The organism is Roseibium algicola (assembly GCF_001999245.1).
GTDB classification, from domain to species: Bacteria; Pseudomonadota; Alphaproteobacteria; order Rhizobiales; family Stappiaceae; genus Roseibium; species Roseibium algicola.
Genome location: NZ_CP019630.1, coordinates 619651 through 850336 on the forward strand (window position 1 = coordinate 619651; position 230686 = coordinate 850336).

General features: G+C 59.2%; 206 protein-coding genes and 3 tRNA genes (1 of these 209 cut by a window edge). 79 read left to right on the top strand and 130 right to left on the bottom strand.

Annotated elements, in window-relative coordinates; all coding sequences use genetic code 11:
* Positions 1-249 precede the first annotated feature (249 nt).
* Together pepN and B0E33_RS03015 are read left to right on the top strand one after the other, a co-directional pair.
* The gene (gene pepN / locus B0E33_RS03010) at positions 250-2895 is read left to right on the top strand and encodes an aminopeptidase N (RefSeq protein ID WP_077290384.1); all 2646 of its coding nucleotides are present in this window, start codon (positions 250-252) and stop codon (positions 2893-2895) included.
* Between the two features lie 156 nt (positions 2896-3051).
* A complete protein-coding gene (locus tag B0E33_RS03015) occupies positions 3052-5406 on the top strand; it encodes a PAS domain-containing sensor histidine kinase (protein WP_077290385.1) in 2355 nt (784 codons plus the stop codon).
* Positions 5407-5460: 54 nt separating this feature from the next.
* On the opposite strand, the gene B0E33_RS03020 is transcribed toward B0E33_RS03015, so the two are convergent.
* From B0E33_RS03020 to B0E33_RS03045, 6 genes are all read right to left on the bottom strand, one after another.
* A complete protein-coding gene (locus B0E33_RS03020) occupies positions 5461-6354 on the bottom strand; it encodes an alpha/beta fold hydrolase (RefSeq protein ID WP_077290386.1) in 894 nt (297 codons plus the stop codon).
* A 111-nt stretch (positions 6355-6465) separates the two neighbouring features.
* Positions 6466-9462 carry a bifunctional [glutamine synthetase] adenylyltransferase/[glutamine synthetase]-adenylyl-L-tyrosine phosphorylase gene (locus B0E33_RS03025; protein ID WP_077290387.1) on the bottom strand — a complete coding sequence of 999 codons (2997 nt, stop codon included), beginning with the start codon at positions 9460-9462 and terminating at the stop codon, positions 6466-6468.
* A complete protein-coding gene (locus B0E33_RS03030; RefSeq protein ID WP_055658714.1) occupies positions 9419-10873 on the bottom strand; it encodes a sensor histidine kinase in 1455 nt (484 codons plus the stop codon). The genes B0E33_RS03025 and B0E33_RS03030 overlap by 44 nt, the downstream gene beginning before the upstream one ends.
* A complete protein-coding gene (locus B0E33_RS03035; RefSeq protein WP_322853553.1) occupies positions 10857-11543 on the bottom strand; it encodes a response regulator transcription factor in 687 nt (228 codons plus the stop codon). Before B0E33_RS03035 ends, B0E33_RS03030 begins: the two co-directional genes overlap by 17 nt.
* A gap of 191 nt (positions 11544-11734) precedes the next feature.
* Positions 11735-13270, bottom strand: coding sequence for a Do family serine endopeptidase (locus B0E33_RS03040; protein WP_022997820.1), 1536 nt, complete (start codon positions 13268-13270; stop codon positions 11735-11737).
* 316 nt (positions 13271-13586) lie between these two features.
* On the bottom strand, positions 13587-14237 hold the full coding sequence (locus B0E33_RS03045; protein WP_208997751.1) for a glutathione S-transferase: 651 nt from the start codon (positions 14235-14237) through the stop codon (positions 13587-13589).
* A gap of 129 nt (positions 14238-14366) precedes the next feature.
* Here B0E33_RS03045 and B0E33_RS03050 point away from each other — a divergent pair, with 129 nt between their 5' ends.
* From B0E33_RS03050 to B0E33_RS03065, 4 genes are all read left to right on the top strand, one after another.
* On the top strand, positions 14367-15365 hold the full coding sequence (locus B0E33_RS03050) for a DUF2336 domain-containing protein (protein WP_077290388.1): 999 nt from the start codon (positions 14367-14369) through the stop codon (positions 15363-15365).
* 122 nt (positions 15366-15487) lie between these two features.
* On the top strand, positions 15488-16597 hold the full coding sequence (locus B0E33_RS03055) for an HPP family protein (protein ID WP_077290389.1): 1110 nt from the start codon (positions 15488-15490) through the stop codon (positions 16595-16597).
* A gap of 39 nt (positions 16598-16636) precedes the next feature.
* A complete protein-coding gene (locus tag B0E33_RS03060; RefSeq protein ID WP_077290390.1) occupies positions 16637-17299 on the top strand; it encodes a 5-formyltetrahydrofolate cyclo-ligase in 663 nt (220 codons plus the stop codon).
* A 230-nt stretch (positions 17300-17529) separates the two neighbouring features.
* Complete coding sequence (locus B0E33_RS03065; protein WP_022997826.1) at positions 17530-18609, top strand: DUF2336 domain-containing protein; 1080 nt, start codon at positions 17530-17532, stop codon at positions 18607-18609.
* A 25-nt stretch (positions 18610-18634) separates the two neighbouring features.
* On the opposite strand, the gene B0E33_RS03070 is transcribed toward B0E33_RS03065, so the two are convergent.
* From B0E33_RS03070 to B0E33_RS03130, 13 genes are all read right to left on the bottom strand, one after another.
* Positions 18635-19885 (bottom strand): bifunctional alpha/beta hydrolase/OsmC family protein, encoded by a 1251-nt coding sequence (locus B0E33_RS03070; protein ID WP_077290391.1) that lies wholly within the window; start codon positions 19883-19885, stop codon positions 18635-18637.
* Positions 19886-20024: 139 nt separating this feature from the next.
* Positions 20025-20510, bottom strand: a complete 486-nt coding sequence (locus tag B0E33_RS03075) for a cytochrome c-type biogenesis protein (protein ID WP_077290392.1) — start codon at positions 20508-20510, stop codon at positions 20025-20027.
* Between the two features lie 4 nt (positions 20511-20514).
* Positions 20515-22500 carry a heme lyase CcmF/NrfE family subunit gene (locus B0E33_RS03080; RefSeq protein ID WP_077290393.1) on the bottom strand — a complete coding sequence of 662 codons (1986 nt, stop codon included), beginning with the start codon at positions 22498-22500 and terminating at the stop codon, positions 20515-20517.
* A 34-nt stretch (positions 22501-22534) separates the two neighbouring features.
* On the bottom strand, positions 22535-22984 hold the full coding sequence (ccmE, locus tag B0E33_RS03085; RefSeq protein ID WP_055658701.1) for a cytochrome c maturation protein CcmE: 450 nt from the start codon (positions 22982-22984) through the stop codon (positions 22535-22537).
* A gap of 62 nt (positions 22985-23046) precedes the next feature.
* A complete protein-coding gene (gene ccmI, locus B0E33_RS03090; RefSeq protein WP_077290394.1) occupies positions 23047-24180 on the bottom strand; it encodes a c-type cytochrome biogenesis protein CcmI in 1134 nt (377 codons plus the stop codon).
* Positions 24181-24338: 158 nt separating this feature from the next.
* The gene (locus B0E33_RS03095) at positions 24339-25820 is read right to left on the bottom strand and encodes a hypothetical protein (RefSeq protein WP_077290395.1); all 1482 of its coding nucleotides are present in this window, start codon (positions 25818-25820) and stop codon (positions 24339-24341) included.
* A 150-nt stretch (positions 25821-25970) separates the two neighbouring features.
* The gene (locus tag B0E33_RS03100) at positions 25971-26408 is read right to left on the bottom strand and encodes an RT0821/Lpp0805 family surface protein (protein WP_055658695.1); all 438 of its coding nucleotides are present in this window, start codon (positions 26406-26408) and stop codon (positions 25971-25973) included.
* Between the two features lie 249 nt (positions 26409-26657).
* On the bottom strand, positions 26658-28085 hold the full coding sequence (locus B0E33_RS03105) for an ATP-binding protein (RefSeq protein WP_228869082.1): 1428 nt from the start codon (positions 28083-28085) through the stop codon (positions 26658-26660).
* The gene (locus B0E33_RS03110; protein ID WP_022997835.1) at positions 28075-28743 is read right to left on the bottom strand and encodes a response regulator; all 669 of its coding nucleotides are present in this window, start codon (positions 28741-28743) and stop codon (positions 28075-28077) included. The genes B0E33_RS03105 and B0E33_RS03110 overlap by 11 nt, the downstream gene beginning before the upstream one ends.
* 79 nt (positions 28744-28822) lie before the next feature.
* Positions 28823-29077, bottom strand: coding sequence for a PepSY domain-containing protein (locus tag B0E33_RS03115; protein WP_022997836.1), 255 nt, complete (start codon positions 29075-29077; stop codon positions 28823-28825).
* Positions 29078-29205: 128 nt separating this feature from the next.
* Positions 29206-30501, bottom strand: coding sequence for a glycosyltransferase (locus B0E33_RS03120; protein ID WP_055658693.1), 1296 nt, complete (start codon positions 30499-30501; stop codon positions 29206-29208).
* Between the two features lie 114 nt (positions 30502-30615).
* Positions 30616-31365, bottom strand: coding sequence for an HAD-IIB family hydrolase (locus B0E33_RS03125; protein WP_077290396.1), 750 nt, complete (start codon positions 31363-31365; stop codon positions 30616-30618).
* The gene (locus B0E33_RS03130; RefSeq protein ID WP_077290397.1) at positions 31362-32900 is read right to left on the bottom strand and encodes a glycoside hydrolase family protein; all 1539 of its coding nucleotides are present in this window, start codon (positions 32898-32900) and stop codon (positions 31362-31364) included. The genes B0E33_RS03125 and B0E33_RS03130 overlap by 4 nt, the downstream gene beginning before the upstream one ends.
* A gap of 279 nt (positions 32901-33179) precedes the next feature.
* On the opposite strand from B0E33_RS03130, the gene B0E33_RS03135 reads away from it, so the two are divergent.
* A complete protein-coding gene (locus B0E33_RS03135) occupies positions 33180-33926 on the top strand; it encodes a DUF1194 domain-containing protein (protein WP_208997752.1) in 747 nt (248 codons plus the stop codon).
* Between the two features lie 8 nt (positions 33927-33934).
* Here the strand turns inward: B0E33_RS03135 and B0E33_RS03140 are convergent, their stop codons facing one another.
* The gene (locus B0E33_RS03140) at positions 33935-35113 is read right to left on the bottom strand and encodes a phytanoyl-CoA dioxygenase family protein (RefSeq protein WP_077293124.1); all 1179 of its coding nucleotides are present in this window, start codon (positions 35111-35113) and stop codon (positions 33935-33937) included.
* Between the two features lie 83 nt (positions 35114-35196).
* Between B0E33_RS03140 and B0E33_RS03145 the strand changes: the two genes are divergently transcribed.
* Positions 35197-36228 carry a LacI family DNA-binding transcriptional regulator gene (locus tag B0E33_RS03145; protein WP_077290398.1) on the top strand — a complete coding sequence of 344 codons (1032 nt, stop codon included), beginning with the start codon at positions 35197-35199 and terminating at the stop codon, positions 36226-36228.
* Positions 36229-36305: 77 nt separating this feature from the next.
* Here the strand turns inward: B0E33_RS03145 and B0E33_RS03150 are convergent, their stop codons facing one another.
* Complete coding sequence (locus B0E33_RS03150; protein ID WP_167579483.1) at positions 36306-36911, bottom strand: TetR/AcrR family transcriptional regulator; 606 nt, start codon at positions 36909-36911, stop codon at positions 36306-36308.
* A gap of 143 nt (positions 36912-37054) precedes the next feature.
* Here B0E33_RS03150 and B0E33_RS03155 point away from each other — a divergent pair, with 143 nt between their 5' ends.
* Positions 37055-37996 carry a sterol desaturase family protein gene (locus tag B0E33_RS03155; protein ID WP_077290400.1) on the top strand — a complete coding sequence of 314 codons (942 nt, stop codon included), beginning with the start codon at positions 37055-37057 and terminating at the stop codon, positions 37994-37996.
* The gene (locus B0E33_RS03160; RefSeq protein WP_077290401.1) at positions 37986-39038 is read left to right on the top strand and encodes an alpha/beta hydrolase family protein; all 1053 of its coding nucleotides are present in this window, start codon (positions 37986-37988) and stop codon (positions 39036-39038) included. The genes B0E33_RS03155 and B0E33_RS03160 overlap by 11 nt, the downstream gene beginning before the upstream one ends.
* Positions 39039-39076: 38 nt before the next feature.
* Here the strand turns inward: B0E33_RS03160 and B0E33_RS03165 are convergent, their stop codons facing one another.
* Together B0E33_RS03165 and B0E33_RS03170 are read right to left on the bottom strand one after the other, a co-directional pair.
* On the bottom strand, positions 39077-39778 hold the full coding sequence (locus B0E33_RS03165; protein ID WP_031268126.1) for a helix-turn-helix transcriptional regulator: 702 nt from the start codon (positions 39776-39778) through the stop codon (positions 39077-39079).
* Positions 39779-39820: 42 nt separating this feature from the next.
* Entirely contained in the window at positions 39821-40195 is a 375-nt protein-coding gene (locus B0E33_RS03170) for a VOC family protein (protein WP_022997847.1), read from the bottom strand.
* Positions 40196-40434: 239 nt separating this feature from the next.
* On the opposite strand from B0E33_RS03170, the gene B0E33_RS03175 reads away from it, so the two are divergent.
* From B0E33_RS03175 to B0E33_RS03195, 5 genes are all read left to right on the top strand, one after another.
* The gene (locus tag B0E33_RS03175; RefSeq protein ID WP_077290402.1) at positions 40435-41676 is read left to right on the top strand and encodes a HupE/UreJ family protein; all 1242 of its coding nucleotides are present in this window, start codon (positions 40435-40437) and stop codon (positions 41674-41676) included.
* A gap of 232 nt (positions 41677-41908) precedes the next feature.
* Positions 41909-43468 carry an EAL domain-containing protein gene (locus B0E33_RS03180; RefSeq protein WP_167579484.1) on the top strand — a complete coding sequence of 520 codons (1560 nt, stop codon included), beginning with the start codon at positions 41909-41911 and terminating at the stop codon, positions 43466-43468.
* A gap of 167 nt (positions 43469-43635) precedes the next feature.
* Positions 43636-43890 (top strand): HP1242/YdcH family protein, encoded by a 255-nt coding sequence (locus B0E33_RS03185; protein WP_031268132.1) that lies wholly within the window; start codon positions 43636-43638, stop codon positions 43888-43890.
* A 385-nt stretch (positions 43891-44275) separates the two neighbouring features.
* The gene (locus tag B0E33_RS03190) at positions 44276-44716 is read left to right on the top strand and encodes a hypothetical protein (RefSeq protein WP_077290404.1); all 441 of its coding nucleotides are present in this window, start codon (positions 44276-44278) and stop codon (positions 44714-44716) included.
* Positions 44717-44769: 53 nt separating this feature from the next.
* Entirely contained in the window at positions 44770-45522 is a 753-nt protein-coding gene (locus B0E33_RS03195) for an SDR family NAD(P)-dependent oxidoreductase (RefSeq protein ID WP_062489479.1), read from the top strand.
* 7 nt (positions 45523-45529) lie between these two features.
* On the opposite strand, the gene B0E33_RS03200 is transcribed toward B0E33_RS03195, so the two are convergent.
* Together B0E33_RS03200 and B0E33_RS03205 are read right to left on the bottom strand one after the other, a co-directional pair.
* A complete protein-coding gene (locus B0E33_RS03200) occupies positions 45530-45892 on the bottom strand; it encodes a hypothetical protein (protein ID WP_077293126.1) in 363 nt (120 codons plus the stop codon).
* A 170-nt stretch (positions 45893-46062) separates the two neighbouring features.
* A complete protein-coding gene (locus B0E33_RS03205) occupies positions 46063-46488 on the bottom strand; it encodes a secondary thiamine-phosphate synthase enzyme YjbQ (protein ID WP_077290405.1) in 426 nt (141 codons plus the stop codon).
* A 133-nt stretch (positions 46489-46621) separates the two neighbouring features.
* Here B0E33_RS03205 and B0E33_RS03210 point away from each other — a divergent pair, with 133 nt between their 5' ends.
* Positions 46622-47920, top strand: a complete 1299-nt coding sequence (locus tag B0E33_RS03210; RefSeq protein WP_077290406.1) for a glycosyltransferase — start codon at positions 46622-46624, stop codon at positions 47918-47920.
* Between the two features lie 25 nt (positions 47921-47945).
* On the opposite strand, the gene B0E33_RS03215 is transcribed toward B0E33_RS03210, so the two are convergent.
* The gene (locus B0E33_RS03215) at positions 47946-48827 is read right to left on the bottom strand and encodes a LysR family transcriptional regulator (RefSeq protein WP_077290407.1); all 882 of its coding nucleotides are present in this window, start codon (positions 48825-48827) and stop codon (positions 47946-47948) included.
* Positions 48828-48938: 111 nt separating this feature from the next.
* Here B0E33_RS03215 and B0E33_RS03220 point away from each other — a divergent pair, with 111 nt between their 5' ends.
* Both B0E33_RS03220 and B0E33_RS03225 read left to right on the top strand, forming a co-directional pair.
* Positions 48939-49310 carry a VOC family protein gene (locus B0E33_RS03220; RefSeq protein ID WP_022997858.1) on the top strand — a complete coding sequence of 124 codons (372 nt, stop codon included), beginning with the start codon at positions 48939-48941 and terminating at the stop codon, positions 49308-49310.
* Positions 49311-49417: 107 nt separating this feature from the next.
* Positions 49418-51049, top strand: coding sequence for an FMN-binding glutamate synthase family protein (locus B0E33_RS03225; protein ID WP_077290408.1), 1632 nt, complete (start codon positions 49418-49420; stop codon positions 51047-51049).
* A gap of 174 nt (positions 51050-51223) precedes the next feature.
* Here the strand turns inward: B0E33_RS03225 and B0E33_RS03230 are convergent, their stop codons facing one another.
* From B0E33_RS03230 to B0E33_RS03240, 3 genes are all read right to left on the bottom strand, one after another.
* Positions 51224-52072: a helix-turn-helix domain-containing protein gene (locus B0E33_RS03230; RefSeq protein ID WP_022997860.1), complete on the bottom strand. Its 849-nt coding sequence runs from the start codon at positions 52070-52072 to the stop codon at positions 51224-51226.
* 107 nt (positions 52073-52179) lie between these two features.
* Positions 52180-54063: an ABC transporter ATP-binding protein gene (locus tag B0E33_RS03235; protein WP_062489488.1), complete on the bottom strand. Its 1884-nt coding sequence runs from the start codon at positions 54061-54063 to the stop codon at positions 52180-52182.
* Positions 54064-54095: 32 nt separating this feature from the next.
* Positions 54096-54722 (bottom strand): helix-turn-helix transcriptional regulator, encoded by a 627-nt coding sequence (locus tag B0E33_RS03240; protein WP_062489490.1) that lies wholly within the window; start codon positions 54720-54722, stop codon positions 54096-54098.
* A 365-nt stretch (positions 54723-55087) separates the two neighbouring features.
* On the opposite strand from B0E33_RS03240, the gene B0E33_RS03245 reads away from it, so the two are divergent.
* Together B0E33_RS03245 and B0E33_RS03250 are read left to right on the top strand one after the other, a co-directional pair.
* Positions 55088-57088, top strand: a complete 2001-nt coding sequence (locus B0E33_RS03245; protein ID WP_208993372.1) for a putative bifunctional diguanylate cyclase/phosphodiesterase — start codon at positions 55088-55090, stop codon at positions 57086-57088.
* A 94-nt stretch (positions 57089-57182) separates the two neighbouring features.
* Positions 57183-57506, top strand: coding sequence for a DUF2293 domain-containing protein (locus B0E33_RS03250; protein WP_055659520.1), 324 nt, complete (start codon positions 57183-57185; stop codon positions 57504-57506).
* A gap of 69 nt (positions 57507-57575) precedes the next feature.
* On the opposite strand, the gene B0E33_RS03255 is transcribed toward B0E33_RS03250, so the two are convergent.
* The 5 genes from B0E33_RS03255 to ettA form a co-directional block, all read right to left on the bottom strand.
* Entirely contained in the window at positions 57576-57968 is a 393-nt protein-coding gene (locus B0E33_RS03255; protein ID WP_022997865.1) for a RidA family protein, read from the bottom strand.
* 93 nt (positions 57969-58061) lie between these two features.
* On the bottom strand, positions 58062-58679 hold the full coding sequence (locus tag B0E33_RS03260) for an MOSC domain-containing protein (RefSeq protein WP_077290409.1): 618 nt from the start codon (positions 58677-58679) through the stop codon (positions 58062-58064).
* Between the two features lie 134 nt (positions 58680-58813).
* Positions 58814-60913: an FUSC family protein gene (locus tag B0E33_RS03265; RefSeq protein ID WP_077290410.1), complete on the bottom strand. Its 2100-nt coding sequence runs from the start codon at positions 60911-60913 to the stop codon at positions 58814-58816.
* Between the two features lie 127 nt (positions 60914-61040).
* On the bottom strand, positions 61041-62003 hold the full coding sequence (locus tag B0E33_RS03270; RefSeq protein WP_077290411.1) for an endonuclease/exonuclease/phosphatase family protein: 963 nt from the start codon (positions 62001-62003) through the stop codon (positions 61041-61043).
* Between the two features lie 140 nt (positions 62004-62143).
* On the bottom strand, positions 62144-63793 hold the full coding sequence (gene ettA, locus B0E33_RS03275) for an energy-dependent translational throttle protein EttA (protein WP_022997869.1): 1650 nt from the start codon (positions 63791-63793) through the stop codon (positions 62144-62146).
* Between the two features lie 640 nt (positions 63794-64433).
* On the opposite strand from ettA, the gene B0E33_RS03280 reads away from it, so the two are divergent.
* A complete protein-coding gene (locus tag B0E33_RS03280) occupies positions 64434-65387 on the top strand; it encodes a 2-hydroxyacid dehydrogenase (RefSeq protein WP_077290412.1) in 954 nt (317 codons plus the stop codon).
* A 440-nt stretch (positions 65388-65827) separates the two neighbouring features.
* Here B0E33_RS03280 and B0E33_RS03285 read toward each other — a convergent pair whose 3' ends face one another.
* Positions 65828-66181, bottom strand: coding sequence for a hypothetical protein (locus tag B0E33_RS03285; protein ID WP_152533439.1), 354 nt, complete (start codon positions 66179-66181; stop codon positions 65828-65830).
* Positions 66182-66264: 83 nt separating this feature from the next.
* Complete coding sequence (gene bla, locus B0E33_RS03290) at positions 66265-67161, bottom strand: class A beta-lactamase (RefSeq protein WP_077290413.1); 897 nt, start codon at positions 67159-67161, stop codon at positions 66265-66267.
* 164 nt (positions 67162-67325) lie between these two features.
* On the opposite strand from bla, the gene B0E33_RS03295 reads away from it, so the two are divergent.
* Positions 67326-68195: a LysR family transcriptional regulator gene (locus B0E33_RS03295; RefSeq protein ID WP_077290414.1), complete on the top strand. Its 870-nt coding sequence runs from the start codon at positions 67326-67328 to the stop codon at positions 68193-68195.
* Positions 68196-68213: 18 nt separating this feature from the next.
* On the opposite strand, the gene mnmC2 is transcribed toward B0E33_RS03295, so the two are convergent.
* Entirely contained in the window at positions 68214-68939 is a 726-nt protein-coding gene (mnmC2, locus tag B0E33_RS03300; protein ID WP_077293127.1) for a tRNA (5-methylaminomethyl-2-thiouridine)(34)-methyltransferase MnmC2, read from the bottom strand.
* Positions 68940-69043: 104 nt separating this feature from the next.
* Here mnmC2 and B0E33_RS03305 point away from each other — a divergent pair, with 104 nt between their 5' ends.
* Together B0E33_RS03305 and B0E33_RS03315 are read left to right on the top strand one after the other, a co-directional pair.
* A complete protein-coding gene (locus tag B0E33_RS03305; protein ID WP_077290415.1) occupies positions 69044-70204 on the top strand; it encodes an NAD(P)/FAD-dependent oxidoreductase in 1161 nt (386 codons plus the stop codon).
* 571 nt (positions 70205-70775) lie between these two features.
* Positions 70776-71261 (top strand): YbaK/EbsC family protein, encoded by a 486-nt coding sequence (locus B0E33_RS03315; protein WP_077290417.1) that lies wholly within the window; start codon positions 70776-70778, stop codon positions 71259-71261.
* Between the two features lie 42 nt (positions 71262-71303).
* On the opposite strand, the gene B0E33_RS03320 is transcribed toward B0E33_RS03315, so the two are convergent.
* From B0E33_RS03320 to cysQ, 4 genes are all read right to left on the bottom strand, one after another.
* On the bottom strand, positions 71304-72317 hold the full coding sequence (locus B0E33_RS03320; protein ID WP_077290418.1) for an NAD-dependent epimerase/dehydratase family protein: 1014 nt from the start codon (positions 72315-72317) through the stop codon (positions 71304-71306).
* Positions 72318-72680: 363 nt separating this feature from the next.
* Positions 72681-74615, bottom strand: a complete 1935-nt coding sequence (gene cysN / locus B0E33_RS03325; RefSeq protein WP_055658637.1) for a sulfate adenylyltransferase subunit CysN — start codon at positions 74613-74615, stop codon at positions 72681-72683.
* Position 74616: 1 nt separating this feature from the next.
* Positions 74617-75546: a sulfate adenylyltransferase subunit CysD gene (gene cysD / locus B0E33_RS03330; RefSeq protein WP_022997880.1), complete on the bottom strand. Its 930-nt coding sequence runs from the start codon at positions 75544-75546 to the stop codon at positions 74617-74619.
* Positions 75547-75627: 81 nt separating this feature from the next.
* A complete protein-coding gene (gene cysQ / locus B0E33_RS03335; RefSeq protein WP_077290419.1) occupies positions 75628-76470 on the bottom strand; it encodes a 3'(2'),5'-bisphosphate nucleotidase CysQ in 843 nt (280 codons plus the stop codon).
* Positions 76471-76775: 305 nt separating this feature from the next.
* On the opposite strand from cysQ, the gene B0E33_RS03340 reads away from it, so the two are divergent.
* Together B0E33_RS03340 and B0E33_RS03345 are read left to right on the top strand one after the other, a co-directional pair.
* Positions 76776-77285 (top strand): PilZ domain-containing protein, encoded by a 510-nt coding sequence (locus tag B0E33_RS03340; RefSeq protein ID WP_022997882.1) that lies wholly within the window; start codon positions 76776-76778, stop codon positions 77283-77285.
* 208 nt (positions 77286-77493) lie between these two features.
* Positions 77494-78027, top strand: coding sequence for a DUF1993 domain-containing protein (locus B0E33_RS03345; protein ID WP_077293128.1), 534 nt, complete (start codon positions 77494-77496; stop codon positions 78025-78027).
* Between the two features lie 169 nt (positions 78028-78196).
* On the opposite strand, the gene B0E33_RS03350 is transcribed toward B0E33_RS03345, so the two are convergent.
* Positions 78197-78793: a glutathione S-transferase family protein gene (locus B0E33_RS03350; protein ID WP_077290420.1), complete on the bottom strand. Its 597-nt coding sequence runs from the start codon at positions 78791-78793 to the stop codon at positions 78197-78199.
* Between the two features lie 102 nt (positions 78794-78895).
* Here B0E33_RS03350 and B0E33_RS03355 point away from each other — a divergent pair, with 102 nt between their 5' ends.
* Positions 78896-79585 (top strand): helix-turn-helix transcriptional regulator, encoded by a 690-nt coding sequence (locus B0E33_RS03355; protein ID WP_228148053.1) that lies wholly within the window; start codon positions 78896-78898, stop codon positions 79583-79585.
* A gap of 202 nt (positions 79586-79787) precedes the next feature.
* Here B0E33_RS03355 and B0E33_RS03360 read toward each other — a convergent pair whose 3' ends face one another.
* The 14 genes from B0E33_RS03360 to B0E33_RS03430 form a co-directional block, all read right to left on the bottom strand.
* Positions 79788-80195, bottom strand: coding sequence for a hypothetical protein (locus tag B0E33_RS03360; RefSeq protein WP_077290422.1), 408 nt, complete (start codon positions 80193-80195; stop codon positions 79788-79790).
* A 321-nt stretch (positions 80196-80516) separates the two neighbouring features.
* Positions 80517-80846, bottom strand: a complete 330-nt coding sequence (locus tag B0E33_RS03365; RefSeq protein ID WP_077290423.1) for a hypothetical protein — start codon at positions 80844-80846, stop codon at positions 80517-80519.
* 64 nt (positions 80847-80910) lie between these two features.
* Entirely contained in the window at positions 80911-81087 is a 177-nt protein-coding gene (locus B0E33_RS31605; protein WP_077290424.1) for a hypothetical protein, read from the bottom strand.
* A 109-nt stretch (positions 81088-81196) separates the two neighbouring features.
* Positions 81197-81820 carry an SMI1/KNR4 family protein gene (locus tag B0E33_RS31545; protein WP_156912335.1) on the bottom strand — a complete coding sequence of 208 codons (624 nt, stop codon included), beginning with the start codon at positions 81818-81820 and terminating at the stop codon, positions 81197-81199.
* A 36-nt stretch (positions 81821-81856) separates the two neighbouring features.
* Positions 81857-82333 carry a hemagglutinin repeat-containing protein gene (locus B0E33_RS30810; protein WP_156912336.1) on the bottom strand — a complete coding sequence of 159 codons (477 nt, stop codon included), beginning with the start codon at positions 82331-82333 and terminating at the stop codon, positions 81857-81859.
* Between the two features lie 96 nt (positions 82334-82429).
* Positions 82430-83047, bottom strand: a complete 618-nt coding sequence (locus tag B0E33_RS31340) for an imm11 family protein (RefSeq protein ID WP_077290427.1) — start codon at positions 83045-83047, stop codon at positions 82430-82432.
* A 4-nt stretch (positions 83048-83051) separates the two neighbouring features.
* Positions 83052-83456, bottom strand: a complete 405-nt coding sequence (locus B0E33_RS31610) for an AHH domain-containing protein (protein WP_077290428.1) — start codon at positions 83454-83456, stop codon at positions 83052-83054.
* A gap of 36 nt (positions 83457-83492) precedes the next feature.
* Positions 83493-84005 carry an SMI1/KNR4 family protein gene (locus tag B0E33_RS03395; protein ID WP_077290429.1) on the bottom strand — a complete coding sequence of 171 codons (513 nt, stop codon included), beginning with the start codon at positions 84003-84005 and terminating at the stop codon, positions 83493-83495.
* A gap of 357 nt (positions 84006-84362) precedes the next feature.
* On the bottom strand, positions 84363-84713 hold the full coding sequence (locus B0E33_RS03405) for a CdiI-like immunity protein (RefSeq protein WP_077290431.1): 351 nt from the start codon (positions 84711-84713) through the stop codon (positions 84363-84365).
* A gap of 86 nt (positions 84714-84799) precedes the next feature.
* Complete coding sequence (locus tag B0E33_RS03410) at positions 84800-85246, bottom strand: hypothetical protein (protein ID WP_077290432.1); 447 nt, start codon at positions 85244-85246, stop codon at positions 84800-84802.
* 11 nt (positions 85247-85257) lie between these two features.
* Positions 85258-92448, bottom strand: coding sequence for a two-partner secretion domain-containing protein (locus B0E33_RS03415; protein ID WP_077290433.1), 7191 nt, complete (start codon positions 92446-92448; stop codon positions 85258-85260).
* Between the two features lie 12 nt (positions 92449-92460).
* Entirely contained in the window at positions 92461-94200 is a 1740-nt protein-coding gene (locus B0E33_RS03420) for a ShlB/FhaC/HecB family hemolysin secretion/activation protein (protein WP_077290434.1), read from the bottom strand.
* Between the two features lie 4 nt (positions 94201-94204).
* The gene (locus tag B0E33_RS03425) at positions 94205-94783 is read right to left on the bottom strand and encodes an invasion associated locus B family protein (protein WP_139314237.1); all 579 of its coding nucleotides are present in this window, start codon (positions 94781-94783) and stop codon (positions 94205-94207) included.
* Between the two features lie 641 nt (positions 94784-95424).
* Positions 95425-95501: transfer RNA gene (locus tag B0E33_RS03430), tRNA-Pro, on the bottom strand.
* Positions 95502-95861: 360 nt separating this feature from the next.
* Between B0E33_RS03430 and B0E33_RS03435 the strand changes: the two genes are divergently transcribed.
* Positions 95862-95936, top strand: a tRNA-Gln gene (locus tag B0E33_RS03435).
* Between the two features lie 26 nt (positions 95937-95962).
* On the opposite strand, the gene gntR is transcribed toward B0E33_RS03435, so the two are convergent.
* Positions 95963-96982, bottom strand: a complete 1020-nt coding sequence (gene gntR, locus B0E33_RS03440; protein WP_077290436.1) for an HTH-type transcriptional regulator GntR — start codon at positions 96980-96982, stop codon at positions 95963-95965.
* Between the two features lie 123 nt (positions 96983-97105).
* Here gntR and B0E33_RS03445 point away from each other — a divergent pair, with 123 nt between their 5' ends.
* From B0E33_RS03445 to B0E33_RS03460, 4 genes are all read left to right on the top strand, one after another.
* A complete protein-coding gene (locus tag B0E33_RS03445) occupies positions 97106-97663 on the top strand; it encodes a gluconokinase (RefSeq protein ID WP_023001566.1) in 558 nt (185 codons plus the stop codon).
* Positions 97664-97692: 29 nt separating this feature from the next.
* Positions 97693-98715, top strand: coding sequence for a TRAP transporter substrate-binding protein (locus B0E33_RS03450; protein WP_055658597.1), 1023 nt, complete (start codon positions 97693-97695; stop codon positions 98713-98715).
* A gap of 72 nt (positions 98716-98787) precedes the next feature.
* Positions 98788-99336: a TRAP transporter small permease subunit gene (locus B0E33_RS03455; RefSeq protein ID WP_208997753.1), complete on the top strand. Its 549-nt coding sequence runs from the start codon at positions 98788-98790 to the stop codon at positions 99334-99336.
* A 53-nt stretch (positions 99337-99389) separates the two neighbouring features.
* Complete coding sequence (locus tag B0E33_RS03460; protein WP_051990172.1) at positions 99390-100652, top strand: TRAP transporter large permease; 1263 nt, start codon at positions 99390-99392, stop codon at positions 100650-100652.
* A 246-nt stretch (positions 100653-100898) separates the two neighbouring features.
* On the opposite strand, the gene B0E33_RS03465 is transcribed toward B0E33_RS03460, so the two are convergent.
* From B0E33_RS03465 to B0E33_RS03505, 9 genes are all read right to left on the bottom strand, one after another.
* Complete coding sequence (locus B0E33_RS03465; protein WP_077290437.1) at positions 100899-104030, bottom strand: efflux RND transporter permease subunit; 3132 nt, start codon at positions 104028-104030, stop codon at positions 100899-100901.
* A 31-nt stretch (positions 104031-104061) separates the two neighbouring features.
* Entirely contained in the window at positions 104062-105240 is a 1179-nt protein-coding gene (locus tag B0E33_RS03470; RefSeq protein WP_075284163.1) for an efflux RND transporter periplasmic adaptor subunit, read from the bottom strand.
* A 305-nt stretch (positions 105241-105545) separates the two neighbouring features.
* Positions 105546-106397: a metal ABC transporter permease gene (locus B0E33_RS03475; RefSeq protein ID WP_077290438.1), complete on the bottom strand. Its 852-nt coding sequence runs from the start codon at positions 106395-106397 to the stop codon at positions 105546-105548.
* Positions 106397-107308 carry a metal ABC transporter permease gene (locus B0E33_RS03480; protein ID WP_077290439.1) on the bottom strand — a complete coding sequence of 304 codons (912 nt, stop codon included), beginning with the start codon at positions 107306-107308 and terminating at the stop codon, positions 106397-106399. The genes B0E33_RS03475 and B0E33_RS03480 overlap by 1 nt, the downstream gene beginning before the upstream one ends.
* On the bottom strand, positions 107308-108174 hold the full coding sequence (locus B0E33_RS03485) for a manganese/iron ABC transporter ATP-binding protein (protein ID WP_162493109.1): 867 nt from the start codon (positions 108172-108174) through the stop codon (positions 107308-107310). Before B0E33_RS03485 ends, B0E33_RS03480 begins: the two co-directional genes overlap by 1 nt.
* Positions 108175-108295: 121 nt before the next feature.
* Entirely contained in the window at positions 108296-109204 is a 909-nt protein-coding gene (locus B0E33_RS03490; protein ID WP_228148054.1) for a metal ABC transporter substrate-binding protein, read from the bottom strand.
* Positions 109205-109473: 269 nt separating this feature from the next.
* Entirely contained in the window at positions 109474-111918 is a 2445-nt protein-coding gene (locus B0E33_RS03495) for a methyl-accepting chemotaxis protein (protein ID WP_077290440.1), read from the bottom strand.
* A gap of 298 nt (positions 111919-112216) precedes the next feature.
* The gene (locus B0E33_RS03500; RefSeq protein ID WP_055658586.1) at positions 112217-112405 is read right to left on the bottom strand and encodes a DUF2783 domain-containing protein; all 189 of its coding nucleotides are present in this window, start codon (positions 112403-112405) and stop codon (positions 112217-112219) included.
* Positions 112405-114021: an FAD-dependent oxidoreductase gene (locus B0E33_RS03505; protein WP_062489550.1), complete on the bottom strand. Its 1617-nt coding sequence runs from the start codon at positions 114019-114021 to the stop codon at positions 112405-112407. Before B0E33_RS03505 ends, B0E33_RS03500 begins: the two co-directional genes overlap by 1 nt.
* A 125-nt stretch (positions 114022-114146) precedes the next feature.
* Here B0E33_RS03505 and B0E33_RS03510 point away from each other — a divergent pair, with 125 nt between their 5' ends.
* A complete protein-coding gene (locus B0E33_RS03510) occupies positions 114147-114377 on the top strand; it encodes a hypothetical protein (protein ID WP_023000078.1) in 231 nt (76 codons plus the stop codon).
* On the opposite strand, the gene B0E33_RS03515 is transcribed toward B0E33_RS03510, so the two are convergent.
* From B0E33_RS03515 to hmgA, 5 genes are all read right to left on the bottom strand, one after another.
* A complete protein-coding gene (locus tag B0E33_RS03515) occupies positions 114374-114907 on the bottom strand; it encodes a DinB family protein (protein ID WP_077290441.1) in 534 nt (177 codons plus the stop codon). The two genes, B0E33_RS03510 and B0E33_RS03515, sit on opposite strands and share 4 nt — an antisense overlap.
* Before the next feature lie 3 nt (positions 114908-114910).
* Entirely contained in the window at positions 114911-115870 is a 960-nt protein-coding gene (locus B0E33_RS03520; RefSeq protein ID WP_077290442.1) for an MBL fold metallo-hydrolase, read from the bottom strand.
* Complete coding sequence (locus B0E33_RS03525) at positions 115867-116457, bottom strand: carboxymuconolactone decarboxylase family protein (protein ID WP_023000075.1); 591 nt, start codon at positions 116455-116457, stop codon at positions 115867-115869. Before B0E33_RS03525 ends, B0E33_RS03520 begins: the two co-directional genes overlap by 4 nt.
* Positions 116458-116614: 157 nt before the next feature.
* Positions 116615-117628 carry a fumarylacetoacetate hydrolase family protein gene (locus tag B0E33_RS03530; RefSeq protein WP_077290443.1) on the bottom strand — a complete coding sequence of 338 codons (1014 nt, stop codon included), beginning with the start codon at positions 117626-117628 and terminating at the stop codon, positions 116615-116617.
* A gap of 182 nt (positions 117629-117810) precedes the next feature.
* Positions 117811-119181 (bottom strand): homogentisate 1,2-dioxygenase, encoded by a 1371-nt coding sequence (gene hmgA / locus B0E33_RS03535; protein WP_023000073.1) that lies wholly within the window; start codon positions 119179-119181, stop codon positions 117811-117813.
* A 192-nt stretch (positions 119182-119373) separates the two neighbouring features.
* Between hmgA and B0E33_RS03540 the strand changes: the two genes are divergently transcribed.
* The 3 genes from B0E33_RS03540 (at position 119374) to B0E33_RS03550 (ending at position 122367) form a co-directional block, all read left to right on the top strand.
* Positions 119374-121407 (top strand): methyl-accepting chemotaxis protein, encoded by a 2034-nt coding sequence (locus B0E33_RS03540; protein WP_167579485.1) that lies wholly within the window; start codon positions 119374-119376, stop codon positions 121405-121407.
* A gap of 173 nt (positions 121408-121580) precedes the next feature.
* Positions 121581-121895: a hypothetical protein gene (locus B0E33_RS03545; protein ID WP_077290445.1), complete on the top strand. Its 315-nt coding sequence runs from the start codon at positions 121581-121583 to the stop codon at positions 121893-121895.
* Between the two features lie 67 nt (positions 121896-121962).
* Positions 121963-122367, top strand: coding sequence for a GFA family protein (locus tag B0E33_RS03550; RefSeq protein ID WP_077290446.1), 405 nt, complete (start codon positions 121963-121965; stop codon positions 122365-122367).
* A 25-nt stretch (positions 122368-122392) separates the two neighbouring features.
* Here B0E33_RS03550 and B0E33_RS03555 read toward each other — a convergent pair whose 3' ends face one another.
* Positions 122393-122758, bottom strand: coding sequence for a nuclear transport factor 2 family protein (locus tag B0E33_RS03555; RefSeq protein WP_077293130.1), 366 nt, complete (start codon positions 122756-122758; stop codon positions 122393-122395).
* An 80-nt stretch (positions 122759-122838) separates the two neighbouring features.
* Positions 122839-124314, bottom strand: coding sequence for a helicase HerA domain-containing protein (locus tag B0E33_RS03560; protein ID WP_031268989.1), 1476 nt, complete (start codon positions 124312-124314; stop codon positions 122839-122841).
* Positions 124315-124679: 365 nt separating this feature from the next.
* On the opposite strand from B0E33_RS03560, the gene B0E33_RS03565 reads away from it, so the two are divergent.
* Both B0E33_RS03565 and B0E33_RS03570 read left to right on the top strand, forming a co-directional pair.
* Positions 124680-125432, top strand: a complete 753-nt coding sequence (locus tag B0E33_RS03565; RefSeq protein ID WP_023000068.1) for a substrate-binding periplasmic protein — start codon at positions 124680-124682, stop codon at positions 125430-125432.
* 158 nt (positions 125433-125590) lie between these two features.
* Positions 125591-126247: a cupin domain-containing protein gene (locus B0E33_RS03570; RefSeq protein ID WP_055659505.1), complete on the top strand. Its 657-nt coding sequence runs from the start codon at positions 125591-125593 to the stop codon at positions 126245-126247.
* Here B0E33_RS03570 and B0E33_RS03575 read toward each other — a convergent pair.
* The 3 genes from B0E33_RS03575 to B0E33_RS03585 form a co-directional block, all read right to left on the bottom strand.
* Positions 126232-126771 carry a DUF2867 domain-containing protein gene (locus B0E33_RS03575; protein WP_208997754.1) on the bottom strand — a complete coding sequence of 180 codons (540 nt, stop codon included), beginning with the start codon at positions 126769-126771 and terminating at the stop codon, positions 126232-126234. The genes B0E33_RS03570 and B0E33_RS03575 overlap by 16 nt on opposite strands.
* Positions 126772-126921: 150 nt before the next feature.
* A complete protein-coding gene (locus B0E33_RS03580) occupies positions 126922-127506 on the bottom strand; it encodes a nitroreductase family protein (protein WP_023000065.1) in 585 nt (194 codons plus the stop codon).
* Positions 127507-127603: 97 nt separating this feature from the next.
* Entirely contained in the window at positions 127604-128524 is a 921-nt protein-coding gene (locus B0E33_RS03585; protein WP_156912337.1) for a DMT family transporter, read from the bottom strand.
* 78 nt (positions 128525-128602) lie between these two features.
* Between B0E33_RS03585 and B0E33_RS03590 the strand changes: the two genes are divergently transcribed.
* Both B0E33_RS03590 and B0E33_RS03595 read left to right on the top strand, forming a co-directional pair.
* Complete coding sequence (locus B0E33_RS03590) at positions 128603-129577, top strand: LysR family transcriptional regulator (protein WP_167579486.1); 975 nt, start codon at positions 128603-128605, stop codon at positions 129575-129577.
* An 82-nt stretch (positions 129578-129659) separates the two neighbouring features.
* A complete protein-coding gene (locus tag B0E33_RS03595; protein WP_077290451.1) occupies positions 129660-131036 on the top strand; it encodes an MFS transporter in 1377 nt (458 codons plus the stop codon).
* A gap of 35 nt (positions 131037-131071) precedes the next feature.
* Here B0E33_RS03595 and B0E33_RS03600 read toward each other — a convergent pair whose 3' ends face one another.
* Positions 131072-131632, bottom strand: coding sequence for a carboxymuconolactone decarboxylase family protein (locus B0E33_RS03600; RefSeq protein WP_077290452.1), 561 nt, complete (start codon positions 131630-131632; stop codon positions 131072-131074).
* A 215-nt stretch (positions 131633-131847) separates the two neighbouring features.
* On the opposite strand from B0E33_RS03600, the gene B0E33_RS03605 reads away from it, so the two are divergent.
* The gene (locus tag B0E33_RS03605) at positions 131848-132471 is read left to right on the top strand and encodes a TetR/AcrR family transcriptional regulator (protein ID WP_077290453.1); all 624 of its coding nucleotides are present in this window, start codon (positions 131848-131850) and stop codon (positions 132469-132471) included.
* Here the strand turns inward: B0E33_RS03605 and B0E33_RS03610 are convergent, their stop codons facing one another.
* On the bottom strand, positions 132472-133983 hold the full coding sequence (locus B0E33_RS03610) for a malonate--CoA ligase (protein ID WP_077290454.1): 1512 nt from the start codon (positions 133981-133983) through the stop codon (positions 132472-132474).
* A 297-nt stretch (positions 133984-134280) separates the two neighbouring features.
* Here B0E33_RS03610 and trhA point away from each other — a divergent pair, with 297 nt between their 5' ends.
* Entirely contained in the window at positions 134281-134934 is a 654-nt protein-coding gene (trhA, locus tag B0E33_RS03615; protein ID WP_023000058.1) for a PAQR family membrane homeostasis protein TrhA, read from the top strand.
* 66 nt (positions 134935-135000) lie between these two features.
* Here the strand turns inward: trhA and B0E33_RS03620 are convergent, their stop codons facing one another.
* On the bottom strand, positions 135001-135738 hold the full coding sequence (locus B0E33_RS03620; protein WP_023000057.1) for a L,D-transpeptidase: 738 nt from the start codon (positions 135736-135738) through the stop codon (positions 135001-135003).
* 229 nt (positions 135739-135967) lie between these two features.
* Between B0E33_RS03620 and B0E33_RS03625 the strand changes: the two genes are divergently transcribed.
* Positions 135968-136954, top strand: a complete 987-nt coding sequence (locus tag B0E33_RS03625; protein WP_265733568.1) for a dipeptidase — start codon at positions 135968-135970, stop codon at positions 136952-136954.
* A gap of 381 nt (positions 136955-137335) precedes the next feature.
* Positions 137336-138103, top strand: a complete 768-nt coding sequence (locus B0E33_RS03630; protein WP_161633233.1) for a GntR family transcriptional regulator — start codon at positions 137336-137338, stop codon at positions 138101-138103.
* Positions 138104-138217: 114 nt separating this feature from the next.
* Here the strand turns inward: B0E33_RS03630 and B0E33_RS03635 are convergent, their stop codons facing one another.
* The 5 genes from B0E33_RS03635 to B0E33_RS03655 form a co-directional block, all read right to left on the bottom strand.
* Positions 138218-139843 (bottom strand): ABC transporter ATP-binding protein, encoded by a 1626-nt coding sequence (locus tag B0E33_RS03635; protein ID WP_035908324.1) that lies wholly within the window; start codon positions 139841-139843, stop codon positions 138218-138220.
* Between the two features lie 10 nt (positions 139844-139853).
* On the bottom strand, positions 139854-140981 hold the full coding sequence (locus B0E33_RS03640) for an ABC transporter permease subunit (protein ID WP_156912338.1): 1128 nt from the start codon (positions 140979-140981) through the stop codon (positions 139854-139856).
* Between the two features lie 13 nt (positions 140982-140994).
* Complete coding sequence (gene oppB / locus B0E33_RS03645; RefSeq protein ID WP_031268981.1) at positions 140995-141918, bottom strand: oligopeptide ABC transporter permease OppB; 924 nt, start codon at positions 141916-141918, stop codon at positions 140995-140997.
* A gap of 108 nt (positions 141919-142026) precedes the next feature.
* The gene (locus tag B0E33_RS03650; RefSeq protein ID WP_062489583.1) at positions 142027-143613 is read right to left on the bottom strand and encodes a peptide ABC transporter substrate-binding protein; all 1587 of its coding nucleotides are present in this window, start codon (positions 143611-143613) and stop codon (positions 142027-142029) included.
* Positions 143614-143835: 222 nt separating this feature from the next.
* On the bottom strand, positions 143836-144318 hold the full coding sequence (locus B0E33_RS03655; RefSeq protein WP_055658545.1) for a BA14K family protein: 483 nt from the start codon (positions 144316-144318) through the stop codon (positions 143836-143838).
* Between the two features lie 203 nt (positions 144319-144521).
* Here B0E33_RS03655 and B0E33_RS03660 point away from each other — a divergent pair, with 203 nt between their 5' ends.
* The gene (locus tag B0E33_RS03660) at positions 144522-146333 is read left to right on the top strand and encodes an ABC-F family ATP-binding cassette domain-containing protein (protein ID WP_077290457.1); all 1812 of its coding nucleotides are present in this window, start codon (positions 144522-144524) and stop codon (positions 146331-146333) included.
* 218 nt (positions 146334-146551) lie between these two features.
* Positions 146552-147214, top strand: coding sequence for an FAD-binding oxidoreductase (locus tag B0E33_RS03665; protein ID WP_023000048.1), 663 nt, complete (start codon positions 146552-146554; stop codon positions 147212-147214).
* 124 nt (positions 147215-147338) lie between these two features.
* On the opposite strand, the gene B0E33_RS03670 is transcribed toward B0E33_RS03665, so the two are convergent.
* The 4 genes from B0E33_RS03670 to B0E33_RS03685 all read right to left on the bottom strand — a co-directional run bounded on the left by B0E33_RS03670 (position 147339) and on the right by B0E33_RS03685 (position 150342).
* The gene (locus B0E33_RS03670) at positions 147339-147911 is read right to left on the bottom strand and encodes a GNAT family N-acetyltransferase (RefSeq protein WP_077290458.1); all 573 of its coding nucleotides are present in this window, start codon (positions 147909-147911) and stop codon (positions 147339-147341) included.
* Positions 147908-148465 (bottom strand): helix-turn-helix domain-containing protein, encoded by a 558-nt coding sequence (locus tag B0E33_RS03675; RefSeq protein WP_077293131.1) that lies wholly within the window; start codon positions 148463-148465, stop codon positions 147908-147910. Before B0E33_RS03675 ends, B0E33_RS03670 begins: the two co-directional genes overlap by 4 nt.
* Before the next feature lie 94 nt (positions 148466-148559).
* Positions 148560-149822 (bottom strand): beta-ketoacyl-ACP synthase II, encoded by a 1263-nt coding sequence (fabF, locus tag B0E33_RS03680; protein WP_023000045.1) that lies wholly within the window; start codon positions 149820-149822, stop codon positions 148560-148562.
* 100 nt (positions 149823-149922) lie between these two features.
* Positions 149923-150342, bottom strand: a complete 420-nt coding sequence (locus B0E33_RS03685; protein WP_075284248.1) for a MarR family winged helix-turn-helix transcriptional regulator — start codon at positions 150340-150342, stop codon at positions 149923-149925.
* Between the two features lie 142 nt (positions 150343-150484).
* On the opposite strand from B0E33_RS03685, the gene B0E33_RS03690 reads away from it, so the two are divergent.
* Positions 150485-151048: an HdeD family acid-resistance protein gene (locus tag B0E33_RS03690; protein WP_031268980.1), complete on the top strand. Its 564-nt coding sequence runs from the start codon at positions 150485-150487 to the stop codon at positions 151046-151048.
* Positions 151049-151304: 256 nt separating this feature from the next.
* A complete protein-coding gene (locus B0E33_RS03695; RefSeq protein ID WP_077290459.1) occupies positions 151305-152423 on the top strand; it encodes a TauD/TfdA family dioxygenase in 1119 nt (372 codons plus the stop codon).
* 81 nt (positions 152424-152504) lie between these two features.
* Here the strand turns inward: B0E33_RS03695 and B0E33_RS03700 are convergent, their stop codons facing one another.
* The 10 genes from B0E33_RS03700 to katG form a co-directional block, all read right to left on the bottom strand.
* Positions 152505-153242: an anti-sigma factor gene (locus B0E33_RS03700; RefSeq protein WP_077290460.1), complete on the bottom strand. Its 738-nt coding sequence runs from the start codon at positions 153240-153242 to the stop codon at positions 152505-152507.
* Positions 153239-153787 (bottom strand): sigma-70 family RNA polymerase sigma factor, encoded by a 549-nt coding sequence (locus B0E33_RS03705; protein WP_062489592.1) that lies wholly within the window; start codon positions 153785-153787, stop codon positions 153239-153241. Before B0E33_RS03705 ends, B0E33_RS03700 begins: the two co-directional genes overlap by 4 nt.
* A gap of 235 nt (positions 153788-154022) precedes the next feature.
* Complete coding sequence (locus tag B0E33_RS03710) at positions 154023-154811, bottom strand: DUF4394 domain-containing protein (protein WP_077290461.1); 789 nt, start codon at positions 154809-154811, stop codon at positions 154023-154025.
* Between the two features lie 220 nt (positions 154812-155031).
* Positions 155032-155736 carry a pseudouridine synthase gene (locus B0E33_RS03715; RefSeq protein ID WP_055658527.1) on the bottom strand — a complete coding sequence of 235 codons (705 nt, stop codon included), beginning with the start codon at positions 155734-155736 and terminating at the stop codon, positions 155032-155034.
* Between the two features lies 1 nt (position 155737).
* Complete coding sequence (locus B0E33_RS03720; protein WP_077290462.1) at positions 155738-156781, bottom strand: class I SAM-dependent methyltransferase; 1044 nt, start codon at positions 156779-156781, stop codon at positions 155738-155740.
* 57 nt (positions 156782-156838) lie between these two features.
* Positions 156839-157411: a GDYXXLXY domain-containing protein gene (locus B0E33_RS03725; RefSeq protein WP_062489595.1), complete on the bottom strand. Its 573-nt coding sequence runs from the start codon at positions 157409-157411 to the stop codon at positions 156839-156841.
* Complete coding sequence (locus B0E33_RS03730; protein WP_208997755.1) at positions 157408-158769, bottom strand: DUF2157 domain-containing protein; 1362 nt, start codon at positions 158767-158769, stop codon at positions 157408-157410. Before B0E33_RS03730 ends, B0E33_RS03725 begins: the two co-directional genes overlap by 4 nt.
* 425 nt (positions 158770-159194) lie before the next feature.
* Positions 159195-161834 (bottom strand): DUF3141 domain-containing protein, encoded by a 2640-nt coding sequence (locus B0E33_RS03735; RefSeq protein ID WP_077290463.1) that lies wholly within the window; start codon positions 161832-161834, stop codon positions 159195-159197.
* A 9-nt stretch (positions 161835-161843) separates the two neighbouring features.
* On the bottom strand, positions 161844-162608 hold the full coding sequence (gene fabI / locus B0E33_RS03740) for an enoyl-ACP reductase FabI (protein ID WP_077293134.1): 765 nt from the start codon (positions 162606-162608) through the stop codon (positions 161844-161846).
* 275 nt (positions 162609-162883) lie between these two features.
* Positions 162884-165055: a catalase/peroxidase HPI gene (gene katG / locus B0E33_RS03745; RefSeq protein ID WP_077290464.1), complete on the bottom strand. Its 2172-nt coding sequence runs from the start codon at positions 165053-165055 to the stop codon at positions 162884-162886.
* Between the two features lie 251 nt (positions 165056-165306).
* Between katG and B0E33_RS03755 the strand changes: the two genes are divergently transcribed.
* Positions 165307-166230, top strand: a complete 924-nt coding sequence (locus B0E33_RS03755) for a LysR substrate-binding domain-containing protein (protein ID WP_075284260.1) — start codon at positions 165307-165309, stop codon at positions 166228-166230.
* 20 nt (positions 166231-166250) lie between these two features.
* On the opposite strand, the gene B0E33_RS03760 is transcribed toward B0E33_RS03755, so the two are convergent.
* From B0E33_RS03760 to B0E33_RS30820, 3 genes are all read right to left on the bottom strand, one after another.
* Positions 166251-167429, bottom strand: a complete 1179-nt coding sequence (locus tag B0E33_RS03760; protein ID WP_208997756.1) for an MFS transporter — start codon at positions 167427-167429, stop codon at positions 166251-166253.
* 136 nt (positions 167430-167565) lie between these two features.
* On the bottom strand, positions 167566-168231 hold the full coding sequence (locus B0E33_RS03765) for a class I SAM-dependent methyltransferase (protein ID WP_077290466.1): 666 nt from the start codon (positions 168229-168231) through the stop codon (positions 167566-167568).
* 144 nt (positions 168232-168375) lie between these two features.
* Positions 168376-168522 carry a hypothetical protein gene (locus B0E33_RS30820; RefSeq protein WP_023000028.1) on the bottom strand — a complete coding sequence of 49 codons (147 nt, stop codon included), beginning with the start codon at positions 168520-168522 and terminating at the stop codon, positions 168376-168378.
* Positions 168523-168607: 85 nt separating this feature from the next.
* Between B0E33_RS30820 and B0E33_RS03770 the strand changes: the two genes are divergently transcribed.
* Positions 168608-169513, top strand: a complete 906-nt coding sequence (locus B0E33_RS03770) for a LysR family transcriptional regulator (protein ID WP_077293136.1) — start codon at positions 168608-168610, stop codon at positions 169511-169513.
* A gap of 91 nt (positions 169514-169604) precedes the next feature.
* Here B0E33_RS03770 and B0E33_RS03775 read toward each other — a convergent pair whose 3' ends face one another.
* Together B0E33_RS03775 and B0E33_RS03780 are read right to left on the bottom strand one after the other, a co-directional pair.
* The gene (locus B0E33_RS03775; RefSeq protein WP_077290467.1) at positions 169605-171239 is read right to left on the bottom strand and encodes a tetratricopeptide repeat protein; all 1635 of its coding nucleotides are present in this window, start codon (positions 171237-171239) and stop codon (positions 169605-169607) included.
* 225 nt (positions 171240-171464) lie between these two features.
* Complete coding sequence (locus tag B0E33_RS03780; RefSeq protein ID WP_075284264.1) at positions 171465-172373, bottom strand: alpha/beta fold hydrolase; 909 nt, start codon at positions 172371-172373, stop codon at positions 171465-171467.
* 587 nt (positions 172374-172960) lie between these two features.
* Here B0E33_RS03780 and B0E33_RS03785 point away from each other — a divergent pair.
* The 4 genes from B0E33_RS03785 (at position 172961) to B0E33_RS03800 (ending at position 176965) form a co-directional block, all read left to right on the top strand.
* A complete protein-coding gene (locus B0E33_RS03785; RefSeq protein ID WP_035908315.1) occupies positions 172961-173665 on the top strand; it encodes an AAA family ATPase in 705 nt (234 codons plus the stop codon).
* 263 nt (positions 173666-173928) lie between these two features.
* Positions 173929-174885: an HlyD family secretion protein gene (locus tag B0E33_RS03790; protein WP_077290468.1), complete on the top strand. Its 957-nt coding sequence runs from the start codon at positions 173929-173931 to the stop codon at positions 174883-174885.
* Positions 174882-175820 carry an ABC transporter ATP-binding protein gene (locus B0E33_RS03795; RefSeq protein WP_023000022.1) on the top strand — a complete coding sequence of 313 codons (939 nt, stop codon included), beginning with the start codon at positions 174882-174884 and terminating at the stop codon, positions 175818-175820. The genes B0E33_RS03790 and B0E33_RS03795 overlap by 4 nt, the downstream gene beginning before the upstream one ends.
* Positions 175817-176965, top strand: a complete 1149-nt coding sequence (locus tag B0E33_RS03800) for an ABC transporter permease (RefSeq protein WP_075284259.1) — start codon at positions 175817-175819, stop codon at positions 176963-176965. Before B0E33_RS03795 ends, B0E33_RS03800 begins: the two co-directional genes overlap by 4 nt.
* 242 nt (positions 176966-177207) lie before the next feature.
* On the opposite strand, the gene B0E33_RS03805 is transcribed toward B0E33_RS03800, so the two are convergent.
* The 5 genes from B0E33_RS03805 to phnD form a co-directional block, all read right to left on the bottom strand.
* Positions 177208-178128 carry a DMT family transporter gene (locus tag B0E33_RS03805; RefSeq protein WP_023000020.1) on the bottom strand — a complete coding sequence of 307 codons (921 nt, stop codon included), beginning with the start codon at positions 178126-178128 and terminating at the stop codon, positions 177208-177210.
* A gap of 311 nt (positions 178129-178439) precedes the next feature.
* The gene (phnE, locus tag B0E33_RS03810) at positions 178440-179237 is read right to left on the bottom strand and encodes a phosphonate ABC transporter, permease protein PhnE (protein ID WP_023000019.1); all 798 of its coding nucleotides are present in this window, start codon (positions 179235-179237) and stop codon (positions 178440-178442) included.
* Positions 179237-180031 (bottom strand): phosphonate ABC transporter, permease protein PhnE, encoded by a 795-nt coding sequence (gene phnE, locus B0E33_RS03815; RefSeq protein ID WP_023000018.1) that lies wholly within the window; start codon positions 180029-180031, stop codon positions 179237-179239. The genes phnE (B0E33_RS03810) and phnE (B0E33_RS03815) overlap by 1 nt, the downstream gene beginning before the upstream one ends.
* Entirely contained in the window at positions 180028-180801 is a 774-nt protein-coding gene (gene phnC, locus B0E33_RS03820) for a phosphonate ABC transporter ATP-binding protein (RefSeq protein ID WP_006939395.1), read from the bottom strand. Before phnC ends, phnE (B0E33_RS03815) begins: the two co-directional genes overlap by 4 nt.
* A gap of 65 nt (positions 180802-180866) precedes the next feature.
* A complete protein-coding gene (gene phnD / locus B0E33_RS03825; RefSeq protein WP_023000017.1) occupies positions 180867-181835 on the bottom strand; it encodes a phosphate/phosphite/phosphonate ABC transporter substrate-binding protein in 969 nt (322 codons plus the stop codon).
* 240 nt (positions 181836-182075) lie between these two features.
* On the opposite strand from phnD, the gene B0E33_RS03830 reads away from it, so the two are divergent.
* Entirely contained in the window at positions 182076-182828 is a 753-nt protein-coding gene (locus tag B0E33_RS03830; protein WP_023000016.1) for a response regulator, read from the top strand.
* Entirely contained in the window at positions 182825-185347 is a 2523-nt protein-coding gene (locus B0E33_RS03835; protein WP_077290469.1) for an ATP-binding protein, read from the top strand. The genes B0E33_RS03830 and B0E33_RS03835 overlap by 4 nt, the downstream gene beginning before the upstream one ends.
* A gap of 34 nt (positions 185348-185381) precedes the next feature.
* Here the strand turns inward: B0E33_RS03835 and B0E33_RS03840 are convergent, their stop codons facing one another.
* Positions 185382-185714, bottom strand: coding sequence for a hypothetical protein (locus B0E33_RS03840; RefSeq protein ID WP_139314017.1), 333 nt, complete (start codon positions 185712-185714; stop codon positions 185382-185384).
* 341 nt (positions 185715-186055) lie between these two features.
* Between B0E33_RS03840 and minC the strand changes: the two genes are divergently transcribed.
* From minC to minE, 3 genes are read left to right on the top strand one after another with little or no spacing between them, the layout of a single operon-like run.
* Positions 186056-186892 carry a septum site-determining protein MinC gene (gene minC, locus B0E33_RS03845; RefSeq protein ID WP_077290470.1) on the top strand — a complete coding sequence of 279 codons (837 nt, stop codon included), beginning with the start codon at positions 186056-186058 and terminating at the stop codon, positions 186890-186892.
* 56 nt (positions 186893-186948) lie between these two features.
* A complete protein-coding gene (minD, locus tag B0E33_RS03850) occupies positions 186949-187770 on the top strand; it encodes a septum site-determining protein MinD (protein WP_006939389.1) in 822 nt (273 codons plus the stop codon).
* Positions 187767-188027 carry a cell division topological specificity factor MinE gene (gene minE, locus B0E33_RS03855; protein ID WP_023000012.1) on the top strand — a complete coding sequence of 87 codons (261 nt, stop codon included), beginning with the start codon at positions 187767-187769 and terminating at the stop codon, positions 188025-188027. The genes minD and minE overlap by 4 nt, the downstream gene beginning before the upstream one ends.
* Before the next feature lie 35 nt (positions 188028-188062).
* Here the strand turns inward: minE and B0E33_RS03860 are convergent, their stop codons facing one another.
* Together B0E33_RS03860 and B0E33_RS03865 are read right to left on the bottom strand one after the other, a co-directional pair.
* A complete protein-coding gene (locus B0E33_RS03860) occupies positions 188063-189532 on the bottom strand; it encodes a diguanylate cyclase domain-containing protein (RefSeq protein WP_077290471.1) in 1470 nt (489 codons plus the stop codon).
* 450 nt (positions 189533-189982) lie between these two features.
* A complete protein-coding gene (locus B0E33_RS03865; RefSeq protein WP_062491811.1) occupies positions 189983-191584 on the bottom strand; it encodes a peptide chain release factor 3 in 1602 nt (533 codons plus the stop codon).
* A gap of 178 nt (positions 191585-191762) precedes the next feature.
* On the opposite strand from B0E33_RS03865, the gene B0E33_RS03870 reads away from it, so the two are divergent.
* Positions 191763-192317, top strand: a complete 555-nt coding sequence (locus B0E33_RS03870; RefSeq protein WP_077290472.1) for a DUF2585 domain-containing protein — start codon at positions 191763-191765, stop codon at positions 192315-192317.
* 74 nt (positions 192318-192391) lie between these two features.
* Here B0E33_RS03870 and B0E33_RS03875 read toward each other — a convergent pair whose 3' ends face one another.
* Together B0E33_RS03875 and B0E33_RS03880 are read right to left on the bottom strand one after the other, a co-directional pair.
* Complete coding sequence (locus tag B0E33_RS03875) at positions 192392-193066, bottom strand: GntR family transcriptional regulator (RefSeq protein WP_077290473.1); 675 nt, start codon at positions 193064-193066, stop codon at positions 192392-192394.
* The gene (locus B0E33_RS03880; RefSeq protein WP_023000007.1) at positions 193059-194117 is read right to left on the bottom strand and encodes a Gfo/Idh/MocA family protein; all 1059 of its coding nucleotides are present in this window, start codon (positions 194115-194117) and stop codon (positions 193059-193061) included. Before B0E33_RS03880 ends, B0E33_RS03875 begins: the two co-directional genes overlap by 8 nt.
* A gap of 191 nt (positions 194118-194308) precedes the next feature.
* Here B0E33_RS03880 and B0E33_RS03885 point away from each other — a divergent pair, with 191 nt between their 5' ends.
* The 8 genes from B0E33_RS03885 (at position 194309) to B0E33_RS03920 (ending at position 201404) form a co-directional block, all read left to right on the top strand.
* Positions 194309-195322, top strand: a complete 1014-nt coding sequence (locus tag B0E33_RS03885; RefSeq protein ID WP_023000006.1) for a TRAP transporter substrate-binding protein — start codon at positions 194309-194311, stop codon at positions 195320-195322.
* A gap of 176 nt (positions 195323-195498) precedes the next feature.
* On the top strand, positions 195499-196029 hold the full coding sequence (locus B0E33_RS03890; RefSeq protein ID WP_077290474.1) for a TRAP transporter small permease: 531 nt from the start codon (positions 195499-195501) through the stop codon (positions 196027-196029).
* The gene (locus B0E33_RS03895; protein WP_077290475.1) at positions 196026-197309 is read left to right on the top strand and encodes a TRAP transporter large permease; all 1284 of its coding nucleotides are present in this window, start codon (positions 196026-196028) and stop codon (positions 197307-197309) included. Before B0E33_RS03890 ends, B0E33_RS03895 begins: the two co-directional genes overlap by 4 nt.
* Before the next feature lie 10 nt (positions 197310-197319).
* Entirely contained in the window at positions 197320-197610 is a 291-nt protein-coding gene (locus B0E33_RS03900) for a putative quinol monooxygenase (protein ID WP_077290476.1), read from the top strand.
* Positions 197607-198404 (top strand): N-acyl homoserine lactonase family protein, encoded by a 798-nt coding sequence (locus tag B0E33_RS03905; RefSeq protein WP_077290477.1) that lies wholly within the window; start codon positions 197607-197609, stop codon positions 198402-198404. The genes B0E33_RS03900 and B0E33_RS03905 overlap by 4 nt, the downstream gene beginning before the upstream one ends.
* Positions 198401-199633 carry a 3-oxo-tetronate kinase gene (gene otnK, locus B0E33_RS03910; protein ID WP_077290478.1) on the top strand — a complete coding sequence of 411 codons (1233 nt, stop codon included), beginning with the start codon at positions 198401-198403 and terminating at the stop codon, positions 199631-199633. The genes B0E33_RS03905 and otnK overlap by 4 nt, the downstream gene beginning before the upstream one ends.
* The gene (gene otnC, locus B0E33_RS03915) at positions 199630-200277 is read left to right on the top strand and encodes a 3-oxo-tetronate 4-phosphate decarboxylase (RefSeq protein ID WP_077290479.1); all 648 of its coding nucleotides are present in this window, start codon (positions 199630-199632) and stop codon (positions 200275-200277) included. Before otnK ends, otnC begins: the two co-directional genes overlap by 4 nt.
* Before the next feature lie 11 nt (positions 200278-200288).
* A complete protein-coding gene (locus B0E33_RS03920; RefSeq protein WP_077290480.1) occupies positions 200289-201404 on the top strand; it encodes an isocitrate/isopropylmalate dehydrogenase family protein in 1116 nt (371 codons plus the stop codon).
* Between the two features lie 28 nt (positions 201405-201432).
* Here B0E33_RS03920 and B0E33_RS03925 read toward each other — a convergent pair whose 3' ends face one another.
* Positions 201433-202467 (bottom strand): LacI family DNA-binding transcriptional regulator, encoded by a 1035-nt coding sequence (locus tag B0E33_RS03925; RefSeq protein ID WP_077290481.1) that lies wholly within the window; start codon positions 202465-202467, stop codon positions 201433-201435.
* Between the two features lie 202 nt (positions 202468-202669).
* Between B0E33_RS03925 and B0E33_RS03930 the strand changes: the two genes are divergently transcribed.
* From B0E33_RS03930 to B0E33_RS03975, 10 genes are all read left to right on the top strand, one after another.
* Complete coding sequence (locus B0E33_RS03930) at positions 202670-204193, top strand: sugar ABC transporter ATP-binding protein (protein ID WP_077290482.1); 1524 nt, start codon at positions 202670-202672, stop codon at positions 204191-204193.
* Positions 204194-204195: 2 nt separating this feature from the next.
* On the top strand, positions 204196-205212 hold the full coding sequence (locus tag B0E33_RS03935; protein ID WP_022999996.1) for an ABC transporter permease: 1017 nt from the start codon (positions 204196-204198) through the stop codon (positions 205210-205212).
* A gap of 82 nt (positions 205213-205294) precedes the next feature.
* Entirely contained in the window at positions 205295-206275 is a 981-nt protein-coding gene (locus B0E33_RS03940; protein WP_022999995.1) for a substrate-binding domain-containing protein, read from the top strand.
* Positions 206276-206365: 90 nt separating this feature from the next.
* Positions 206366-207421 carry a sugar phosphate isomerase/epimerase family protein gene (locus tag B0E33_RS03945; RefSeq protein WP_022999994.1) on the top strand — a complete coding sequence of 352 codons (1056 nt, stop codon included), beginning with the start codon at positions 206366-206368 and terminating at the stop codon, positions 207419-207421.
* 249 nt (positions 207422-207670) lie between these two features.
* A complete protein-coding gene (locus B0E33_RS03950; RefSeq protein WP_022999993.1) occupies positions 207671-208831 on the top strand; it encodes a Gfo/Idh/MocA family protein in 1161 nt (386 codons plus the stop codon).
* A 460-nt stretch (positions 208832-209291) separates the two neighbouring features.
* Positions 209292-210245: a galactofuranose ABC transporter, galactofuranose-binding protein YtfQ gene (gene ytfQ, locus B0E33_RS03955; protein ID WP_022999992.1), complete on the top strand. Its 954-nt coding sequence runs from the start codon at positions 209292-209294 to the stop codon at positions 210243-210245.
* 77 nt (positions 210246-210322) lie between these two features.
* Positions 210323-211837 carry a sugar ABC transporter ATP-binding protein gene (locus B0E33_RS03960; RefSeq protein WP_075281237.1) on the top strand — a complete coding sequence of 505 codons (1515 nt, stop codon included), beginning with the start codon at positions 210323-210325 and terminating at the stop codon, positions 211835-211837.
* Complete coding sequence (locus B0E33_RS03965) at positions 211837-212877, top strand: ABC transporter permease (RefSeq protein WP_055658468.1); 1041 nt, start codon at positions 211837-211839, stop codon at positions 212875-212877. Before B0E33_RS03960 ends, B0E33_RS03965 begins: the two co-directional genes overlap by 1 nt.
* On the top strand, positions 212877-213866 hold the full coding sequence (gene yjfF, locus B0E33_RS03970) for a galactofuranose ABC transporter, permease protein YjfF (RefSeq protein WP_077293137.1): 990 nt from the start codon (positions 212877-212879) through the stop codon (positions 213864-213866). Before B0E33_RS03965 ends, yjfF begins: the two co-directional genes overlap by 1 nt.
* Entirely contained in the window at positions 213863-214582 is a 720-nt protein-coding gene (locus tag B0E33_RS03975) for a FadR/GntR family transcriptional regulator (protein WP_055658466.1), read from the top strand. The genes yjfF and B0E33_RS03975 overlap by 4 nt, the downstream gene beginning before the upstream one ends.
* Positions 214583-214734: 152 nt before the next feature.
* Here the strand turns inward: B0E33_RS03975 and B0E33_RS03980 are convergent, their stop codons facing one another.
* The 7 genes from B0E33_RS03980 to chvE form a co-directional block, all read right to left on the bottom strand.
* Positions 214735-216243, bottom strand: a complete 1509-nt coding sequence (locus B0E33_RS03980; protein WP_077290483.1) for an aldehyde dehydrogenase (NADP(+)) — start codon at positions 216241-216243, stop codon at positions 214735-214737.
* A 27-nt stretch (positions 216244-216270) separates the two neighbouring features.
* Positions 216271-217194, bottom strand: a complete 924-nt coding sequence (locus tag B0E33_RS03985) for a Gfo/Idh/MocA family protein (protein WP_077290484.1) — start codon at positions 217192-217194, stop codon at positions 216271-216273.
* The gene (gene araD / locus B0E33_RS03990; protein ID WP_077290485.1) at positions 217194-218936 is read right to left on the bottom strand and encodes an L-arabinonate dehydratase; all 1743 of its coding nucleotides are present in this window, start codon (positions 218934-218936) and stop codon (positions 217194-217196) included. Before araD ends, B0E33_RS03985 begins: the two co-directional genes overlap by 1 nt.
* Positions 218937-218939: 3 nt before the next feature.
* Positions 218940-219935: an AraD1 family protein gene (gene araD1, locus B0E33_RS03995; protein ID WP_022999984.1), complete on the bottom strand. Its 996-nt coding sequence runs from the start codon at positions 219933-219935 to the stop codon at positions 218940-218942.
* 4 nt (positions 219936-219939) lie between these two features.
* Positions 219940-221184: a multiple monosaccharide ABC transporter permease gene (gene mmsB / locus B0E33_RS04000; RefSeq protein ID WP_022999983.1), complete on the bottom strand. Its 1245-nt coding sequence runs from the start codon at positions 221182-221184 to the stop codon at positions 219940-219942.
* 11 nt (positions 221185-221195) lie between these two features.
* Positions 221196-222710 carry a multiple monosaccharide ABC transporter ATP-binding protein gene (gene mmsA, locus B0E33_RS04005; protein ID WP_055658457.1) on the bottom strand — a complete coding sequence of 505 codons (1515 nt, stop codon included), beginning with the start codon at positions 222708-222710 and terminating at the stop codon, positions 221196-221198.
* A 249-nt stretch (positions 222711-222959) separates the two neighbouring features.
* Positions 222960-224039, bottom strand: a complete 1080-nt coding sequence (gene chvE / locus B0E33_RS04010; protein WP_022999981.1) for a multiple monosaccharide ABC transporter substrate-binding protein — start codon at positions 224037-224039, stop codon at positions 222960-222962.
* Between the two features lie 156 nt (positions 224040-224195).
* Here chvE and B0E33_RS04015 point away from each other — a divergent pair, with 156 nt between their 5' ends.
* Positions 224196-225152: a LysR substrate-binding domain-containing protein gene (locus tag B0E33_RS04015; protein WP_035908189.1), complete on the top strand. Its 957-nt coding sequence runs from the start codon at positions 224196-224198 to the stop codon at positions 225150-225152.
* A gap of 63 nt (positions 225153-225215) precedes the next feature.
* Here B0E33_RS04015 and B0E33_RS04020 read toward each other — a convergent pair.
* The 9 genes from B0E33_RS04020 to hisD all read right to left on the bottom strand — a co-directional run.
* Positions 225216-225291, bottom strand: a tRNA-Phe gene (locus tag B0E33_RS04020).
* Between the two features lie 377 nt (positions 225292-225668).
* A complete protein-coding gene (locus B0E33_RS04025; protein ID WP_077290486.1) occupies positions 225669-227264 on the bottom strand; it encodes a bifunctional metallophosphatase/5'-nucleotidase in 1596 nt (531 codons plus the stop codon).
* A 487-nt stretch (positions 227265-227751) separates the two neighbouring features.
* Positions 227752-227955: a DNA gyrase inhibitor YacG gene (gene yacG, locus B0E33_RS04030; protein ID WP_062491813.1), complete on the bottom strand. Its 204-nt coding sequence runs from the start codon at positions 227953-227955 to the stop codon at positions 227752-227754.
* A gap of 88 nt (positions 227956-228043) precedes the next feature.
* Positions 228044-228670 (bottom strand): Maf-like protein, encoded by a 627-nt coding sequence (locus B0E33_RS04035; RefSeq protein ID WP_006939342.1) that lies wholly within the window; start codon positions 228668-228670, stop codon positions 228044-228046.
* Between the two features lie 43 nt (positions 228671-228713).
* Positions 228714-228932 (bottom strand): translation initiation factor IF-1, encoded by a 219-nt coding sequence (gene infA / locus B0E33_RS04040; protein WP_006939340.1) that lies wholly within the window; start codon positions 228930-228932, stop codon positions 228714-228716.
* Between the two features lie 117 nt (positions 228933-229049).
* Entirely contained in the window at positions 229050-229664 is a 615-nt protein-coding gene (locus B0E33_RS04045; protein ID WP_062489658.1) for a GNAT family N-acetyltransferase, read from the bottom strand.
* Between the two features lie 15 nt (positions 229665-229679).
* Entirely contained in the window at positions 229680-230132 is a 453-nt protein-coding gene (locus B0E33_RS04050; protein WP_022999902.1) for an arsenate-mycothiol transferase ArsC, read from the bottom strand.
* Between the two features lie 5 nt (positions 230133-230137).
* Positions 230138-230641, bottom strand: a complete 504-nt coding sequence (locus B0E33_RS04055) for a UPF0262 family protein (RefSeq protein ID WP_022999901.1) — start codon at positions 230639-230641, stop codon at positions 230138-230140.
* 30 nt (positions 230642-230671) lie between these two features.
* Positions 230672-230686, bottom strand: partial view of a histidinol dehydrogenase gene (gene hisD, locus B0E33_RS04060; RefSeq protein ID WP_077293138.1) — the final stretch only. Its footprint extends 1293 nt past the window's final position; 15 of the gene's 1308 nt are visible here — the last part of the coding sequence; its start codon lies beyond the right edge, outside the window; it ends in the stop codon at positions 230672-230674.

Here is a 230686-nt window from a genome sequence, read left to right on the forward strand (position 1 = left end):
TACGACGCTCCTGACATAGACAATGCCCCGGCTGCCGTCAAAACCTCCCGTCCGTATTTAGGTGTTATCAAAGGCTGACGGAATACCAGCCCTTGCGGAAGGTCAAACAGGACTTTGCCGTAATCTGCGATCATGCTAACGCCTTAGGTCATCCTCACATTTTCATGAGGGTGCGGTTGCGGCCTCCAAAAAGGGCCTTTCGGCCAGGCACAGGAAGGCAATTGCGCCTAACATCAGCAGGAGAATTCGATGCGTTCAGAAACGGCGCCGGCCATACGGCTGGAAGACTATCAACCGCCACTTTATCGCATCGACAAGGTCGCCCTGAACGTTGAACTCGCCCCCGGCGCAACCCGCGTGACCGCGACTCTTGAGGTCAGCAGGCAACCGGGAACAGAGGCCGGCGCCCCGCTTGTGCTGGATGGTGACGAATTGTCACTTGCGGGCATCAAGCTGAACGGCGAAGCGCTTGCCGAGACTGCCTATGCAGCGACAGCCGATCGTCTCGAACTTGCCTCACCGCCTGCCGATCCGTTCGAGCTGACACTCGTGACCGAACTCGATCCGGACGCGAACACGAAGCTGATGGGGCTCTTCCGCTCTTCGGCAACCTATTGCACCCAATGCGAGGCCGAGGGCTTTCGCAGGATTACCTATTTTCTGGACCGACCGGATGTCCTTGCCGTTTACACGACACGTCTGGAGGCCTCGAAGAAAGACTGCCCCGTTCTCCTGGCCAACGGCAATCTGACGGAGACAGGAGATATCGACGGCACCGGCAGGCATTATGCCGTGTGGCACGACCCGCACCCCAAACCGGCCTATCTGTTCGCACTGGTTGCGGGCGATCTCGCCGAAGTTCCGGACACGTTCACCACCATGTCCGGCAAGGAGGTCGCACTCAACATCTACGTCGAGCATGGCAAGGAGAGCCTGTGTGACTGGGCCATGGATTCGCTGAAGAGGTCCATGCGCTGGGACGAGGAAGTGTTTGGCCGAGAATACGATCTGGATGTGTTCAACATTGTCGCCGTGTCGGACTTCAATATGGGCGCGATGGAAAACAAGGGCCTCAATATCTTCAACGACAAGTACGTTCTGGCCGACCCGGAAACGGCAACCGACCAGGATTATGCCAATATTGAAGCCGTGATCGCACACGAATACTTCCACAACTGGACCGGAAACCGCATCACCTGCCGGGACTGGTTCCAGCTGTGCCTGAAGGAAGGCCTGACGGTGTTCCGCGACCAGGAGTTTTCGTCCGACATGCGCTCGCGCGCGGTCAAGCGCATTGCCGATGTACGCTTGCTGAAGTCGCATCAGTTTCCGGAGGATGCAGGCCCGCTTGCACACCCCGTACGTCCGCGAACCTATCATGAAATCAATAACTTCTATACGGCGACTGTTTATGAAAAAGGCGCCGAGGTTGTTCGCATGCTTCAGACGCTTCTGGGCGAACAGAAGTTCCGGGCCGGACTGGACCTCTATTTCGACCGCCATGACGGCGAAGCAACCACAATCGAGGCATTCCTGTCCTGCTTCGAGGAAGCATCGTCCACCGATCTTGAACAGTTTTCGCTCTGGTACGAGCAGGCAGGAACGCCAGTCGTGTCGGTGGAAACGGAATATGATCCCGACCGCAAGTCCTTCACCGTTTCATTGTCCCAGGAAATCCCGCCCATTGCCGGCCAGAAGTCCAGCAAACCGGCAGTCATCCCGCTTCGTTTCGGGTTGATCGGCTCCAATGGCGAGGACATGGAAACAGGCTCCGTGGAGGGTGCCAACGTCGCCGGCGATGTGCTTGTGCTCGACAAGGCTCACCAGGACGTCGTCTTCCACAATGTCGCCGCCGCTCCCGTTCTGTCTCTTCTGCGCGGTTTCTCCGCACCCGTTCGTCTGAACCAGCCCCTGCATTCCGAGGAACTCCTGTTTCAGGCAGCACAGGATCGGGATCCGTTCAATCGATGGCAGGCGGTGCAGACGCTGGCGATGCAGGACCTTGTGAGGCTTGCCGGTCTGGTCCGTGACGGCTCGGAAGGCACGCCGTCCGAAGACGTCATCGGTGTGTTCGCGTCTGTTCTGGGTGAAACCCAGCTGGATGAAGCCTTGCGTGCGCAGGCACTCACGTTACCCAGCGAAGCGGACGTCGCACAGGAAATCGGCAAGGACGTCAACCCGGACGCCATTCATACGGCCCGTCAGATGCTGCGGCGCGCAGTTGCCGCCCGCATCGCATCTTCCCTTGTCCCGTTCATTACCGACCAGTCCGCAGGTGGGACCTTTTCGCCGGATGCGCAGGCAGCCGGAAAAAGAGCGCTCGCACACCGTTGCCTGCATTATTACGCAGTCTCCGGCGCAGCCGATGCGACTGACCTGGTCTGGTCGCGGTTTGCCTCTGCCGACAACATGACTGACCGCCTCGCGGCCCTCACCCTTCTGGTACACGACCATATGCCACGTGAAGAGGAAGCGCTTGCAGCTTACCGCGAGCGGCACACGGACAGCTCTCTGGCCATGGACAAGTGGTTCATGACCCAGGCCACCGCACCCGGCAACGAAACGCTGGACCGGGTCAAGGCATTGATGTCGGACCCATCCTACGATGCCGGCAACCCGAACCGTGTCCGCTCGCTGCTGCAATCCTTTGCCACCGGCAACCCGACACAATTTGCCCGGATGGATGGTGCCGGATTTGAACTGATCGCCGAATCAGTTCTGGAGATCGACAAGCGAAATCCACAAGTGGCATCGAGACTTCTGACGAGCTTCCGCTCGTGGCGCGCACTTGACCCACAAAGAAGTGCCCTTGCTGAATCTGCCCTCTTGAGGATTTCAGCATGCGAAAATCTGTCGAGAGACAGCCGTGACATCGTCGACAGAACCTTGCAGTAGTCTGCAATACTGAGAAAGGTTAACGAAAGAACGGAAAATCCTGATTTGCGTTAACCATTTTATTCTTTGACGGGTCTGGACAAAAACAGACGATTTGATTCAAATGGAAGTGATTCGGGGCACCCCCGACGCGGCGGTTTTTGAGGCACACTTCCTATGGCGAGAGCATTAGCTGGCGACGCATCTGCGCGGCGCGGCGAGAAGGAGTCTGAGTGGGAGACAGACGCAGGCACAAAACGCCTGCCTCTGCGCACCCTCCTCGGCGCTCTGGCCGAAAGCCTGGCCCGCTCCGATAGCCTGATGCGACGCCTCATTCCCGGCCTCGCCATCATCTTCATCGTCATACTCGCCCTGTTCCGCACCGGCGACCTTGTTAGCGATTACACCCGGACCCAGGAAAACGCCCAGGTTACGCTCAGCCTGATGGCAACTGTCGTCGCCAGCGGCCTGATGTTGTCGGAAAACGATCTGCCTGAAACGGGCTACCGGACGACGTTGAAACGCATCCTTGCCGACAGTCTGCCCACAGGGGCGACCAGCAAGGGCCGCATTTATCTCGTTGCGGACCAATCCGGCACCATCGTTGCCTCGGCACCGCTCCAGCCATCGCTTGAAAGCCGGCCGATCAGCGACCTGCTTGGCCCGTCACAGCCGCTCATGGTGTTTGGCGCCCGTGCCGGTGTGATGCCGGTTGCCACCAACCTTGGCACAGGCTGGGGCCAAGAACAGGTTCTTGCAACGGTTCATCACCTCGACGGCCGCCTCGGAATGGTGGCGGTGCTGCAGCCGGAAAACGAAATCTTCAGCCAGTGGCGGGATGACCTTTCGGCAAATGTGACGCTCTTCGTCGGAACTTCGCTGGTGCTGCTTGCGGTCATCTACGGCTTCTTCAGCCAGGCAACCCGCGCGGAAGCGGCTGACGACATGTATGCGGCAACCCGTGCCCGCATCGACACCGCCCTCACCCACGGCCGCTGCGGACTGTTCGACTGGGATCTGTCGCGCGGCAGAATGTTCTGGTCGTCTTCGCTGTACGAGCTGCTCGGACGCGAACCCAAGGACGATATTCTCAGCTTTGCCGATGTCGCAGACATCACCCATCCCGATGACATCGACCTTCTGGGCCTTGCCGAGCACCTGCTGGAAAGCGGTGAAACCCTGGTCGATGAGACCTTCCGCATGCGCCATGCCGACGGAAGCTGGATCTGGCTTCGCGCCCGTGGTGAAATCCAGTCGGAACCCGGCCGTGCCGAACCGCACCTGATCGGTATCTGCATCGACATTACCGAGCAGCACGAGCTTGCCGAACAGAGCCGTATGGCAGATCTTCGCCTGCGTGATGCGATCGAGACAATCTCGGAAGCTTTCGTTCTGTGGAATGCCCGAAACGAGCTTGTGATCTGCAATTCCAACTATCAGTCGCTGCACAGCCTGCCGAACGCCGTGATCAAGCCTGGCACACCCTACAAGGACGTGATGGCAGCTGCCTCCAACGCCGAAGTAGCACCGCAACCGGTCACTCTTCGCCAGCGTGGCGGCGCTCCTGATGGCTCCTACGAAGCGCAACTGGAAGACGGTCGCTGGCTGCAGATTTCCGAGCGGCGCACCAAGGACGGCGGTTTCGTGTCTGTCGGGACCGACATTACCCCGCTCAAGAAACACGAAGAAAAGCTGATCGACTCCGAAAAGCGGCTTAGGGCAACCGTTTCCGATCTCCAGAAGTCCCGCCAGACCCTTGAGGTTCAGGCTCGGCAGCTGGTGGAAATGGCAGAGAAGTACCAGGAAGAGAAAACCCGGGCGGAAGCCGCCAACAAGGCCAAGTCCGAATTCCTGGCCAATATTTCTCATGAACTGAGAACGCCGCTCAACGCCATCATCGGCTTCTCCGACATCATGACGCAGGAAATGTTCGGCCCCGTCGGCACCGACAGGTATTCCGACTACTGCAAGGATATCTATTCTTCCGGCACTTACCTGCTGAACGTGATCAACGACATTCTCGACATGTCCAAGATCGAAGCCGGTCGCATGAGTATCGAGACCGAAACGGTCAATGCATCGGAATCGGCCGAAGATGCCAGCCGGATCGTCACGGGAGCGGCAACCGAGAAGAACATCACCGTCACCACCGATGTCGTTGAAAACGTCTCGGTGCACGCAGACAAGCGGGCGCTCAAACAGATCCTGCTGAACCTGCTGGCCAATGCGGTGAAGTTCACGCCGGACAATGGCACCGTCACGCTCAGGGCGCGGCCACGCGGAGACAAGCTGCATTTCGAAGTGATCGACACAGGCATCGGAATTTCAGAGCGCGATATAGAACGCCTCGCCCAACCCTTCGTGCAGGTGGAAAACCAGTTCACCAAGACCCACCAGGGCTCGGGCCTCGGACTAGCCATCGCCCGCTCGCTGGTTGAACTTCATGGCGGAGCGCTGGTAATCAAGTCGGAAGTCAAGAAAGGCACCACTGTCAGCTTCACCTTGCCGCTTGCCGACAAGGAAGCCGCCTGAAGGGCTTTACCCTCCAGGCGAGCCAGGTTGTCCGTAGCCCTAAAGCACAGCAGATCAGTCGTTGTCGCTTGTTGTTGCCAGTTCGCTCAGGATGTCGAGCGAACGGGTCCACAGCAATGCGCCGCCTTCCTCCGGAATGAACCGGCGGCTTGCATTGGGCAGTCTGCTTGCGAGCGAAAGACCGAAGTCCGGTGAATGAACCGGGCTGCCATCCTTGCCGCCGTACCAGAGCGAGACCGGGCAGTTGATCATGCCAAGGTCGATACACCAGGGCCTGAGCGCTGCGAGCGTATCAAGGACGTATCCTTTCGGTCCCTGCCTGAAACCTTCCCGAAGGGCGTGCCTGTAGGCTGCGGCGAAAGGTTCGACGCCATATACCGACCTGTCTTCCGGTGAGCTCATCGACAGCACCAGGTCGTAGAAGCCATCCGGCTCGGCGAAGCCTTCAAGCATGGCAGAAAACCCAGCGGGATCTTCCTGTGCATGCCGGGTCATATCCCTCACCTGATCCGGCAAACCATCAGCGAATTCCGGACGGTAGAATTCATCCTGACCGGAGACGATCGCCAGGGAGCTTGCAGTTCCCGACGCTGCAGCGGCGAAAGCGAAAGGCGCTCCTTGCGAAAAGGCGACCACTGGGATGCCGACAAGGCCAAGGTTCGCAACAAGTTCGCCAACGTCACGCGCGACACTTGCCAGTGACTTGTCAGGATCGGGCGATGAAGCGCCGAGGCCCGGCCTGTCCGGTGCAATCAGTCGAAGGTTTAGCTTTTCGAGATGTTCCAGGCCAAAGCCAAGTGTGCCGGCCATGCCGGCGCCTGTCAGAAACAGAACCGGCGTGCCTGTGACCGGACCCCATTCAGACCAGGCAAACACACGGCTGCCGGCCAGCGCAATACGGTCGCTCCGGTCCGGACGACGGACCGTTTCGTCGAATGAATAAGTCATAAGGCTTCTCAGAGTATGGGAAAGGGTTCGCTCAAGTGAGCGCGAATGATTTGAAATCGGCCGCCGGCGCGGTCCTTCCCTATCCCAATGGAAACAGCTTGGCAATCCGGGTCAAGTGTTGACCGTTTCAACCTCGCCAATCAGCCGCACAAACGTCTCGCGCACCTTCACCTGAAGGTCTGCGAGCTCTGCTTCCAACCGGGTGAAAGTCGGACTGCCGGAGGCTTGAACCAGGAGATCCAGCACCCCGCGGGGTGCTTCTGCCGGCACGAACTTGCCGGAAAGAGCCAGCCGCAACACCTGGGTCAGACGGTGGTAAAGCCTGAGAGCTTCCAGCAACAGCCCGGCGTCGCCCAGGGTGAGGAAGCCGGCGTCGCGGGCCAGTTCCAAAGCTTGCTCCGTGCTTTGCGCCAGGATTTCCGGGTTTTCCTGAGCGTGCGCAAGCTGCAGAAACTGGGCAAGAAACTCGATGTCGACCAGACCGCCGGCCACCTGTTTCAGATCCCAGACATCCTTGGTGCCTTTTTCCTTCTCGATCCGGGCACGCATTGTGCGGACATCGTCGGCCAGCTTCGTCAGATCACGCGTCTGCACCAACGTGCCGCAGATGCTGTCGACGATCTTCTGCTTGAACTCAGGCGTCGTGGACGCAATCACCCGTCCGCGCGTCAGAGCCATATGCTCCCAGGTCCAGGCCTCTTTCTGCTGGTAGGCTATGAAGCCGTCCAGATTGGTCGCGAGCGGGCCTGCATTGCCGGACGGACGAAGCCGGAAATCAACCTCGTAAAGCGAGCCTTCGGCCGTCGGTGCGCTGAGGGCCGTGACCAGCCGCTGGGTCAGACGCGTGTAATACTGGGTGATTGCCAAAGGCCGCTTGCCATCAGACTGCTTGACGTCTTCCGGCGCTTCATAAAGCAGGATCAGGTCCAGATCGGAGGCTGCCGTCATTTCGCGCCCCCCAAGCTTGCCCATGGCCAGGACCGCGATATTGCCCCCCAGCACCGTGCCGTTGCTTTCGCCGACATGCACGATCACCTGTTTCAGGATCCGGTCGACGACAACTTCGGCCAGCCGTGCCAGTGCAAACCCTACCCGGTCGGCGGACAAGGTATCTGAAATCATCCGCAGGCCGATCAGGAACTGCTGCTCCTGGGTAAATATCCGCGCCCTGTCCAGTGCTTCCTCATAAAAGCGGGCCTGAGACAGAGTTCTGTCGAGCCCGGCGCGGAACTCCTCGACGCTCGGCATGGCGCCGAAAAACGCCGGATCGAGGACTGCATCCAACACATGAACCCGCTTGGAGACCGTTTCGGCCATGCGTGGCGCAGCGCCCATGGTGGTTGCTAGCAACGTCAGGAGCTGTGGATTGGACCTCAGCAGCGAGAACAGCTGCACGCCCGCTGGAAGCTTGGCCAGAAAGTTGTCGAACGCCCGCAGCGCGGCGTCCGCGTTGTCCGTGGCCGCCAGCGCACTGAGAAGCGCAGGATGCATTTCGGTCAGCCGCTCGCGCGCCTTGGTCGAACGGGTGCACGGATAGCGGCCGAAATGCCAGGCCTTGACGATCGCGGCAGCTTCAGCAGGCTGCTTGAAACCAAGACCGGCAAGCGTCTCCAGGGTACCGGGATCGTGGTCATCGCCGGTAAAGACCAGATTGCCCAGTTCGGACGACAGTGCCGGTTCATCTTCGAACAGTTCGGCATAATGGTGCTGAACCGTTCGCAAGTGGTCGAGCAGTGCCGTTTCAAAGGCTGCAAGCGTGTCGTAGCCCATCAGCGCGGAAACCCGCTTCATGCCGTCTTCATCCTTTGGCAGAAGTTGGGTCTGCTCGTCGTTCAGCATCTGGATGCGATGCTCGACATTGCGCAGGAACCGGTAGGCGGCGGCCATTTCGTCGCGTGTCTTGCCCTTGATCCAGTCTGCATCCACCAGAGCGTCCAGCATGTCGAGCGTGCGACGTCCGCGAAGGGCCGGGTTGCGGCCACCCGCGATCAGCTGCTGGGTCTGGACGAAGAACTCCACTTCCCGGATGCCGCCACGGCCGAGCTTGACGTTATGTCCGGCAACCGCAATGGCCCCGTGGCCCTTGTGCATATGGATCTGGCGCTTGATCGACTGAACGTCAGCAATTGCTGCAAAGTCCAGGTACTTGCGCCAGATGAACGGCACGATTTCATGCAGGAAGGATTCGCCGGCGGGAATGTCGCCTGCGCAGGGACGCGCCTTGATCAGCGCCGCCCGCTCCCAGTTCTGCCCGAGGGATTCGTAATAGACCAGCGCAGCGGGCACCGACATGGCAAGTGGGGTCGCACCGGGATCGGGGCGCAGGCGAAGATCCGTACGGAAGACGTAACCGTCCGCGGTCCGGTCCTGCATGATCTTGACCAGGCGCCGCGTCAGCCGAACGAATTCCACCGGAGCTTCCGCTGTACCCGCCATGGGCGCCTTGGCTGGGTCGTAAAGAACGATCAGATCGATATCGGACGAATAGTTCAGCTCATTTGCACCGTGCTTGCCCATGGCAAGGACGATGAGGCCGCTATCGACTTCCGGCTTTTCCAGGTCATGCGGTGCAAACTTGTTCAGACGGACCAGATCGCCGAGGCAGAACCTGATTGCCGCCGTCAGCGCGGCGTCGGCAAATCCGGCCAGGGCACCGGTAACGCGGTTCAGACCGATCGCACCGGAGATATCGGCGAGGCCGAGCGTCAACGCGAGGTCGTGTTTGAAGTGGCGCAAGGTCCGCATGATACCGGCCTCGTCCTCCGCCCGCGCTTCACGGGCGGCAGACAGCAGGTTTTCAAGACGGCTTTCCGGCGCTTCCTGCAGCAAGCGAAGGAGACGCGGTGGATCGGCAAGCATCAGATCGCGCAGATAGGGCGAGTTTCCAATGACCCCGATCAGGAAACCTTCCAGGTCCGGTTTTTCGTGCAGAAGAGCGTTGAGGGCCTCGCCAGCTTCGGCATGAGCCAGAAGATCTTTCAGGAACAGAGCTGCATGATCGGGATCCGGTGCCGTTGGGACCACCGCGATCCGGTCGGCCAGAACGCCCGCGCCACCGTCGTGGTCAGTTCCCTTCTCCCGTTTGCCCGGCTGTGCCGCCTTGTTCATGCCCGCTCCTGCTGCTGTCCGGTTTCACCGGCTTGAGATCGATCCGGGCGCTCAGCCCCGGGTCCTCATTCATGAAGCGCAAGTCTCCGCCATGCAAGCGGGCAACCGCCTTGACAAGACTCAATCCAAGGCCTGTTCCAGGTTCGGAACGGCTTTCCTCCAGCCGAACGAAACGTTCCTTCACCCGGTCCTGGTCCTTTTCCGGAATGCCGGGACCATTGTCGGTAACGCTGAGGACGATGCGACCGTCCTCCTCCCGCCCGCCAAGGCGAATAAGCAGGTCGCCAGTTTCAGGACGACCGTATTTCAGTGCATTCTCAATGAGATTCACCAGTACCTGGCTGATGAGGTCGCGATTACAGTCTGCCTTCAGCCCTTCGGGCAAATCGGTTTCAAGCTTGCCGCCCTCATCTTCAACCAACGGCTCGTAAAGTTCGGCAACCTCGGCAACCAGCTTGTTGAGATCGGTCGGCTCCATGACGGAGGCCGGTGCCATGGATTCAACACGCGCAATACGCAGCAGCGCGTTGAATATCCTCAGGAGCTGGTCGGATTCCTCCAGTGTCGCTTCCAGGGCGCCGCGGTAGCCCTCCTCCCCCTTGGCTTCCCGTAAGGCATTTTCGATCCGGGTCTGCAGGCGCGTCAGAGGTGTCTTCAGGTCATGGGCGATGTTGTCTGTCACATCCTTCATCGACTGCATCAGCAATTCGATCCGGTCGAGCATCGTGTTGAGATTGATCGCCAGACGATCGAATTCGTCGTCATTGCCCGCAACGGGCAGACGGCCGGAGAGCTCGCCCTGCATGATCGTGCGACTGGTGGCGGAAATCTCGTCGATGCGCTTCATCACCCTGCGGCTGACAAACAGCCAGGTGATCGCGGCCATGACCACCACGACGACCAGCCACAGGCGCAAGGCGTTGGCCAGAAGGTTGGAGAACCTGAGCTGGTCGCCCAGGTCACGCCCAACCAGCAGACGGAAGCCGCCGCGAAGCTCAAACGTACGCACCATGGCCTGCCGCTCTACGTCCTCTGCATCCTGGCCAAGGCGCGTGTAACGAACCCGGCGCAATCCACCATCGGCCTCTTCGAGAACGGTGGTCGGCAGGCGGGCAATATTCCCGACAAGCGCATTGCCGGCGAAATCGACGAGGAGATAAAGGCTGGCATCTGGATGGCGGGACCGCCTGTCGATGGTTTCGACAAGATCGCGAACACCGCCGCGCACATAGACGTCGGCAAGGGTTTTCAGTTCTGAATCGACGGATTGAACCACCTGCTCGGACATCAGGTTGTCCGTGTTGTCCGCAATATAGAACAGCAGCACGCCGGACATCACCGTGAAGACGGCAATGTAGAGCAGCGACAGCTTGAAGGCTGTGGTTCTGGTAAACCTAGTGAGCCGCGTCACGGATCGTATATCCGGCACCCCGGATGGTGTGCAGAAGTGGTGTTTTGAAACCCTTGTCGATCTTGCCGCGCAGACGGGAGATATGAACGTCGATCACGTTGGTCTGCGGATCGAAGTGATATTCCCAGACGTTTTCGAGCAGCATCGTACGGGTCACCACCTGGCCGGCGTTCTGCATGAGATATTCCAGAAGGCGGAATTCACGCGGCTGCAGCGGGATTTCCGTTTCGCCGCGGCGGCACGAATGCGCCATCCGGTCCAGCGTCAGGTCGCCGACGGTATAGGTGGTCTCAATCTGGCTGGCTGACTTGGGGCGTCGTGCCAGTGCCTCTATGCGGGCTTGAAGTTCGGTAAAGGCATAAGGCTTGGGCAGGTAGTCGTCGCCACCGGCCTTCAGGCCCTTGACGCGGTCATCGACCTGACCGAGCGCCGAGAGGATCAGCACCGGCGTGTGGTTGCCTTCCCGGCGCAGGTCCTGAATGACCGAAAGGCCGTCCATCTTCGGCAGCATGCGGTCAACAATGAGGATGTCGTAGTCCCTGTCGAGGGCCATATCCAGCCCGGTCCGCCCATCGGCAGCCTGGTCGGCGGTGTGGCCCAGTTCACTCAAACCCTTGACGAGGTAGCTTGCAGCTTCCGGGTCGTCTTCAATGACAAGAATCCTCAACATCTCATCCTTTTAGCTTGAGTTGGCCCTAAAGAAAATGGCTGACGGCGGCGATGGATGTGAGAGTCGCCGCCGCCAGTCAGTCAGGGTTTAGCAGATAAACCCTTGGCAATGACCGGCCCGTCGGGGTTTGGGGGCAGAGGGCAGGCCGGTCTTGCCTCACAGGTCCGGTTCGGGGCAGAACCGGCCCCTGATCAGGCGAGGTTCATGGGCAGGGCCACGAACCGTGTCGTGTTGTTGCTTTCAACCCGGAAGAGAACTGCCTTGCGGCCATCCTTTTCCGCCTTGTCCAGCGCCTTCAGCACATCGGACGGGCTGTTGACCTTCATGCCGGCCACTTCCAGGATCACGTCACCGGTGTTGAGGCGCTTTTCGGCTGCCGGGCTTTCCGGGTCGATTTCGGCAATAACCACGCCGTCACCTTCCAGGCCAGCTTCGGCTTTCGTCGTCAGGACCAGGCCGAGATCATCCAGGCTGGTCTTGCTTTCACCGGCCTCCGGCTGAACGGCTGCAACCTGTTCCTGATCCTGCAGGCGGCCCAGTGTTACGGTGACGTCCTCTTTCTGGCCGTCACGCCAGACCGTAATGTCCACCTGGCTGTCGGGCTCGTAAGCCGCAATGATCTTGGACAGCTCGCGCGGGCCCTTCACTTCAGTGCCGTCAACGGCAAGGATGGTGTCGCCCGAGCGCAGGCCAGCCTTCTGTGCCGGGCTGTTTTCCTGCGCTTCCGCGACGATGGCGCCGCGGGCCTCTTCGAGGCCAAGGCTCTCCGCGATGTCATCCGTGACGTTCTGAATCTGAACGCCCAACCAGCCGCGAACGACGGTGCCGTCGTCCTTCAGCTCCATGATGACATCCTGCGCGGTCGAAGCCGGAATTGCGAAGGCGATACCGACGTTGCCACCGGACGGCGAGAAGATCGCCGCATTCACACCGATGACTTCGCCATGCATGTTGAAGGCCGGACCACCGGAGTTGCCACGGTTGACCGGAGCATCGATCTGGATGAAGTCGTCATAAGGACCGGCGCCGATGTCACGGCCACGTGCCGAGACGATACCCGCCGTGACGGAGCCGCCGAGACCGAACGGGTTACCGATAGCGACAGTCCATTCGCCGACCTGCGGCGCTTCCTTGGCGAAATCGACATAGGTGAACGTTTCGTCGCTTTCGACTTTCAGAAGGGCCAGATCCGTCCGTTTGTCGGCGCCGATGAGCTTGGCATCATACTCCTTGCCGTCACGGTCGATCACGGTGAACTCGGTCCCGTTTTCGATCACGTGATGGTTGGTGACGAGGTAACCGTCATCAGAGATGAAGAAGCCGGAGCCCTGGGAAATGCCATACTGGCGCGGGGCACGGCGCTGATTTTGTTGCTGGTCACCGCCACCCTTGCCGCCGAACTCGCGGAAGAAGCGCTGGAAGGGATGGCCATCAGGCAGGCCCTTGAAGAAATCTTCGAAATTGTCGTTGCCGCCACCGAAGTTCATCATGCGCGGTTCTGCGGCCTGCTTGACCTGAACGCTGACAACCGCCGGGCTGACGGCAGTGACGACGTGGGAGAAGTCCAGCGGAGCCGCGGTATCGACACGGACAGCATCAGCCAGAGCCAACTGGCTCGGAACAATGGTCTGTGCCGTCAGAAGTCCGGCTGCGCCGAGCGCGACGACGCCTGCCAGCAGTTTGGCGCGACGGGAGCGCAGGGGAGAAACTGAGCGACTGTTTTGCATGTTGTCTTCCTCTTTCGAGATAAGGTTTGAAAACCATTTCCTGGACTGCTTGCGGGGAAAGCGCTCCAGGTTCGAAAGTGAAAGTAGGTGAACCAGTCTTACAGGCGCCTGTCGGCGGCATTACGGTTTTGTAAGGTTGGAAGAAATGGCAGAAAACGTGAGGAAAACCGCCACGACCAGGGCACAAGTGGCTACGGTTTTTTCCGTCCCGAACATGCACAGAAGTGAAAACCGAGTGCAGGAAGCAGGAAACAGCCGACCAGCGACCCAGGCAGAGTGTTCTCTGCTTCGCGTTACGACGGATTTGATTCGCCTGTCAGGGGAAGACGACAGGTGTATCGCCCGCCTGCCATCGGTTCCATTTCGGCATCACGGATTGGAACCGGGGCGACATTTCGAAGGCTTCCAGCCAGGCTTTCAGCGACGTCCACTCCTGGCTGTCGAACCAGCTGCGGTCCGAGTTGGCGAACTGACGAACGAAAGGCAGGATCGCAAAGTCGGCCAGCGAGGCCTTGCCGCCGAAAAGCCAGGGCGTAGCGGCGAGACTACCATCCAGATGCCAAAGGAACTCCGCAGCACCGGCTTGCTCTGTTTCCCGGTCAGTGTCCGGATATCTCGTATCGTACTTGTAGCGATCCAGATGGCTTTTGAACGGGCCGTCGCAAACGCCGATCAATTCCAGCATGGCATCGAGATCGCCTTTTTCCGGCTTCAGCCAGTTTTCCGGGTCGGACCGGTCAAGCGCCCAGAGCATGATGTCGAGGCTTTCATCGATCACCGTTTCGCCAGTTTTCAGGCAGGGTACCGTTGCCGAGGGAGAAGTTTCCAGAAATTCGGGTGCCTTGTCCCTCAGGACGATTTCCCGCAATTCGACCTGCTCGCCACTTGCAGCAATCGAGAGCCTTGCCCTGATGGCATAGGGGCAGCGGCGGAAAGAATAGAGGATCGGCATCAAGGTTGCGTTCATGCGCGTGGAATGACCCATCGGTGCCGGAAGGTCAACAGTGCCGAAATCACCTTATTGCAACAAAGCACTTGGTGGTTTTCACAGGTTATAAAGGAAATTTGGCGAAACTTATGCCGATAGGGTACGGACATGAGCGACTCGCTTCTTAAGCTTGCCAGGGACAGTTCTTCAGAGAAAAAACACGAGCTTGCCGAGCACGTGACAGGCCTGCTTGTTGCCCGCGCAGACGACCCCGGCTCCGAAGAGACGCATCTTTTGAACAACATGCTCGAGGGCGTCTACGATTCCCTTGCTCACGACGCCAAGCGCAAGATGTCCGAACGTCTTGCAGATGTGCCGTCAATGTCCTCCAAGCTTGCCGCTGCAATGGCCGGCGACGACCTGCCTGTGGCCCAGGCAGTGCTGGAACGCTCCAAGTCGCTTCGCGAGGAAGACCTGCGCAAGATCGCGGAAACCAAGGACCAGGGTTACCTTCTGGCTCTCGCCAAGCGCGACCACGTCAGCAACGATATCAGCAATATCCTGATCAAGCGCGGCAGCAGGGATGTCAAACACACGCTGGCCGCCAACCTCGGCGCCGAGATCACCATGCCGGTGTTTGAAAGCCTGGTGAAGGACATGCCCAAGCAGCTTGGTGATCGCATCCGGCACTTGCGCAAGTCGAACGAGGAGCTGCTGGAAGATCTGTTCCGTGATGACGGTGAAGTCGCTGCCGGTGCGGAACTGGTGAAAAAGCAATCCAAGATCAGCCCGAAGGCGTGGCTGATGGGCATCCGGCTCGGCAAGACGACCCTGAACAAGGCGGTCTACCAGCTGGCCCAGGAACACAATCTTCTCGATGCAGTCGCCTTGCTCTCGTTCTTCTCCGGCCTCGACATGAAATATGTCCACAATCTCATGGTCCGGTTCGATTCCACCGGCATCGCCACTGTCTGCCGGGCCACCGGTATCGGTGCAATGGAATTCCAGGCCGTGTGCAAGGAACGATGCAAGCATCTGAAGTTTCCAGAAAGCACCGGCAGCAAGTGGCTGACGAACTACCACATGCTCGATGACACCGATGCCCGCCGACTTCTGGCGCTCATGAAAATCAGGCTGAAAGCAGCCAAACACGAGAAGGCTGCCTGATCGCCCCGACCCAAGTGCGAAAATCCGTTTCGCGACAGGGCGAAAATTGAGTTTCAAAATCCAAGTCAATTCCGGATTTTTCGCCTAGAACTTGTGCAATTGCATATTTTTCAGGCGACTTCATGCACATCGATCCCAAACCGACCTTCAGAACCGCTTTCGCCCCGGCGTTGCCTTGGCCGCAGCCAACCGAAGCGTTTCTGGCCATGGCGGGCGGCGCTGTCGGTATCGGCGCATGCGCCCTGATGGTGTGGTTGATGCACGCATATGGCGGCCTGCCACTGTTTCTGATGGCGCCTCTTGGTGCCTCTGCCGTACTGGTGTTTGCCGTACCAAACAGCCCGCTTGCACAGCCTTGGTCCGCAATTCTGGGAAACACCTTGTCGGCAGTGTGTGGTGTGGTGGCGCTTGCCTTGCTGCCGTTGGAAACCGCGCCGGTTCTGGCTGTCGCGCTTGCGTTTGCCGCGATGATGCTCGGCCGGGCTCTGCATCCGCCTGGTGGAGCTGTCGCCTTGCTGATTGGCTTGTCGCCTGACCTTCTGACGGAAACAGGCGCGCTGATGATCGTCTTCAATACAGCCGTGATGACCAGTGTACTGGTGGCGTCCGGCCTGGTGTTTCATCGTTTCTCCGGTCGGAAATATCCGTTCCGGACAAGCCTTTCGCAAAGCGGGCCACCACCAACGAGGCGGCTTGGCCTGACCGAGGAAAATCTGTCGGACCTGCTGTCGAAATTTCACCAGTCGACCAACCTCGGTGCTGTCGATCTTGCCCGGCTTGTGGCCGCTGTCGAGGCAGAGTTGATACAGCCTCCCTTCGAAGGGGTAACCTGTGCAGATGCGATCGCCCTGGAACACCTTCATGTTGCTCCAGATGCGTCTCTTCAGGAAATCCTCAGCAAACTGCAGCAGTCCGAAACATCCAAAGTCGCAGTCGTGAATGCTGACGGCCATCTTGCCGGTCTGATCAACCAGCGCGACCTGCTACGCGTCCTGAGCAATGGCTCCGGTGACGGATCGAACTTCACCCCTCCCCTCGCTCGCGACCTCCTGCATGCTCCGGTGACGTCTTTCGACGGCACCCTGCCGCTTGGTGATGCCCTGCATGTGATGGTTCGCGATAATCTGGATCATGTTCCGGTATGCCAGGAGGGAGTGTTCGAAGGTTTTCTGACCCGCTCACTCCTGCTTGAGGCCCTGGTCTGGCCCGCAACGGACAGAAAGGCCGCCTGACGCGGTAAAAGCACAGGGACGCGAAGGGAATTTTCCTGAATGAGCCAAGATGACGACCTGCCGGGAGACCCTGTCTGCTACGCCGACATGCTGGTAGGCGGATTTGTCGTTGATCAGGAAACCTTTCGCGATGTCAGCCGGTTCCGCAAATCTGAGCGCAGCCGCCTCTATGAAAAGCGGAAGGGACTGACCAGCACGGAGCGAGCGGCAAAGACCGCTGCGCTGATCGATCAGCTTCGCCCCGTCCTTGAAGCAGTCGACTATCAGAGGATCTCGCTCTACTGGCCAATCCGCGGAGAACCAGACCTTCGCCCCCTGATGACGGAGCTTTGCAACTCGGGCAGGACAGTTCTTCTACCCGTCGTTCTCGAAAAGCAGACACCGCTGGTCTTTCGCCCGTGGCAGCCAGGCTGCAAGATGGTGCGAGGCCTCTGGAACATTCCCGTTCCCGAAGAAGGCCCATCGCAGGTGCCCGAGGTCGTGATCGCCCCCCTGGTTGGTGTCGACGCCCACTTTTACCGCCTCGGCAATGGTGGCGGCTACTACGACCGCACGCTGGCATCGCTGCCGGCCAAACCGCTGACCATCGGGATCGGGTTCGCGTTCTGCTGTCTCAACTCCATCTTTCCAATGCCCTGGGATGTGCCAATGGACAAGGTCGTTCTGGACACCGGGCCTTTGGAAGTTGAACAGGGAAAATGACACTTGCTTCAACCAGTAGTTACCTAATGCAAATCCGCGCAGGGTCTCCCAGAGACTTTATCAAATAAAGTAAACACGCTTGAGGCACGCATAAGCGCGCAAAATGTCAGCCGTATCCTGTAATTAATACGGATGGCGCGATAGATTTATCCTTTTTTTATCCTGCGCTTTAGACAGTTGTAAACTGTCTCTGCGGTAGTCCTGTTGCAAGAAAAACGGACAGCTAAAAGATGCTCAACGACCTTCTCAATCTCGCTCAGGAAAGCACCCCGGAAAAACGCCACCAACTGGTGGAACACGTTACCGAGCTTTTTGTGCGTGGCGCGAACAGCTACCAGACAGAAGAAATCGCCCTGTTCAACACGGTGCTGGAAAGCATGCTTCCCACCATGGAGCCTGAACAGAAGAAAGCGATATCCGAACAGCTGGCGCCGATAGACGACACGTCCAACAAGGTCGCCTATGAACTTGCCCGAGAAGAGATCGACATCGCCAGGCCGATGCTGACGTCCTCCAATGCGCTCAAGACCGAGGATATCCTGCGGCTGGCCAAGACCATGGGTCAGGGGCACCTGCTGGCGATCTCGAAACGCCAGCATCTTGAGGCCAATGTGACCGATGTCCTGCTGGAACGCGGCGAGAACCCGGTCAAGCAATCTGTTGCTGCCAACTCTGGCGCGGAGTTTTCCGAATGGGGCTCTCGCCTGCTGATCAAGCTGGCGGAAAAGGACGAGAAAATCCGCGACGCCATGATGGAGCGCGCGGACATTACCGAGTCCGACTATGACAAACTGATCAACCAGATGCCTGAGGCTCAGCAGGCGAAGATCCGCCAGCTGCGCAAGGAAAACGAAACCCTGATCCAGGATCTCTTCCACAAGGCCAGCAAGGTTGTTGCCAGCTCGAAGCTGGAACGCAAGGCGACCCGTATCAACGCCAAGGTCACCTTGAAGGAAATTCGGGCCGGGCAACGTTCGCTCAGCAAGGCGATCACGCAGCTGTCGCTGTCCAACAACCTGTTCGACATCTGCTTCCTGCTGGCGGAAATGGCGGGTCTGGAGCAGAAATACGTCACCAATGTCATGGTGCGTTACGATTCCACAGGTGTGGCGGTTCTTTGCCGTGCCATGGGCGTGGAAAATGCGGACTACAATGCGCTGTGCAAGGCCCGGGCGATGCACAACAAGCAGCCGCAGTCGACAGCGGAAAACTGGGCGAACGACTACCAGTCGCTGTCAGACCGCGACGCGCGTCGTCTGCTGTCCTTCATGAAGATCCGTCTGCAGACCCTGGAGGGCCAGGCGGCCTGAGGCCGCCTCCCCGCTTCCCGTCAGATCACGCCTCCGCTTTGCCGGGCGACACATCCCGCGTGACCACCGCAGCGCCCGCTTCCAGGGTGCGATGGACAGGACATTTGTCGGCGATCTCCAGAAGCCGGGTCCGCGTTGCTTCGTCAAGGTTGCCTTCCAGCGTGATCAAACGCTCGAACCGGTCGATCTTGCCGTTCCGCGACTTCACGCTTTCCGAACACTCTTCACAATCGGCCGCGTGCACCTTGCCGTGCAGAACACGAGTGCCGATCCGTTCGATATCCAGCCCCTTGCGTTCAGCATACATGCGCAACGTCATGACCGTGCAGGCCCCGAGTGCGGCGGACAGATATCCATAGGGCGACGGGCCGCTGTCGAACCCACCGACATCCTTGGGTTCGTCGGCAATCATCCGGTGTACGCCGCTCGTGACCATGACCTGAAACTTGCCCTGGCCGGTCTCCACCACCTCAACACCATCCTTTGCTTCGTCGCCGGCCTGTTCCGCTACCGGATCGAGATAACGCCCGACCCAACCGGCAATCACATGTGCCGCATAGGCCGCGTCCTGGCTCTTTGAAAGAAGATGGTCGGCCGTATCGAGCGACACGAAGCTCTTGGGATGCTTTGCGGCAACGAAAATGCTGGTGGCATTGTCGATACCGACAACCTCGTCGAGCGGGGCATGCATCACGAGAAGCGCCTTGCCGAGATCCGCGACCTTGTCACGAACCGACTGGGCTTCCAGATCGTCCAGGAACTCCTTGCGAATGGTAAAGTTGCGCCCTTCGAGAGAAACCTCTCCTTCGCCCTGCTCGCGGATCGTCTCTTCCACCCCCTTGAAGCTTCGGATCACGTGATCCGCGTCGGAGGGAGCGCCGATCGTCACGACGGCACGCACTTCGGGAATGTCGGCAGCAACGGACAGAACTGCGGCCCCGCCGAGCGAATGGCCGATCAGGAGCTGTGGAGCCTGATAGTTGCGGCGCAGATAATCTGCTGCCCGCTTCAGGTCTTCGACGTTGGAGGAAAATCCGGTTGAGGCGAAATCGCCCCCGCTGCCGCCGAGGCCGGTGAAATCGAACCGGAGCACGGCAATCCCCTCTTGTGAAAGCGCGCTGGCAACGTGGCGGGCGGCGGCGATATCCTTGGAGCAGGTAAAGCAGTGCGCGAACAGGGCGAAAGCCCTGATCTTGCCTGACGGCAGATCCAGCCGGGCCGCCAGACTTGCGTCGTGCGCGCCGTCAAATTCCAGTTTCAGCGGATGCTGTCCCATTCTTCTGCCTCCTTGCGGTCACTCGGCCACAGGTAAGCACACCTGCCCGTCATGCAAGTCACGCATTGGTGTGAACACAGTGACCGCAGATCTTGAACGGTATGCAGCTGGTGAGACCGAAAACGAACGGCCGGAAGTGTCAGTCGGCCTTGTCCAGCAGCGCCTGCAGCCTGCGCTCCTCTTCGGCGGTCAGCTTGGGAGCGGAGACATCGTTGGCAGCAGCGCGATTGCGAGCACGCTTGCGCAGGGCTGCAACAATCGCAATCAGCCCCGCAATCAGGGCAACGGGGCCCGCGGCCCACAGAACGATTGTGTGCCAGGCGAAGCGGGGCTTCAGCAGCACGAATTCGCCATAGCGGGACACAAGGTAATCGATCACCTGCTCGTCACTATCGCCGGCGACCAGTCGCTCGCGTACCAGGACGCGCAGATCCTTGGCCAGCGGCGCGTCGCTGTCATCGATGGACTGGTTCTGACAGACCATGCAGCGCAGTCCCGCTGACAGTGCCCGGGCACGGCCTTCCAGTACCGGATCGTCCAGAACTTCGTCGGGCGCAACGGCAAGAGCCGGTGCGGCAAGCAGGCTCACACAGAGCAACAGGGCAAGGAATAGACGCTGTATCATCCGGTCACTCCGCCGCCGCTACACTTTGCTGACGTTTGCGCGCCGGTTTCGGAGCCCCCACGCGCAGCCGCCTGTCGGCAATGGAGAACACCGCACCGAGGGACATGATCACACAGCCAATCCAGATCAGGGTGATCAGCGGCTTGAAATAGACGCGCACGTCAACAGCGCCATCGCCGCGCCCTTCACCGAGCGAGAGATAGACCTGCGAAAACCCTGTCGTATAGATACCGGCTTCCGTTGTCGGCATCTGGCGCGCCGTGTAAATGCGCTTGGAGGGGTCAAGCTCGGCCACCAGGGTTCCGCCCTGACGGATGGAGAAGTGACCGACTTCTTCAGTGTAGTTCGGACCGCGGCGCGGTGCGGCGCCTTCGAAGGTCATCTGGTATCCGGCAAGTTCGACAACATCGCCCGGACGCATTGTGAGGACGCGTTCTTCTTGAAACGCGGACGCCGTGACAATGCCGAGGACAGTAAGGCCGATGCCGAAATGAGCAGTGGCCGTTCCCCAGGCAGATCCCGGCAGGCCAACAAGACGGGCAAACCCGCGCTTGAAGCCTATTTCGAAGAATTTGACACGGGTCACGATTTCGGAAATTGCACCCGCCATGACCCAGACCGCCAGCCCGACACCAAGCGGCGCCAGCACCTTGTCCATGCCCCAGGCCCAGTAAGTGACAAGTGTCAGCAACAGGGCAAGACCGAAAGCCGCATAAAGCCGCTGGCAGGCCGCGCCAAGATCAGCCCGTTTCCAGGACAGGATCGGACCAAAAGGCACTGCCAGGAGCAGCGGCACCATCAGGGGACCGAACGTCAGGTTGAAGAAGGGTGCACCGACTGAAATCTTCTCGCCAGTGACGGCATCAAGCACCAGCGGATAGAGCGTGCCGACAAAGACGGCTGCACAGGCAGCGGTCAGGAACAGGTTGTTCAGCACCAGACCACCTTCCCGGCTGATGGGTGCGAACAGCCCTCCCTGCTTCAACATCGGTGCACGCCAGGCGTAAAGGCTGAGCGATCCGCCGATGAAGATGCACAGAAGGCCGAGAATGAAGACGCCGCGGGCCGGGTCTGTGGCAAAGGCATGAACCGAAGTCAGGACGCCTGAACGCACCAGGAAGGTGCCGAGAAGCGACAGGGAAAAGGTGAAGATCGCCAGCAGTACCGTCCAGACCTTCAGCGCCTCGCGCTTTTCCATGACGATTGCCGAGTGCAGCAGAGCCGTGCCCGCAAGCCAGGGCATGAAGCTGGCATTTTCGACCGGATCCCAGAACCACCAGCCACCCCAGCCAAGTTCGTAGTAGGCCCAGTAGGAGCCCATCGCGATGCCGAGCGTGAGAAAGCACCAGGCAAGCAGTGTCCAGGGCCGCACCCATCGTGCCCAGGCCGCATCGATACGGCCGAGGATAAGTGCAGCCACCGCAAAGGAGAATGTGATGGAGAAGCCGACATAGCCGACGTAAAGCAGAGGCGGGTGAATGGCGAGGCCGATGTCCTGCAGGATCGGGTTCAGGTCAGACCCTTCCAGCGGAGGATTTGCAATCCGGGTAAAAGGGTTGGACGTTGCCAGCAGGAACAGGACAAAACCTGCGGTAACCCAGCCCTGGACGGACAATGTCACCGCTTTCAGGTCGGCCGGCAGGTTGCCCCCGAAGACGCCAACAAGAGCCCCGAAGAAAACCAGGATCAGCACCCACAGAAGCATCGAGCCTTCGTGGTTTCCCCAAACGCCGGTGAACTTGTAGATCAGGGGTTTTGCCGAATGGCTGTTCTCGACAACGTTCAGCACCGAGAAATCGGAATTGAGATAAGCACCCGTCAGCACCACAAAGGACAGAAGGACCAGGAGAAAGAGCATCACCGAAACCGGCGGCGCCACCGCCATCAGGCGTTCATCCTTCTGGAGCGCCCCCCAGATCGGCAGAACGGATTGGACAAGTGTCAGCGCGAAGGCCAGCACAAGTGCGTAGTGTCCGAATTCGACAATCATGTCCGTTCCTCTTCCTCACCGGCACTGCGAACAATCAGTTCGCGTTGCCCTCTTCACCTTGCCAGTGTCCCTGCGCCTTCAGCGCTTCGGCCACTTCCTTGGGAATGTAGTTCTCATCGTGCTTGGCCAGCACACTGTCCGCAACGAAAACTCCGTCCGAACCGACGACACCCTCGGTCACCACGCCCTGCCCTTCCCGGAACAGATCCGGCAGGATGCCCTTGTAGGTGACGGCAACCGTATTGGCCGTGTCGGTTACACGGAAGCTGACTTCGGCATTGTCGGAGCGCACGACCGAGCCTTCCTCGACCAGGCCACCAAGCCGGATCCGCTGACCGGGCGCAACGCCGTTCTGGGTGATTTCGGTCGGGCTCTGGAAAAACACGATCTCGCTTCTCAGCGCGATCAGAATCAGCGTCAGGGCAATGGCCAGAACCGCGCCAGCCGAACCGATAAGGGTCAATCGTCTTTGTTTGCGTGTCATCAGCGAAGCGTCCGATTTTCAATTCCCCGGCGCAACTGCGCCGCCAGCGGCAGGTCTGCCGCTCAACCGTCTGTTAGACCAAGCTGGCTGGCAGCGTCCTTGATCATGGACAAGTCCTCCGGCTTGTCCGCATATGCCGACAGCGCCTCCTCAAGAGCCTTTTCCGCATCCTGTTTCTTACCCAGAACCATATAGGCACGGATCAGCCGGTTCCACTCATCCACCGATCCGCCTTCCGTGGACAGACGCTCGGCAAGGCCAGCAACCATGCCGGCGATCATGGCCTGACGGTCATCCGCGGCCATTTCGCTGGCGGCAGCAACCTCTTCCTGGGACGGCCCCGGCAAACTGTTGCCAACCGGTGCGCCGCCTGTCAGCCGGGCCATTTCCTGGCGTGCGGCCCCAACCCAGGCTGCGGTCTCATCAGCGCCCTGAAGGAGAGCCTGCCATGCGGCAATCGCGTCTTCCTTGCGGCCTTCCTGGCCAAGCGCCAGTGCGAGAAAGAATCGTGGCTTTACGGCTGCAGGTTCCAGCGACACGGCCTGCTCGAAAGCGGCGCGAGCATCGGCTGTAACCAGCCCCTGATTTGCAATCGTCAGCGCTTCGCCCATATCGGTGAGCCAGGCCTGGTTCGGCCCGAGAATGCGGATTGCATTGGAATAGGCTTTCGCAGAAGCCTGAGGCTGACCGAGCGACAGGTAGACCGGAGCAATGACTGCCCAGCCTTGCCCATCTTCCGGATTTTCCGCCAGATGACGTTCAACACGGGCAACCAGCAGATCGACGGATTGTTCTTCCGCCGGTGCGCTCAGACGGCTGAGCAACGGCTGGTCGGGAAGATCGGGAGAGCCAAGGACAAGATAAAGTCCGAAAGCTGAGGCTGGCAGCGCCAGCAGGGCCAGCCCCTGCGCAAGCTTCAAGCCGCCGCCCTTGGAGTCGTCCTGCTTTTTGCTGTCGCCCCTGTCGTGGGCTGCAAGCAGACGGCGCGCGATTTCCGTTCGCGCTGCCTCGGCTGCTTCGGCGTCTATCAGGCCCCGTTCGAGTTCCGTCTCGATCGCCGCAAGCTGCTCGCGATAAACCGCTTCGTCCGCACGCGCCGGTGCATCCTCCTGGTGGCGCCGTGTGCGCGATAGGGGAATAAGTACCGACAATGTCGCAACCCCGGTCAACAGGGCAATCAGGATCCAGAACACCATGGCCGCACTATAGACAATTCAATGCGGACAAAAGCAAGGTGGCTGGGATGTGACCGGCGGTCGCGGCGCAAACAAATCGGTGAATGAGGCCAGACCTTCAAAACCATTGCGGCAACCGGCTTTGCAATACGCCGACTTTGAGGGCCTAGCGGGAACCGTCAGCGCCGGCCAAGAGCATTGGCGACAAGTTTGCGTTCCGGACTGGGGCCGGAACTGGCATCGGCCGCGTTCTTGCTCGCTTTTGCATAGGCGGATTGCCGACTGCGGCGCAGCTGCGCGGCGTAATCCGTGCCGAAATAGATCTCCGACAGCATGATGGCGACGTCGGCTGCAGCAATCTGTGCCTCCAGCGCAGGTCCCTTGGATTTGCCAAGATCGGTGATCAGAGAACGGGTCAGGATTTCAAGCGTCTGTTCGACTGCCTGGCGCGTACTTTTGCCAATCTCGTTGACAGCGAAGGTCTCGGAGGCGTTCCGAACCATTGCGACCACGCGCAACGTACGCACGGCGTCATCAATCGCGATCTGGTCGATCTGCAGCTTGCCATCCTTGTCGAACTTCGGCACCTGCAGGGCACGCCGCACACTGCTGTGGGCGCTGTTCAATTCCCGGGTGACGACACTGGAGATGCTGCGTTTGGTTTCGGCCAGACGTTTGTGCCACCTGCCAGTGACCGAGAGATCCATGTCACGTTCAACGCCGCGGACCAGCATGTGGTACTCCGACAGCGCCTGAGAAAAGGCCACCGGGTCCGGATTGTTGTTGCGATGTTCGAACGCCAGGATCTGCAGGCGTTCGGCCTCGCTCATGACCACATCAACAAATGGTGCGAACTGCGAACGAGCAATCGCCTTGGGGTCAGGGTCGCCTGCCAGACGTCCGGCGAAGGCACACAAGGCCGAAGGCATGTCCGAGCGGTCCACCAGTGCGGCGGCTATCACCGGAACATGGTCGGGAAACCGTGCGGTGCATTTGTCGACGAGACGCAGCACCTCAGTATCCTGCTTCAACCGATGCTCGTTGATGCGATCCGGTATGTTCTGCAGGAACGGCACCAGCCAACGTTCTGCCGCGAAGATCTTCTGGATGTCCCTGACTTCGGAGATACCGCGTTCGCCGCCAAGTTCGATTGCCATTCGGCGCTTGTCTTTGTCGGACGTTTCCGCGCGGCGCAGCATGTCACCGATGGCGTCTACGGCACGCGAGCGCAGCGCCTGCACCAGGGCATCCACACGCTCACCACTAACGGCAGAATTTCCGGCCTGTTCCAGCACAAGGCGAATGTCGGCAGCCATGACGTCACGACCGAGCCAGTTCCAGACACGGTCGAGAATGCCCCGCTGGATTCGGCCCTCCTGCCGCTGTGGCAGCATTTCGTTGATCAGAAAATCATCCAGCGGTGTGAAGAACATCCGCTGGATCTGATTGCGTCGCTGAGCGCCGCCCGGCATGCTCGGTGCAACCGGCTGCGGTTTGCGAATGAGTGCCACGGCTGCGGCAAGAACGAGCTGGATATGCGGATCAGCGTGTTTTTGAACCTTGGCGCGTTCCAAATTCCGGACCAGAGCCTCAACCGCCTTGGGGCTCAGACTACGCAAGTAGGTTTTGATTTTGGTTTCAAGCTGGTCCGAATATGTCATTCACAGCGTCAACATCGCGATCCTAGTTACCGCGAGTTTAACGTTAGAAGACTTAAGCAAGTGTTGAGAATAAATACCGGGAACTTAAAGGGCTTCGGACAGCATCACCAGGACACTGTCTCCCTTTGAACCTTTTTCGCGCCGGCTGGTTCAGCCGATCACCTGCCAGGCACCCTGGTCGGTTTCACACGCCGTGCCGCGCGCCTGCAAGGTGCGGCCCTGGAGAACCATCTCGTGCGTAAACTCGCGGCAGCTGGTCTCGTTGACGAAATAGACCGGTCCGGGACGGACCTGACCACTGCGGCCGGTACGCTCGTTCTGCCAGGCAACCGAAACCCCAAGGCCCCGCGCACGCAACGCCCTGCTCTGGGCATCTTCGGCTGCCTTGCGGTCAGACGGTTCAAGCGCGTCCCCGAACTCGTTGTTCACCAGCACCGAAATGGCCGTATTCGCTTCCGAGCCGGAAACATTCGCATTCGGGTCACCGAAAAAGGACCCCCAAGTGTTGCTGTCTCTCGACCCGGACGTCATGGAGCAACCTGCCAAAGCAAAGGCAAGAGCAAGACACGAGGCACCGCGAAGACGCATTCTTGAAAGCTCCAAGTTCTTCGAATTTCAACCAGAAGCAGCTGAAATCCGATTGCTGACCATTTTCCAAAGGCTAGCGCAAAATGAATGCACTAGAAGGCGTGAAACCGGCGCAAACCGGTCGATGAATCAGTGTTATTTTCAATTTGTGGCCGAACTTGGCCACAACCGTGTCTTTGTTTCCGCTATTTGCATCACATCCTATCACAGTCCCGCAAGGGCGGCCCAAGCGAACGTTTGGTAAATCCCCTATTCCTTGCTGAGCGCCGGCAGCACCAGACGTGCCTTCAGGCCTCCGAGCGAGGAACTTTCAAGATCGAAGGTACCGCCGTAAAGGGCAGCGAGATCTGCCACGATCGACAGGCCAAGACCTGTTCCGGGCACGGTTTCATCCAGACGCCGACCACGCTTGATGGCTTCGGCGCGCTGTTCAGGCGTCAGTCCGGGACCATCATCCTCGACCGTGATCGTGAACATGTCCCGGTTCGTGGCCGGATCGTTCAACGGCGCAACCTGCACCCGCACCTTCGAACCTGCCCATTTGCAGGCATTATCGATCAGGTTGCCGCTCATTTCTTCCAGGTCCTGGCTTTCGCCTCGAAAGCGGATCTGACCGGACTGCGCGAAACCGACATCAACGCCTTTGTCCTGATAGATCTTGCCCATGGCCCGGATCAGACGGGCAAGAACCGGCTCGGTCTCGCATGAAACACCGATGACCCGCCGCTGCGCCGCCATGCGGGCCCGCTCCAGATGATGCTGGATCTGGGTCGACATGATCGATGCCTGTTCGGACACCTTGTCCGCCAAGGGACCACCGGACGCCCTTGCCTCGTTTGAAATGACCGACAGTGGGGTCTTCAGACCGTGTGCAAGGTTGCCGACGTGGGTGCGTGCCCGCTCGACGATTTCCTTGTTCGACACGATGAGCGCGTTGAGTTCCACCGCCAGCGGCGCGATCTCGCGCGGCAGGGCCTCGTCAATGCGTTCGGCCTCGCCCTGTCGAACGGCCGAAAGCGACGCACGCAAGCGCGCAAGTGGCCGCAAGCCGAATTTCACCTGCAGGAAGATCGCCAGAATCAGCCCGAGACCGACAATGCAAAGCGTGATGGCCACAAGCCGCGCAAACTCGAAGATATCCGCCCAGAACCCTGCCGTTGCAGCGCCGACGGCAATCACATAGGCCGCGTCTTCAACGGTAATTCTCTGCTGGAGCACGCGAATTTCATCACCGGTCGGCCCGACGATAAACCCGGCGTTGGCGTCGTCCTGCCCGATCGGCGGCGTGTTCAGCGGATCCCCCACCAGCGACTCCGATGCATAAAGGATCGACGGGCTGTCGGCGCGTCGAACCGTCCAGTACCAGCCGGACAGCGGCAGGGAGAACCGGGGATCGCCGCGGTAGGTCGGCGCAGTCAGGGTTGCGGTTGCCTGGTCAGCACTGGCATCTGCATTGGTTGCCAGCATTTCGGCAATCAGTGCCTTGATATGAACCTCGAGCTGGGCGTCAAACGCCCGTTCGCTCGCTCTTTCATAAAGGCTCACCAGGAACACCCCGGCGATGGCGAGCGCGATTGTGGACCATACAGCCGCCACGAACACCAGACGTGCGGCAAGCGACCGCTGAGGCCGGTTCACGGGCCGGCCGTCCCCGTTGGCAGAGGTCTCAGGTGTCACTCGCCGCTCCCAGGCGGTATCCGAGCCCTCGGATGGTTTCGATCATGTCCGAGCCGATTTTCTTGCGCAGACGGCCGACGAAGACTTCCACCGTGTTGGAATCACGATCGAAATCCTGATCGTAGAGATGTTCGGTCAATTCAGTCCGGGAGATCACCTTGCCCTGGTGATGCAGCAGGTAGGACAACAGCCGGTATTCATGCGAAGTCAGCTTGACCGCGCTGCCGTCCACGGTTACCCGGCCGGATCTCAGATCCAGCCGCACCGCACCGCAAGTGAGTTCGTTGGAGGCATGCCCGGCAGCCCGGCGCACAAGCGCACGCACACGGGCAAGCACTTCCTCCATGTGGAAAGGCTTTGCGACATAATCATCGGCACCGGCGTCGATCCCCGCAACCTTGTCCGACCAGCGGTCGCGCGCAGTCAGGATGAGGACCGGCATGGTGCGCCCGTCGCGGCGCCAGTTTTCCAGAACGGACAGTCCGTCGAGGGACGGCAGGCCGAGGTCAAGTACCACGGCGTCATATGGCTCGGTGTCGCCAAGAAAATGCCCATCCTCGCCGTCCGTCGCACTGTCGACCACATAGCCGGCCTCTTCCAGGGCGGCCACCAGCTGGCGGTTCAGATCGGTATCGTCTTCGACAACAAGAATGCGCATGAAATTCAACTTTATGACTGATGGAGTCGGAACCAGATCAACCAACCGAAAGCCGGCAGGAAGATGTCGCTTCTAGCAATTACCTGTTGGCGTTGACTGTGACAGTTGTCACCTTGCCACCCTTTAGGACCGATAACAGATAGACGTATCCCCCACCCTGCTGGCAAAGCTGGGCCTTGACGATTTCACCGCCTGCCTGCCCTGCAACCGCCCCAAGCGGGGCGGCCTTGCCGCTGGCCACGGCTTCACGGGCCTGCGACTGGGACAAACAAGCGGCTTGCGCCGGCGCAATGACGGCGAATGTCAGGATCAAAAGGGCAAATATCTGTTTCACGTGTCCGATTCCGGTCTGCTCACGAGGTCATGCGCAAGGTGTAATCAATTTCACCTGAACGCAAGCTGAACCGGTTGTTTGGATTTCTTCAGCTGCCCTTCTTGCGGCGGCGTCCTTCCGCCGCCTTGTCAGCCCAGCGCCACTTCGTCCGTCTGCAGGTCGTCGTAACGGCCCTTGAACTGCTCGAACACCTGCAGCGTCCGCCGGGCGATCCCTGTCCAGCCGAACACGCGGCGTGCGAAGCGAGCGCCCTCCACCGAGAGGGTTTCGCGCATCCAGGAGTATTGCATCGGCATGTTCAGCATGGCCGCAAACTCTTCTGGTCGCTTGGGATCGGCCACCAGCGCATGTCGGCCAAATTCGATCTGGTCGAACAGGCCACCGTGAATCGTCACCACAGTCGGCGTTCCGCAGGCCATCGCTTCCACGGCGGTCATGCCGAAAGGCTCATAGCGGGAGGGAAGTGCGAAGATACCCGGACCACGATAGAAATCGGCCAGATCTTCATCCGCGACATACCCACGCCAGCTGATGGCATCGGACACGCCCAGGGAAGAAGCGACTTCCTTCCATTGCGCGAGCAGCGCCTTGTCGCTGTCCGAATTGGCACCGGCGGCAAGCACAAGGCGTGCGTCGGGCTGCAGTTTCAGGAGGCTCGGCAAGGCTTCGATGATCAGGTCATAGCCCTTGTTTTCCGCTGCCCTGCCAACAACGTAGATATCCGTTTCCTTGAAATCGTGCTTCCGGCGCGCTTCCGCGACCACATCCGGTGTTGCGGGCGTAAACCGGCCTTCGTCGATGCCCGGCGGGATCATGGTGATATGCTCACGCGGCAGCTGGTATTGCTCGACGATCAGGTCCGTTTGCTGCTCGGTCGTCGCGATGATGTGGTCGCAGTTGCGGTAAAGAACGAATTCCTTCTGGATCCGCTCCTTGAAGCGGTACCCAGCCATCTCTTCTTCACCCGCTCCCACCATGTCGTGTTCTTTCCACCAGCCAAGGGAGTGCGGCGTGTGGATGTGCGGAACCTGCAGCTCCTCGGCGATTTTCTGGCCGGCGACGCCTGCATCCCAGTAATGAGAGTTGATCACGTCATAATGCAACTTGCGATGACGGATCATCGCCAGCGCATTGGTGACGAAGTCACCGTACCAGTCGTGCATGTCCTCCTTCCGGATGAAATCGGATCCTCCGAAAGGAACGCGCACGACGCGCAGGTTTTCATTGATGATATCCTCGGCCGGCTGGTCTTCGAACTGGCGCGTCATGACATCGACCCTGTAGCCGAGCCGCGCGAAACGTTTTGCCAGCTCCAGTACGAAGACCACCTGGCCGCCCGTATCCGGTTTACCCAGTTCCGGCGATCCGGCCACGTAACCGTGCAGCGAGATCATCAGAAGGGAACCGATATTGTGCTTGTTCATGTGTCGTTACCTTGTTCGTGTGTCTTGATCTCCATCTACCCAGGCGTTCTTTTGCTCTTTTTGCTCATCGGCCCGCCGACGTTGCAGCAGGCAGCAGCCTCTCGAAAGGCCGGATCAGACTGCCGATTGCGGCAGCAGGCCCATTACCGTCAACCCTTCCAGCACGCCGGCCGCATGGTGGGCGGATGCCAGATAGGTCTTGTGCCGCGGCAGGGTTGATAGAAGTTCCTGGCGGGCATTGCCGACCGCGATTGCCTTGCCCGCTGCTTCGAACAGCGCAAGGTCGTTACCGGAATCACCGGCAGCGATCGTTCGCTCCATCGGAATGCCAAGATGGCTTGCCAGATGGCGCATGGCAGTGTCCTTGCCTGCGCCGGGGGCGAGAATGTCCAGATCACTGGTCCCTGAATAGATGTGCCTGAACGGGATGCCCTCGTCCCGGAGTGCGGCAAGAATCGCGTCCACGCCGTCTTTTCCCGGAACGGCGAAGCTCGCCTTTCCGTCCGTCTGGAACTTGTCGTCGTGCGCATCATACCCCAGTTTCCGGACGATTTTGCGAACTTCCTCGTCAGGCCAGTCGATAAACCGGCTTTGCCAGCTTTCCAGAAAGAAACGGTCCAGACGGATTTCGGTTCCCAAACCGGTGATAATTGCGTCCGGTTCGAAGCCTTTGGGGAAGTATTCGGCAAGGGTCTGGTCGACACTGGCAGCCGGTCGGCTGGAGTTTAGAGCCAGTTTCAGGTGCGACTTGGCGTTCTTCAACTGATGCCAAAGTCGCTCCAGATCGGCCCGGTTACCGGTCAGGGTGTCATCGATGTCGCTGACCAGAAGCCAGGTATCACTCTTGCCCGTCTCGCCGGTCACCGGCCCTCCCCTTCCTGATCGGGCGCCCTGTGCGTGACGGAATATGCCGGTTCGACCGTGTGCTCCGTTACCGGACGGCTCAATGTTTCAACCACAAGGTCCTTCAGGCAGACGGCCGCGCTTTCGGTGTAGAAGCCGATACCGCCTTCGATGAAACTGTCGTCAACCAGCGACAGCACCACATAGCCGTCGATGGAAAACTCGAAGTAAAGGCCGTGCGCCACAACCTCGATCTGCCAGGGGCCATGATCGCTGCCTCTGAAATGCGCTTCCTGAAGCGGCTCGTAACGGAAGGCATGTTCGAACTCAGGTGTCGGGTTTGCCCCCCAAGCTCGCATCTGGGCAATGCCGTTGACGAGATCCAGAGACAGGTAATAACCGTCACCCTCGTCGTTCATCCTCAGCACAAGACCGGTTTTGCCCAGTCCCTCCAGCATCAGCTGTGCCTTGAGGCGGAAATCCTCATGCTTGCCCGGCAGCATGAAAGCTTCGTACCCGCTCTTGCAGCTCAGATGCAGCCCGTCCGGCCGATCAATCGCCGACGCGTATGTGTTGGAATACAGTGCCTTGCACTGGTAGGACGCAGTCACGACCTGGCGATGCGTCACCAGATCGTTGAAGTCCGAATTCGATTTCAGCTTGAGCCTGCCGGCACTGTCCGTCACCAGTTCCTTCGGCGGCGGCAACAGCTTCTTCACGACCTCGCGCCCGTAGACGTACTCCGTCTTGGAAAAGAAATTGAACAGAAGCAAACGGTCGTTGGTCCGGCAAATACGGCCTGCATAATTGCCCGTCGGCAGGATCACATTGTCGAAGAAGTTCTGGTATGGCCCCTCAATCGTCTCCGCGTACCAGTAGTGGATCTTGGTGTCTTCGCGGATCGATCCCATCAGGTAATAGCGGCCGTCGAGACGAAACAGGTTCGGCACTTCGACGTCGTCATAAAGACCGGGCCGATAAAGAGGTGGCTCGAACGTGAATTTGTCCGGTTTGGTCTCGCGTGCGAGCCCGACGCAGCCGCGCCGTATGACCGGCCCTTCCTTGACACGGGCAGAGGCCAGCAGCAGGCGTTCGCCTGTGTCTTCATCAACATAGAAGAACGGATCGCGGAAACTGACCCACTTCCGGCCTTCGTCTACAGTGCTCTCGTAAAGCGGGCCCGGCACCTGCAGGGGATAATTGCCGTGATTGCAGCGTTCCCAGGTGTAGAGATCCTTGGACCGTGCCAGCCCGACCCGCTGCACCCTGCCATATTCCGCCCGCGCAAGGCCGGTGTAGAACATGCGCCACTCGCCCTGCCGATCCGGATCGGGCGTCACATGCATCGTCCAGAGCATGTCATCATCCCATTCGCCCGGTTCACCGACGAAAAGTGCATTCTTGACCCGGCGCCATGTCATGCCGTCCGTGCTGACGGCGTGCGCGATGAAATCGTGATTGGGCAGCACCAGATGGAACAGATGATAGATGCCGTCGTGATAAACGACATCGACGTCGCCAATGTCCGACCGCAGAAATCCATGGGATGCATACATGCCCTAACCCTGCCCAGATGTTTCAGCAGGATCAAGAGCCTAAGCCAAAAAATTTGCAGTGCAACATGGCTCGGACGAACAATATCACCCCTTTGCGCATCCTGCCTGATGACTGGCGGCATTTCCGGAGCGATTTGCGGTATGGAACAGAAACAGCCGGATCCCGCCCTTTCAGTTGGCCCGCTGCGCTCGGCTCTATGCCTAGAATATGATCGTTTCTGAGCCAAAAGCGCGTCGTAAAAGCATTCCCTTGTCGCCCCTATCCTCTAGAATGGGTTCATGACGGACTGCTGTTGGATCTCACATACCGACTGCCACTGCGGACAAAGCGCGGCGCGCAAGACTTTGCGTCAGGTCATCGGTCTCTTCTCTTTTCTTTCCTTGCTGCTCCTGCCAGGTCCTGCAGCCGCGTGTTCCCTGTCGCTGGTTCTGGCGATGGACGGTTCGGCCAGCGTCGATGCGCGCGAACACACCTTGCAGCTCAACGGACTGGCGGATGCCCTGAGAGACCCGGACGTCGTTCAGGCAATCGAGGCCGTTGGCGGGATCTGGGTTACAAGTTTCGAATGGAGCGGCCGGTACCAGCAATTGCTCCAGCTTGGGTGGAGCCATCTTTCCGATGCGCAAAGCGCTGCGAATGCGGCCGAAACCCTGCGACGCTCACCACGAGGCTACACCGAATTTCCAACCGCCCTCGGTTATGCACTCGGCCATGCGGCAACGCTGATGCGCAAGGCACCCGCGCCTTGTGTTCGTAAGGTCATAGATGTTGCCGGTGATGGCATCAACAACGACGGTTTCGGCCCGGAAAGCGCCTACAGGGCCTTCGATTTCCAGGACGTTACGGTCAACGGTCTGGTGATTTCAGGCGCTGATGAAGCTCCGGTGCGCTACTACCGGACCCATGTCATCAGGGGTCCGGGTGCCTTTGTCGAGGTTGCAGACAGTTATGACGACTACGCCGAGGCAATGAAGCGCAAACTGCTGCGGGAAATCTTCGGCAGCGGCTACGCTTCCCTGCGCTGAAATCAGCTTCAGGCTTGCCGGCGCTCCGCCCGGGCCAAAAGAGCCGCTTCGAAATCCGCTGCCGGCATTCTGTCCTGCAGGGCCCTTAGGAAAAGCTGCTTCTGTGTCTCGGGCGCCAGCCCGCCTACAGGCGGATCCCGGTCCAAATTGGTCGGGAAGGAATATCCTTCCGCACACGCGGAAACAGCCGCCTCCAGTCTGGTACCTGATATTGTTTCCTGTCCGATTTGCGCCAGGAGCACGGGATAGAGCGCCCGGCACATGGCATCCCGGTCCACACTTTCCATGGCGCGTCCGAAGGCCGAGGACACCTGAAGCAGGTTTGCCATGCGCTGGATATCTGCACTGGAATTGTCACCGGCGGCGTGGAACAGTGCCGGGTTGAAGAACACCGCATCGCCCTTGCGCAATGGCATCTGCACGTAATGCTGTTCAAAAAACTCCTTGAATGCCTCCAGCCGGTAGGCAGCGTAGCCCGGACGATAAAGCTGTGAAAACGGCAAGAGCTTCGTGGGACCGCTTTCAATCGGCATGTCTGTATGCGCGACCGCCCCTTGCAGGGTCATGACCTGTGACAGGTCGTGCACATGGGCCGGATAACGTGCGCAGTCTTCTGCTGACTGGAAACCAAGGTGGTAATCCCGATGTGCCTGCTGCGCCTTGCCGCCCGGACGTACAAGATTGACCTGGGCCGTCATCTGGTAGTTCGGCCCGAGCCAGGCTTCACAAACGGCATCGATGGCAGGATTGGCAAAATAATCCGCGAAGACATCGGGGGCTTCCAGGCAGAGTTTCTGCAGTGAGTTCCAGATCCGGTCGTTTGCGCCGGCAGCTGCAAAATGATCCGCACCGCCGCCTGAAGCAGCTTTCTCCTCGGCGATGATCCGGTTGTAGACCTGCGTTGCCCGGTCTATCGGGGTGACATCCTTATATGCCTCCTCCAGCACCAGCACACCCGAGTGCAGCCGCATAACCTGCGCCCATTCTGCCATCAACCGGCTACGGCTTTCGCTACCTGCGAGTACGGTCTCCAGATCGGCAACCCGGTAGACGGGAATACCGGCAACCACCTTGTAGGCGTGCGGCACGATGCCGTCGTCCAGTTTTTGCGACACAAGTTGCCTGAAGTCCTCGACATCGCAACTGGTGGCGTTGAAATACGCCAGATGATCGACCCGTTTGTCCATGATCCCCTCCCAGGTTTTGTTGGCTGCAATGCTATCAGGATCGGTCTTGATCGGATCGGCATTTTCCATCAAGAATCCATCAAATGACCCATCGCTTCCCGATCAAGGAAATCGCCCTTCAGGCAGGCCTCAGCACTGCCACGGTTGACCGCGTGATGAACGGGCGAGCACATGTCAGCCCGCAAACCCGTCGCAGGGTTGAGGATGCGATTGCAGAACTGGAACAACAGGAAGGTCAGCTGGCTGCCAGGGGGCGGCGGCTCTTCTTCGATGTGGTTATGGAAGCGCCGAACAGGTTCAGCAGAGAAGTGCGTCTTGCCTGTGAAAGCGTGCTGACAGATCTGCATCCGATCGCGATCCGCCCCAGGTTCACTTTCACCGAAACCATGTCGGCAGCCGAATGCAGCGCGATTCTGCAGCGGATTGCAAAGCGAGGCAGCCAGGGCATCTGCCTCAAGGTGCGCGATACAGAGGAAGTCCGGCATATGATCGCAGGACTGGCAGACCGCAGAATCCCTGTCGTCACCGTCTTTACCGACCTTCCCGCATCCCGGCGGCTTGCCTATGTTGGCCTGGATAATCGCAGCGCCGGCAAAACCGCAGCCTATCTCATGCACAAGCTCCTGCCGGCGAACGGAACGGTTCTGACGACGCTCAGCCAGCACACCTTTCAGGGCGAGGAGGAGCGCTACGAGGGTTTCAGGCAGGAACTGGATCGTCTGCGCCCGGAATGCAGATTGGTGGATGCCAGCGGCGGCGGCGGCCTCAATCCCGAAACACGGCGGGAGGTTGCCGAGAAGCTGGGCTCCTCTCCACCGATTTCCGGCGTCTATTCCATGGGAGGCGGCAACAGGGCTATTTTGCAGGCCTTGTCCGAGGTGGGCCAGATGCCAAGGGTCTATGTCGCGCACGATCTGGACAAGGACAATCTCGAGCTTCTCCGGCAGGAGCAGCTGACGCTGGTGCTTCATCACGACCTGCAGTCAGACATGAACACGGCGTTTCGTCATCTCCTGGCATACCACGGCATCGGCACGTCTCCCTCCGGCGAAACGAGCGATGTTCAGGTTGTCACCCCCTTGAACATCCCTTCCAGGTTCAATGAACCAGCCTGACCTGGCAGTGCTGATCTCCACAGCCAAAGCCTGCCGTTCATCAGAAAACGCGCCAACAGCACACTGCCAGCAGTTGATCAACCGTGTTTCAGCTCTGTGCCAACTGCGCGTTCGACAAAAGCCAACATGGATTGCCTGAGCTGTTTTCTGGTCGAAACATCTCTGGAAACGGCATTCTGGCCACTGCGTTCGATCAAACCAAGAACCAGTTCGGCCGACGTGGCAGGGTTTTCTTCAAACGTTGGCAGGCAGTTGGCAACCGCTTGAACGAGCCGGGCCCGGGTTTGTTCGAACAGGCCGCCGATCTCGGGATTTCTGAAGGCCTCGGCAACGATTTCCGCGCTCAACGCGGCATGTGCCGGCGAAGAACAGAGATCGAAATACTCCGCCCCAAATTGCAGCAGTCTTTCCATCCGATTTTTTGACGTGTCTTCAAGCCGCCTCAGCAAGGGATCAAGTTCGACAGTTTCCAGTTCCGAGATGGCTGCGATGATCTCGTTCTTGCCCTTGAAGTGATTATAGAGATTGCTGAGGCTGATCCCCGCCTTTCCCGCGATGTCGCGCATGCCCGTCTGGTGAAACCCCTTTTCGATAAAAAGACCCGCAGCCGTTTCGACGATCATCTGCCGACGCTTGGCGGATTTCTCCAGACGGCTGGTGGATTGCGGCCTGGTTTCGGCCATCGGGAATCTCCTGTGGGACGCTACGAAGAAAGACCGTAGACCGACTTCTTCTTCTGCGCTGTTCATTTCAGGTTCGTTGCCGTCTTGCAATCCTGGGCCGCGCGCCCAATTAAAGAACGAACGTTCGTTCTTTGTGAGGTGTCATGTATTCTGATCTGGAACTTCGCCTTCAGGAGGCGGCTGTTGTCTTCAACGGTATTGAAATTCTGGCGCTGGTCTTTCTTCTTGTTTTGGCTTCCGAAACCGTGTGGGACCGGTTTACCGGCTACCGTCAATCGCTATCGGAAACCGGCGCAAATCTGATTATCGGTCTTGTCTACGGTCTGTTGGAACGAACCGCATACGGGCTGATCGTCGTGATTGCCGTTTTCCTTGCAGAACCGTTCGCGCTTTGGGACCTGCCCATGAACGGCTTGACATGGGTGCTTGCGATCGTGGTCGCTGATCTGACGTACTACTGGATGCATCGCTGCGAGCACCGGGTACGGTTATTCTGGACCTATCACAGCGTTCATCATTCCTCGCCTGAGTTCAACTTCACGACGGCTCTGCGTCTGGCCTGGACCGAAGCGCTGTTCGAATGGATGTTTTTCATTCCCATGGTGATTGTCGGCTTCGACCCTGTGCAGGTGATCGCAGGCCTTGCCGTTGTGGTGGCCTATCAATCGTGGATCCATACCGAAAAGGTCAGACGGCTCGGGTGGCTTGAAAGCATTCTGAACACACCGTCGCATCATCGCGTGCACCACGGCAGCAATCCGGAGTATCTCGACAAGAACTATGGCGGCATCCTGATCGTCTGGGACCGGCTCTTTGGAACCTACACACCCGAGCGTACCAAGGTTGTCTATGGGATCACCGATCCGCTCAACACATCCAATCCGATCACCATCAACTTTCGAGACTTCATTCGTCTTGGCACAGATGCACTCAATGCCCCTTCCCTCGCCCAGGCTCTGAAGATGCTCATGAAACCTCCCGGCTGGACACCGACGCGCGATACGGCTCTTCCCGCGGACCAGTCCGACACTCAAATGCAGTCGCCTGCTGGTTCCAGCCAAGGGGAACACCACGATGAACATTGATCTGCTTCTGGCGACTTTTGCCGGCTATCTGGCGGTCTTCGGACTGAGCGACCGGCCACAGGACCCGAAGGTCCGCGACTACCCCATTGAAACCATCCAGATCAGAACTGCGTCCGGCACCGCCGTTCTGGATGCCGAGCTGACCTTGCCAAAAGGGAGGGGGCGCGTTCCTGCGGTGGTACTCATCACCGGTTCCGGCCCACAGGACAAGAATGAAGAAATTGCGGGCCACAAACCTTTTCTCGTGCTTTCAGATCACCTGACGAAATCCGGCTATGCCGTGCTGCGTTACGACGACCGCGGCGTGGGCCGGAGCACGGGAGACTTTGCGACAGCAACCCCGCAGGATCTCGCGAGCGACGCAGCCGCCGCGCTTGCCTATGTGAAGTCTCATCCGCGTGTTCTTTCCGAAAAAACCGGATACATCGGCCACTCGGAAGGCGGCTATCTCGCGCCGATCGCGCAGCAGATCGAACCGGCCGCCTTTCATGTTTATCTTGCAGGCCCTGCCCTGCCGCTTGTTCCCGATGTCATGCGCACTCAGGTTCAGGATATCGGGCGTGCGGAAGGCCTGTCCGATGAAGTCATTGCCGGACAGAGCCGCGCGGTGAATGAGATCAGCTCCGCTCTTTTGAAATCCGGAACACCGGCAGAATTACGCGAGGACATCACGAAGGCCTTGAAGAACTCGGGGGCGAGCGGTTCCCAGATCAGGCAAAACCTGGCTGTCTGGGCGACGCCCTGGGCTTCCGCCTACGCGCGGCACGATCCGGTTGCGCAGCTGGCAGGCCTGACCATTCCGGTGCTGGCACTTTTCGGTGAGCACGACTTGCAGGTCTCCGCCAGGGAGAATTCACCTGTCATGCGAAGGGCCCTCACCCACCCGCTCTCGGATGTCAGAACGCTGCCTGGCCTCAATCACCTGTTCCAACCAACGCGAACCGGACGTATCAACGAGTATATCCGGATAGCAACGACCATCGATTCTACCGCATTGCAGGCGATTGCGACATGGCTCGATATGATCGTGCAGGTGCCATAAGCCCGCGGGAACGGTACCCTGCTCCAGCGACCAGGCCGTCACCCCCCGGTGTTGCCGTAGTTTTCCGCCTCCATGCCCCGATAGAAATCCTTCAGCGTCTTGCCGGGTTCCGGATCAAACCGGTCTCCCGTCTCCCGCATCTCGGAAATCCGGTCCAGACGGAACATACGGAAGTCCTGGCGCAATTCGCACCAGGCAACCAGTGTCCAGACCTTGCCCCAGAACCACAGACCGAGAGGGCGGATCGTACGATCGGTCGGCTCCCCCTTGCTGTCGCAATACGCCACGAACAAGCGCCTGCGGCCATCGGCAGCCGCTTCCAGAAAATCGATATGAGCCCGGATTTGCGGTGTCATCTCTGGCGCGAACGCGTGGATCTCGACTTCGTTCTGACGCACCCGCATCTTTTCCGGCAGGACGGCGTCGATCTTGATCATCGCCTCTTCGGCGGCCCGGGCCATGGCAGCCCCGCCCCAGGCACGGATCAGACGCGCACCGGCGAGTAGAGCGACAATTTCATCCCGAGTGAACATGAGTGGTGGCAGTTCATAGCCATCCCGCATGATGTAGCCGACACCAGCTGCACCTTCGATCGGCACGCCGGATGCCTGCAAGTCGGCAACATCGCGATAGATGGTGCGTTCGGATACTTCCAGCCATTCGGACAGCTGACGTGCCCGCACGAGCCGGCCGCCGCGCAGATATTGCACGATCTGGAAAAGGCGGTCGGCGCGTCTCATGATGCCGGCTCCTTGCGAAGCCGACATCCTGTCAGTCTCAAATCAGCGTGCGAACATGCCGATGGAATTTCCGTCCGGGTCGATGCCATAGGCAAAGCGCCCCGCCGGAATGGCAGCCGGATCGGAAATGATCTCTCCCCCCTTGGCAGCGAACCGTTCCATCGTTTCTTCCAGGGTGTCCGGGCAGGCGAGATGAATGGTTGGTCCGGTTCCGTTCTGCGCGGGTTTTCCCGGGTAAAGGTGACCTGCAATCCCACCCTGCTCCTTGGTCGGAAAGATTGCGATCTCATTTGGTCCCATGTCGATGACACGTCTAAGCTCCGTTTTGAAAACGTCGTTATAAAAGCTGACCGCCTTGTCCAGATCGGAGACGGGTATCTCCATCCAGACGTTGAAGTGATCGGGTGCAAAAGTCATGGAAAGTCTCCTCAGGCGCTGTGATGAGGATCACCTTATCAAACCTCTCCTGACAGCATTCTGTCAGGAGAGAGTGACAAACATATATGACGCAAGGGCAAGTAAACACCTGCAAATTTCGTCTCACAGATGAATTCGGAAAAGAGGCTGATGACAATTTGCCGGTACCGCGCCGTCACAGCTAAACTGCATGGGCCGGGACGCAGACCAAGGCGGTGCGACAACCGGAAGGAGAGATCATGAAACGCTGGCAGATGATCCTTTTCAGCCTCTTGCTTCTGCTGACAAACTTCACGCCTGCCTTCGCGCATTTTTCGGAAGGTACCAAGGTGCGCACGCTTCTGGTCTCCCGTGAAGGTGACACGCTGACTGTTTATGTGCGGGTGCCCGCTCCGCTTGTCTTCTCGGATCTCGTCGGTCGCTCGCAGGTCGAACAGGTACCACTGGTCTCGCCGTTTCTTCGCCTGGAACAAACCCCTGACAGTGAGCGCTACCGGGTTGATCTCGGCGCGATCGACAGCAATCGATCTGCCTTTGAAGACCGGTTGCGCAACGCCCTCGTCTTTTCGCAGGCGGGCCTTGCCCTGCCGGTGGAGATCATCGGGTTTACGATTCACGCCAGTCGACCTGATCAGGACATCGACACAGCTGTTGCCGCCCAATCCGCATTGAGCGAAGCTTTCCCGAATGAAGACCCGCTCTTTGGTACGGCAGTCATCGACTACGCGCTCAGGCTGGAAAGCAGCGATCCGACCGGTGTCCTTCAAGTGCAGTCGGGGTACGCCCCCCTGATCCCGGGGCCCGGCATAGCCATCGACAATCATCTGGTCGATGCCCGCATCACCCCTCCGGTTTCGACCACCGCTCCCGGGCAACTGGAAGAACCTGAGCGGTTCGACGGATCCCGGCTCAGCACGTTTATGCATTTCATCCACCAGGGCACCCTGCATATTCTGGAAGGCCTTGATCACGTCTTTCTGGTGATTGCGCTGGCTCTGGGCGTCGGGGCAACGCGGAGACTGATTTACCTCGTCACCGCCTTCACGATCGGGCACTCAGTCACGCTGATTGCCACCTTCCTCGGGGCAACACCTTCCTGGCCATGGTTCATCCCGTTGGTGGAGACGGCCATTGCCGCTTCCGTTCTTTATGCGGCCATCGCGGCAATGGTCCGGAAGTCGGGCTCGGTGATCGTCTTCGCCGCGATCGGCCTGTTGCACGGCCTCGGCTTTTCCTTCGTTCTTGCGGACATACTCGGCCGGGGCGCACCGGATCTCATACCCGCGCTGCTGGCATTCAACATCGGCATCGAATTTGGCCAGCTGATCATTCTCGCCGTAACGCTCTCCATCGTCCTGCTTCTGCGAAAGACAGCTGAACCCGCCCTGCAACCCTTGCGGCTCGGCGCGCTGTCGGGGATTGCGATCCTGTCGGCCTGGTGGGTCATCGAGCGCCTGCCCGGATTGCTGATTTCGGCCTGACTTGAGGGCGCCTCATGGCCATTTCAGGCAAAAAACACCCTAAAAAGACATAAAAAGCCGATTAATCTGCCGGGTTAAGCGCCGTTAATTCTAACAATTGACTTGTTCTTAATCCCGACTGTGCAACTTGGGCGGAATAATAATTGGCAATGAAATGGCTCGTCACGGTACCTCGCCCAATACCCGACCACTATTAAAAGGCTCTCTTGCAGGCCTCGCGACGGTTGCCGTCATGTTGCTTATAGCCTGGGTCGGTGTCGCCTATGACGGGCAAAGCGAACTGCAGAAACAGACGGCAGACCTTCTTGGCATCTGGCAGTCCAACATAGACCGTGGAAACAAGCTCTACGGAGCGCTGGAAAGACTTCCCGAAGACGATTGCAGCGACGCGCATTTGAAAACGCTGAACACGCTCGTCTACAACGACAATCACATTACCAATATCTGGTTTTTTCCGGACGGCGACACGAACGCCGCCTGCTCTTCGAGCTTCGGGCGTTTCGAACCTGCCCACAATTTCGGCCCGCCTGAAAAGGCTCAACTGTTCCGCGATGGCAGGGAGACCTGGTACAGGGTGCCCTTCGACAAGGCCGAGGGTGTCGACAGCGTTACAGTGATCAAGAAGGGCCGCTACGGCGTTTCATTCTACCAGACCGGCAACCTGGCAACGGCCGCCGACGACATGTTCTATGTGTCGAGTGTTGAAGACCCTTACACGGTTCTGTTCCACGCCAATGGAAACGCGGGTCTTTTGAAGCAATACCGCGACAACTACGGCCCGATGTTCGGCAACGTCTATGCACAGGCCTGCGGCGAAGGCGATGTCAGGCTGTGTTACCTGACCATGATCCCTGCCAGCCGGATCGTTCAGCAAAATATCGGCCTGCTCGCGATTTTTGCGGTCTTCGGCATCGTCACCGGCGGGCTCGTTTTCCTGAGGGTGAAACGGATCGTGCGTGACCGCCATAGCCCGGCCGGACGGATCCGTCACGCGATCGCCAACGGCGGCAAAGGTTTCGAGCCGCACTACCAGCCCATCTTGTCGCTCGACACGATGAAATGCGAAGGCTGTGAGGTTCTGGCCCGGTTCGAAGATGCCCAGGGCAAGCTTTTCCCGGATGAATTCGTGAACATAATCCAGCAGGAGAACCTGACCTGGGAGTTTACCGAGATCATCATAGCCAAGGCACTGCGCGACCTGAAACCGCTGCTTGCGGGACGGCCGGGTTTCAAGGTGTCCGTCAATTTCTTCCAGGCGGATCTGGAAGACGAACAGATCCAGTCCGTTATTCAGTCGCCGGTTTTTGCGATGGCGACGGAAGCCGGTCTTTCCCTTTGCTGCGAGATCCTGGAAACCGGGATCCGGTCCGGTACCAGCATTGCAAAATCGCTGGAATACCTGCGCAGCATCGGCTGCCTGATCGCAATTGACGACTTCGGCACCGGCTATTCCAACCTTGCCCAGATCAAGGCGCTCAAGCCCGATCTGGTGAAGATCGACAAGATGTTCGTCGATGATCTCGGTAGCACCACCGATACGGCCCGCGGCGCCTTTGTTCAGGCGATCCTCGGCATTGCTTCGGCACATGGCATGAAAGTCTGTGCGGAGGGTGTCGAGACGATGGACCAGCTCGCGTCCCTCAGGAACCGAGATGTGGACTACGCCCAGGGCTATTTCTTTGCCAAACCGATGCCCATCCGGGACTTCTCCCTCTACCTTCTGGAACAGACCTTGAAGGAAAAGATGCCGACGAGCGGACGCTTGGCAAAGCTCAAGCCTGTCAGCGGCTGACACCCGTTCCAGCGCCGATCGCCTGCTTTTCCAGGCTTCCAGCCTCGCGCGTGCGCGCAAACCGGCGCCACCACAAAAACTCCGATGCAATTTCGAGCACGATTGATCTGTCTCAAGGTGAATTGAACAGGTTGGCGGCACCTTGTGGTTCTTACAAGGAGGCAAGAATGAGCCACGTGCCACACGAGTTACATGAAGAATTTCCGGAAGCCGCAGACACTTTGCATGCGTTGAAAACAAGTGATGCCCATTTCGCCCGGCTGGCGGATGAATATCACACCGTCAATCGCGAAGTGCACCGCATCGAGACAGATGTGGAACCGGCATCCGACGATGTCCTGGAAGACCTGAAAAAGAAGAGACTAAATCTGAAAGACCAGATTGCTGCCATCCTGGCGGCAACGGCTAACACCGTGTCCTGAGCCCCTCCTTTTCAGGCCGGTGTTAAAGCCCGCGCCGTCCCCGTCCGACGGCGCGGGCCACCACATGCAGCTCTCCAGGACAAGGTCCTGGCCCACCAGGAGCGCAGTGGAGCACATTTCCGGTTTTGGCGACCTTGTCGCCCACACGGTCAGCATACCGACAAAGAGTTGAAAAAAGAAGGCGCCGCAGCTTTTCGTAAAAGCCCGGCGCCAGTCTGGGGAGGAACGACCCTCATCGTTCACCCTACGATGTGGGTCTTCCCGCAAATAGTTGCAAGGCAAGCCTGTGTGAGGCTTGCGTGATCCAGGACCAGCGCTCCCCGACACAGCTTGACCCACACGCGGGGCTGTTATCTTCTGGGGCGAGTTCATTTCGGATCAGACCATGACCCTTGTTCGCCTCTGCCTGCTTCTGCCCCTCTTGTTCTCGTCCACAGCATTTGCCGCCGATCATTGCATCGATGTTCAGGCGAAACGCGGCTGGCAGCAACTGTCCCTGCCCGGCGGCAAGATCACCGGCGTGCAGTATTCCGGCGGCTGGAGCGTGATTGCCGGCATGTACAAGGCCGTCGGCCCGCGTGGCTACACGGGCGAAGACGCGCGACGGCTAGGCCCGCTCCACGGCTACAAGTTTGACCAATCCTACGCTTTCGGCGAGATGCTTGTGCGAGATCAGGCGGGCCGCATTGTGCCGTTCGCGGAGTTTGCCGCGCTCGCCGTCAACTCGCGCGATCCGGCCGGTGTCTATGCCTTCCGCATCAACGACAAGGATGTCGCGCTGCCGGACAATGCCGGTTCCATTCGCGTCTGTATTTCAATGCGCTGACCTTCTCAACAGGCACGCCTCCCCTTCCCCTGCCCTGAACGGATCTCCCCCCCATGACCCAGAAAACCATCCTCATCACCGGTGCTGCCCGGGGCATCGGCCTTGCGACGGCAAAGCTCATGCTGAGCCGCGGCTGGCAAGTTGCCATGCTTGACCGGGATGTCGACGAACTCGCGATTGCGTCCGAAGGTCTGGCAGGTGCCGTTCCGTTTATCTGTGACGTTTCCATCGCAGAGCAGGTCGAGGCAACCATCCCTGCCATCTTGCAGAAATTCGGTCAGCTGGATGCCGTCGTGAACAATGCCGGCGTTGCCGAATTCGGCCCGATAGAGGAGACGGATTTTGCCATGTGGCGGCGGGTCATGGAGACCAATCTCGACGGCGTGTTTCTGGTTTCTCAAGCTGTCGTTCCCGCCTTGAAGAAAACCCGTGGCGCCATCGTCAACATCGCCTCCATTTCCGGCCTGCGCGCGTCAACGTTGCGGGTTGCCTACGGAACCTCCAAGGCCGCCGTCATCCAGCTCACCAAGCAACAGGCAGCTGAACTTGGCGAATACGGCATTCGCGCCAACTGTGTCTGCCCGGGTCCCGTGCGCACCAAGCTGGCGATGGCAGTGCACAGCCAGGACATCATCGATGCCTATCACGACGCGATCCCGCTCAACCGCTATGGCTCGGAAACGGAAATTGGCGAAGTAATCGCCTTTCTATGCTCCGAGCAGGCGAGTTACGTCACCGGGCAGGTGATTGCTTCCGATGGTGGTTTTGAAAGCACCGGGGTTGGCCTTCCGGCACTTCGCAAGTAAGTGAGCGTCACTCGACTTTCAGGAAGACACAACGCTGCATAGCGGGCCGGTTTGCGGACTTGCGGGAACAATCTTCTTTCCGGAATGCGCCCTCAGGCCGGTATTTGTCCATGACCGCGTCCAGGCGATCATTGGTGATGGCGGCGTTGGCCCTTTGCAGGCACGGCAGCAGCAGCGCCTTGTTCGCCCGTTGCTGGGCACCGCTGGGATATTTACCCGGCTCCGGATGGACGGGTTTGAAACACTCGATGAAGACCGCCTCCTCGATACCGAGGTCTGCCGCGATCCTGTCGGTCGGGCGGTTCGGGTCGTTATCGGCAAGGGCGGGACCAGCCAGGAACAGTGCGGCAAGGAAAAGGGTGGTGCGCATCTGACTATCTCCCTGAAACTCAACCGGCTTCCGGTTTTCTGAGACGGATTTCCGGATCATGCAACCACTCTACCGGCTTCAATTTTTCAGGATGTGATAGTCGTCACAAATTTTCCGAAAGCGCCTTTTTTCTCAATCACGGTCATCGATCGCGCAGACAAAACATCCGATTAGCTGTCAGGCAGAAAATGAGCGGCGATCTGACGCTGATGGGCTCGGGTCCGATGTTCGAACAGATAAATTCCCTGCCAGGTTCCAAGCGCCATGCGCCCTGCCGAGACGGGAATGGAAAGCGAAACCGGCATCATCGCCGCCTTGATGTGGGCAGGCATATCGTCCGGTCCCTCCAGGGTATGCACCAGATAATTCATGGAAGGATGATCTGCGGGCGGAACCAGACGTTCGAAAAACGCTTTCAGATCGCGCTGCACATCCGGATCCGCATTTTCCTGAATCAGCAGCGAACACGAAGTGTGGCGGACGAACAGCGTGAGCAAGCCATCTTTCGCACCTGTTTCTGCAAGCCATTCAGCCACCGACGAGGTGAATTCGTAAAGGCCCTGCCCGCGGGTGCCAATTGCGAATCTGGTTTGCATCGTTTCCTCCGAGAACCATTTGCCGCTTCGCACTGGCTTAGGCGATCCACGCTACGGTTGCAATTGCAGCTGCGGGCCGCCATCTGAGGGAAGCCTGCCGAAGCCCCGCCAGTTTTTCCGAACCGAGGCCCTGATGCCAACTCCCCGAAAGAAGATCCTCATTGCCTCTCTGGGCACGCGCGGAGACGTTCAGCCCTATGTTGCCCTGGCACACGACCTGGCAAAGATGGGCGCCGACGTCGTGGTGACGACGGGAGAAGGTTTCGATGACATGATCACCGCTGCCGGTGCCCGGTCACGGCCGGTTCCACTCGATTATCAAGCTCTTCTGCAAAATGAGGACATTCAGGCTGCGCTGTTCACGTTGAAGGGCAAAATCCGTGCAGCCCGCAAGAATATCGATCTGCAGAAGGAAGCCGCCCGGCGCCTCTGGCAGATCGCCATGCAGGAAAAACCGGACCTTATCCTGTTCAATCTCAAGGCAACTGTTCTGACGCTTGTAGCACGGCATCTCGACGTACCCGCCCTGCCGACAGCGCTTCAGCCGGTGAGCGCGACAACGGGTTCCTTTCCGCTACCGCTTTTCGGGTTGCCCGACCTCGGTCCTTTCCTGAATCGGCAAAGTTTTGCCATCGGTCGCTCTCTGATGCGGCTGGGTATCGCGCCGCTCGCAAAGGCCGTCCGCGCGGAAGCGGGGACGAAGGATGCGCCTGCCCATAAGGGCGATCTGATGGACGGCCATATGCCCGGCGGAGGATCGCCGCTGTCCCTTCAGGCTTTTTCCCGGGGTCTCGTGCCAACACCACCAGATTGGCCGGAGAACAACTGGGCCTGCGGCTATTGGCTGACCGAACCTGATCCGAACTATGTTCCGCCGGAAGATCTGGCTTCGTTTCTGGAAAAAGGCCCGGAGCCAATCTATCTGGGCTTTGGCTCCATGCCGAGCAGGAACCCGGCAAAGCTGACAGAAACCGTGCTTGCAGCCCTGGAACAAACCGGCCAACGTGCGATCCTGGCGACGGGCTGGGGAGGATTGTCCGGGCAAAGCCTGCCGCAGACACTTTCAGGCAGCGTCTTCCTGCTGGATAAAGCACCTCACAGCTGGCTTTTCCCGCATTGCGCGGCAATCGTCCACCACGGTGGTGCCGGCACCACCCACGAAGCCCTGCGCTGGGGCAAACCTTCGCTGGTCTGTCCCGTCTTTGGCGATCAGCCCTTCTGGGGCGCCCAGGTTCACAAGATCGGAGCCGGGCCTGCACCGATCCGGCAAAAGTCGCTCACCCCGTCGAAACTCGCCCGGTCGCTAATGCAGCTCGAAGACCCTGTGTATCGTGTCGGCGCCAAACGGGTGGCAGACATCATGGCAAGCGAACCGGGTGCGCGAGGTACGGCAGAACGGCTGCTATCGATGATCGAAGCTGACAGGATCTGATTAGACTATGCCGTCTAAAACCAAGCTACGTACCTAAAAAGGCGGCTTCGGCCCCGAAGGCTGTTGCCAGAAACCGCGTCATGCAGGCGACCCGTTCGACAGAGCGAAGGTCGGGATGGGTCAGTACCCAGAGCTCATTTGCTGGTACTTCATTGGCGAGGGCCAGTTTCTGCAAGCCGCCTTGTGCGACATCCACCGGAACGAGGCATATCCCCAACCCCTTGCGCGCCAATGCAGCCATGGTCATCAGATCATCGCTTCGGACCGCGATCCTGTCGCGATGCGTCCTGTCCATCTGTTGGAAGCCAGGCCGCTGGGATAGCAGTCCGCTTGCGCCAATCAGATCATGTGTTGTGAGATCGGCCGAGTTCGACGGCGCGCCCTTGCGCTCCAGATAGGTCTGGCTTGCGAAATAGGCCCAGGGTATATCCGCGACCTTGCGTCCGATCAGGTGTTCGGGTGGAGATGACGTGACCCGTAGGGCAATCTCCGCAGCCCTGCTGGACATGTTGATCTCCTCGTTGGAGGTCAGCAGCTCAACGGTGATGTCGGGAAACCGGGCTCTGAAGTCGCCTAGGTAGCCAGGAAGGAAATGGGCTGCGAAACTTGCAGGGGCCGTCAATCGAATTCGCCCCTTCAAAGCCAGATCCGCCCCGGATATCCGCCGATCGATGTCCTCCATGGCAACGACAACAGACTGCGCCAGGTCCAGAATTTCGGCACCAGCCTCGGTCGGTCTGTAACGGCCCTTCACCTTTTCGAACAATCTGGAGCCAAGCTGCTCTTCCAGAGAACGGATGTGCCTGAACGCCGTGGCATGGCTGATTGCGAGCTTTTCCGCAGCCTTGCCGAGACTGCTGGTCTCGGCGACCGCGTGAAACGTTCGAAGGTAGTTCCAATCCATCATGTTCTTTCAAATTTGAAAACTTCCACCTTAAATCTGCCTATTCCAAACATTTTTGCAAACACCTAAATCCATCACGCCGGCACCGCACACACCAATTTTCAGGAGAAACTCATGATCGGATATACGTCTTTGGGAACCAACGACCTGAAGCGGTCAGCGGCGTTTTACGACGCATTGCTGGCTGAACTCGGCGCACAGCGGCTGATGGAGTTCGATGACTTCATCGTCTGGGCGAACCAGCCGACCACGTCAGCCTTTTCCGTGCATATTCCTTATGACGGCAAACAGGCGACCGTCGGCAATGGTGTCATGGTCGCCTTGTCTGCCCAGAACCGGGCACAGGTCGATGCGGTCTACCGCAAAGCCATCGAGCTTGGCGCAGCGGACGAAGGCAAGCCCGGCCAGCGCGCCGACAACGGCTTTTATGCCGCCTATTTTCGGGACCTGGACGGCAACAAGCTGAACGTGCACCACATGGTCTGAGTTCAAACCGGTTCCATGCAAGAGCGATCAACAGTGTTGATCGCTCTTTCCTTTTTGGCCGCAGCCTGACACAACTAGACAGCCTGCCGAATAGGAGTCACCCGTCCGTGTTTCCCGCCCGCTATACCGTTTTCATTCTTTGTATCGTACTTGCCCTGGTTGCACTTGTCCTGACGTTTGCCCTCAGCGGCTACTTCGTCTGGCCATTTCTGGTTTTTGCTGTCCTCTCGGCGATCGGTTATCTCGATGTCCGCCAGACCCGACATGCGATCCTGCGCAACTATCCTGTTTCCGGTCATTTCCGTTTCCTGTTCGAAGCGATCCGGCCGGAACTGCGCCAGTATTTCTTTGAAAGCAACCAGGACGGCAGACCCTTTTCGCGGGAGCGGCGCTCCATGGTTTATGACCGGGCGAAGGATATCGAGGATGTTCTGCCGTTCGGTACAGAACTTGACGTCTACGACACTTCCTATGGCTGGGTGAACCATTCGATCTGTCCCAAACCGCACAACCATGAAGACATGCGCGTGACGATTGGCGGACCGGACTGCAAACAGCCTTATTCGGCTTCCCTCTACAACATTTCGGCCATGAGCTTTGGCTCACTCTCCGGCAATGCCATTCTGGCTTTGAACAAGGGCGCCAAGGCAGGCGGTTTCTATCACGACACCGGGGAAGGCAGCGTTTCGCGCTATCACCGGCAAGGTGGTGGCGATCTGGTCTGGGAACTTGGCAGCGGCTATTTCGGCTGCCGCGCGGACGATGGCACTTTCGATGCCGAAAAGTTCGCCAAGCAGGCTGTCGAACCGCAGATCAAGATGATCGAAATCAAGATGAGCCAGGGGGCCAAACCTGGTCATGGCGGTGTGCTGCCCGGACCGAAAGTGACGGAAGAAATCGCCGAAGCTCGCGGCGTTCCGATCGGCACCGACTGCATATCACCTGCCTCTCATTCCGCTTTCTCAACCCCGGTTGAACTGCTGCATTTCATCGCTCAACTGCGGGAGCTCTCAGGTGGCAAGCCGGTCGGCTTCAAGCTGTGCATCGGTCATCGCTGGGAATTCATGGCCATCGTCAAGGCCATGCTGAAAACCGGCATCAAGCCGGATTTCATCGTGGTCGACGGCGCCGAAGGCGGGACAGGCGCCGCACCGGTGGAATTTGCCAACAGACTGGGAACACCTCTGCGGCAGGGTCTGACCTTCGTTCACAACTGCCTGGTTGGCACGGGTCTTCGCGAAGATATCCGGATCGGTGCCGCCGGCAAGCTGATCAGCGCATTCGACATTGCAGGGGCGTTGGCTTTGGGCGCTGACTGGGTCAACTCTGCGCGCGGCTTCATGTTCGCGGTCGGCTGCATCCAGTCCCAGAGCTGCCACACCAACCGTTGCCCCACCGGCGTCGCCACGCAGGATCCCAAGCGCCAGCAGGCCCTGGTTGTTCCCGACAAGGCGCAGCGCGTCGCGAATTTTCATCGCAACACGCTGAAGTCCCTTCGGGATTTTTCTGCCGCTGCCGGGCTCAGCCATCCACGCGAATTCAAGCCGGAACATTTCTATCTGCACGAAGGTCTTCGCGAAATCATGCCGGCCAGCGTCGCGCTGTCCTGGTTGAAGAAGGGGGCCCTCCTGGAAAAGTCGCACAACATTCCGGGCTACTCGACCTATTGGGAAATGGCCGAAGCGGAAAGCTTTCATCCAGCCAAGTCGGTGGAAGCCGCAAAATCCGCCCACGCCTAGGAATAAAAGGTCAGCGGGAGCCTTGCGTCGACCTTCAAGGTGAAGGTTGCCAGGACGCAGGCTTTCTTGAAACGCACACCTGCTGCTGATCGTCCCAACCGGGCCGTGCCTGCGGCTCACATGATATCCATGGCAGCAAGGTGGCCATTTCTTGCAGCTAAACGTGAACAGACGTCAGTCGAGCTGGCGCGCCAGTTGAACGGCAAAATCACCGGCCTCATGCGAGCGGATGACCGCGTGGCGAACGAGGTCGTCAAAGTGGCTGGAGAAGAGCTGGACGTGGCGCGTGTTGGAAAACGCCAGGTAGCGCTGCCCAAGGTAGAGTGCCGCCCATTTCTGCCCGAAGACCGTGAAAGGTGCGGAGAACCGGTCGGTCGCGCCGAAGAGGTGCAGACGTAGCGAGGGGTAAAGCTCGCTCAAGGTAAGCCCCATGACCTCCAGCTGTTCGCGACGCAGGTCAACCGGAAGCCCCTGCCATAGCCCCTCCCCGCGCGCAAAGCCTTCCAGCGCCTCTTTCGAGAGGGCGATTTCCATGTCGGATTCCGCCCGGCTGAGGAGTGCCCTCTGATCCCTTGTGCCGGTTATGGCCTGGTCGGCGGTGCGCAACGTTTCGCCGGAATATTCGAACGCCAGAACAGCTTCGGTCTTGAGGACATCCGGCAGGTTGGCAGGCACATGCCGGATCTTCGCCCCAACCGCATCGCGATACCATGCGAGCAGATGTTCATCGACTGGGTGCCGCTCGGTCTCGGCCACCTGAACTGCCTGATCCAGGATCTCGGCCGCGGCCCCGCGGTGGGTGGAAAGACCAAGCAACCAGTCGGAAGAAACGCTGAGCGCGGTCGCAATGGCAGCCAATGCCTGCCCGTTCGGCAGGCGGGGTGCATCTTCCGACAACAACTGGGAAACAGTAGACCTGTCGAGCCCGGCACCGCGTGCCAGATCCGATCGGTTCATATCCCGGCTGCGCAAGGCATCCGACAGGCGTTCGCGAAAAAGTACGGCGCGGTCTCTCTTGTCCATGAGAGGAGTATTGTCAGCCGGATTTCGGAAAATCAACACAAGCTGACATTTTCCCGAAGCACCAGCCTGTGGGAAGCTCACGCAAGCAAGGAGCTTTTCACCAAACCCTATTCAGCAGCGCTGAGCGCCAGGAAACCACCTGATTGACGTTCCCAGAGCGCAGCGTAAAGACCACCGGAGGCAAGCAGCTCGCGGTGTGTACCTTCTTCCGCAATCCGGCCCTGATCCATCACCACGAGCCGATCCATTGCGGCAATGGTCGACAGACGATGGGCAACGGCCAGCGTGGTGCGCCCTTCCATCATGCGGGTGAGGTTCTGCTGAATGGCTAGCTCGGCTTCACTATCGAGGGCAGAGGTTGCCTCGTCGAGGATCAGGATCGGCGCATCTTTCAAAAGCACCCTGGCGATCGTGATACGTTGGCGCTGACCGCCGGATAGTTTGACACCGCGATCGCCCACATGGGCATCCAGCCCCGTCCGGCCCTTGCTGTCCTTCTGCTCCTCAATGAAATCGAGCGCTTCGGCAGCACGGGCAACCGCACGGATCTCGTCGTCGGTGGCTTCCGGCCTGCCATAGCGAATGTTGTCGCGGATCGACCGGTTCAAAAGGGAGATGTCCTGGGTGACAACGCCGATCCGGCTGCGCAGAGATGCCTGGGTGACATCGCGCACGTCCTGCCCGTCGATCGAAATCCGGCCTTCGGTCACGTCCCGCAAGCGCATCAGCAAAGACACAGCGGTCGATTTGCCGGCGCCGGACAGGCCAACCAGACCGACACGCTCGCCCGGCTTGATTGTCAGGTTGAACTTGTCCAGGACCGGCTTGCGGTCGCTCTGATAGGCAAAGGACACGTTGTCGAAGCGGATTTCCCCGGCGCTGACATTCAGCTCGCCGGCATCCGGCGGGTCGATGATTGCCGGCCGGCTCGTCATGATCGGCATGGCATCGCGGATCGTACCGAGCGTGCTGGTGATCGACTGTCCGATCCCTATGAAGCTGGATGAAGCGTGGGACAGCGAGCGTGTGACGGTCAGCCCGGCGACAAAGTCGCCGATTGAGACCCACCCCTTCATCATGCCCCAGAAGCCAATGACCACCACAGCCAGGATCAGCAGCACGTTCAGAAAATAGACGCCGCTGTCGGTCAGGATATAGGACCGGTTCTCGCTGTGCCTGGTGTCGATTGTTTCGCCGATGACCTTGCGAATGGCACCGGCTTCCGAATCTTCCGCCGCAAACAGTTTGACCATCGCGATGTTGGAATAGACGTCTGTCATCGCGCCGGTGGCTTTGGAATTTGCCGCTGCCACCTTGGCAGAACGCTGCAGATAGGCCGGGATCGCCAACCAGGCGACGAGGATATTCGCGCAGATCCAGAACAATACCGGAATGGCCAGCGGCCAGGCCATGGCCAGAAGCAGCAGGAACGATCCGCCAAACTGAATGACCAGATACGGAACCGTCTCGATGGACAGCATCATCTGACGGTGAACCGACATGGTGACCTGGGCAATGCGGGAGGCAACCTGACCTGCGAAAGTGTCCTCGAAGAAAGCCAGGTCCTGTGCTTCCACGGCCTTGTGTGCCTGCCAGCGCATTGCCGCCGGCAGAAGAATGCGCACGGTCTGGAAGGCAAAGGTCTGGCGCAGGAGAAAGGCGAGCGGATCAATAATCACGAAGAGGAGGAAGAAACCGGCCAGGATGGTGAGGTTGTCTTTCAGAAACGCCTGCGCCCCTGCCTCGGTCACACCGTCGACCACGAAAGCTATTGCCCAGATGCCCGCAAGACCCAGCCCGGAGGAGATCATCGCCAGGCAGGAAACGATTACCAGTTGCCAGCGGAACATCATCGCGAAATGCCAGACCAGCTTCAGCGGCCCTTCATCCGGAAGAGGCGTGACAGGCAGTTCCAGCGGTTTGATGTGGGTTTCGAACGGATGGAAATACCGGTCGATGAGCCGCGCAAGCAGCGGCCTGGCGATTGACACGCAAAACACTCCTCGACTGGACCAGCGCCTGATCAGGCCGCTGGCTCAATCCTGTAAACACAGCGACGACCGCCCGAGAGCTGATGTTCGGTACGTTCGACCGAGACACCTGGCCCAAGTACATCCTTGAAAAGATTGAGTTCCGACCGGCAGAACCCCTGACAGGCCGTTGCCGCGGCACAGATCGAACAGTGATTTTCGATCAGCAGGTAGCCTGCCCCTTCCGGAACAAGATCGGCCATGTAGCCTTCCCGGTTGCGCAGATCGGCAAGCACTTCCAGCTTGCCGCGCAGATCCGGCGCCTTGCCAACCGCTTCGGTATAGGATTTCCGGCTTTGCGCTTCACGGTGGGCAATCAGCTTGTCGACACCTTCTTCGCCGAAAATTTCGTTCAGGCCGGAAATCAACCCGAGCACCAGGTTGGAATGATTGTCGGGAAACTGCTTGTGCCCGTCCGGTGTCAGGTCCCAGACCCGCTTGGGCCGGCCAACCGACCCCTTCTGATCATCGAAGTCCACCAGTCCGTCCTGCAACAGGCCGTCCAGATGCTGGCGAACAGCCACTGACGTCACCTTCAACCCGCTGGCAAGATCTGCCGCAGTCTGTGGGCCGGAGGATTTCAGCGCGTTCAAAAGCCGGGTTCGAGTACGATCTGCCATAGCCGTCTATATAGCGTATTTCAAAGATAAAAAAATAGTCTGCTTATCTTATTGTGAAGCGACCAGAGCATTTCTCGCCAACAAGCCTGCCTTGGCAGCCACGTTTATTTGCCAAGCGTGGCGGGAGCATGCAAGAAATGTCACTATAATATCCTGCGATGAACCGTTGTCCGGCGCCGGCCCAACTTAGTGCCTGATCGCTCGATCACACGGTTTTCGCCTTGAAATATTTGGTAACCGTCGCGTCAGCATTTCCTATAGGCGCTTTAACTCTTCAAGAACCCCAATGCGACGCAAAGTCAGCAAAGTCGCCTTCATAACAATTCTTTATCTCATTTTGATTAGAAGAAATATCAATGGAGAAAATGATGGAAAAAATCAGGGCTTTCCTGAGATGGATGATGATCGATCCTCGCCATCCGGAAATTGCACAGGCTCAGTACAATGAGCTCAAGACCCAGATTCCGTCACTCTATGCCCTCCTCATGGTCAATGCGGTTGCCGTTGCCTATACCCATTTCGATATCGCGCCGACTTATCTGACCGTCGGAATTCTTGCGCCGATCCTGTTGATCACGACCTTTCGCATGGTGGCCTGGATACGCGCCCGCAAAGTTGACCCGACACCGCAGGAAGCGATCAGCAAGATGCGGCAGACCGTCATTCTCGGCAGTCTTGTGTCCGTCATCTACATTGCCTGGTCGCTGAGCCTGGACGGCTATGGCGGACCTGCCGAGCGCGGTCATGTGGCGCTTTTCATCGCCATAACCGTCATCGGCTGCATCTTCTGTCTGATGCATCTGCCGCAGGCTGCCCTGATGGTCATGGTGATCGTGACGATCCCTTATCTGGTGCACTATCTCGGCCAGAATCAGGACGTCTACATTGCCATAGGGCTCAATATCTTCCTGGTGTGCCTGGTCGTCCTGCAGGTTCTTCTGAACGGCTATCGAGGGTTCTGCAAACTGATTGAGTCGCAATCGGACCTAGCCGCCAAACAGAAAGAAACGGAGCGTCTCAACGCAGAAAACTCCAAGCTTGCCCAGACCGACGCGCTTACCGACCTGCCGAACCGACGCTATTTCTTCAATCGGCTTGAAGCCCTGATCAGCGAAGTGGAAGGCACGGACCGGCAGTTTGCGGTCGGCGTCGTCGACCTGGACCGGTTCAAGCCCATCAACGACACCTATGGCCACCAGTTGGGCGACCAATTGCTGATGGAAGTCGGCTCGCGCCTGAAAAGCCTTGGACTGCCGAATGTCGAGATTTGCCGTCTCGGCGGCGACGAGTTCGGTTTCCTTTATCTCGGAGACATCTACGAGGCAGCCTCGACGGGGCAGTCTATTTGCGAACTGATCAGCCGCCCCTATCGGATCGGTGAACTGCAGGTTTCCGTTGGCGCGTCCTGCGGCATTGCGTTCTATCCTGACGCCGGCACCTCTGCCCATGTTCTGTTCGACCGGTCCGACTACGCCCTTTACAATTCCAAGACCAGCCTGCGCGGCCGCACGACGGTCTATTCGGCTGAACATGAAGCCCGCATCCGCTCGGAACGGGCCATCGAGGCCGCGCTTCAAAGCGCAGATCTTGCCGGCGAATTCCAGGTCTATTTCCAGCCTGTCGTCCAGTTGCCGGAACGGTTCGTTGTCGGCTTCGAGGCGTTGGCGCGGTGGGACAACCCGCAGCTTGGCAGGATTGCCCCCGACAAGTTCATTCCCATTGCCGAGCGCGCCGGCCTGATCCACAGGCTGACCTTGTCGCTGTTCGAAAAGGCGGTCGAGCAGATCAAGGCCCTGCCCGGGACGCTCTCGCTATCCTTCAATCTGTCCGCACATGACGTCACCTCCGCCGAGACAGTGGCTGCGCTGCTCGAGATCATCCGCCGCGCGGCGATTGACCCGCGGCAGATCACCTTCGAAATTACCGAGACTTCCGTGATCGGCAGTTATGAAGCGGCTGAAACCTGTCTGCAGGTTCTTCGCAATGCCGGTGTCAAACTCGCGCTGGATGACTTCGGCACCGGTTATTCCAGCCTTGGCTACCTGCACCGGCTGCCTATCGACTGCGTCAAGATCGACCGCAGTTTCGTTGCCGGCATCAAGGACCCGATCGCGAGCGGCGTCGTGACCTCCATCGTCAACCTGTGCCGGTCCATGAAGATGCAGTGCGTGGTGGAAGGCGTTGAAGAAAGCAACCAGTTGGAACTTCTGGAAGCGATGCATTGCCGTTTGGTCCAGGGATACCATTTCAGCGCTCCCCTGCCTTTCGAGGACCTTCTTGCCGATGCCAGGGAAAATGGAAGGGTTGCAGGGCTTCCCCTGTCCGGTACTGCCGGAGCCAGCAGCTTTCAGTTCTTTCGCGCCTGACCGGCAATCCGGACCAATTCCACCAGACCTCTTCTAATCCGTCCGAGATTTGTTTACCTCTCCGGTCTCAACCTCCAAAAACCGGGACCTGTTCATGACCGGCGGCACCAAGCGGCAAAAAGACATGCGCAAGGCCTTGCGCGTCCTGCTGCCGCGCGTTCCCTTTTCAGATGCTGAAGCCATTCTCGAAGTTGCCCTCGCCGGACACCTGCGCCATCTGCCGCCCGGCATTGCCCTTTGGCAGGCCACCACCAGTCATGTCCGGCACGCCCTGACCGACTACGATACGTTACTGGACGAAGGTTATGACCGTGACGCTGCCCGGTTCTTCGTACTGGACGAAATGAATGACGTTCTGAGCTCCTGGGGATGTGCGAAACGCCTGGAAGCTGACGATACCTCCCCAACCGAGGACTGACACCGGCGCTTAAAGCGGATCCGTGCCCGTCACACACGACCCGGGATGTGATTTGCGGGCGGTCTGCCGTTACGGACGCCGGGCGATCAGATCGATCTCGACCAGCGCATCGACGGCAAGGCCCGATACGCCAATACAGGTACGACCCGGCAATTTTCCGGGTTCGAAAAATGACCGGTAGGTGTCGTTCATAGCTTGATAATCGCGCTTGAATTCAGTCAGATAGACACGAATGAAAGTCGTGTTTTCAAGGCCGAGCCCGAGGCCGCCCAGAACGAGCTTCAGGTTTTCCATCACCCGCACAGTCTGCGCCTCTATGCCCTCCGGCAGCGGGGCGTCCGGATCGTCCGGCAGTGTCGGCATCTGGCCGGTTACAAACACCCAGCCGTCAATTTCGACGGCATGGGAGAATGGCGCGACCGGCTGTGGCGCCTGGTCGATCATGTGGTGGATCGGCAGCATGGAGGCTCCTGTTGGAAGGTTATGACAGAGTATCCAGACTAGAGAATATCGGGCCCCTCGGGAAACAGGTTTCCCTCGCTGCGAGCCTTAAAATCAGATGCGCTCGTAGATCCACTGTTCGGGAACATGAGCGGTGACCGCCTCGCCCGCCGCAACCTTCCCCGGGATTTCGACATAGCCAACAAGGCCTCGCAGGCGCTTTGCCTTTTGCGGGAACAACAGGTCCAATCCTTCCCGGCCGGGATTGGCTTCGGCAATCGCCTCGCCTGCGAAACGGCAGGGTTTGTTGTCACCGTCCACACGAATAACCACACCCCCCTCGAACACCAGCCGGGTGCGCGGTGGCACCATTGTAAGGTTGGGAATGCCGGACAAGGTAATGTTGCCGCCGATCCATTCAGCTTTCAGTTCGGCAATCTCCATGCGATTGGCAATCAACGAAAGTTCCTCGGCGGACAGGATGGATATCTGACGCTCATTGCACATTTCCGTGCCACGCGGATACCAGGGTTCGCGGCCACCGGACCTCCGGGTGTATCCGCCATGCCGGTCTCCCGAAATGCCTTCGAACGTCATCTCCAAAGCATCCGTTGCAGTGGTCCTGAAGTCTTCCGCAGAGACTGTCCTGAAAACGCCCTCCACCTTGCCGCTTGTCCTGAATGCAGGCGTAATACGAAAGTCATCGGCAAGAAGCTGGAGCTGGTCTGTCATACGGGGTTTCCTGTCGCTGTCGAGAGGCGATGCTAGGGCGCTGGCGCCTTCCTGACCAACAAAACTCATTGATGATTTCATAAGCGCGAAAGATCGATCCGCTGCCCCAGTAATTGCAGTGGTGACAGCTGTCTTCAGGCAGGGCCGGAGAGGAATTTCTCCTTGCGCAAGCCGTCCAGGCATCGAACGATTTTCCGCGCGTGGTAAAGCATCGCGACCCAACCGGTTTCCAGCGCAAGATTGCCTGTTGCGCCCTCGGGCATGGCTGTCATCCAGTCATCTTCCAGGCCCGGGACGGTCTGCCTCGGGCGTCCATCCAGGACAGCCGAGAACTCATCTTCCAGCCGCTTGTCCATGCGAGCGACAAGCGCCTCTATCCCCGACCTGGCCTGAGCTTCCACCGTTTCCCGCGTGACGTCGGAACGGGCTTCGCGATAAAGCACCACGTATTGAGCCAGAACGATCACCAGCACGTTGAGGTCACTGGCGGAGCGTGTGAACGACGACCAGGGCGCTTGCTCGATCCGATAGGACCTGGCGGTGGCGATCAGCGTGCTCGCTGCCGTTCGAAGCCGGGCGAGATCCTGAAGGTCCGTATCCGCCTTGCCGCCTTCCGCCCGCAGACAGTTTCGGCACGCGTTGAGGTAATCGGACGCCAGCCCCTTGAAGCTTGCGCCAGTGCGGTTGGGAAACAGCAGCCATGCCGCAGCAAGCCCCACGCCTGCGCCAATCATCGTGTCGTAGAGACGCGACCAGAGTTCGTCGATGGGCAGACCTTCAAGCGTCTGAAGCCCCATGACCACCAGGAAACTGATGATACCGGAGGCGATGGCGTAATTGCGGTCGAGGAAAACGATGACCCCGGGTATGGCAACGACAACCAGTACGAGCCTGACGGACGGAAACTCCGCCAGGGCCGGGTCGACCAGCATGGCCAGAACAACGCCGCCCGCCGTCCCGCCTATCCGCTGTGCGGTTCGGAGCAGTGTCGCCCCGAGGCTGTTCGACAGCACGATGATGATGGTGAGCGTGACCCAATAGGCGTGATTGAGATCGAACGCGAGCCCCAGGGAAAAGCCGATCCCGGCTGCGACACCTGCCTGAAGTGACAGCCGCCAGGAAAGCTTCCGCAACCAGCCGCCCTCGCGGCTGTCGTCATCCGTACCGAGGCTCAGGCGAACCGGCTGGTCTTTTGCCGCCAGCAGCCACAGACGCTTGAAAGCCTGGGCAATGCGCAATTCCTGAAACCGGTCATGTGCCGTTACTGCCATATCGGCCTGCAGCCAGCTTGCGGCAGGTGCGCTTTCGCCGGTTTTGCCTTCCCCGATATCGCTCTCTTCCGGAACGCCCTCACCGGTATCCAGGCGATGGACAAGCCGGTCGACCGCACGGCGAAAGCCGTCATCTTGCGCCAGACGGATGCGTGCGTCCCTGGACAGCTGGGCGCGCGCATCGCCCACCACTTCCAAGGCGAGTTCCACCATGATAGCCGCTTCCGGCGACATGCCCTGCAACTCACCTTCCGGCCTGAGCAGATCGGCACAGACCTGAAGTTCCATGCGCAACTTCGCCAGATCCCTGATCCGAACGGCCGCATCGCCGGACGAACCGGTAGCCCGGCCCGACAGCTGCCGCAGATAGGTTGCCATCGCCTGACGATTTGCAGCTTCGACCCGCAGGTAGGTTCGGTATGTCGAAGGCCGCCAGGGCCCTGTGCGAACCACGAGCGCTGTCACCATTCCAAGTACCGCCATGACCGGAAGCCAGAGGCCGGGTGATCCTCCGACGTTGCTGAGGACCACGAAGAGCCAGCAAATCGCCATGCTGCGTCCTGCGCGTTGCCAGAAGGGACCAAGCCCCTGCATGGCAAATCCGAGCATGATCGCGGCGATCCAGAGCCCTTGCAGTACGGTTGAGGCGCTTTTCCCCGACACCTCGGCGACAACAGCCCCAAGAGCAAACAGTAACGTCAGCAGAACGCCAAGCTTCAGGATACCGAGGACCTCGGCCTTTCTGGTGGAGACCGGCGTGAACATCAGGCAGTGGCCGCCGCTCGCGGCTGCCAGAACGGCCAGTTTGAAGGCCGACTGACCGGGCACGAAGCTCGCCACGACATTTGCCAGGAAGACCGCTCCGAGCACGGTCAGCATCAGGTGAACGCCGCGCATCAGCCGCAGGCCGCCGGGGTCCGTGCGCAGGAGACTTGTCTTTATGTCCGAAGCGGCTTGCAGCATCTGTCTGACTTGAACCCGGCTCTTCAGGGCAAGACCCCGACGTTCTGAATAGAAATCTTTTATGCGGACTGCATTGTCTCGTGTCCATGGCGCTTTGACCCGGTGGACGCAGGCTTGCCGCCGAAGATCAGTCGGACGTCTTCCCGTCTGTAACAGTGAATTCGGCAAAGATCGGCCAGTGATCGGAACCGTTGAAGTGTCCGAGTTCGCAGTTTTTGACCGCAAGCCCGCTCCTGACGAAAAAATGGTCGAGTTCGAGACCGATGCCCGGAACCGGAGCAAGCCAAGTCGGGGTCCAACGGGTGCCGCAGACAGCCTTGCGCACCCCTGCCGTTTCCTGAAACCGTTTCAGCAGCGGTGCCCAGGAGGCGGCGTTCATGTCGCCGGCAACAAGAACAGGTCCCGGCGTCCTCGACACTTCGGATGCAAGCTTCTGAAGAATGTCCGTCTGGTGCAGATAGAAGTCTCGCCTGAAAGGCGGCAATGTGTGAACTGCAAAGACACTCACACAGGGCTCCGCCTGCACACCGCAGTAAATCGCTTTCGTAATCGCGTATGGGTTCCCGCCTACAGGGATCAGTTCGACGCTGTGCGGCGCAGTGCGCGAGAGGATAACCGCGGCGGGACGTCCACCAAGCGCCTGATGGCGCGTTCCGGCCACATGCAGCATGCCTTCAAACCGGTCGAGCAGCCCTTGGTCGGCAGGTACAGGCAGCTCCGTGAGGATCATGAGATCGAAGCCACGGGCGCTGTTTTCCTCAACCAGATTGCCGAGCGCTGCGGCGCTGCCGAAGAGATTTGCGGTGACAACGCTGATCGCCGGTTCTGCCGCATTGGCGGTTGGAGCAAAGCGTCCGTTGTCGAAGATGCCCATGCGCATGAGAGCGACTACCGACAGGCAGATGGCCAGTGCCGCCATGTTCCAGTTCCGGAAGAAGACGAACCCTGCAGCAAACATCAGTCCGGCAATAACGTATTGGGTCTGAAAATGCGCCAGCAGATCGACGGGCCAGCCAGTTGCCGCCAGAAACGAGGCGAGAACGGCGATGGCGAAGGCCGCAAACAGACAGACGAGAGTTCTGTGGAACATGCCTTGTGCCGCTCGCAAGGACAAAAATTGCCGGTGGCCGGTTTATACCGCCGGGCAAAAAAGATGCCGGCCCGTTTCCGGGGCCGGCACATTCGGGAAACAGGGGGCATGCCCCCCATTTCAGCTTCCAGGCCGTTCGCTTAGCGCGTAAGCGGCTTGTACTTGATCCGGCGCGGGTCGGCGGCATGTGCACCAAGGCGGCGGACCTTGTCCTTTTCGTAGTCTTCGAAGTTGCCTTCGAACCATTCAACATGGCTGTCGCCTTCAAAGGCGAGCATGTGTGTGGCCAGACGGTCGAGGAACATACGATCGTGGCTGATGATAACGGCGCAGCCGGCGTAGTTTTCCAGCGCGTCTTCCAGAGCTGCCAGCGTCTCGGTGTCGAGGTCGTTGGTCGGCTCATCGAGCAGCAGCACGTTGGCGCCCTTCTTCAGGACCTTGGCCAGATGCACGCGGTTGCGCTGACCGCCGGAAAGGTCGCCGACCTTGGCCTGCTGGGCAGCACCCTTGAAGTTGAAGGACGAGCAATAGGCGCGGGAGTTGATTTCCTTGTCGTCGAGGTAGATGACCTCGGCGCCGCCGGAAATTTCTTCCCAGACCGTGTTGTTCGGGTTGAGCGCATCGCGCGACTGGTCAACGTAGCCAAGGTGCACACTGTCGCCCACGACGACCTTGCCCTTGTCCGGCGTTTCCTGACCGGTGAGCATCTTGAACAGGGTCGTCTTGCCGGCGCCGTTCGGGCCGATCACGCCGACGATGCCACCGCGCGGCAGCTTGAACGACAGGTTGTCGATCAAGAGACGGTCTTCAAAGCCCTTGGAAACGCCATCGACCTCGATGACGTTTGCGCCGAGACGCTCGCCAACCGGGATGAGGATCTGCTCAATGGACGGTTGACGCTCTTCCTGGGCGGTCAACAAATCTTCAAAGGCCCGGATACGGGCTTTCGACTTGGTCTGACGGCCTTTCGGGCTCATGCCCATCCATTCGCGCTCGCGGGCGATCGCCTTGGAGCGGGCCATGTTCTCGCGGCCTTCCTGCTCCATACGCTTGGTCTTCTTTTCCAGATAGACCGAGTAGTTGCCTTCGTAAGGGATGCCCTGACCGCGGTCGAGCTCGAGAATCCAGCCCGTGACATTGTCGAGGAAGTAGCGGTCGTGGGTGATGATCAGGACGGAGCCCTTGAACTCGCGCAGGTGACGCTCCAGCCAGTGAACGGTTTCAGCGTCCAGATGGTTGGTCGGCTCATCCAGCAGCAGCAGGTCCGGCTCGGACAGCAGCAGCTTGCAAAGCGCGACGCGGCGGCGCTCACCACCGGAAAGATTGTCAACGGCTGCATCTGATGGCGGGCAGCGCAGGGCTTCCATCGCCATTTCCACCTGGCTTTCCAGGTTCCACAGATCCTGCGCGTCAATTTCGTCCTGAAGCTGTGCGGCTTCCTCGGCTGTTTCGTCCGAGTAGTCCATCATCAACTCGTTGTAGCGGTCGATCTTCGCCTGCTTGTGGGCAACACCTTCCATGACGTTTTCCATCACGGTCTTGGTGTTGTCGAGCTGCGGTTCCTGCGGCAGATAGCCGACCTTCGCGCCTTCGGCTGCCCAGGCCTCACCGGTATATTCCTTGTCGATACCGGCCATGATCTTCAGAAGGGTCGACTTACCCGCACCGTTCGGGCCCAGGATACCGATCTTGGCGTCCGGGTAGAACGAGAGATGGATGTTGTCGAGAACCTTCTTGTCGTTATAGGCCTTGGACAGGCCATGCATGTGATAGATGAACTGGCGCGCCATGGGGCTCCGCTTCTCCGCTTTCAAAATCTGATGGGATTCTCAGGAATTCTGCGGCGTCTTTTAGGGGAAATGGCGCCCGGGGGCAATGGGGGGATTTGCCTGAGAACGACTGGAGAGTTCGTCTCGCAATCAGGCATTAGCTGTGCAATCGCAATTAGACCTCTTCCTTGGCCAACTTCCAGCCACCTTCGCTTTGGGATAAGTGTCCTTTTCATTTGGCAATTTACAGACCAGCTCCGATTACCAAAGTTTCCAGAAAGCACGCCGCCCCACTCGCGTTAAACGCCGACCGCTATATTCAGAATTGCAATTACGCCCAAGTACCTGCCCGCCCTGTCATTCCGGACAAGTGCAGCTAGGCTGCACGCCGATCCGGAACCCAGCGTGTCAGCGTGAGCAAAGCGAACACTCAATTTGCCGCGCATGGCGCGACATATCTCTGGATTCCGGATCGGCGCTCGCCACCTGTCTCACTTGTCCGGAATGAGGGCGGAATACGCCGTTTCACTGATGAAGTGAGCCGAAAGCGCTTCGAGGGTGACGAAATTTGCGTACCAACTCTGCCCATTCGGCTCTTTTCTCCCCCAACCGAAGACCTTAAGGTCACCTCACCTTTCTTCATCACCCCACCGGACCTGCCATGACCTCCATCGATATTCTGATGCCCCGCCCGATGCTGCCGATCGTTCAGGAGCAGCTTGATGCCGCCTTTACCGTGCACCGGCTCTACGAGGCCGACAATCCGGAAGTGCTGCTGGCTGAAATCGGCGGGAAAATCCGCGGGGTTGCCATGGCATTCGGGCCGGTCAACGCCGAGTTGCTTGCCAAAATCCCGAACGCGGAAATCGTTTCCAGCTTTGGCGTCGGGTATGACCACGTCAACACGGACGATTGCCTGGCGGCGAAGGTGATGGTGACCCATACGCCCGATGTGCTGACGGAAGAAGTTGCCGATACGGCGGTCGGGCTGATGATCATGACCATCCGCGAATTCGGCCAGGCCGAACAGTGGCTTCGCCAGGGCAATTGGGAAAGCAAGGGGCCCTACAGGCTGACCGGGGCGACCATGCAGGGGCGCACGCTCGGCATCTTTGGTCTGGGGCGCATCGGCAAGGCGATTGCCAAGCGGGCCGAAGCCTTCGGCATGAAGATCCATTACCATGGACGCAGCAAACAGGATGACGTCTCCTACCCCTATCACGCGACGCCGAAGGCGCTGGCTGCCGCTTGCGACACGCTGATGGTGGTGGCGCCTGGTGGCGCGGAAACGAAACATGCGGTCAATGCGGAGGTGCTGGAAGCACTGGGGCCGGATGGCATCGTCATCAATATCGGCCGGGGCACCGTCATCGACGAGGCCGCATTGATCGCGGCCCTTGAAAACGGCACGATCTACGGTGCCGGTCTCGACGTCTTCGAGAACGAGCCGCATGTGCCCGAAGCCCTTTTGAAACTGCCAAGGGTCACCGTACTGCCGCATGTCGGTTCCGCCTCGCAGGCGACCCGCAATGCCATGGGACAGCTCGTGGTCGACAACCTGAAAAGCTGGTTCGAAACTGGCAAGGCCATAACGCCAGTGCCGGAAATGCGCTGAGATCGAGGGCATGCCAGGGCTGCTTGGCAGCCCGACCCGATTCTTTTCCCGGCTCAGTATTTGACACGCCCGACTTGCGCCATAGGTTTATGGATCAAGCGCATCCTTTCTACTTGCGATGCGCTTACCCGATAGGCGTGGATCCATCAGACCACATAAACCACGCCGGGATGCAGACTGGGAACGGCTGGTGAACCAAAAGACGAATGCGTTCAGAAGCCTACTCAACACCGGCTGTTCGCCCGGATCCGTCAGCGGGTCCAGTTTGCCTGCGGAAGTGGCCCGTTTGCTCGGGGTACCTCGCAACGGCAGAAGACGACATCCCAGGTCGCAGAAGGTGGCTGGCGACGTAACCTCCGCCAGCACCCTGGGCCGGCCCCTTCCGGGCCGGTCCGCATCGAAACACCTGTTGCTGAGGAAAGGCCCAAAACTGAACCTTCTCATTCCTCTGCTCTGGCCGGGCACCTGAACGGTGTAAAGGTGCTGCCCATGTTTGCGCTGACGGTCATCATCGTCAGAATGTCGGCAAAGGCGAATTCGGCGGGTGTTTTCGGACAAACGGCTTTCGCCGCGAAACAACCCCCTTCGATAAAGGCATCATGTTCGGCAACGAAACCGGGCCGCATTTGCGAACGACTGACATTTTCGAACGCCACTCGGACGATCTCCTGATAGTAGGCGCATCTTCTGGCGCGCTTTTGTTCGCGTGTTTCCTCGGCAGATGCCTGGGAAAAAACGGCTGCTACCGCGACAAGCGCCAACGGCAGGGCAAACAAGGTTCTTGGAACGGACAAGGCTGACTCCGTCGGAAGCGGCAGGACATTTCCAGAGGCGGAGGTGCCCGGGCGAATGAAGGGATCCGCCCGGACAAGAAAACTCAGTCGTGGAGACTTTCGGCAAGTGCGGCTGCGATATCGGCAATCGCCTTGTTGCGGTCGTCAAAAGAAGCGTCAGTCTGCGTGATGTAGACCGCGATCACGACGGGCTCCCTGTCGTCAGGCCAGATCACGCCAATGTTGTTGCGCGAGCCATTGGCCCCAGCCCCGGTCTTGTCGGCGACCGGCCATTCTTCCGGCAGCCCGGCACGCAGGGTCGCGTTGCCCACCTTGTTGTCCAGCAGCCAGCCTGTCAGCTGGACTCTGGCGGTGGACGAAAGGGCATCGCCCAGAACCAGTTTCTGCAAAGTGGCAACCGCTGCCGCCGGGGTGGTGGTGTCACGGGCATCGCCCGGCCGGCCTTCATTGAGACCCGGCTCCGTCCGGTCCAGCCGGGTGATGGTGTCGCCAATGCCGCGAAGGTAATCCGTCAGTCCTGCCGGTCCACCGACAGCTTCCAGCACGAGATTGGCAGCAGCATTGTCACTGATCGCAACGGCCGCTTCACACAGTTCCAGATAGGTCATGCCACCGGAGCCGACCTTTTTCTCGGTAACCGGCGAATAGGAGACAAGGTCTTGCGAGCGGATCCTCACGCGGCGTTCCGGCTGGACCTCACCCTGCTCGCCCTTTTCCAGAAGGGCGGCACACAAAAAGGCCTTGAAGGTGCTGTTGAGCGGAAAACGCTCGTCGGCGCGGTGGGTCCAGGTCTTGCCGGTTTCCGTATCCAGCACCGCAACCCCGATCCGGGCAGACAGTCGGCTCTCGGCACTGGTGACGGTTTTCTCAAGTGGCGCGGGATCGAACCCGGCGGCGTGTGCCAATCCGGAAATCGCCGGAAACCCGGCAAAAAGGGCAAGGGAAAGCGTCAACGCGCTACGGCGTGTCCAGAGTTTCATCTTCAACTCCAATGATGAATACAAACAGCCCGAACCGGTGTGGTGTGTCGCCCCCCGCACCATTCGTTTTCGGGACACCGCGACAGTGCCGCCGCCTCAGATATAACGCAAATGATGAATACTGAGGTTAGACATGAGTAAAACTTGGCCTAAGTTGGATCCGGATGGACGTCTCGAAACTTCCGCTCAATGCCTTGAGAGCCTTTGAAGCCTCTGCAAGGCTCTGCAGCTTTACACGCGCCGGCCTGGAACTACGGGTGTCGCAGACTGCCGTCAGCCACCAGGTGAAGGCGCTGGAGGACGTGTTGCAGGTGTCGCTGTTCGAGCGCCTTCCGCGCGGCGTTGCCCTGACGGACGAAGGACTGGCGCTGCTACCTGTACTGAGCGACGCCTTTCGGCGGATGAGCGATGCGCTCAGCCGGTTCGAGGATGGCAACTACCGGGAGGTGCTGACGGTCGGCGCAGTCGCCACTTTCGCGACCGGCTGGCTGTTGCCACGCCTTTCCGGCTTTGCCAGGGCCCATCCGCAGATCGATCTGCGGCTGAAAACCAACAACAACCGCGCGGACATTCTTGCAGATGGTCTCGACTGTTTCCTGCGCTTCGGCGACGGGGCCTGGCATGCCACCAACGCGGTCAAGCTGATGGACGCCCCGCTATCGCCTATCTGTTCGCCAGGAACCGCTGCCCGGCTATCCAAGCCTGAAGACCTTGTGCACGAGCCTCTGCTGAGATCCTACAGGTTGGATGAATGGGCCATGTGGTTCCAGGGAGCGAAACTGCCGCCACCACGGGCGCGTGGCTGGATGTTCGACAGTTCTCTTGCGATGGTTGAAGCCGTCACGCAGGGCGCAGGCGTCGCACTGGTGCCGACAGCGATGTTCAGCCGCCCCCTCGCGTCCGGCGCGATCGTGCAGCCTTTCCAGACCAGTGTCCTGACGGGAAGCTACTGGCTGACCTGGCTGAAGTCGCGGGAGGAGACCAGCGCCATGCAGAAGTTCCGCTTGTGGATGCTGGAGACCGTTGCGGAGTAAAGGAGGCAATCGCCCACCTCAAGGCTTTCGCCCCTTCACCATTTCGCGTTTGCCGGCGAAGCCTTCAGCCTTTTCAATCTCGAACCCGGCAGCCTGAAGATTGCGGCGAACCCAGCCGGCAGCCGTGTAAGTTGCCAGTGTTCCGCCATGGGCCGTCAGGTCAGCCGCCACCTTCAGAAGGTCCGCGTCCCAGAGTTCCGGATTGCGGGCCGGGCTGAAACCGTCGAGATACCAGGCATCAATGGGGGCAATTGCCGGTTCTCCTCCCTCGCCCTCACCTGCCATTCCGGCGTTCAGCTCACCGATCAGCTCACGCGCATCGCCAATGCCGATCTGGAGGTTGGCTCCGGCAATTTTCAGGCTGTTCCAACCCGGCACAGGCGACCAGGCCTGCAGCAGCTCTTCTGCCAGCGGGGCCAGTTCGGGAAAGGCCGCAAGGGCTCGTGCCAGCTGCTCTCCCGTCATCGGGAACAGTTCGAAGGTCAGGAAGGTCAGGTCCGGCCGATTGGTCCTTTCCTGCCATGCCGCAAGGGTGGTGAGGAAATTGAGGCCTGTCCCGAAGCCGAACTCTGCAATGGTAAAACGCTCGCAGCCATCGAACCGGCCAGGCAAACCGTTTCCTTGCAGAAACACATGACGCGTTTCCGCAAGCCCCCCGGCCTTGGAAAAATACGTGTCGTTGAAGCCTTCAGCCCGGGGCACATCGCCCTGCAGCCATTCCAGATCCGGTGCCTTGATGGACATGATCTTGAGGTTTCCTTCGGGGCGCACCCATCAGCCTTTGCCATTTGCAACGCGTTCTCATAAGAGAGCCGGCAGGATCAATCAATCTCAAAGGACCCCTCCCCATGGCAGCAACCGACGCCGAAACTTTCGATGTTGCCATTGCCGGAGCCGGTATTTTCGGCCTCGCTGTTGCCCGGGCAGCGATCGAGGCCGGACTGAAGGTGGTCGTTCTGGAGAAAAGCCACGTCGGCGCCGGATCCAGTGGAGGTGTGCTGGGGGCGTTGATGCCGCACATGCCGGCACGCTGGAACCCCAAGAAGGAATTCCAGTTCCAGGCCCTGCTGTGTCTGGAAGACCGCATCCGCCAACTGGAAAGCCAAACAGGGCTTTCCTGCGGCTATCACCGCTGTGGACGCATCCTGCCGCTGACGACAACCGACAAGCTGGAGCACCATCTGGAGCGGGCGGAAGAAAGCAAGCTGCGCTGGCAACCTCAGGAGACCGGGTTTACCTATGTGGTTGAACCTGCCGGAAGCCGGTCTGACTGGCTGGACGCGAATGCCGCTCCCTTCGGCATCGTCTATGAAACCCTTGCCGCGCGGATCTCCCCGAGGGCTTATCTGGCAAGCCTTGCCAGCTTCGTCCGCCAGAACGGCAGCCTGCGGGAAGGCGTTGAAGCGGTCGGTTATGACGATGCAACGCAAACCGTTCTGCTCGCCGACGGGCAGACCTCGATTCAGACACGGCAATTCGTCGTTTCAGGAGGATTTGCGGCTTTCGACCTGATCGAGACGCTGACCTGCGAACGCATCGGACGTGGAGAGAAAGGCCAGGCCCTTGTGCTGGAAGGCAAGGGACTGGAAGACAGGCCAGCGATCTATTGCGACGGGCTTTACGTCGTGCCGCACGACGACGGTACCGTCGCCATTGGCAGCACATCCGACCGGGAATTTGAAGACGCCACCCCCTCTCCAGCCCGTTCAGCCGAACTGCTGGAACGCGCCACCGCCTTTTGTCCGCTATTGAAGGGCCGCGAGGTTCTTTCCGACTGGGCCGGCATCCGGCCCCGCAATCACAGGCGGGACCCGCTGGCTGGAAAACTGCCTGGCTTTGACACCGCCTTCGCGGCAACAGGCGGCTTCAAGATTTCCTTCGGCATTGCACATCTGATAGCGGAGGCCCTGGTGGCGGAGATGACTGGCAGAGAACCTGTTGTTCCTCTGCCAGAGACATTCCGCCCGGCACACCACTTCGGCAGCGGCAGACTGGACGCAGATCGCTAAATGAGCTCACGTTCACGCATTCGCCGACCGCAGAAGCCGACGGCGCGCATGCAATGAAAGGTTGTATTTGCGATTGCAGATGATGTGACAGGGCCGCGAACTTGACGCGGTTCGTTCAATCACAATCGGTTTACGCACCTGCTGCCTAGATGGCAGCAACCACCGCGTAAAGACCGTAAAGGCTGAGCGAAATCGTCCCCCAGAACAGGAGATTTTTCGCCACCAAAAATGGCAAATTCATAGACCCACCCTGATGAGCTGCATAGTCAGCCTGCTTCCTCCTCTCCACCCCAGAGGATTCAACTTCATTTCCGGCTGTAGCTGCTCTCGCCATTTCGGCAATCCTTGAACGACTTAACCAATGGCCAACTGGAACCCATTTCCATCGGCCACACACAGTACCGTTTACGTCGTAAATGGTTAAAACCCGTTTAAGATTAACATGAATCTTTTCTTAATTTACAGCACAATGAAATTGTTGATATGCACAAATTATGGCCCGGCCCGCGCAGCTCTTGCGCGTCCCTCCCTGCCGGTCTTGTTTGATCCGACCTGAAGAAAGCCCTGCAGCATGAGCCTTGAAAGCGTACGCAACCACCTTGCCAGTGCGGCCCCCGAACTTGAAGTCATCGTGACGGAAGACAGCAGTGCCACGGTCGACCTTGCCGCCAAGGCACATGGGGTCGAGCCCGGTCAGATTGCCAAGACGTTGTCGTTTCAGCTCAAGGACAAGATCTTTCTGGTGGTTGCCCGCGGCGATGCCCGCATGGACAACAAGAAGGCGAAAGCAACCTTTGGTGGCAAGGTGAAGATGTTGGGCCTTGATGAAGTGGAAACGCTGACGGGACACCCCGTCGGCGGCGTATGCCCATTCGGCCTGGCCCAGCCGTTGCCTGTCTACTGTGATGTCTCGCTGAAGGAATATAACGTGGTCATTCCCGCCGCCGGCGCGACCAATGCCGCTGTCAGGATCACACCGGAGCGCATGGCGGAAATCACCGGTGCGGAATGGGTGGATGTCTGCCAGCCGCCGCAGGATGCGTCGCCGCAGGCATAGGAGCCACATGAAGCCAGACCTTCGTCCGGTGTCTGCCAGGTGTTACGACCGGTAATAGTCCCGGTACCATTCGACGAACCTGGCAACGCCTTCCTGCACTGTGGTCTTCGGTCGGTACCCCGTGAGGCTTTGCAGCAGATCCGCATTGGCCCAGGTCGCCGGAACATCTCCGGCCTGGATCGGCATGAGATTGCGTTCGGCGGTCCGGCCCGTAGCTGCTTCAATGGCTTCGATGAACTCGGTCAGCTGAACGCAGGTCGAGTTGCCGATGTTGACCACTCGCCAGGGAGCAACCGGCGAAAGGCTGTCGCCTTCCTTCACCCCTTCTCCCTCGGCCGGGCGAACAGGCACTGCGTCCATCAGCAGCCGGATGCCTTCGACGAGATCTTCCACATAGGTGAAGTCCCGTTTCATGTCGCCGTAGTTATAGACGTCGATCGGCTTGCCTTCGAGGATCGCCTTGGTGAACTTGAAGAGAGCCATGTCGGGCCGTCCCCAGGGACCGTAGACGGTGAAGAAGCGGAACATCGTCACCGGAAGGTCGTAGAGATGGGCATAGGAATGCGCCATCGACTCTGTTGCCTTCTTCGTCGCCGCGTAGAACGACATCTGGTGGTCGGCCTTGTCGGTCTCCGCATAGGGCATTTCGGTGTTGGCGCCATAGGCGGACGACGTGGACGCCAGCAGCATGTGTTCCGGCGGAAAGGCTCTGGCTGCCTCGAGCAGCTCGAACGTTCCGCAGATATTGCTTTCCAGGTAGGAGCGCGGCGCTTCGATGGAATAGCGGACACCGGCCTGCGCTGCCAGATGAATGACAAAATCCGGCCGCTCCGTACGGAACAGGGACATCAGCAGGTCCGGCGCCTCAACGCGGTCGTTCACCGGCTTGAAATGCTCGTTCTGCATCAGCATCTGCTGCCGGCGTTCCTTCAGGCGGACATCGTAGTAATCCGTCATGGCATCGAGGCCGATCACCCGAAAGCCATCCTTCAGCAGTCGGGTACACAGGTAAAAGCCGATAAACCCCGCAGAGCCGGTCACCAGAACGGTTTTCATGATTTGCCCAAAGCCTTTCGATCAAAAATTCATTTTACAAAACGCGTAAGTAGGTCAGCCAAGTTATTAAAAGGCTTCGAAGGTTCGGGCAATGGCGAAGTCTGTCCGAACCCTCTTGGCCACCTGGAACCGCGACACTTACAGACGCCACAACACCTAGTACAAAATGGATTACCGCGGCGTGACACGCCAACAGAGCCTCGGAAAGGCCACCGGTCCCCGAACGAAATTCCAGCTCGTCTGGCCGGGATATCGTATCGGTCCCACAAACGAAAAAGCCACCCGCGTCCTTGTAACGCGGATGGCTGTTTTTCGGATGCCAGGGCAGGTCATCAGCCCGGCAAGTTCACTTTCGTCCCCTTGTCAGATGCCTCCGCCGTCGGCGGAGAAGCTGTTCAGGAACCCGCGCTTGCGCAGATACTCAACGATCTCCTCGGCAACTTCTTCCGGTTCCCGGCCGACGTTGCGAATATGAAGTTCCGGATTTTCCGGCGCTTCATAGGGGCTGTCGATACCGGTGAAGTTCTTGATCTCGCCCCGGTCGGCCTTGGCATAAAGGCCCTTCGGGTCGCGTTTGCGGCATTCCTCGATGGGCGTATCGACAAAGACCTCGATGAACTCACCGTCTTCCAGGAGGTCGCGCGCCATCTGCCGCTCCGAGCGGAACGGCGAGATGAAGGATACCAGCGTGATCATGCCCGCATCCGCAAAGAGCTTGGCCACCTCGCCGACACGGCGGATGTTTTCCACCCGGTCGGCATCGGTAAAGCCCAGGTCCTTGTTGAGGCCGTGGCGGACGTTGTCGCCGTCGAGCGTATAGGTGTGCCGTCCGTCGACATGCAGTTTCTTTTCGACGATCGACGCGATGGTCGACTTGCCGGACCCGGAGAGGCCGGTGAACCAAAGGACTGCCGGCTTCTGACCGAGTTTTTCAGACCGGGCGTTCTTGTCGACGTCGAGAGCCTGCCAGTGAATGTTGCTTGCCCGGCGCAGTGCGAACCAGACCATGCCCGCACCAACCGTCGAGTTGCTCATTCGGTCGATCAGGATGAAGGAACCGGTCGTGTGGTTGGCCTCATAGGGATCGAACGGCACCGCGGAGGACAGTGAGAAATTGCAGAACGCGATTTCATTCAATGCCAGCGTCTTGCCGGCCACATGCTCGAACGTATTGACGTTGATCTTGTGCTTGATTTCGGAGACCGTCGCCGTCACCGTGCGAGTGCCGATCTTCAGGAGATAGGGCCTGCCCGGCAGCAACGGCTCGTCGGACATCCAGATGACGTGGGCGGCAAACTGGTCGGCAACATCCGGGCGATGTGCGGTCGAGGTCAGAAGATCGCCGCGGGAGATGTCGATTTCATCTTCCAGCGAAATGGTGACTGCCTCACCGGCCCGGGCGGAGCTGACTTCACCGCTTGCGCCGATGATCGACTTCACCCTGGACTGCTTTGCCGGACCGGCAACCACCAGTTCGTCGCCAACCGACACCTGGCCGCTGGCGACCGTACCGGAATAGCCGCGGAAATCGAGGTTGGGCCGGTTGACCCACTGCACCGGGAAGCGGAACGGGGCTTCCAGCACATGCTCGCCCACCTGAACTGTCTCCAGGTGCTCCAGCAGGGTCGGTCCGGAATACCAGTCCATCTTGTCGCTGCGCCCGGTGACGTTGTCGCCATAGCGCGCCGACATCGGAATTGCCTGCAGGGTTTCGAAATCGAAGCCGTTGGCAAAGACCTCGAATTCCTTGCGGATTTCCTCAAATCGTTCCTGAGAATAGCCGACAAGGTCGATCTTGTTGATCGCCAGCACGACGTGGCGGATGCCCAGCAGCGACGCGATGAACGCGTGGCGACGGGTCTGGACCATCAGGCCGTTGCGGGCATCAACCAGCAGCACGGCAAGATCGGCGGTGGAAGCGCCGGTGGCCATGTTGCGGGTGTATTGTTCGTGGCCCGGGGTATCGGCAACGATGAACTTGCGCTTTTCGGTCGCAAAGAACCGGTAGGCAACGTCGATGGTGATGCCCTGCTCGCGCTCGGCCTCAAGACCGTCGACCAGCAGCGCCAGATCGATGTCCTCTCCCACGGTGCCATGCTTTCTGGAATCGCGTTCCAGCGCGGCCAACTGGTCTTCGAAGATCAGCTTGGTGTCGTAAAGCAGGCGGCCGATCAGGGTCGACTTGCCATCGTCAACGGAACCGCAGGTCAGGAAGCGGAGCTGGTCCTTGCTTTCCTGTGCCAGGATATATTCGGTGACGGCTGTCTCTGCAGCTTCCTGTATGTTCTCGATCGTCATCTTAGAAATATCCTTCCCGCTTCTTCTTCTCCATCGACGCACTTTCATCCTTGTCGATGAGGCGGCCCTGGCGTTCGGATGTGCGGGCAATCAGCATTTCGCGGACAATGGCGGGCAGCGTATCGGCATCCGATTCAATGGCGCCGGTCAGCGGGTAGCAGCCGAGCGTGCGGAAGCGGACCATCTTTTCCTCGATCTCTTCGCCGGGCTGCAGTTTCATGCGGTCGTCGTCGACCATGATCAGCATGCCGTCGCGGTTCACGACCGGGCGCTTTGCTGCGAAGTAGAGCGGCACCATCGGGATGTCTTCCGTCAGGATGTACTGCCAGATATCCAGCTCGGTCCAGTTGGACAGCGGAAACGCACGGATGCTCTCGCCCTTTGCCACACGGGCATTGTAGAGGTTCCACAGTTCCGGCCGCTGGTTCTTCGGGTCCCAGCCGTGATTGGAATTGCGGAAGGAGAAGACGCGCTCCTTGGCGCGCGACTTTTCCTCGTCCCGGCGCGCGCCGCCGAAGGCGGCATCGAAGCCGTATTTGTTCAGCGCCTGTTTCAACGCCTCCGTCTTCATGATGTGCGTATGAACCGAGGAGCCGTGGGAAAACGGGCCGATATTCTTTTCAAGCCCTTCCGGGTTGGTATGGACGATCAGGTCCATGCCGAGACGCGCGGCGGTCTCGTCACGGAAGGTGATCATGTCCCGGAATTTCCAGGTCGTATCCACATGCAGCAACGGAAACGGCGGCTTGGACGGATAGAACGCCTTCATCGCCAGGTGCAGCATGACGCCGGAGTCCTTGCCGATGGAATAGAGCATCACCGGATTGGAGAATTCGGCCGCGACTTCGCGGATGATGTGGATGCTTTCTGCTTCCAGCCGCTTCAGATTGCTGAGGCGCTCGGGCGAGATCCCGTGAGATTGCATGTTCATGTTCGCTTTTCCGTTTGGCCGGCGAACCGGCCGTATCAATCGTTCGGCACGGGCCAACTGCCCGCGCAATTTTGCAAATCGTCAGGCAGCGGGCGCGACATCCCGCAGGAGGTTCCTGCACCCGGCTGCCAGAAAAAACGGGTTCCGCAGGTCGTCCTTGCGGGCGTTTTCCGGCACCCGGTAGACAAAGTCCTCACCGGTTGAAGCCAGAACGACCGCCCCGCCGGCGGCGCGTACAACTGCATCACCGGCGGCAATGTCCCATTGCATCGTGGGTGCAAGACGGGGATAGAAATCGGCCCGGCCGGCGGCCACCCAGCACAGCTTCAGCGACGAGCCGACGTTAAGCTGCTCGGCGACACTCAGCCGTGAAATCAGGGCAGAGGTTTCTTCCGAAAGATGAGAGCGGCTGGCGAGCACGCTGATACCATCCACCGGCGGCGTGCGAACGGAGATGGGCGCAACATCGCTGATGCCGCCGTTCGCGATGGTTCCCTTGAAGGCCCTGGTTTCGGTTTTGCCGTTTTCCCGGAATTCCCCACCCCAATAGATCTCTTCGAGGGCTGGCGCGGAAACCACGCCGAACACCGGGCGGCCATCCTCGATCAGGGCGATGTTGACGGTGAACTCGCCGTTCTTCTTCAGGAATTCCTTAGTTCCGTCGAGCGGGTCGACCAGGAAGTACCGCGCACCTGCCGCAGGCAGCTTGCCGGCTTCGACCGCTTCTTCGGCCACCACCGGAATGTCGGGGAACTTTTCCGCAAGGCCCGCGAGAATGATTTCCTCGGCTGCCGCGTCGGCCTTGGTCACCGGAGACCCGTCGACCTTGTTCTCGACCTCGAAAGGTTCCGCGTAGATTTTGAGGATTTCCTCTCCGGCCCTCAGGGCCAGCAGGTTCAAGAAAGATATCTGGTCTTCAGTCATTGATGCCTCAATTCGCGCCGGGAAATATTGCCCCCCGCGCTGTCCGCCCGCGTGGCTGTCCCGTAAATAGAAAGGTACAGTGTATCAATTCAAGGAATGGTGTTCCACGTTTTCGCCTGAATACAAAAAGCTCAGGTTTCTCTGACCGTCGCAAGGGAGCTTTTGTTGCTCCCAACATGGTCCTATGCCGGGCTTTACCTGACTGATCCATACGTGGATTCACCGATTGGCAAGGGCTTTGCGCCTAAACTTACCCCAAATGGGGGTTAAAGTGCCCTTGGACACCATGAGAATGCGAGAAACCCATGTCGGACGCCAAACCATTTCCGCACGCACCCGCGGATGAGAGCGCCAGCGAACAGATGCCGCGGGAGCGGCGGGCACGCGTGTTCAAGAAAGGCAAGATGGTCTTTCAAAACGGACTGAGATCCATTCCCTGCATGGTGCGCAACATCTCCGAAGGCGGCGCTTTGCTGGAATTCGAGCAGGCCTACATGCTGCCCAAGGAATTCGACCTTCATATCGACCTGGAAGACTATGAAGTCACCTGCGAACGCCGCTGGGAGGAAGGCCTTCGCTGCGGCGTCCAGTTCATCGGCGAGAAACGGCATGTTGCCGCGCAGCGCGCGCAGGTGCTGAAAAGCTCCGAAGAAGCTCTGAGAAGCGAACTCGACGAGCGCCGCGACAGCCCGGACAACTTTTTCCAGCGCCGCCACCAGGACGAACCGCATGCCGACGAGCGCACCTCCGTGCGCCGCAACCGGCAGGACGCAAGTGCCGGCGCCGGCAAGCCGACCTTCGGCAAGAGGCGTTGATACGCTGCGCGCGGCGAAATACGTCAGATGCCCTTTCTCTTCGCGGTGCTCGACAGACAGCCAGCAAGTGCACCCTGCCGCCCAAGGCAGAATGCCTGCTTCCACGCCAGCGCTCAAAATTCCTGGATATGATCCGCCTCCCAGTCGTACCCTTTGAAGATCACGCCAAGGCGTGTTTCGAACCCGGATCATGACCAGGAAACAGCCCGTGGCGACCACCCTCTACGACATGAGCGTGCCAACCTTCCTGCAAACGGCACGCGCCGTCAGCGGGTTTCTTCAAAAGGCGGCAATCCATTGCCAGCAGACAGGCACCGATCCGGACGACTTCGCGACCGCGCGGCTTTATCCGGACATGGCTCAGTTCTGGTTTCAGATCGAGTGCGTCGACAATTTTTCCGTCTGGGGCCTGGAAGCAATGAGAACGGGTGCCTTCACCCCGCCGCCGCTTGTCGGACCAGCCCCATATGCGGCTCTGCAGGACCGGATCGCGCAGACAGTGACACGCTTGGAGGCCTATACGCCTGCCGAGGTAAACGACTGGTCGGGCCGGCCTCTCGACCTTGATCTGGTTCACATCAGCCCCGCGCCGATGCCCCTGACATCGGAGACCTTTCTCCTGTCCTTCCTGCTGCCGAACTTTCATTTCCACGCTGTCACCGCCTACGACATCCTGCGCACGCGCGGCGTGCCGATCGGCAAGCGCGACTATGAAGGCCAGTTGCGGACGAGGCCGGACTGACGGCCCTTGACCTCACCCTCACCGGCAGAAACGAACAGGCGGGCCAACTGGAAAGCCGCGCAGGCAATTCATCCAGTTTCAGAGCCGATTTCAAGACAACTGCGCAAACAGATATGGCCCACCGGGCAAAACCCGGCAGGCCATATCGTCAGCGGAGGTTCAAAACCTCTCAGGCCGCCTGGCGTTCACGCTCCAGCGTCCGCACGGTGGCCGGGCGTTCGCTGCACCGCTTCACCCAGTCACGGATCGCCTCGTTGTCCGGCAACATGTCGGGCAGCCACAGGAACGGACCGCTGCACAACAGGTCGACGGCGGAATAGGTTTCGCCCAGCAGGTAAGGCTGCTTTTCCAGCGTTTCCGCCAGCCGCGCGACCATCGTGTCGAAATCGCGCAGGCTCGCCTCCACGGCCGGATGCGTAAACTGGGCGAATTTCAGGATGATGACCGGCTCCATCACGCCCTGATAGTAGAACAGCCAGGACAGATACTCTCCGCGCCCCGGCTGGCCTTCGATCGGCCCAAGCCCGGCTTCGGGAAACTTGTCGGTAAGATAAAGCATGATCGCGCCGCGCTCGCGGATCCCCTCGGCACCATCCACCAGGTAGGGCACCTTCTTTTCCGGATGCGGGTTGGATGCATCCGGCCCGCCCGAGCCATCCTGCCGGCGAACCGTCACTTCCTTCACCTCGACGTCGGCTCCCAGCTCTTCGATCAGGGTCACGATCGCCGAAGACCGGCTGTTGGGAGAATGGTAAAGCGTCATCATGGGAAAGCTCCTTTTCTTTGTGATGCCAAAGGTATAGCTTCCCCCTGCTGACAATTTACGGCAGGAGCAAAAATGGCCCGCATGGACAGGCTGATGCGCCTGATGGATACCCTCAGGCGCCTACCTCAACCGGTCACCGCCGCGCGCCTTTCCGAAGAGACCGGCGTATCCCTGCGCCAGCTCTACCGCGACATCGCCACCTTGCGTGCGGGCGGCGCCTTGATCGACGGGGCCGCGGGCGTCGGCTACACCTTGACGGAAGATCCCGTGCTGCCGCCGCAGAGTTTCTCCCGGCTGGAAATCGAGGCGCTGATGCTGGCGCAAAGCGGGCTGGACCAGATCGGCGACGAGACACTGAAAAAGGCCGGCCGCAACGCCATGGCCCGCATCATCGCCACCCTGCCCGACCGGCAGGCGCGCCAGGCCATGCACACGGTGATGCGCAGCTGGCGGCAACCGGACAAGCGCCCGCCGGTGACGGTGGATCTTGACCTGTTGCGCGAGGCCTGCTGGGAGGAGTTCAGCGTGATCATCACCTATCGCGACCTGCAGGAGCGGACGACCACAAGGGAAATCTGGCCGATGGGTCTTTCCTACAGCGAAACCTCGCTGCTGCTGCTCGCCCATTGCCGCCTCCGGCAAGACTACCGCCACTTCCACGTCAGCCGGATCGCCTCACTGGCGCCCGGCACCGAAAGCTTCCGCCCCAACCGGGTGGCCCTGCTCCGCGACTACATCCAGCAACGGGGATATGACCGGAACAGGTCACCTCAGCGCGGTGAAGTTGGGTAAAGTGCGAATTGGAAACGGACTAACCTCAAAACGGGGAAATTTCGGGGGAGCGGGTCAGGTGCATTGCGAGCTGAAAGGTGCAACGAGATTTACCGGGCCCGATGAGCTGGACTGCCTCTTGCACCGGCACCTTAAGTGCTATGATGCGGTTGTTAGAAGCTGCAAAGATGGGAGCCAGACACCCCAGCAGGCCCTGATAGATTCACACTAGACCTACGACTTGAGAAATGTCGCGCCATTTTATTTCTTTCGGGAGCGCCTCTCCATCAAAGAAGGCTTTAAACACCGCAACTACGTCATCTATGAAAAGGACTTCGTCAGGCCATATAGTCAATTTCCCCCCCCCAAACATTAGAGTTTGTTCGCCCTCAAAAGGTACTTTAGCTTGTCCCAAGTGAGCGCGCCAATGCTTGGAAGCTTGCGGGTCTCGCATTTCCAACACACAGGTTACTCCGCCACCAGCAACCTGCAGATAAGGGCCATCTTGCCTCGTTAAGCTTGCATATGACTGTGGGCCGTAGCTCCTCAGTTTTCGCAAAGTCTTTTCAACTTCGGAGAAGATCGAAACCTGTACAGGGCTTTTCTTTTCGACTTCTAGAAGCATGTTCATGGTAGATAGATCGTTATGTTGCCAACCACTTTTTCACCTGCAAGTTTGCCGATACCGTCTGCTCCAAACCTGTTAATGAACATATCGTTAAGGTTTTGTTGAGGGCTTTTCGTTGCTCCACCGTGAATAGCCCCAAACTGATAAAGCACATAGTCTGCGCGTGTGCTGGCGTAATAATCCAGTCGAACAGGTTCCAGCCCTGCTTCTGGCTCAGACCAGATATTAAGTAAATTTATGTAAAAAATTTGATTAATTCACATACTATCTAGATTCCACAGAAATTCCACAGTGCCTTGGATTGATTTTGATATGGCATTGTTATTATTTAGACCTGCCTTCCAACAACTTTTCCAATTTGGATATTGAAATACCTGGACAACCCGCCAATTTCCAAGCGTTGAAATATTCAGGATAACTCGAAAGAATATATCCATCCTCCTTTACTGATTTTTCCTCGTCGCAATAGCCAAATTTTTTCATAAACTGCAGGTGACTTAATGCCATCCCTCTGAGCCGTGAGGAGTTCATATCCATTTTCTTGAACGCCTTCTCGTCTGCGTACTGGCTTTCTCCTGTCATCATCCCAATTAAGTCGTCGACAAGGCCCAGTTCGAGAGCACGATCAATCAGTTTTTCTTCGACAAGGCTCATCTCTAATATCCGAACTTAAAATATAACGCGCCATCTACTTCAACTTTGGTAATATCTAATGTCTTCATAGTTTTCCCAAGGGCGTTCCCCAAGCCGCATCAAGCAGACTTAATCCACAACGAGAAAGCTTCGGATAAGATGGCGTATCAGGGTCAGCTGAATATCGTGACCTGAGACCCGAGTTTCTGCCGGTTTGGCGCGCGCCCTTCAGGGCAAGGTCCCGGCCGGTTTCGACCGACACGTTGCCGCCCGCCGTGACATCCGTATTGGTTTGATAGGTCTCCGCGTGCTCATAGGGGCACTTTTAGCTCGGGCTCAGGTCAGCAGTCTGTTTTACTGATTCAATCCCTTCAGACTTCGTAGTCGCCCACATGGTCAAGATAGAATGTTGTGTCCTGGTAAAGTTGCAAAACAAACTCGTTGAATGAGTTTGAAACGGGTTTTTTGTCATATGGGGCATAGACCGCGTTAGGGTTAGCTGAATGTGGTCTAAGGACAAAATAGCTGTAACTCCCCATATCAAAGAAAGGGAGTTCTCCGTCGGCGACAAGCTCAGCATCGTATTGAAAGCTCACGTCTTCACGGAGCCAGAGTTCACTCAGGCGTCGCAAGTCCACAAATATATTCAGATAGTCGGTCTGTAGGACCCCTTTGCGACTTCGTACCAGATGGCCACTCCCAACTTTGGCATAAAAACGTCTGAGTTCATGCGGTATCATGATCCCCATGCGTTTTTCAGCATCTGCAAGTTCAGCTTCTTCTATCTTCCAGAATTCATTTTTTTGGGCGTTGCCACGATGGTCATCCGGTACTCGAAACTGATTTAGTTCAGAGAAAATTTTGTCGACTTCCTCGATACTTAACGACATCGTTATGGTCTTCCAATCATCTGCATCAGGTTTTTGAAAGCACTCCCAGTCCCATGGATGCCACCTTGATGCTGATCTGGGAACCTTGCAGGCGTAATATTCCACCACTGTATGGGTCCACCATTTTGGTTCGGAATTAGCTCAAACACACTCGGTCTCGGAGTTGGAATAGGCCCCTTCCACCGTGATGCCCGGTTTGGACTTGCCTTCCGGATTGGAACCTATGCTGACGCCGACCGAGCCGGAAACCTGCCGGCCCTTGCGGTGAAGGTCGATATCCGCCGTTTCCAGACGTTCGGTTTCAAGGGTCAGGTCGCCGGAGCGCGAGGCGATCACCCCGCCGGTGATGGAGGTCGTTTCGCCGACATCGGCATTGAGCGCGTTGTCGGTGACGATGCCGGAGGGGGCGTTCACCCAGGCCGAGCTGTTGGAGCCCTTGGCCCCGTTGACGCTGGCAGAGGCGCCGAAGGTGGGCCCGGCGCCGTCTGCCCCCAGCCCGATGCCAACGGAAACCCCGGCGCTGTAGCCGCTGCTCTGGTTGGAGCCTTCGGCCGTGTCCAGCCGGCTTTCTATCGTGAGGTTGCGGCCGATGTCGAGATCGGCACTGTCGGCTTCAATCCGCGCTCATAAAAGCGATCAACCAAAGCAAAGCTCGATCAACAAGTTGGCAATGCAGCCCAGTGTCACTTTAAAAGTTCAGCGGTTTGATCCGTGTTACGCAATGGTTTTTTGATCTCCGTTTACAGATTCAAACACAGCACCCGTCACACCAGAACCTTCAAAACGCCTTTTAACCTCCTCGCTCACGATAATGGAGCCGAGGTGTTTTTTGAGGCGGAAAATATGATGATCTCCGGTCTTCGACGGATCTATCACCAAATTGAAAAATGCGCGGTACTGCCCCGCCTTGTCTGGCCGAACAGGATCGTTTTCTTCATACTTCTGAAACTCGGATCGTTCTTCGTCTACGCTATCAATCTGCGTTTCGATAATCATCACAAAATAATCTTGATCTACCTGTTTGTTTTCGATCTTAACTGGTTCTAGAACTACGTTGTGATAAGGTTCATCGACTTCTGGCAGTCCATCTAGAGCAGATTTAGCTTTTTTACTAAGAATTGGGATATTTCCAGAGTCCATTGTAAAACTAAAGTCTGTCTCCCTCCCAGCTCGATGCAAGTCGATTGGGTAAGTGCAGGGCTCCATGTACTCCAGGGGAGGGTCTACGAATTCGAGGTTCCCCTTATCTGTTTCATACTTTAATCGATCAAAAATCCAACGGTCAGCACTTTCATCAAGCCACATATCATCTCTAAGCAAATAGTATTTCATGATTTCATTGTCCTGTGAGCCAACGGTTAACTTGGCTTCCTGGAGTTATGGCTTCAGACTTGATTCGGCTCAGCGTATTCTTAATTTCCATAGTATAATTCGGACTACTCTGTGTAAGTCCAAGTACAGCGTCATTCAAACTTCCATAAACATACTGATGATACGCCTGTGGGTGCGGCCCTCGATGTCCAGGAATAGCAATTTTATTGATTTCACTATCAATATTCAGCCCTGCGTTGTCGAAAATTTTCTTAAACCGAGGAGTCCAAGCGGGCGTTTTACCGGTACCTATGTCACATTTATTGGTACAAACATGATGAATTGGAACTGAATTGTAGTCAGTTGGGGCAAACGTGCGGACCCGGCCTCCTTCGAGCGTGAAATAACCGCCATTTGTGTCGCGATAAATAGGCTTTCCATTATCCGAGTATCGACCGGTCGAAAGCTACCCCTCAGGATTTTCTATCCGCTTGTATAAGAACCCTGCAAAGCTGTCCGCGTATCTTTTTTCATTTGCGCCAGCTTTCACAAAGACTGGATACTCTCCGTCATCATCTTGGGTCGATGTGTCAAAATAGAAAGTTTCACCGAAATCATTAGAGCAAACAACCACAGCGGAATCCCTTACAAAGCCCTGCTCTCTTTCACTCTTTGTTTGATAAGCAATGTCGCCAACTGACAGGTCGGATAGAACGGGATATATTGCGAATATCTCTTCGCCATAAACGTGACCTCCGCCGTAGTTCTTGACAAACCAGAGATAGCTAGGGGGCAGCTTACAGCCAATCTTGTTTTCAGTTTCTGCAACTCTTTCATCTGTTGGAGAAAGATCGCTGCTCGCCGTGCCGAACTCAACGCCATTGCCAGAGTATTCGGCAATTAGTTTTTCTAACTCAGTTATAGACGTCATCATTGCCCCCAGTTTGCCGAGCGATATATCCAATAATTGCTCGACCATGTGCTCTGATCCCCGAAAACTGGATCGTTTTTGACTGGAGTTTTCCGCGCTAGGATCTCGGCTGGGAGAAGGAGCGGAAGCGATGAAGGCATCGAAGTTTTCGGGGATCAGAGCAATCAGAGCACGTGAACGCAGTGCCGGTAGCCATCACATTTGCACTGGCGATCGGTGGGGCACGGGCGGCGTTCATCAGGTTGGCCAGTTCGGCATTCAATTCTTGCGCCTCAAGCGGATAGCTGATCTGCGACCAATCGCCGGCTGCAGAAAACGCCGCAACTGGCATAAGCGCGATGAGAAGTAGCGCGAGAATGTTTCGGATCTGGGCGCGGAGGAGGTGCATACTTCTGGACAAAAGATTTAGGTCGTCGCGGGTAGTTCGGGCCAAGCTGCGCCTGCTTTGAACTTTTTGTACCAATACTCTCGGATGTAAGGGTCATAGAGACGATCGAATTCTCTGGTCAAAATCTCAAGCTTATCGCCGATTTCAAAACGATACTTGAAAAGTAAAGTTGCTAGGCGCCCTTGAATTTCCAGCAACTTATCAAAGTCCTCTTCTGATTCTGCAAAAGAATGACGTGTCGCAATATCATGTATCAGCTCAGCACATCTTTTCTCGTAGGCAGGCAGACATTGGCGAATGCCCGATGTAGCTCGGTCAAGAAGATCGATGTTTTCAGCTAATACCTGATCAATGATCCCAAATTCCATCAACTTACCTCAAAGGCTGGATGTGACCCACCTGGCCAGTTGTCGGAGTAGAAATCATCTCCATTGGTATGATAGATTTCTCTAACTCAGAGACAATCCGATGACACAAGCCAGTACTTTCCCCGAGGCACTTGATCCTCGTGCATCCAATTAATTCTCTCTGACCTTACCCCTGGCGAGTTTATGAAGTCCTGAACCGCAAGCCACGCCTGCTCAGGGGGCAAAAAAAAGCCCTCAAGTGTCAGCGAGTCTTCCACCGCTTCAACGTACGTGTCTAGTTTTTCAATATTTCCAAGTGAAATATAATTCTCTTCACTGCCGTCTGGTCTATTGTGGCGATGCCATAACCAGATCCCATATTGTGGATTGGCAACTATAGACAGATGGTAACATTCGCTATCCTGCAAATACCAGGTGACATCAGCATCTTCTGTCCATGCCTCTGGAAAGTTCTCCAAAAATAGTGGCTCGATCTGCTCATTTGTTGGCAACTCTGGGCCACGCATCCCAGGAAATGAGGCGTTTACATCCATCAAGACACTCCCTACTTCGAAATAAACCGACCACTATTAATTACAGCAGTACTACCGTCTTTGAAGGTCAGATTTAGATTTTCGATACCCATCCTCTGAGCCAGATCTGGTAGTGCCTTTGGGTCACGGCAGAAACTACATGAATATCGATCAACGAACATGTTGACAGTCGAAGGCATGCTTCCTCTGGATTTCTCATACGCCCGCATCAGGGAATGCGCTTCTCCATGCGTGAGATATTGCCCAGTGCCCTGACCATATTTTACGCCTAGAGTATCAGCCCACGATCTACCTAGTTCTTTATCCGTGTCCCTAACGAGCACTGACGAATTCACGCCAAACACGGGTTTCCCATCGAGATCAACGAACGCAACAGTTCCCTTTCTGTCCCCCTTAAGAGGGATACTATCTCCTAATTCAATCAGTCCACCTTTGTGCTTTCTGAATTCATCAATGGTCGCAAACGCAACGTCTGCGGTATACGGCGCCCTGTTTCCATTGATAAGTACGCGTTTTGCCCCCAAAGCAGTAACAATCGCCGCCGTTGTGACGGCGGCGACCAATTTCAGGTCTTTGACTTCCTGATTGGAAAGGCCTTGCTCTTTTGCAAAACGCTCAACCGTTCTGGCAACAGCCTCTGAAGAAAGCTCCCCTGCGTCTGCAAGTGGTTTAAGCGCCTCTTTGTACTCAGCGTATTTCTCCTCGCCGAGCGCAAGCCGCATGCTCACGTCGCGGATCAACGAAACCGACATGCCCAGAGACTGCGCCCCTGCGACCAACACTTCATCCGAGGCCATCTCGCGCAGCGTTTCTGCGGTTTTGGTAATCGAAGCAGGTAGTTCGGTGTCGCCTCTCTCACCAACCAGATAATCGCGTGCGTATTCCTCCAGCAAGCGGCTGAGCATCTGGACGCAAGCTTCGCGTTCCCGCGGTGTCAGTTCTGCAATTTCACGGCCGTTTTCATCGAACAGCACACAGCCGGTGGCAGCATGGGCCGAGGAGACAACGAGGTCCCAGAGGTTGAAGCCTCGGCGACCGGAACAGGTTACCAGCGCACGAAGATCGAGGTCGCCTTCGTCAATTGCCTTGGCGACGGTTTTTGCCGTGTCCAGTTCCGACGGAGTGAGCGCACCAGATGCGGCCAGTTCTTCTCCCAACGCCCGGAACGCTTCCCCGAGTGCCTTTCCGGTGACTTCGATGCCTTCGACAGCCTTCTCGAGAGATGTGTCGGAGAGATAGAGCTCGAACCCTTCTTCTTTCCGGGATGTGACAACCACGACGGCATCCGGATCGCGATTGATGTTTGCAAGCTGGGTTTCTGTTGTTGTTTTATCTTCCGCCGCTTCCCGGTCCGCTTCGGTGCGCAGGGCTTCGGCGCGGGCCGTGTCGCCTTCGGCTTCTGCCGCGTCGGCCTCGGCTTCCAGGTCGGCGGCCTTGATGCCGTCGCCGTCGCCGTCGCGCACGATGATCTCGCCCTCGCCAATGGTGGCGCGGGCAACGCCCTCGGTTTCGGAGTTGGAATAGGCCCCTTCCACCGTGATGCCCGGTTTGGACTTGCCTTCCGGATTGGAGCCGACGCTGACGCCGACCGAACCGGAAACCTGCCGGCCCTTGCGGTGAAGGTCGATATCCGCCGTTTCCAGACGCTCGGTTTCAAGGGTCAGGTCGCCGGAGCGCGAGGCGATTACCCCGCCGGTGATGGAGGTCGTTTCGCCGACATCGGCATTGAGCGCGTTGTCTGTGACGATGCCGGAGGGGGCGTTCACCCAGGCCGAGCTGTTGGAGCCCTTGGCCCCGTTGACGCTGGCAGAGGCGCCGAAGGTGGGCCCGGCACCGTCTGCCCCCAGCCCGATGCCAACGGAAACCCCGGCGCTGTAGCCGCTGCTCTGGTTGGAGCCTTCGGCCGTGTCCAGCCGGCTTTCGATGGTGAGGTTGCGGCCGATGTCGAGATCGGCACTGTCGGCTTCGATCCGCGCGCCCTTCAGGGCAAGGTCCCGGCCGGTTGCGACCGACACATTGCCGCCCGCCGTCACATCCGTGTTGGTGTGATAGGTCTGCGACTGGCTGTAGGAACTTTGCTGGCCGGAGACATCCAGCCCCAGGCTGAGGCTGGCGCCGGGGGCTCCATTCTTGCCACTGGCGCCGACACCAAGCGTCAGCCCGATGCCCGCGGACATGCTGGAGCTTTCGCCCTCATAGGCGAGATGGTTTTGCGCCGATTCCAGGATGACATCCCGTCCCGCCGCCATGGCAATGTCGTTGCCGGCGTCGATCCGGGCGCCCTTGGCGGTGATGTCGCGTCCCGCCTCCAGGGACATGTCGTTGCCCGCCGACAGCGTGGCGGTGCGGGCGATGGCGCTAACCTCCGACGAGCTGCTTTCCTCGCGGGAGATGCCGATGCCGATGCGCACCCCGGCAATGGTGCCGCCCTGGCGGATGGCGTTGAGCTGGTTGAGCGCGTCGACCGCCTTCAGCCCGGCGGAGACCGCGGAAAGCGCCTGATAGCCGAGATTGCCCTTGCCCGAGGCTGCCATGCGCGGGGCATCCGCCAGCGACTTCACCGGTCCGGAAATGTTTTCGAAGGCGCCGACCGACAGCGCGAAGGTGTCGATCTTGTGGCTTTCCGAATGGGCATAAAGATCGTGGACGCTGTCCAGGACGATGTCGCGCCCGGCGGTTATGCCAAGGTCTTCGTCTGCGGCGACGGAGGCAGCTTCGGAAACCACATCGCGCCCGGCATCAATGGAAACGTTCCGGCCGGACACCGCCGAGGTGACCTGGGTCAACGAGCTGGTGTCGGAGGTATGCCGTTCGGACTTGTAGCCGGCGACCACGCCCATGTTGCCGGTTTCGGCAAAGAAGCCGCTTTTCTTGTCGACCCGGCTGTCTTCGGAGGTGTTCTGGGCAGCTTCCAGGCGCACATCGCGCCCGGCCGAAATGGCAACGTCGCTTTCGGAGGATACGGCAGAGCCCTTGACCACGACATCCCCTGCACCGGCCGTGATCTCCAGATCGCCGAGCGCGGTCACCATGGAGCCCACCTGCGTGGTGCTGCTGCTGTCGCGTTTCCTGGAACTTGAGGTCAGGAAGCCGCTTTTGTTGCGCGCGGACCGGTCTTCCCGGCTTTCCTCCGCCGTGCCGATGGTGACGTTTTCACCGGCTGTCAGGCTGGCCGTTCCGTCGCTGGCAATCAGCGAGCCTTCCACGGCGATGTTGCGCCCTGCCTTGAGGTCAGCCGCTTCTGCCGCCTGGATGGTGGAACCGGACACACGGGTCTGGCTTTCGCGCACATCGTAACGGTTGCTGCCTGCCTGGCCACTGGCTTCGAAATGGCTGTCGAGCTCGATGGCGGTCACCACCAGGTCCCGGCCGGCGTCGATTTCCAGGCTGCCGCCGCTGGCAAGATCGGCCCCGGTGATGCGGGTGTCGTTATCGCTGCGGATGGTCAGCGAGTCTTCCGCCGTCACTGTGCCGCGCTCATAGGCCCAGGTGCCGATGGCCGTGGTGCCGTTGCCGGTCGCCCGGGTTGCGGTTTCGATCGAGACAGTCTCGCCGGACAGGGTCACATCCCTGCCGCTGATCGTGCCGGACCTGTTGAGCAGGGTGCCGGCGGCGCTGGCGACCAGGGTTTCGTCGGCCTTGATCGTGCCGCGAACGTTCCTGATTGCCGCTGCCTCTAGCGTCGTGTTGCGCCCGGCGATCACCGCGCCGGTCTTGTTGAGGCCTGTTGTCAAGGCAAGGTAGAGACGGGGCGCGATCACCTCGACGCCATCCACCACCGCGCGTTCGTACCAGACGATGTCGCTGGTCAGGAGCGCGATCTGCTCCTCGCTCAAGGACACGCCGAACGCCAGGTCCAGCGCCTCGGCTTGTGCGCCCGCGTTGTCGATCAGCGTCTTCATCTGCAGGGCATCGGAGGTCTGGTCAGCGGACAGCCAGCGACGGCCCGTCGCCCTGCGCACTTGCTCTGCCACATACTGGCTTTCGAAATAGGCATCGCCGAGCGAGCGGATGTGCTTGTCGATGTCGGGAATGCCGACCGTATCCAGGAAATACTGGGATCCGAAGAATGCGCCGATGTCGACGAATGCGAAGCGGGTTTCGTAAAGGAACGGGCTGCTTTCCGGAGCCCGGCTGAAAAGCTGGCCGTTGAACTTGTAGGACGCGGGGTCGAAGGCCGGGGCCTGGGAGCTTGCGTTGAGCTGAACGATGGACGTGTCCTGCGTGGACTTCTGCAGGTCCTCCGGGGTGGAAGGCTCGCCGGCTTTGTTGGTGAGCGTGCCTGTCAGGTTGCCGATCAGCGATCCGCCGGCGTGGATGGTCGCGGGAACGGCGTCGATCGTTTCGGCGCTCAGCGTCTTGCTTTGCACCCCGTTGTCCAGAAACTTGTGCGAGGGGGCAAAGCCCAGCGTGCGGGTTTCGTAGCTCGACCAGCTCTGGTGGATGGTGATGACCCGTGTCAGGGTCTTGCCGCCGTTGACGATGCTGGTGCCGTCGATGCGCATGTCGCCGGAGGCGACGATGTCGCTGTATTCGTTTTCCAGCGTACCGACATCCAGCACCATGTTGCCGTTCTGTGCCGCGATGCGCGCGACCGGGTCGACCAGTTCAAAGGTGTCTTCGGTGACGTAGATGGTCACCACATCGCCCGAACCTGCTGCGCCGTCCTCGTCGGGGGCGAGCATCAGCCAGTCGTCATAGGTGCCGTTGTCCGGATCGAACTCGGGAATGGATGTCGGTGCGTATTCCTTCCACCAGTTCTGGTCCCAGTCCGCTGCCGTGGCATTTTTGGCCTTGAGGATCTCAGAGATCTTTTCCGGGTGCGGCACGAACACATAGCCGCCGGGCCCGCCGCCAGTGTCCCAGAACTGGTCCCAGTCGCCGATGCCGCCGGCCGCCCAGTATTTGGAGAAGCCGCCCTTCAGCCAGTCGGGAGGATAGGCCCCGGCGACGACTTCATTGGCATATGCGGTCGTCTTGGTGTCGAAAGTGGCACCGGTGATGTTCTTCAGGCTTTCAGCCCGGATCGTCAGCGTTCCGGACCGTGCCTCGATGATCCCGCCCTTGCGGTTGATGATGCTGGCCGCCTTGGTGCCCGCCGTGCGGCCTTCCAGCGTCAGGCCGTTTTCGGCAACAAGAACGCCGCCATGGTTGTCCAGGTTGACTGAGCGGATGGTCAGGCCGTTGCCGGCGTGAACGCCGCCCCGGTTGGTGAAGCTGTCCAGCCCATCTAACAGGGCAGCATCATTGGCAACGATGTAAGCGCCGGAGGCGACGCTGGTGGTTCCACCGTTGACCGTCAGCCCGCCGGTCGCTTCCAGTTTGCCGGTCACCGACAGCGTGCCGCCGATGGTCAGCTGACCGGTTCCGTTCACGCGCAGCAGCCCGGCAACGGTCAGATCGTTGACGCTGAGGTCCAGCGTGTTGGTGGCGGTCAACCCCGGGGCGGCAGCGGCAAGCGTTGCCGTGCCGGTGATGCTGCCGGAGATATCCCGCGCCGCGACCGTCGCCCCGGAGCCGCTGAGGGAAAGCCCGCCAAGATCAAGCGCCAGCGAACCGACCTCCAGCGCGCCGAGCTGGTTCCAGGTGCCGGCGGTGATCCGTGTCAGGTCGCCGGACTGGAGGCGGGACCCGGCGGCCACGTTGAGCGAACCGGATGCGGTGAGCGTCAACGTGCCGGCGTCCGTTATCGCGGCGCCTTCGCCGGTGACGCCGGCAAAAACCTTTCCGCCGGAAATGTCGATCACCGGCGCGGTCAGCGCGACATGGTCGCGCGCGTTGACTTCGCCCGCCGTTGCCACGGTCAAACGGCCGGCCGCAGAAAGGGCAAGGTTTCCGCCGGAATAAAGCACCGATCCGGAGGAGACCGTGACGTCGCCAAGGCTGGAGGCGACATCGATTGCACTGGCGATCGACGCGCTGCCGAGAACCACGTCGTTTGATGCCTGCACTGTGTAGGTGTCGGCGGCAACGGTTCCGGATTGCTGAAGCGCGCCGACGTTGAAGGTGATGGCCTCGCCCGCCTGAAGGTGGCTGGCGGCGGAAAAATCGGCCAGGCCCGTCGTTGCCACCTTGATGGAGCCGACCCCTGCTGCCAGCGTGCCGCCGGGCGCCATGCCCGCCAGAAGCTGCGCCTCGTCAAAATCGATGCCTGCTGCTTCCAATTCCACCTGGTTGCCGGCACCAAGGGTTGCCTCCTTGGCAATCTTGATATCTCCACCGGCCTTCAGGATCAGCGTTTCCTGGCCGTAGACGGACGCATTTTGCTGAATTTCGACCGAGCCGTTGACGGACTGGGCACGCAGGGTCTTGCGGGCAGACACCGTGCCGCCAAGCACCAGCTTGCCATCGGCGGTTATCTGAAAATCGCCGGTGGCGGCCGTCGCGCTTTCTGGAGCACGCACACCGACGCCGCTTTCCGTGCCGATCAGCTTGATGCGGCCGGCATACATGCCACCAAGCGCGGAGGAATCGATGGCAAATTCCGGCTTGTCCGCCGCCGACCCGGCCTTGGCCGCAACCGAGCGGTTGGCATAGTCGTAGTCGTTTCGACCGGCAAAGACGCCGAGGTTCTCGCCGGCGTGGATCTTGCCGTTGATTTCGACCGCGCGCGAGACGATGTCGAAATAATCGACGCTTTCCGCCGCGACGCCATCCGCACCGATGGTGACGGTGCCGCGGTCGACAGAGAAGCCCTTCAGCGTTCCCGCATCGACCTGCGGCACGCCGGTCGTCAGCGTTGCCCGCGGAATGTTGATGAAGCCGCAGCCGTTACAGGTGATGCCGTTGGGGTTGGCGAGGATATAGTTCGCCTGCCCGCCGTGCAGCTCCGTCGCGCCCTGCAACAGAGACCGGTTGGACGAGGTGACTTCGTTCAGGATCACCGTTGCCGGGCCGGAGCCTTGAAGGTTGGGGTTGCCAACAATGTAGCCGCCCAGGTTGCTTTGGCCGACACCCTTGGAATTGTTGAGGATCAGGCCGTTCTTGCCGACATTGAAATCGGTGAACTTGTTATGGGACAGGCCTTGCGCATTTGGGGTGACGATGTTTTGGACCGGCACTCCGTTTGGCGCCGCGATGATCTCCGGCCGGTTGCCGGGCGCAGCAGCGCCATCCGGTGTCAGCCCGCCGGCAAAGGCTGGCAGGGAGGTCTGGACCAGGAAGACGGTACAGAAGAAACCATTTAAAACGGACTTGATCATAAGCCGATCCGCCTAAAACGTTTGAGAAATGCCCAGCCGGAAACGCAAAAAGCCGTTTTCCGCCGGATCCAGAAATGTCGGATGGGCCAGAGCCCGCTCATAAGCCACTTCGCCGGTCACGATGCCGCCGCTCAGCCGCAGGCCGATCGCACCGCCCATCAGCTCTCCGCCTTCCAGCGGATCGTCGGCATCTTCCAGAACACTGCCGGCATCCAGACCGGCAAACACCTGCGGCAGACCGAATAGCCGTTTCAGGTTGTCCGGAGCTTTGCTGGCGAATGCGGGCGTGAAGCCAAGCTCAAGCTGGCTGTAGCCACCGGCATCACCCGACAGGCTGACATCGCGGAACCCGCGAACGGACAACGGCCCGCCGATGGTTACCCTTTCGGAGGCAAACAGCGTGTCGGGCGAAAAAGCGCCATAGGTGCTGGCCTGAAAGGAAAGCTGGCCGACCGGGTTCTGCCAGACCCGCTGGTAGAACCCCGACAGCGTCACCTGGCTGAACTGGGCCGCCGGCGTGCCATCCAGCTGGCGACTGTCCTTCTGGGCGGCAAAGCCCTCCAGCCCCTGCTTGAAGGCGATACTGGCCTGTCCGAACCCACCGGCAATCCGGCCGCTGATCTTCGTGGAGGCTTCCAGAACGGCCAACCGCTGGCTAGAGGCATCGATGAAGATCTCTTCGATGAAGTTGTTGGCTTCCTTCAGCGAGAACGCGCCGCCGGCACGCCAGACAAAGCGTCCGTTCCGGTGCAGCACCCGGTCCAACTCCACGCGGCCTTCCCAGCTGGTGCCATCATAGGAATAGTCGCCCGAGGGGCTTTCCAGGCGGGACAGATAGTCCAGATAGGACCCGCTGATGTTGACGGTCCAATACCGCCAGGGCACGGACAGATAGGCGTTGATCGAGCGCGAATAGATACGCTCGTCCAGCCTGTCGAGCGAGCTGCGGGCAGAGATCGTCAACAGCTCGTTCAACCCGAGCACGTCCTCAAAGCCGGCGATGCCGTTCCACTGATGTCGGCCGGTGCTGGTGGCCCCGCCATTGTCCAGCGATGCGGACAGTTGCACCGCGTAGGCATCTTTCACCTCGATGGTGACGATGCTCTGGCCTACGCCCGCGCCCGGCTCGATGCGGATGACGGCTTCCTTCGACCCCAGCCGGTTGATCTGCTCCAGCCCCTGCTCGAAATCGCGGATATTCATGATCCGGCCGGATCGCTCGCCGAAAAGCTGCGTTGCCCCTCGCCGCGCCTTGCCGTTTTCCTGAAGGCGAACCTCGGACACCGAGCCCTCGACGATGAGAACACGCAATTCTCCGGAACCGAGATCCTGCGGCACCAAATACGCGCGCGAGGTGACGAAGCCCTTCTCGACGTAATAATTGGTCGCCGTTCTGAGCACGTTCTGGATGTCGGTCAGCGTCAGGCAGGCGCCCTGACGGTTGCGGACCAGCAACTCCAGTTGGTTTGCCGGAACGCGCTTTGCGCCTTCGAACCGGATCCTGTCGACGTCAACACATGGTCCCTCGCCGCCGGTTGCCTGCGGCAGCAGATCCGGCGAACGCTGGGATGGTTCCGTCGTTCCGCCCAGAAAACGGTCACGCTCCAACCGGCGCTGCTGTTCTTCGCGCTCGATGATCTGCTGCTGCTGGCGTAGCACGTTCTCGATCCCCGCAGGCGTTTGAGCCGCCCCGGGCAGTGCAAACAGCAGTGCTCCTGCAAGCGGAGCCAGGAAACGCGCAAGTGCTCGCATGGTGTCAGTCGGTCGTCTTGCCCGCGGAAAGGTCCTTCAACCGGGCCAATGCGGCAGCGGACCCCTGCAGCGAAAACTCGATGCGGACCTGCTTGTCGTTGGTGGCGGTGACACCGACTGCGGTGAGCCGATTGCCCGTCCGGAGTTTTTCAAGGGCTGCTTCATCCAGCGGCACCGGCACCACGCAGCCTGAGGGAAGGCAGGTCAGGAACTGCGCCTTCGGCAACTCAACGTCATCCACCGCAAGTGTGAGACCTTGCGAGAAGGCCAGGCCAAAGGGCGCCAGAACCGTCAGCACCGGACCCTCCCCGGCCCGTTCCTCGACCAACAAGGCGGACAGACGCTGCCCGGTCTTTTGCTGCACCAGCTCCTGCGTCATCCGGCAGGTGCGTGTTTCGGCCTCCACGCACGTCACCGTCCAAGCCTTGAACCGTTCAGTGAGGGTCTTCTGGTCCGGCTGTTCCGATTGGGCGGAGGCTTGCGTGCACACAGCCAGCAGACCTGCCGCCACCAGTACCGGTTTCCAGAACTTGTGGCGGTGACCAGAGACGAAATTCGGCGGTACGAAAAATTGGAAAAACATTGTCTGTGCCTGGAGTATCTGTTTTTTGACGGACAGCACGCAGGGCGTGCAGAGGCGTTCTGCCGGGAGAGCCAGCAGGCCAATGATCAGGATCGTAAAAAGGCAGCTATCGTCGCCGACCCTTCAAATTCAGAACCGGCAAGTTGTTCAAAAAACAGCGAAACTGTTGCGCATTGTCTTTTCCCGCATTGTCTTTTTTGTTAATGCTGCCCTAAGGGTTTAAGCCACAGGTTGCAAGCAATTTTTGCGGGAAAATTACCTCATATGGTTGAGAAGTTTTGTTTAGCAATCGATTTAATTTCAGTTTTATTTCTCAAAACTCTCAATCAAAACGAGCACTTGCTAGTATCTTCCAGGCCGGCTGGCAAGAGGCGCGCAGCCTGATCAAACCACGCTTTTTATCGGGGACGAATGTAAAGGCCGGTCTCGAGAGACGGGCCACAACGGCAGCAGGTTGCAAAAACAGATCTGAAACGCACAGCTGCAGCAAGGAAGGCAACGGGCATCGCAAGTGCCAATTCGGTTAGCCGAGACTGTGGTCTTGGGAAGAAAACGCCGACGCAGACGCACCAACCGCTGCGGGCGAAAACAGGTCCGCAGGCATTGCAGGTCGCGAGGTGTTCAAATTGGAAGGAAGAAAATGGTCGGAGTGAGAGGATTCGAACCTCCGACCCCCTCGTCCCGAACGAGGTGCGCTACCAGGCTGCGCTACACTCCGACACAGAATATGAGCTTAGAAAGCTAGGCTCATCGGGAACAGCTGGGCAAGCCCTCGCTGCGTGGAGGGTCATTTAGCAAAGCTGGTCTGATCCCGCAAGCGATTTGCATTGCCGAATGTCACTTTTTTGAAACTGTGAACAACCTCGGCAAGGCAAGGGCGAATTACGCCGCTTTCCAGCGGACACGCCAAGTCCGGCTTGCCGTTCCGCCAACTTGTAGCGGATTGAAACGGCCGCCAATCGTCCCGGCGATGGCTTTGCAACGCACCTGGGGAAAACCGGTCCTTCCCCGTCAAAGTTTGCTCTTGTGGAGACTTGCGCAAAGGATCGAGGCTCGCTATACAGCGTCCCCACGGCCTTGGGGTGTAGCCAAGCGGTAAGGCAGCGGTTTTTGGTACCGCCATGCGAAGGTTCGAATCCTTCCACCCCAGCCAGTCTTTCTTCCCTTAAAAGACATCTTCTAGCCTTGCCCGTTTCGGGCCGTGCTGCCACGTGCGACGACCTCGTAGCCGAGATCGACCACCGGCTGTTCCGGCTCAATTCCGGCAAGGGCACCCGTCAGCATGCGAAAGGCATCGCGTCCCATGGCCAGGCGGAACGTGCGCACGCTAGTGATCGGCGGGTTGGCGGCGGCCATCATTTCCAGATCGTTGAAACCGCAGATACCCATCTGATCCGGAACCCGGATGCCGCGGCGCTGGCACTCGAACAGGGCGCCGAGCGCAAGGTCATCGTTGTTGCACAGGATCGCATCGGTTTCCGGCGCTTTCGACAGAAGGTCGGCGACCAGTTCACAGCCAAGGGTGACGGTTGAAGGACGCGGTGTCGTCACGATCCGACCCGCATCGAAGACACCTGCCTTTTCCGCCTCCCCGCGGAACCCGGCAAGGCGGCGCTGGCTGCGCGGGTCGAGCCGGGCAGCGATATAGCCCGGACGCCTGTATCCGGCAGCAAGAAGATGGCGAGTTGCCGCGGCAGAGGCCTCCACGTGGGAAAAGCCGACCATCATGTCATATGGTGCCGGCCCGCACTCCATGATCTGGACGATGCGGCAGTCTGCCTGCTCCAGCAGCCGGGCCGTGTCTTCCGACTGATCCAGACCGGACAGGACCAGGCCAGCGGGACGCTGGCTCAGGAAGGTTCGCACAAGGCTTTCTTCTTCAAGTGGGGAATAGCGGGAATTGCCGAGCTGGATCTGCCATTTCGACGCTTCAGCCGCTTCATAGATGCCTCGCATGACATCGGAAAACACGTTGTTGGTTACTGACGGCACGATGACGCCGATGACGTTGGTCTTGCCCGCAGCAAGCGCGCTGGCCGCCGGATCCGGCACGTATCCGAGCCTGTCGACCACCTCCCGGATTTTGGTCAGTGTCTTGGCGGAGACCTTGTCAGGATCACGTAGCGCGCGCGACACGGTCATAGCGCTAACACCAGCTTCCCGGGCAACATCGGCGATTGTGATTTTCAAATTATTCAACCATTACAATTATTTATACCATTGCAAATCAACTCTTCGATAATATCCTAGAAAAAAGTATTTGACAAATGTTAGCGCTATCATTTTCAATACGCCCAACAACGAGATCATTCGGGGACGGAAATGCAGGGTGAATTGCCATCAGCCTCTGGCGAAACGGCCATCGTCGTGATGGGCGTTTGCGGCGCCGGCAAAAGCCTGCTGGCGAACCGCCTCGCGGACAGGCTTGGCGTCGGCATGGTTGAAGCTGACGACTTTCACAGCCCGGAAAACAAGCGCAAGATGGCGGCGGGAAAAGCGCTGACCGATGCCGACCGCATGCCTTGGCTGGACGCTGTGTCACTTGCCGCCAAGCTGCAGATCTACTGTGCCGGCGGTGCAGTGATCGCCTGCTCCAGCCTGAAGCGCGCCTATCGGGACCGTTTACGGGCTGCCCTGCCCTCGTGCATCTTTGTTCACCTGGCAGGAGAACGCGGCCTGATCGCCGAGCGCCTGGGTGGGCGCCAGGGACACTTCGTCGGTGAAACGCTGCTGGACAGCCAGCTGGCGACGCTCGAACCGCTGCAAGTCGGGGAAGCCGGCTTCAGCCTGGATATTTCAAGGCCTGTCGACGAACTTGTCGACAAAGCCATGAAAGAACTGCGGCCAGCAAGGCCGCCTCGTACCACCATCGCCTCTTGAGCGATGACGTTTCGACTAGGGAGGAAATCATGCTCAAACTCTTGACCAGAACCGCTCTTGCCGCCGTTGCGGCCGGTGCGCTTGCCACGACCGCCATGGCTGCGGACTATTCGTTCCGCTTCCAGTCTTCCGACCCGGCAGGTAACCCGAATTTCGTGCTCCAGCAGGGCTGGGCCGCGAGCGTGAAGGAAAAGACCGGCGGCAAGATCGAGGTCGAGTTGCTGCCTGTGGAGTCCATTGTGGCCCACAGCGAGACCCAGGATGCCATCGCATCCGGCATTCTTGACGGCCATATCACCGATACGTCCTACTTTGCCGGCAAGGATCCGGCTTTCGGTCTGATCGCCAACCCGGTCGGCGCCTGGGCGTCGCCGGACCAGATGTTTGCCTTCATGTATGATGGCGGCGGCAAGGACCTGATGAACGAGCTGGTAGAGCCTTACGGCCTGCACTTCATCGGCGCGACGACACCGGGTCTGGAGGCCTTCGTCTCCAAGGTTCCGCTGAACGGTGTTGACGACCTGAAGGGCCTGAAGATGCGTGCGCCGGAAGGCCTGGTGCAGCAGGTGTTTGCAGCGGCTGGCGCTGCTCCGGTCAACCTGCCGGGGTCCGAAGTCTTCACCGCGCTCGACAAGGGTGTGATCGACGCAGCCGACTACTCGGTCTTCTCCACCAATCAGGCACAGGGCATGCACGACGTTGCCCCGAACCCGGTCTATCCGGGCTTCCACTCCATGCCGCTGGTGGAAATTTCCATGAACAAGGCCAAGTGGGATGCCCTGCCGGACGATCTCAAGACCGCCCTTGAAGAAAGCGTCAGGGATTTCGCCAACGCGCAGGTGGCAGCTCTCGCCGAGAGCGACCAGAAAGCCGTCGAGGAAGCCAAGGCCAGCGGCAAGGTGACCGTTACGGACTGGTCGCCGGAAGAACGCGCGAAGTTCCGCTCCATCGCCACCGGCGAATGGGCCAAGGTCGCCGAACGTTCGGACAATGCCCAGAAGGTCTATGACGTTCTGACCAGCTACCTGAAAGAAAACGGCCTGATGCAGTAAGCTGCCTCAATGTGGTTACCTGGCGGGCGCCTTCGGGCGCCCGTTTTGTAAAAGAAGCTGGAGGAAACCTTGGTGGAACCGAACGAAACCCCGGAGCGGGAAAAGGATCCCGGCGCTATTGCCGAGGCCGGCATGCTCGGGCGCTGGATCGACAGGGGCGGCTTGCTGTTTGCCATCGGCATCGTTGCTTCGATGCTGATCCTCATCAACGAAGTGCTTTTGCGCTACGTCTTCAACGCCCCCACAATCTGGGCGCACGAGACCACCATCTTCCTGTGCGGCGCCGCCTTTCTCTATGGCGGGCTCTACTGCACCGCGCGCGACCGCCACATCAGGGTCGTGCTGATCTACGACACGTTGCCGCCACCTCTGCGGCGTGTCCTTGACGTCATCATCTCGCTCATCTGCATGGTGGCCAGCACCTTTTTTGCCTATGCCAGCTGGCTGATGGTTCAAAAGGCGGCCTTTCGGCCCGATGGCAGCTTCCGTCTGGAACGCTCCGGCAGTGCCTGGGACCCTGTCTTCCCGGGCCTGATCAAGGTTTTCCTTCTGGTTATCATGGCGGTGATGGCCGTCCAGTTCCTCATTCTTGCCTATAACTATGCCAGGGGGCGCAAGTGACAGAGTTCTTCGGCTCTCTTCAAGGGCTCGGCATCGAGACCGGCACGCTGCTCATGTTCGCGATGCTGCTGGTGCTGCTGGTCTCCGGCATCCCGCTTGCCTTCGTCACCCTGCTGGTTGCGCTGATCTTCGCGCTCGGCTGGTTCGGACCCATGGTCGTGCCGCTGATCACCAGCCGGGTCTACTCCTTCGTCGGTTCCTTCGTTTTCGTCTCCGTGCCGATGTTCGTTCTGATGGCGGCAATCCTTGACCGATCAGGCATCGCCAGAGATCTGTTCGACGCCATGAAGCTGCTGGGCGGACGCCTGCGCGGCGGGGTAGCTATCCAGACCATCGTCGTGGCGGTGATCCTGGCGGCCATGAGCGGCATCATCGGCGGCGAAGTCGTGCTGCTCGGCCTTGTTGCGCTGCCTCAGATGCTGCGCCTCGGCTACGACAAGCACCTGGCCATCGGCGTCGTGTGCGCAGGCGGTGCGCTCGGCACCATGGTACCGCCCTCCATCGTACTCATCATCTACGGCCTTACCGCCAATGTCTCGGTCGGCGATCTCTTCACCGCCGCCTTTCTGCCGGGTCTGATGCTGGCTGGTTTTTATGTCGCCTACGTCCTGATCCGGGCCTACCTCAATCCGGCCATCGCACCGGTACAGGACGATGAACCTGTGCCGATGGCGGAAAAACTCCGCCTCCTGAAGGGGCTGATCCTGCCGCTTACCGTCGTTGCCGGCGTGCTTGGCTCCATTTACGGCGGCATCGCGAGTGTCACCGAGGCATCGGCGGTCGGCGTTGCCGGGGTGCTGTTGTCGACGGTTGTTCGGGGGGAATTTACACTCGAGCTTCTGAAAGGTGCTGCCCTGCAAACGCTTCAGACCGTCGGCATGATCGTGTGGATCGGCATCGGTGCAAGTGCTCTGGTCGGAGTGTTCAACCTGATGGGCGGCATCAAGTTCGTCTCGGCCCTCATATCCGGCATCTCCGACAATCCGACCATCATCCTGCTGTTCATGATGCTGATCCTGTTCGTGCTCGGCATGTTCCTGGACTGGGTCGGGATCGCTCTGCTGACGATGCCGATCTTCGTGCCGATCATCAAGGATCTCGGCTACGATCCGGTTTGGTTTGGCGTTCTGTTCTGCATGAACATGCAGGTGTCGTTCCTGTCACCGCCGTTCGGGCCTGCCGCCTTCTATCTCAAGAGCGTGGCCCCACCGGGTATAACGCTGGCAACGATCTTCCGCTCGCTGCTGCCGTTCATCGCCCTGCAGATACTCGCCGTAGGTATCCTGCTGTTCTTCCCGGCCATCACCGGGCGGTAAGGCAAAAACGAAAACCGCCCGTGGACATACGGGCGGTTTCTTTTTTCGCGATGCCTCTGCTCGCCAATCCGGCCAAGCGCAGCGTGAGCCGGGATCGGAGAGGCACTGGTCTTTCGGTTTTGAAGATACCCGGTCACCTGCCCCAACTGGCGCGAACCGGGTCTCCAATCCCGGATCTCAGCTGCGCTGTATCCGGGATGACTGCGTTTGGGTGAAAGCCAGCCCAAAGCCTGCTTTCCAGTGTTGTCACTCGCCCGGCTGTTGACCGATCGTCCTTGCCGCGTCCAGTTCCTTGTGGAGGCGCTCTTCTTCCTGAACGGCCGGTGTGATGAACCGTCCGAGCAGGAGATAGGCAACCGGCGTGAGGAACAGGGTCGAGACAGTCGCAAGGCCCAGACCTCCGACAATGACAAACCCCAGGGCAATTCGCGCTTCTGCCCCTGCCCCGCTTGCCATGATCAGCGGCACGCCGCCGACAATGGTACAGATCATGGTCATCATCACCGGTCTCAGGCGGATGTTCGAGGCATTCTCGATCGCTTCACGCAGTCCCTGCCCGCGATCCCGCAGCTGGTTGGCAAATTCCACGATCAGGATGCCGTTCTTCGCCATGATGCCCACAAGCAGCACGAGGCCGATCTGGGAATAGACGTTGAGTGTCGTCCCGGTCAGCAGCATGGCGAAGACAGCGCAGGCCAGGCCAAGCGGAACCGTCGCCATGATGATGAGTGCACTGATGAAGCTCTCGAACTGGGCCGCCAGCACCAGCAGGATGATGATGATCGCAAAGCCGAAGGTGCGCGCCATGGAGGATGACTGTTCACCCAGCGTTGCCGTTTCCGCCAGCGGCACGATACGAGCACCGGGCGGCAGCAACGGTTCGGCGATCTTCAGCGCTTCCTCATAGGCATTGCCGAGGGCGAAGTCGTCCGCAAGACCTGCCGTAACAGCTACGGAGCGCAGCTGCTGTTCCCTGGCAAGAGAAGGCGGCACGGCCTTTTCCACCAGGCTGGCAATGGTCGACACGGGTACGAAGCGGCCATCACCTGTCTTGATGAAGATGTTCTCCATATCCGTCGGATCGTTGATCGGATTGGACGTGGAAACGAATTTCACGTCATAGGCCTGATCGTTGATGAAAACCTGCCCGATCTTGCGACCGTCCAGCATGGCCTGCATGGCCGTGCCCAGTCCGTTAATGTCGATGCCAAGGTCGGAGGCGCGTTCGCGATCGATGGAAACCGAAAGCTGCGGCTGGGTGGCCTCGGTGGACAGGCGCACCTGCCGGAACCTTGGATCCTGCTCCATCGCCGAGATGATCTTGTCCGCCGTTGCGCCGAGCGTCGCATAGTCGTTGCTGCCGGCGACGGCAAACTGAAGGCCGGACCCGGCACCGCGAATGCCGAGGCTGTTAGGCTGGAAGGCGAAGGCCCGCACACCCGGTACATCGCGCACAAGCGCACTGACTTCGGACAGGATCTGCTGCTGCGACCGCTCGCGCTGGTCCCACGGCGCCAGACGCATGACGATGAAGCCGCTGTTCTTGGAACCGCCTGTTCCCGCAATCGAGAAGGTGCTGTTGATCTCGCCGCTTTCCCGGTAAGGCTCCAGCAGGTTTTCGATCTGGCGCATCTGCTGAGACAGGTAATCAAGGCTCACGCCCTGAGGCGCGGAAATGCGCATGAAGGCAATCGAGCGGTCTTCAGTCGGCGTCAGTTCCGACTTGATGGTGGGAAACAGGACACCCGCGGTGGCTGCAAACAGCAGCGAAATAGCCACAACCACCATCGGCACATCAAGGCATGCATGCAGGCAGCGCCGGTAGAGAGCGCTCAACATCCGACCCAGACCGCCGGCACCGCCCCCGTGATCATCGGCCTTGCCGGCCGGTTTGCTCTTGAGAATGCGCGAGGCCAGCATGGGACACAGCGACAGCGCCACGATGGAGGACAGGAACACCGCGATGGCGAGTACGAAGCCGAATTCGCGGAACAGCCCGCCGGTCTGCCCCGGCAGGAAGGAGAGCGGTACAAACACGGCAATCAGTGTCGCCGTTGTCGCCAGCACCGCGAAGAAGACCTCTTCGGCACCCAGAACCGCCGCAGCGCGTGGTCCGATGCCTTCGTTTCGCCTGCGCACGATGTTTTCCAGCACCACGATGGCATCGTCGACCACAAGGCCTGTTGCCAGAACCAGCGCCAGAAGCGTCAGGATGTTGATGGAGAACCCGGCAAGATAGATCGCCGCAAGTGTGCCGATCAGCGCCACCGGCAGGGACACGCCCGGAATGATGGTTGCCCGCCAGTCCCACAGGAAAATGAAGATGATCAGCAGAACGATGCTGACCGAGATGGCAAGGGCAATCTCGACTTCATGAATGGCGCCATTGATGAAGGTGGCGTCATCGCTGGTGACCTCGATGGTCATGCCTTCAGGCAGGTTCTCCTGGATACGGTCGACCGCGGAGCGAACGCCTTCCGAAATCTCGAGCGTGTTCGACTGGGCCGAGCGAATGACGCCAAGTCCGATGCCCGACTTGCCGTTGGCGCGCAGCTGTGTCTGGCCCAGATCCGGGCCAAGTGTCACCGTCACGAAATCGCGGAGCCTTGCGCGGCGATTGATGATGACGCTTTCGAATTCTTCAGGCGTATCAATGGAAGCCGTGGCGCGGACGATCAGATCCTGGTTCTGACTGGTCAGCGAGCCTGCCGGCGTATCGAAGGCCATGGAGGACAGGGCATTTGCCACATCCGCGATGGTCAGATTGAGGCTGGCCATCTTGGCCTGGTCGATGTCGATCCGGAAAATCTTGTCGCGGTCACCGTAGACCTGGACGTCCGCGACACCCGGAACAGCGGCAAGGACGTCGGAAATCTCGTCTTCCACCAGCACCGTCATGTCCTCGACCGACATGCGGTCGGAAGTCAGACCCAGGCGCAGTACCGGCTGGGCGTTGGCATCAGCCTTGATGATACGGGAAGGCTCGGCGTCCTCGGGCAGATCGTTGGTGATGCGCCCGAGCGCATCGCGCATGTCGGAAGCGGCAACGTCCAGATCGACATCATCGGAAAATTCCACGGTCACACGGCTTCGACCGAAGGAGGACGATGAAGAGATAGACTTCACGCCGGAGACACGTGCCACGGCGCCTTCGATGACACCGGTCACTTCACGGTCGATGGTTTCGGCAGCTGCGGCCGGATAATCGGTGCTGACGGTGATGACCGGGCGGTCGACGTCGGGCAGTTCGCGCACTTCGATGCCGAAAATTGCCGCGATCCCCGCTACCACGATCAGCATGTTGATCACGAAGGCAAGAACCGGACGCCGCACGAACAGGCCAGTGATGCCAAGTTCCTTCAAACGGTCCATCTGCATGGCAATCTCTCCAAGACCTTCAGGTCAATTCTCAGGAACCGCTTTGGCTGGAAGCAGTTGTCGCCGGAGTGTCCGATGCCGGAGCCTGCTTGCGGTCAGCAACCGTCACGTCGGCCCCGTTGCGAACCAGATGAATGCCTTCGGTCACGACTTCGTCGTTAACCGTCAACTCCGCGTCGACCAGCACGCTGTCGGTGTTGCGCTGGATAATGCTGACCGGGACACGAACGCCCTTGCCTTCACGCACGGCCCAGACGAAGGCACCGTCGGAACCCCATTGCACGGCCAGCGGATCAACCGCCGGATATTTGTCGCCGGGAAACTTCATCGAGACCTGGAACGACATGCCGGCTCTCAACTTGTCGGCCTTGTTCGGAAAACGGGCACGAACCTGAAGTGTGCGGCTGTCGATATCGATGCGGTTGTCGACGGCACTGATGACACCCTCGAAGGTTTCACCCGGGCGGGCGACCGACGTGGCGGTGATCGGAGATCCCACTGCGATAGCGGAGGCGAACCGCTCCGGAACCCAGAAATCGACAAGAATTTCGCTGCGGTCGTCAATGGTAGCGATGACGGTCTGCGAGGAAACGTAATTGCCTGCGGTAATGGGAAGAATGCCGACCACGCCGGCAATCGGAGTTTCGATGGAGCGGCGGGAGAGCGCCAGTTCGGCTTCGCGAAGTTGCAGCCGCGCATTGTCTACCGAGAGTTCCGCGTCTGTCACCTGAACAGCCGTAGCCGTATTGGTTTTCCGCAGCACCTGCATGCGCTGAAGCCGGGCCTCGGCATCCTTCAGAGCATTTGCGGCTCTCTCGACGGCGATCTGCTCGGCGTCCAGATCCAGTTTGGCAATGGCATCTCCTGCCTTCACGGTGGCACCGGACTTGACCAGAACCTCGGTCATGCGGCCGCTTGTATAAGGCGTCACGGCAACAGACTGCAGTGCCGTGCTGGTACCGATCGCCGAAAGACGGTCATTGATCGTGATTTCGACGACCGGCGTTGCAACGACGGCACCTTGCGGCCCACCCCGGCCACGCCGTGGTTGATCGCCTCCGCTTGGCGCTGCATCGGCGACGACAAAATCCAGCCAGTCGATCCCCCAGGCGGACAGGTGCGCGCCGGCCCCCGGATAATAACGAACCCAGAGCCCAGCCGCCACGATGACAACCAGGAGGGTGAGAACGAGCTGTTTCCAAATTGACAATTGGAACTCCGATCAGAACTTGCCGGCACTGCCGAAAACGGTTGTTTCCTGAAACCAGTTATCTACGGCAATTCCCGTATGCCAACAATCGATAAGGTGTACCAATTTGTAAGCGAAACGACACACTTTCACGCCAATGAGTTGTTCCATCTTTGCAAATTCTACCTATGATATAGAAACTGACTGCCGGAACCGCCGTGAGAACGTCTTCTGGCCGGGATTTCTATCCAGATAGCGTAGTGATTGCCCGAAACCAGTGCCGAGCGTCCGGTACCGGTTCTCTTTCAGGATGGCAGGATCTGTCCCTATGCGGCTTCGTCAACGCGGCGCAGGGATGCTTGCCGGGTCAGGATCTGGCGGCGGGCAAACGCAGCGATGAAAACGGCTGTCAAAATGAGGACGATGGTGGGGGCCGGTGCGCTGTCGAGGAAGAAGCTGGCATAGGTGCCTGCGACCATTGACACCATGCAGACCAGCACCGACACGTAAAGCATCGACTTGAAGGTGCGGACCAACAGGAATGCGATTGCCCCCGGTGCAATGAGCAAGGCAACCGCCAGGATAAGGCCCGCAGCAGAAAGCGTTGCCACGATCGTCAGCGACAGTGCCGCCAGAAGGCCGTAGTGCAACAGCTTAACCGGCAAACCAGAGGCCTGAGCCTGGGCCGGATCGAAACTGTGCAACAGAAGGTCTTTCCACTTCAGCACCAGCCCACCGCCGACAACAAGGGCAATAACGCCTGCGGTTACAAGCTCGTGCTGCTCCACACCCAGCATGTTGCCGAACAGTATATGGTCCAGATGAGCGTTTGTCCGGATCGAGACGTAAAGCACGATGCCGACACCGAACATGCCAGAAAACACGACCCCCATCACGGTATCCTGCTTCACCCGGCTGTTGCCTGACAGATAACCCGTCAGCACGGCACAGACCATGCCGGCGGCAAAAGCGCCGACGATCAATGGTATGCCAAAGATGTAAGCCAGTACGATGCCAGGTAGAACTGCGTGGCTGACAGCATCCCCCATCAGGGCCCAACCCTTGATCACCAGGAAGCTCGACAAGAGAGCCGTCGGGATGGACACGATCACGCAAATCAGAAACGCGTTCTGCATGAAGGGGAACTCGAACGGCAGAAGCAGTGTCTCGAGGTCCATCAAGCCTGATCTCCCGCTTCTGATTTCGCAACGTCCGCAGCGTATCCCCGGCGCAGGGCTTCCGCCGACTTGCGCCTGGCGGCCAGAAGGCCGTGCTTTGGCGCCAGAACGAATGTGAACAGGAAGATCAGGGTCTGCAAGGTGACGATGATACCGCCTGTGGCTCCGTCCAGAAAGTAGCTGATATAGGCCCCGGCAAAGCTGGTCAGCGTGCCGATCGCGATGGAGGTCAGGATCAGGCGCGGGAAGCGGTCGCACAAGAGGTAGGCTGTCGCACCGGGCGTGACCACCATTGCAATAACGAGAAAGGCCCCGACCGTCTGCATGGCCGCAACCACGGAAGCGGACAGAAGCACGAAGAAGATTGCCTTGAGGAGACCGGGCCTCAGACCGATTGTGCGGGCATGGCTTTCGTCAAAGAAAGTGACCATCAGATCCTTCCACTTGAGCGTCAGGATCGCCAGCGACACAAAGCCGATGATGGCCAGTTGCAGGGTATCTTCCGGCGTGATGGCCAGAATGTTGCCCATGGTGATCGTCTGGACCGAGACCGACATGGGGCTGATGGAAACGATGAAGAGACCAAGGCCGAAGAAGGACGTGAAGATGAGGCCGATGATGACGTCGACCTTCAGGCCCGAACGTTCGGACAGGAACAGCATGGCCCCGGCTGCAAGTCCGCCTGCCAGAAAGGCCCCAAGGGAAAACGGCAGGCCCAGGATATAGGCACCGGCCACCCCCGGCACGACCGAATGAGACAGGGCATCGCCGATCAGCGACCAGCCTTTCAACATCAGGTAGGACGACAGAAACGCGCAAACCCCGCCGACAAGTGCGGAAACCCACATGGCGTTGGTCATGTAGCCGTATTGAAAGGGTTCGAGAAGATAGGCGAAACTGAAAAGCTCCATCAGTCGCGCGCCTCTCTTGTCTGCACTTCGTCGCCGTATTGAACGAACGGGCGCTCGTCGTCGGTCAGGATCGTCACCGTACGCTGATCGCCATCGGTGTGCAGGGTCTGATCGGAAATGGTGAAATGGCGCAGCACCCCGCCAAAGGCCTTCTCCAGGTTCTGACGGGTGAAGGTTGTCGCGGTTGGCCCGTAGTCGAGCACCGTTCCCTTGACCAGCACCGTCCTGTCGCAGAATTCGGGAACGGAACCGAGGTTATGGGTGGAGACAAGCATCACCCTGCCCTCGGCCTGTAACTCCCGCAGCAAAGCCACGATCTGTTCCTCGGTTTTCACGTCGACACCGGTGAACGGTTCGTCCAGCAGGATCACCTGGCCGTCCTGGGCAAGAGCGCGGGCGAGAAAGACGCGCTTGCGCTGACCGCCGGAAAGCTCGCCAATCTGCCGATGCCGGAAATCCTGCATGTTCACGCGGGTCAGTGCCTGGTCGACCGCGGCATGGTCCGCTGGTTTTGGTCGGCGCAAAAACCCCATGTGGCCATAACGGCCCATCATCACCACGTCCTCCACCAGAACGGGGAATGACCAGTCGACTTCCTCCGATTGGGGAACGTAGGCGACGAGGTTCTTCTTGAGGGCTTCCCGGACGGTCATATCCAGGATCCGGATGCGCCCCTTGGCTGTGGGCACGAACCCCATGATGGCCTTGAACAGCGTCGACTTGCCCGCGCCATTGACGCCGACCAGAGCCGTGACGGTGCCGCGCGGGATCGAGAAGCTGGCGTTCCAGAGTGCCGTATGTCCGTTCCGGTAGGTAACCGTAACGTCTTCCGCGGCAATTCCGCCATCGTCCCTGACGTTGGGCATATCCATAACCGGGTCCTTGATGACATTCAGCATGCAGGCTTTCCAGTACAATCCGAAGTTACTGTGACACAATCAAGGGCAGCATCGGGTCATGCTGCCCGGCAGTCTTTATTACGGGCCATCACTGTGAATTGGATTTCAGCCCCTCGACCACCGTGCTCGAGGTGACCTTCAGCAAATCCAGGTAGGTGGGCACCTTGCCGTCCGCCTCGCTCAGGGAATCGACATAAAGGTCGCCGCCATATCTCGCGCCGGTCTCCCGGGCCACCTGCTTGGCAGGCGAAGTGTTGACCGTGCTCTCGCAGAAGACGACCGGGATGTCGTGCTCTCGCACCCCGTCAATCACCGAACGGACCTGCTGCGGCGTGCCGACCTGATCGGCGTTAATCGGCCAGAGGTACAGCTCCTTCATGCCGAAATCACGAGCGAGATAGCTGAACGCACCTTCACAGGTCACCAGCCAGCGCTTGTCTTCCGGGATATCGGCAACGGCCTGGCGCAGCGGCTCTATGGTTTCGCGCAGCTTTGCCTTGTAGGCATCCGCATTGCCGGCATAGACCTCCGCATTCTCCGGGTCGTATTGGGCAAATGCCTTGGAGATGTTGTCGATATAGATCAGCGCGTTGTCCAGGCCCATCCACGCATGCGGGTTCGGCTTTCCTTCATAAGAACCCGACGCGATCGAGATCGGTTCGATCCCGTCTGTAAGGGTTACGGAGGGGATATCGCCTAGGTTGGACAGAAACTGCTCGAACCACCGCTCAAGGTTCATGCCGTTCCACAGGATCAGGTCCGCGTCGGATGCCCGCACGATGTCCTGCGGTGTCGGCTCATAACCGTGGATTTCGGCACCCGGCTTGGTGATCGACACCACGTCGGCGGTCTCCCCGGCAACATTCTGCGCAATGTCGGCAAGAACGGTGAATGTGGTCACCACTTTCATTTTGTCCTGTGCGGAAGCGCCGTTTACCGGTCCGGCTGCAAGTGCCGCAAGAGAGACCGTCAGAAGCAGTTTTTTCAACATCACCATATCCCGGTTCGAACATTATTTCTGCAAGTGATATTGCAACTCATTCGCAACTGTCAAGCTTGTTGCGAATGAGTTGCAATATCATTCTTGTCTTCATGTGCCTTCGCCGGGCGAACCACCTCAGGAAGAACGCGGCGTCACCGGGCAAGCCCAACCTTGTTCCTGCATTAAGGTTGAAGCGTGTCATGCCGATGTATCAATCGAATAAAAAGCACCCCACCGGATCGGAGTCCGGTGGGGTGCCGAAGTGTTGCCTTTCCCGTTTGCCGTCAAGCTGCTGCAACGCGGGCCAGGAAGGTTTCAATTCCCTGCTTCAGAGCGTTGCTGCGGTTGCTCAGGTCTCCTGAAGCAGCCAGAACATCCCCCGATGCTTCCTTGGTATCGCCAACCGCCCGGGCGAGGCTGGACATATTGGTCTGAACAGCCTGCGTACTCTGGGCTGCCCGCTGCACATTGCCGGAAATCTCGTTGGTGGCCGCGCCCTGCTGGGTAACGGCTGCCGAGATTCCCTGAGTGTAACCGTTGACCTCTTCCATCGTGTCGGAAATTGCCCCGATGGCCGCGACGGCTTCACTGGTGGAGTTCTGAATGGTCTGGATCTGGGACGAGATTTCTTCGGTTGCCTTCGAAGTCTGTGTCGCCAGTTCCTTGACCTCGGCGGCCACAACGGCAAAGCCCTTGCCTGCCTCGCCTGCACGAGCCGCTTCGATAGTGGCGTTCAACGCCAGAAGATTGGTCTGTTCGGCAATCGCCTGGATCAGGCTGACCACTTCGCCAATCTTCGAGGCTGCTTCCGCCAGTCCTTGCACCTTGCCATTGGTCTCGTGTACCGCGCTCGTCGCCGACGTGACGATGTCGGAAGACCGGCGTACCTGTTCCCCGATTTCGGCGATGGATGCCGACAGTTCCTCGGCCGCACCGGCAACGTTTTCAACGCTCATGCTGGCGTCTTCACTGACCCTGGAAGTATCGCCTGCCTGTTCCGCACTGCTTTCCGCGATGCCGCCTAGTGCCGAAGCTGTGTTGGACATGCCGGCGGCCGTTTCGTCCAGCGCACCAAGAAGTCCCTGGATTTCACCTCGGAAGTTCTGGATCAGATCTTCGATGTCCTGCTGACGCGCATTCTGGGCCTCGCGATGGGCATTCGCTTCGATTTCCAGGCGAATCCGTTCGCGGGCGTTTTCCTGAAACACCTGAACGGTGCGGCTCATGTCTCCGATTTCGTCCCGCTGATCAGTCGAGGGAATGGTGGCGTCGATATCCCCCTCCGCGAGGCGGCCCATGGCTTCGGTCAAGGCCCGTGTCGGGCGCGTGATCACGAGAGAAAGAACAAAGGCCAGCAATCCACCGGCTGCAACGGCGACGACGAGTGCGACCGCGATCAGCCCAAGCGCGGTATCGGCCCGAGCATAAGCTCCCGCGGACTGAGCCTCCGTGAGTGCCGTGATGACACTGCGAACCTTGCCGGACAGTGCAACAAGCTCTGTCCGTCTGACATCGAACGCATCCTTCGCAGCGACCATGGCGGCGAATTCGGCCTCATAAGTGCCAACCTCTGCCTCGATCGACGCAATGGCATCCGCGATTTCCGGGAAAGCGGCACTGTCCGCCTTCAGCAGATTGGCGAGGTAGCGCAGCGTTTCGATACGGTTGAGAACCTCTTCTGCACCAATTGTATCGAAGCCGGCAAAATACTCCATTGTCGCAGAGCGAATATCCAGGGACGCGTTCTGGTACTTGTTCACGTTCACATTGACGAGATCGACGATACCGAGTTTCGACGTTGCCTTGCCGGCAATCGACTTGGCGTCATCGGTTGCCGCATAAACCGTCTTGCGCAAGGCAGAGGCCTGAGTGTGGAGTTTTTCCAGTCCCGCTACGAGATCCGCAGCAACGGCAGCCGACACTGGTGCCGGCCGAGCACCGTCCGCTTCCGGCTTCGGCAGTTTTTCACCGAGCGCTGCCGCCATGTCCGCCAATTCCTTGACCTTTGCCGGGTCTACGCCGTCCACCTTCAGCTTTCCAGCCTTCGCTGCTGTCTTTGCCAGGGTCTGCGTGCCCTCCACAATGGCTGCCACCGTTTCAGGCGGAAGATCGGCACCTTCACTCACCTCGGCGATCCTGCCTTCCAGACCGGCGACGAGGTCTTCCATATCCGACAACATGCGCCCGACCTTGTCAGCCCGGTTGCGTGTGCCTGATGCGGTCTTGGCGGCGCCGCCCGCATCACGCTGGATCTTGCTCATCTTGTCGTTAATCTGGGCAGCGATGGTTGCCAGATTGACAGCGGACCGCAGCAACTTGTCGACCTGAGCCTGCCTGTTCTCGACAGCCTGCACGACACCATCAAACTCGCCACCAAGCTGACCTACCAGCGAGATGGCCTCTGCGGTGGCCGTTTCGCCCTCTCCAGGCCCCGAGACGCCATCGAGCGTGACCAGCGCAGTTTCCAATTGTTCAATCTGAAACCGGGCCGCGTCAGCCAGCTCCGGTGTGCGATCCGAGAGATAGGCTTCCTGCGCTTGTGCGACCTGCTGAAGGTTTGCCATTGCGGTTGTTGCCTTCGCACTGACATCCGACTGTGTTCTGAGGCCGAGAATAGCGACCGCGCCCACGGCACCGACCGCGGCGGCGACCAGAATCATGGCTGCAAAGCCACCGCCTACTTTCGCAGAAAGGCGCACATTCTTTAAAGGTGTAAGTAACCTGGACATTGTTTCCCCCGCACTTTCTGCGATTGAAGGTGTGGGCAGATAAACAATTGGTGAAAAATTTCGGGTTCGACTTTTGTTAGCCGTCACGAATTAAATCGGGCGTTTTTTAGTCTTTATCGACAAGGCGATACTGGACATTTTTCTGAAAATTATTTTTGCCCAAAATAATTCCGATTACCTGCATTGCTATCAGGTGAAACTGAAATTCTACCGAGGGTGTGATTGGGCGAATCTCCCACACCCTCGTCAAAAGCCTCAATGCCTACGGCAACAGCACCTGCGCGACGCCATGTTCGACCTATTGTTTGGCGGCCTCAAGCAGCTTTTCGAGCACCTGCCGCTCACCGATCTGGTTTGCCATCAACAGAATCAGCCGGGCATTGAACGCATCGCTTTCGGCCTTTGTGAGGCCTTCATGGGCGGTCAGCAGGTCAGCATAAAACCCGTCGGGCGTTTCAAGGTTCGGTTTGGTGACAATCTCCGCCATTAGGCCTCTCCGCCTTTCCCGAGTGCAATTGCAAGTGCGTTTTCGACCGCAGTGGGGTCATAGCCTGTCCAGCGCGACGCCACATGCTGGTCTGGCCGGATAAGATAGACAGCCGAAGGCTCGTCACCCAGATAGCGGGCCTTTAGCTCCTGACCGGCTGCGGAAGTCGCAATGCTGACACCGGTAATTTCGATACCGTCGATCAGAAGCTTCTCGGGTACTTCGGCGCCGATGCCAAGCAGATGGAAGCCGCTGCCAAGCCAGTCCAGCAGCCAGCCGTCTGCCAGAGGCGCATCCACAGCCGGGCTTCCCGGTCTTGTGCGCGCGGGCAGGTCTTCCACATCCGGTCCATTGAGCTTCGAACCGTCATAGACGCAAGGAACGGACAGCCTCCCGGAATTGACCAGAGGCCGGGCAAAGGCGTGATGTTCGGAAAGGTCCAGCACCGCATCACGGAAAATACGGCTGATTTCCGATTTGGGAGTAATGAAGTCGGTTGAACGCGAGCTTTGAAGGATATTCTCGTCCGCTGCCATTTCGCGCTCAAAAGCATAGCTGTCCAGAAGGCTTTCCGGAGCCTTGCCGTCAATGACCAGCTTCAGTTTCCAGCCGAGATTGTCGGCATCCTGGAACCCGGAGTTGGCACCACGCGCACCGAAAGGCGACACCTGGTGAGCACTGTCGCCAGCAAAGATCACCCGGCCATGGCGGAACTTTTCCATGCGGCGGCACTGGAATGTGTAGATCGACACCCACTCCAGATCGAATTCGACATCCGCGCCCAGCATCTGCTTGAGCCGGGGAATGACGTTTTCCGGTTTCTTTTCTTCTTCCTTGTCGATGTCCCAGCCAAGCTGAAGATCGATGCGCCAGACCCCGTCCGGCTGCTTGTGCAAAAGAGCCGACTGGTCCTTGTTGAAGGGCGGATCGAACCAGAACCAGCGTTCGGTCGGGAAATCCGCCTTCATGATGACGTCGGCAATCAGGAAGTTGTCTTCAAACACCCGGCCGACGAAATCGAGATCGAGCATCCGGCGGGACGGCGAACCAGCCCCGTCGCAGGCAATCAGCCACTCCGCTTCCAGATTGTAGGCACCATCGACCGTTTCAACGGTCACCAGCGTGTGGTCGTCCCGCTGGTTGAGGTTCGCAACCCGGCTGCCACCGCGGATTTCCACCGGCTTGCCTTCCACCTGCAGAGCGCGAATGCGCTCGACCAGATGAAGTTCACAATAATATTGCTGCAGGTTGATGAAGGCCGGGCGCTTGTGCCCCTGCTCCGGAAGCAGGTTGAAATCGTAGACCTGCCGGTCACCGAAAAACACCTTGCCGACGTTCCAGACGACGCCCTTGTCGACCATCTCGTCGCCACAGCCCAGCCGGTCGAAGATTTCCAGCGAGCGCTTGGAAAAGCAGATTGCCCGTGAGCCCACGCTAACCTTGTCGTTGTCATCGAGAACGACGACCGGCACATCCGCCTGAGCCAGATCGATAGCCGTGGCGAGGCCCACCGGTCCGGCTCCAATGATCACCACCGGATGGCGAACGGGTGTCGCTGCATCCTGATCCTGGGACCGCTTGTACGGATAAAGCGGCGCTTCAAACAACTTGGTCACAGGCGTTTCTCCCAATTGCCGAGGCGTACCGGCATCGTGAACCGGTTCGCCTTTGCCTGTTTCGCGGAACCCGCAGGGGGGCTTGCGCGTTTTCGTTAGACAATCCCCCAAGAAGGAGGTGTGACATGCCAGTCCTGACACGTCAGAACATGTTGACATCCGGCCGACGCTGGACATTCCGGTTGATTGCCGGACTGATGTCCGCGGTCGCCCTTGCGCTTCTCATCGCCGCTCCCGCCACCGTCCTTGCCGACAATTGGAGCATGGTCGGCATCGCCATCGTGGTGAGCGAGATCATAGTTCTTGCAGGTGGCCTCACCTGGCTCGCCCTGCTGATCCTTGCACCGAAGCGCTAGCCAGTTTCCCAGAAACGTTGCGCCGACGGGTGGCGATCGAACTCCAAAAAGAACTCGTCAAGTTGAGGCGGCGCAACACTGGTGCCTGCCAGCATGGCATGCACCTGCCCCCGGTGATGGATCTGGTGCTGAAAGAGATGCAGCAACGTGTTGGCGATCGTCTCGTGAAAGACACCGCTCTTGCCCCGGTCCTGAGCGACATTCCGGTCCAGGTCTCCTTCCACCATCCGGTCGCAGAATGCGATCAGAGCCTGGTCGGCACTCTTCTGGGCCGGTTTCAGTTCTGCTGCAGAGGCAAGATGCTGCGTGTCGAATACCGACAGCCCCTGCCCCTCTTCCTTCAAGGCATCCAGATAGTAACGGTCCACTTCCCAATTGTGGTTGAGTGTTTCCCGGATCGAGGGGAAGAACCCGGATCTTTCCGCATCGAACTCCGCCTGCGACAACCGGCAACAGGCGTCGTAAAGACGTTCGTTCGCGTAGGCGTTGTTGCGGGCCATCAGGCGGAGGTGGTCCAGGACAGTGTTCATGGGTCAGCCCTGCAGATCCGCCCACATCTTGGCGTCGCGTTCCGCCGTCCAGATGCGCGGCGTGTCGATGCCGAGAGCCTCGTCATAGGCCCGGGCAACGTTGAACGGCAGGCAGTGTTCGTAGATGGCGTAATCCTTGAACTTCGGATCGCATTCGGCACGGCAGGCGTCCCAGGCTTCTTTCAGCGATCCGCCACCCTGGGCGACCCGGGCCACCGGCCGATAGGTCGAGGAGACGAAATCGGCGGTGTTGGTCAGCGCCTTGCCCACCATCTCCTTGCCGACCAGCGCATCGCCGCGGCCAGGCGCGATTGCCTCCACATCGAAGGAACGGATCGCTTCCAACGTTGTCGGCCAGTCGTTGAAATGGCCGTCGCCGCAATAGCAGGCCGAGTGGTATTCGACGATGTCGCCGGTGAACATGACGTTCGCGTCCGGCACGTGGATAACGATATCTCCGGCCGTGTGGGCGCGACCAAGGAAGCTGAGGTCGACCCGGCGCTTGCCGAGATAGACAGTCATGCGGTCGTTGAAGGTGGTGGTCGGCCAGGTCAGAGGCGGAATGTCGTTGACGTTTTCATAGCCCATGAACAGACGCGGGAAGCGCATGAATTCGGATTCCCTGTCTTCCGCGCCCCGTTCCGCGACCATCGAACGGGCCTTCTGGCTCATGATCACGGTCGGTGCCCGATAGGCGGCAGCGCCCAGCACGCGAACGGCATGGTAATGCGTCAACACAAGGTGGCTGATCGGCTTGTCGGTGACGGACCGCACCTTCTCAATGACCTTGTTGGCGAGTTCGGGGGTCGCCTGCGCCTCGACGATCATGACGCTGTCGTCGCCGATGATGACGCCGGTGTTCGGGTCACCTTCAGCGGTAAAGGCCCAGAGATCCTTGCCGATCTCGGTGAAGGAGATCTTCTTCTCGGTCATGTCCCCGGCGGATGCGAATTGCTTGCTCATTCAGAGGCTCCGTGTTTGCCTTCGTCCCATGCGGGCATCGCCTTTTTGGCGACGGCAGCCGGATGGGCTTCCATTGTGGTTGCCATGGTGTCATTCCACCGGTTGAGGTAGCCAAAGAGCGCGATCGAAGCGACGATCTCTACAATCTCGGCGTCGTTGAAATGCGGCTTGAGCGCCGCAAAATGAGCTTCGGTCACGTCGTTCGGAACACCGGCAGCCTCGCGGGCCAGCACCAGTGCCGCTTTTTCGGCCTCCGTAAAGAGCGGCGAAGTCTCGCATTCCCATACGGCGGCAATCTTTTCGTCCGGTACATCGTAGACGTGGCTCAGATTGGCCATGTGGCCCTGGCAATAGCGGCAGCCGGTCGCCATGGACGTCATGAGTGCGACCATCATCTTCAGGTCTTCCGGCACCGTGCCTTCATAAAGGATGGCCTGGTTCAGTTCCATGAACGCCTTGGCGATATTCGGCCGGCGCGCCATGGTGAGGATCGAGTTCGGCAGAAAGCCGCGGATTTCATCGTAACGCGCGAATTTTTCCTCGAACTGAGGCAGATCCGCCCGGTCAAGCGGGTCGACGTGAGGCATTGCCCTCTCCCTGAAATATTATGGCGGCGGAAGGGCTCAACCCAACGCTGCGCTCTTGTCTTTCTTCTGGATGGAAAATCGCACCCCCGAGCCCCTCCCCACAAGGCGGAGGGGCTACTTGCCGAAAATGGTGTCGAGATCCCGGAAGGCCTGATCACTACCCTTCGTATTTCTCCACGGTCTGCTCGATGGCCCCGAAGATCGAATGGCCTTCGGTGTCGAGCATCTCGATGCGGACAGTGTCTCCGAACTTCAGGAAAGGCGTCTTGGCTTCGCCCGTGTTGATCGTTTCGATCATCCGGATCTCGGCAACGCAGGAATAACCGACGCCACCGTCTGCCACCGGCTTGCCCGGACCACCGTCCAGCTTGTTGGAGACCGTGCCCGAACCGATGATCGTGCCGGCACTGAGCGGCCGGGTCTTTGCCGCATGGGCAATGAGCTGGCCGAAATCGAAGGTCATGTCGATGCCCGCGTTTGCGCGGCCGAACGGCTGACCGTTGAGGTCGACATGCAGCGGCAGGTGAAGCTTGCCGCCCTTCCAGGCATCGCCGAGCGCATCCGGCGTGACGGCAACCGGCGAAAAGGCGGAAGACGGCTTGGACTGGAAGAAGCCGAAGCCCTTGCCGAGTTCTGCCGGGATCAGGCCACGCAGGGAAACGTCGTTGACCAGAAGCACAAGAAGGATGTGATCGCGCGCGGCTTCCGCGCTGACACCCATCGGTACATCGCCGGTGACGACAGCAATTTCGCCTTCCATATCGATGCCCCAGGCCTCATCGCGCATGGAGATCGGATCACGCGGGGCGAGGAATGTGTCGGAGCCGCCCTGATACATCAGCGGGTCCGTCCAGAAGCTTTCCGGCATCTTCGCACCGCGCGCCTTGCGCACCAGTTCGACATGGTTGACGTAGGCCGAACCATCCGCCCACTGGTAGGCACGCGGCAGCGGCGAATGAGCATCGTGTTCATGGAAACGCAGCGTCGGTACGGCTTCGTGAGACAGGCTCTCGGCCAGCAGTTCCAGCTTCGGCGCCACATGTTCCCAGTCATCGAGCGCTGCCTGCAAAGTCGGCGCGATGTGACTTGCGTCGGTGCAGAAGGTCAGGCGGTCGTTGACCACCACCAGCTTGCCGTCGCGGCTGCCATCCTTGAGCGTTGCCAGTTTCATCGGGTTTTCAGCTCCTAATGTTCGCCAGACCGTGGTGCCCGGCGATGTTTCTCCCGGGAAGCCGCCAGCGGCTTCCTGCCTTTGTTCTTGTCCGCCCCCCGGCGAGACGCCGGAGGTTCAGGGTAACCTACCGGTGCGGATCAATCTGCCGTTTGCGGTTGGTCAAATCCTGGATGATTTGGCTATTTGTTCCAGGTCCCTTCGGGCGTGCCATCGAATTTTTTGCCCAGCGAGTCCCAGCAGTCAATGTAATCGTCCTGCAGCGGAGCATCCTTGGCGGCGAATTCCGTGAGGTGCTGCGGGAAACGGGTCTCGAACATGAAGGACATTGTGTTGTCGAGCTTTTCCGGCTTCAGGTCGGCATTCGAAGCGCCTTCGAAGGCATTGTTGTCCGGCCCATGCGGCAGCATCATGTTGTGCAGGCTCATGCCACCGGGAATGAAGCCCTGCGGCTTGGCATCGTACTGGCCGTAGATGTTGCCCATCAGCTCCGACATGATGTTCTTGTGATACCAGGGGGGCCGGAAGGTATCTTCCATCACCATCCAGCGCTCGCGGAACAGCACGAAGTCGATGTTGGCGGTGCCCGGAACGCCGGACGGAGCGGTAAGCACCGTGAAGATCGACGGATCGGGATGATCGAACAGGATCGACCCGATCGGGCAATAGTTCCTGAGGTCATATTTGCAGGGCGCATAGTTGCCGTGCCAGGCAACAACGTCGAGAGGCGAGTGACCGATTTTTGTTTCGTGGAACTGGCCGCACCATTTCACCGTCACCGTCGACGGGGCATCGCGATCCTCGTAGTGCGCGACAGGCGTCTTGAAGTCTCGGCGGTTTGCCATGCAATTGGCCCCGATCGGCCCCCTGCCCGGCAGTTCGAATTTCTGGCCGTAGTTCTCGCAGACGAACCCGCGCGCCGGACCTTCCACCAGCTCGACCCGGTAAACGAGGCCGCGCGGAAGGATTGCGATTTCCTTCGGCTCCAGCTCGATCACGCCCAGCTCGGTGCAAAACCTGAGGACACCTTCCTGCGGAACCACCAGCAATTCGCTGTCGGCGGAGTAGAAATATTCGTCCTCCATCGACTTGGTGATCAGGTAGATGTGGCTGGCCATGCCAACCTGTGTGTTGACGTCGCCGGCTGTCGTCATGGTGCGCATGCCGGTCAGCCAGTTGAGGCCTTCATCCGTGTGTGGCACCGGGTCCCAGCGGTACTGGCCGAGCGAAACCACGTCGTCGCAGACATTCGGAGCCGATTTCCAGTAAGGCAGGTCGATCTTCCTGAACCGGCTGGTGTGCTTGACTGACGGGCGGATGCGATAGCACCAGGTCCGCTCGTTCTGATGGCTTGGCGCGGTAAAGGCGGTGCCGGACAACTGCTCGCCATATAGGCCGTAGGCACATTTCTGCGGGCTGTTCATGCCCTGCGGCAGAGCGCCTGGCAGAGCCTCGGTTTCAAAATCGTTGCCGAAGCCCGGCATATATTCCAGATCCGCCGTGTTACGGCCGTTTCCAGCTAGATTTTGATTGCTGTCGGTTCTCTGATCCATGACGTCCTCCCGGTTCGGAGATGAATTTAGTTGCATATGTAACCATTTTGATCCCCGGGATCAAGCGGCATGTCGATGCTTTTGCGAACGCGCCGGATTTTCTCCTGCCGCAATGCAAAAAAGCCGCAGAACGTAAGCTTTGCTTTACGTGCGTCTCCTAGGGTTCCCGCAGTCTCACCGTTGGAGCTTTTCATGTCTCTTAGAAATCGAATCTTTTTCGCCTCGAGCGGCGTGTTCCTGGTTGGATTCCTGACGCTTATTCTTGCCGTCACCTTCATGACCCAGGCCACGTCGCAAAAATCGGGTGAAGATCTCATCCGCAAGACTGCCGAGGCACTTGCTCTGGATGCCGGCAAGACACTGGCACAGGCACAGCTTGCGGCCCGCGCTGCGGCCGATGCCCTGGAGGGAATGCAGCAAGCCGGCGTTAGCGATCGCAACGCCTATGCAGCCGTGATGCAGCACCAGATCAGCCAGAACAAACATTTTGTCGGCGGCGGTGCGATCCTGGAACCGGACATGGCCGGCAATGACGCGGACAATGCAGGCGCCAACTTCTCCGACGACAAGGGACGCTTCATTCCGTATTTCTATAACGACGGTACAAAAGTCGCCTGGGAACCGCTCCTGTTCGGTGGCGATAGCGGCTCTGAAGAGTGGTACGACAAGCCGAAGAACCTGGGCCACGACACGGTCACCGAGCCCTATCTCTACCCGGTCAATAATGTCGACGTGCTGATGGCGACAGCCTCCTCGCCGATCAAGGATGCTTCCGGACGCGGCATCGGTGGCGCCACCATCGACGTGTCGCTGGAAGGCCTGCAGAAGGCGGTGAGCGCCGGCCAGACCTATGAAAGCGGCTATGTCGGCCTTCTCAGCGAAACCGGTGTTTGGGTGTCCCATCCGGACGCAGCCCTCCTCGGCCAGAAGGCCGATGCGGCAATGGTCGGCAAGATCCAGTCGATCAAGAATGAAGCTGCCTTCACGACCGAAAACGGTACCGTGGAAGCCATCAAGGGCTTCGAACTGGACGGCACCGGCCAGCACTGGTTCATTGTTGTCGCCGTTGACGAGAGCGAACTTCTGGCAAGCGCCAATTCCACCATGCAGATGAGCCTGCTGCTCGCCCTCGGCCTGCTGGTAGCCGGCACGTTCCTGATGTGGATGCTTGGTTCCACAATTGCCGGACCGGTGCAGATGCTGACCGCTCGTATGCGCAAGCTTGCCGAAGGCGATGTCGATACGCCGGTGGCCTATCTCGACCGCAAGGACGAAATCGGCCAGATGGCCGGTGCGCTGGAAATCTTCGTTGAAAACGAAACCGAACGGCGGTCGCTGCAGAACGACACCGAGCAGGCCCAATACAGCCAGCTGGAGCGCCAGAAGACTGTCGAAGCCCTGATCGAAACTTTCGAGCGCGACGTCCACGCCGTTCTCGACCAGGTCAGCGGCAACAGCAAGCGCATGGAGCAGACCGCGGCGTCTCTCGATGCGATCGCGCGCGACACTTCCGCCAAGGTTTCTTCGGTTGCCGGATCTTCCGAAGTTGCACAGAGCAGCGTCCAGACAGTGGCCTCCGCCGCTGAAGAGCTGTCCGCCTCGATTTCCGAAATCGGTCGCCAGATCGGCCAGACGAAGGAAGTCGTCACGAGCGCTACCCGTGCCGCCAACGATTCCAACGACAAGGTCGGAAGCCTCGACAGCGCCGCGCAGAAGATCGGTGAAGTGGTCAGCCTCATCCAGGCGATCGCAGAACAGACCAACTTGCTGGCGCTGAACGCCACCATCGAAGCCGCTCGCGCCGGAGAAGCCGGCAAGGGCTTTGCGGTGGTTGCCGCGGAAGTGAAGGAACTGGCCACGCAAACCGCCAAGGCGACGGAAGAAATCTCCACGCAGGTCACCGGTATCCAGTCCTCGACACGCAATGCCGTCGGCTCGATCCAGGAAATCGCCAGCACAATGGAAGAGGTCAACCAGTTCACGGCAGCCATTGCCGCGGCGATCTCGCAGCAGGGTGATGCCACCAACGAGATCAGCCACAATGTCCAGCAGGCAGCCAGCTGCACCAGCGACATGAGCAACAGCGTTGGCGACGTGATGCAGGCAGCCGAGGAAACCAGCAGCTCGGCAGCCGACGTCCTGTCGGTCTCCCAGTCGGTTTCCGAACATGCCCAAGGCTTGCAGGCCACCATTGCAGACTTCCTGAGCCGCGTTCGCGCTGCTTAAGTCAGGCACATAACCTCACGAACCGGGTTCGCCCAAACCCTTGTGCGAGCCCGGTTTTTTTGTTCTGTCCGGCATATTTCCCGTTCTCGGAAATGGCCGAATTGAGATTCCACTCTTGAATGAAAATACGAGCTGACGTAAAAAGAACAAAAAAGGAACACTGGAGAAGATCGATGCGGCTCGCCGACACTGCTGTTGCGCATTCCTGCGCTGTTTCCTCCGCTGCCGCGTCGACGCCAGGCACGGAACAACTGACCTCCGTCACGCGCGGCGAGGTCCGCACCATGATGCTTTACCTGCGCAAGGCGCGGGAGCGGGCTATCGCGATCCGGGACAGGTCTCCTGGCGGCAGTTATCTGGAAAGCGTGCTCACACGCACGATCGACGGCATTTCGGTGGAGCTTTCACAACTCGACTATCTGCTGGCATCTCAGCCCGTTGATCCGTCGCGCAACTCTTCCACAAGACGGATGCGCCCTGCAATCTGACCGGGTGGCCTTTGAAGGTGCAAGTTGCTATGCAGCAGCAGATCCCCACCTTGCAGGATGCTGTCAAATGTCGGTTCACAAAGGACGTTGCCTGTGCGGCAACGCCACTTTCACCATCGAAGGCGACTTCGAGACCTTCTTTCTATGCCACTGCGGACATTGCCGGAAAGACACCGGATCCGCACATGCGGCCAATCTCTTTTCCTCAACGGCAAGCCTTGCCTGGACATCCGGTGAGGACAAGGTCAGGTCCTTCACGCTGGCTGGTACGCGCCACACGAAGGCCTTCTGCACCGAGTGTGGATCAGCCCTTCCCAATCTTCAGATGGACGGCAAGCTACTGGTTGTGCCGGCAGGAAGTCTGGACACGCCCGTCACCCTGAAACCGGCAGGTCATATCTTCACCGCCAGCCGCGCCGACTGGGACGACGGCCTGGAAACTGTCCCGAAATTCGAAGCCTTGCCTTCCTGAAACCCGGAACGCCGGATCGGCTTGCCTATTCCCGTCGCAAGGCGCCGAAGAACCCGAGGACCGTCCTGAGTTTTCCGGTTTCTTCGTCAATCCAGACGACATCAAGTCCTTCCGGCAGCACCGTTCCGTCCGCATTGACCATCTGCCACGCAAACCGTGCTGAACCGTGGTGGCTGTCGATACTGCTGGTCCGAAGGATCTTCGCACCGACCCTTTTGGCCAGAACGCCGGAGATGTGGTCAACCAGCGCAGCGATACCGGTCACATCGGTTTCCGGGTCCGTGTATCTGACGTCTTCCGCTACGGACCTGCCGAGCAGATCCTGCCGATAGGATGGGTCACGTTCAGACCAGGCTGCACAATAGATGTCGATGGTCTCTTCCAGCGTCATGTTTGCCTCCCTCGCAGTCTTCTGCGGAAGCATGCGCGAAAGTTAGCAATCTCGCCAGTCAGTGTGCTGCAAAGGCCGCGTCACGCGGCGGCTTCGTCACCCGGTGCCGTCTGCCAGCCAAGGTCGGTCAGCGTCACGATACGATTGCCGCGCAAGTCGGTGGCGCAGACAAGAAATCCGCGTTCTTCCATATGGCTCAACAGCCAGCGCGCCCTGCCGGGAGACCGTGTGCCGTAGGCGGTAGCAATTTCAATGTTGCCGGGGCATGGCGCCTTCGCGATCGCAGCCTTTGCCAGCAACAGGTACACACCACGCATGTCTTCCGGCAGTTCGGAGGCGATCAGTTCCGCCTGGGCCCAGGCTCCGTCGTCCATTTCGCCCTTTTCAACGCCTGCACGGGCAACGGAGAGCTTTTCTCGGAAAGTCTGCAGGTCCGGTGCGCCGCCCGCCAACTTGGAAATGCGGCAGCGGACCTGGAAGTCCTGATACAGCGTTGCAATCGGCTGGAACGCAGCCTCCTCGTCTTCCAGAATACCTGCAATGATTTCGGAAATTTTCTGCTCGCGTTCGCCGAAATCGAGCAGGCTCTCAGCCTGTGGCACGTCTTCAGCGCTAGCTCGTTCTGCACTGCTGAGCTGGTCGAGCACGTCGCCGGTCGAAACCACAGGCTCGACGAAACGCTGGCGGACCGGCTGAACTTCGTCCGCTCCCGGTGTGAAGATCAGATCCTTGGCGTCTTCCTTGGGCTGCTCCGGCAGTGGCAGCAGTTTGTGTGTTCCGCCCCGCCCCATGGTCTCCACCGGGCCGATCTTGACCGGAACGGGACGGCGCGACATGGCTGGTCCGAGAGCGATGAAGTGGCCCCTGTCGAGATTTCTGAAACTTTCGGCCTGGCGCCGCTCCATGCCGAGAAGGTCGGCAGCACGTGCCATGTCGATATCCAGGAACGTACGGCCCATCAGGAAGTTGGACGCTTCTGCGGCGACGTTCTTGGCAAGCTTGGCGAGACGCTGGGTGGCAATGACGCCAGCCAGTCCGCGTTTGCGGCCGCGGCACATCAGGTTGGTCATGGCTCCGAGGGAACGGCGCCGGGCCTCCTCGGTCACCTCGCCGGCGGCGGCAGGTGCAAAGAGCTGTGCTTCATCAACGATGACCAGCATCGGATACCAGAGATCGCGGTCCGCATCGAACAGGCCGTCGAGAAAGGTTGCAGCCGCTTTCATTTGCCGGTCTGCATCAAGACCTTCCAGATTGAGTACCACCGACACCCGGTGCTGGCGCACCCGTGCGGCGATCATCTGAAGATCCTTTTCGGTGCCGACCGCATCGACAACGACATGGCCGAACTTATCTGCCAGAGACACGAAGTCGCCTTCGGGATCGATTATGGCCTGCTGGACCCAGCTCGCGGACTGTTCAAGAAGCCGGCGCAGGAGATGCGACTTTCCCGAGCCGGAATTGCCCTGCACCAGAAGGCGCGTTGCCAGCAGTTCTTCCAGATCAAGACCGGCGCGTGCGCCGCCTGTCATTTCCCCGATATCGATTTGTACCGTCATGCGACCACTTTTCTTGCAGCCTCGGCAGCGCTGCGGCTTCTCCGTTTTCTGGATTTCGTGCAGTGCGGTAGTCAGCACGATTCCGTGCCACTTGCAAAGCCAGCCTGCCGGGAAAGCCGGGTTTTCCCAGAATTCCACCGAATAGCAACCTTTAAGTGACAGGCTGCCTCCAGAAGAGGCCGAAAATCCGGTTCGGGCCTGCGTTAAGCAATGTCGGCTTTGCCAGGTGCCACGCAGGACTTCTGTGCTAAGGTTGGTAGAACGGGAGCTTTTTCAGGGAAATCGCTGTGACAGTCAATGGATTGGCAGGCTCTTCGTGCCGGCTCGTTTTAATACAACTCAAAACGCTGCTTGCCGGCGCTGTGTTGTCGATCCTTGCGCTTGCGGTGCATCCCGCCAAAGCCGATATCGTCCGTATCGCCGTCGGTGAGTGGCCCCCTTATTTTTCCGAAAGTGACGAAGGATACGGAACCTACGCCAAGGTCGTCGCAAAGGCCTTCGAACTTGAAGGCCTTACGGTGGAGTACGGCTTCTTTCCCTGGAAACGTGCCTTGCTGGAAGCCCAGTCCGGCCGCTGGCAGGCCTCCGCAGGTTGGGGCAAAACCGCTGAGCGAGAACCTTTCTTTCATTTCTGCGATGCGGTTCTGGTTGAGCGCGAGCAATTCTTCTATTCGTCAGACCGACCTGTGAATGCGCAAAATGTGCAGGACCTCAGCGGATTGAGCCTTGGCGCACTTGACGGGGCAGCCCTTGGGGAGGACCTGGATAAACTGGTTACCGCCGATCAGATCACCGTCTATCGCCAAAGTTCCCTGGCAGACCTCTTCAAGATGCTTGATGTAGGGCGTGTCGATGTGGTCATGGGCAACGGAGAGGTGGCTGCCGATGCATTGGCTGACGCTTTTTCTCCCGAGGAGACCGCGCGTTTCAAATCGTTGGAAAACGTCAACGTCCTTTGGGACTACCGCGTAATCGTTTCCAGGAACATCGAAAGCGGTGAGGAACTGTGCACCCGGTTCAACCAAGGTTTGAGGAAGCTTCGAGACACCGGAGAATATGACCGCCTTTTGTGGCCGGAACGCGATGGCGAGGGTCAGTCCCAGGCCAGCCCGTCCTGAGGCCCGGGCAGCCGCGAGAAAGAAGCAGGCTCTGATTTGGCTCGCTCGATTGCTTGCAATGCCTGAAAGGCTTCACAACGAGTTCAAATCTGTCCCCTTCCAAATGGGGATATCCTGCCCCATGTGAACATAATAAGAATCATATTGGGATGGACCGGATGAAAATTCATGCAGACCTGACGCAGCCTGCAATCGTCGACAGCGCCACGCTCGACTGGGTGCCCTCACCAATGGCAGGTGTGGAGCGAAGGATGCTGGAGCGCGATGGTGAAGAGGTCGCGCGAGCCACCAGTCTGGTCAGATACGCTCCCGGCTCTGCCTTTTCCGCCCACAAGCATGACATGGGTGAAGAATTTCTGGTTCTGGACGGTGTGTTCTCGGATGAAAGCGGGGATTTTCCCAAAGGCATGTATGTGCGCAATCCTCCGGGCTCCAGCCATGTGCCTTCGAGCGAACCTGGCGCCGTCATCCTTGTGAAATTACGCCAGATGCAGCCTGACGATGATGCCTTTGTCCGGGTGAACACTCTGGACCCCAGCGGCTGGCAGGCCGGCAGACCCGGAGAGAGCATCCTGCCGCTGTTCATCCGGCCGGAAGAGGAAGTGGTGATGCTCGACTGGGAAAGAGGCGCCAGACTGGCTCCGCAGACCTTCCCGGGCGGAGCGGAGTATTTTGTCGTTGAAGGCAGTTTCGAAGACCAGAGCGGCCGTCACGATCAAGGCACCTGGATACGCCTGCCGGCGGGAACCCGGCAGGAAATCACGACAACCCAGGGCGCCCGCGTCTGGAGAAAGACGGGTCACCTGGCGTTCTGAGTTGCCCAGTGCTGGAGGGCTGTCCCCCTGGCAAGCTGGGTTTTGACGATCATCTTGTGCAACGGCAGGATCAACGCCAGATAGGCATGACCGGCCAGGTTATGCCGTTTGCAGCAGGTCGAGACATAGATCCGCGCGGCTCCTCCCCTTTTGCGGAACACGGAGACACGGAAATCCTGGTGCCAGTCGTTCTCGCCCAGAATGATCTCATCTTCTGAAACCGAATAGATCTTGAAGAAACCGATCCGGTCTCCCTCGCCCTTGCAGATGATGTTATCGGCGCCTTGTTCCTGTGCCAAAGCCTTCGTTGTCTTCATGCCGACGAGCCCTGCAAGCTTGTCGCGGAACGAGAGAAGCGCAGTCACCCAGCCGATTTCTGCCATCAGAATGCGTTCGGCAAGTACGCGCATATCTGCGGTCAACAGATCTTCCCGTCCGCGGATCGGGATCGAAAAGGTGTCGAGATAATCGTCGGCCGCCTTATAGGTATTGAGGAGACTTTCTTCCGGCAGTTTGTCGGTCATGGCCATGCCCTGGTTTCCTCCAGCAAATTCGACTTGCCAATCCTATACCTGCCGCCACCGGAAAAACCCCTTGCAGATTGCCGCAGCAAAAAGGCAGCGGAATCAGCCCGCTGCCTTTTTGGGAAAGCGATTGTGTGCCGACCTCGGCGTTCAGGCCCAGGCACCTGCGAAAGCGATTTCAGCCAGCGGTTTGCGGCTGCTTGGGGTTTCGCGTTCCTGCAAGGTTTCAGGCAGGTCCGCAGTGTCCCCCCGCCGGCCGATGGCAATGGCGATCTGCGGCAGGTAGCGCTCTGGCACACCGAGTTTTTCGTGGATCTCGTCTTTCAGGATCCCGGCCATGCCATGCGCATGAAAACCAAGCGCGGTTGCCTGCAGGGCTGCATGCGCCCATGCTGAACCGGCATCGAAGGTGTGCAAGCCGTTGGCTCTGTTCGGTTTGCCGTCCTTGCCGTCCACTTCGCTGTCGGAAAACAGATAGACAAGTGCGGAGGCGTGTTGCGCCCAGTCGCGGTTGAACGGGTTGAGAAGATCGACCAGGACCTGCCAGTCGGCATCGCCCCTGCGGGCATAGACGAAACGCCAAGGCTGGATGTTGAACGCAGACGGCGACCAGCGGGCGGCCTCCAGAATGGTTTTCAGATCCGCTTCCTCGATCGTCGACCGGTCAAAGGCACGCGGTGACCAACGGTCGACGAACAGGTTTTCAATCGGATGATCGGGTGTACGGGCAGTCATGAGCAGTGTCTCCAGTCTATCCCCGGCATATATCCATCGGACTGAACAGGAGATAGGTGTTTTTTATCTCGATATCAAGATACTTTACTCCAAGATTTTATGTTGTCGGTGCGACTTCCCGATCCAATCGGGGTCCTGCCCCGATGGATGGCGCGATCAGGATTGCCGACAAAACCACGGCTGCGGACAGCAACTCCCTCAAGCCAATCGCTTCGCCGAAGACCAGCCAGCCGACCAGGAACATGGTCGGCAGCTCGAAACTTCCCGCAGCTGCAGTGCGAACAGGCCCAACCTTCTGACAGGCGATCGTATAGAGAATCTGCGGAACAAGAGCCGTTCCAAGTCCCATGGCGACGATGAGGCCCCACTGGCCGGTGCTTGCCGGCAGAACTGAGCCCTGCCCTTCATTGATCGCGAGGGGCAACAAACCAATGACGGACCCGGAAAGTCCGCAAGCAGTCCGTTCCAGAGAATTCAACTCACCTGCCAGCCCGCTGAGGACAACAATCAGAAAGCCGAACGCGATGGGAGCAGGAATGGCCCATAAAAGTGCCTGCAGTGCCTCGGGGGATAGCGACGACGGATCGAGCAGCAGCCCGGCTGCCAGGATAACCAGACCTGCCGAGGCAAATGATCTCCAGGTCAACGCTTGCCTGAGCAGAACCCAGGCAAAGAGGGCCGCGAAAACCGGATAGGACATGTAGACGACACCGGCAGCGGCAACGGGTGCCACGCGGATCGCCTCCAGATGACCGATCAGGCTGAGCCCCAGCACCAGACCCGCCCCCGCCATCAACAGGGCGCCGCCTCGTTTGCGCTTCTCGAACGGCAGAAAGGGAAGCAGGAACAGGACGGAAAAGCCGTAACGATATAGCGCAATGGTGGCCGGGCCGGCGCCCAGGCCCTGAAGCTCCCGCACGAAGATCGGCACAAGCCCGAAACAGGCTGCGGAGGCTGCAATGACGAGTGTAGCCCCAGTCGTCCCAAGGCTGATGTGAGGAAAAGTGATGTTGCTCATGCCTTGTCGATACCGCGCAACGATAAGCAAACAAAATTCCTAGTTTTCATTCAGTTCATGAAATGCTTTCATACAAATATGATCCCTCGACTGGCCCTCCATCACCTGACCCTTCTTTCCGCGCTTGGCGAGACCGGCAGCATGACCGCGTCCGCCACGCGTCTCGGCGTGACACAGTCTGCAGCTTCACACAGGCTGCGGGAAGCAGAGCGCCGCCTGGGGGTGGTTCTGGCACGCCGCGCCGAGAACCGGATTGAACTGACGCCGGAGGGCGAACGTCTGCGGCATCTGGGCGAGACCTTTCTGGGCGAGTTGTTTCGTCTGGAGCAGGATCTTGAAGCCTCTGCAAGGGACGCCAGGATCCTCGTTCGTCTCGGCCAGGCAACCTACAGTCGCTATCACTGGTTTCCCGCGTTTCTGGAGTATCTGGACACGGCCGACCCGAAACTTTCGGTCGATCTGTCATCGCGAGCGACGGCGCATCCCCTGGCCTCGCTCCTCGACGGTTCCGTGGACGTTTCGCTGGTTTTCGGCCGCGAACCGGCACTTGCCTCGCTGCGCGCGGTGAAGCTGGGCACCGACCCGATTGTCGCGGTGCTGGCGCATAATCACCCGCTTGCCGCAGAGCCCGTCGTCAACAGCGAAAACATGGGCGATGAGCGTTTCTTCGTTTATCCGCTGACCGCAGAACCCGGATTTGACTGGACAACCCTGCTTGGCGCCCCCACCCAGCCGTTCCGGCGGCTGACCCCGATGCCGACACCGGAAGCCGTGATCGATCTGGTGCGCGCCAAGTTCGGCGTTGCCATATTCAGCAAGTGGGCCATCGAGCCGGAGCTGGCTGACGGAACACTGGTTTCCCGCCCGATTGCCGAAGGTGGCGTTTCGCTGGACTGGTGGTGTGTTCGCCGCGCCTCGGATCCGCTGGACAGTCCGGCGGCACGCCTCTCGTCTGCCTTGACCGCCTGGAGCCACCAGTCCGACAGGGCCTTGTCGACGCTTGCCTTCGGCGGAACGGGTCAAACTGCAGGGTCGGGATTGAAAAAAACCTAGGCGCGAAGCAGTAACCTTCGTAAGCTTTTCAAGGGGAGAAGGGGAAAAGCCGGTAATTTCCGGCGAACGGGGGAGACAGGCAGTGGCTTCACTCTCCGAAAAGGATCGCAAACGCGGGCTTGTTCTGGCCATGGGTACGCTTGGCGGCCTGGTGATGCTGGACGAGACAATCCTTGGCGTTTCACTCCCGGCAATCCGGTCCGAGATGGGGCTTTCGCCAACGCTTACCCACTGGATCATCAACGCCTACATGCTGACGTTCACCTGCTTCGCCGCTATCGGCGGCAAGGCGATCGACCTTTTCGGGTTACGCCCTGCCTTAATTGTCAACGCCAGTGTGTTTGCGCTCGCCAGTCTTCTGGCCGGGTTTTCAAACGGGCCTGAACTGCTGATCGGTATGCGCATCGTCCAGGGCCTTTGCGCAGCAGTGATGTTCCCGATGACGCTCGCAGCCGCGACCCTCACCTTCGACAAAGCAGAACGGGGCCGTGCAATCGGCATTCTGGCGGGGATGGCAACGATATTCCTGGCCGCGGGACCGCTGCTGGGCGGTGTCCTGACTGATTTTCTTTCCTGGCGCTGGGTCTTTTGGGTCAACATCCCCATTGTCGCTATTGGCACTGTGCTTGCCTGCCTGTTCTGGCAACCGCCGCAGCAAACGCCTGCCCGCCCGCTCATAGACCGGATAGGTCTGCTCCTGTTGCTTGTTGGCATGACGGGGATCATTTTCGGCCTGATGGAAGGTCCCGACTTTGGCTGGATGACGCCACTCATCCTGGGCAGCTTGCTGGCCGGAATTGCCGGGATCGTGTTTTTCGTAGCCTTTGAAGCCAGGCAACGGATGCCGCTGATCGACGTTCACCTGTTTCGACTGAAGGCGTTTCACGCCAGTGTTCTCGTGATCCTTCTGACACAGATGAACAAGATCGTCGTTGCGATCTTCGTGCCCCATTTCCTGCAGCTCGACATGAAACTCTCGGCGCTGGCGGCAGGTCTCGCAACTGTCGTCGCCGTTTTTCCGTTTCCCTTCCTGTCGGCACCCGCCGGCAAGTTGGGAGACAGGCACGGTTCGCGCAAGCCGGTTCTGGTAGCCCTCGCGGTTCTGGCTCTGGCCAACATTGCTATCGGCACACTCACCCTTGCGGAAAACTATCTGGCGCTAGCCCCGGCTCTTCTGGTCTGGGGAATTGCCCTTCCCTTTGCGATGATCCCGACCGGGCGGATCACCGCCAACGCGGTCCCTTCGGAAAAGCAGGGAGAGGTCAGTGGCCTGGTCATCACGGCGCGTCTGGTTGGAGGAACACTCGGTGTCACAATGGGCAGCGTGCTGCTGGCCATGGAGGCAGGGTTCGGCTCCATCTTCTGGGTGATGGGTGTACTGATCGCCCTGTGCTGCGTCTATGGCTTCAGGTCATTCGCCAATGATGCACCTGCTTACCGTTCAGCACCCGGGAGCTGAGTGCTCCCGAGTGCCGGATCAAGTGACCTGGCAGGTCACGCCATTTCCGGTTCCTTCTTCCAGGCAAATTGCTTGACCGGCTCATCCAGCTCAGTGTGAGCCAGCGCGTTGGTGAAGTTCGACAAGGTCTTGGCGGCGATGCCGACAAGAACTTCAAGCGCCTGCCGTTTGGAATAACCCGCAGCAAGAAATGCCTTCAACGCATCGTCACCGATATGTCCACGCTGCTCGACGAGGGATCGCGTATAGACGCGAAGCGCTTCCAGTTTCGGGTCGTTCAGGCGTCCTCCAACGCGCAAGGCGGCAATCGCGTCATCCGGCACCTTCACCATCTTCATCAGCATGGTGTGCCCAGCCATGCAGTAATGACATTCGTTGAGGTAGTTCACTGTCATCATCACGACCTGCTGCTCGGTCGGCGACAGATCCGTGGCTTGAGTGAAAAGCCGGAACGTTTCCAGATAGGCTTCATAGACGGAAGGGGCTTCGGCCATCACCTGGTGCAGTTTCGGATAGAAGCCGTAATCCTTCTTCGACCTCTCGAGCAGGTCCAGAGATCCTTGCGGTGCAGTTTCAGGGGTGTGGTACTCAAACATGCCTTATGCTCCTTCAAAGCTTGGGCTGAGGAAAAGAAACGAAGTGGTCTTCAGGGGCGCCGACGCGACTGGAGGGAACCGCACCATGCGTCCCGTCAGGCCGTGACAGCGCTTGAACTTGCTACGTTTTGATCACTTGTGTATAAAACTGGAACAAGCGTTTTGTCCACATGTGAACAAAACTATTCGCGTAACATGTTCGTGAGACGAGGGCGATGGCACGACCGTCCAAATTCGACAGGGAAGACGCGCTCGATGTGGTGATGAACCAGATCTGGCAGACAGGCTATCGCAACAATTCCGTCAAATCGCTTGCGGAGGTTCTCGGGATAACCCGATCGAGCTTCTACAACGCCTTCGGCTCCCAGGAGCAGCTGTTCAAGGAAGTGCTTGCCCGCTACACCCGGGTCTCGCCGGACAGGGTTCTGGCTCACGACAATTCCAACAAGCTGGTGCGTGGCGTAATCACTGAATTCTTTCAGGACATATGCCGCCTGCGGGCCCGCGACCCGGAATGGCGCGGCTGCATGGCTGTCAACGCAATTAGCGAACTCTGCAGCAGCCATCCCGAACTGGGGCCGGTGTTGGCAGAAGTTATCTTCGGAAGTCTGGAACGGTTGGAAAGACTGCTCAAGCTGGGTGTCGAAACCGGCGAACTACCGAAGGACTATGACATTCGCAGCAATGCACTTGCGGTTCAGACGCTGATGATCGGCATCAACACGCTGAGCAAGGTTGTCCATTCAGAGAGATCCTTGTGGCTTGCATGTGAGGCGACGCTGAAAGGTCTCGACCTTCTCGAAAAAGGCAGACAGGCGAGTGAATGCAAGATGGCGTGATCAGCCGAAATCGCCGCTGAACCGTTCACGCAGCACGTTTTTCTGGATCTTGCCCATGGTGTTCCGCGGCAAGGCCTCCAGAACGTGGACCTTCTTGGGCTGCTTGAACTTCGCCAGACGATCGTTCAAGGAGGCCTGAACGGCGTCCTGGCCCAGTTCGGCTCCCGGTTTCGGAGCCAGCACGGCGACCACCGCCTCTCCAAAATCGGGATGCGGCACGCCGATTACTGCGCTTTCGGCGACGCCCGGCAGTTCGTCCAGCAGCGCTTCAACCTCGGCCGGATAAACGTTGAAACCACCGCTGATGATCAGATCCTTGGACCTGCCGACGATGGAAACATAACCGTCTTCATCGACGCGCCCCATGTCGCCGGTTATGAAATAGCCGTCTGCCCGAAATTCCTGCGCCGTCTTTTCCGGCATTCGCCAGTATCCCAGAAAAACGTTGGGACCCTTGATCTCGATGATGCCGACCTCTCCGTCCGGCAGCTCTCGGCCGGTTCTGGCATCGACGACACGGAGCCCCACACCGGGCAGAGGAAATCCAACCGTTCCCGGCCGACGTGCACCGTCATAGGGATTGGAAGTGTTCATGTTGGTTTCGGTCATGCCGTAACGCTCCAGAATTGCGTGTCCGGTGCGCTCTCGAAACTCCTTGTGCACCTCTGCCGAGAGCGGGGCTGACCCTGAAATGAACAGGCGCATGTGGGCCGCCACATCCCGCGTGAACCTGTCCGATGCCAGCAGGCGCGTATAGAATGTCGGAACACCCATCATGGCTGTTGCTTTCGGCAGAGCGGCAAGAACCTGATCCAGGTCGAACTTCGGCAGGAACAACATGGAACCGCCTGCCATCATCAGACAGTTGGTGGCAACGAACAGCCCGTGAGTGTGGAAAATCGGCAGGGCGTGCAACAGCACATCGTCTTCTGTGAACTGCCAGTATTTCACCATGGTCTGCGAATTCGACGCCAGATTTCCATGCGTGAGCATCGCTCCCTTGGAACGTCCCGTGGTACCGGACGTATAGAGGATTGCCGCCAGATCGTCGTCTTCACGCGGTCGGTTGTCATAGTCCGTCGGCATCTGGTCTGCGAGTAGACTGAGGCTGCCCTCCCCGTTCTGATCGAGCGTGTGCAATCGCGCGCCGGCCTTTTGCGCCGTTCCGGCCAGCACGTCGGCCCTGGCCGGGTCGCAGACAAAGACAGCCGGTTCCGCATCACCAACGAAATAACCGATTTCGGTAGGGGTATAGGCAGTGTTCAGAGGCAGAAACACGCCACCGGCACGGATCGTGCCGAGATAGAGCATCAGGGTATCGGGCGTCTTTTCCACCTGGACAGCAACGCGGTCTCCCGCTTTGACACCCAGTTTCTGGAGGGCACCGGCATATTGCGCAGACCGCGCGAACATGTCCGCATAGGTAATCTTCCTGCCGTCCAGTGTTTCGAGAAAGACCTTGGACTGATCCGGTATGAAGGCGGTCAGGGCGTCAAAGAGATGGTTCATCATCGCAGTGTTCCGAAATGGCGGGCAATCAGGAAGGATGTATTTGATACCAGCGGTGCCCAATTTTAAAGCAAGTCTGCGAATTTTGGGCAAGTCCGGGGAAATGCGGCCTGCCACAATCAAGCTTTCATAAAACTTTCACGCCATGCTTTAGGGTGTGAGGCCATAAATGGTGCTGAAATGGTTTGAGACCGATTGGCCCTCCTCGGCATTGCGAATTTGCTTCGTCAAATTATCCGCACGTTCAGCTGAGAGGGGTTGGACCACGCAATCGCGCTCCGAACGACCGAGGGATACTTGATGCCGACAATCAGACCGCAGACCTTTGCAGAATTCGTCGCCGACGGTGCCGTTCATGTGATCGGCATCTGCCTGGGGCTGACCGCAACCATTGTTCTGGCAGCCACGCTCTGGAACGCGGGTGACCCTGCCCGGCAGGTCACTGTCATGATCTATGCTGCCTGCCTGATGGCGATGCTGATCTGTTCCGCGCTCTACAACATGCTGGCGAAAGACCACAAGACAGGGATCTTGAGGCGGCTCGACCACGCGGCCATCTTCCTGATGATCGCGGGCACGTATACCCCCCTGGCGGCAATGATCATTGGCGGATGGACGGGCGGCGTGCTGCTGGCTGTCGTGTGGACCGGTGCGCTGGCCGGGGCCATCGTCAAGCTGGCACATCTGACCGGGCTTGATCGCCTCACTGTCCCCATCTACCTCGCGCTAGGCTGGGTGGTCGTCTTTGCCGTCAATCCGCTGATCGAAAAAGCATCCGCATTCGGGTTCTACATGATCCTGGCGGGCGGGCTGCTATATACGGTTGGAACAGCCTTCTACGCCTGGAAACGCCTGCCATTCCAGAATGCGATCTGGCACGCCTTCGTACTGGCCGCCGCGGTCTGTCATTTCTCTGCCGTGTTCCACGACGTGGCCCTGATCAGGGCCGCCTGAAACCACTCGACAAAAAAGGCGGCACCGACAGGTACCGCCCTTTTCCATTTCCATCAGCGTGACTGCTTAGGCGTCCGCGTTGGGGTCCTTGCTGAGCACGACCACCTTTGTCTGCAGCGGCACGCGGCTGTACAGGTCGATCACGTCCTGCTGCCACATGCGGATACAGCCCGAAGACACACTCTTGCCGATGGAGTTCGGCTGGTTGGTGCCGTGGATGCGGTAAAGCGTGTCAGTGGCGCCCTGCCACAGATCCATGGCGCGCGCGCCGAGCGGGTTCTTCAGCCCGGGCGGGTAGCCCTTCTCCCAATAACGCTCCAGAGACGGCTTGCGGGCGATCATTTCGCGTGGAGGGCGCCAGATCGGATGAGGCCGCTTGACGCGGATCTTCGCCTCGCCCGACCAGGCGAACCCGGCCTTGCCCACACCGATGCCATAGCGCAGCGCCTTGCCGTTGCCGAGCGTCCAGTACAGGAAGTTGTTATAAGGATCGACGATGATGGTTCCGGGCCGCTCGCGGGTTTTGTACTCCACGATCTGCCGCCAGTACTTCTGGTCGAAATTCTTGTAGTTGATTGCCGGCCAGGTGTAATCGCCATCGGGCCATGCCGCATAGGCAGCCGCATAGTCGAACTGCTCGTCCGGCAGATCGGCCTGATCCGGCAGACCAACCAGCCCGGCGGACTGACATCCTGCAAGGCCGGCTGCCGTAAGCACCAGGCCGGCGGCCAGGAAACCACGCCTGTTCATCGCGCCACCTGCTGGCGAACTGTCAACATCGAGCGGCGAATTGGAACGCTTCATGAGACCTCCACAAATTCTGGCTCCTTCTTGAGACAGGTTTTCAACAGTTGCAAGTCACATTCGCCGAACTGCCTTACATTCTTCAGATGAATCCTTAGATTATTCCCAGCCGACCTTCTCCGGCCCACCCCACACTCAAGGTCCTTCCGTGCAGACAAACGTTTCAAAGTCGCCTTTTCCCGTCTTCGACGGTCACAACGACACACTCCTGAAACTTGAAATCGAGGCCATGAAAGGCACCGAGCGCAGTTTCTTTGACCGCTCGACCACAGGCCACATCGACATGGTGCGGGCGCAGGAAGCCGGATTTGCCGGCGGGCTTTTCGCCATGTTCGTACCGTCCAACCCGGAACAGGACTTCACCCGCCCCTTCAACCCGAAGGACCCTGCCAACTATCAGCCCGTACCGCAGAAGAGCGCGTTTGATTTCACAAAACGTATGCTGGAACGGGCCGAGCAGATCGAAGCCCAGTCGGAAGGCAATGTCGTCATTTGCAGAACGCCGGACGAGAACCGTACAGCGATCGAAACCGGCCAGATTGCCATAAGCCTTCACATTGAAGGTGCCGAAGCCATCGATACCAACCTCTATGCGCTGGAGGAACTCTACGGCCGCGGTCTGCGCTCACTTGGACTGGTGTGGAGCCGAGAGAATGATTTCGGATACGGTGTGCCGATGGCGCACCCGGCTTCACCGGATATCGGCCCCGGCCTGACCGGCGCGGGTCGAGATCTGGTTCGCGCCTGCAACCAGCTCGGGGTGCTGCTTGATGTGTCCCATCTGAACGAAAAGGGTTTCTGGGACCTGGCGCGCATCACAGAACGGCCGATCGTTGCCAGCCACTCCAATGTTCACAAGATTTGCGAAAGCAGCCGCAATCTGACGGATAAGCAACTTGATGCCATCAAGGAAAGCGGAGGGCTCGTCGGCATCAATTTCCATGTTGCCTTCCTGCGCAAGGACGGCGGTCATTCGCGTGACACGCCGCTTTCGGTCATTGCCGACCATGCAGCCTATCTGGTTGACCGCCTCGGCGAAGACAGCGTGGCTCTCGGCTCAGATTTCGACGGCTGTGTCCTGCCGCGCGACATCGGCGACGTTACCGGTCTGTCCCGTCTGATGGAAGAGCTCGACGGCCGTGGTTTCAATACACCGGTTCTGGAGAAGATCGCCTGGAAAAACTGGATCTCCGCACTGGAGAAAGCTGCCGGCTGAAGGGGCCTGTCTCGCCTTTGATCAAGATCACTCCGCCCGCCTCGCAAACTTGTTACCATGCGTAAACAGTTAGCGATTGCATTTGTGGACGGGCGGAGAAACAATGCATTTATTGTTATTTTTTGGCAGCCGTCTAAATATTAGATCCGGAATTCCACCTGAACTGCACGTTCAAGACCCACCCTCATCGGTGGCACAAGATGCAGGCAGGTTGCAGTATTCAGGCGGTTGTGCGTGGTTGGCACGTCCCATTGACCGTTCCTTCGCACCAGCGGATGGCCGGATGGAGAAAAAAACGCGAGATTGCAGACGGCGATATTTGTCGGCTGTGGTCTTTCTTTGCGTTGCCATTCAGACGCGATGCCAGTGGGGGGCAGCGACGTGAATGTATTACTTACCGCGGACAGACGTTCGCCGGTTCAAGCGGAAAACAGGGGCAAGCGCGCGCGCAAGTCCGATGCAGTCTATCAGGACCTCAAACGCCAGATCCTGACCGGGGAAATGACCTCGGAAAGCCCGATTACAGAACAATCCCTTGCCCAGGACTATGGCTGCTCGCAGAGCACAATCCGTGAAGCGCTCATGCTGCTTCAGGAATGCGGCCTCGTTGTTCGCCGCGGCTATCAAGGCACCTACGTCACAGATCCGAGCCCGCTAGAAGCCCGTCTGATGCTGAAACTGCGCATCGACATTGAATCGACCGGCGTCGTGGAAGCGGTCAAACATGTCACCAAGGACCAGGTGAACGAGCTCTATGACCTTGAAGACCAGTTCGAAGCCTGCCGCGACAAGCGGGACGTGTTCGGCTGTGCGGAAATCGACCGTGCCCTGCATCTGAAACTCTTCAGAATTGCCCGGATGCCGGTTCTGGATCCTATGCTGGTCAGGACCTTCATGATCCTGCAACGGGTCATGCTTTCGAGACCGCGTTCCGAACAGTCATGGACCAGGCCGAATGTGACCCCGCACCGGTCCGTCATCGAAGCGCTGGAAGCTCATGATGTCGACGCGACACTGACGGCTCTTCGAGCTCATATCCTGTCGAGCGCCGTTTTGCTGGCTCCACACTTTTACGGTACGGATATCGTGGAATTGCAGGACCAGTTCGACGCGTTGCCTGTTCAGGCAGCTGGTTTCAATTGGCGCTAGGGTAAGTTCAACCGACCTCCCCGCTCACACAGGCCGGGAGCCCACAGGCTGCGGGCGGCCGACCGCTTTAGATTGACCGCCCGCGCACCCGAGATGCTTTTTGAAGGTTCGCCCTCAGGCACTTTCCATCATTTGCTGCTGGGTCAGCATTGCGGCCCCGATCAGCTCCTTGGTGTAATCGCACTTAGGCGCCTCGAAGATCGCGTCGGCGGACCCCGCTTCCACAACCTTGCCACGTTGCATCACCATCACCGTGTCGGACAGCGCGCGCACGACGGCAAGGTCATGACTGATGAACAGATAGGTCAGGTCATGAGCCTTCTGCAGGTCACGCAGCAGTTCCACCACCTGCTTCTGGATTGTCCGATCGAGAGCCGAGGTCGGTTCGTCGAGCACGACCAGTTCCGGCTTCAGAACCATGGTGCGGGCAATCGCGATGCGCTGACGCTGTCCGCCCGAAAACTCGTGCGGATAGCGATTGCGCATGACCGGGTCGAGTGACACTTCCTCAAGTGCCTTGCAGGCGCGCTCATCCCGCTGGCGGGCGTTGAGTGAGGGTTCGTGCACCATCAACCCTTCGGAAATGATCTGGCCAACCGTCATACGTGGGGACAAAGACCCGAAAGGGTCCTGGAAGATAAGCTGCATGTCCTTGCGAAGCGCGCGCATTTCGGAACGGTTCTTGCCGGTGATCTGCTGTCCGTGGAACACCACCCGGCCACCGGCCGGCAACAGGTTCAGCACTGCACGACCGAGGGTGGACTTGCCAGAGCCACTTTCGCCGACGATGCCCAGTGTCTGGCCCTTGCGCAGCGAGAAACTGATGTCGTCAACCGCACGCAACACATGCTTGGGCTTCAGGAAACCGGAATCAAGCTCGAATTCCACTTCGACCTTCTGCGCTTCCAGCAGAACAGGCGCGCTGTCCGGCACCGGCAGCTTGTGACCTGTCGGCTCCGCATCCAGAAGCATCTTTGTGTAGGGATGCGCAGGCCGGGTGAAGATCTGCCCGGTCTCGCCGCTTTCCACCACTTCACCGGTCTTCATGACATAGACCCGGTCCGCGATACGGCGAACGATACCCAGATCATGGGTGATGAAGATCACCGCCATGCCGAGCCGCTTTTGCAGATCCGCCAGAAGGTCCAGGATCTGCGCCTGTGTGGTGACATCGAGCGCAGTGGTCGGCTCGTCGGCAATCAGCACGTCTGGATCGTTGGCAAGCGACATTGCGATCATCACACGCTGGCGCTGGCCGCCTGACATCTCGTACGGATAGGCGTTGATCTTGCGTTCCGGCTCGGGAATGTTGACGAGTTTCAGAAGCTCGAGGGCCTTTGCCTTGGCCGCTTTCCACGACAATCCGCCATGAACGACCATGGGCTCGGCCAGCTGCCGTCCGATGGTGTAAAGCGGGTCGAGCGAGGTCATCGGCTCCTGGAAGATCATGGTGATCTTGGCACCGCGGATCTTGTTGAGCTTGCCCACCGGCAAGCCGAGAATATTCCGGCCTTCGTAGATCACCTCGCCGCGTGTGCGCCCGTTGGACGCCAGCAGGCCCATAGCCGCCATCATGGTCTGGCTCTTGCCCGAGCCGCTTTCCCCGACGATCGCGACGGTTTCACCCGCCTGGACGTGAATGTCGACGCCCTGAACCGCATTGACGGTACCCGTCGCGGTTTCAAAGTCGACCTTCAGATCCTTGATTGAGAGGACCGTTTTCTTGGTTTCGCTGGTCATGGTCTTCTCCTCACCGGTCCTTCGGGTCCAGGGCATCGCGCAGGCCGTCGCCGATGAAGTTCAGCGCAAACAGGGTCGATGTCAGGAAGATGGACGGGAAAATCAGCATCCAGGGAGCCCCTTGCAGATTTCGCGCGCCTTCGGAAATCAACACGCCCCAGCTGGTCATCGGCTCCTGAATGCCGAGGCCAAGGAAGGACAGGAAACTTTCCAGCAGGATCACCTTCGGCACCAGAAGGGTCATGTAGACCACGACCGGTCCAAGCGTGTTCGGGATGATGTGCCGGCGCACGATACCGCCATCGGCCACACCGAGTGCTTCCGCCGCCTGCACATATTCCTGGCGTTTGATGGTCAGCGTCTGCCCGCGCACGATGCGCGCCATGTCGAGCCATTCCACGGCACCGACGGCGATGAACATCAGGATGAAGTTCCGGCCGAAGAACACGACGAGCATGATCACGAAGAAGATGAACGGCAGCGAATAGAGGATATCGACGACGCGCATCATCATCTGGTCGACCCGGCCACCGAGATATCCTGAAGTCGCCCCGTAGAGAACACCGATCGATATCGCAACGATGGTTGCCAGAAGACCGATGGTCAGCGACACGCGGCCGGCGATGAAGGTCCGGGTCATCATGTCACGACCATTGGCGTCGGTGCCGAAATAGAAATGCATGAAGTTGATGTCGGTCCTGACCGTTGCAGACTTGTTGTCCGCGGACATGTCGGTCAGCTCGGTATTCCTGAACAGGTCGCTGCGGTCAAAATACAGCACGGACCGGGGATCGATATCCCGGCTGGAGGTGACCTTGGCGACAATCGTGTCGCCTTCGCGCTCAAACGCATCCACGGTCAGACGCGCCCGTTTGGCGGAAGACATGAAACCGGGCTCGACCTGCTCAGGCTTCGGATAGGCTTCCAGGCTGGCCGGCACCTTCACGTAGTCACGATAGACGGTGTCGTAGTGATGGGGAGAAAGGATCGGACCAAGGATCGAGATCAGGCCGATTGTCAGCAGCACGATGATGGAGGCGACCGCCGCACGGTTGGCGAGCAACCGGTCGCGCGCGTCGTCCCACAGGGAACGCCCTTTCGCAGGCGCCCCGGTGGATGATGTTGCAGTGAGGGTCACAGTCGTCTCCTCCTCAGTCGTAGCGCACACGCGGATCGAGCAGCGCATAAAGCAGATCCACGACGAGGTTGAACAGGATAACAAAGCAGGCAACGACAACAACCGTCCCCATGACCAGGGTGTAGTCACGGTTGAGAGCGCCCTGCACGAAGTAGCGGCCGATGCCCGGAATACCGAAGATGGTTTCGATCACGACGGAGCCGGTGAGCAGTGCTGCCGCAGCCGGGCCGAGATAGGAAACGACCGGCAGGATCGCCCCTCTGAGCGCATGCACCACCACGATCATGTAGGAGGTCAGCCCATAGGCCCTTGCAGTGCGAACATGGTTGGACCTGAGCGCCTCGATCATCGAGCCGCGCGTCAGACGTGCCACGACTGCGATCTGAGGCAGCGCGAGTGTCACGACCGGCAGCACCCGGTTGACGAAAGCCCCACCATTCCAGCCCCCCACGGGCAACCAGCCGAGCCACACCCCGAGGATCAGGGTCAGGATCGGCGCAACGACGAAGTTGGGGATCGTGACGCCGAGCGTTGCCGCAGCCATGATCGAATAGTCTGCCGGTTTGTTCTGGCGCAGCGCCGCCGCCACGCCCAGGAACCCGCCGACCACCAGGGCCAGGCAGAGCGCGGACAAGCCCAGCTGGATGGAGATGGGAAGACTTTCCGCAAACAGTTCATTGATCGAGAAGTCGCGGAAGTAGAAACTCGGACCGAAATCCAGACGGGCCACGCTCTGCAGGTACAGCAGGTACTGGTTCCACAGGGGCTCGTTGAGATGGTAGATCTTGTTCAGGTTTTCCATCACCTTTGCTTCCAGGGGACGTTCCAGATCGAACGGTCCACCCGGCGCGATGCGGATGAGGAAAAAGGAAATCGTGACAATCAGAAAAAGCGTCGGGATTGCGCCGAGCAATCGTCCGAGGACATATCGGAGCATAGGCTTTGCCTCTGTTTGTTAAACGGCGGTCTTTCGGTCAATCTTGATTGATTGATGCCGCCTTGCAAGAACCGGCAGGGAAGCCCTGCCGGTCTCGATGTTGTCAGGTTATTCGGAGATGCTCATCCAGCGGGACGGATGGATGTTGAGGAGGTTGTCCTCAAATCCTGCCATCTTGTCGGAGACCAGGTTCATGGAACCGTAGTACATCATCGGAATGAACGGCAGGTCCCGCATGAAGAGCTCTTCAGCCTTCTTCAGGATGTCCGCACGCTTCTCCAGATCCACCGTGACGGCCGCTTCGTCCATGAGTGCATCATACTCAGGATTGTTGTAGCGGGCGTAGTTGAAGCCGTCGTTGTCGCTCTCGACCATGAACAGGAAGTTCTGCGGGTCGGAGTAGTCGCCGATCCAGCCGGCGCGGGCGACGTCGAAGTCCTGACGGTCACGCAGCATGGCGTAATGCGTCTTGGTGTCGGTGTTGATCAGCTTGACGTTGACGCCGAGAGGTTTCCACATGTCGGCAATCGCGACTGCCGTGTTCTTGTGGTTTTCGGACGTGTTGTAGTTGATCGTCAGTTCGACAGGATTGTCCGGGCCGAAACCGGCATTGGTCAGAAGTTCGATCGCTTTTTCTTCGCGGTCGATCTGGGACATGTCCTTGTAGTCGGCATAGGCCGGTTCACCGTAGTTGCCGATGCCCGGCGGCACGAAGGAATAGCCGGCAACCATGGTGGAGCCCCAGATTTCGTCGGCCAGGAACTCACGGTCAATCGCCATGGACAGAGCCTGACGGACGTCCGGGTTCTTCAGGACTTCGTCTTCGTGATTAAGCGCGTAATAGTAGGTGCCCAGATACGGCGCCACGTGGAACTGGTCGCCCAGGTTCTCACGCATGAAGGCGACCTGCTCGGTCGGCGCATCGTTGTTGGTGTGCAGCTCACCGGCCTGGAACCGGCGCAGAGCCGCGCCACGGTCTTCGGTCGGATAGAAGAAGACAGTGTCGATCTTCACCTGATCTGCGTCATGGAAATGCGGGTTCTTGACCGCTTTCACATGTGCGTTCGGCACGAATTCTGCGAGGGTGAAGGCACCGTTGGTGACGATGTTTTCTGCTTTCACGAAATCGGAGCCGAATTTTTCAACGGAAGCCGGATGGACCGGAAGGCCGGTCTGGTGGCCCAGAAGGTCAATGAAATAAGGCGTCGGGGACTCCAGAGCGATCTCGAGCGTATGATCGTCAAGCGCCTTCACGCCGAGTTCTTCCGGCTTGGCTTCGCCCTTGTTGACCTTTTCGGCGTTCAGGATCGGATACAGAACGTTGGCGTATTTCGCCCCTGTTTCCGGGTTCATGATGCGCTGAAGCGAAAAGACGAAATCGCCGGCAACAACCGGATCCCCATTGGACCACTTGGCATCATCGCGCAGCATGAAGGTATAGGTCTTGCCGTCGTCGGAAACCTTCCACTCCGAAGCCACGCCCGGAATGATCTGGCCATCGGCGCCATAGGCAACCAGGCCCTCGTAAAGATCACGCAGGATATGCGCTTCATAGGTTGTGGAGGTCTTGTGCTGATCCAGGGTTTCCGGGTCGGCAGTGTTGCCGCGGTGGTAGACCACCTCTGCAACCGCAGTAATAGATGTAGCAGCCATCAAGGCAGCCGCAAGCGCTGTCACACGCATGGACTTGAACATATCGCTCTCCCCTCTTGGGTTATAGTTGAAGCAAATGGAACGATGGGTCACAAGATTCCACGCTCTTTGCGAGCAATCAAGCATCCCCCAACGGCACATTTCGACCTTAGTCGCAAAAAGGCGATGTTTTTGCTTGTTTTTAAACGAAACCGGAAAATTTTTCCGTTGTTTTACTCGGCGGTCAAATAATTTGACCTCAACACGCGCAATTATGTTTCAATCCTAGCGGCAAAATCGATATTTTCCACTATGAGCCAGATACATGCCCGTATCAGGGTTGAAAGACTTGAATTTCCGCGCGCAATAGGCCGTCCACTGAGGGGTAAAAGGAGCCAGTCCAGTCTTGGTATAGGGGACACGCTGCGGTTGTCCACGATAGCGCGGCGGGTTCACATAGACCCGCGACCGGTAAGGATAGGCCCGCATGTCGTAAGGGTGGTAATAGTAAGGTGCGCCATAGGGACGGTAAGGCGGGCCGTAAAGACCATAAGGTGCGTAGAAGGCACCGCCGCGATAGCCACGATTGCCGAAACCGAAGCCGATACCGACACCATTGAAATAGATCCCGTCGGCACGTGCGGGCGATGTGCCAGTCAAGCCGGCGACTGCCCCGGCCAGACACATGGCGACAGCGGCAAGACAGATCCGAAACCGCTTGCGGGCAAGAGAGCCCCTTTCGCGTTTCGCCAGGTTCAGGTCAGACATGATGCTCTCTCCTGTCGGCGCACGCCCCGCGCCTGTTGGTCGCCCCTGTCCACACGCTGCCCAGAATAACGCATTCGGGCACCAAAATCTCTCCGATCCCGATCAAAAATGCTGGGCGTTCTTTCCGGGCCGCTTGCGCGGTTCACGCGCGGCCAGTAAACCGGGCGCCGATCCGACATTCCGACCGGGAAAACAAGACCCTCATGGCTCCACCGCTGCTGATACTTCGCGACGTTCATCTGACCTTTGGCGGCACGCCACTTCTTACCGGTGCCGAGCTTTCCGTTTCCGAAGGTGAGCGCATGTGCCTTGTCGGCCGCAACGGCTCCGGCAAGTCGACCCTTTTGAAGATTGCTGCCGGCATGGTGGAGATGGACAAGGGCGAACGCTTTTTCCAGCCCGGCCGCACGGTGCGCTATCTCCCGCAGGATCCGGACCTTTCCGCCTATGCCTCCACGCTGGAGTATGTCAACGAAGGCCTGACCGAGGGCGACGATCCCTATCGCGGCGCTTATCTTCTGGAAGTCCTGGGCCTTAGCGGCACGGAAGACCCGAAGTCCCTTTCCGGCGGCGAAGCCCGCCGAGCTGCCCTCGCCCGGACGCTCGCCCCCGAGCCGGATATTCTGCTGCTCGACGAGCCAACCAACCACCTGGACCTTCCCGCCATCGAATGGCTGGAACAGGAGCTCAAGAGCCTGAAGTCCGCCCTGGTGCTGATTTCCCACGACCGCCGCTTCCTGGAAAACCTGTCGCGCGCCACTGTCTGGATCGACCGCGGTGTCGCCCGCCGGCTCGACAAGGGCTTTGCCCACTTCGAAGCCTGGCGCGACGAGGTGTTCGAGCAGGAAGAGGTCGACCAGCAGAAACTGGCGCAGAAGATCAAGCGCGAAGAGCACTGGATGACCTACGGTGTCACCGCCAGGCGCAAGCGCAATATGCGGCGCGTGCGCGAGCTTGCCGACCTTCGCAAACAGAAGCGGGAACATCGCGGGCCTCAAGGCACCGCCAAGCTTGCTGCCACGGATGCCGAAGTTTCGGGCAAGCTGGTGATCGAAGCCAAAGGCATTTCCAAGACCTATGGCGACCGTGCCATCGTCAAGGACTTCTCGACCCGCATCCAGCGCGGTGACAGGATCGGTTTTGTCGGCCCGAACGGCGCCGGCAAGACGACGCTTCTGAAGATGCTGACCGGCGAACTGGCACCGGACACGGGCACGACACGGCTCGGCACCAACCTGGAAATGGTCACGCTCGACCAGAAGCGCGAGAACCTGAACCTCAACGACACGCTGTCCTCGGTCCTGACCGGCGGGCGCGGCGATACGGTGGTGATCGGCGACGAGACCAAGCATGTCATGTCCTACATGAAGGACTTCCTGTTCTCGCCGGAACAGGCCCGTACGCCGGTGGGGGTGCTGTCGGGCGGTGAACGCGCCCGCGCCATGCTCGCCCGGGCACTGGCCAACAAGTCGAACCTGATGGTGCTCGACGAACCGACCAACGACCTCGACCTTGAAACGCTTGACCTGCTGCAGGAACTGCTGGCCGACTATCCCGGCACGGCCCTGATCGTCTCGCACGACCGCGATTTTCTCGACCGGGTGGCAACCTCCGTGATCGTCTCGGAGGGCGACGGCCTGTGGCGTGAATATGCCGGTGGCTACACCGACATGCTGGCACAGCGCGGCGAAGGCGTGACCGCCCGCAAAGCCGACAAGGCAGCGCCCGTGAAGAAGGAAAAGCCTTCCGCTCCAGAGGCTTCGCCGCAAAAGCCTCAGGCAAAATCAAAACTGAGCTTCACCCAGCAGCATCTTCTGAAAACCCTGCCGGACACGATCGAGAAACTTGAAGCACGTCTCGAAACGCTTCAGGCGGAAATGAACGACCCGCAGCTCTACGTGAAGAACCCTGACAAATTTGCCAAGATATCCCAGCAAATAACTGATCTCACGAATGAAAAGGATGCTGCGGAAGAGCAGTGGCTGGAGCTGGAAATGCTGAACGAGGCGGGTTAGGCAAGCTGTTCGGCACATCAACTTCAGAAATTGATTCAACTCTGGGACCGCCCTGCTCTGCACTCCGGCACTACGATTAAGTGGTCCACGAGCACTGGGCGCCCGCCGGGCTCATTGCACCAAATCAGGCCCTATGGCAACCAGCCGGGACACCGTGTTCTGGCGGAACCTGCCGCCACCTGTCGCGTTTCCTTTTCGAGCAATAAGGAGACGCACAGATGCACAAGGCGACCATTCTCAAGATCGACCAGGTCACTCACGATGTGAAACGCTTCCGTCTTGTCGAGCCTGAAGGGTTCGACTTCAAGGTCGGTGACGCGACAGAGATTGCGCTCGATGAAGACGGATGGCGGGACGAGACTCGCCCCTTCACGATGACGTCCTTGCCCGAAGAGCGAACTCTCGAATTCACCATCAAGGGATACCCCGATCATGACGGGGTTACGGAGCGCCTTCACAAGCTGAAGGAGGGCGACCACGTGCTGATCGCCGATCCGTTCAAGACCTTCCGCTATGACGAGCCGGGCGTGTTCATTGCCGGCGGCGCCGGCATCACGCCGTTCCTTGCGATATTCCGAGACCTGGAGAAGAAGGGAAAGCTGAACGGCAACCAGCTGATCTTTGCCAACAAGACCTCGGAGGACATTATCTACCGCAAGGAACTTGAGGCTATGGACGGCCTGAAGATCGATCACGTTCTGTCAGACGAAGACACGGCCGGCAGCCACCACGGCATGATCGACGCGGACATGATCAAGGAATTCGTGCCTGATCTTGACCGCCGCTTCTACCTTTGCGGACCGCCGCCCATGATGGAGGCGGTTCAGGAAGTGCTCGAGGAACTTGGCGTCAAGGCGGACTCCGTGGAATTCAGCGACTAACGCAGGCGTGGCGGGTCTGCTTCCTCAGCTGAGCCATCTTGGCGACTGGCAAACCAGGCAAAGCCCAGCGGAGACCCGTGCCTCGGGCCTCCGCCGCCTGTACTGAGGAGCAAATCGCTTCCCCTCACCGTAAATCCTTGAAGAACACGGTTGTCGCGTCCAGATGGCCGTGGCTGTTATAGGCGTAGTCCGGAATGACGCCGACCTTCTGGTATCCGCAGGTCGGGTAGAGCTTTTCCGCCCGATCTCCGGTGACCGTATCCAGCACCAGCATCCAGCGGTTCTCGGAACGGGCAAGGCCATCGATGGCCGACATGAGCTTTCTGGCAAGTCCCTTGCGCCGATGTTCCGGATGAACCATCAGCTTGGCGACATCCGCCCGATGGGGCTGGTTGTCGGCTCCTGCCTTCACAAGCATCACCACGCCCGCAATGTCCGCCCCTTGACGCGCGGCAAGCAGAAAAGCCTCGCCACTTTCGATGGCGGGCAGCTTGCTCGCCCAGAAGGCTTCCGCCTCGTCCTGTGGCATCGGCAACAGGAAGCCGATCCCGGCACCATCTTCGACACATGCTTTCAGAAGCTGCCCCAGGGCGGGAAGCGACCTGCGCACCTCATCTGCGGACATCAGATCGACGGGTGCTTCAGGCGTGAACGGCTGGACTTGCAGAGGTCCGGTCTCGGTAACGGGAAGTGTCATGGCGTGATCACCGTCAGGAAATAGCGTGCCGGAACCGTTCCAGACGCGTGGTAACTGTTGGGGGCGTTGAGACGGAACCGCAGGGCATCACCAGGCTCCAGGTCGTAGGCATCCGGGCCGATGATCATCCGCAGGCTCCCCTCCAGAAGCACAAGTTGATGCTCCAGATCCGGAACCGGCGGAGCGGCATAGGCAACGGTGGCACCCGGGGGAATGCAACCTTCGATCATGGCCCCGCGATACCCGCTTGCTGCCGGCGTTAATGTGCGGCGGACATAACCTGTCTCCGGGTCCGTCCAGACGGCCTGCGCGTCCCGAGGAACAAGGCGCTCGATCGTAGCGGAGGCCGCTCCGAATAGTTCGGCCATTGAGAGGCCGAATGCCGCGGCAAGTTTTCCGAGAACGCTTGCGGTCGGGCTGGTATCGCCGCGCTCGATCCGCGAAAGGGTGGCCCGGCTGATACCGGTGCGTTCGGCCAGATCTTCCAGTGGCCAGTTTCTGGCCCGTCGCAGCTCGGTCAGCCGCCGGGCAAGATCGTGATCAAGGTTCGACATCAAAAAAAATCCCATAAATGAGAATTTTCTCATATATGGGATTTTTCATTTTACAAAGCTCAAAGAATGAGCAGTGTCTGACGGTCTTTTAGTTTCACACCTTCGAGAACACCGCGCTGGCGTTCACACCGCCGAAACCAAAGCCATTGGTGAGGATGTGGTTGACGTCACGAGCAATGGCCTTGCCGGGGATCATTTCGAACCGGCTCATGGCCTCGTCGGCCGCTTCCAGATTACGGGAAGGCGGCAGCAGACCGCTCATCAGGGCCTTGACGCAGGCGATTGCCTCCACGGCTCCCGCGGCCCCCAGCAGGTGGCCGAACATCGACTTTGACGACGACACCGCAAGGTCCTTGCCACGGTTTTCGAAAAGTGTTGTCAATGCAGCAATTTCGGCAGCATCGCCGACGGGCGTCGATGTGGAGTGCGCATTGACGTAACCGATTTCACCGGGCGAGAGATTGGCCGTCGACAAGGCCTGCCGCATTGCCCGCAGACCGCCCTCACCGTCCGGCGAAGACGCGGTAACGTGATAGGCGTCGGCACTGGTGCCGTAACCGGCCAACTCGGCCAGGATCGTCGCACCGCGGGCGGTGGCATGGTCATGGTCTTCAAGGATCAGGATGCCAGCGCCTTCGCCCATGATGAAGCCGTCACGGTCCTGGTCAAATGGCCGGGACGCATGTGCCGGATCGCCATTGCGTTTGGAGGACATGGCCTTCGCGGCACAGAACCCGGCGTAGGAAACCTTGTCGATACAGGCTTCTGACCCGCCTGCCACCATCACGTCGGCTTCTCCCGAACGGATAATACGGGCGGCATCGCCAAGGGCCTGAAGGCTGGCGGCACAGGCAGTCACCGGCGCGCCAATCGGCCCCTTGAGGCCATGCCGGATGGAGACCTGCCCGGCAGCCAGGTTGGCCAGGAACGACGGCACCAGAAAAGGCGACGCCCGGCGGGGGCCTTTTTCGTCCACCAGCCGCGTACCGGCGGTCATGGCCGGAAACCCGCCAACCCCGGTCGCGATGATCGTGCCTGTGCGTTCCTTGTCCCTGTCGGACTTCGGCTCCCAACCCGCATGGGCCAGCGCTTCCTGAACTGCCCCCATGGCAAAATGGATGAACCGGTCAGAGCGGCGCTGTTCGCGCGGATCCATCACTGCATCGACATCAAAGCCATGCTCGTCTTCTGCTTTGGAAGGTACCTCGCCTGCAATCTGGCAAGCCAGCTCACCTGCATCGAAGTGGGTGATCTGGCGGATGCCGTTGCTCCCGTCTTTCACCCGGTTCCAGAAGGCATCTACCCCGGTGCCCAGCGGGGAAACGATCCCCAGTCCCGTCACGACCACACGTCGCATGTCTTACCTCACATTGGTTTGCCAGCGCCCCCGCCCCGGCAGTTAAGATGTGTCGAGGCGGTTTGCCAGTCCGCCCGAGATGGAAATCCTTTTTGCCCGGCTATAGCTCCGAGAGCCGTTTCAGGGTGTCGATGGCACGCAGAAATTCATCGCTTCCGAGATGTCCCTTCACGTCTGCCTGGGCCTGCCGCCACAACGGGACGGCAGTATCAAGAAGCTCCGCGCCCTTCGGGGTCAGCCGATACTGTTTGCTGCGGCCGTCCCGGACGGGTTGCGATGCGACCAGCCCCTTGCGCTCCAGAAGAGCGACATTGCGCACCAGCGTCGTTCGTTCCATGGACAGCCGCTTGGCCAGTGCTGCCGTCGTCACGCCTTCGTATTTGCGGATCGAGACAAGCACGGAGAACTGTCCGGCCGTCATGCCAACCCGCCGCGCCAGCTTGTCATAGTGCCGGCTGACGGCACGTGCGGCCTTGCGCGCGTTGTCGAGAACGCAGAGCGAGAAATCGTCTTCTTCCATGCGGGCTTTGTGTGCATATACACATCAAAAGTCAAGTCACAGTCGAACGATCCCCTTCCCGGGCAATTTGTCATCAGGATATTGCGTTTATTTGCAAAGGGGTTACGGTCAACAACGGCAACCGGAGCGTGAGGAGGTCAAAATGACAGATGCTGTTCAGGCCGTAGAGAATATGAGAAGAAAGATCCAGGACAACTGGGGCTGGTTTCTGGCGCTCGGCATTGCGCTGGTCATAGGTGGCATCATCCTGATCGCTGCTCCCCTGGCAACGTCGATTGCCGTGACGATCCTGATCGCGGCTGTGCTATTCGTCGGCGGCCTGGTTCAGATCTACAATTCCTTCAAGACCCATGGTACCGCCAGTTTCCTCTGGAACCTGATCACCGGCATTATCGCCGTCATCGGCGGGATCGTGATTTATGTGAACCCGCTCGCGGGAACCATCGCACTGACACTGGTGATTGCCGCCATCTTCGTGGCGCAGGGCATCAGCCAGATCCTGCTGGCCTTCAAACTGAAGCCGCATGACGGCTGGGTCTGGGTGCTGATCGCAGGGCTTGTGTCCCTGGTGGCCGGTGCCATGATCTGGCTGGAGCTGCCGAGTTCGGCCGCCTGGGCGCTTGGCCTACTGGCCGGTATTTCGGTGCTGATCAACGGCTGGAGCTACATCGCCATTGCGCTTGCAGCCAAGGCATCCAAGAACTGAACCTGAATTTATTTGAGATGACTGGCACTCGGCAGAATTTCATTTGCCGGGTGCTTTTTTTGATGTAGCGTTTTTCAGGTTCAACTGCAGGCATCGCCTGCGTTCAGGCTGTTCCGTGGATGGTTTCTGTTCTCGGCCGCAATGGCGGCAATCCGCATAACAAGGCCTATTGGTGGTGGCCGCCCCCCGCCGACCGTTGATGTTTGCCGGCTCTTGCCGGCGTCTTTCCCCTCCAAGACATCAACGGATTTTAGAAATGACGAACGTGACCTTGCGCGGTGAAGACCGCATGCTTTCTGTCGCCTGGACCGATGGCACCAGCACCGACTTTCCCTTCATCTGGCTTCGCGACAACTGCCCGAGCGGGTTTCATCCGCAAACGCAGGAACGCCAGTTCGACCTGACCGGCATTGCGGTGGATATTTCCATCGCGAAGGCCGAACAGGATGCGGATGAAATTATTCTAACCTGGTCCGGCGACGGCCATGTCAGCCGCTACAGGGCCGACTGGCTGTTCGATCACCGGCCAGGGGTCGGACTTGCCGATCCAGCCGAGATCGAACCTGCGCTGTGGCGCGGTGATCTCGCCCCGGAAAGCCTTCCGCGAGCGGCGGCCGCCGACTTGATGGTCAACGACGATCTCCTTCTCGCTTTCCTGATCGAAGCCAAGAAAACCGGCCTTGCTCTTGTCGACGGCATGGCTGACGACGTGGAGGCAGGTGTCGATGTCGCCCGCAGGATCGGTTTTCTTCGGGAGACCAATTTCGGCACGACGTTTGAGGTCATTTCCAAACCGAACCCGAATAACCTGGCCTATACGTCCCATGCCCTTCCTTTGCATACGGACCTGGCCAATCAGGAACTGCCACCAGGCTTCCAGTTCCTGCATTGTCTTGCCAATGAAGCAGAAGGTGGCGGTTCGACCTTTTGTGACGGCTTCGCGATTGCGGACGATCTCGCCCGTCTCGATCCGGAGGCCTTCCGGCTCCTTGCCGAGACGCCGGTGCCCTTTCGCTTTCACGACGAGGACTACGACATCCGCCGCCATCACGCGGTGATCGAACTCGATCTGTTCGCACGCGTGCAGGAGCTCCATTTCAACGCTCATCTCGCCGGGATCTTCGATCTGCCGGTCGATCGAATGGAAGCTTATTACGGGGCGTATCGCACCTTGATGCAGATGACCCGATCAAGGAATTACGTCATCACCACACGGCTGAAAGGCGGAGAGATGGTGATCTTTGACAATCGGCGGGTCCTGCATGGCCGAGCCGCTTTCGACCCTGGCACCGGGTTCCGCCATCTGCGCGGCTGTTATGTCGACCGCGGCGAATTCGACAGCCGCATACGAGTCCTCAGCCGAAAAAGAAATTAAGGGTCTCATAGTCAAGAGCGCCCGAACATGTCCGGGCGCTCTCCAGTTCTTTACACCTTCCGGTGCTTTTCACACCGATGATCAGCGAGGCTCCCTGGCAAGACCCTTGCCGAGGATGGGGCCGGTCGGCAACCCGGTGGGAGAGCCTCCCGGCTGTTCGAAGGTGATTTCATAAAGCTGGTCAGGCTTGGGAACCGGCAACCCGGCAGCTTGCAGGATCGTTTGTTTGGGCTCATCGAAGATGCCCAGGGAAACCGGCGGCCCATCCGGATCCGGTTTGGTCCAGAGCTGAAGGATCGTTCCTGCCGGAACATCGGTCTGCCCCAGAAGCGTGACCTGGGTCGCGTTGTTCTCAGCCCCTTCGATCATCGCAACAGGCTGCCCGGCATCGTTGACAAGCACGGCAATCACCTGCGGTTCAACTGTCGTCATCAGGTTCCAGACAAGCGCGATGGCAAGTACGAGGCTCGCTGCCAAGCTGGATGCCGCCGTCCACATCAGTGGTCTGCTACGCTTTTCTCTCTCGGATTTGAGATCCACCGGCGCTTCAACACGACTGTCTTTCGTCTCGGGAGCGGCCATACTCTCTTCCACCGCGTCCAGACGCCTTTCAACGCGATGCCAAAGGCTCTCCGGCACGGCTTCACGGGGCGTCGCGGCGTCCAGAGCGGCAAACCGCTGACGGGCAAGTTCCACGAGAACGGCCAATTCCGGCTCCTTCATCAGGCGATCTTCCACTTCGCGCTGTTCTTCTGGGTCGCACAGGCCAATGACGAATTCGTCGGCAAGTTCAGCAAGATTTCGGCGAGCCGTTCTCATGACATGCACTCCCGCAAGGAAGTCAGGCCACGGCGCACCCACGCCTTTACCGTTCCAAGAGGGGCCGACAGCCGGCCGGCAATTTCACCGTGGGTGTAGCCCCAGATATAGGACATCAGCACGGCACTGCGCTTTTCCGTTTCCAGTCGTCCGAGACAACGGCGCAACTCGCTGTCATGGCCCAGCATTTCCCACGCCTCGTTCAGTTCGCTGCCGTCGATCTGGCGTTCCAGCTTGTCGTCATCGGTTGCCGCTTCCCGGGCCCCGTCACGAAGCATGTTCAAGGTCCTGTTCCGCAGAACGGCGAAGATCCACGCGCGTCCGGATCCCTTCGCAGGATCAAACTGGGAAGCCTTGCGCCAGATCAGGACCAACGCATCCTGGAGGGCATCTTCAGCAAGGTCCTGCCGGCGCAACATGCGCTTGGCAATGCCCAGCATCTTGGGGCCTTCCAGTTCCAGGATCTGTCGCAGGGCCTGCCGGTCCTTGCGTGCACAGGCGGCCAGTAGGGCCGCGTGATCCACTTCGCTTACGCTTTCCGGCATATCCAGCACGTTGGTCTCACTTGTTCAATCTCACCAGGGCTCCTGACTGCTACGCATCAGAAGCGTTGCCGGACCAGTCGTACCGGTAAGGGACCGGAGCAGCCTGGGGTGGGTGGTCCAGGCTGCTCCGGCAATCGGCTTTGCGAACCAGGTGGGAAGGGGCCGCAAAGCCCAGAGCATCCTTGTTCATTCAGCGGGCTGAAGATGCTCTGTCAGTATGTGTTTTGGATGGGGCTTACATCGCGGTCATGAACGTGATGTCGCGCAGCGGCCATTCCAGGCCACCCAGTTCCCAGCTGTCGGTCACCTTGCCGGTTTCCAGCGAAACGGTGTGCAGCCACGTGCCGGTTGCCAGCCAGGCCTTGTTGTTGCCTTCCGCGTCGGTGGCAACATCAAAGGCATAGGTTTCGGCAGCGTCCACACCCAGTTTGCCAACGGCCGCAAGGGTGCCATCGTTCGGCGAAGTCTGACGGATGACGGCACCAATGGTCGCGTCGATGTCATACATCGCAGTCGTTTCCGGCTGGCCATAGGAGTTGATGTAGGCGGCTGCAACGATGTTCGGCGCCTCACCCGCATGCATGTCCTTTTCCTCAAAGGCCAGGCTGCCGTCGACGGTCACCTTGCCGCTTTCGATATCAACCCGGTGGTTGGTCACACCGGTCATGAAGCGCAACTTGTTGGCCTTGGGGTTGAAGTCGACGATGACAGGCTGCCCGTCTTGCAGCGGCAGCATCTTGTCCATCTTGGAAATCACCGTTGCCGCACCGGTCTTCGGATCAATCTCGACGATTTCGTGAGCGCCACTGACGCCGATCAGCTGCCCCGTCGCCGGCCGCAGGTCAATGCCGAGCAGGCTGTCGACACCGGAAACTTCCATCGTGTCGGTGACCTTTCCGGAATTGCTGTCGATCACCACCAGGGTCTTTTCACCGGCAAGACCGATCGCAGGGGTCGCGTGAGCAGCGCCAGCGGCAAGAACAAGGGCGGATGCTGTCAGAAGGCTACGTGCAATAAGGGGCATTTCAGATCTCCGTCTTTCAAAGGCAGGAGGCATCGGATTGGCCTCACTTCCCGGAAACACGGCAGATCGAAATTTGGATGCAGCAGAGGAAAATCTTTTTTGGAATTTTTCAGAAATTGGCGATCAGAAGAAATATAAGTATCTGAATTTATTGAATTTAAAAGAGAAACCTCTCATCACAAAAAATTCCTGGCTTGCAGCCAAAACAGGAAAACGTGCCTCATCCGCCTTCGAAAATGCGTGTCTTTTCTTCTTCGGACAGCACTTTCCATTTGCCCTCTTCGAGACCTTCCAGACCGAGGCCGCCGATGTGGCTGCGGGTCAAGTCGGTGACATGATTGCCCGTTGCCGCAAACATGCGGCGTACCTGGTGATACCGGCCTTCATGCAGGGTCAGCCGGGCATGGGTTTCATCCAGAACCTGAAGCTCCGCCGGCTTCAGCGGCTTGTCTTCACTTTCCAGCATCATGTCGCCGGAGGCAAACAGCGCGCCTTCGTCGCCCTTCATCGGGCGGTCGAGCGTCACTTCGTAGATCTTGGGAACTTCGGACTTCGGCGAGATGACGCGATGCAGGAATGTGCCGTCGTCGGTAAACAGCAAGGCACCGGACGTTTCCTTGTCCAGCCGACCGATGGTGGACAGAACCGGCTTGCGCATGCGGAAGCGGTCCGGCAAGAGGTCATAGACCAGCCGGCCCTGATCCTTGATGGAGCAGGTGTAGCCAAGCGGCTTGTTCATCAGGATCACCACCCCGTGTGCGGGGTCGAGCGGCTCATCGTCGAAGAGGATGTCCTCGTGAGCGGTCTTGGCATCCGCCTTCAAACGGCTGCCCTCGCGGTCTGTGAGCCACCCGTTGCGGATGGCGACCTGCATTTCCTTCCGGCTGCCATAGCCGAGATTGGCGAGGAGTTTTACAAGACGCATCTTACCGACCTCCCTTGGCTTTGACGGCCCGGATTACCTTGTAGCCACCTTCGTCGGCGAGCTGTCTCACATCGGCGAAGACTTCGCCCAGCGTGTGCTCGTAGGGAAGATGCCGGTTCGCGACCATGAAGAATTCACCACCCGGCCGCAGTCCGCGGGCAGCGGCGCGAATGAAGCCCTGACCGACGTCGGCGCGGTCGGCCTTGCCGGCCTGGTGGAACGGCGGGTTGGAGACGATGAAGTCGTAAGGCCCTTCGATGCCCTGGGTCACATCCGACCAGATGCCGTTCATCGTTCTGAGGCCCTTGAAGGCAGCCAGGTTCTGTTCGGCCAGATCCAGCGCACGCTTTTCCGCCTCGTAGAGATCCATCGAAGTGACCTTCGGAGCCTTCTCGAAAACGGCACGGGTCAGATAACCGAAGCCCGCTCCAAGATCAGCGCCTCTGCCCTTCAGCGTTGCCGGCACAAGGTCTGCCAGAAGTCTGGAGGCCGGGTCGATCCTGTCCCAGGCGAAGATGCCCGGCCGGCTGACGAATGTGCCGTCAAGCACGGTCCGCGGCGCATCCAGTACCAGCCATTCGGCGAGAAGCGCGGTGTTCAGGCTGTCATCGGAAACTTCACTCCAGACAACCCGGCACTTGTTCTTGGTCATTTTCTCGGCGCTGCCCAGAAGCTCCTGAAGATCGCTTTCCAGCGTCTTGGCACCTTCGGTGTTGGGCGCGCAGGCAATCACGGTTCCACCCGGCCGTGTCTTTGAAACCGCACGGGCAAGCTGTGCCCTTGCTTCCTGCCGTTGACGACCAGGAAGAACGAGAACAGCGTCGAAGCTGTTGTCTTCCGTCTCCGCGTCTACCTTCAGCCCTGCCTTTTGCAGCGCATCCCGATCTGGTGCGAAACTCTGTTCGCAAACAAGATCTACGTCCGCAAGCGCTGCAAGCGGACGCCCTGTCCTTGCGCGCAGGAACAGGACGCGGCTCTTGTCGGCAAGCTCGACAGCCCCGGTTTCAAGAGGCAAGACGAGTGTATCGAGCGCGGGATCGGACATGGCGGTCTTTCAGACGGGTTTCAGCTGACGCGCTCATACCGCCAGAATGGCCGAAGGTCAAAAGATCGCATCAGACCGGAAAGCTTTTCCATCCACCAGCAGGTTTACGGGCAGCGACCGACCGTCTTCGGTCAACGAGATTTCAAGAAGAATGCGCGATGTGTCCATGCGTTCGATTTCAAGTCCCTCGCCCTCGGGCAGGAAGAAGGCATCGATACCGTAGTCCACCCGTATTTCGTCACCAAGAACGGAGCGAACGGTACCGGCGATCGCCAGATCACCGGCGTCAGCTCTTTCCTTCGCAATCAGGACCGGCACGGCAGCGCCCGTTCCTTCTGACTTCAGACCGACGAAGATGCTGTCTCCCGACTGGACCTTGTCAGCTCCGGGCACCGTCCTGGAAATGGTACCGATCGCAAGATTGATCACCACATAGTCGCCACGGAGCAGGTCTCTCGGGTCAACCGGCACCACGGCAAGCGAAACAGCGCTTCCGCTGTGTTGCACGTCCAGCCGGTCGAACAACGGGATTGAGATGAGGCCAAGCTGGATCAGGGCCAGAAGTCCCCAAAGCAGCCATGGGGCGCGGGACTGCGGTTTTGAAACGGGAGTTGCAGTTGCCGTGGTCATTCCTGAACCTCCCCGGTGACGTCACCTTGTTCCGGCGTCCGGCCACCGCGCCTCATCAGACGCGCCAGCCAAAGGGCCATTCCCAGCAGCAGAACTCCCGCCACCAGGAAGAACAGCGACTGCCCCAGCAAACTGCCGATGGTGACCTGAAGCAGCCAGAGCGCGACCGCAGTCAGGCCGAAATAGGCACAAAGCATCCAGAACCTGTTGTTATACCATGTCCCCAGCGCGCACAGACCGATCAGTGCCGCCAGAACAAAGGCTGCCAGAACGAGAACGTTGGCTGTCAGAACCGGCATCAGCACGGCCACGAGCGCCAGGCCGGTTGCCCCGAAGAGCGCCCCCGACTTCACAGTCTTGTAGGATAGCAGCAGGCCTGTCACCAGGAGAGCCAGAGCGACGGCCAACGGCACCATGGCAGGGAGTGTTGCAAGGCCGCCCAAGGACGGTTCATCCGCAACCTCGGGAACAAACACGAGCGCCAGGACGACCAGCACCGACAAGACCAGAATACCGACATCCTGAAGGGACCTTGCCATCAGCCAATGCCCATGACTGCGCGTCGGCCGGTCGCTTGACCACTTCACGAAAAGATCGGCAACGGGATCGAGCAACATCATCGCGGCCGCCATACCACCGGTTCCGGCTAGGAACATTGCAGTGATGAAATCATCGCTGGAGCTCATCAGTTCCGCTGTTTCGCCAAACCAGCGGCCATAGGTTACCCAGAGCAGCGAAATCGCGGCCCAGCGTGAAAGCCGTGCGGGATGGATGACCGGATGTGCAAACACCGCGACAAGAAGGAGAAGCCCGATCAGATCTTCCATCAGCGGTGCCGAACCGAATTCGGACCGCATGATCTGCCAGGTTATGGCAGCACCGGCAGCGACGATCAGGGATGTTTTCGAACCGGTGAGCCACGCGGCAGCCAATGCACCGAGACAGACAAGGAAAGCACCACCGGGCCAGTCGGCAGGCAAGTGGAAGATCTGTCCGACCAGCGCCATGCCACCGAGAAAAACCAGCGTTGCAAAGCCAGTGGCAAGATCCGCGATACCCTTGCGCCCTCTTGTAGCGGCAAAGGCCGCAAGACCGTTGCTCGCAACGACAAGCAGTGCAATGCCGACGAGCTTCACGGACTTCGGGATAGCTCCCCAGTTTGCCGCAATGAACGCCAGCAGCGCCAAAGCCACGCAGACCATTCCAATTCCGGCAAGGGCCATGGGCAGGCGTGAACGACCGTCGTCCTGATCCTGCTCCTTCAATATGGCCGTTGCACCGGCAGAACTCACCCAGCCCTTCTCGACCCAAAGTTCCAGGTCGTCCTTCAAGCGTTTCTTATAGGCCCAGTCGAACATGCGGCTCCGCCAGTTTTCTCTTCATTTTTCTCTCGCAGCAGGGTTTTCCCTCACCCAGGTACACGGGTTTCCGAACCGCGAGCGGCTCTGCTTCGGACAAGAAGTAGGCATTCGGGTGGCGAATAGGAAGTTTGTCTTTCGCCATCACGCTGGAGCGTAGCGAAAAATGCAATAAAAACAGAGTTCGAAATTCGGCAGCTCAAATTCCTGCCGGAAGCAGCGTTCCGGCACTTGTGAGCAGCACCGATCTTGCTATGCTTAACGCACAAATCCGGCGGTCGGACATCGGCGCCACCTGTGCCGGATTGCCGGAAACATGTCTTAGCCTGCTAAGCGAAACACCGTTTCAGATCAGAGCCAAACTCCAAAAATAATTCCAGGGGGGCTCTGTGGGGGCGTCCGAGAGGCCCGGACGCCCCCTATTATTATTCAGCCGGTTCTTGCGGTTTTTTCGCACTCGTGCGTGATTTGCGTGGAGCCGTCGTCTTGCGCACCGCTGCCTTTCGCGTTGCAGTCTTGCGAGGAGACGATTTGCTCGGCACCGCCGCAGCCGAGGCCGCCCTAACGGGAGCTGTCCGCGTTGGCGCCGACTTCGCAGGGGCCTTGCTCGCCGCCTCTTCCTGTGCCGCTCGGGCGTCTTCCTTACCCGGCTCGACGACTACATCGGTCGCGGCAAGGGGATCTTCCGTGATGTCTCCCGAAACAGGCGGCAGGCCCAGCACCTTGTGGAACTGCTGCAGCGTTTCCAGTGTATGCGGCGTCATTTCGTCTATTGCACCGGGAATGAACCGCACAACCTTGGCCGCGAGTTCCCGCTCTTCCGGGGTTTTCAGAAGCTTTGGCAAGGTTTCGATTGCCAGTTCGGGGGCAAATTCGACGATCAGCGTCTGTTCCTGAAGAATGAAACTGCGTTCGTCCGCATTGAGCGATTTGAACGGTTCGTCCTGTGTCAGGACACGGGCCGAGCGTTCCAGACGGTCGCGGCGAACATTTCCCCGGCTGTCGGCAAGCAGGATCAGCATACGGATCACCGCTTCGCAGAAACCACCTTCCTCGATATGCATCAGGGCTGCCTGGACCGGCGGCAAGCTGCGCAACTCGTCCTTGCGCTTCAGCGTCCGGCCCGGTTGCTTGGTCCGGCCGAACCAGCGCATGTAGGGCGTGCCCCAGATGGAATAGAAGAGGTTCTCGTAGGCTGTGTCGCGCAAATCCCGGAAAAGATCCATGGACTGCTCGATCAGGGCTGCATTGACCTTTTCCAGTTCGACAAACGGATTGCCTGCAGCGGCCGGAGACCTTTCGTTCCTTGCACGTTCGGCAATGCCGGGCAACCAGCCGAGAGCCGGATTGAGGCTGGAGAACAGCGCACGCTGCATTCTGAGCGGATGGCTCTTGCGACGCAGATCCGCGCTCTGCTCGGTGACGAAAGCCTGGACGAAAGGCCGTACGCAGACATCGTAGAATTCGGCCTGCTGCTCGGATGCACGGGCAACAGCGGCAAAGGGTATTTCATCGTCCCGGCCATCATCGATCTTCGTCAGGTCTTCCATCTTGCGCTCATGGAAGCTGACCGTGAATTCCCGCTCCAGCAGCGGGCCTTCATAGTCGTCGATGGTCATTTCGTAGAGGCCTGGCGCCAGCGCCTCGATTGTCTTCAGTGTCGAGGTGACTTCCGTGTGCTCCTTCTTCGCAATCTTGGAGGACACGAAAATGCCGAGATGGCCGACCTGTTCGTGGATCATATAGATGATCCGTTGGCCACGAATGGCGATTTCCCGCTCATCCGTGTAGGTGTCGATGATCCAGTTGAGGGCCTGCTGCGGCGGTGTGATGTTGTCGCCATAGCTGGCGAAAACGATGATCGGCGCACGAATATGCTTGATGTCGACGTTTCGGCCAGGCTCGAGCTGTGCCTCGTTCTTGGAAAGACGGTTGCCGACGAAGAGCTGCTCGACAATCCACTTCATCTCCGCTTCGTTCAGCAGGAAATACCCGCCCCACCAGCGTTCGAACTCCAGGAAACGCTTTGGCTCGGTGTCGACCTTGGCATAGAGATCGTAGTACTTGCCGAAGTAGTTCCGGGCCGGATTGAGCAGTTCGAAGTTCTGCACGATGTCGGCGCCATCGAAGATGCCGTGACCAAGGTCGGAGTAATACATCGCGTTCCAGGTCCCACCCAGGACGCCGGCATTGTAGCGCATCGGGTTTTCACCGACCCGGCCGGACCATGTGGACACAGGCGCCCCATTGAGGATGACCGGCCCGGTCAGATCCGGGTTCATGGCAGCCAGCAGCAGCGTCGCCCAACCACCCTGGCAATTCCCGGTCACCACCGGGTTCGGAGCTTCGGGGTGAAGCTCCATGACCTTGCGCACGAAGGCCGCCTCGGTATGGGTCACGTCCGCCAGTGTCTGGCCTTTCTCCGGCATCCGCTTGAAGGCAACGAAGTAGACCGGGTGACCGTCATGCAGGGCAACGCCCACCTGACTGTCCGGCTTGAAACCGCCGATCCCGGCTCCGTGTCCGGCCCGTGGATCGATGATGATATAGGGCCGTTTCCAGGGTTTCGGATCACGGCACGGCAGATCTGCGGGCGGAATGATTTTCAGCAACATGTAACAGCTGGGGCGCGGCAGATCGGCACCGTCCAGAACCACTTCATAATCATAGATCAGGACAGGTGGACAGCCGGCCTCTTCGTGATCCAGGAAGATGTCACCGCGCTGACGAAGCGTGTCCATTGTGAGGACCATGCGCTGGGCCGCATCCTTCCAGTAGTCTTCCCAGGCCTCGTATAGAGACCCTTTTTCCTGTGCACCGCCCATGGCTTCCACGGCTTTGCCGAACTCGGAAATATTCGACTGCCAACGGGTCTTGTGATCGTCCGAGATCCGGGTCAGGTGCTTGGTCAGTCCCCTGCCCATCAGTTCCGCCAGGTTGGACAGCTCCGTCGCCTGGGCCTGCAGTGCCGTAAAACGCTCCGAAGGGCCCCAGGCGGTGGCATCATGCAGCGATTCCAGAAATTCGTTCTGGCCTTTTTCAAGCGCGTCAAAAATGTCCTTCATCAGGACCTCCTATCCAAGAATGCTGTAGCCACCGTCGATCGGGTGCACGGCCCCGGTGACGTTGAACGCCTCCCGGCTGGCAAGAAAGGCGGCATAGGCCCCGACATCGTCGATCGTGGCCAGTTGGTGTGTCGGCGCGCGTTCAGCCGCGTCGTTCAGTAATGCGTCGAATTCGGCAATGCCCGATGCGGCACGGGTCTTGAGCGGACCTGGCGACAGCGCATGGACCGAGATCCCCTTCGATCCGAGCTCGGCTGCCGCGTAGCGGGTGGCCGCTTCCAGCGCGGCCTTGACCGGGCCCATGACGCCATAGTTCTCGACGACCTTCTGCGCGCCCATGAAAGATACTGTCATGCAGGTACCGCCATGGGGCATGAGCGGCTCGGCCCTTTTGATAAGCCGCAGGAAGGAGTGGACGGAAACGTCCATGGCCAGCGAAAAGCCGTCCGCGGAACAATCGATCACACGACCATGCAGGTCTTCCTTTTTGGAGAAGGCGATGGAATGGAGCAAAGTGTCGAGACGGCCCCATTTGGCCTCAATCTCGGAAAACAGCGCGTCCATCTGCTCGGTATTACGCACGTCGAGCGGGGCAATGATTTCGGCATCGAGCTGTTCGGCCAGAGGCCGCACGTAGGCTTCGGCCCGCTCATTCAGATAAGTGATCGCCAGATCTGCTCCCTGCGTACGGAAGGCCTTGGCGCAGCCATAGGCGATGGACTGATCGTTGGCGACCCCGACAACAAGGGCCTTGTGGCCCGTCAAATCAAACATATGCGCACAGCTCCCGAAACCTTGGGCGGCCAGGACGGAGGGAAACCGGCCGACCACCACACTTCGCTGTCTCAAGCGCAACCTGAAACTGCTTCGCAGTGCAACATAAACCTTGTGACGGAACAATGACCTTTTCAAGGAGATAAGGGTTAGTGCTGATGAAAATGATCTGCTGCAGCGCAAAATCAGCACCGGACGGAAAGCCCGCCCAAAGAAAACGGCGCCCCGGGAAACCCCGGGGCGCCGCCATCTGTCTCAAATTGCAGATACCGTCCTTAGATCAGGTCGAACCGGTCTGCGTTCATGACCTTGGTCCAGGCTTCAACGAAGTCCTTCACGAACTTCTCGTTGTTGTCGTCCTGAGCGTAGACTTCCGCATAGGCCCGCAGGATGGAATTGGAGCCGAAGACCAGGTCTGCGCTGGTTGCGGTCCACTTCAACGTGCCCAGCTGACGGTCGCGCACTTCGTAGGTACCGTCAGCAACCGGATGCCAGCTGTTGGCCATGTCGGTCAGGTTGACGAAGAAGTCCGTGGTCAGGGCACCTTCACGGTCGGTGAAGACACCATGCTTGGAACCACCGTAGTTGGTGCCCAGCACGCGCAGGCCACCCACTAGGACAGTCATTTCACGCGCGGTCAGGCCCAAGAGCTGTGCACGGTCGAGCATCATCTCTTCCGGGCTGACAACGTATTTCTTCTTCTGCCAGTTGCGGAAGCCGTCAGCGAGCGGCTCCAGAACTTCAAAGGACTCTGCATCCGTCTGTTCGGCGGTTGCGTCACCACGGCCCGGAGCGAACGGAACAGAGACGTTGAAGCCACCTGCCTTGATTGCCTGTTCCACACCGAGATTGCCGGCCAGAACGATTACATCGGCAACCGAAGCACCGGTTTCGGCAGCAATCGGCTCGAGCTTGGCCAGAACCTTGGCGAGACGTGCCGGTTCATTGCCTTCCCAGTCCTTCTGTGGCGCAAGGCGGATGCGCGCCCCATTGGCGCCGCCGCGCTTGTCGGACCCACGGAAGGTCCGGGCGCTGTCCCATGCGGTTGCGATCATCTCTGCAGCGGTCAAGCCACTGGCTGCGATTTTCGCTTTCACGGCGTCCACATCGTAGGAGGTGGAACCAGCCGGGATCGGGTCCTGCCAGATCAGGTCTTCAGCCGGAACGTCCGGACCAAGGTAGTTGACCTTCGGGCCCATGTCGCGGTGGGTCAGCTTGAACCAGGCGCGGGCAAAACAATCGCGGAAATAGGCTTCGTCAGCCATGAACTTCCGGCAGATCTCGTTGTAGACCGGGTCCATCTTCATGCCCATGTCGGCATCGGTCATCATCGGGTTCCGGCGGATCGACGGATCAGATGCATCAACCGGCTTCTTGTCTTCCGGCATGTTGACCGGTTCCCACTGCCAGGCACCAGCCGGGGACTTGCGCAGTTCCCAGTCGTAGTTGAACAGGTAATCGAAGTAGCCCATGTCAAACTGGATCGGGAATTGCGTCCAGGCACCTTCGATACCGGAGGTGAACGCATTGGAAGCCTTGCCACCCTGTTCGGTGTTCGCCCAGCCGAAGCCCTGCGACTCGACGCCGGCGGCTTCCGGCTCGACACCAATTCCTTCAGCAGACCGGTTGCCGTGGGCCTTGCCGACGGTGTGGCCGCCACAAGTCAATGCCGCGGTTTCCTCGTCGTTCATCGCCATGCGCTTGAAGGTTTCGCGAACATGCGCTGCGGTTCTGACCGGGTCCGGCTGGCCATTCACGCCTTCCGGGTTGACGTAGATCAGGCCCATGTGGATCGCCGCAAGCGGGTTCTCCAGGGAGGTCGCATCATCGGCGTTTTCAAAACGGTTCTCGACCGGTGCGAGCCATTCCTTTTCCGAGCCCCAGTAGACATCGGTTTCCGGACCCCAGATGTCTTCGCGGCCGAAACCGAAACCGAAGGTTTTGAAACCCATGGATTCGTAAGCCATGTTACCGGCCAGAATGATCAGGTCGGCCCAGGAAAGCGCGTTGCCGTACTTCTTCTTGACGGGCCACAGCAGACGGCGGGCCTTGTCCAGGCTGGCGTTGTCGGGCCAGGAGTTCAGCGGAGCGAACCGGATATTGCCGGAGCCCGCGCCGCCGCGGCCGTCCTGCATGCGGTAGGAACCGGCGGAATGCCATGCCAGGCGGATCATCAGACCGCCGTAGTGACCCCAGTCAGCCGGCCACCAATCCTGGCTTTCGGTCATGAGCGCACGGACGTCGGCCTTGACTGCCTCGTGGTCGAGACCCTTCACGGCTTCACGGTAGTCGAAGTCGGGGTCCATCGGATTGGTGCGCGCACCGCGCTGGTGCAGGATGTCGAGGTTCAACGCATCCGGCCACCATTTCGTTACCGGCTTGTCCATCGCCGTGTTGCCGCCGTGCATTACAGGGCAACCGCCTGTCTTTTCCACCTTAGCGTCCATAACTCTCTCCACTGTCATCTGAAACGTTCGATTATTCGGGCCGCGTGAGACGCCCGTGATATCCGCAAGGCCCGTATGAGCCCGGGACAGATCGGTTTCCTCAAATCTCCCAAAATCTCCGCGCACAAAAATCAACCGGCATCGCAAGGGGTGTTTGCATGCCACCTGATCTCGTCTGTGCAGATTGACGCTAGCAAAGGCAATCGATCAGAGGAAGTTGAATTTTCTGATAAGTTCGATAAGTTATTCTTATGATCAATATCACCCTCAAACAGTTGCGCTATTTCGAGGCCCTCGCCCGGCACGGTCATTTCGGCAAGGCAGCCGAGGCCTGCGCCATTTCGCAGCCGGCGCTGTCCATGCAGATCAAGGAAATGGAGGAAGTGCTCGGCGCGAGCTTGTTCGAACGCGGGGCCAGACAAATCCGCCTGACACATTTTGGTGAAGTTGCCGCCGAGCGTGCCCGCGACATCCTGCGGGCCACCGAGGAGCTGGGTGACCTTGCCAGGGCATCACGCGAAAGGCTTGTCGGGCGGCTGCGCATCGGCGTCATTCCGACTGTCGCCCCCTATCTTCTGCCGAGCGTTGTCGGAGCATTGACCAGGAGCTATCCGGAGCTGGACATTCATGTACGCGAGACAGTGACGCCGAACCTGATCGACGAGCTGGACGAAGGCCGCCTCGACACGGCGATTGTGGCCTTGCCGGTTTCCGAAGGCACGCTTGCCGAAACGGCCCTTTTCAGCGAGCGCTTCGTGCTGGTGCGCTCGGCGCGGGAAGCCAACGCACCAATGCCGAGCGCCGACAGCCTGCGCGAGATGCGGTTGCTTTTGTTGGAGGAAGGCCATTGTTTTCGCGATCAGGCCCTGTCCTTCTGCAACCTGCAATCCGGCCCGCCGCGCGAAGTGCTGGACGCAAGTTCTCTTTCAACACTGGTCCAGATGGTCAGTGCGGGGATGGGTGTCACCCTGATTCCGGAAATGGCCGTTCCCGTGGAGACCCGATCCGCATCGGTGGCAATCTCGCGTTTTGAAGCCCCCGAACCGACCCGGACAATCGGCATGGTCTGGCGTAGAAGGAGCCCGCTGGCAGGCCAGCTCACCGAGATCGCCGATATCGTCAGGCGGTCAGCAGAAGGACTGACGGCCTTGCGAGACCAGCCGGCTATCAGCTGATCGCAACCCCATGCCACGTGTTACGACTGCGTGGCGGCGCGCCGGAATGTCATGACGCCCAGCACTGCCATTGCGCCGGCAAGGCCAAGCAGGACGGCCCTTGCGTCGTCTCCAGCTGCGAAGATGGCAACGATGAGGCCCGCCAGCGGCTGCGACAGATTGTTGAGGCAGATGATCACGCCGGTTGTCTTGCCGAATTCCTCCGGCGGTATGATCTCCTTTCGCAAGGTGCGCACATAGATGTTGAACATCTTGTCGAACCCGGCAATCAGCAGGAAACCTGCCGCATAGATCAGCGGATGGGCTCCAAGGCCTGTCAGCACGGCCCCCGCGCAGATCAACCCGTAAGCCGTAACGCCGAGGGTCTTCAGGCTGAAGGCGACATGTGCGGTCAGCGTCAGGACGGCAAGTGTCGCCAGGGCTCCGCCGACCTGAAGCCAGGCGTAGACCTGTTCGCTTTGGCTGAAAAAGCCCGTCATCATGGCGGCAGCCGTTGCCAACGTCGCGCCAATGATCAGGTTGACGCCGGCGGCCTGCAGGATTGCCCGCGTCAGGCCCGGCAATGTCCAGACCAGCTTGAGCGCGTGTTTGAGGTCCGCCACGGGATGGCGCGAAACACGCCTGCCTGGAGCGTCTTCCATTCGCGCCTGACCGGGCCAGAAGTAAAACGCAAGATCGGCCAACACAAACAGGACCGTTGCCAGCACGACCACTGCCTGCCAGGGCCAGAACGCCATGAGGTAGGCGGCGACCAACGGACCGAGCACGACGCCCATTTGCGAGGCGAGCTGTCCGTAACTCGCCACTTTTTCGAAACGCTGGTCGGAGAAGGCACGTACAAGCACCATTTCCAGCGCCAGCATGCCCTGCGTCGTGAAAATGCCGACAACGGCAGAAAGCCCGATCAGCCACCAGACCCCACCAAATGCAAGCTGACCGGCTATACCGACAATACAGGCCACAGCCCGCAGGATGCGGCTGATACGCAGCAGCAGGATCGGCGAGAACCGGTCACACAGAATTCCTGCGACTGGAAATGTCAGATAGCGCGGCAAGGTTTCGAAGAAGAAGGCAAGGCCGGACCAGGCGACATCGCCGGTTATCTGGAAGATCACCAGCGGCACCAGAAACAGGAGGATCTGGTCGGCCAGAACCGTCAGGAACATGGACGCGAAAAAGGCGCGGTCGCGGACGAGCATTTGCAGCTTTCGAGGGAGCAAGTGTGGCGAGACAGATCACACCTAGCACTCAACACCCCTCATCTGCAAGTCGCTGCAACCGGCCAATTCAATCGATTTAAGAAATATCCGGGACGCTTCTTTTTCTGCGCCCCCGTCAGAGCTTCCTTGCCACGACAAAGCGGCTGTAGGGTGCAGGATAGGTTCCTGTCTCGATGATTTCGAACCCTGCCGACCGGATGCTATCTTCCAGTATGTCGAAGGAAAAGAAACGGACAAAAGGCGCCTTGCCAACCAGTTGCATCACCTTGACGAGGGGAGCAAACAGCCACGCGCGCCTTTTCAGGCAAACGGTCTTGGAAATGTACAGCCCACCCGGTTTCAGGAGATGATGAATGCGGGACAGGGTATCCTCGGCGTTTTCCACCAGATGCAGGAAGTTGTAGGCAAGGATGGCATCGTACCCGGTTTCCCCCGGCTCGACCTTGTCGCTGAAGACATCGGCAACGGCAAACTTCAACCCTTGCGGATGATCTTCGGTATCCGGCCCAACTTTCAATTTCGCCTGTGCAATCTCGATCATGCCGCTGGCGAAATCGGTGGCAAGATAAGACCTGACATTGCCGGCCAACAAAAGCGCCGTCGACCCTGTGCCGCAGCCCAGTTCCAGAACACTGTCCTGCGGCCCCAGATGTTCCGTCGTACGCTCCAGCGTCTTTTCGTAAGCTTCCTGGTTGCGGATTGGAGACGCAGCATATTTGCGCGCAGCCTTGCTCCAGAAACCGGCAGATGACGGCATTTCATTGGTCCATGTTGTCGCCATGGCGAATAGTCCATTTCTAACAGATAAGCGGGAACGGCAGTAACCGGTCGAACCTGGTCCAACTGCAAATATGACAGTCGTCACACAGTTATCCGTACTTCGAAACAGCTTCGAAGCACAGGCTGCTTGAAACTCCCGTACTCGCTATTTCTTCTTCTTGCGGCCGCCGCGCAGACCGATCTGATGAAGAATATCGCGGCCGATATCGCGGCCGCCAGTGGGTGAAGCCAGGAACTCCAGAACCGAAAGAACGATGTTTGCCAATTGGATCATCAAAGATGACGGGCTCATTGGCGTCTCCTTTCGACAAGAAATCTACTTGCTTCAGAAATGAATGAGAATTGCCGAATTCTGGCTAGTTGATATACATATTTGCATGAACTGGCAGACCATCACATTCGACTGGAACCAGGCCCGTGCGTTCCTGGTAACGGCGGAGGAAGGGTCTCTCTCCGCAGCTGCCCGAGCACTCGGACTGACCCAACCCACGCTCAGCCGGCAGGTGGCAGCGCTTGAGCAGACACTTGGCGTGACCCTGTTCGAGCGTGTGTCGAAGAGCCTGATCCTCACGGAAGCCGGGATCGAACTGGCTGATCATGTGCGCGCCATGGGCGACGCGGCCAGCCGGATATCCCTTGCGGCATCCGGCAAATCACAGCAAGTCGAAGGACTGGTCACTGTTTCCACGACGGATCTGATGGCAGCTCATCTCTTGCCCGATATTTTGCGTGAGCTGCGCAAAAAGGCACCGGGCGTGGAAGTGAAAGTGCTTTGTACCAACAGCCTGAGCGACTTGCGCCGACGCGAAGCCGATATTGCCATTCGACATGTCGAACCGGACCATCCTGACCTTTATGCCCGCAAACTGCGCGCAGCCCCGGCCCGCATCTTCGGCGCCAGATCACTGGTTGAACAATTCGGCCGCCCCCTGACGAGGGACGATGCACCAGATCTCGATTTTATCGGCTTCGACAACAACGAAGAGCTGGTCGGCTACCTGCGCGCCTTCGGCCTGAAGGTGACCGAGGCCAATATTCGCCTTGGCTCCCCCAGCGGTGTGGTCGCCTGGGAATTCGTCCGCCAGGGCCTCGGTCTGGCCATCATGGCGGATGAAATCGCTGCCCGGTTCCCCGAGATCGTTCCCGCCTTTTCCGATATCGAACCGGTTTCGTTTCCAATCTGGCTGGTCACCCACCGCGAACTTCACACCAGCCAGAGGATCCGCGTAGTGTTCGATCATCTGGCGGAAGGTTTGCTGAAGGCCAAGCTCGCCAAGATATAGACGCCCGCTCCGGTCCCAGCCATGTGGCGCAAGTATCCGGTCATTTTTTAGCGGCATCCAAAACCAGTCGTTGATCTGCCCGAACTCTTCTTTACGCGGCCTTCGCCCGGCAGAGGCAGCTTGCCCGGATCGGAATGTCCGCACGCGCGATGGCTTGGTCGAGCAGAAGCTTGACGTGCGGCAGCTCCACCTTCTCCGAACGCCTTACCAGACATTCATGCAATCCGTGCAACGCCCAAACATTGCGTGGATGCTGGCTCGGGCGCGGCAGTTTGCCGTCCAATCCGAGATCCGCGCGGTAGACCGCCTCGGCTTCCTCATATTTGCCGGCTTCCATCAGGAGCGCGCCCAAGGCATGGCGCGTTGGCTGTGGCCAGGACCACGGCTCTTCGTATTGAAGCCCGTCGTCCAGGTCGACGGCAGTGCGAAGATGGGCAAGTCCTTCTTCCTTCCGTCCAGCCTTGAAGGACACCTCCCCCTTCATCATTTCCTCTGCAACGGCAAGGACATCCCTTGCGGTGTTGTTGAAGAGCATCCGGCTATCGGGCACCTGCGCATAAGCCGCGGTGAAATCCGCCATGGCGGACTGGGCTTCGTCATGACGGCCGAGGTTGGCCAGAGCGATGGCCTTCGCGTAGTAGATCAACGCGTTGGTGGTGACATAGAGCTCCTTGTCCGCCGGCTGATCGAGCTCAAGGATTTCAGGCCACATTCCGAACCGGATGTAGACATGCGGTGCGGCGGCCACGAAGGTTTCGAAAACGTCCGGATACGATCGAACAACTTCGTCGGGCACCTCGTCGCGCAATCGCTCGACAGCCTCCACCGCGGCGGCTTTTCTACCAAGAAACATGGCGCCGTAGAATGCGAAATGCAGATTGTGGATCCGGTACAGCGCATAGAAATTCGCCGGGCCAGCGTAAGCCTTGAACTTGTCGTCGACCTTGGCTGCCGCAAGATTTCGGTAGAGCACATTCTGATAGTCGCCGCACAAGACATCGATATGCGTTCCCATGTGCACAAGATGCCCGGCATCCGGAACCAGATCCTTCAGCCTGTCGCCATGGCGCAAAGCCTTTTCCGGGTGCGGCGACATTTCCATCAGGTGAATGTACATATGCAAGAGCCCAGGATGATCCCAGGCGCCCGGCAACCTCTCAAATGCATGTTCCAGAACAGCCACGGCCTCGGTGGTGGAACCTTCAGGGTTCGGCACGCCCGTGTGGAAATCCCACAATTGCCAGGGCGTGCGGTTCATCAAGGCCTCTGCATAGATGCACGCGACATCCAGATCTTCCCTGTTGGCTTCGTAAACGGGTTTCATCGCTTCCGCGAAGCCATCGTTGAAGGGCTGATAGTCTTCGATTTCCGGATCTGTGGGATAACGCGACGCCAGGGCCTCGATCAGCGCACGCTCCACCGGCCTGGCCTCCTTCAGTGCCTTTGCGGTGGCCAGCGCTGCATGTGCTCGTGCCAGCGCAGGCCCCTTTTCCTCAGGCGTGAAGATTTCCCAGGCCTTGTTGTAATTCGGACCGATACCGTAAGCGATGCCCCAGTGAGCCAACGCACAGGCCGGGTCGGCCGCCACCGCCTTTTCGAAACAGACAATCGCCTCTTCGTGATTATAGGCAAATAGCCAGACCAGACCGCGGTCAAACCAGACTTGCGCTTCCGGTATTGACGTCACGACACGCGTATAGCGGCCGAGATCAAAATACTCTGACATGATACATCCCCCCTGATACGCGACACCAACCCGAGGATCGAGGCTGGCACGCCGAAAACGGCGGTTTCGAGCCGTCTTCCAGATAATAGGCATTGGTGCCCAGAGGGTAATTTGAAATTAAAAGTGACGTAAGGGCAATCGCAAAAGCACTTCAAGTATGCTCAGGCGCCGCGCAGACCAATTCACACGAGCCCGTTTTGATCCTGAACAGCGCCGAGCCTTCGCCTAACCCAGCATCCAGTTGAGTATCAGGCGCCAGTCGGTCATGCGGATGGGGGTGCCGTGGGTGCCTGTATCGAACAGCGTGAACTTGATCGGATAGTTCGGCGCCCTGGTCTTGATCTGTTTGAAGAAGTTCGCCTGATCTTCCCAATTGTAGACCTGGTCGAGCGTCCCCTGCCCCATATAAATCGGCACGTTGCGCCCGAGTGCACCTGAAGACAGGAAGTTGGGATCCTTCGGTGAGCCAAGCAGCAGGATGCCGGAAAGCATGCTGGCATAATTGGCGTTCTTTACCAGGTTCCAGCAGATGATGCCGCCCATGGAACCGCAGGCAACCACGACCTTGGCACGCGGCGACAGCTGCTTCTGATACTGGATCAGGGCTGCCACATCCGCCGTGCCGCGATTGTCGAAGTTCTTTATGTCGACGGTCAGGTAGGCGCCGCCGTTCCTGACCATCAGGTTCTGAACGCGGTTGAAGTTGCCACCGAACGAAACGTCGTTCATGCCCTGAAAGCGGTTGCCGCCCTGCCCGTGAATGTAGATCACGATGGCATTGGCACCGCCCTTCCAGTTGCCGGTGCCCATGAATTCGACAACCCGGCCGTTGGCTTTCAGTTCTCCGCTGCCACGGCCCCGCTTCGGTTTGTAGGAGACGTAGTTGCCGTAGACCCTGCGTTCGTCGACTTCGTCGCGATCGCGCAGGTCTCGCTGTTTGGAATATTCAACGACGATAAAATCGCCATCATAGAGCGTTTCTGAGACCTTCTTGTATCTGAACAGCCCATCCTTGTAAGGCTTAAGGGCCTCAGCCCACGCCGCCCCTGCCGTGCCCGCATATGCCAACACCCCGCAAAGCAGAAGGTTCCGGATCAAGCAGGCCGGGCGGGAGTTGAGAAATCGGTGCAGCATGTGGCGTCCTTCAAGGCGCGGATCAAAGACATAATTCTGACCCCAAAGCATCTGGCGTTCAAATCAACGCGGACAAGTGCCCCGAATACCATGAGACCGATCAACAGCGGCAGACCACCGATTCAGGCACCCCTTCCGCACCGACAACCTACGCGGCACCCAAGGCGCATGCAATCGGTGGCGATCCAAAATCCGGCAGGATTTCTCTCCACCCCGGACAGAAGACGCACGAGGTGTTGCTGTTGTCGAATTCGCGTCATCCAGGCTGCCCATTGCGGCTGAACGCAGCTTTTCGCCCGACCCTTGCAAATAGTGCCAAGGCGTTTTGCTGGTCTTTATCCACAAATCCTAACGTTTGCTGAATAAGTCTGCTGCAAATTGCGAATTTAAGGATTTGGTAACCATAAAAATCCAAGACTGCCAGACAGATAGGCCTGCAATGGGTCATCGGCGACACAAGCGGATTTGCAACGGAACACTCGGGAACCCGCTGACAGATCGCCTTCAAGGTGTTGGGGCAGCTTTCGGCATGCACTCGCAGACGCAAGTTGCTCCAGACAATGCTCGGCAAGGTCAGGAGAAGCCAGATGCCAGTCATTTCCTTCGCAAACGCAAAGGGCGGCGCCGGAAAAACCACGGCGGCTCTGCTGCTGGCGACAGAAGTCGCAGCACGGGGAAAGCGTGTCACGATCTTTGATGCGGACCCGCAGAAATGGATCTCGAAGTGGTACGAGTTGCCACGCAAGAGCCCGGGCATCAACGTCGTCAGCGAAATTTCGCCGGCCTCCATTACAGAGCAGATCACACTTGCCGCCGAAACGTCCGACTATGTGATTGTCGATCTTGAAGGAACCGAAAACCTCATCGTCGCCAACGCACTTTCAGTGTCCGACCTTGTGGTCGTGCCGATCCAGGGCTCTTCGATGGATGCGCGCGGTGGCGCCAAGATCCTGACCCTGATCAAGAAGCTGGAAAAGATCGTCCGCCACGACATCAAGCATTGCGTGGTTCTGACCCGTACCAATGCCGCGGTGACAACGCGTGCCATGAAGGCGGTCCAGGACTTCCTTTCCGCCCAGAATATCGACGTTCTTATGACCCCGATTGTGGAACGCGCCGCGTTCCGCGATCTCTTCGAATTCGGTGGCGGCCTCTCCGGCCTCGACACGTCGCTGGTCTCCGGTGTCGGCAAGGCCCGGGAAAACGCTTCGCTTTATGCCGCGGAAATCCTCGAACGGGCTATCACCGTTCCCAGGAAGCGCTGGTACAACGTGTTCAAGCGGGCGAGTTGACGGCGTTTGTTCCTGTCGTTTTTGCAAGAAAGGCTGCGGCTCAAACCGCGGCCTTTTTCGTATCGTTAGCAGAAGACCGGACCTGCGCTCTCCTGCTTGGCATGCCCGGTGTTGATGCCCGGCGTTGACGCCCGGCATTGCCCCGAAGACGGCAGGTCCGAACCGGCCTCAACCAGCCATGGCACAGGCCCGCGAAGCAGGCTATGGTGGCGGCAAGGCGATACCCTTCTTGCCGCATACCCTTGATCCATAGGGAGGAATTCATGTCTACACCTCGTCTGCGCAGTGTCCTCGCAGCCACCGTGTGCCTGTTTGCTGCCGGTTGTTACGGTGAAGACGGGAATGTTGCCCTTGGAAACCTCGAGCGAGACAGGGTCGCACTGACAGCAACAGCAAATGAGGTTCTGGTCGAGTTGCCTGTGCCACAAGGGACCTTCGTCAAGAAGGGCACCGTTCTGGCTCAGCTGGACCCGGCCGAACAGCAGGCCATCGTCGCCCAGGCGAAGGCGGAGGTGCAGAAGGCCAAGGCCAATCTCGTGAAGCTTGAAAACGGCGCCCGCGACGAGGAGATAGCCAAGGCTCGCGCGGCCGTAGCGGGTGCGAAAGCGGAGCTGGAAGATGCGCAGGCTTCGTTCGGGCGCTACGACGACCTGACCGGACGCGGCACCACAAGCCAGGCACAGCTCGACAGTGCCAAGGCTGCGCGCGATGCAGCCGACGCGACCCTGAAAAGTGCGCAGGAACAACTGAAGGAGCTTGTCGCCGGCACAAGACCGGAAGACCTCGACATAGCCAAGGCCGAACTGGAGGCCGCCCAGGCAAGCCTCGCCACCCAGGAAAAGATCCTGTCCGATCTGACCATTACTGCCTCGCGTGATGGCACGCTCGATAACCTTCCCTGGAACCTTGGAGAACGGGTGACGGTCGGCAGTCCGGTCGTTGTGATGCTGGCCGGCGATGCACCCTATGCCCGCGTCTATGTTCCCGAACCGCACCGGGTGAAGGTCAAGCAGGGCGACAAGCTGGAGGTGCGAATTGACGGCCTCGACAAGCCGATCGAAGGCACTGTGCGCTGGATCAGCTCCGAAGCTTCCTTCACGCCCTACTACGCGCTCAATCAATCCGAGCGCGCCCGGTTGATGTATGTCGCCGAAGTGCAGTTGCCCGACAGCGCCAGCGACCTGCCAAACGGCGTTCCGGCCCAGGTCGTTCTGCCGTGAGTTCAAACGACGGCGACATCGTCATCCGGGCAGAGGGCCTGGTGAAAAGCTTCAAGGGGTTCCGGGCGGTCGACGGACTGGATCTGACCATCGAGCGTGGCATGATCTATGGCTTTCTCGGCCCCAACGGCTGCGGCAAGACCACGGCCATGCGCATGCTGACGGGACTTCTCACACCGACCGAAGGCACCGTCGAAGTGCTGGGGCTTTCCGTCCCCAAGGATGCCGAGACCCTGAAATACAAGATCGGCTACATGACCCAGGCCTTTTCGCTTTACGGTGATCTGACGGTTCTGGAGAACCTCAACTTCATGGCAACGATCTACGGCCTGCCATCGAAGCGGAAGAAGCAGCGCATTGCCGAGGTCATGGAGCGATATGAATTGAGCGAGCTGGGTGACCGGTTCGCAGGCAAGATGTCCGGCGGGCAACGCCAGCGCCTGGCGCTGGCAACCGCGGTTCTGCACGAACCGCAGCTTTTGTTTCTGGACGAACCGACCTCGGCCGTGGATCCGGAGTCGCGCCGACATTTCTGGGAACAGCTGTTCGACCTGGTCGATGGCGGAACGTCCATTGTCGTGACCACGCATTTCATGGACGAGGCGGAACGCTGCCACAAGATTGCAATCATGGAAGCAGGCCAGAAACGTGCTGACGGGGCACCGAAGGACCTGATGGCGGCAATGGGTGCCAATGTCGTGGAAATCGAAGGCCCCAACCTGCGCGAAATCCGCCGCCGGCTGCTGGGAACGGAAGGCATCATCACCGCCGCGCAGCTGGGTGCACGCCTGCGTGTTCTGGTGCGGGACGACATTGCCGATCCCGAAGCTTTCCTGAAAAACAAGGACGAGACCAACGGTGCCACGTTGATCGAAAAGGTGCGCCCGAACCTGGAAGATGTCTTCGTGACGGCAACGGGAGAAGGCCGACAATGATCAGACCCCTTTCACGGATATCGGCCATCTTCTTCAAGGAACTCAGCCAGCTGCGCCGGGATCGGATGACCTTCGGCATGGTCATCATGATCCCGTTGATCCAGCTGATCCTGTTCGGCTACGCCATCAACACCAACATTCGTGATATTCCCGTTGCTGTCGTCGATCACAGCCAGACCGGGCTGAGCCGGATCCTGATCCAGATGGTGGAAGCGACCCGTGTCGTAAAGGTGACCGAACGCCTGACCAGCATCGAGGAAGCGGAAACCGCGATCAAGGCCGCGCGCGTGCGCGCCGCCTTCATTCTGCCGGACGACCTCTCCCAGAGGGTCGCCCGCTCGCCCGCCGCCAACCTGGGCACGCCGCCTTCCACCGACGAGGAAACCAGCCGCCCTGTTGCCCAGTGGATCGTCGACGGCTCCGACACCATGATTGCAGGTGCCATCAAGTCGCTGCGCAACATGCCGCTGGCAGAATTGAACCGTCAGGCCCCGAACCGGTCGACGCCGACCTTCGAGGTGGCCCTGTTTTTCAACCCGGAACAGCGTACCGCCATCAACATCGTCCCCGGCCTGGTCGGCATCATCCTGACCATGACCATGATCATGTTCACATCGGCGGCAATCGTGCGCGAACGCGAGCGCGGCAACATGGAAATGCTGATCAACACGCCGGTGCGGCCGATCGAGCTGATGATCGGCAAGATCATTCCCTACATCTTCATCGGCCTATTGCAGACGATGATCATCCTCGGGCTCGGACACCTGCTGTTCAACGTGCCTTTCGGCGACAAGATATTCGATCTCTTTGTCGGCACATTGCTCTTCATCGGAGCCAGTCTGTCACTGGGCCTGGTACTGTCGACCATTGCCCAGAGCCAGTTGCAGGCAACCCAGATGACGGTGTTCGTGCTGCTGCCGTCCATCCTGCTGTCCGGCTTCATGTTTCCCTATGAAGGCATGCCGGTGATCGCGCAGTATATTGCCGAGGCGTTTCCGGCGACCCATTTCATGCGCATGATCAGAGGGTTCGTCCTGCGGGACGCCGGGCTGCTTGAGCTGCACCGCGACGTGCTCTGGATGTGCGGGTTCTTCGTTCTGGGCATGATCGTCGCCGCTTTCCGCTTCAAGAAACGGCTGGACTGAGGAATGTTTGGCCTGAGGCCGGTTGCTTAGCCAACTGCTGTGGTGACCCGGTTTCCTTCCCCCGCCTCCCTCGCGACCTCATCCTGAGGAGCGCATTTCTGCGCGTCTCGAAGGATGGGCGGCATACTCAGGAGCAAGCGGCCCATCCTTCGCGACAGCGCTCACGCGCTTCCTCAGGATGAGGCTGTCGTATTGTGGGAAGTCCGGATAGCCGCCAGTTGGGAGCCAGTCTCCCTCGCCCACTACTTCGGTTGCGGGCCCGTATCGAAACGCGGGTTGGCGGTTTTCAGGACCGGGGTCTGTACAGAGACATTCTCCCGGCTCTCACGCCACACGACGAAGATACCCGAGGCAATGATAACTGCAGAGCCGAGGCCGACGTAGAAATCCGGTGTTTCGGAAAAGAACAGCATGCCGAACAGGCTTGCCCAGAGGATCTGGCTGTATTGCAGCGGTGCAACGACCGCGGCCGGCGCTGCCTTGTAGGCGGAGATCGTCAGGAACTGGGCAATGACCGAAAGAAAGCCGATCGCCGCCATAAGTCCGAGGTCGAGAAGCTCCACCGGCACATAGAAGACCGGCAGCGTCATCGACATGGCCATCATGGACAGGATCATCGGGTAGAGGATCAGGACGGCTGGACGTTCCTTGCCGCCGAGTTTACGCACCAGAATGGTGGAAAGCGAATTGGCGAAGGCCGCTGTCAGGGCAGCTGCATGGCCGAGGGTCAGCTCCGTCACGCCGGGACGTAAAACGATTAGAACGCCGATCAAACCGACGATCACGGCAGCCCAGCGCTGCGCCCGCACTGTCTCACCAAGCAGCGGTACGGACAAGGCGGTGATCAGAAGCGGCATGGCAAACAGCAATGCATAGACCTCGGCCAGCGGCAGCGCCGTAAAGGCGTAGAACCCGCAGGACATGGCGATAATGGCCAGGCCTGCCCGCGACAGCACCAGCCAGGGGTGTCTTGGACGGAAATTGTCGACTGCCTTGTCCGCCAGCATCATCATCGACATCGGCACGAAGGCAAAAAGCATCGTGAAGAAGATGATCTGAAAGACCGGATAGCTGCCACCGAGTTCCTTGATGATGGCGTCATGCGTGGAAAACAGGGCAAATGCGAGAAGCGCGGCGGCAAGTCCCTTGAGCGATTCAGTCATAGGCCGGGCCTTAATGGTGTGATGGCCGCCCGCAGAAACCGGACGGTTGCTGGGCTGGTTCCGGACGTGACGTCTTGTTTCGTCAGCCGAGCGGTGATGGCAAATCAGCGGTTGGTGGCAATGTCTTGCTTCGATCATCACTGAAACGAAGAAAAGTTCAAGAAAGGCCGCTTCGTTTCAGACGGGTTTCGGACCAAATGACGAAGAGTTTCCACAAAGCAAATGGCGCGGCAGAGGTTTCCCGCTGCCGCGCCATCATTTGCAGTTTGCCAAAACGGCTTTTCAATCCTGGTAACCGGTTCCGGCTCTTTTCAGAGGATCTTGCGCCGCAGGTAGGACGATACAACCTCTCCCACCACCACCAGGGCGATGATGGCCAGGAGCACCATGGAGACTTCCTGCCAGTTGAAGGTATCGATGGCCCCTTGCAGGATCACACCAATGCCCCCTGCCCCGACCAGCCCGAGAACCGTGGATTCCCGCAGGTTGATGTCCCAGCGTAGGATAGTCACCGCAAAGAAGGTCGGCATGACCTGGGGGACGATGGCATAGAGCACCACCTTGAAATGGCTTGCGCCGCACGCCTTTAGCGCCTCGACCGGTTTCGGATCGATTTCCTCGATGGCTTCGCCCAGCAGTTTGCCCAGGAAGCCGATGGAACGGAACATGATTGCAACGATGCCGGCAACAACACCCGGGCCGAAGATTGCCACGAACAAGAGGGCCCAGATGATCGTGTTCACCGAACGCGACGAGACCAGGATGAACCGGCCAAGCCAGAGCGTCAGTGCGTTCGGCGTGGTGTTCTGCGCGGCGATATAGGCCACCGGCAGAGCCAGCACGACCGCCATAGCCGTTGCGATTGTGGCAAGGTTTACCGTCTCCCACAACGCACTCAGAATCTGGTCGAGGTGGGTCGGGTCTGGAGGTACCATGCGGCTGAAAAGATCGCCCATCTGGGTCGGCGCGTCCCACACCCAGGCCCAGATGATGTTGACGCTGCCGAGGGCCCAGGCAACGACGAGTGCGGTCAGGGCAAAGTAGCCGTAGCGCTGAAACCGTTGGGCCGGCGTGTAACGCGCCCAGTCTTGGAGCTGTACCTGTTCCATTATGCGATCCGCTTTCTGATTGCACCGCTGACGGCTTCGGAAATCAGGATGGCACCCACGATGACCATGGTGATGGCCAGGGCGAAGTCGTAGTCGTAGCGCCCGAAGGCATTCGCCAGGGTGGCGCCGATGCCGCCCGCGCCAACGATACCGACGACCGCCGAGGCTCTCAGGTTACTGTCGAGCTGATAGATGCCAAGGCCGATCTGGCGCTGCATGATCTGCGGGAACACCGCGTAAACCAGTGTGGACAGGAACGGTGCGCCCGCTGCCTTCATGGCTTCGACGGGCCCCGGATCGATTTCCTCGATCTTTTCCGCCAGTAGCTTGGCAACAAAGCCGATGGAGTAGACGATCAGCGTCAGGACACCCGCGAAGGGACCGAATCCGACCGCTTTCACGAAGATGATGGCGACAATTACCGGATGGAAGCTGCGTGCGATGATGATGACCGCCCGGCCAAAATAATAGATCGGGAGCGGTGCGATGTTCCTGGCCGCCATGAAGGCGATCGGGATCGACAGCAGGATGCCGCCGACAGTTGCAAGGATCGCGATCTTCAGGCTTTCCATAAACCCGTCGATGAGCAATTCGCTGCGCTGGAAGCTGGGCGGGAAGGCCCCGCCGAAGATCCGCCCTGCACGGCTCAAGCCTTGCATCATGCGGTCCCAGTCGATCGGCAGCGTCGCAAAGGTGGTCACGATATAAACCGCTATTGCGACATAAAGGCCGTAGCGCAATAGCGGGTTGGCGATGAAGGGCTGCTTGCGCCAGGTATCCCTCGCCGTACTCATGCCGCAGCGCCTTCCATCTGCCGGTCTTCGTGAGGAACACCGGCATAGATTTCGTGCATCGCGTCCTTCGTCAGGGCATCCGGCAGATCGTCGAAAATGATCCGCCCATAGCGCATGCCGACGATACGGTCGCTGAATTCCTTGGCTTCATTGACGTTGTGAATGTTGATGATCACCGGAAGCTTCAGTTCGCGCGCAAGATCCCGCAGCAGCGTCATGATCTGTTCCGAGGTCTTCGGGTCGAGAGAGGCTGTCGGTTCGTCGGCCAGAAGGATTTCAGGTTGTTGCATCAGCGCCCGGATAACGCCGACACGCTGGCGTTCGCCGCCTGAAAGTTCGTCCGCGCGCTTGTTGGCGTAATGGGCGATCCCGACCCGCTCCATGAGCTCATAGGCCCGGCGGATGTCTTCCTTGGGGTAACGCCTCGAAAGCGCTGCCCAGGTCGAGATGTAACCGAGGCGCCCGCTCTGGACATTTTCCATGACGGTCAGGCGGTCGACCAGATTGAAGCTCTGGAACACCATGCCGATGCGGCGGCGGCCGACGCGCAGCTCGCGCTTGCCCAGGCTGGTGAAATCGGTGCCATTCAGGAAGATCTTGCCGGAGGTCGGCTCGACCAGCCGGTTGATGCAGCGAAGCAGAGTACTCTTGCCTGCCCCCGAAGAGCCGATCACGGAGACGACCTCTTCACCGGGAACCTCGAGGTCCAGGTCTTTGAGCACAGGATCCCCGGCCCCGTAACGTTTCACAAGGCTTGTTATCTTTAGCATGTTTTACCTCGATTGAACCGGCCCGCCGGAGTTCAACTCACGGCGGGCCGTCAAAGCCAGTTGTCTTACTTGGCAAGACCTTGCGGCGTGTATTCAACACCGTTGCTGGCCTGGATCTGCCGGATGACAGCCCACTGATCCTTGTAGGTGATGGGGACGAACTTGCTTACGCCCTCGAATTCCTCACCCAGTTTGTTGCCCTTGAAGTCGAAGCTGAAGAACGCTTCCTTGATTTTTTCAACGAGGGCCGGGTCCAGGTCGTGGGCATAGTTGAAGGAGGTTGTCGGGAACGGATCGCTTTCCCAGACAATGCGCACTTCCTCCGGATCGTAAAGGCCACGTTCCGCCATGCGGTCAACAACTTCGGAGGCGACCGGTGCGGCGTCATAGTCGCCGGCAACGACACCCAGCATCGACTGGTCATGGGATCCGGAATAGATGACTTCATAGTCCTGATCCGGCACGACACCGAGGTCCGGGAACAGGGCCCGCGGCGCCTGGTTGCCCGAGTTGGACGTCGGAGACGTGTGCGCGATGCGCTTGCCCTTCATATCGGCAGGCGTTTTGATATCGCTGTCGGCCTGGGTGTAGATCTGAAGGCGGTAGCCGAACTGACCGTCTTCGCTGCCCATGATCGCAAACGGCACGGCACCGGCGAGATTGACGGCAAAAGGCGTCGGGCCGGTCGAGAAGCCCGCGATATGCAGACGGCCGGACCGCATGGCTTCCACTTCAGCCGAATTCGACTGTACGGCGAAGAACTGCACGTCCTTGCCGGTAACGGTTTCCAGATGCTCGATGAAAGGTGCCCAGATGTCGGCGTAAACGGCCGGATCTTCAACCGGTGTATAGGCGAAGACGAGCGTGTCCGGGTTGCTCAGTTTGGCCGGATCGGACGGGGCATCGGCGACAAGATCGCCGTTGGCATCGCAATAGATGCTATCAAGTGCACCCTGGTTCGCGCATTCAGCTGCATAAGCGGACGAAAGGGCAAAACCGGTCACAAAAGCCACGGAACCGAGCCGGGCCAGCATATTTCTCATATTTTCCTCCCATTACAGATCACTCGCACCTCACAGCGCATCGCACCGCAAGGCTCTTGAAAGATCGACTTCAGCCTAGCGGGATGTGGCGAGGGAAAACGAGCGGCGAAGTGTTAACAGAAGCTGTTGGACAGCCCTATTTTGTTAACAGTGTTACAACCACCCATGGGCGGGTGAAACAATTGTAACGAGATTCTGGTCTCGCAACCTGGTCCTTGTGTTAGACAGCTCATGAAGGTGCAAGAGAGCGACGGCATGGATGCAAGCGCGACAAGACCGGTGATTGCCATCATCGATGATGACGCGGATGTGCGCGAAACCCTGTCTGCTCTCATGGAGGCAAGCGGGTTCGAACCGGTTGCGTTTCAGGACAGCGACGGCTTCAAGGCGGCTGGCAGTCCCCAGGATTTCGACCTCGCGCTGATTGACCTGCGCCTCAAGGGCGAATCCGGTCTGACCCTTGCCATTCACATTCGCGAAACCAGCGAGCTTCCAATCGTCATGCTGACCGGTGTGGGCGACGAGATCGACAAGATCATCGGCCTTGAGACAGGCGCTGACGACTACCTGATGAAGCCGTTCAATCCGCGCGAACTCGTCGCCCGCATCCGCGCGGTTCTGCGACGCTACGGGCATGGCGTTTCAGCTGCGAAAGCCGGCAAGGATCAGGAGATCATCTTCGGCGACAAGAGGGTGAACCTGAAACGCAGGGAACTGCTTGACGGTAACGGCGACGAGATCCCGCTGACCAATGCGGAATATGTCCTCCTAGAATATTTCGTGAAGAACCCGGACCGGATCATTCCCCGTACGGACCTGATGCGCGAGATCGGCAGCGACATGCAGCGCTATGTCGACCGGACCATCGATGTCCTGATCCTGAGGCTGCGCCGCAAGATCGAGAATGTCCCGTCCAAGCCCGTTCATCTGCAGACCCGCCGCGCACAGGGATATATCTTCGTCCTGCAGGCGGACGGACCATGAGCACGTCCCGGCTCCGCCAGCCCAGTATCCGCTCGCTGCTGCTTTCCTCCATCGGCCTGCTTCTTGTCGTGGTCATGGTTGTCGGGGCCATTGCCCTCATCACTCTCAACAGCGCCGAAGAGCAGCTCGGCACATTTCACGACCAGACCTTGAGCGACGTTTCCGACGCCCTGGAACTTTCCGGCAACGCGTCGAAACTGGCCGCCTCCGCGCCCTTTCTGATGACACTCAGCCCCAGCTTCCAGCTGGAAAGCGAGGCCGAACGAATTCTCGCAACGCTTGATCACATCGAGACACTGGGTGGTGGCGATCCCGACCTCATCAGGCCTCTTGCCCGCATCCGGGTCGCGATCACCGATCTGGCCCGCGCAATGGTTCCACAAGGCAGGAACGCTGCAGAGCTCGCATTGATCGATCAGGATCTGGAGCGCCTTCAAAAACGCTTCAGGAGGCTCGCACAATCTCGGGACCAATCGCCTGAGGACCGTCAGAACTGGTCAGCCCTGCAGCAACTGGTCATGGCGGCCATTGGTGCCTTGCGCAGTCAGGAGCTGATCAAGGTCGGCGAGCAGCAAAGCAGCTTCCGGCGTATCCGTCAGGACATTGCTTCCAATGCCCCTGCCGCCGTACGCGCCGCCTTGGCCGAGGTCGATGACGCCGTGATGCGGCGGGGCGACCTGTTCTCGCTGCGTTATGCCAGCCTCGCCGCCAAGCTCGATGCCGAAAACGCGCTCTTCCGCATTCGCACCGAGCTCGCGCAGGTGAACGCCTACGCCCTTCAGAAGGTGACGGACACAAAGCTGCGGCTTCGCGTTTCACGCGACAAGACAACGACCAGCATTACCTTTGCAAAGGCCGTCATTCTTGTCCTGACCGGCATCAGCCTGATTGTTGCCATCGGCTCCGCCCTGTTTGTCTCCCGCTACGTGGTTCGCAACCTGCACCAGATTACCGCAGTCATGCGGCGGCTGGCGGCTGGAGACCTGAAGGCTCGGCTCCCCAAGAAGGCAAGCTCGTCGGACGAAATCGGGCAGTTGTCCGAAGCCTTCCGCAAGTTCCGGTCCAACGCCCTGCGCCTGGAACGGAAAACCAGGGAAGTCTGGCGTCGAAACGAGCTTTTCATCACCGTTTTCCAGAACATAAGCGACGGTGTCGCGGTCCTGTCGCCAACCGGGCAGATCCTGGCCGAAAATGATCGTGTCCGGGAGTTGTTGCGCCTTGAAAGGGCTGGCCGCGGCAAACGCATGACTTTGCCGGAACTTCTGGAAAAGTCACCGTTCGAGCGCCGCGCCAATGAAAACGACCGCGCTGGATTTGGCGAATACGCCGACACCACCGGCCGGGTGCTGGAAGTGCGCCAGTCGGCATTGCCTGACGGCGGCTCGGTTTGGCTGTTTTCCGAAACGACGGAACGCAAAAGGATCGACGAACGGCTGGAAGAAATCCGGCGAGTGGAAAGCCTCGGCAAGGTGACAGGCGAAGTTGCCCATGACTTCGGCAACATTCTGTCCACGATCTCCGGAAATCTTCACATGCTGGAGGGCGAGCTTAGCCCCAAGGCCTCCGTGCTGAAAGCAAGGATCAATGACGCCGTCGAACTCGGTGTTTCGCTGATCGAGAGGCTTCTGGCCTTCGCCCGCAAACAACACCTCGCCCCCATCGAAACCGATATCGCCGTGATTGCGGAAGGCATGGAAGACCTGTTGTCGATGGCCCTGCCCGAAACCGTAACGTTGACGATCAGGTGCGACGAAGGCCCGATGCATGCGCGGATCGACCCCGGCCAGCTGGAAAGCGCCATCTTGAACCTGTGCGTCAATGCAGGTCAGGCCATCGAAGACGAAGGACATATCGAAATTGCCGTGACGCGGCAGACAGACGGGACGATCTCGCTCTCGGTGCAGGATGATGGCTGCGGCATGGATGCAGATACGTTGCGCCAGGCCGCAGAGCCTTTCTTCAGCGCCCGCGCGAACGGTGAAGGCACGGGCCTAGGGCTGTCCATGGTGCACGGGTTCGCGCACCAGTCAGGCGGCACCATCCACATTGCATCGCAGCCGGGACACGGAACCTGCGTAACGTTGACCTTTCCCCAGCAGCCTCGTGGACAAACCTCCCATTCTGTCGAGACCGTGGCCGGGAACGGGATCGGGCACGCTCTTGTGGTTGATGACGACCGGAGGTCGGCAGCTGCGATATCGGACCTCATGACAAGGTTCGGGTACAAGGTGACGACAGAGCATTGTTTTGAGGATGCCAAGGTCAGGATTGGCCGCGACATGGCCTATTCGATCGTGGTGACGGACTTGCAGCTCGACAATGGTCACTCGGGCTGGGACCTTGTGGCGAAAGCTCTCGATACGCACCCCGATTGCCGGGTCGTTGCCGTTTCGGGGCATCTGCCACAGGACGACCAGTTTTCAGACAGATTTCCGGAACGTTTTTCGAAGCTGCCCAAGCCGGTGGATGCGGAAGCCCTGGCCGAAAAGATCGGTATGCAGCTCAACGCACCTGCCTGAGCAGGCGCGAACCGAACCGAAGGCTCGGTTCAGATCAAACGAAGACCCGTGCCAGTGTCGCGACCGCGAGCGCAGTTGCGGCCCGCTTCGGGCCTGCAAGATCCGACGTGGTTCCGCCAGGCACCATCAGGTTGATCCGGTTGAGGTCCGTTGCATCCAGATGATCGAGATCGGCCGATTTGGCGGCTTCCTCGGCCGACAGGCGGATTTCGTCGAGCATGCGCACAAGGCCCTGCCAGATATGGATAGGAGGAGCCTCGCTCGTATTGCACCAGCGAAGAATTTCATCTTCAGATACATTGAGCACCATCGCAGCCTCACTCGTATCGAGACCGAGATATGTCATCATATCACTGAAGTTACTCATTCTTTTCCCCAAGACGCTCTGCGCCCCAAACACCAGAACCTACATTTTGCACTGCAATATGGCAAAAATCCAGTTCTTTACGGGAATTGAGTTAACCAATGCGCCGGCAAAGCAGGCGGACAGCAACGCAATGCTGCGATTCTTGGCGGTTCTCTTGGTATTTTTGGCAAGAGGGAGCCATTGCAATTGACCAGCGCACTGGGTGGAAGAGCCAATTATCTGAAATATCTGATGAAAATTGATATCGGTGGAAAACGGTCGCCTGCCCGATTGTCCGGTTCGGTTAATGATAGGTTTATCCGACCAAATCAACCTGACCAATTGTGCCGCCGGACTCTTTGATGAAGTTCAAGGGAAAATCCTTCATTGCCATCGTTCTGAGCCCGGAGCCGCCCTTCGCGGACTGGTTCCGTGAAATCGACCGGATCATCGAACGCTCACCGGGATTTTTCATCGACCGGCCCATTATTCTGGACGTTCGGGGAACCAAGATTCCGATTGAAGAGCTGGAACAGCTTCTTGCCGAACTTGCCGAACGCTCGATCCGGGTGATGGGAATCGACGGTGTCGCCGGAACACGCCTGAAAGCCGGCATGCCGCCGAGCTTTTCCGGTGGCCGTCTGGCGTCCGACGTGGATGTCCCGACCCCTGCAAACGCTTCGGCCGCGGCTGGAAACGGTTCTGAAACCGAAAAGCCGGACGCCAAGGACGCAGATGGCTCGACCAGGAACACAACTGCAAAGTCCAAGAAGACAGCCGCTGAGCCCAAAGCCAAGGAGAGCAAGGCAAACGGTGACAGCGATGTCGAACCGGAAGCGTGGGAAACCTCGCCGGCCAGCATCGCAAGCGGATCTTCCATCGTGATTACCGAACCGGTGCGCTCGGGCCAGAGCATCCTGCATCCGGAAGGCGACGTCACTGTCATCGGCTCCGTGAGTTCCGGCGCCGAAATAATCGCCGGTGGCTCGATACACGTTTACGGCGCCCTGCGCGGACGTGCATTGGCCGGTGTCGCAGGGAAAGACAGCGCCCGTATCTTCTGTTCCAAGCTGGATGCGGAGCTGGTTTCCATCAACGGGCTCTACAAGGTCGCGGACGATTTCGATGGCGCCCTGCGCAACGCACCTGCGCAGATCCGCTTCGAAAACGAGACCCTCGTCTTTGAAGAGCTGAACTAACCACAGGGCCGGCTGCAAAAGGCCGCCGGACTGACAACAAAAACAGGACGAACACCATGAGCAACGCTACTGTCGTTGTGGTCACGTCAGGCAAGGGCGGCGTGGGCAAAACCACCACCACCGCAGCTATCGCCTCGGCGCTTGCCAAAGAAGGCTACCAGGTCTGCGCCATTGACTTCGACGTCGGGCTGCGCAACCTCGACCTGATCATGGGTGCGGAACGGCGGGTCGTGTTCGACCTCGTCAACGTGGTGCGCGGCGAAGCTTCGATCAAACAGGCGCTGGTGCGCGACAAGAAGCTGAACAACCTCTACCTGCTGCCGGCTTCCCAGACCCGGGACAAGGACGCATTGACCGAAGAGGGCGTTGCCAGCGTCATCAGCGAATTGCGGATGTATTTCGACTGGGTGATCTGCGACAGCCCTGCGGGCATCGAACGCGGCGCAACGCTGGCCATGCGCCATGCGGATGAGGCCATCATCGTGTCCAACCCGGAAGTGTCGTCCGTACGCGACTGCGACCGGATCATCGGCCTGCTCGACGCGAAGACCAAGATTGCCGAAGACGGTGGTCGGATGCCGAAGCACCTGATGATCACCCGTTACGACACCGAGCGTGCCAAGACCGGTGACATGCTGGCAACCGACGATGTCGTCGACATTCTCTCCGTGCCGCTCATCGGTGTCGTACCGGAAAGCAAGGACGTGCTGAAAGCGTCGAACGTCGGTCTGCCGATCACGCTGTCGGACGAAAATTCGCCTGCCGCAAAGGCCTATACCGAGGCCGTGCGCCGTCTGCTGGGTGAAAATATCCCGGTCACCATCCCTGAGGAAAAGAAGGGCCTGTTCGGCAAGTTCTTCAAGGGGAGGGCCGCATGAACATCCTGAGCCTCTTTGGCAAAAGAGGTGAAAGTGCCTCTGTTGCCAAGAACCGGCTGCAAATTCTGCTGGCGCACGAACGGGCCGACGACGGCTCCGACGCGGTCCTGATCTCAAGTCTGCGGGAAGACATCCTGGCCGTTGTGGCAAAGCGCGTTGCGATCGACCCGGACTCCGTCCGTCTCGAGATGGACAGGACCGGTGACGTCACCACGCTCGGCATCGATATCGAATTGCCGCCAGCGAAAGCCTCCTGACGTTTAAGACCGGCCTTCTGGCCGGTCTTTTCCTATCAGCCCGGCTGAGCTGCCGACTGAATAGGGACATGCCGGAAATCCAGCAGGTCGGAAGAATAGACCGCGACCTGTGCCCTGCCCCGCCGTTTCGCCGAATAAAGTGCAACATCCGCCTGGCGAAGCAGTTCCGAAGGCTTGTGCGAAAAAGCGACGCCGACACTGGCTCCGAAGGTATAGGTGGCACCGTCCAGATTCACCGGCCGGCTGAGCTGTTCCACGATCGCCCGGCTTGCCGAAAGCACCCGCTCGCGCCGTGCCCTGCCGAACACAATGACGAACTCATCCCCGCCCAGCCGAACCACCGTGTCGTCCGCATTGACAAGGCCGGTCAAAGCTTCCGCGACATGCAAAAGCACCAGATCCCCTGTTTCATGGCCGTAGGTGTCGTTTATTTCCTTGAATCGATCAAGGTCGACATAGAGCAGCGCGTGACCGTCCGCCAACGGTTTGACGTCCTGCAGGAGCGCCAGCTTTTCATCCAGCAATCGCCTGTTGCCCAGCCCCGTCAGAGGGTCGCTCCTGACCTGATTGGCCAGTAGTTCCTTGACCTTGTCCGCCTGGTGTTTGGCTTCCGCAAGCGCCCGGACCGTATCTGTTGCACGGTGGAAGAACATGCGCGCTGACAAGTACATGCCGAGATAGACCGCCAGCACCCCAAGGGCCAGAAGAGGCAACATCCGAAATCCGGCCAGTTCCGGGTTCCAAACGAAAAACCCGAGGTGCCGCCTGTCCACGGTCTCAATGTCGTATCCAGCCTGCCAGAAGGCCGGGGGTATTTGCGCCAACCCAAGACCGGGCAAGTGATATTTCTCCGCCATATCCGCCAGGACTGAGGCATTGATAGGCCGTGCGAAGACCAGCACATGATCGGTACTGGTGTCGCTGTCCTCCGTGTAGGACGTCAGCAAAACAGCGCTGGCGAGGTAAAGCGTCTCAAGGTTCCCAACCAGACCTGTTGCCGGAACCGGCGCCTCATCCTGCGGCGTATTTCGGGCATCGGCAATCAGAACGCTCATCGAAGGCCCATAGCGAACCCGCAAGTCCGTGTTGGCGACCTTGCCTTCCACCACATGAACCTTGGGCTGGTTGTTGCCATCCAGCAAGTGGATCCCGTCGATCTGCAGTTCTTCCTGCATGTAGTCGACAAAGGTTTCCCGTATCCAGGTCATGTCAAAGGATTCGACAAGGTTTTCGACCGCGTCGTTCCAATAGCCGTACTCAAGCGTGATGTCCGCCAGATGATCGGAGCGATCGCCAAGCATGGCCGTGAAAATATGTTCTGAAGATCGGATGGAATTGCGGTCAAGGGTCCAGGAAAGGAACGACACAAACGCCATCAGGCTCACCGCGCTGATGATCACGGTTATCCAGAACGGCTTGGACAGACGGCGGATTTCTACCGCTTGCGCTTCGCCCTTGGCCTTTTGAAGCGGCGGCGAACCATGCCCGACAGGCTCGTATCGCACTTGCTTATTCGCTCTCTTAGCTGCATTCCAGCTGGAAATACCTATATTCCGGCAGCTGCAAGTATCCTAGAGAAGCCTTTGAGCTCTATCAACACAAGAAATATTATTTAAAATCAATACTTAGCCAAATATTTCACAAATACTCGACCTGAAAGACAATCACCGTTAAAAATTACAATAAATTATCCTCAAAACAACTTTCATGAATACGCATTAGTCACGAGCCAACTTCTGAAACTCGAAATTGTTTCTTGTGAAAAACCCAAGCGAGATAACATAGCCCCCCGTGGACAGCGCACGGTTCGTGGGGCGCGGCAAAGCGCCGGATGAAGGCTGAGGCCAACCAGGTGGTCCGGCGCCCATGCTCATTCCTCTCAGCCCCTGAGGTCGCCCCAGCTCAATGACACTGAGGCTCAGTGGAAGGAAAAAGGCTGGAGCCGGATTTTCCGGTTACGCCTCGTAGACGATCTCGCGCGTTTCGCGGAATTTCACGTCCGGGAATTTTTCGGTTACGTGACCGATCTCCCAGGCGTTCTTGAACAGGAACACCGGCTTGTCGTCACGGTCGTTGGCGATCGACATGCGGTGGCCTTCCAGCATCTTCTGCAGGGTCTGGCTGTCTGTTTCGATCCAGCGGGCCGTGGTATAGGGCACGGCTTCGAAGCCGATTTCAGTGCCATACTCCGCCTTCAGCCGATCCACCACGACATCAAGCTGCAGTGCGCCGACCACGCCGACGATCCAGTTGGAGCCGAGATCCGGTTTGAAGATCTGAACAAGGCCTTCTTCGGCCAAGTCCTGAAGGCCCTGGCGCATCTGTTTGACGCGCATGGTGTCGGACAGGCGTACGCGGCGCAGGATTTCCGGTGCGAAGGCCGGCAGGCCGGTGACGTGGATGTTCTCGCCTTCGGTCAGGGTGTCGCCAACACGCAACTGGCCATGGTTGGGAACACCGATGACGTCGCCCGGATAGGCAAGGTCGGCGATTTCCCGTTCCTCGGCAAAGAAGAAGATCGGTGCGGAGACGGCAATCTGCTTGTCGGCGCGAACATGCTTCAGCTTCATGCCGCGCTTGAAGGTGCCGGAGCACAGGCGCACGAAGGCAATGCGGTCGCGGTGCTTGGGGTCCATGTTTGCCTGCACTTTGAAGACGAAGCCGGTGACCTTGTCTTCCTGCGGCATGATTGTGCGCCCGCCTGTCGCCGGCTGCGAATGCGGCGGCGGGGCGAAGTCGGCGATAAAATCGAGCACTTCCTCGATGCCGTAGTCACGCAGCGCCGAGCCGAAGAAAACCGGCGTCAGGTGCCCTTCCAGGAAGCTTTCCTTGTCGAATTCGGCGTAGCCTTCGGCGCCCAGTTCGACGTTCTCGGTCAATTCATCCATGATCCGGTCGAACACGGTGCCGGTCAGGACCTCGTCATCAAGACCGGAAACGTCCTTGGTCTGGGTAAAGGCACCACCGCGCTCGCCGTCGGACGTGTGGAATTTCTTCTGCTGCCAGTCATAGACACCGAAGAAGTCCGAGCCCATCCCGACGGGCCATGTCTGCGGAGAGACGTCGAGAGCCAGTGCCTCCTGTACCTCGTCCAGAATCTCCAGCGCATGCCGGCCTTCACGATCGATCTTGTTGACGAAAGTGATGATCGGGATGTCGCGCAGGCGGCAGACTTCGAACAGCTTGCGTGTCTGGGTTTCGATACCCTTTGCAGCGTCGATCACCATGATGGCCGCATCGACGGCGGTCAGCGTGCGATAAGTATCTTCGGAGAAGTCCTCGTGGCCAGGCGTGTCGAGCAGATTGTAGACGATGCCCTTGCGCTCGAAGGTCATGACGGAAGACGAGACGGAAATGCCGCGTTCCTGCTCGATCTTCATCCAGTCGGACCTTGCACGGCGGCGTTCGCCGCGGGCGCGCACTTGGCCCGCCGCCCGGATCGCGCCGCCTGAAAGCAGCAGCTTTTCGGTCAGGGTCGTCTTACCGGCATCCGGGTGTGAAATGATCGCAAAGGTGCGCCGGGACTGATAAGGCGCCGTGCCGTTTAGGCCAGTCATGAAGATCTCCTGATCCCAAATCCGGCGGGGTCGCGCAAACACGCCGGGAAAACCGGGGCGCAACCTTCCACTCAGAGCCGGACGGATTGATGTTTCGTTGGCGGAAGGTCATAGAGAGAATTCTTGAAGATTTCCAGTAGAGAATCGCCGATTTGCCCCGACAGTCCGAGGAGACCCCATGAGCCGAAGCAAATGTCTGATCGTCGGCCTGGTGATGATTGCCGCCACAGCGGCCATTCTCCTGGCCATGGGGCGGATCCCGATCTGTGATTGCGGCTATGTCCTGTTGTGGACACCGGCCAGCGATGTCGCCGGTTCCTCGCAACATATAGCCGACTGGTACACGCCCTCGCATATCATCCACGGCTTCCTGTTCTATTTGTTCCTGTGGCTATTTTTCAGACGCAGTTCCGTCGGTGAGCGCGCGCTCGGTGCGATCTTCATCGAAGCAGCCTGGGAAATCGTCGAAAACAGCCCCTGGATCATCGACCGGTACCGCGAAGAGACCATTGCCGTTGGTTACACCGGTGACAGTGTCCTGAATTCGGTCTTCGATATTCTCTGGATGCTCGCCGGCTTCTTCTTTGCCTGGCGCATGCCGGTCTGGGTCACGATCCTGGTCGGGATTGCCTTCGAACTGCTTGCGCTCTGGGTGATAAAGGACAATCTGACGCTGAACGTTCTGATGCTGGTCTACCCGGTCGAGGCGATCAAGGTCTGGCAAGGCGGGTAGGCACTGCCACCTGCTGCCTCCCCTCCTACGCCGTTATCGTTTAGCCTGACGAGAGAAATACATCCGAGTGAAGCTCAGAGCTGAAACAGCTTGTGCTTTTTCAGGAGCTCGATCAGCACCTCGCGGGCATCCTGGCGATGAAGATGGTGGCGCTGGCGTGCCGCCTGGGCGTCACCCTTGCGGATTGCGTCGAAGACCGCCCGGTGGTCTTCGTTGGACTTGACCGGCAGCGGGCGAATGTAAAGCGTCATGGCGCGTGCCCGGCGTACCTGATTGGACATCATCGAGACGATGGACTGGACACGCGAATTTCCACCGAGGCGGACAAGCTCCGTGTGGAAGGCATCATCGGCTATCGCCCAGGCTTCCCGGTCCTCACGCTCCAATGCATCTTCCATGGCCTCGATCGCCTGCTTGAGATCCGCAAGATCCATTTCCGAATAGCCTTTTTCAGCGGCTTCTTCGGCAGCAAGACTCTCCAGTTCGGTCAGGATGGCGTAGATTTCCTCCATGTCCTTCAACGACAAGGTGGCGATGCGGACACCCTTGCGTGGTCGCACCTCCAGAAGGCCTTGCTGGGCCAGCATCAAGGTTGCCTCGCGCACCGGTGTGCGGGACATGCCAAGCCGGTCGGCAAGTTCGCTTTCGAGATGATCGGAGCCTGCCGCCAGTTCACCGTCGAAAATGAGCTGGCGGATCTGTTCCATGGCCTGGGTGGTGATGGTCTTTTGTTTCGGAGCCTCAAGCACAGTCAAACTCCCGGATTTTCTGCCCCTTGCGGTCCGACTCATAGATGGCCTGTTCGATTGCAATCACCTTCAGGTAGCTCCGCGCCTCGTTTTCCAGCGGCTTTCCATCCAGGAGACCGTCTACAACATGGCTTATCAGATTCTTGACGCAATCGCCGCCAAAGCCAGGCCAATCCTGTGCCGCCAGCAGAAGAGTTTCGTCCTTGTCGCCGAAATGACGCAAGCGCACCGAGCCGTCGCCTTTCAATGTCAGCGTTCCCCGAGTGCCCTCCAACAGAGCTTCACCAAGTGTGGTTCTGCAATTTTCGGCGGCGTGGTCCAGAAGCCTGTTGCCGTCGAAGAGCGCTCTCACCCCGTTTGAATAGTCGAAAATGAAATAGCCGGCGTCCTCTCCCTTGATGGCCGGGTTGAGCCTGCGAAGATCCGCATAGACCGCCTCGGGCTCGCCGATCAGGTAGCGAAACGTGTCGATCCAGTGAACGCCGGTTTCATGGATCAGCAACCTGGGCATTTCCTGAAAATACGGCTGCCGGTCCAGGTAGGCCTTCGGCCCCTGCCCGTCCCCTGTGCGTAGCCGGAAAGTTACCTGCAGCAAATCGCCAAGCAGTTGCCGTTCCAGAGCCTGTCGGATTGTCCGGTACCAGGGCTGGAATCGGAAGTTTTCATGGATGACGATGATCACGCCGGCTTCTTCTGCCAGCTTCGTTGCCTTCCGGGCTTCCTCGAGCGAGGTACAGAACGGTTTCTGACAGATGATCGTCTTCACCCCCTTCCGGATGGCAAGCTCAATGGCGCTGAAATGCGTCGGCGGCGGCGTGATGATGTCCAGCAGGTCGGGTTTCGCCATCTTCAGCATGCACTCCAGATCACTGAAGGCAGTCAGTCCAGTGGCCTTCGCCTTCGCGGGATCCTGATCACAGGAACCGACCAGCCGAACCCGTTCGACCCTGCGCCAGGCATCGTAGTGAAACTGGGCAAAGTAGCCCGCTCCAAGACAGGCAACGCGTAACGTGTCCGAGACGCCCAGGTCTTTTGCAGAGCCGTCGTTCATCTTTTTTCGTCCTCCCGCACACTCCTGAAATCGGCAGAAGACCCGAAGGCTTTCCCTGTTTCGAAGCGGCAATTCCATCATTGGATTTTTGATAGTCGACATTAGCGTCGTTGACAAGGGATTGGTTAGCGTATACGCAATCGAATGTGTAAATTGATACGGCCTTGGAGCGGCCGTGGGAGGAGATTGAAATGCTTGACAAGAAATCCTTGAGCCGCCTGCTGATGAGCGCGGCAATTCTCACAATGGGCATGAGCGGCGCGCAGGCTGTCGAAACCTTGCGATTCAGCCATACGGACAACCCTGGCGGATCCCGTCAGCAGGCTGCAGAACTGTTTGCGGAGAAGGTCGCGGAATATACGGACGGCCGTTACGAAGTTCAGATCTTCCCGTCCGGATCGCTCGCAAACGATCCGAAAGCCATTGAACTGCTGCAGCTTGGCGGCATCGACTTCACGGTTTCGGCCACGGGCAGCTACGCCACGCACATGCCGACGCTGAACCTCACTGCCATGCCCTTCCTCGTCGACACCTACGAGCAGGGTTGGGAACTCTATGACAATTCCGAATGGCTGCAGGGAGAATTCGCCAAGCTGCCGGAAAAGGGTTTCCGGGTACTGTCGACTTGGGAAGCCGGGTTCCGCAGCTTCACCACCAACGAACCGCTGAATTCGCCAGAAGACGCCAAGTCCATGAAAATGCGCGTCTTCCCGAACGACATGATCCGCTGGTCGATGGAAGCCATCGGTTTCCAGACGGTCGTGATGCCGATTACCGACGTCTACATTTCCATTCAGCAGGGCATCGTCAACGGCCAGGAGAACCCGGTCGACACCATCAAGTCACTGCGGTTCTATGAAGTTGCGCCCTACATCACGCTGACACGCCACGTCTACAGCCCTCTGCCCCTGACGGTCGCCGAAAAGACCTGGCAGTCCTTTTCCGACGAAGACAAGGAAGCCGTGATGAAAGCTGCAGCCGATTCCGCAGCCTTCAGCCGAAACCTCGTCAAGAGTTCGGTCGAAAGCCAACTCACGGAAATGCAGGAATCCGGCGCCACGGTCAGCGTTCCCGATATCGCGCCGTTCCGCGAGGCTGTGCAGTCGGTCTACGCAAAGGCCAAGGATGTCTACGGCGAGGAAGCCGTCGACCAGATCCTGTCAGATGCGGCAGCGATCCGCGAAAAACTCCCGGCCCAGAACTGATCAGGCAACGAGATCAACGCACGGGTGATCGAGCCGGTTGCCCGTTGAACAGTTGATCGTTTCTTGTGGGTCGGAGCGCCGAACGGCGTTCGAAAGAACGCAGGGTGCTCCGGGGCTCAACTGCCGGAACCGCACGTCACGCGGCGGTTCCGGCCCTTTTCAAGAAGAGACGACCCTTGGATTACCGAGATCACTATCCGGCTGCGCTTCGCTGGCTCAGCCACCTGGTCGATATATGCCTGGCGCTCGGCGGCTTTTCGATCGTCACCCTGGTGTTCTGCAACGCCTGGCTTCGCGGCTTCGCCGGCTTCGACCTCGCATGGTCGCTGGAAGTGACCAGCTTCCTGCTGCTCTGGAGCACCTTCATCGGCTGTGCGGCAGCGGTTGCCCGGGGCGCGCACATGCGCGTTACCGAAGTTGTCGAGAAACTGGTGCCGCTGACGGGTCAACGTGTCTTGTCGATCGCAATCGACGTGATCATTGTCGTCCTGCTGCTCAGCCTGATCTACACCGGTGTCAATATCTCGATCCATACCTGGGCACAGAAGACAACGGTTCTCTACTGGCCTGCCGGTCTGCTCTACGCGTCCATGCCAGCCGGCATGACACTGACCCTGATCTTCCATCTCTTCAACATGGTCTACGACCTCAAAAATCCTGTCGTTCCTCATGCAGCGCACTCAGATGGCGGCGAGGCCCTCTCATGATCCTGATCTTCGTTGTTGTGGTCTTCCTGACCTCCGTTTTCATCGGCATTCCGCTGGTCTGGGCAATTCTGATTACCGCTGTCCTGCCGATCATCGTCTTTGATCTCGGCTATCCCTTGCAGGCGCTGTTCCTGAATTTTATCGGCGGGGTGGAGCCGAACCACTTCCTTGCGATCCCGCTCTTTATCGTCGCCGGGGAAATGATGAGCCGAGGTGGTGTCGGCCTGCGCATCATCGGCTTTGCAAGGGCTGCCTTCGGCTTCATGGCAGGCGGGCTCGGCATGGTCGTCGTCGGCGCCTCCATGATTTTCGGCGGCATTTCGGGTTCGGCCATTGCCGACAGTGCAGCCATCGGTTCGGTCATGATCAAGAACATGTCCCGCGAGGGCTACAACACCGCCTTCGCCGCCGGTCTGGTGGCGGCAGCCGGGACGATCGGCATCATCATCCCACCATCCATTCCGATGCTGATCTACGGCTTTGTCGGCAACGTTTCGGTTGCCGATCTCTTTCTCGGCGGCATGGTTCCCGGCATTCTGTTCGGCGCCCTGTTCATGGCGGTTTGTTACTATGTCGGCAAGACCACCAAGTGCGACCCCGGTGGGCGCACCACGACCTTCAAGGAATTGACCAGTTCCTTCATCGGTACCGCCCCTGCCCTGTTCATGCCGATCGTGATCCTCGGCGGCATTTTCACCGGCTGGGTAACCCCTACGGAAGCCGCGGCCCTTGCCGTCGTCTACGGCCTGTTCGTGACAACTGTTGTCTACCGGGACTTCAAACTCCGCGATCTGCCGCGTCTTCTTATCGACAGCTTTGTCACCAGCGCGGTGGTGATGGTCGTGATCGGTGCAACGACAGTCCTTGGCTGGCTGATCACGCTTGAACAGATGCCCCAGATCCTGGTTGGTTTCGTGCAGACGTTTTCAACCGGACCCTGGATGTTTCTGTTGCTGGTCAATGTCGTGCTGCTGGTCCTCGGTCTCGTTCTCGATCCGGTTCCTGCAATCCTGTTGACGGCACCGCTGTTCCTGCCGACCGCGCAAGCCTTCGGTGTCGACCCGGTCCATCTGGGTGTGATCATGACCTGCAATGTGGCCGTCGGCCTGTTCACACCTCCGGTTGGCGCAACACTTTATGTTGCCTCGCGGATATCCGGCGTCGGTGTTTTGTCGATCGCCCGCAACATGGCACCGCTCTACATAGCCGCAATCGCCGCCCTGCTCGCCGTGACTTACATACCCTTCCTTTCGATGGGTATGGTGAACCTGTTCCGCTGAGGAGAAGAACATGTATGCCGTAACGGTGGTGTTTCAGATCAAAGTCGAGGCGGTGGAGGATTTTCTGCCGCTCATGATCGCAAACGCCGAAGCGTCCCTGAAGGACGAACCCGGATGCAGGCAATTCGACGTCTGCACCGACCCTGATCGCCCCGGCGATGTGTTTCTCTATGAACTTTATGACGACGCCGACGCCTTTCAGGCGCATCTGCAAACCCCTCACTTCAAGTCGTTCGATGCAAAGGTTGCCGGAATGATCGCGCAGAAAACGGTCCGAACCTACGCGAAGGTGGCCTCATGAGCCCCTGGCAGGTTTTCGCGCTCAAATATGCCGACAGGAATGCGCGCACGCGCAAGGACAGTTTCCTGTTCGACGACAACCACGACCAGCCACACGAGATGGATTACTTCATCTGGGTGCTGCGGCGACAGGACGAGATCATCCTGGTCGACACAGGTTACGACGGCGAGGAAGGTACGCGGCGCGGCCGTCCTGTCCGGCTCAATCCGGTAGAGGCCCTGGCCCCTCTCGGCATTGAACCTGAGGCTGTGACGACCATCATCGTCACCCATCTGCATTATGACCACGCGGGCGGCTTGAAGCATTTTTCCAATGCCACCATCCATCTGCAGGCAGCGGAAATGGCTTTCGCCACAGGTCCCTGCATGTGCCAGGGCGCGATGAAGGCTCCCTACACCGCGGACCATGTCTGTGAAGCTGTGCAAAGGCTCTACTCTGGCCGGGTAATCTTTCATGAAGGAGATGGCGAAGTCCGGGAAGGACTTACAGTTCATCGCATTGGCGGGCACAGCAAGGGATTGCAGGCGGTTCGTGTACTGACAGAAGCCGGCTGGATGTGCCTGGCTTCCGACGCAGCGCACTACTACGAGAATTTCCTGGACGCCAAACCGTTCCCGATCGTGGTCGACATGCAGGACATGCTGGATGGTTTTGGAACCATTCAGCACCTTGCCAGCTCGATAGACCTTGTTGTGCCGGGACATGACCCCCTGGTACGAACGCTCTTTCCGCAACACGGCCCGGATCACATCTTCCGTCTCGACCGTGGTCCGCTCAAGGGGATCCGCTCATGAAGCTGGGCGTGATCGCGGATGATTTTACCGGAGCCTCCGACATTGCATTGATGCTGTCGGAAGGCGGCATGACGGCGGCTCAATATGTCGGTGTACCCGATGTTCCGGCACTTGCGTCGGTGGACGCCGGCATCATCAGTCTGAAGTCCCGAACGATCCCAGCTGCACAGGCCGTTGCCCAGTCTCTGCGAGCCTGCGACTGGCTGACCGATCAGGGATGCAAGCAGATTGTCTTCAAGATCTGTTCGACGTTCGATTCGACCGACGAAGGCAATATCGGCCCGGTGGCGGAAGCCCTTGCCGACAGGCTTGGCGAGACATGTGTGATCGTCTGCCCGGCCTTTCCGGAAAACGGACGAACCGTCTACCAGGGACATCTCTTCGTCGCAGACAGGCTTTTGAGCGAAAGCGGCATGCGCCACCATCCGTTGACGCCAATGGGCGACCCGGACATCCGGCGCGTGCTGGCTCGTCAGACGTCCTGGGCAGTCGGTCATGTCTCCCTCGATCACGTGGCAGATGGTCCGGCCGCAATCAACCTCGCCTGCCCTGCCGACGGCAAGTCGATGGTGATTGTGGATGCAATCCGCAACGATGATCTTGCCACCATTGGGCGGGCAATCGCGGCACGAAAGCTTCTTGTCGGGGGCTCGGGCTTGGCACTCGGCTTGCCCAAGAACTTTGGCCACGCGCCTGCGGCAGCGAACTGGACCGGACATTCGGGCAAAGCCGTGGTTCTGTCCGGTTCATGTTCAATGGCAACTCGCGCCCAGGTGGCGCGCTACAAAGCCATTGCTCCCTCGCGTGAACTGACTGTCGATGACATCATGGCAAAGACACTGTCGGTGCAGGAAATCGCCGGCTGGGTACTTCGCCAGGACGCATCACCCCTGCTTTATTCCTCCGCCGACCCGGAGGTGGTGGGTGCTGCCCAACAAAAATACGGCAGGGAAAAAAGCGCGACGGCGATTGAGCAGTTTTTTTCCGATCTGGCTGCGTCACTGTTCAGCGCCGGTGTCAGCCGAATGGTGGTCGCCGGCGGCGAAACGTCAGGGGCCGTTGTTTCCGGTCTCGGGGCAAACACGCTGGATATCGGTCCGAAGATTGCGCCGGGTGTTCCCGCGCTCAAGGTGAGCGGTCAGCCGCTGGCGCTGGCGCTGAAATCCGGCAACTTCGGTGGACCGAACTTCTTCTCCGAGGCGCTCAGCGTTCTGGAGACAAGCCGATGAGCGAAAGCGCAACCACCCGCGAACAGATTTGCCTGATGGCAAAATCGATGTTCGACCGTGGTTTGACACATGGATCGACCGGCAATCTCTCCGTTCGTCTGTCGGATGGCACATTGCTCGTTACCCCGACCGGCTCCTCCATGGGGTTTCTGGACCCGGCCCGGATCAGCCATCTTTCTGTTCAGGGCGAACTGCTTTCGGGTGACAGGCCGACGAAGGAAATCCCGCTTCACACGGCCTTTTACGAGACCCGCCATTCGGCAGGTGCGGTCGTGCATCTGCATTCGTGCCACTCGGTCGCGCTTTCCCTGTTGCCGGAGATCGATCCGGACAACGTTCTGCCACCCCTGACGGCCTACGGGATCATGCAGCTCGGCAAGGTGAAGCTTCTGCCGTTTTTCGTGCCGGGAGATCCGGCAATGGGAGACGCGGTCCGAGGACTTGCAGGCCGTCGTTCTGCCGTTCTGCTGGCCAACCACGGGCCCGTTGTTGCCGGCCGGGATCTGGCCGCCGCCGTCCATGCCATGGAAGAGCTGGAAGCAACAGCCAGACTTGCCCTTCTGCTTCGCGGCACTGCCGCAGCGGCGCTCAATCCGGACCAGATCGGCCGGATCGTCGAGCGCTACGACGTTGATTGGATTTGAGGAACAGTCCCATGAAAATTGCCCTGATAAAAGGTGACGGTATTGGCGTCGATGTGGCGGAAGCAGCCATTGCCGTGCTGGAAACAGCCTTGAAGCACACGGGAGAACCCGCGCCCCGCTATGACGAGATCCAGGCAGGGGCGGGTTACTTCAAGGAGACTGGCCTCGACATCGAAGACGGCGGAGAGGAACGCGCGGGGCTTGCCGATGCAATTTTCCTTGGAGCCATCGGCCTTCCCTCGATCCGGCATGCAAACGGCACGGAGATCTCGCCGCATTTGCGCCTGCGCGATCGCTTTGGGCTTTATGCGGGTGTTCGCCCGGTCAAAGCCTACCCCAACGCACCGCAAAGGCTCGCCGATCCGCGCGCTGCCGGTATCGATCTCGTTATCCTGCGGGAATCTACCGAAGGGCTGTTCTACTCTGCAGCGGCACACAAGCGCAGCCTCGTAGTCAATGATGACGAAGTGCAGGACGTTTTGCGCATCACGCGCAAAACCACCACCAAGCTGCATCGCTTTGCATTCAACCTTGCCCGCAAACGGCGCGAGCGCGGCCATCCGGGCAGGCTCACCTGTGTCGACAAGGCGAATGTGTTCACCTCTCTGGCCTTCTTCCGCCAGATCTTCGACGAAGTGAAATCGGAATTTGCAGACGTGCCTGTCGGCTACAATTACGTCGACGCACAAGCGCTCGACCTGGTGCGCAAGCCCTGGGAGTTCGACGTTCTGGTGATGGAAAACATGTTCGGCGACATTCTTTCGGACCTTGCCGGTGGCCTGGTGGGTGGCATGGGCATGGCCGCCTGTGGGGAGATCGGCGACACCACCGGATTGTTTCAGCCTGCCCACGGCAGTGCCCCCGACATCATGGGAGAAGACAAGGCCAACCCGCTGGCCGCGATCTTGAGTGCTGCGTTGATGCTGGACTATCTCGCCGACAAGTTGGACAAGCCCTCCCTTGCCGATGCCGCAGACCTGATCAATTGCGCAGTCGACACCGGCTTTCAGGAAAATGTGTTGCGACCGATGGAATTCGGAGGTGACATGGGAACCAGGGCGGTCACGAACCAGCTGCTTACGCTTATCGGTTCATCGACTGCGATCAGAAGGTCTGCCAGCGCCTAGTACGCACTGGCATCAAGCCGACAGTACGTCACTTCAGCTTGCGGGAAATGCCACCACAGCTCTCGCGCACGATGAGATCCCCGTGCAGCAGATGAGTGCGCGTTTCCAAGGACCGGTTCGCAAGGCGATCAAGCAGGATTGTCATGGCCTTTTCGCCGATATGTTGCCGGGGTTGGCGAATTGTCGTCAATCCGGGCGTGAAATTGTTGGCAAAGGGAATGTCGTCGAAACCAAGCACGGAGAAATCTTCCGGGACGCGGTAGCCACGCAGTTGAAGTGCCGAGATGACCCCGATCGCCGTGTTGTCGTTGAAACAGAAGAATGCGGTCGGCAGGTCGTCCTTGATGAACAGCCGTTCGACGGCGGCACGCCCGCTCTCGCTGGAGCCGTCGCCCTCCACGCGCCAGTCGTGCAGTGCCTCGGGTGATTCTCTCAACCCTTGCAGATATCCGGAATGGCGAAGATCGCTGCGGATGTCGGCGGGCCCGCCGGAAATATAGGTGATCCGCCGATGCCCCAGGGAGATCAGATATTCGGTCGCCACCTTGGAGGCCGCGACATCATCCACGCCAACGTAGCTGATTTCGGGATTCGAGACCGGACGCTCGGTCGCAACGATCGGCGGCAGGTTGGTGAGCGGTGTTTGTGGCTGCCCGGCAACCGGAATATGTCCTGTCAGCAAGACAAGCCCGTCGGCCATGCCCGTCGACAGGAAACGCAGGTAGTTCTGCTCCAGTCCGCTGGTACCTTCGGTGTTGCCGATGAGGACACCATAACCACGGTCGTTTGCCGCCTTTTCCAGCCCTGTCAGAATGCCGGCAAAGTTTGGATCAGCAATGGAAGACGCCAGCACCAGCACCATCTGCGAGCGCTGCATGCGCAGGTTCTGCGCCATGGCATTGGCGGTGTAGCCGGTTCGGGCAATGGCGGCCGTAACCTTCTTGCGCGTGCTCTCGGCAACCTTCTCCGGCGAGCGCAAGGCCCTGCTGACGGTCGCGATGGATACGCCCGCCAGTTTCGCAACGTCTTCAATGGTCGCCGGCCGCTCGCCCGGTTCGCTCATTTTCTATTTCCAGACATGCTGCGGTGCGGCCTCGTGGTAAGTCCATGAATCGCAACGCCATCTACGCTGTATAGAACGCATTGCACATAATGAAAAGGTTTACAGAGGCCAATGTAAAGGTTTACACGATCCATGAAAACGTTTACATCAAACGCACAGCGCCATTGAGGAAGAGGGCTTTGGCGCCTTGGGAGGAACAAGAATGAGCGTGGACACCACTGCTCCGGCAGCGGTCATCGAGGCCGTGAACATCAGCAAATCCTTTGGGCCGGTTCCCGTGCTGTTCAGTGTCAGCATGGACGTCCGCCCTGGCGAGGTTCATGCCCTGATCGGCGAGAACGGCGCCGGCAAGTCGACGCTGATGAAAATCCTCTCCGGGTTTCATGATCCGACCTCCGGCCAGATCCGTCTCGACGGCAAGCAGACCGACCTGCCCGCGAACGGCGGCGCAGAGAAACTCGGCGTCGTGCTGATCCACCAGGAGCTCAACCTCGCCGAACAGATGACGGTAGAGGAAAACGTGTTCCTCGGCCGCGAGATCAAATCCAACGGTTTTCTGGACAAGGCGGCCATGCAGGCAACCGTCCGGAAGTATCTGGACGAGATCGGCCTCGACATTTCCCCGACCGATCGCATTTCCGACCTTACCATCGCCCAGAAGCAGATGGTCGAGATCGTCAAGGCTGTCAGCCGGAACGCCCGCATCCTGATCATGGACGAACCAACCGCCGTTCTGACCGAGGAAGAAACCCAGGTTTTCTTCCGTCAGGTGGAAAAGCTGAAAGAAAGCGGCGTCGGCATCGTGTTCGTTTCGCACAAGCTCAACGAGGTGAAGGAGATTGCCGACCGCGTCACCATCCTGCGTGACGGTCAGTGGATCGACACGCGTGCCTCCAGCGACCTGACGCCGGACATGATGGCCCAGATGATGGTTGGCCGGGAGCTTTCCGATCTCTACCCGCCCATGCATGAGGCAGACGTCGATGCAGAGCTCGTTCTGGAAGTCCAAAACCTGCGTGCGCCGTCCGTCGACAACGTCAGCTTCAGCCTGCGCAAGGGCGAGATATTGGGCTTTTCGGGTCTGATCGGCTCCGGCAGGACCGCAGTCTTCGAGACGATTTGCGGCCTTGCGCCGTTTGAAGCAGGAACCATCAGGCTTTTTGGACGCGACACCGGCCCCATGACCGTCGCGCAGGCACGTGACCTTGGTTTGGCCTATCTCACCAAGGACCGGAAAGAAAAAGGACTGCTTCTCGACAAGAAGATGCGGCCAAACCTGACCCTGTTCGCCCTACCGAAATTCGTCCGCAATTTCGGTCTCGACAGCAGGGCGGAAGAAGACGCGCTCAACCGTGCCATCCGCCGCTTCGACGTTCGGGCCCGCGACAAGGAAATCACGGTCGGCAAGCTGTCGGGCGGCAACCAGCAGAAGCTGCTGCTCGCCAAGATCATGGAATGCGACCCGAAGATCGTCATCATCGATGAACCGACCCGCGGTATCGATGTCGGCACGAAACAACAGATCTACCACTTCATCGCAGCCCTTGCCGCCGAAGGGGTTTCGGTCGTGGTCATCTCTTCGGAGATGCCGGAAATCATCGGTATTTGCCATCGGGTGGTGGTGATGCGCGAAGGCCATATCACCGGAGTTCTGACCGGCGATCACATCAACGAAAACGAAATCATGCGCTACGCCGCCGGGCTGAAACGGGAGGAACTCCATTGACCATGATGACCGCGTCTGACGATACAGCGGCCAAGCCGGCCAAGAGGTCTTCCATAGACTTCAAGACGATTGGCCCCGCAGTTGCCCTTCTGATCCTTTGCATCATCGGCTTTCTGCTGAACCCTGCCTTCGTCAGCGAAGGCAATCTGACCAACCTACTGACCCGCTCTGCCTTCATCGGCATCATTGCTGTCGGGGCGACCTTCGTCATCACCGCCGGAGGCATCGATCTGTCTGTGGGGTCCATGGCGGCAGCCATTTCCGGTGTCATGATCATCATCATGAACAACGCCGTCGAGACCATGGGCAGCGGCGTTCCGACAGTTCTGCTCGGCTGCGGCCTTGCCATCGTGCTGGGCATCGGGGCCGGCTGGGTGAACGGTGCCCTGACCACCAAGGGCAAGATCGAAGCCTTCATCGTGACGCTCGGCACCATGGGCATCTATCGCTCGCTGGTGACCTACTTTGCCGATGGCGGAACCCTGTCGCTCAACTTCGATATTCGCGGAACCTACCGGCCCGTCTATTACGACACGTTTCTGGGCCTGCCCTTCCCTGTCTGGGTGTTCATCGCGGTTGCCATCTGCGGCTGGCTGCTGCTGAACCGCACCGCGTTCGGCCGCTATTGCACGGCCATCGGTTCGAACGAGGCTGTCGCCAGATATTCGGCGATCAACGTGGACCGTGTGAAGACGCTTACCTATGTCATCCAGGGCCTGTGCGTTTCCTTTGCCACCATCATTTACGTGCCCCGCCTCGGCTCGGCGTCCGCGTCCACCGGCGTGTTGTGGGAACTTGAGGCGATCGCCGCGGTCATTATCGGCGGTACGGTGCTGAAGGGTGGGTATGGCCGGATCGGCGGCACCATCCTTGGTGCGCTCATTCTCACCACCATCGGCAACATTTTGAACTTCACCGATGTGATCTCGAATTACCTGAATGGAACCATGCAGGGCCTGATCATCATCGTCGCAGTGTTTCTTCAGCGCAGTGACTGGAAGCTCCGCAAGAGCAAGTAAGCCCCTGACCTGATTTCAACCGAACCGGGACCCGTCCCCAATTCAAATACCGGATCGCACCGGACGGGAGAGGTGCGTCCAGATGGCAGCATTGAAGGAGGAAGCAATGCTCATGAAGAAAGCTTTGGGAGTGATCGCGGTAACCGGTGCGCTGGCCTTTGCGGGCGCTGCGGTTGCACAGGAAAAAATCAAGATCGGCGTCAGCTATCCGACCCCGACCCATGCCTGGGCAGCCGGCATGAACTGGCACGCGGAACAAGCGGAAAAGCGGCTTGAGGCGCTTTACCCGGATGTCGATCTCATCCTGGTGAACTCGCCGGATCCGGAAGCACAGGCAAGTGCCCTGGAAGACCTGGTCTCCGTTCACCAGATCAAAGCCCTGGTGGTTCTGCCGTTCGAATCCGAACCGCTGACCGACCCGGTGCTGAACGTCAAGAAATCCGGTGCATGGATCACGGTCGTCGACCGCGGCCTCAGCCAGCCGGGCATCGAAGACCTTTATGTGGCCGGCAACAACCCGGAACTGGGCCGTGTATCCGCCCAGTACATGAAGACCCGTCTGAAGGACGGCGACAACATCGTCATCCTGCGCGGTATTCCGACGGTCATCGACAATGAACGCTTCGACGCGTTCATGGCGGAAATCGAAGGCTCCGGCATCAACGTGCTCGACCACAAGCACGCCAACTGGAACCGCGACGACGGCTTTGAAGTGATGCAGGACTTCCTGTCCCGCTTCCCGGACATCGACGCGGTCTGGGCCCAGGACGACGACATCGCCATTGGCGTGGTTGCCGCCCTGAAACAGGCTGGCCGTGACGGCGACGGCATGTTCGTCGTTGGCGGTGCCGGCATGAAGGAAACCATCAAGGCAATCATGGATGGCGACACCCTCATTCCGGTCGACGTTCTCTATCCGCCGGCAATGATCGCCACCGCCATGGACCAGACGGTTGCAGCCTTCAAGTCCAATGGTCCGGTTGCCGGCCGCTACATTCTCGGTGCGACGCTGATCACGCCGGAAAATGCTGAAAACTACTACTTCCCGGATTCGCCCTTCTAAGGCTTCGGGACGTAGCAGGCCGGGGTCTTTCGCGATGGGACCCCGGCCCTTTCCACCTCACCTCACCTTCCCCGATTTCTGGAGATTGTCATGAAAACCATAAAGGGTCCGGCGTTGTTTCTCGCCCAGTTTGCGGGGGACGAAGCGCCGTTCAATTCCTGGGCATCGATCACGAAATGGGCCGCGGATTGCGGCTATCTTGGCGTTCAGGTACCCAGTTGGGACAGCAGGCTGATCGACCTTGAAAAGGCAGCCAGTTCCAAGACCTATTGCGACGAATTCATTGGGACAGCGCGCGAGAACGGTGTCGAGATCACCGAGCTTTCGACCCACTTGCAGGGCCAGCTCGTTGCCGTGCACCCGGCCTATGACACGGCTTTCGACGGCTTTGCCGCGCCGCATGTCCATGGCAATCCTGCCGCCCGTCAGGCCTGGGCGGTCGACCAGGTCAAACTGGCCCTGGCCGCAAGCCGCAATCTCGGCATTTCAGCCCACGCCACCTTTTCCGGCGCGCTCGCCTGGCCCTATGTCTATCCGTGGCCGCAGCGTCCTGCCGGACTGATCGAAACCGCATTTGACGAACTTGCCAGACGCTGGCGTCCGATCCTCGACTATGCCGAGGAAATGGGGGTTGATGTCTGTTACGAAATTCACCCGGGTGAGGATCTGCATGACGGCATCACCTTCGAGATGTTCCTGGAGCGCGTCAACGGTCACGACCGCTGCAAGATGCTCTACGATCCGTCCCACTATGTGCTGCAGTGCCTTGATTATCTGGACAATATCGACATCTACAAGGACCGGATCGGCATGTTCCACGTCAAGGATGCCGAGTTCAACCCGACCGGACGTCAGGGTGTTTATGGCGGCTACCAGTCGTGGGTCGACCGCGCCGGACGCTTCCGCTCCCTTGGCGATGGTCAGGTCGATTTCGGAGCCGTCTTTTCCAAGATGGCCGCGAATGATTTCGATGGCTGGGCCGTGGTTGAGTGGGAATGCTGCCTGAAGCACCCTGAAGACGGGGCCCGGGAAGGCGCGGACTTCGTGAAGGCTCACATCATCCGCGTGACCGAAAAGGCCTTTGACGATTTCGCCGACGGCGGCAGTGACGAGGCAGCCAACCGGAAAATGCTCGGAATCAACTAGAGTTTTGACTTCGACGAGGCAACAATTGGACGGGTCGGCGACGACACTCGCCACCTCTCACTCTCGTCATGAGGAGGACCGCCCGGTCCGTTTCGAAGGATGGGCTGCAATCTTGAAAACAAGTGGCCCCTCCCTCGAAAAAGCGCATCCGCGCTTCCTCAGCATGAGGTTTCTATGTATGTAAACAACGCGTGTAATCGATTACAGCGCGCGGCACGATAGAACAGAAACAGTTTCAGGAGGAGCGATATGGCCATCGAAGGAAAAGACACCGTGCAGACGCGCCCGATCCGGCTCGGCATGGTCGGCGGCGGCAAGGATGCCTTTATCGGCGCCGTTCACCGAATTGCCGCGCGCATCGACGGCGCCTACGACCTGGTGGCGGGCGCCCTGTCTTCCACCCCGGAGAAAGCGCTTGAATCTGGCCGCGCGCTCGGCCTCAAGGAAGATCGCATCTATGGCTCCTTCGAGGAAATGGCCAAGCGTGAAGCCCGGCTGAAAGACGGCATAGAAGCCGTTGCCATCGTCACGCCGAACCACATGCACTATCCGGCGGCGAAGGAATTCCTGAAACGCGGGATCCATGTCATCTGCGACAAGCCTCTGACTTCAACCCTGGCCGATGCCAAGAAATTCGTGAAGGCTGCGGAAAGCTCCGATGCTCTCTTCTTCCTGACGCACAACTACACCGGTTATCCGATGGTTCGGCAGGCACGCGAGATGGTAGCCAGTGGCGACCTCGGCACGATCCGCGTCGTTCAGGTGGAGTATCCCCAGGACTGGCTGACGGTGGAACAGCACAACAAGCAGGCTGATTGGCGTACCGACCCGGCACGTACGGGTCTTGGCGGCTCCACGGGCGATATCGGCACTCATGCCTATAATCTTGCCTGCTTCATCACAGGCCAGTCGGCGGAAAGCCTTGCTGCAGACCTGCAGTCCTTCGTTCCGGGCCGTCAGGTGGATGACAACGGCCACGTGATGCTGCGCTACGCCAGCGGCGCGCGCGGCATGCTGTGGTGTTCGCAGGTGGCACCGGGCAACGAGAACAATCTCAAGATCCGGATCTATGGCGACAAGGCCGGGCTCGAGTGGCACCAGGAAGACCCGAACTATCTCCACTACACGCCTTTCGGAAAGCCGAAGCAACTGCTGACCCGGGGCGGTGCCGGCATGCTCGACAGCATCGCCTCGGCCACACGTGTGCCGCCAGGACATCCGGAAGGCTATCTGGAAGGCTTCGCCAACCTCTACAAGGACGCTGCCGACGCCATCCGTGCCCACCAGTCCGGCAAGGACGCCAGCTCTCTGGTTCCGGGAATCACGGACGGACTTGCCGGCGTGCGCTTTGTCGACGCCTGCGTCCGCTCTTCGGCGAAAAACGCTGCCTGGGTGAAGCTGGACGGATAGTCTTGCCTATCGTCGCATTTTACGAAGCCCGGGCTCTGCTGCCCGGGCTTTTGTCGTTTTCAGAGCACTCTCCCTTGAGAATGCAGGGCCACAGAACAACATCCTTGCCGCTCTCGGCAATTCCACACGGTGGTGTGTACCGTACCCTGGAATTTAACTTGGAACGGGAGGGCGAATGGCGGGCCTCACCCCTTCCTCGTCGCGCCATGGCTCAACCGTGGTTTCCATGCCCCTTCCTGACCTCTGTCACGCCTCCTGGAAATGGCTCCGCATCGGCGTGGATTGCCGGATCAGCCCCGAAAATGACGAAGGAAAGAGGCAATCCAGATCTCTATTTTTCTCATTATTACAGACACTTACCCATCCCATTCGCACCGCACAACGCTACTCGCTTTACAAAAGTAATAAAGTATTACTTAATGATTTTTGTGAGGAGAATATACCTTGTGGAGGAGACCCTATGAAACTCAAGGCAATGCTTATTGCCGGGGCAATGTCGTTTGTCCCGATGACCGCCATGGCTGCCGATCTGACCATCGGTTTTTCGCAGATCGGATCTGAATCCGGTTGGCGTGCAGCTGAAACAACTGTCACCAAGCAGGAAGCTGAAAAGCGCGGCATTGATCTGAAATTTGCCGATGCCCAGCAGAAGCAGGAAAACCAGATCAAGGCGATCCGGTCTTTCATCGCACAGGGTGTCGATGCGATCCTGCTCGCTCCTGTGGTTGCCACCGGTTGGGACGAAGTCCTGGAAGAAGCCAAGGATGCCGAGATCCCGGTCGTGCTGCTTGACCGGACTGTCGACGCACCGGAAGATCTTTACATGACCGCCGTCACGTCGGATCTGGTTCATGAAGGCAGCGTCGCCGGCCAGTGGCTGGTTGATGAAACTGCCGGCGAGAAGTGCGACATCGTCGAACTTCAGGGAACAACCGGTTCCAGCCCCGCCATCGACCGCAAGAAGGGCTTCGAGCAGGCGATTTCCGGCCATGACAATCTGAACATTGTCCGTAGCCAGACCGGCGACTTCACCCGCAGCCAGGGCAAGGTCGTCATGGAAAGCTTCCTGAAGGCTGTTGGCGGCGCCAACATCTGTGCCCTTTATGCCCACAACGACGACATGGCCGTCGGCGCCATCCAGGCGATCAAGGAAGCAGGGCTGAAGCCCGGCGAGGACATCAAGATCGTCTCGATCGACAGTGTTCCGGACATCCACCTGGCGATGGCAAACGGCGAAGCCAATGCCACGATCGAACTGACCCCGAACATGGCAGGCCCGGCGCTGGACGCGCTTGAAGCCTACCTTGCGGATGGCACGATGCCGCCGAAGTGGATCCAGACCGAGTCCAAACTCTACACGCTCAAAGATGATAACATGGCCATCTACGAGATGAAGAAAGACCTGGGATACTAAGAACGATCCCGATGCCGGGCGGCCTGCCGCCCGGCATCTCAAGGTTCAGGAAGTCCGACTTCGGGGGAAGCCGATACATGGCGAGCGTAACCGACCCTGTGCTCGAATGCCGGGGCATATCCAAATTCTTTCCGGGGGCCATAGCGCTGGATGCAGTGGACCTGACCCTTTATCCGGGTGAAGTGCATGCGCTGCTCGGCGAAAACGGGGCCGGAAAATCCACCCTGATCAAATGCCTGACCGGTGCCTATCGGCGCGATGCCGGCACCATCCTCCTGAACAGTCAGGAAATCTCGCCCAACAGCACTCAGGACAGCCAGAAACTGGGTATCGGCACCGTCTACCAGGAAGTGAATCTGCTGCCGAACCTGACTGTTGCGGAGAACCTTTTTCTCGGCCGCCAACCGATGTGGCACGGGTTCATTTCCCAGCGCAAGATGATGAAGATGGCGCGGGATCTGCTTGCCGAATTCGGCCTCTCCGTCAATCCGGCCGAACCGCTGTCGGCCTATTCCGTCGCCGTACAACAGGTGGTCGCGATTGCCCGTGCCGTCGAGCTTTCCGGCAAGGTTCTGATCCTTGACGAACCGACAGCCAGCCTCGACCGGGATGAGGTCGACCTTGTTTTTTCCGTCATTGAAAAACTGAAGGCGCGTGGTCTCGCCATTGTCTTCATCACGCATTTCCTCGACCAGGTGTTCGAGATCTCCGACCGTGCAACGGTGCTGAGAAACGGCCGTGTGGTTGGCACCCGTCTGCTTGCAGATGCAACCCAGACCGAGATCGTGACGCTGATGCTCGGCCGGCAGCTGGAAGATCGCATTCACGACCGCGCCCCGTCGGCAACCGGTGACACATTGATAGAGCTGACGAACTTCGGCAAACGCGGCATGATCACGCCGTTTGACCTGACCGTGCGCAAGGGCGAAGTCGTCGGACTTGCCGGGCTTCTGGGGTCCGGACGTACGGAAACTGCCGAAATCATCTTTGGCGCCGTGCAGGCTGACCAGGGCGAAGCGCTGCTGGAAGGCAAGAAAGTCACCATCAAGAACCCGCGTGAGGCCGTCGCGCACCGGTTTGCGCTCTGTCCGGAAGACCGGAAGAGCGACGGTATCGTCGGCGATCTTTCCGTGCGGGAGAATATCATTCTGGCTCTGCAGGCCCGACAGGGCTGGTTCCGGCCACTACCGAAGGCAAAGGTCAACGAACTGGCGGAAGCCTATGTGAAGGCCCTCGACATTCGCCTCGCCAGTCTGGACATGCCTATCCGCCTGCTTTCTGGCGGTAATCAGCAGAAGGCACTGCTGGCAAGATGGCTGGCGACCAATCCGGCCTTCCTCATCCTGGATGAACCGACACGCGGCATTGATGTCGGCGCCCACGCGGAAATCATCGCCCTTATCGAGAAACTGCGCGAAGACGGCATGGCGCTTCTTGTGGCCTCGTCCGAGCTGGAAGAACTCGTCGCCTATTCCACCCGGGTGATCGTGCTGCGTGACCGGCGTCAGGTATGCGAACTTGCCGGTGACGACATCACGACTTCCAACATTGTCGCGGCCATTGCCGACGAACCCATGGCGGAGGCTGTTTGATGACCGCACATGTTCACAACACCCTTCGGCGGATCACCCCGCAGCTGATCATCCTGGCTGCCGTTTTGATGTTGAACTTCATGGTATTCCCGGATTTCTTCCGGATAGAATTCCAGAACGGTCGCCTCTTCGGCAATCTGATTGACGTGCTCAATCGTGGCGCACCGACCGCCCTTCTGTGCATCGGCATGACACTGGTCATCGCGACCAGAGGCATCGATCTGTCGGTTGGCGCCGTCATGGCAATTGCCGGTGCGGTTGCCGCTTCCCTTGCCGTGGATGGGCATGGCTGGCACGTCGCCCTTACCGGTGCGCTTGCCGTCGGTGCGATCTGCGGCCTGTGGAACGGCGTGCTGGTTGCTGTCCTGCGCATTCAGCCGATCGTCGCAACTCTTGTGCTGATGGTCGCCGGCCGGGGCATTGCGCAGCTGGTGACGGAGGGAACAATCCTGACCTTCCTGGATCCTGGCCTCATCCACCTAGGCGCCGGCACGATCCTGGGCATTCCGACCCCGATCCTGATCTGGATCGGGCTCGGGCTCGCGGTTGCGGCAGTGGTTCGCAAGACAGCGCTTGGCATGCTGATCGAGGCAATCGGCATCAACGAGAGCTCCTCGCGCCTTGCGGGCATCAACAGCCGCGTACTGATCATCTCGGTCTATCTGATTTCCGGTGTCTGCGCGGCACTGGCCGGCGTTATCGTCGCGGCGGATATCAAGGGGGCAGATGCCAACAATGCCGGTCTCTGGCTCGAACTTGATGCCATCCTGGCGGTGGTGATTGGTGGCAACTCGCTGCTTGGCGGGCGTTTCTCGATCATGGCGTCGCTGCTCGGAGCCCTGATCATCCAGTCGGTCAATTCGGTGATCCTGCTGTCCGGCATGCCGCCTGAATTCAACCTGGTCATCAAGGCACTGATCATCATCGCGATCCTGGTCATCCAGTCTCCGACCGTGAAACACGCGCTTTACATCTTGCGGGCTTCCGCGGAGCCCCAGCCGTCCGACCCCATCAAGGAAGCGAAAGAAAGCCCGCAATGATCCGCTCCACTCATCTGCCGCTTCTGATCACCATCGCGACTTTCGTGCTGGCCTATACGCTGTGCGCGTCGCAATACCCGGCGATGCTGTCGACACGGGTCGTCGCGAACCTTCTGACAGACAACGCCTTTCTTGGAATAGCCGCCGTCGGCATGACCTTCGTGATCCTTTCGGGGGGCATCGATCTTTCGGTCGGCTCGGTGATCGCCTTTACCGGCGTCTTTCTGGCTGTGATCCTGAGGGATACCTCGATCCATCCGCTGGTCGCCTTTGTCCTGGTACTGGCGATCACCATTTCCTTCGGCGCGGCGATGGGGGCGATGATCCACTATCTGGAGATGCCGCCCTTCATCGTCACGCTGGCAGGCATGTTCCTGGCCCGCGGCGCGGCCTATGTACTGTCGACCGACAGCGTGCCGATTACCCACGAGTTCTACGACACACTGCAGTCGCTTTACTGGAAGGCTCCGGGCGGCGGACGTTTCCGGCTCACCGGCATGATCATGCTGCTGACCTTCCTCGTCGGCATCGTCGTCGCCCACCGCACCCGCTTCGGCCAGAATGTCTATGCACTTGGCGGCGGGCTGTCGACGGCCCGGCTGATGGGCGTTCCCCTGGCAAGGACCACCATCGGCATATACGCCACGTCAGGCGGCCTTGCCGGACTTGCCGGGATCATCTTCTCTCTCTACACGTCCGCCGGCTATTCACTGGCGACGGTCGGGGTCGAACTCGACGCCATCGCGGCGGTGGTGATCGGCGGCACATTGCTGACCGGCGGCACTGGTTTTGTCGCAGGCACATTCTTTGGCATTTTGATCATGGGGTTGATACAAACCTTTATCGTGTTCGACGGAACGCTTTCGAGCTGGTGGACAAAGATCGTGATCGGCGGTTTGCTCTTCGGCTTCATCTTGCTTCAGAAGGGACTCACTTGGGCAACGACACTGCGCAGAAAACCAGCGACAGAGTTCGCCGCGCAATCATGACCTTCGTCGCCACCGGCGGGTTGGGAAGCCAGATCGGAAACCATACCGATCAGGTTGTCGAGCAACTGGGAAGAGCCATCGTTGCAGGTGAGTATCCGCCGGAAACGATGATCCCCCTGGACCCGGACATTTCGGAAATGTTCGACGTCTCGCGCACGGTGGTGCGGGAAGCGAAGAAGACGCTGATCGCAAAAGGCCTGATCCAGTCGAAAGCCAAGGTTGGAACCCATGTCCGGCCCGCATCCGAATGGAACATGTTCGATCCGGACGTCCTGCGCTGGCACGCCGCGCTCAACAACCAGCGTCCGTTTCTGGAAGACCTGTTCGAGATACGCCTGATCTTCGAACCGGCGGCGGCAGGCAGCGCCGCCAAGCGCGCAACCGATGCGGAATGCGTGACCCTGTCCAAACTCTGCGACAACCTTGCCACCGGCAAGGACAGGGCTGCCGTGGCCGTGGCCGATCTGGAGTTTCACAAGATGATCCTGAAGCTCTCCGGCAATCGCTTCCTGCAGTCACTTGGAGATCTCGTTCAGGCCGCGCTCTATTCCCTCTTCATTGCCGAGGCCAACGAGCGCAACGACCAGGAAACCTACGAGTTCGTCGAGCGTCACCGCGCCATCGTCACGGCCATCAAGGCCGGAGACGCGAAAGCCGCTCATGACGCCATGGTCGCCGTCATCCTGGCCGGCCGGAAGATCGAACTGAATATCTGAGGCTTCAAACTTGAAAAAACGCCTCATCCTGAGGAGCGCACTTGTGCGCGTCTCGAAGGATGGGCCACTTGTTCAGAGCAAGGTGCCCATCCTTCGAGACGGACCTGAAGGTCCTCCTCAGGATGAGGTCGTCATTTGATCGCCCACCCGGCTCAGCTGGCCGGCAGCAGGTCGTCCGGCAGGTTCTGGTAGCAGACCGGGCGCAGGAAGCGCCGGATAGCCATCGTGCCGACGGAGGTGGCACCGAAGTTGGTCGATGCCGGGTAAGGCCCGCCGTGAACCATGCTGTCGGCAACTTCCACACCGGTCGGGAAGCCATTTGCAAGCACGCGGCCTGCCTTGCGCTCCAGCACCGGCATCAGCTTGCGGGCAAGGTCCTTGTCGCCTTCATCCATCTGCAACGTGCAGGTGAGCTGGCCTTCCAGGCCCTTGGCGATTTCCAGAAGCTGTGCTTCATCCTTCACGCGGACCACGATGCCGAGCGGGCCGAAGACTTCCTCGCCCAGTTCCTCGTTGGCCAGCCAGTTGTCGCCGGTTGTCTCGAAGACGTAAGGTGCGGCTTCACGGGTCTCGCAGGACGTGCCGATCAATTCGCGGACACCGCTGGAAGCGGCAACCCGCTTGGAACCGGACCGGTAGGCGGCCGCAATTCCGTCTGTCAGCATGGTCTGCTTGCCAATGCCGCCGAGGGCTTCTGCTGCTGTCGCAACGAAGGCGTCCGCATCCGGACCTTCGAGCACCAGGATAACGCCCGGGTTGGTGCAGAACTGGCCAGCACCCATTGTCAGCGATCCGGCCCAGCCCTTTGCAATTGCCTCGCCGCGAGCGGAGAGCGCCGCCGGCAGCAGGAACATCGGGTTGACCGAACCAAGTTCACCAAAGAACGGGATCGGCACCGGGCGCTGTGCGCACATGTCGAACAAGGCACGGCCGCCACGCAGGGAGCCAGTGAAACCGACGGCGGTGATCAGCGGGTGCTGAACAAGCGCCTGGCCAACCTCGAAACCATTGCCCTGGATGAAGGAGAAGACACCCGGATGCAGGCCGCAGGACTTGATGGCTGCGGCGATCGCCTCGGCGACAATCTCACCGGTGCCCGGATGGGCCGGGTGGCCACGGACGACCACGGGGCAGCCCGCAGCCAGAGCCGATGCCGTATCACCGCCGGCGGTCGAGAATGCCAGCGGGAAGTTGGAAGCACCGAAGACCGCGACCGGCCCGATCGGGCGCTGGACCAGCTTCAGGTCCGGGCGCGGCAGAGGCTGGCGGTCCGGCAGGGCTTCGTCGTGACGCTTGTCGAGATAATCGCCTTTCAGAATATGCGAGGCAAACAGGCGCAACTGGCCGGTGGTGCGACCACGCTCGCCCTGAAGACGCGCTTCCGGCAAACCGGTTTCGGACGTGCCGATCTCGGTGATGGCGTCCGCACGGGCTTCAATCTCCTCTGCAATGGCATTGAGGAATTTCGCCCGCTCTTCACTGCTGGAATAGCCATAGCTCCAGAAGGCTTCTTCCGCTGCGCGGCAGGCCGCGTCCACCTGGTCGGCGGTACCGACGGAAAAAGCGTGAGACGCGCCATGCGCCGGTTCGGAGGTAAATGTTGCATCGCCGGCAACCCATTGCCCTGCAACAAGCTGCTTTCCGTGAGGCATAAAAGTCATGTCAAACCTTCTGGTTTTGAAGATGGATCAGAATTCGAACGGATCAGTGATGACGCGCCGCCCAAGAGAAAAGGCGTCGCACACATGGATCATCGGCGAGAGATCGACGTCGCTCGTGCCCGATTTCACCAGATCCGCCATACGGACGTAGAGGTTGGCATATTCATGGTTCGTCCCCTGTATAACGGGCTCACCGTCGATTTCCAGCTTCTCACCGCCAAGTGACAGCTTTGCGGCGCCCCGGTCGGTTTCAACGTCGATGTCCCATGTCTGGGGCCCTTCCTGACGCCAGTCGAAATCGGCGGACATTTCCGCGCCAACCGGATCTGCGAAGGTCAGCCCGGCGGCAATCGGCGTTGCCCGGTTCGCCGGAAACTCCAGCGTCGCACCGGTGAGGTGAACCGGATAAGGAAGAACCTCGGTCAGGATCGAGAGCGCATTGATACCTGGGTCGAAGACCCCCATGCCACCCGGCTCCCAGATCCATTCCTGGCCGGGATGCCAACGGCGAACATCTTCCTTCCAGGTGATCTTGAGCCGTTTCAACGTGCGTTCGGCAAGGAATGCCTTCAGCGCCGGTACGCTATCTGCGTAGCGAGAGTGCCAGGTGGCGAACAACGTCACCCCGTGTTGCCTTGCAAGTGCCTCCAGCGCATAGCATTCGGCAAGGCTCTGACCCGGCGGCTTTTCCAGCATCACATGCTTGCCGGCCTTCAAGGCCTTGGCCGCATACTCGAACCGAGGTTGCGGTGGAATGGCGAGCGAGACCGTGGTGATGTCCGGCCGCTTTTCCAGAAGCTCGTCGATCGTCTGGAAATGATCGATCCCGTCAACGCCAGCGTGACGGCTGACGGCCGCCTCCAACTGCCAGTCCGGATTACCGGCAATTGCCGGAATGTGCTGATCGCGGGCAATCTTGCCGATGCCCACCAGCGCCAGTTTTTCTGCCATCAATGTGAATCCTTCGGCACGGCGGAACCGCGGCAGCCTTTCAGGAAGTCGAAATCGGCGCCGGTGTCGGCACCCTGAACGTGGTCATGGAACAGGCGGGCGTAGCCGCTGTCCGGAACATGGTGCGACGGCTTCCATGCTGCAAGCCGTGCGGACAATTCCTGTTCGGAAATGTCGAGATGGATTGTCCGGTTCGCAACATCCAGTTCGATCATGTCGCCGTCTTTCACAACAGCCAAAGGACCTCCGGCAGCAGCCTCCGGAGAGGTGTGCAGGACAACGGTGCCATAAGCCGTGCCGGACATGCGCGCATCCGAAATGCGGACCATGTCGGTAATGCCTTTCTTCAGCACCTTGGGCGGCAAGCCCATGTTGCCGACTTCCGACATGCCCGGGTACCCCTTGGGGCCGCAGTTCTTCAGCACCATGACGCAGGTCTCGTCGATGTCGAGGGCATCGTCGTTGATCTTGGCCTTGTAGTCGTCGATATCTTCAAAGACCACTGCCCTGCCCTTGTGCTGCATCAGATGCGGCGACGCGGCAGACGGTTTCAGGACAGCGCCATTGGGTGCAAGGTTGCCCTTCAGAACCGCGATACCACCCTGGCTGGTCAGCGCCTTTTCCGCCGGCAGGATGACATCCTCGTTCCAGTTCTTCACGTCCTTGACCTGGTCCCACATGGTCTCGCCGGAAACGGTGATGGCATCCTTGTTGAGCATGCCCGCCTCGCCGAGGCGCTTGATCACCACCGGCAGACCACCGGCATAGAAGAACTCTTCCATCAGGTATTTGCCGGACGGCATCAAGTTGACGATGGTCGGGATGTCCCGGCCTGCCTTGTCCCAATCATCGAGCGATAGGTCTATGCTGACACGGCCGGCGATGGCCAGCAGATGAATGACCGCATTCGTCGACCCGCCGATGGCACCATTGGTGCGGATGGCGTTCTCGAACGCTTCGCGGGTCAGGATATCGGACGGTTTCAGATCGTCCTTCACCATCTGCACGATCCGCCGGCCGGAGAGATGCGCGATCACCCGGCGGCGGCTGTCGACAGCCGGGATCGCCGCATTGCCGGACAGTGCCATGCCGAGCGCCTCGGCCATAGAGGCCATGGTGGATGCCGTGCCCATGGTGTTGCAGCTGCCAGGGGACCGGCTCATGGCGGCCTCGGCTTCCAGAAACTCCTCCTGGGTCATTTCCCCAGCCTTCACCGCCTCTGAGAATTTCCAGAGGTGCGTGCCGGAGCCGACCCGTTCGCCCTGGAACCAGCCATTCAGCATCGGGCCGCCGGTGACGACAATTGCCGGAATATCGACAGAGGCTGCGCCCATCAGCAAAGAGGGCGTGGTCTTGTCGCAGCCAACCAGCAAGACGACGCCATCCAGCGGCGTGCCCCGGATCGCTTCTTCCACATCCATGCTGGCAAGATTGCGGAACATCATTGCCGTTGGACGCAGCGTGCTCTCGCCGGTCGAGAACACCGGGAACTCCACCGGAAAGCCGCCGGCCTCGTAGATCCCGTGTTTGACGCGCTCCGCCAGATCGCGCAGATGCGCGTTGCAGGGCGTGAGCTGGGACCAGGTGTTGCAGATGCCAATAACCGGGCGACCATCGAAGAGGTCGTCCGGCAGACCCTGGTTCTTCATCCAGCTGCGGTGATAGATGTGGTCACGGCTGGTGCCGCCGAACCATTCGGTCGACCGCAGTTTGCGCGGCCATTTCGCCGGTTTGAATGCCATGATCTAAAGAACCTTTACTTGAGCCGCCCCGGCTTCCGCAGCCTTGAAAGCCAAGCGGTTTTTCAGGGGAACGCCGAACCCCGGCGCGGAAATCTCGACCTCGTCCCCTTCCCGGCAGCCAATGCCATCGGCGAAGGAAAGCGTTGCCGTGCCGAACATGTGCACGTGCAGATCGCCCGGCTGGCGGAAAACGTCATACTTGAAATGATGGTGTTCCAGGTTCGCCAGCGTGTGGGACATGTTGCCTTCGCCCGACAGGAATGGCTTTTCCCAAAGCACTGCGCCGTCACGGTAGATCCGGCTGGTGCCTTCAACCTTCTCCGGAAGCGGACCGACCATCAGTTCCGGCCCGAAGGAGGCCGGACGCAGTTTGGAATGTGCCAGGTACAGATAGTTCTGGCGTTCCATTACGTGATCGGAGAACTCGTTGGCGAGCGCGAAGCCGACGCGGAAAGGTGTTCCGTCTTCGGCAATAACATATACCCCGGCGATTTCCGGTTCCTCGCCGCCATCCTCGCAGAAACCGGGACTGACAAGATCACCGCCCGGCGCCACCGCGCAGGACCCGTTGCCCTTGTAGAACCATTCCGGCTGGACGCCGACATGGCCCGGCTGCGGCCGACCGCCTTCAAGGCCGAGCTGGAACATCTTCATGCTGTCCGTGACGTTGGCATCGTCGTTCTTCGCCTTGGCGTGCATGGCATCACGAGTTGCCGCGGACCCCAGGTGCGTCAGCCCCGTGCCTGTCAGATGCATATGGGCTGCGTCCGGGTGGTCGATCGGCAGCAGCAACCGGCCTTCCGAGGCCAGCTGTTCCAGGTCGACCGCCGCACCGAGTTCATGTCCTCGGATACATTCGGTCAGGCTCTGGCCTTTTGCGATGGCTTCCTGAACCAGCTCGTAGGTGGAGGCAACTCCCTTCAGGACAGAAGCTTCGCTGCCATTGCGGACGACCACGGCACGTTTGCCGGCATCATCCAGGATCTGGGAAATCAGCATAGCGTTACCCCTGCTTGTTCTTGTTGTAGACGTCGAAAATTACGGCTGCGAGCAGCACGAGGCCCTTGATCATCTGCTGGTAGTCGATACCGATGCCCATGATCGACATGCCGTTGTTCAGCACGCCCATGAGGAAAGCTCCGACAACCGCGCCAATGATGGTGCCGACCCCGCCTGACATGGACGCCCCGCCGATGAAGACGGCCGCAATCACGTCCAGTTCCAATGCGAAGCCGGCCTTGGGCGTTGCGGTGTTGAGACGTGCAGCGAATACGAGACCCGCGGCAGCAGCCAGAACACCCATGTTGGTGAAGGCCAGGAAGGTCAGTCGTTCGGTCTTGATACCGGACAGTTTGGCAGCCTTCTGGTTGCCGCCAAGTGCGTAGATCCGGCGGCCGACCGTCGTCGTTTCGGTGATGAAGGCATAGATGATCGTCAGGACGCCCATGGTGATGAGGACATTCGGCAGGCCGCGGAACAGGGACAGCTTGAACATCACGAACACCAGAGCGGCAGCAATGATCACGTTGCGGGCGATGAAGAAGCTCGTCGGCTCATCCTCGATGCCGTAGGCCTTGTTCTGTGCCCGCTGGCGCATGCCGATCCAGACCACAAGGGCTGCGGCTACGACACCGGTTGCGAGCGCAAGAACATTGACCTTGCGAGCACCGAAGAGATCCGCCAGTGCCTCCCCCATGCCGGCCGGAAACATGTCCGGTACGAACCCGGTGGCAATGATCTGGAATTCCTTCGGGAACGGACCCACCGACTGACCTTCGAGAAGCCAGAGCGACAAGCCGCGGAAGACCAGCATACCTGCCAGCGTCACGATGAAGGACGGTATTTTCCAATAGGCGACCCAATACCCCTGGGCCGCGCCGATCAGTCCGCCGATGGCCAGGCAGACGATCATCGTGATGTACGGCGATTGGCCGTAGTTGACGATCATGACCGCGGCGAGCGCCCCGATGAAGCCCATCACCGAGCCGACCGACAGGTCGATGTTGCCCGAGACGATGACGATCAGCATGCCGAGCGCCATGATGATGATGTAGGAGTTCTGCAGCAGCAGGTTGGTGATGTTTACTGCACGCAGCAGCGTGCCGTCGGTAACCACCTCGAAGAAGGCCATCACCGCAATCAGCGCGAACAGCAGTCCGTATTGCCGCAAATGCGAGGAGATATACTCGCCGATGCCCTTGGTCTTCACGACCGGCGTCGCATTGGTGTCGCTATCAGCCAGTTCCATGGGTTTTTCTCTCACTCGTTGACAATGAGCGACATGATGCGCTCCTGGCTCGCATCGCCGGCGGCAAGTTCACCGACGAGAGCCCCTTCGTTCATGACGTAGACCCGGTCGCACATGCCGAGCAGTTCCGGCATTTCCGACGAGATCATGACCACGCCTTTGCCCTGCGCGGCGAGGTCGTTGATGATGGTGTAGATTTCATATTTGGCGCCAACGTCGATGCCGCGGGTCGGCTCGTCCAGGATCAGCACTTCCGGCGCGGTGAACAGCCATTTGGCCAGCACCACCTTCTGCTGATTGCCTCCGGAAAGGTTGACCGTTTTCTGGAACACCGACGGCGTACGGATCGCCAGCGCTTCCCGATATCTCTCGGCGACGCGGGTTTCCTCGTTGCGCTTGAGGATGGGCCCGGAAGAAACGCCGTTCAGGTTGGCAAGCGTCGTGTTGAACCGGATCGTCTCGTCCAGAACCAGCCCGAGGGCCTTGCGGTCTTCGGTGACGTAGGAGATGCCCGCTGCAATTGCCCGGTCCACGGTGCTGACATCAATCGGCTGGCCCTTGAGCTTCACCGATCCGCTGATGTTACGGCCATAGGACCGGCCGAAGATGGACATGGCCAGTTCGGTCCGGCCCGATCCCATCAGCCCGGCAATGCCGACGACCTCGCCAGCCCGAACATTGAAGGAAGCGTTCTTGATCACGCGCCGTTCGGAATGCTCGGGATGCCAGACGGACCAGTCCGTGACTTCCATCAGGACATCGCCCGGTGTCCGGCTGTGCTCCGGGAACCGATGTGTCATGTCCCGGCCGACCATGTCGCGGACGATATCGTCCTCGCTCAGGCCTGCCTTGGCGTCGAGGTTCGACACGGTCATGCCGTCACGGATCACCGTAACGCTGTCCGCGACATATCGGACTTCGTTGAGCTTGTGCGAGATGATGATGCTGGTGACGCCCTGCGCCTTGAGTTCCAGCATGAGATCAAGCAGCTTGCGGCTGTCGTTTTCCTGCAGCGCCGCCGTCGGTTCGTCCAGGATCAACAGCTTGACGTCCTTCGACAGGGCCTTGGCGATTTCGACAAGCTGTTGCTTGCCAACGCCGATGGAGTCGACCTTGGTCGTCGGGGGCTCCGAGAGACCGACCTTGGCGAGCAGTTCTTCTGTCCGCTGGTTGGTTTTCCGCCAGTCGATCACGCCCTTGCTGGCGCATTCGTTGCCCAGGAAGATGTTTTCGGCAATCGAAAGCTGCGGCACCAGGGCAAGTTCCTGGTGAATGATGATGATGCCCTGCTTTTCACTGTCCGATATGCCGGAGAACCGGGCCGGTTCACCTTCAAAAACAATCTCGCCGTCATATTGACCGTGCGGATAGACGCCGGACAGAACCTTCATCAGTGTGGATTTGCCTGCGCCATTCTCGCCGACGACGGCGTGAATTTCGCCCTTCTGGACATCCAGATTGACCCGGTCCAGCGCCTTCACGCCGGGAAAGGTCTTGCTGATGTTCTGCATGGAAAGGAGTGCCATCGACCCCGTTCTCCGAATTCCGAGGAAAGACCCGCCCACCGAGCCGGACAATCAGGGTCCGGGTCCATTCCGCTCTCCCAGGACTGCGAGGAAGAGCGGAATTGCCGTGTCGATGGGTGGTAAGTGCTGCCGGATCAACGGAAGATCAATCGGATGGGATCGATCCTCCTGAAGCTGATCACGTCCAAAGTGGCGGAGCATCCGGTGTGCGCTCGGTTGAACGCAGGATGCTCCGGGGTGTTGTCGTTCTTATTTGACCTGGTCTGCAGTGTAGTAACCGCTTCCGATCAGGATCTCTTCCCAGTTGCTGGCGTCGACGGAAACCGGCTCCAGCAGGTAGGACGGAACAACCTTCACACCGTTGTCGTAGGTGGTGGTGTCGTTGATTTCCGGCTCGCCGCCACCCAGCAGGGCATCAACCATGCCGACAGTGACGCGGGCAAGTTCACGGGTATCCTTGAAAACGGTCGAGTACTGCTCGCCGGCCAGGATCGACTTCACGGACGGGACTTCGGCGTCCTGACCGGTGACGATCGGCATCTTCAGATCGCCGGAACCGTAGCCGACACCCTTGAGAGAAGACAGGATGCCGATGGACAGGCCGTCATACGGGCTGAGAGCGCCGTGCAGCTGCTTGTCGGTGTAGTGAGCGGACAACAGGTTATCCATGCGAGACTGCGCAACTGCACCGTCCCAACGCAGCGTACCGACGGTGTCCATGCCCATCTGGCCGGACTGGATGACGATCGTGCCATCGTCGATCAGCGGCTGCAGAACGGACATCGCACCGTCGTAGAAGAAGTAGGCGTTGTTATCGTCCGGAGAACCGCCAAAGAGTTCGACATTGTAGGGGCCGTCGCCGAACCGCTCTTTCAAGCCGTTCACGAGAGACGTTGCCTGCTGCACGCCGACCTTGAAGTTGTCGAAAGTCGCGTAATAGTCGACGTCGCCGCTGTCACGGATCAGGCGGTCGTAGGCGATGACCTTGATGCCGGATGCGGCCGCATTTTCAAGAGCATTGGAAAGCGTGGTGCCGTCGATGGCTGCGATCACCAGAACGTCCACACCCTTGGTGATCATGTTTTCGATCTGGGCGAGCTGGTTCGGAATATCGTCTTCTGCGTACTGCAGGTCTGCTTCATAGCCGGCTTCGGTGAACTGCTCGACCATGGAATTGCCGTCGGAGATCCAGCGTGCCGAGGATTTCGTCGGCATGGCGATGCCGATGGAGCCTTTGTCCTGGGCCATTGCTGCGCCGGTCAGCGCCACGCCGGACATAAGGGTTGCTGCTGCCGCTACCGCGACAAGCGCCTTGGAAACAAATTTCATATCGTCCTCCCGGACCGGATCCCAGCCGGCCCAATTCAGTCACAGGCATTCACGGGTTGATGCCGGGGAGTACAAAATGGAAAAGTAACATGACGGTCAAATTATTATTCATTATCATTACATACCTTAATTGATATGAAATAATGGAAATCGGCCATGAGCTTGGACTTGCTGCGGCGGGGAATGAAAATCTCCCACTTGCGATTGCTCGCGGAGCTTGCAAAACACACTCGCCTCACCGACGCAGCAAGCGCTCTCGGCATGTCGCAACCGGCCGCTTCGCGTCTGATTTCCGAAGTTGAGCGCGTGGCGGAAGCCGACATTTACGTGCGATCGGGCCGCGGAATCGAGTTGACCGACATCGGCCACAAACTGGCCGAACGCTGTGTGCGCATCCTGCAGGAGTTTGCCGATGCGGGACGCGATATCGAACAGCACAAGTCCGGCCAGAGCGGGCACGTCAGCATCGGGTCGGTGACGGGCCCTGCAATCGAATATGTCCTGCCCGCAATACGTCACGTGCGCCTCAGCTACCCGGATATTTCCATTTCGGTGGAAGTCGGTCCCAGTCTCGATCTGGCACCGATGCTGGAGGACGGGCGGCTCGACTTTTCCCTCAGCCGCGTGCCGGTGGATGAAGATCCGGACCTGTTCGAGGAACGCCCTCTCCTGCGCGAACCTGCCTGCCTTGTCGCCCGGACGGATCATCCGCTGACCCGCCTCGCAGCACCTGTACCTGCAGAAGCCCTATTGGGTTTTGACTGGGTCCTTCCTCCTGTTGGCGCCCCGATCCGCACCACGACGGAACAGGCATTGCGCGACAAGGGGCTTGGACTGCCCACCAAGGTGCTGACGACGTCTTCGTTCCTGTTCACGGTTACGACTGTGCAGCGTACCAACGCGATTGCCGCTGTCGCCCAATCGGTTGCCTCAAGCTTTGCAGAAAATGCAGACGGAAGTCCGGGCACGATCACGGCCCTTGAAAGCGATCTCACCTTGTCGGTTGAGACCTATTCCTTCCTGACCCGAAAAGGCCAGGTTCTGACGCCTGTCGCCCGGATCGTGGCACGCGAAGTCCTGCGGGCAATCACGGGCGAAACGATACTCGCGTGATTGCAAGTCGCAAGCCGAAGCGATGCAACGTCTTGAAAAAATTGACAAACTGTAGAGGGAGAGTGGTGCCCAGAGCCGGAATCGAACCAGCGACACGCGGATTTTCAATCCGCTGCTCTACCAACTGAGCTATCTGGGCGTGCCTTGCAAGTGGTCCGGGGCGAGCCCCGTTCGCTGAAAGCCCGGTCCTTATAGAGGCTCCCTGAAACCTTGTCCAGCACCCCGGCAAAGTTTTTTGCCGAACGGCCTCACCTCATCTGTTGAAAACTTTCAGCCCCACTAACCTTCTGAAAAACAATATCTTTCCCAAACCTGACCAAAATCGTTTCGTACTGTGTCACATATATCTGGGCTTCCGTCGCAACAAGGCACGTGGTCGGAGGCTCTCTGACCCACAGTCAAGTCATCACCTCTATGCTGCGGTACGCACCCGCCCCCCCCAAATACTGACGTGCAAACGAAAGAAGCGCGCCACGGATGGCGCGCCTCTGACAGTCATCAACGATCCTGTCGATCTTATTTCACGGTAATCCGGTCGTCCGTGTAGGCTGAGTAACCGTTCTTGCCTGCAAGATACTCGGAAACCACATCGGCCAGGTCCGGTCCGAAGTCATAGGCGTTCATGCCGTTGGTCGCGAAGATCTTGTAGCCGTCGCCGCCACCGCGCATGTAGTTGTTGGACACCACGCCATAGACCTTTTCCGAATCCAGCGGAACGTAGCTGTCGCCTTCCATCACCATGACATCGGAGATCCGCTCCCCGGCAGGTTTGGTCTTGTCGAAGGAATACTTAAGACCGGCCACTTGCGGGAAACGGCCCGCGCCCTCTTCCACCTGGCTGACACCGTTTTCTAGAGCCGCGATCACATCGGACCCCTTCAGTTCGAAAGTGGACAGCGTGTTCTGGAACGGCAGCACCGTCAGGACTTCGCCCTTGGTGATCTCACCGGCGTCGATGGAGGCACGCAGACCACCGCCGTTCTGGATGGCGATCTGGACACCCTGGCCCTTGACGCGATCAAGCATGGCATCTGCGACCAGGATCCCCATTTCGCAAGCCTGGGCCCGGCAGACTTCCCGGTCGGCGCCGATGGGAGCATCGGCCTGGGCAACGACTTCCTTGCGGATTTCGTCGAGCGGTTCCGCGAGTTCCTTGATGCGGGAAACAAGTTCCGGATTTTCGACGATGGTGTTGTCGATAATGATCGGCTCACCGGCAGCTTCCGTGATGACGCCATTGTCGTCAAAGGTCACGTTCAGTTCGCCCAGGAACTTGCCGTAGGCGTAGGCCTGAACGACGGCCGTCGGCGTTCCATCCGGACCGTCGATCATGGTCGGATACGGGCCTTCGGCATCGTCCGACGTGTTGGACAGGTAAGTGTTGGAGTGGCCGCCGACAATCACGTCGATGCCAGGTGCCTTGGCAGCAACTTCCTTGTCGACGTTATAGCCGGAGTGGCTGAGGACGATGATCTTGTTGACGCCTTCGGCAGCAAGTTTCTCCGCTTCGCGGGTTACGGCCGCAACCGGATCGGTGAAGGAAATATTCGCGCCGGGGCTGGCCAGTTCATCCGTGTCCTCCGGCGTCAGGCCGATCAGGCCGATCTTCTCACCGCCGCGTTCGATGACGATCGAAGGCTTCAGCACGTCGGCAAGCTGAGGCTCCTTCGACACATCCGCGTTGGACATCAGGACCGGAAACTCCACCGCATCCATGAAGCCGCGCAGGACTTCAGGTCCATCATCAAATTCATGGTTGCCGACGGTCATTCCGTCGTAGCCGAGCTTGTTCATGAACTCGGCGGCAGCCTTGCCCTTGTAATAGGTATAGAACAGCGTGCCCTGGAACTGGTCACCACCGTCGACGAGGATCGTGTTGTTGCTGGCCGCGCGGCGATCTTTGATGATCGTGTCGAGGCGCGCCGTGCCACCGAAGCATTTGCCTTCTGCATTGTCCTCTTCACCGCAGGTCGAATCGTACTTGTTGATCGGCTCGATGCGGCTGTGGAAGTCGTTGGTATGCAAGATTGTCAGCGAATAATCGGCATAGGCTGCCGTCGACAGTGCCGTGGTCACGGACAGCACTGCGGCGCTCAGAAAACGTTTTTTCATCGGACCCTCGCCCTTGGATAGGTTGGTTATGCCGTATCAGGAACGAGACGCCTGACGCCGGCTTCCCGGTGTTCTTAAAAACCCCGTACGCCCCTCAACAAAAGGCATCAACCCTACCGGACAAAACCGGAATTCAGGGCGTCAGGATCGCCGGTATAAAAAGATCTTGGTGCAGTTTTATGACAGCTGCAAGTGTTTGGCGGCATGAAACTGAAAAAAATTTTGCTGGATAAATATTTTTGCAGCGCTGCCTAAAAATAGCTCAATCCCGCCAACTCTGCCGAGCCAAGTTCCGTGGCAGCCGGCTGAACAGGCAAATGGCAAGGCTTCCCGAAAACTCCGGTGGCGGGCGGTTTTCGGGGACTTTTGAGAAGATTTTCGGGAAAGGAGCACTGAGGCGCCGAGTTCTGCCTGGAATACCGGCAAGGCCTTCGCGCCTGCTTCGCCGGCAAACGAACCGGCGGATCATATGGCCCGCCAGGGCCTGTCAGGAGCGGTCTTCGTCCGGGAAATTGCTCTCGTCGATATCGTCGGTCTCCACCACGGGTATGGTGTACCCCTCGGAGAACCAGCGGTTCAGATCGATCTTGGCGCAGCGATCCGAGCAGAACGGATAATCGTCCGGCGTCGACAATTTCGAGCAGATTGGACAGGGGCGCATGCGCCGTTCGGGTTTCTGGCTGTCGGCCATTTCACTCTCCGGATTTCTGCTTCGCGCCAACTGCTGAAAAGGCAGCCGGTGATGGATCATCGGCTTGCCGAACACGATCTCGACAGCTTCAGGCTGCCGCTGTCGCCCAGCCCTGATGCACAGGGTATCCGGCTGAACTCAGCAGGTTCGCGGTTTCCACCAGGGGCAGTCCGACCACCGCCGGGTAGGATCCGACCAGTTTTACGACAAAACTTCCCGCGAGCCCCTGAATGGCATATCCGCCTGCCTTGCCACGCCACTCGCCGGAGGAAATATAGTCGTCCATGTCCTTGCGAGTCAGGCGTTTGAACCGCACGCGGGTTTCGACAAGCTTGGAACGGACCTTGCCGTTTGCCTCTGCAACGGCCACCCCGGTGAACACCCGATGGCCACGGCCCGACAGGAGAGACAGGCACATGAGCGCCTGATCGGTCAGCTCCGCCTTGGGCAAGGCCCGGCGGCCGACCGCAACCACGGTATCGGCAGCCAGCACCACACTGTCCTGCATCGCTTCGGACGCATCGGCCATCTGACGAACGGCTTCAGCCTTTGCACGTGCAAGGCGCAGCGCAAGACTGCGCGGTGTTTCATGCTTCTTCGGCGTTTCGTCGATATCGGCCGGCAGGAGGTGATCCGGCTCCAGTCCGATCTGCTGCAGCAGCGCGAGGCGGCGCGGCGAGGCGGAGGCCAGGATCAACTGAGGGGCATTGGTCATCTAAGAGCGAGCCTTGCAGCCGGGGTCACCTTGAAGGATCCGCTTACTTGAAGCGGTAGGTGATCCGCCCCTTGGTAAGATCATACGGGGTCATTTCTACAAGAACCTTGTCGCCCGCCAGTACGCGGATACGGTTCTTGCGCATACGCCCTGCCGTGTGGGCAATAATTTCGTGATCATTTTCCAGTTTTACGCGGAACGTCGCGTTCGGCAACAGTTCTGTTACGACGCCCGGAAACTCCAGAGCTTCTTCTTTGGCCATTTGATATCCTGAATAAAGCGGGCCCTGCCCGCGGGTGCCGGGGAAACTAACGGATTAGCGGCAGAAAGTGAACCTTTCTTTCCACCGCTATGCAAAGAAACTGCCAGATCCTATGCATCACTGCCTGCGATCGCCATTTCCTGCCGGATTTACGCCGGAAAACCCGGCATTTTCCTGCTGTTCACGCCACTCATCTTCAAGAATTGCGTAATAGAACTCTTCATCCCAGCCACCCTTGAACAGGGCATGCTCGCGAAAATGGGCCTCCCTGCGCATACCCAGGCGCTCCATCACTCCCCAGGACGCATTGTTGCGGGCGTCGCAGCTGGCGAAGATGCGGTGCAGTCCCAGATCCTCGAACCCCATGCGCAGCAGCGCGCGGCCAGCCTCCGTGGCAAAGCCCCTGCCCTGATATTGGGGATTCAACGTGAACCCGATGGTGCCCTGGCGCGCCTCCACGTTCGTCACCCTCAACGAAACGTCACCGATGACACCACCGTCCTTCCGTTCCTCTACCGCTAACGCCAGTGTCCCTTCACCATCCAGGCACTTCATGTCCGCCCATTTGGTCAGTTTCGACCGGATTTCCTCCAGGCTCCGTGGTTCCCAGAACTGGAAACGAGCAACCTCCGGCAGAGACTGGTAGGCATGGAGTGCCACCGCATCGCCTGGCTCCATGGGACGCAGTACCAGCCGGTCCGTCAGGACCTGCGACGTGATTTCGAATTTCATCTTGTTCCTTCAGGTTCAGCCGCTTGGCGGCGGCGCCCAGTCCAGGCGCTTCTTGATGCGCATCATGAGCTGATCGCGCACTGCCCGGTACTCGCCCAGGATCTGCTCCCGGCTGCCGGTGGCAAGGGTCGGATCGAGTGTCGGCCAGTATTCGACTTCGACCGATTCCGTTCTCGTCATGTCGAGCGCCTTGTGGTGTGCCTCGGGAGCGAGAGTGACCACAAGATCGAACCCGGATTCGTCCAGATCCTCGAATGTCTTCGGCGTGTGCCGGCTCATGTCGACGCCTATTTCGGCCATGACCGCGTCCACGAACGGGTCAACCTTGCCGGAACGGACACCGGCGGAACGCACATAAATCTGGCCGGGAAAGAGTTTGGCCGTCAGAGCCTCGGCCATGGGCGAGCGTACGGAATTCATTCCGCAGGCAAAAAGCACCGCAGTCGGACGCATGCCCGGCCCGGCCATATCCGTCAGCCCTTCCAGTGCAAGGCGTAAACGAGGGTAAACAGCCGTCGTGCCGTCTGCATGTCGACTTCTATCTTCCCTTCCAGCCGCTCCATCAAAATGGCAGAGCCTTCGTTGTGCACCCCGCGCCGCCCCATGTCGATCGCCTCGATCTGGCTCGGTGTCGCGTGGCGGATAGCCTCGTAATAGCTTTCGCAGATCAGGTCGTAGTCCTTGACGATCTTGCGCAGCGGAGACAGTGACAAAACATGAGTGACGACTTCCTTGTCGTCATCGGTCCTGATCCGGAAAACCAGCTTCTTTTCGATTACCGACAGGTTGAGAACATAGCTCGCAGGCGGATGCCCGACGGGCTGAAACGCGTTTTCCTCAATCAGGTCGTAGATCGCAACAGCACGGTCATGCTCCACTTCCGGTGTGGACCGGGCGATAGAGGCTTCGTCCAAAACCACATCAACCAGCTTTCCGCCGGTTTGTTGCGGTTCGGGATCCGGGTGCGGTTCGCTCATCTGGTCGAAGCCTCTTCTTCAAATCGGGAGCTACAAATTCAGTCT

What these genes read in the sequence shown, in the direction of transcription:
- pepN (WP_077290384.1), top strand. Translation starts at nt 250, where the DNA reads ATGCGTTCAGAAACGGCGCCGGCCATACGGCTGGAAGACTATCAACCG.
- B0E33_RS03015 (WP_077290385.1), top strand. Translation starts at nt 3,052, where the DNA reads ATGGCGAGAGCATTAGCTGGCGACGCATCTGCGCGGCGCGGCGAGAAG.
- B0E33_RS03020 (WP_077290386.1), bottom strand. Translation starts at nt 6,354, where the DNA reads ATGACTTATTCATTCGACGAAACGGTCCGTCGTCCGGACCGGAGCGAC.
- B0E33_RS03025 (WP_077290387.1), bottom strand. Translation starts at nt 9,462, where the DNA reads ATGAACAAGGCGGCACAGCCGGGCAAACGGGAGAAGGGAACTGACCAC.
- B0E33_RS03035 (WP_322853553.1), bottom strand. Translation starts at nt 11,543, where the DNA reads ATGTTGAGGATTCTTGTCATTGAAGACGACCCGGAAGCTGCAAGCTAC.
- B0E33_RS03040 (WP_022997820.1), bottom strand. Translation starts at nt 13,270, where the DNA reads ATGCAAAACAGTCGCTCAGTTTCTCCCCTGCGCTCCCGTCGCGCCAAA.
- B0E33_RS03045 (WP_208997751.1), bottom strand. Translation starts at nt 14,237, where the DNA reads ATGAACGCAACCTTGATGCCGATCCTCTATTCTTTCCGCCGCTGCCCC.
- B0E33_RS03050 (WP_077290388.1), top strand. Translation starts at nt 14,367, where the DNA reads ATGAGCGACTCGCTTCTTAAGCTTGCCAGGGACAGTTCTTCAGAGAAA.
- B0E33_RS03055 (WP_077290389.1), top strand. Translation starts at nt 15,488, where the DNA reads ATGCACATCGATCCCAAACCGACCTTCAGAACCGCTTTCGCCCCGGCG.
- B0E33_RS03060 (WP_077290390.1), top strand. Translation starts at nt 16,637, where the DNA reads ATGAGCCAAGATGACGACCTGCCGGGAGACCCTGTCTGCTACGCCGAC.
- B0E33_RS03065 (WP_022997826.1), top strand. Translation starts at nt 17,530, where the DNA reads ATGCTCAACGACCTTCTCAATCTCGCTCAGGAAAGCACCCCGGAAAAA.
- B0E33_RS03070 (WP_077290391.1), bottom strand. Translation starts at nt 19,885, where the DNA reads ATGGGACAGCATCCGCTGAAACTGGAATTTGACGGCGCGCACGACGCA.
- B0E33_RS03075 (WP_077290392.1), bottom strand. Translation starts at nt 20,510, where the DNA reads ATGATACAGCGTCTATTCCTTGCCCTGTTGCTCTGTGTGAGCCTGCTT.
- B0E33_RS03080 (WP_077290393.1), bottom strand. Translation starts at nt 22,500, where the DNA reads ATGATTGTCGAATTCGGACACTACGCACTTGTGCTGGCCTTCGCGCTG.
- ccmE (WP_055658701.1), bottom strand. Translation starts at nt 22,984, where the DNA reads ATGACACGCAAACAAAGACGATTGACCCTTATCGGTTCGGCTGGCGCG.
- ccmI (WP_077290394.1), bottom strand. Translation starts at nt 24,180, where the DNA reads ATGGTGTTCTGGATCCTGATTGCCCTGTTGACCGGGGTTGCGACATTG.
- B0E33_RS03095 (WP_077290395.1), bottom strand. Translation starts at nt 25,820, where the DNA reads ATGACATATTCGGACCAGCTTGAAACCAAAATCAAAACCTACTTGCGT.
- B0E33_RS03100 (WP_055658695.1), bottom strand. Translation starts at nt 26,408, where the DNA reads ATGCGTCTTCGCGGTGCCTCGTGTCTTGCTCTTGCCTTTGCTTTGGCA.
- B0E33_RS03110 (WP_022997835.1), bottom strand. Translation starts at nt 28,743, where the DNA reads ATGCGCATTCTTGTTGTCGAAGACGATACCGATCTGAACCGCCAGCTG.
- B0E33_RS03120 (WP_055658693.1), bottom strand. Translation starts at nt 30,501, where the DNA reads ATGAACAAGCACAATATCGGTTCCCTTCTGATGATCTCGCTGCACGGT.
- B0E33_RS03130 (WP_077290397.1), bottom strand. Translation starts at nt 32,900, where the DNA reads ATGTATGCATCCCATGGATTTCTGCGGTCGGACATTGGCGACGTCGAT.
- B0E33_RS03135 (WP_208997752.1), top strand. Translation starts at nt 33,180, where the DNA reads ATGACGGACTGCTGTTGGATCTCACATACCGACTGCCACTGCGGACAA.
- B0E33_RS03140 (WP_077293124.1), bottom strand. Translation starts at nt 35,113, where the DNA reads ATGGACAAACGGGTCGATCATCTGGCGTATTTCAACGCCACCAGTTGC.
- B0E33_RS03145 (WP_077290398.1), top strand. Translation starts at nt 35,197, where the DNA reads ATGACCCATCGCTTCCCGATCAAGGAAATCGCCCTTCAGGCAGGCCTC.
- B0E33_RS03150 (WP_167579483.1), bottom strand. Translation starts at nt 36,911, where the DNA reads ATGGCCGAAACCAGGCCGCAATCCACCAGCCGTCTGGAGAAATCCGCC.
- B0E33_RS03155 (WP_077290400.1), top strand. Translation starts at nt 37,055, where the DNA reads ATGTATTCTGATCTGGAACTTCGCCTTCAGGAGGCGGCTGTTGTCTTC.
- B0E33_RS03160 (WP_077290401.1), top strand. Translation starts at nt 37,986, where the DNA reads ATGAACATTGATCTGCTTCTGGCGACTTTTGCCGGCTATCTGGCGGTC.
- B0E33_RS03165 (WP_031268126.1), bottom strand. Translation starts at nt 39,778, where the DNA reads ATGAGACGCGCCGACCGCCTTTTCCAGATCGTGCAATATCTGCGCGGC.
- B0E33_RS03170 (WP_022997847.1), bottom strand. Translation starts at nt 40,195, where the DNA reads ATGACTTTTGCACCCGATCACTTCAACGTCTGGATGGAGATACCCGTC.
- B0E33_RS03175 (WP_077290402.1), top strand. Translation starts at nt 40,435, where the DNA reads ATGAAACGCTGGCAGATGATCCTTTTCAGCCTCTTGCTTCTGCTGACA.
- B0E33_RS03180 (WP_167579484.1), top strand. Translation starts at nt 41,909, where the DNA reads ATGTTGCTTATAGCCTGGGTCGGTGTCGCCTATGACGGGCAAAGCGAA.
- B0E33_RS03185 (WP_031268132.1), top strand. Translation starts at nt 43,636, where the DNA reads ATGAGCCACGTGCCACACGAGTTACATGAAGAATTTCCGGAAGCCGCA.
- B0E33_RS03190 (WP_077290404.1), top strand. Translation starts at nt 44,276, where the DNA reads ATGACCCTTGTTCGCCTCTGCCTGCTTCTGCCCCTCTTGTTCTCGTCC.
- B0E33_RS03195 (WP_062489479.1), top strand. Translation starts at nt 44,770, where the DNA reads ATGACCCAGAAAACCATCCTCATCACCGGTGCTGCCCGGGGCATCGGC.
- B0E33_RS03200 (WP_077293126.1), bottom strand. Translation starts at nt 45,892, where the DNA reads ATGCGCACCACCCTTTTCCTTGCCGCACTGTTCCTGGCTGGTCCCGCC.
- B0E33_RS03205 (WP_077290405.1), bottom strand. Translation starts at nt 46,488, where the DNA reads ATGCAAACCAGATTCGCAATTGGCACCCGCGGGCAGGGCCTTTACGAA.
- B0E33_RS03210 (WP_077290406.1), top strand. Translation starts at nt 46,622, where the DNA reads ATGCCAACTCCCCGAAAGAAGATCCTCATTGCCTCTCTGGGCACGCGC.
- B0E33_RS03215 (WP_077290407.1), bottom strand. Translation starts at nt 48,827, where the DNA reads ATGATGGATTGGAACTACCTTCGAACGTTTCACGCGGTCGCCGAGACC.
- B0E33_RS03220 (WP_022997858.1), top strand. Translation starts at nt 48,939, where the DNA reads ATGATCGGATATACGTCTTTGGGAACCAACGACCTGAAGCGGTCAGCG.
- B0E33_RS03230 (WP_022997860.1), bottom strand. Translation starts at nt 52,072, where the DNA reads ATGGACAAGAGAGACCGCGCCGTACTTTTTCGCGAACGCCTGTCGGAT.
- B0E33_RS03240 (WP_062489490.1), bottom strand. Translation starts at nt 54,722, where the DNA reads ATGGCAGATCGTACTCGAACCCGGCTTTTGAACGCGCTGAAATCCTCC.
- B0E33_RS03245 (WP_208993372.1), top strand. Translation starts at nt 55,088, where the DNA reads ATGATGGAAAAAATCAGGGCTTTCCTGAGATGGATGATGATCGATCCT.
- B0E33_RS03250 (WP_055659520.1), top strand. Translation starts at nt 57,183, where the DNA reads ATGACCGGCGGCACCAAGCGGCAAAAAGACATGCGCAAGGCCTTGCGC.
- B0E33_RS03255 (WP_022997865.1), bottom strand. Translation starts at nt 57,968, where the DNA reads ATGCTGCCGATCCACCACATGATCGACCAGGCGCCACAGCCGGTCGCG.
- B0E33_RS03260 (WP_077290409.1), bottom strand. Translation starts at nt 58,679, where the DNA reads ATGACAGACCAGCTCCAGCTTCTTGCCGATGACTTTCGTATTACGCCT.
- B0E33_RS03265 (WP_077290410.1), bottom strand. Translation starts at nt 60,913, where the DNA reads ATGCTGCAAGCCGCTTCGGACATAAAGACAAGTCTCCTGCGCACGGAC.
- B0E33_RS03270 (WP_077290411.1), bottom strand. Translation starts at nt 62,003, where the DNA reads ATGTTCCACAGAACTCTCGTCTGTCTGTTTGCGGCCTTCGCCATCGCC.
- ettA (WP_022997869.1), bottom strand. Translation starts at nt 63,793, where the DNA reads ATGGCGCGCCAGTTCATCTATCACATGCATGGCCTGTCCAAGGCCTAT.
- B0E33_RS03280 (WP_077290412.1), top strand. Translation starts at nt 64,434, where the DNA reads ATGACCTCCATCGATATTCTGATGCCCCGCCCGATGCTGCCGATCGTT.
- bla (WP_077290413.1), bottom strand. Translation starts at nt 67,161, where the DNA reads ATGAAACTCTGGACACGCCGTAGCGCGTTGACGCTTTCCCTTGCCCTT.
- B0E33_RS03295 (WP_077290414.1), top strand. Translation starts at nt 67,326, where the DNA reads ATGGACGTCTCGAAACTTCCGCTCAATGCCTTGAGAGCCTTTGAAGCC.
- mnmC2 (WP_077293127.1), bottom strand. Translation starts at nt 68,939, where the DNA reads ATGTCCATCAAGGCACCGGATCTGGAATGGCTGCAGGGCGATGTGCCC.
- B0E33_RS03305 (WP_077290415.1), top strand. Translation starts at nt 69,044, where the DNA reads ATGGCAGCAACCGACGCCGAAACTTTCGATGTTGCCATTGCCGGAGCC.
- B0E33_RS03315 (WP_077290417.1), top strand. Translation starts at nt 70,776, where the DNA reads ATGAGCCTTGAAAGCGTACGCAACCACCTTGCCAGTGCGGCCCCCGAA.
- B0E33_RS03320 (WP_077290418.1), bottom strand. Translation starts at nt 72,317, where the DNA reads ATGAAAACCGTTCTGGTGACCGGCTCTGCGGGGTTTATCGGCTTTTAC.
- cysN (WP_055658637.1), bottom strand. Translation starts at nt 74,615, where the DNA reads ATGACGATCGAGAACATACAGGAAGCTGCAGAGACAGCCGTCACCGAA.
- cysD (WP_022997880.1), bottom strand. Translation starts at nt 75,546, where the DNA reads ATGAACATGCAATCTCACGGGATCTCGCCCGAGCGCCTCAGCAATCTG.
- cysQ (WP_077290419.1), bottom strand. Translation starts at nt 76,470, where the DNA reads ATGACTGAAGACCAGATATCTTTCTTGAACCTGCTGGCCCTGAGGGCC.
- B0E33_RS03340 (WP_022997882.1), top strand. Translation starts at nt 76,776, where the DNA reads ATGTCGGACGCCAAACCATTTCCGCACGCACCCGCGGATGAGAGCGCC.
- B0E33_RS03350 (WP_077290420.1), bottom strand. Translation starts at nt 78,793, where the DNA reads ATGATGACGCTTTACCATTCTCCCAACAGCCGGTCTTCGGCGATCGTG.
- B0E33_RS03355 (WP_228148053.1), top strand. Translation starts at nt 78,896, where the DNA reads ATGGATACCCTCAGGCGCCTACCTCAACCGGTCACCGCCGCGCGCCTT.
- B0E33_RS03360 (WP_077290422.1), bottom strand. Translation starts at nt 80,195, where the DNA reads ATGAACATGCTTCTAGAAGTCGAAAAGAAAAGCCCTGTACAGGTTTCG.
- B0E33_RS03365 (WP_077290423.1), bottom strand. Translation starts at nt 80,846, where the DNA reads ATGAGCCTTGTCGAAGAAAAACTGATTGATCGTGCTCTCGAACTGGGC.
- B0E33_RS31340 (WP_077290427.1), bottom strand. Translation starts at nt 83,047, where the DNA reads ATGAAATACTATTTGCTTAGAGATGATATGTGGCTTGATGAAAGTGCT.
- B0E33_RS03395 (WP_077290429.1), bottom strand. Translation starts at nt 84,005, where the DNA reads ATGGTCGAGCAATTATTGGATATATCGCTCGGCAAACTGGGGGCAATG.
- B0E33_RS03405 (WP_077290431.1), bottom strand. Translation starts at nt 84,713, where the DNA reads ATGGAATTTGGGATCATTGATCAGGTATTAGCTGAAAACATCGATCTT.
- B0E33_RS03410 (WP_077290432.1), bottom strand. Translation starts at nt 85,246, where the DNA reads ATGGATGTAAACGCCTCATTTCCTGGGATGCGTGGCCCAGAGTTGCCA.
- B0E33_RS03415 (WP_077290433.1), bottom strand. Translation starts at nt 92,448, where the DNA reads ATGATCAAGTCCGTTTTAAATGGTTTCTTCTGTACCGTCTTCCTGGTC.
- B0E33_RS03420 (WP_077290434.1), bottom strand. Translation starts at nt 94,200, where the DNA reads ATGCGAGCACTTGCGCGTTTCCTGGCTCCGCTTGCAGGAGCACTGCTG.
- B0E33_RS03425 (WP_139314237.1), bottom strand. Translation starts at nt 94,783, where the DNA reads ATGTTTTTCCAATTTTTCGTACCGCCGAATTTCGTCTCTGGTCACCGC.
- B0E33_RS03445 (WP_023001566.1), top strand. Translation starts at nt 97,106, where the DNA reads ATGCAGGGTGAATTGCCATCAGCCTCTGGCGAAACGGCCATCGTCGTG.
- B0E33_RS03450 (WP_055658597.1), top strand. Translation starts at nt 97,693, where the DNA reads ATGCTCAAACTCTTGACCAGAACCGCTCTTGCCGCCGTTGCGGCCGGT.
- B0E33_RS03460 (WP_051990172.1), top strand. Translation starts at nt 99,390, where the DNA reads ATGTTCGCGATGCTGCTGGTGCTGCTGGTCTCCGGCATCCCGCTTGCC.
- B0E33_RS03465 (WP_077290437.1), bottom strand. Translation starts at nt 104,030, where the DNA reads ATGCAGATGGACCGTTTGAAGGAACTTGGCATCACTGGCCTGTTCGTG.
- B0E33_RS03475 (WP_077290438.1), bottom strand. Translation starts at nt 106,397, where the DNA reads ATGGACCTCGAGACACTGCTTCTGCCGTTCGAGTTCCCCTTCATGCAG.
- B0E33_RS03480 (WP_077290439.1), bottom strand. Translation starts at nt 107,308, where the DNA reads ATGGAGCTTTTCAGTTTCGCCTATCTTCTCGAACCCTTTCAATACGGC.
- B0E33_RS03485 (WP_162493109.1), bottom strand. Translation starts at nt 108,174, where the DNA reads ATGCCCAACGTCAGGGACGATGGCGGAATTGCCGCGGAAGACGTTACG.
- B0E33_RS03490 (WP_228148054.1), bottom strand. Translation starts at nt 109,204, where the DNA reads ATGGTGATGTTGAAAAAACTGCTTCTGACGGTCTCTCTTGCGGCACTT.
- B0E33_RS03495 (WP_077290440.1), bottom strand. Translation starts at nt 111,918, where the DNA reads ATGTCCAGGTTACTTACACCTTTAAAGAATGTGCGCCTTTCTGCGAAA.
- B0E33_RS03500 (WP_055658586.1), bottom strand. Translation starts at nt 112,405, where the DNA reads ATGGCGGAGATTGTCACCAAACCGAACCTTGAAACGCCCGACGGGTTT.
- B0E33_RS03510 (WP_023000078.1), top strand. Translation starts at nt 114,147, where the DNA reads ATGCCAGTCCTGACACGTCAGAACATGTTGACATCCGGCCGACGCTGG.
- B0E33_RS03515 (WP_077290441.1), bottom strand. Translation starts at nt 114,907, where the DNA reads ATGAACACTGTCCTGGACCACCTCCGCCTGATGGCCCGCAACAACGCC.
- B0E33_RS03520 (WP_077290442.1), bottom strand. Translation starts at nt 115,870, where the DNA reads ATGAGCAAGCAATTCGCATCCGCCGGGGACATGACCGAGAAGAAGATC.
- B0E33_RS03525 (WP_023000075.1), bottom strand. Translation starts at nt 116,457, where the DNA reads ATGCCTCACGTCGACCCGCTTGACCGGGCGGATCTGCCTCAGTTCGAG.
- B0E33_RS03530 (WP_077290443.1), bottom strand. Translation starts at nt 117,628, where the DNA reads ATGAAACTGGCAACGCTCAAGGATGGCAGCCGCGACGGCAAGCTGGTG.
- hmgA (WP_023000073.1), bottom strand. Translation starts at nt 119,181, where the DNA reads ATGGATCAGAGAACCGACAGCAATCAAAATCTAGCTGGAAACGGCCGT.
- B0E33_RS03540 (WP_167579485.1), top strand. Translation starts at nt 119,374, where the DNA reads ATGTCTCTTAGAAATCGAATCTTTTTCGCCTCGAGCGGCGTGTTCCTG.
- B0E33_RS03545 (WP_077290445.1), top strand. Translation starts at nt 121,581, where the DNA reads ATGCGGCTCGCCGACACTGCTGTTGCGCATTCCTGCGCTGTTTCCTCC.
- B0E33_RS03550 (WP_077290446.1), top strand. Translation starts at nt 121,963, where the DNA reads ATGTCGGTTCACAAAGGACGTTGCCTGTGCGGCAACGCCACTTTCACC.
- B0E33_RS03555 (WP_077293130.1), bottom strand. Translation starts at nt 122,758, where the DNA reads ATGACGCTGGAAGAGACCATCGACATCTATTGTGCAGCCTGGTCTGAA.
- B0E33_RS03560 (WP_031268989.1), bottom strand. Translation starts at nt 124,314, where the DNA reads ATGACGGTACAAATCGATATCGGGGAAATGACAGGCGGCGCACGCGCC.
- B0E33_RS03570 (WP_055659505.1), top strand. Translation starts at nt 125,591, where the DNA reads ATGAAAATTCATGCAGACCTGACGCAGCCTGCAATCGTCGACAGCGCC.
- B0E33_RS03575 (WP_208997754.1), bottom strand. Translation starts at nt 126,771, where the DNA reads ATGACCGACAAACTGCCGGAAGAAAGTCTCCTCAATACCTATAAGGCG.
- B0E33_RS03580 (WP_023000065.1), bottom strand. Translation starts at nt 127,506, where the DNA reads ATGACTGCCCGTACACCCGATCATCCGATTGAAAACCTGTTCGTCGAC.
- B0E33_RS03585 (WP_156912337.1), bottom strand. Translation starts at nt 128,524, where the DNA reads ATGAGCAACATCACTTTTCCTCACATCAGCCTTGGGACGACTGGGGCT.
- B0E33_RS03590 (WP_167579486.1), top strand. Translation starts at nt 128,603, where the DNA reads ATGATCCCTCGACTGGCCCTCCATCACCTGACCCTTCTTTCCGCGCTT.
- B0E33_RS03600 (WP_077290452.1), bottom strand. Translation starts at nt 131,632, where the DNA reads ATGTTTGAGTACCACACCCCTGAAACTGCACCGCAAGGATCTCTGGAC.
- B0E33_RS03605 (WP_077290453.1), top strand. Translation starts at nt 131,848, where the DNA reads ATGGCACGACCGTCCAAATTCGACAGGGAAGACGCGCTCGATGTGGTG.
- B0E33_RS03610 (WP_077290454.1), bottom strand. Translation starts at nt 133,983, where the DNA reads ATGATGAACCATCTCTTTGACGCCCTGACCGCCTTCATACCGGATCAG.
- trhA (WP_023000058.1), top strand. Translation starts at nt 134,281, where the DNA reads ATGCCGACAATCAGACCGCAGACCTTTGCAGAATTCGTCGCCGACGGT.
- B0E33_RS03620 (WP_023000057.1), bottom strand. Translation starts at nt 135,738, where the DNA reads ATGAAGCGTTCCAATTCGCCGCTCGATGTTGACAGTTCGCCAGCAGGT.
- B0E33_RS03625 (WP_265733568.1), top strand. Translation starts at nt 135,968, where the DNA reads ATGAAAGGCACCGAGCGCAGTTTCTTTGACCGCTCGACCACAGGCCAC.
- B0E33_RS03635 (WP_035908324.1), bottom strand. Translation starts at nt 139,843, where the DNA reads ATGACCAGCGAAACCAAGAAAACGGTCCTCTCAATCAAGGATCTGAAG.
- oppB (WP_031268981.1), bottom strand. Translation starts at nt 141,918, where the DNA reads ATGCTCCGATATGTCCTCGGACGATTGCTCGGCGCAATCCCGACGCTT.
- B0E33_RS03650 (WP_062489583.1), bottom strand. Translation starts at nt 143,613, where the DNA reads ATGTTCAAGTCCATGCGTGTGACAGCGCTTGCGGCTGCCTTGATGGCT.
- B0E33_RS03655 (WP_055658545.1), bottom strand. Translation starts at nt 144,318, where the DNA reads ATGTCTGACCTGAACCTGGCGAAACGCGAAAGGGGCTCTCTTGCCCGC.
- B0E33_RS03660 (WP_077290457.1), top strand. Translation starts at nt 144,522, where the DNA reads ATGGCTCCACCGCTGCTGATACTTCGCGACGTTCATCTGACCTTTGGC.
- B0E33_RS03665 (WP_023000048.1), top strand. Translation starts at nt 146,552, where the DNA reads ATGCACAAGGCGACCATTCTCAAGATCGACCAGGTCACTCACGATGTG.
- B0E33_RS03670 (WP_077290458.1), bottom strand. Translation starts at nt 147,911, where the DNA reads ATGACACTTCCCGTTACCGAGACCGGACCTCTGCAAGTCCAGCCGTTC.
- B0E33_RS03675 (WP_077293131.1), bottom strand. Translation starts at nt 148,465, where the DNA reads ATGTCGAACCTTGATCACGATCTTGCCCGGCGGCTGACCGAGCTGCGA.
- fabF (WP_023000045.1), bottom strand. Translation starts at nt 149,822, where the DNA reads ATGCGACGTGTGGTCGTGACGGGACTGGGGATCGTTTCCCCGCTGGGC.
- B0E33_RS03685 (WP_075284248.1), bottom strand. Translation starts at nt 150,342, where the DNA reads ATGGAAGAAGACGATTTCTCGCTCTGCGTTCTCGACAACGCGCGCAAG.
- B0E33_RS03690 (WP_031268980.1), top strand. Translation starts at nt 150,485, where the DNA reads ATGACAGATGCTGTTCAGGCCGTAGAGAATATGAGAAGAAAGATCCAG.
- B0E33_RS03695 (WP_077290459.1), top strand. Translation starts at nt 151,305, where the DNA reads ATGACGAACGTGACCTTGCGCGGTGAAGACCGCATGCTTTCTGTCGCC.
- B0E33_RS03700 (WP_077290460.1), bottom strand. Translation starts at nt 153,242, where the DNA reads ATGAGAACGGCTCGCCGAAATCTTGCTGAACTTGCCGACGAATTCGTC.
- B0E33_RS03705 (WP_062489592.1), bottom strand. Translation starts at nt 153,787, where the DNA reads ATGCCGGAAAGCGTAAGCGAAGTGGATCACGCGGCCCTACTGGCCGCC.
- B0E33_RS03710 (WP_077290461.1), bottom strand. Translation starts at nt 154,811, where the DNA reads ATGCCCCTTATTGCACGTAGCCTTCTGACAGCATCCGCCCTTGTTCTT.
- B0E33_RS03715 (WP_055658527.1), bottom strand. Translation starts at nt 155,736, where the DNA reads ATGCGTCTTGTAAAACTCCTCGCCAATCTCGGCTATGGCAGCCGGAAG.
- B0E33_RS03720 (WP_077290462.1), bottom strand. Translation starts at nt 156,781, where the DNA reads ATGTCCGATCCCGCGCTCGATACACTCGTCTTGCCTCTTGAAACCGGG.
- B0E33_RS03725 (WP_062489595.1), bottom strand. Translation starts at nt 157,411, where the DNA reads ATGACCACGGCAACTGCAACTCCCGTTTCAAAACCGCAGTCCCGCGCC.
- B0E33_RS03730 (WP_208997755.1), bottom strand. Translation starts at nt 158,769, where the DNA reads ATGTTCGACTGGGCCTATAAGAAACGCTTGAAGGACGACCTGGAACTT.
- B0E33_RS03735 (WP_077290463.1), bottom strand. Translation starts at nt 161,834, where the DNA reads ATGAAGGACATTTTTGACGCGCTTGAAAAAGGCCAGAACGAATTTCTG.
- fabI (WP_077293134.1), bottom strand. Translation starts at nt 162,608, where the DNA reads ATGTTTGATTTGACGGGCCACAAGGCCCTTGTTGTCGGGGTCGCCAAC.
- katG (WP_077290464.1), bottom strand. Translation starts at nt 165,055, where the DNA reads ATGGACGCTAAGGTGGAAAAGACAGGCGGTTGCCCTGTAATGCACGGC.
- B0E33_RS03755 (WP_075284260.1), top strand. Translation starts at nt 165,307, where the DNA reads ATGATCAATATCACCCTCAAACAGTTGCGCTATTTCGAGGCCCTCGCC.
- B0E33_RS03760 (WP_208997756.1), bottom strand. Translation starts at nt 167,429, where the DNA reads ATGCTCGTCCGCGACCGCGCCTTTTTCGCGTCCATGTTCCTGACGGTT.
- B0E33_RS03765 (WP_077290466.1), bottom strand. Translation starts at nt 168,231, where the DNA reads ATGGCGACAACATGGACCAATGAAATGCCGTCATCTGCCGGTTTCTGG.
- B0E33_RS30820 (WP_023000028.1), bottom strand. Translation starts at nt 168,522, where the DNA reads ATGAGCCCGTCATCTTTGATGATCCAATTGGCAAACATCGTTCTTTCG.
- B0E33_RS03770 (WP_077293136.1), top strand. Translation starts at nt 168,608, where the DNA reads ATGAACTGGCAGACCATCACATTCGACTGGAACCAGGCCCGTGCGTTC.
- B0E33_RS03775 (WP_077290467.1), bottom strand. Translation starts at nt 171,239, where the DNA reads ATGTCAGAGTATTTTGATCTCGGCCGCTATACGCGTGTCGTGACGTCA.
- B0E33_RS03780 (WP_075284264.1), bottom strand. Translation starts at nt 172,373, where the DNA reads ATGCTGCACCGATTTCTCAACTCCCGCCCGGCCTGCTTGATCCGGAAC.
- B0E33_RS03785 (WP_035908315.1), top strand. Translation starts at nt 172,961, where the DNA reads ATGCCAGTCATTTCCTTCGCAAACGCAAAGGGCGGCGCCGGAAAAACC.
- B0E33_RS03790 (WP_077290468.1), top strand. Translation starts at nt 173,929, where the DNA reads ATGTCTACACCTCGTCTGCGCAGTGTCCTCGCAGCCACCGTGTGCCTG.
- B0E33_RS03800 (WP_075284259.1), top strand. Translation starts at nt 175,817, where the DNA reads ATGATCAGACCCCTTTCACGGATATCGGCCATCTTCTTCAAGGAACTC.
- B0E33_RS03805 (WP_023000020.1), bottom strand. Translation starts at nt 178,128, where the DNA reads ATGACTGAATCGCTCAAGGGACTTGCCGCCGCGCTTCTCGCATTTGCC.
- phnE (WP_023000019.1), bottom strand. Translation starts at nt 179,237, where the DNA reads ATGGAACAGGTACAGCTCCAAGACTGGGCGCGTTACACGCCGGCCCAA.
- phnE (WP_023000018.1), bottom strand. Translation starts at nt 180,031, where the DNA reads ATGAGTACGGCGAGGGATACCTGGCGCAAGCAGCCCTTCATCGCCAAC.
- phnC (WP_006939395.1), bottom strand. Translation starts at nt 180,801, where the DNA reads ATGCTAAAGATAACAAGCCTTGTGAAACGTTACGGGGCCGGGGATCCT.
- phnD (WP_023000017.1), bottom strand. Translation starts at nt 181,835, where the DNA reads ATGCTGGCCCGGCTCGGTTCCGTGGCTTTTGTGACCGGTTTTGCCCTT.
- B0E33_RS03830 (WP_023000016.1), top strand. Translation starts at nt 182,076, where the DNA reads ATGAAGGTGCAAGAGAGCGACGGCATGGATGCAAGCGCGACAAGACCG.
- B0E33_RS03835 (WP_077290469.1), top strand. Translation starts at nt 182,825, where the DNA reads ATGAGCACGTCCCGGCTCCGCCAGCCCAGTATCCGCTCGCTGCTGCTT.
- B0E33_RS03840 (WP_139314017.1), bottom strand. Translation starts at nt 185,714, where the DNA reads ATGAGTAACTTCAGTGATATGATGACATATCTCGGTCTCGATACGAGT.
- minC (WP_077290470.1), top strand. Translation starts at nt 186,056, where the DNA reads ATGAAGTTCAAGGGAAAATCCTTCATTGCCATCGTTCTGAGCCCGGAG.
- minD (WP_006939389.1), top strand. Translation starts at nt 186,949, where the DNA reads ATGAGCAACGCTACTGTCGTTGTGGTCACGTCAGGCAAGGGCGGCGTG.
- minE (WP_023000012.1), top strand. Translation starts at nt 187,767, where the DNA reads ATGAACATCCTGAGCCTCTTTGGCAAAAGAGGTGAAAGTGCCTCTGTT.
- B0E33_RS03865 (WP_062491811.1), bottom strand. Translation starts at nt 191,584, where the DNA reads ATGACTGGCCTAAACGGCACGGCGCCTTATCAGTCCCGGCGCACCTTT.
- B0E33_RS03870 (WP_077290472.1), top strand. Translation starts at nt 191,763, where the DNA reads ATGAGCCGAAGCAAATGTCTGATCGTCGGCCTGGTGATGATTGCCGCC.
- B0E33_RS03880 (WP_023000007.1), bottom strand. Translation starts at nt 194,117, where the DNA reads ATGAACGACGGCTCTGCAAAAGACCTGGGCGTCTCGGACACGTTACGC.
- B0E33_RS03885 (WP_023000006.1), top strand. Translation starts at nt 194,309, where the DNA reads ATGCTTGACAAGAAATCCTTGAGCCGCCTGCTGATGAGCGCGGCAATT.
- B0E33_RS03895 (WP_077290475.1), top strand. Translation starts at nt 196,026, where the DNA reads ATGATCCTGATCTTCGTTGTTGTGGTCTTCCTGACCTCCGTTTTCATC.
- B0E33_RS03900 (WP_077290476.1), top strand. Translation starts at nt 197,320, where the DNA reads ATGTATGCCGTAACGGTGGTGTTTCAGATCAAAGTCGAGGCGGTGGAG.
- B0E33_RS03905 (WP_077290477.1), top strand. Translation starts at nt 197,607, where the DNA reads ATGAGCCCCTGGCAGGTTTTCGCGCTCAAATATGCCGACAGGAATGCG.
- otnK (WP_077290478.1), top strand. Translation starts at nt 198,401, where the DNA reads ATGAAGCTGGGCGTGATCGCGGATGATTTTACCGGAGCCTCCGACATT.
- otnC (WP_077290479.1), top strand. Translation starts at nt 199,630, where the DNA reads ATGAGCGAAAGCGCAACCACCCGCGAACAGATTTGCCTGATGGCAAAA.
- B0E33_RS03920 (WP_077290480.1), top strand. Translation starts at nt 200,289, where the DNA reads ATGAAAATTGCCCTGATAAAAGGTGACGGTATTGGCGTCGATGTGGCG.
- B0E33_RS03925 (WP_077290481.1), bottom strand. Translation starts at nt 202,467, where the DNA reads ATGAGCGAACCGGGCGAGCGGCCGGCGACCATTGAAGACGTTGCGAAA.
- B0E33_RS03930 (WP_077290482.1), top strand. Translation starts at nt 202,670, where the DNA reads ATGAGCGTGGACACCACTGCTCCGGCAGCGGTCATCGAGGCCGTGAAC.
- B0E33_RS03935 (WP_022999996.1), top strand. Translation starts at nt 204,196, where the DNA reads ATGATGACCGCGTCTGACGATACAGCGGCCAAGCCGGCCAAGAGGTCT.
- B0E33_RS03940 (WP_022999995.1), top strand. Translation starts at nt 205,295, where the DNA reads ATGGCAGCATTGAAGGAGGAAGCAATGCTCATGAAGAAAGCTTTGGGA.
- B0E33_RS03945 (WP_022999994.1), top strand. Translation starts at nt 206,366, where the DNA reads ATGAAAACCATAAAGGGTCCGGCGTTGTTTCTCGCCCAGTTTGCGGGG.
- B0E33_RS03950 (WP_022999993.1), top strand. Translation starts at nt 207,671, where the DNA reads ATGGCCATCGAAGGAAAAGACACCGTGCAGACGCGCCCGATCCGGCTC.
- ytfQ (WP_022999992.1), top strand. Translation starts at nt 209,292, where the DNA reads ATGAAACTCAAGGCAATGCTTATTGCCGGGGCAATGTCGTTTGTCCCG.
- B0E33_RS03960 (WP_075281237.1), top strand. Translation starts at nt 210,323, where the DNA reads ATGGCGAGCGTAACCGACCCTGTGCTCGAATGCCGGGGCATATCCAAA.
- B0E33_RS03965 (WP_055658468.1), top strand. Translation starts at nt 211,837, where the DNA reads ATGACCGCACATGTTCACAACACCCTTCGGCGGATCACCCCGCAGCTG.
- B0E33_RS03975 (WP_055658466.1), top strand. Translation starts at nt 213,863, where the DNA reads ATGACCTTCGTCGCCACCGGCGGGTTGGGAAGCCAGATCGGAAACCAT.
- B0E33_RS03980 (WP_077290483.1), bottom strand. Translation starts at nt 216,243, where the DNA reads ATGACTTTTATGCCTCACGGAAAGCAGCTTGTTGCAGGGCAATGGGTT.
- B0E33_RS03985 (WP_077290484.1), bottom strand. Translation starts at nt 217,194, where the DNA reads ATGGCAGAAAAACTGGCGCTGGTGGGCATCGGCAAGATTGCCCGCGAT.
- araD (WP_077290485.1), bottom strand. Translation starts at nt 218,936, where the DNA reads ATGGCATTCAAACCGGCGAAATGGCCGCGCAAACTGCGGTCGACCGAA.
- araD1 (WP_022999984.1), bottom strand. Translation starts at nt 219,935, where the DNA reads ATGCTGATTTCCCAGATCCTGGATGATGCCGGCAAACGTGCCGTGGTC.
- mmsB (WP_022999983.1), bottom strand. Translation starts at nt 221,184, where the DNA reads ATGGAACTGGCTGATAGCGACACCAATGCGACGCCGGTCGTGAAGACC.
- mmsA (WP_055658457.1), bottom strand. Translation starts at nt 222,710, where the DNA reads ATGGCACTCCTTTCCATGCAGAACATCAGCAAGACCTTTCCCGGCGTG.
- chvE (WP_022999981.1), bottom strand. Translation starts at nt 224,039, where the DNA reads ATGAAATTTGTTTCCAAGGCGCTTGTCGCGGTAGCGGCAGCAGCAACC.
- B0E33_RS04015 (WP_035908189.1), top strand. Translation starts at nt 224,196, where the DNA reads ATGAGCTTGGACTTGCTGCGGCGGGGAATGAAAATCTCCCACTTGCGA.
- B0E33_RS04025 (WP_077290486.1), bottom strand. Translation starts at nt 227,264, where the DNA reads ATGAAAAAACGTTTTCTGAGCGCCGCAGTGCTGTCCGTGACCACGGCA.
- yacG (WP_062491813.1), bottom strand. Translation starts at nt 227,955, where the DNA reads ATGGCCGACAGCCAGAAACCCGAACGGCGCATGCGCCCCTGTCCAATC.
- B0E33_RS04035 (WP_006939342.1), bottom strand. Translation starts at nt 228,670, where the DNA reads ATGACCAATGCCCCTCAGTTGATCCTGGCCTCCGCCTCGCCGCGCCGC.
- infA (WP_006939340.1), bottom strand. Translation starts at nt 228,932, where the DNA reads ATGGCCAAAGAAGAAGCTCTGGAGTTTCCGGGCGTCGTAACAGAACTG.
- B0E33_RS04045 (WP_062489658.1), bottom strand. Translation starts at nt 229,664, where the DNA reads ATGAAATTCGAAATCACGTCGCAGGTCCTGACGGACCGGCTGGTACTG.
- B0E33_RS04050 (WP_022999902.1), bottom strand. Translation starts at nt 230,132, where the DNA reads ATGGCCGGGCCGGGCATGCGTCCGACTGCGGTGCTTTTTGCCTGCGGA.
- B0E33_RS04055 (WP_022999901.1), bottom strand. Translation starts at nt 230,641, where the DNA reads ATGAGCGAACCGCACCCGGATCCCGAACCGCAACAAACCGGCGGAAAG.